210 protein-coding genes, 8 pseudogenes and 1 riboswitch (1 of these 219 running past the window's edge) are annotated in these 230686 nt (G+C 35.6%); of the genes and pseudogenes, 44 read left to right on the plus strand and 174 right to left on the minus strand.

Translation table 11 applies throughout. The features are described from left to right. Positions 1–5: 5 nt before the first annotated feature. Both pdaB and BGI23_RS17260 read right to left on the minus strand, forming a co-directional pair. Positions 6–731 (minus strand): polysaccharide deacetylase family sporulation protein PdaB, encoded by a 726-nt coding sequence (gene pdaB, locus BGI23_RS17255; RefSeq protein ID WP_157441062.1) that lies wholly within the window; start codon positions 729–731, stop codon positions 6–8. Positions 732–776: 45 nt separating this feature from the next. Continuing rightward, the gene (locus BGI23_RS17260; RefSeq protein WP_001146294.1) at positions 777–1040 is read right to left on the minus strand and encodes a hypothetical protein; all 264 of its coding nucleotides are present in this window, start codon (positions 1038–1040) and stop codon (positions 777–779) included. Positions 1041–1161: 121 nt separating this feature from the next. Here BGI23_RS17260 and BGI23_RS17265 point away from each other — a divergent pair, with 121 nt between their 5' ends. Beyond that, on the plus strand, positions 1162–1284 hold the full coding sequence (locus tag BGI23_RS17265) for a small acid-soluble spore protein P (protein WP_000042141.1): 123 nt from the start codon (positions 1162–1164) through the stop codon (positions 1282–1284). Positions 1285–1408: 124 nt separating this feature from the next. Then, positions 1409–1795, plus strand: coding sequence for an Hsp20/alpha crystallin family protein (locus BGI23_RS17270; protein WP_000516732.1), 387 nt, complete (start codon positions 1409–1411; stop codon positions 1793–1795). Positions 1796–1888: 93 nt separating this feature from the next. Here the strand turns inward: BGI23_RS17270 and BGI23_RS17275 are convergent, their stop codons facing one another. Both BGI23_RS17275 and BGI23_RS17280 read right to left on the minus strand, forming a co-directional pair. After that, on the minus strand, positions 1889–3127 hold the full coding sequence (locus tag BGI23_RS17275) for an MDR family MFS transporter (protein ID WP_070806681.1): 1239 nt from the start codon (positions 3125–3127) through the stop codon (positions 1889–1891). A gap of 68 nt (positions 3128–3195) precedes the next feature. Then, a complete protein-coding gene (locus tag BGI23_RS17280) occupies positions 3196–3603 on the minus strand; it encodes a hypothetical protein (protein WP_000965140.1) in 408 nt (135 codons plus the stop codon). Positions 3604–3740: 137 nt separating this feature from the next. On the opposite strand from BGI23_RS17280, the gene BGI23_RS17285 reads away from it, so the two are divergent. Next, positions 3741–4943, plus strand: coding sequence for an alanyl-tRNA editing protein (locus BGI23_RS17285; RefSeq protein ID WP_157441042.1), 1203 nt, complete (start codon positions 3741–3743; stop codon positions 4941–4943). A 44-nt stretch (positions 4944–4987) separates the two neighbouring features. Here the strand turns inward: BGI23_RS17285 and BGI23_RS17290 are convergent, their stop codons facing one another. Next, the gene (locus BGI23_RS17290) at positions 4988–5431 is read right to left on the minus strand and encodes an NUDIX hydrolase (protein WP_070806683.1); all 444 of its coding nucleotides are present in this window, start codon (positions 5429–5431) and stop codon (positions 4988–4990) included. A gap of 104 nt (positions 5432–5535) precedes the next feature. Between BGI23_RS17290 and BGI23_RS17295 the strand changes: the two genes are divergently transcribed. Next, a complete protein-coding gene (locus tag BGI23_RS17295; RefSeq protein WP_070806684.1) occupies positions 5536–6117 on the plus strand; it encodes a DUF6434 domain-containing protein in 582 nt (193 codons plus the stop codon). Between the two features lie 7 nt (positions 6118–6124). Here BGI23_RS17295 and BGI23_RS17300 read toward each other — a convergent pair whose 3' ends face one another. The 8 genes from BGI23_RS17300 to BGI23_RS17335 form a co-directional block, all read right to left on the minus strand. Beyond that, on the minus strand, positions 6125–7216 hold the full coding sequence (locus BGI23_RS17300; RefSeq protein WP_070806685.1) for an acetyl-CoA C-acyltransferase: 1092 nt from the start codon (positions 7214–7216) through the stop codon (positions 6125–6127). After that, entirely contained in the window at positions 7209–8672 is a 1464-nt protein-coding gene (locus BGI23_RS17305; protein ID WP_070806686.1) for an acyl-CoA synthetase, read from the minus strand. The genes BGI23_RS17300 and BGI23_RS17305 overlap by 8 nt, the downstream gene beginning before the upstream one ends. 65 nt (positions 8673–8737) lie before the next feature. Then, on the minus strand, positions 8738–9313 hold the full coding sequence (locus tag BGI23_RS17310; RefSeq protein WP_070806687.1) for a biotin transporter BioY: 576 nt from the start codon (positions 9311–9313) through the stop codon (positions 8738–8740). Between the two features lie 123 nt (positions 9314–9436). Next, positions 9437–11050, minus strand: coding sequence for a long-chain fatty acid--CoA ligase (locus BGI23_RS17315; RefSeq protein ID WP_070806688.1), 1614 nt, complete (start codon positions 11048–11050; stop codon positions 9437–9439). Positions 11051–11186: 136 nt separating this feature from the next. Then, positions 11187–11837 carry an ABC-2 transporter permease gene (locus BGI23_RS17320; protein WP_070806689.1) on the minus strand — a complete coding sequence of 217 codons (651 nt, stop codon included), beginning with the start codon at positions 11835–11837 and terminating at the stop codon, positions 11187–11189. Further along, positions 11838–12689 carry an ABC transporter ATP-binding protein gene (locus BGI23_RS17325; RefSeq protein WP_000067339.1) on the minus strand — a complete coding sequence of 284 codons (852 nt, stop codon included), beginning with the start codon at positions 12687–12689 and terminating at the stop codon, positions 11838–11840. A 46-nt stretch (positions 12690–12735) separates the two neighbouring features. Then, on the minus strand, positions 12736–13524 hold the full coding sequence (locus BGI23_RS17330) for a helix-turn-helix domain-containing protein (RefSeq protein WP_000505633.1): 789 nt from the start codon (positions 13522–13524) through the stop codon (positions 12736–12738). Between the two features lie 452 nt (positions 13525–13976). Continuing rightward, positions 13977–14180, minus strand: a complete 204-nt coding sequence (locus BGI23_RS17335) for a hypothetical protein (RefSeq protein ID WP_000810212.1) — start codon at positions 14178–14180, stop codon at positions 13977–13979. A gap of 152 nt (positions 14181–14332) precedes the next feature. Here BGI23_RS17335 and BGI23_RS17340 point away from each other — a divergent pair, with 152 nt between their 5' ends. After that, positions 14333–15139: a GNAT family N-acetyltransferase gene (locus BGI23_RS17340; protein ID WP_070806690.1), complete on the plus strand. Its 807-nt coding sequence runs from the start codon at positions 14333–14335 to the stop codon at positions 15137–15139. A 171-nt stretch (positions 15140–15310) separates the two neighbouring features. After that, a complete protein-coding gene (locus tag BGI23_RS17345) occupies positions 15311–15514 on the plus strand; it encodes a CsbD family protein (RefSeq protein ID WP_000160412.1) in 204 nt (67 codons plus the stop codon). Between the two features lie 202 nt (positions 15515–15716). Here the strand turns inward: BGI23_RS17345 and BGI23_RS17350 are convergent, their stop codons facing one another. Further along, complete coding sequence (locus tag BGI23_RS17350) at positions 15717–17195, minus strand: DUF4822 domain-containing protein (RefSeq protein WP_070806691.1); 1479 nt, start codon at positions 17193–17195, stop codon at positions 15717–15719. A gap of 394 nt (positions 17196–17589) precedes the next feature. On the opposite strand from BGI23_RS17350, the gene BGI23_RS17355 reads away from it, so the two are divergent. After that, complete coding sequence (locus tag BGI23_RS17355; protein WP_001019674.1) at positions 17590–18018, plus strand: cytidine deaminase; 429 nt, start codon at positions 17590–17592, stop codon at positions 18016–18018. Positions 18019–18130: 112 nt separating this feature from the next. On the opposite strand, the gene BGI23_RS17360 is transcribed toward BGI23_RS17355, so the two are convergent. From BGI23_RS17360 to BGI23_RS17370, 3 genes are read right to left on the minus strand one after another with little or no spacing between them, the layout of a single operon-like run. Further along, complete coding sequence (locus BGI23_RS17360) at positions 18131–18382, minus strand: DUF2164 domain-containing protein (protein WP_001983516.1); 252 nt, start codon at positions 18380–18382, stop codon at positions 18131–18133. 17 nt (positions 18383–18399) lie between these two features. Beyond that, a complete protein-coding gene (locus BGI23_RS17365; protein ID WP_070806692.1) occupies positions 18400–18852 on the minus strand; it encodes a peptidoglycan recognition protein family protein in 453 nt (150 codons plus the stop codon). Between the two features lie 14 nt (positions 18853–18866). Beyond that, positions 18867–19670: a protein phosphatase 2C domain-containing protein gene (locus tag BGI23_RS17370; protein ID WP_070806693.1), complete on the minus strand. Its 804-nt coding sequence runs from the start codon at positions 19668–19670 to the stop codon at positions 18867–18869. A gap of 144 nt (positions 19671–19814) precedes the next feature. On the opposite strand from BGI23_RS17370, the gene BGI23_RS17375 reads away from it, so the two are divergent. Continuing rightward, positions 19815–20624: a YitT family protein gene (locus BGI23_RS17375; RefSeq protein ID WP_000251333.1), complete on the plus strand. Its 810-nt coding sequence runs from the start codon at positions 19815–19817 to the stop codon at positions 20622–20624. A gap of 20 nt (positions 20625–20644) precedes the next feature. On the opposite strand, the gene BGI23_RS17380 is transcribed toward BGI23_RS17375, so the two are convergent. Further along, the gene (locus tag BGI23_RS17380; RefSeq protein WP_001246942.1) at positions 20645–21016 is read right to left on the minus strand and encodes a VOC family protein; all 372 of its coding nucleotides are present in this window, start codon (positions 21014–21016) and stop codon (positions 20645–20647) included. A 235-nt stretch (positions 21017–21251) separates the two neighbouring features. Here BGI23_RS17380 and BGI23_RS17385 point away from each other — a divergent pair, with 235 nt between their 5' ends. After that, positions 21252–22784 (plus strand): BA3702 family sensor histidine kinase, encoded by a 1533-nt coding sequence (locus BGI23_RS17385; protein ID WP_048550127.1) that lies wholly within the window; start codon positions 21252–21254, stop codon positions 22782–22784. Between the two features lie 55 nt (positions 22785–22839). Here the strand turns inward: BGI23_RS17385 and BGI23_RS17390 are convergent, their stop codons facing one another. The 11 genes from BGI23_RS17390 to hutP form a co-directional block, all read right to left on the minus strand. Continuing rightward, on the minus strand, positions 22840–23451 hold the full coding sequence (locus BGI23_RS17390) for an alpha/beta hydrolase (protein WP_000975439.1): 612 nt from the start codon (positions 23449–23451) through the stop codon (positions 22840–22842). 24 nt (positions 23452–23475) lie between these two features. Next, positions 23476–24414, minus strand: a complete 939-nt coding sequence (locus BGI23_RS17395; protein ID WP_000412749.1) for a ring-cleaving dioxygenase — start codon at positions 24412–24414, stop codon at positions 23476–23478. Positions 24415–24796: 382 nt separating this feature from the next. Continuing rightward, positions 24797–26275 carry a sodium/proline symporter PutP gene (gene putP, locus BGI23_RS17400; RefSeq protein WP_070806694.1) on the minus strand — a complete coding sequence of 493 codons (1479 nt, stop codon included), beginning with the start codon at positions 26273–26275 and terminating at the stop codon, positions 24797–24799. A gap of 290 nt (positions 26276–26565) precedes the next feature. Then, on the minus strand, positions 26566–28134 hold the full coding sequence (locus BGI23_RS17405) for an FMN-binding glutamate synthase family protein (protein ID WP_000005198.1): 1569 nt from the start codon (positions 28132–28134) through the stop codon (positions 26566–26568). A gap of 67 nt (positions 28135–28201) precedes the next feature. Then, on the minus strand, positions 28202–29329 hold the full coding sequence (locus BGI23_RS17410; RefSeq protein WP_044793432.1) for an alkene reductase: 1128 nt from the start codon (positions 29327–29329) through the stop codon (positions 28202–28204). A 708-nt stretch (positions 29330–30037) separates the two neighbouring features. After that, a complete protein-coding gene (locus BGI23_RS17420; protein WP_172801695.1) occupies positions 30038–30499 on the minus strand; it encodes a CarD family transcriptional regulator in 462 nt (153 codons plus the stop codon). A gap of 282 nt (positions 30500–30781) precedes the next feature. After that, complete coding sequence (gene hutG / locus BGI23_RS17425) at positions 30782–31753, minus strand: formimidoylglutamase (protein ID WP_000399835.1); 972 nt, start codon at positions 31751–31753, stop codon at positions 30782–30784. Continuing rightward, complete coding sequence (gene hutI, locus BGI23_RS17430) at positions 31732–33003, minus strand: imidazolonepropionase (protein ID WP_000887529.1); 1272 nt, start codon at positions 33001–33003, stop codon at positions 31732–31734. The genes hutG and hutI overlap by 22 nt, the downstream gene beginning before the upstream one ends. Positions 33004–33016: 13 nt before the next feature. Further along, positions 33017–34675 carry a urocanate hydratase gene (gene hutU, locus BGI23_RS17435; protein WP_000416706.1) on the minus strand — a complete coding sequence of 553 codons (1659 nt, stop codon included), beginning with the start codon at positions 34673–34675 and terminating at the stop codon, positions 33017–33019. A gap of 23 nt (positions 34676–34698) precedes the next feature. Continuing rightward, a complete protein-coding gene (gene hutH / locus BGI23_RS17440; RefSeq protein ID WP_000631846.1) occupies positions 34699–36216 on the minus strand; it encodes a histidine ammonia-lyase in 1518 nt (505 codons plus the stop codon). A 103-nt stretch (positions 36217–36319) separates the two neighbouring features. Next, on the minus strand, positions 36320–36760 hold the full coding sequence (gene hutP / locus BGI23_RS17445; protein ID WP_000926516.1) for a histidine utilization transcription antiterminator HutP: 441 nt from the start codon (positions 36758–36760) through the stop codon (positions 36320–36322). Positions 36761–36954: 194 nt separating this feature from the next. Between hutP and BGI23_RS17450 the strand changes: the two genes are divergently transcribed. Beyond that, the gene (locus tag BGI23_RS17450) at positions 36955–37902 is read left to right on the plus strand and encodes a class I SAM-dependent methyltransferase (protein ID WP_070806696.1); all 948 of its coding nucleotides are present in this window, start codon (positions 36955–36957) and stop codon (positions 37900–37902) included. A gap of 13 nt (positions 37903–37915) precedes the next feature. Here BGI23_RS17450 and BGI23_RS17455 read toward each other — a convergent pair whose 3' ends face one another. Then, complete coding sequence (locus tag BGI23_RS17455; RefSeq protein ID WP_070806697.1) at positions 37916–38488, minus strand: DJ-1/PfpI family protein; 573 nt, start codon at positions 38486–38488, stop codon at positions 37916–37918. Further along, positions 38485–39072 (minus strand): AAA family ATPase, encoded by a 588-nt coding sequence (locus BGI23_RS17460; protein WP_157441043.1) that lies wholly within the window; start codon positions 39070–39072, stop codon positions 38485–38487. Before BGI23_RS17460 ends, BGI23_RS17455 begins: the two co-directional genes overlap by 4 nt. Positions 39073–39319: 247 nt before the next feature. Between BGI23_RS17460 and BGI23_RS17470 the strand changes: the two genes are divergently transcribed. Both BGI23_RS17470 and BGI23_RS17475 read left to right on the plus strand, forming a co-directional pair. Further along, positions 39320–39616, plus strand: a complete 297-nt coding sequence (locus BGI23_RS17470; protein WP_070806699.1) for a hypothetical protein — start codon at positions 39320–39322, stop codon at positions 39614–39616. 103 nt (positions 39617–39719) lie between these two features. Then, positions 39720–40160, plus strand: a complete 441-nt coding sequence (locus BGI23_RS17475) for a DUF2621 domain-containing protein (protein ID WP_070806700.1) — start codon at positions 39720–39722, stop codon at positions 40158–40160. A gap of 29 nt (positions 40161–40189) precedes the next feature. Here BGI23_RS17475 and BGI23_RS17480 read toward each other — a convergent pair whose 3' ends face one another. Then, entirely contained in the window at positions 40190–41260 is a 1071-nt protein-coding gene (locus BGI23_RS17480) for a hypothetical protein (protein ID WP_070806701.1), read from the minus strand. A 277-nt stretch (positions 41261–41537) separates the two neighbouring features. Between BGI23_RS17480 and BGI23_RS17485 the strand changes: the two genes are divergently transcribed. Next, the gene (locus tag BGI23_RS17485) at positions 41538–49100 is read left to right on the plus strand and encodes a DUF7507 domain-containing protein (protein ID WP_070806702.1); all 7563 of its coding nucleotides are present in this window, start codon (positions 41538–41540) and stop codon (positions 49098–49100) included. Between the two features lie 63 nt (positions 49101–49163). Here BGI23_RS17485 and BGI23_RS17490 read toward each other — a convergent pair whose 3' ends face one another. Both BGI23_RS17490 and ccdA read right to left on the minus strand, forming a co-directional pair. Further along, positions 49164–49670 (minus strand): CcdC family protein, encoded by a 507-nt coding sequence (locus tag BGI23_RS17490; protein WP_001028639.1) that lies wholly within the window; start codon positions 49668–49670, stop codon positions 49164–49166. A 90-nt stretch (positions 49671–49760) separates the two neighbouring features. Further along, a complete protein-coding gene (gene ccdA / locus BGI23_RS17495) occupies positions 49761–50468 on the minus strand; it encodes a cytochrome c-type biogenesis protein CcdA (protein WP_070806703.1) in 708 nt (235 codons plus the stop codon). Between the two features lie 486 nt (positions 50469–50954). On the opposite strand from ccdA, the gene BGI23_RS17500 reads away from it, so the two are divergent. Further along, on the plus strand, positions 50955–51863 hold the full coding sequence (locus BGI23_RS17500) for an EamA family transporter (protein WP_000947048.1): 909 nt from the start codon (positions 50955–50957) through the stop codon (positions 51861–51863). Positions 51864–51972: 109 nt separating this feature from the next. Then, positions 51973–53118 (plus strand): M20 peptidase aminoacylase family protein, encoded by a 1146-nt coding sequence (locus BGI23_RS17505; protein WP_000157893.1) that lies wholly within the window; start codon positions 51973–51975, stop codon positions 53116–53118. 38 nt (positions 53119–53156) lie between these two features. On the opposite strand, the gene BGI23_RS17510 is transcribed toward BGI23_RS17505, so the two are convergent. The 4 genes from BGI23_RS17510 to alsR form a co-directional block, all read right to left on the minus strand. Then, entirely contained in the window at positions 53157–54101 is a 945-nt protein-coding gene (locus BGI23_RS17510) for an ABC transporter permease (protein WP_000482766.1), read from the minus strand. Beyond that, entirely contained in the window at positions 54094–55005 is a 912-nt protein-coding gene (locus BGI23_RS17515) for an ABC transporter ATP-binding protein (RefSeq protein ID WP_000180647.1), read from the minus strand. Before BGI23_RS17515 ends, BGI23_RS17510 begins: the two co-directional genes overlap by 8 nt. A gap of 91 nt (positions 55006–55096) precedes the next feature. Beyond that, positions 55097–55663 (minus strand): FtsX-like permease family protein, encoded by a 567-nt coding sequence (locus tag BGI23_RS17520; RefSeq protein WP_070806704.1) that lies wholly within the window; start codon positions 55661–55663, stop codon positions 55097–55099. Positions 55664–55894: 231 nt separating this feature from the next. Continuing rightward, a complete protein-coding gene (alsR, locus tag BGI23_RS17525) occupies positions 55895–56800 on the minus strand; it encodes an acetoin biosynthesis transcriptional regulator AlsR (protein ID WP_000423223.1) in 906 nt (301 codons plus the stop codon). A gap of 152 nt (positions 56801–56952) precedes the next feature. On the opposite strand from alsR, the gene BGI23_RS17530 reads away from it, so the two are divergent. Next, positions 56953–57318, plus strand: coding sequence for a CidA/LrgA family holin-like protein (locus BGI23_RS17530; RefSeq protein ID WP_000872364.1), 366 nt, complete (start codon positions 56953–56955; stop codon positions 57316–57318). Continuing rightward, positions 57315–57992 carry an LrgB family protein gene (locus BGI23_RS17535; RefSeq protein ID WP_000578957.1) on the plus strand — a complete coding sequence of 226 codons (678 nt, stop codon included), beginning with the start codon at positions 57315–57317 and terminating at the stop codon, positions 57990–57992. Before BGI23_RS17530 ends, BGI23_RS17535 begins: the two co-directional genes overlap by 4 nt. 12 nt (positions 57993–58004) lie before the next feature. Here the strand turns inward: BGI23_RS17535 and BGI23_RS17540 are convergent, their stop codons facing one another. Beyond that, positions 58005–58418 carry an NUDIX hydrolase gene (locus tag BGI23_RS17540; protein WP_070806705.1) on the minus strand — a complete coding sequence of 138 codons (414 nt, stop codon included), beginning with the start codon at positions 58416–58418 and terminating at the stop codon, positions 58005–58007. 141 nt (positions 58419–58559) lie between these two features. Between BGI23_RS17540 and BGI23_RS17545 the strand changes: the two genes are divergently transcribed. Further along, the gene (locus BGI23_RS17545; protein ID WP_000576449.1) at positions 58560–58760 is read left to right on the plus strand and encodes a DUF3903 domain-containing protein; all 201 of its coding nucleotides are present in this window, start codon (positions 58560–58562) and stop codon (positions 58758–58760) included. A 315-nt stretch (positions 58761–59075) separates the two neighbouring features. On the opposite strand, the gene BGI23_RS17550 is transcribed toward BGI23_RS17545, so the two are convergent. The 15 genes and pseudogenes from BGI23_RS17550 to BGI23_RS17620 form a co-directional block, all read right to left on the minus strand. Beyond that, the gene (locus tag BGI23_RS17550) at positions 59076–59831 is read right to left on the minus strand and encodes a sulfite exporter TauE/SafE family protein (RefSeq protein WP_000974646.1); all 756 of its coding nucleotides are present in this window, start codon (positions 59829–59831) and stop codon (positions 59076–59078) included. A 98-nt stretch (positions 59832–59929) separates the two neighbouring features. Further along, positions 59930–60076 carry a BC1881 family protein gene (locus BGI23_RS17555; RefSeq protein ID WP_000644411.1) on the minus strand — a complete coding sequence of 49 codons (147 nt, stop codon included), beginning with the start codon at positions 60074–60076 and terminating at the stop codon, positions 59930–59932. Between the two features lie 221 nt (positions 60077–60297). After that, on the minus strand, positions 60298–62025 hold the full coding sequence (locus BGI23_RS17560) for an S-layer homology domain-containing protein (protein ID WP_044793518.1): 1728 nt from the start codon (positions 62023–62025) through the stop codon (positions 60298–60300). Between the two features lie 215 nt (positions 62026–62240). Then, a complete protein-coding gene (locus BGI23_RS17565; protein WP_014481737.1) occupies positions 62241–62807 on the minus strand; it encodes a hypothetical protein in 567 nt (188 codons plus the stop codon). 6 nt (positions 62808–62813) lie between these two features. Further along, a complete protein-coding gene (locus BGI23_RS17570) occupies positions 62814–63833 on the minus strand; it encodes a nuclease-related domain-containing protein (RefSeq protein WP_001110285.1) in 1020 nt (339 codons plus the stop codon). 149 nt (positions 63834–63982) lie between these two features. After that, positions 63983–64252 (minus strand): annotated as a pseudogene (locus BGI23_RS17575) (SH3 domain-containing protein); the annotation flags it as partial. 64 nt (positions 64253–64316) lie between these two features. Then, on the minus strand, positions 64317–66080 hold the full coding sequence (locus BGI23_RS17580; protein ID WP_000818391.1) for an ABC transporter ATP-binding protein: 1764 nt from the start codon (positions 66078–66080) through the stop codon (positions 64317–64319). Then, positions 66080–67831 (minus strand): ABC transporter ATP-binding protein, encoded by a 1752-nt coding sequence (locus tag BGI23_RS17585; protein ID WP_000862463.1) that lies wholly within the window; start codon positions 67829–67831, stop codon positions 66080–66082. Before BGI23_RS17585 ends, BGI23_RS17580 begins: the two co-directional genes overlap by 1 nt. A gap of 123 nt (positions 67832–67954) precedes the next feature. Next, a complete protein-coding gene (locus BGI23_RS17590; RefSeq protein ID WP_001123317.1) occupies positions 67955–68176 on the minus strand; it encodes a YneF family protein in 222 nt (73 codons plus the stop codon). A 78-nt stretch (positions 68177–68254) separates the two neighbouring features. Further along, a complete protein-coding gene (gene sirA, locus BGI23_RS17595) occupies positions 68255–68695 on the minus strand; it encodes a sporulation inhibitor of replication protein SirA (RefSeq protein ID WP_000860645.1) in 441 nt (146 codons plus the stop codon). 156 nt (positions 68696–68851) lie between these two features. Beyond that, complete coding sequence (gene tkt / locus BGI23_RS17600) at positions 68852–70852, minus strand: transketolase (RefSeq protein ID WP_000019784.1); 2001 nt, start codon at positions 70850–70852, stop codon at positions 68852–68854. 303 nt (positions 70853–71155) lie between these two features. Then, positions 71156–71959 (minus strand): phosphonate ABC transporter, permease protein PhnE, encoded by an 804-nt coding sequence (gene phnE, locus BGI23_RS17605; RefSeq protein ID WP_044793449.1) that lies wholly within the window; start codon positions 71957–71959, stop codon positions 71156–71158. Beyond that, complete coding sequence (gene phnE / locus BGI23_RS17610; RefSeq protein WP_070806707.1) at positions 71959–72753, minus strand: phosphonate ABC transporter, permease protein PhnE; 795 nt, start codon at positions 72751–72753, stop codon at positions 71959–71961. Before phnE (BGI23_RS17610) ends, phnE (BGI23_RS17605) begins: the two co-directional genes overlap by 1 nt. Further along, positions 72750–73523 (minus strand): phosphonate ABC transporter ATP-binding protein, encoded by a 774-nt coding sequence (gene phnC / locus BGI23_RS17615; protein WP_000569252.1) that lies wholly within the window; start codon positions 73521–73523, stop codon positions 72750–72752. The genes phnE (BGI23_RS17610) and phnC overlap by 4 nt, the downstream gene beginning before the upstream one ends. An 83-nt stretch (positions 73524–73606) precedes the next feature. Further along, a complete protein-coding gene (locus BGI23_RS17620) occupies positions 73607–74545 on the minus strand; it encodes a phosphate/phosphite/phosphonate ABC transporter substrate-binding protein (RefSeq protein ID WP_000915052.1) in 939 nt (312 codons plus the stop codon). A 185-nt stretch (positions 74546–74730) separates the two neighbouring features. On the opposite strand from BGI23_RS17620, the gene BGI23_RS17625 reads away from it, so the two are divergent. Continuing rightward, entirely contained in the window at positions 74731–76314 is a 1584-nt protein-coding gene (locus BGI23_RS17625) for a bifunctional metallophosphatase/5'-nucleotidase (protein ID WP_070806708.1), read from the plus strand. Between the two features lie 39 nt (positions 76315–76353). On the opposite strand, the gene BGI23_RS17630 is transcribed toward BGI23_RS17625, so the two are convergent. After that, positions 76354–76593 (minus strand): DUF896 domain-containing protein, encoded by a 240-nt coding sequence (locus tag BGI23_RS17630; RefSeq protein WP_000948565.1) that lies wholly within the window; start codon positions 76591–76593, stop codon positions 76354–76356. A gap of 45 nt (positions 76594–76638) precedes the next feature. Next, positions 76639–77295 carry a YneB family resolvase-like protein gene (locus BGI23_RS17635; RefSeq protein ID WP_000991471.1) on the minus strand — a complete coding sequence of 219 codons (657 nt, stop codon included), beginning with the start codon at positions 77293–77295 and terminating at the stop codon, positions 76639–76641. A 141-nt stretch (positions 77296–77436) separates the two neighbouring features. On the opposite strand from BGI23_RS17635, the gene lexA reads away from it, so the two are divergent. Next, positions 77437–78057 (plus strand): transcriptional repressor LexA, encoded by a 621-nt coding sequence (gene lexA / locus BGI23_RS17640; protein ID WP_000413738.1) that lies wholly within the window; start codon positions 77437–77439, stop codon positions 78055–78057. 86 nt (positions 78058–78143) lie between these two features. On the opposite strand, the gene BGI23_RS17645 is transcribed toward lexA, so the two are convergent. Genes BGI23_RS17645 through BGI23_RS17655 form a run of 3 tightly spaced genes read right to left on the minus strand, consistent with a single transcriptional unit; the run spans position 78144 to position 79809 of the window. Continuing rightward, on the minus strand, positions 78144–78950 hold the full coding sequence (locus BGI23_RS17645; protein WP_070806709.1) for a DUF4097 family beta strand repeat-containing protein: 807 nt from the start codon (positions 78948–78950) through the stop codon (positions 78144–78146). After that, positions 78951–79493: a DUF1700 domain-containing protein gene (locus tag BGI23_RS17650; protein WP_070806710.1), complete on the minus strand. Its 543-nt coding sequence runs from the start codon at positions 79491–79493 to the stop codon at positions 78951–78953. It lies immediately after the preceding gene. After that, entirely contained in the window at positions 79486–79809 is a 324-nt protein-coding gene (locus BGI23_RS17655) for a PadR family transcriptional regulator (RefSeq protein WP_001102620.1), read from the minus strand. The genes BGI23_RS17650 and BGI23_RS17655 overlap by 8 nt, the downstream gene beginning before the upstream one ends. Before the next feature lie 419 nt (positions 79810–80228). On the opposite strand from BGI23_RS17655, the pseudogene BGI23_RS17660 reads away from it, so the two are divergent. The 5 genes and pseudogenes from BGI23_RS17660 to BGI23_RS17675 all read left to right on the plus strand — a co-directional run. Beyond that, positions 80229–80504, plus strand: a pseudogene (locus tag BGI23_RS17660) (WXG100 family type VII secretion target); the annotation flags it as partial. 19 nt (positions 80505–80523) lie between these two features. Then, positions 80524–80778 (plus strand): EndoU domain-containing protein, encoded by a 255-nt coding sequence (locus BGI23_RS27720; protein ID WP_369805090.1) that lies wholly within the window; start codon positions 80524–80526, stop codon positions 80776–80778. Positions 80779–80815: 37 nt separating this feature from the next. Beyond that, on the plus strand, positions 80816–81166 hold the full coding sequence (locus tag BGI23_RS17665) for a hypothetical protein (protein ID WP_070806712.1): 351 nt from the start codon (positions 80816–80818) through the stop codon (positions 81164–81166). Between the two features lie 156 nt (positions 81167–81322). Further along, positions 81323–81964: pseudogene (locus tag BGI23_RS28865) on the plus strand (pre-toxin TG domain-containing protein); the annotation flags it as partial. Between the two features lie 17 nt (positions 81965–81981). After that, positions 81982–82290 (plus strand): hypothetical protein, encoded by a 309-nt coding sequence (locus BGI23_RS17675; RefSeq protein ID WP_070806713.1) that lies wholly within the window; start codon positions 81982–81984, stop codon positions 82288–82290. Between the two features lie 61 nt (positions 82291–82351). Here BGI23_RS17675 and BGI23_RS17680 read toward each other — a convergent pair whose 3' ends face one another. The 5 genes from BGI23_RS17680 to hflX all read right to left on the minus strand — a co-directional run bounded on the left by BGI23_RS17680 (position 82352) and on the right by hflX (position 88598). Beyond that, positions 82352–83995, minus strand: coding sequence for a terminase large subunit (locus tag BGI23_RS17680; RefSeq protein WP_255369059.1), 1644 nt, complete (start codon positions 83993–83995; stop codon positions 82352–82354). A gap of 117 nt (positions 83996–84112) precedes the next feature. After that, positions 84113–85447 carry a type I glutamate--ammonia ligase gene (gene glnA / locus BGI23_RS17685; protein ID WP_000135330.1) on the minus strand — a complete coding sequence of 445 codons (1335 nt, stop codon included), beginning with the start codon at positions 85445–85447 and terminating at the stop codon, positions 84113–84115. Positions 85448–85495: 48 nt separating this feature from the next. Continuing rightward, positions 85496–85885: a transcriptional repressor GlnR gene (gene glnR / locus BGI23_RS17690; RefSeq protein ID WP_000656783.1), complete on the minus strand. Its 390-nt coding sequence runs from the start codon at positions 85883–85885 to the stop codon at positions 85496–85498. Between the two features lie 174 nt (positions 85886–86059). Then, a complete protein-coding gene (locus BGI23_RS17695) occupies positions 86060–87331 on the minus strand; it encodes a methionine gamma-lyase family protein (RefSeq protein ID WP_000460319.1) in 1272 nt (423 codons plus the stop codon). Then, positions 87324–88598: a GTPase HflX gene (hflX, locus tag BGI23_RS17700; RefSeq protein ID WP_070806714.1), complete on the minus strand. Its 1275-nt coding sequence runs from the start codon at positions 88596–88598 to the stop codon at positions 87324–87326. Before hflX ends, BGI23_RS17695 begins: the two co-directional genes overlap by 8 nt. A 92-nt stretch (positions 88599–88690) precedes the next feature. Between hflX and BGI23_RS17705 the strand changes: the two genes are divergently transcribed. Both BGI23_RS17705 and BGI23_RS28755 read left to right on the plus strand, forming a co-directional pair. Further along, on the plus strand, positions 88691–89314 hold the full coding sequence (locus BGI23_RS17705; protein WP_070806715.1) for a trimeric intracellular cation channel family protein: 624 nt from the start codon (positions 88691–88693) through the stop codon (positions 89312–89314). Between the two features lie 99 nt (positions 89315–89413). Then, the gene (locus tag BGI23_RS28755) at positions 89414–89548 is read left to right on the plus strand and encodes a hypothetical protein (protein WP_000181496.1); all 135 of its coding nucleotides are present in this window, start codon (positions 89414–89416) and stop codon (positions 89546–89548) included. A gap of 35 nt (positions 89549–89583) precedes the next feature. On the opposite strand, the gene spoVK is transcribed toward BGI23_RS28755, so the two are convergent. Next, positions 89584–90540 (minus strand): stage V sporulation protein K, encoded by a 957-nt coding sequence (gene spoVK / locus BGI23_RS17710; protein WP_000438181.1) that lies wholly within the window; start codon positions 90538–90540, stop codon positions 89584–89586. Positions 90541–90653: 113 nt separating this feature from the next. On the opposite strand from spoVK, the gene BGI23_RS17715 reads away from it, so the two are divergent. Both BGI23_RS17715 and BGI23_RS17720 read left to right on the plus strand, forming a co-directional pair. Then, positions 90654–91619, plus strand: coding sequence for a tyrosine-type recombinase/integrase (locus BGI23_RS17715; RefSeq protein WP_016718265.1), 966 nt, complete (start codon positions 90654–90656; stop codon positions 91617–91619). 113 nt (positions 91620–91732) lie between these two features. Next, positions 91733–94762, plus strand: a pseudogene (locus BGI23_RS17720) (Gly-Xaa-Xaa repeat protein). An 80-nt stretch (positions 94763–94842) separates the two neighbouring features. On the opposite strand, the gene hfq reads toward BGI23_RS17720, so the two are convergent. Both hfq and miaA read right to left on the minus strand, forming a co-directional pair. Then, a complete protein-coding gene (gene hfq / locus BGI23_RS17725) occupies positions 94843–95067 on the minus strand; it encodes an RNA chaperone Hfq (protein WP_000813896.1) in 225 nt (74 codons plus the stop codon). 21 nt (positions 95068–95088) lie between these two features. Next, the gene (gene miaA, locus BGI23_RS17730) at positions 95089–96042 is read right to left on the minus strand and encodes a tRNA (adenosine(37)-N6)-dimethylallyltransferase MiaA (protein ID WP_000504941.1); all 954 of its coding nucleotides are present in this window, start codon (positions 96040–96042) and stop codon (positions 95089–95091) included. 181 nt (positions 96043–96223) lie between these two features. Between miaA and BGI23_RS17735 the strand changes: the two genes are divergently transcribed. Continuing rightward, positions 96224–96469 (plus strand): hypothetical protein, encoded by a 246-nt coding sequence (locus BGI23_RS17735; protein ID WP_000814415.1) that lies wholly within the window; start codon positions 96224–96226, stop codon positions 96467–96469. A 62-nt stretch (positions 96470–96531) separates the two neighbouring features. On the opposite strand, the gene entD is transcribed toward BGI23_RS17735, so the two are convergent. The 8 genes from entD to gabP all read right to left on the minus strand — a co-directional run bounded on the left by entD (position 96532) and on the right by gabP (position 105512). Then, positions 96532–97464, minus strand: coding sequence for a cell wall-binding protein EntD (gene entD, locus BGI23_RS17740; RefSeq protein ID WP_070806716.1), 933 nt, complete (start codon positions 97462–97464; stop codon positions 96532–96534). Between the two features lie 348 nt (positions 97465–97812). Beyond that, positions 97813–99672 carry a PTS fructose transporter subunit IIABC gene (locus BGI23_RS17745; protein WP_000704628.1) on the minus strand — a complete coding sequence of 620 codons (1860 nt, stop codon included), beginning with the start codon at positions 99670–99672 and terminating at the stop codon, positions 97813–97815. 13 nt (positions 99673–99685) lie between these two features. Continuing rightward, positions 99686–100597 carry a 1-phosphofructokinase gene (pfkB, locus tag BGI23_RS17750; protein ID WP_070806717.1) on the minus strand — a complete coding sequence of 304 codons (912 nt, stop codon included), beginning with the start codon at positions 100595–100597 and terminating at the stop codon, positions 99686–99688. Continuing rightward, positions 100594–101346 carry a DeoR/GlpR family DNA-binding transcription regulator gene (locus BGI23_RS17755; protein WP_000957267.1) on the minus strand — a complete coding sequence of 251 codons (753 nt, stop codon included), beginning with the start codon at positions 101344–101346 and terminating at the stop codon, positions 100594–100596. Before BGI23_RS17755 ends, pfkB begins: the two co-directional genes overlap by 4 nt. A 157-nt stretch (positions 101347–101503) precedes the next feature. Continuing rightward, positions 101504–102667 carry an iron-containing alcohol dehydrogenase gene (locus BGI23_RS17760; protein WP_001179082.1) on the minus strand — a complete coding sequence of 388 codons (1164 nt, stop codon included), beginning with the start codon at positions 102665–102667 and terminating at the stop codon, positions 101504–101506. A gap of 117 nt (positions 102668–102784) precedes the next feature. Then, a complete protein-coding gene (locus tag BGI23_RS17765; protein WP_000228316.1) occupies positions 102785–103327 on the minus strand; it encodes a DUF420 domain-containing protein in 543 nt (180 codons plus the stop codon). A gap of 317 nt (positions 103328–103644) precedes the next feature. Beyond that, positions 103645–103983 carry a hypothetical protein gene (locus BGI23_RS17775; protein ID WP_002022209.1) on the minus strand — a complete coding sequence of 113 codons (339 nt, stop codon included), beginning with the start codon at positions 103981–103983 and terminating at the stop codon, positions 103645–103647. A 134-nt stretch (positions 103984–104117) separates the two neighbouring features. After that, entirely contained in the window at positions 104118–105512 is a 1395-nt protein-coding gene (gene gabP, locus BGI23_RS17780; protein ID WP_000360119.1) for a GABA permease, read from the minus strand. Between the two features lie 415 nt (positions 105513–105927). On the opposite strand from gabP, the gene BGI23_RS17785 reads away from it, so the two are divergent. Continuing rightward, complete coding sequence (locus BGI23_RS17785) at positions 105928–107010, plus strand: chitinase (RefSeq protein ID WP_070806718.1); 1083 nt, start codon at positions 105928–105930, stop codon at positions 107008–107010. A 112-nt stretch (positions 107011–107122) separates the two neighbouring features. On the opposite strand, the gene BGI23_RS17790 is transcribed toward BGI23_RS17785, so the two are convergent. After that, complete coding sequence (locus tag BGI23_RS17790; protein WP_070806719.1) at positions 107123–108016, minus strand: metallophosphoesterase; 894 nt, start codon at positions 108014–108016, stop codon at positions 107123–107125. 196 nt (positions 108017–108212) lie between these two features. Here BGI23_RS17790 and BGI23_RS17795 point away from each other — a divergent pair, with 196 nt between their 5' ends. Then, positions 108213–109028, plus strand: coding sequence for a formate/nitrite transporter family protein (locus BGI23_RS17795; protein ID WP_000110521.1), 816 nt, complete (start codon positions 108213–108215; stop codon positions 109026–109028). Positions 109029–109170: 142 nt separating this feature from the next. Beyond that, entirely contained in the window at positions 109171–109443 is a 273-nt protein-coding gene (locus BGI23_RS17800; protein ID WP_001043904.1) for an HU family DNA-binding protein, read from the plus strand. Positions 109444–109462: 19 nt separating this feature from the next. On the opposite strand, the pseudogene BGI23_RS27740 reads toward BGI23_RS17800, so the two are convergent. The 11 genes and pseudogenes from BGI23_RS27740 to BGI23_RS27745 all read right to left on the minus strand — a co-directional run. Beyond that, positions 109463–109555, minus strand: a pseudogene (locus BGI23_RS27740) (GNAT family N-acetyltransferase); the annotation flags it as partial. Then, positions 109555–111972 carry a heavy metal translocating P-type ATPase gene (locus BGI23_RS17805; RefSeq protein ID WP_070806720.1) on the minus strand — a complete coding sequence of 806 codons (2418 nt, stop codon included), beginning with the start codon at positions 111970–111972 and terminating at the stop codon, positions 109555–109557. The gene BGI23_RS17805 and the pseudogene BGI23_RS27740, both read right to left, overlap by 1 nt. Before the next feature lie 95 nt (positions 111973–112067). After that, positions 112068–112274, minus strand: a complete 207-nt coding sequence (copZ, locus tag BGI23_RS17810; protein WP_000436971.1) for a copper chaperone CopZ — start codon at positions 112272–112274, stop codon at positions 112068–112070. A 203-nt stretch (positions 112275–112477) separates the two neighbouring features. Next, positions 112478–112780, minus strand: coding sequence for a metal-sensing transcriptional repressor (locus BGI23_RS17815; RefSeq protein ID WP_000509876.1), 303 nt, complete (start codon positions 112778–112780; stop codon positions 112478–112480). A 290-nt stretch (positions 112781–113070) separates the two neighbouring features. Next, positions 113071–113298: a hypothetical protein gene (locus tag BGI23_RS17820; RefSeq protein ID WP_044791641.1), complete on the minus strand. Its 228-nt coding sequence runs from the start codon at positions 113296–113298 to the stop codon at positions 113071–113073. Positions 113299–113606: 308 nt separating this feature from the next. Then, the gene (locus tag BGI23_RS17825) at positions 113607–114434 is read right to left on the minus strand and encodes an alpha/beta hydrolase (protein WP_070806721.1); all 828 of its coding nucleotides are present in this window, start codon (positions 114432–114434) and stop codon (positions 113607–113609) included. Positions 114435–114450: 16 nt separating this feature from the next. Continuing rightward, positions 114451–115272, minus strand: coding sequence for an ABC transporter ATP-binding protein (locus BGI23_RS17830; protein ID WP_000025760.1), 822 nt, complete (start codon positions 115270–115272; stop codon positions 114451–114453). A 14-nt stretch (positions 115273–115286) separates the two neighbouring features. Continuing rightward, entirely contained in the window at positions 115287–116309 is a 1023-nt protein-coding gene (locus BGI23_RS17835; protein ID WP_070806722.1) for a FecCD family ABC transporter permease, read from the minus strand. Beyond that, the gene (locus BGI23_RS17840; RefSeq protein WP_070806723.1) at positions 116302–117309 is read right to left on the minus strand and encodes a FecCD family ABC transporter permease; all 1008 of its coding nucleotides are present in this window, start codon (positions 117307–117309) and stop codon (positions 116302–116304) included. The genes BGI23_RS17835 and BGI23_RS17840 overlap by 8 nt, the downstream gene beginning before the upstream one ends. Before the next feature lie 27 nt (positions 117310–117336). Further along, positions 117337–118302 (minus strand): iron-hydroxamate ABC transporter substrate-binding protein, encoded by a 966-nt coding sequence (locus BGI23_RS17845; RefSeq protein WP_001035495.1) that lies wholly within the window; start codon positions 118300–118302, stop codon positions 117337–117339. A 299-nt stretch (positions 118303–118601) separates the two neighbouring features. After that, a pseudogene (locus tag BGI23_RS27745) lies at positions 118602–118739 on the minus strand (exodeoxyribonuclease III); the annotation flags it as partial. 77 nt (positions 118740–118816) lie between these two features. Here BGI23_RS27745 and adaA point away from each other — a divergent pair. Genes adaA through alkA form a run of 3 tightly spaced genes read left to right on the plus strand, consistent with a single transcriptional unit; the run spans position 118817 to position 120832 of the window. After that, on the plus strand, positions 118817–119413 hold the full coding sequence (gene adaA, locus BGI23_RS17850; protein ID WP_070806724.1) for a bifunctional transcriptional activator/DNA repair enzyme AdaA: 597 nt from the start codon (positions 118817–118819) through the stop codon (positions 119411–119413). Further along, positions 119394–119924: a methylated-DNA--protein-cysteine S-methyltransferase gene (locus BGI23_RS17855; RefSeq protein WP_070806725.1), complete on the plus strand. Its 531-nt coding sequence runs from the start codon at positions 119394–119396 to the stop codon at positions 119922–119924. Before adaA ends, BGI23_RS17855 begins: the two co-directional genes overlap by 20 nt. Next, positions 119921–120832, plus strand: a complete 912-nt coding sequence (gene alkA, locus BGI23_RS17860) for a DNA-3-methyladenine glycosidase II (protein ID WP_070806726.1) — start codon at positions 119921–119923, stop codon at positions 120830–120832. Before BGI23_RS17855 ends, alkA begins: the two co-directional genes overlap by 4 nt. Positions 120833–120869: 37 nt before the next feature. On the opposite strand, the gene pepT is transcribed toward alkA, so the two are convergent. Then, positions 120870–122102 (minus strand): peptidase T, encoded by a 1233-nt coding sequence (pepT, locus tag BGI23_RS17865; RefSeq protein ID WP_070806727.1) that lies wholly within the window; start codon positions 122100–122102, stop codon positions 120870–120872. A 194-nt stretch (positions 122103–122296) separates the two neighbouring features. Between pepT and BGI23_RS17870 the strand changes: the two genes are divergently transcribed. After that, a complete protein-coding gene (locus BGI23_RS17870; protein ID WP_070806728.1) occupies positions 122297–122935 on the plus strand; it encodes a YczE/YyaS/YitT family protein in 639 nt (212 codons plus the stop codon). 90 nt (positions 122936–123025) lie between these two features. On the opposite strand, the gene BGI23_RS17875 is transcribed toward BGI23_RS17870, so the two are convergent. The 4 genes and pseudogenes from BGI23_RS17875 to BGI23_RS17890 form a co-directional block, all read right to left on the minus strand. After that, entirely contained in the window at positions 123026–123343 is a 318-nt protein-coding gene (locus BGI23_RS17875; RefSeq protein ID WP_070806729.1) for a hypothetical protein, read from the minus strand. A gap of 324 nt (positions 123344–123667) precedes the next feature. Further along, positions 123668–124206: pseudogene (locus BGI23_RS17880) on the minus strand (histidine phosphatase family protein). A gap of 30 nt (positions 124207–124236) precedes the next feature. Continuing rightward, positions 124237–125052 (minus strand): alpha/beta fold hydrolase, encoded by an 816-nt coding sequence (locus BGI23_RS17885; protein ID WP_070806730.1) that lies wholly within the window; start codon positions 125050–125052, stop codon positions 124237–124239. 218 nt (positions 125053–125270) lie between these two features. Further along, complete coding sequence (locus BGI23_RS17890) at positions 125271–125660, minus strand: VOC family protein (protein WP_000794011.1); 390 nt, start codon at positions 125658–125660, stop codon at positions 125271–125273. Between the two features lie 427 nt (positions 125661–126087). On the opposite strand from BGI23_RS17890, the gene BGI23_RS17895 reads away from it, so the two are divergent. Further along, on the plus strand, positions 126088–128808 hold the full coding sequence (locus BGI23_RS17895) for a putative bifunctional diguanylate cyclase/phosphodiesterase (RefSeq protein WP_070806731.1): 2721 nt from the start codon (positions 126088–126090) through the stop codon (positions 128806–128808). 87 nt (positions 128809–128895) lie between these two features. On the opposite strand, the gene BGI23_RS17900 is transcribed toward BGI23_RS17895, so the two are convergent. The 4 genes from BGI23_RS17900 to BGI23_RS17915 are packed head-to-tail and all read right to left on the minus strand — an operon-like array spanning position 128896 to position 132253. Then, positions 128896–129963, minus strand: a complete 1068-nt coding sequence (locus tag BGI23_RS17900; protein WP_070806732.1) for an undecaprenyldiphospho-muramoylpentapeptide beta-N-acetylglucosaminyltransferase — start codon at positions 129961–129963, stop codon at positions 128896–128898. Between the two features lie 49 nt (positions 129964–130012). Continuing rightward, positions 130013–130333, minus strand: a complete 321-nt coding sequence (locus BGI23_RS17905) for a DUF6572 domain-containing protein (protein WP_001014789.1) — start codon at positions 130331–130333, stop codon at positions 130013–130015. Positions 130334–130358: 25 nt separating this feature from the next. Further along, positions 130359–131270 carry an SDR family oxidoreductase gene (locus tag BGI23_RS17910; RefSeq protein WP_070806733.1) on the minus strand — a complete coding sequence of 304 codons (912 nt, stop codon included), beginning with the start codon at positions 131268–131270 and terminating at the stop codon, positions 130359–130361. Next, complete coding sequence (locus BGI23_RS17915) at positions 131267–132253, minus strand: UDP-N-acetylglucosamine 4,6-dehydratase family protein (protein ID WP_070806734.1); 987 nt, start codon at positions 132251–132253, stop codon at positions 131267–131269. The genes BGI23_RS17910 and BGI23_RS17915 overlap by 4 nt, the downstream gene beginning before the upstream one ends. 291 nt (positions 132254–132544) lie before the next feature. Between BGI23_RS17915 and BGI23_RS17920 the strand changes: the two genes are divergently transcribed. Both BGI23_RS17920 and BGI23_RS17925 read left to right on the plus strand, forming a co-directional pair. After that, the gene (locus BGI23_RS17920; RefSeq protein ID WP_070806735.1) at positions 132545–133723 is read left to right on the plus strand and encodes a DUF2515 domain-containing protein; all 1179 of its coding nucleotides are present in this window, start codon (positions 132545–132547) and stop codon (positions 133721–133723) included. Continuing rightward, the gene (locus tag BGI23_RS17925) at positions 133629–134099 is read left to right on the plus strand and encodes a CBO0543 family protein (RefSeq protein ID WP_070806736.1); all 471 of its coding nucleotides are present in this window, start codon (positions 133629–133631) and stop codon (positions 134097–134099) included. Before BGI23_RS17920 ends, BGI23_RS17925 begins: the two co-directional genes overlap by 95 nt. A 26-nt stretch (positions 134100–134125) precedes the next feature. Here the strand turns inward: BGI23_RS17925 and BGI23_RS17930 are convergent, their stop codons facing one another. The 9 genes and pseudogenes from BGI23_RS17930 to BGI23_RS17965 form a co-directional block, all read right to left on the minus strand. Further along, positions 134126–134986 (minus strand): PhzF family phenazine biosynthesis protein, encoded by an 861-nt coding sequence (locus BGI23_RS17930; protein ID WP_000704342.1) that lies wholly within the window; start codon positions 134984–134986, stop codon positions 134126–134128. A 164-nt stretch (positions 134987–135150) separates the two neighbouring features. Continuing rightward, positions 135151–135576, minus strand: a complete 426-nt coding sequence (locus BGI23_RS17935) for a YfmQ family protein (RefSeq protein ID WP_000214638.1) — start codon at positions 135574–135576, stop codon at positions 135151–135153. A 21-nt stretch (positions 135577–135597) separates the two neighbouring features. After that, positions 135598–136269 (minus strand): LrgB family protein, encoded by a 672-nt coding sequence (locus BGI23_RS17940; protein ID WP_070806737.1) that lies wholly within the window; start codon positions 136267–136269, stop codon positions 135598–135600. Positions 136270–136292: 23 nt separating this feature from the next. Next, a complete protein-coding gene (locus BGI23_RS17945; RefSeq protein WP_000878383.1) occupies positions 136293–136649 on the minus strand; it encodes a CidA/LrgA family holin-like protein in 357 nt (118 codons plus the stop codon). A 33-nt stretch (positions 136650–136682) separates the two neighbouring features. Next, positions 136683–138116, minus strand: coding sequence for a MocR-like pyridoxine biosynthesis transcription factor PdxR (pdxR, locus tag BGI23_RS17950; protein ID WP_070806738.1), 1434 nt, complete (start codon positions 138114–138116; stop codon positions 136683–136685). A gap of 186 nt (positions 138117–138302) precedes the next feature. Continuing rightward, positions 138303–138494, minus strand: coding sequence for a hypothetical protein (locus BGI23_RS17955; protein ID WP_070806739.1), 192 nt, complete (start codon positions 138492–138494; stop codon positions 138303–138305). Between the two features lie 213 nt (positions 138495–138707). Then, positions 138708–138803: pseudogene (locus BGI23_RS27750) on the minus strand (GntR family transcriptional regulator); the annotation flags it as partial. Positions 138804–138851: 48 nt separating this feature from the next. Next, a complete protein-coding gene (gene plcA, locus BGI23_RS17960) occupies positions 138852–139841 on the minus strand; it encodes a phosphatidylinositol diacylglycerol-lyase (RefSeq protein ID WP_070806740.1) in 990 nt (329 codons plus the stop codon). Between the two features lie 176 nt (positions 139842–140017). Beyond that, positions 140018–141859: a S8 family peptidase gene (locus BGI23_RS17965; protein ID WP_070806741.1), complete on the minus strand. Its 1842-nt coding sequence runs from the start codon at positions 141857–141859 to the stop codon at positions 140018–140020. A 294-nt stretch (positions 141860–142153) separates the two neighbouring features. On the opposite strand from BGI23_RS17965, the gene BGI23_RS17970 reads away from it, so the two are divergent. The 3 genes from BGI23_RS17970 (at position 142154) to BGI23_RS17980 (ending at position 146937) form a co-directional block, all read left to right on the plus strand. Beyond that, positions 142154–142951 (plus strand): cell wall hydrolase, encoded by a 798-nt coding sequence (locus tag BGI23_RS17970; RefSeq protein ID WP_000771000.1) that lies wholly within the window; start codon positions 142154–142156, stop codon positions 142949–142951. 265 nt (positions 142952–143216) lie between these two features. After that, positions 143217–144554 (plus strand): NAD(P)/FAD-dependent oxidoreductase, encoded by a 1338-nt coding sequence (locus BGI23_RS17975; protein ID WP_070806742.1) that lies wholly within the window; start codon positions 143217–143219, stop codon positions 144552–144554. Between the two features lie 463 nt (positions 144555–145017). Next, positions 145018–146937: an LTA synthase family protein gene (locus BGI23_RS17980; RefSeq protein ID WP_070806743.1), complete on the plus strand. Its 1920-nt coding sequence runs from the start codon at positions 145018–145020 to the stop codon at positions 146935–146937. Positions 146938–147036: 99 nt separating this feature from the next. Here BGI23_RS17980 and BGI23_RS17985 read toward each other — a convergent pair whose 3' ends face one another. Beyond that, a complete protein-coding gene (locus BGI23_RS17985) occupies positions 147037–149850 on the minus strand; it encodes a dynamin family protein (protein WP_157441044.1) in 2814 nt (937 codons plus the stop codon). Positions 149851–150400: 550 nt separating this feature from the next. Between BGI23_RS17985 and BGI23_RS17990 the strand changes: the two genes are divergently transcribed. Continuing rightward, on the plus strand, positions 150401–150586 hold the full coding sequence (locus tag BGI23_RS17990; protein WP_000461128.1) for a hypothetical protein: 186 nt from the start codon (positions 150401–150403) through the stop codon (positions 150584–150586). Between the two features lie 389 nt (positions 150587–150975). Here the strand turns inward: BGI23_RS17990 and BGI23_RS17995 are convergent, their stop codons facing one another. From BGI23_RS17995 to trmFO, 68 genes are all read right to left on the minus strand, one after another. Next, complete coding sequence (locus tag BGI23_RS17995) at positions 150976–151962, minus strand: choloylglycine hydrolase family protein (protein ID WP_070806745.1); 987 nt, start codon at positions 151960–151962, stop codon at positions 150976–150978. Between the two features lie 488 nt (positions 151963–152450). Further along, positions 152451–153164: a hypothetical protein gene (locus tag BGI23_RS18000; protein WP_070806746.1), complete on the minus strand. Its 714-nt coding sequence runs from the start codon at positions 153162–153164 to the stop codon at positions 152451–152453. A 117-nt stretch (positions 153165–153281) separates the two neighbouring features. Then, positions 153282–154217, minus strand: a complete 936-nt coding sequence (locus BGI23_RS18005; protein WP_070806747.1) for a hypothetical protein — start codon at positions 154215–154217, stop codon at positions 153282–153284. Further along, positions 154210–154632 (minus strand): 3'-5' exonuclease, encoded by a 423-nt coding sequence (locus tag BGI23_RS18010; RefSeq protein ID WP_070806748.1) that lies wholly within the window; start codon positions 154630–154632, stop codon positions 154210–154212. The genes BGI23_RS18005 and BGI23_RS18010 overlap by 8 nt, the downstream gene beginning before the upstream one ends. 151 nt (positions 154633–154783) lie before the next feature. Further along, a complete protein-coding gene (locus BGI23_RS18015; RefSeq protein ID WP_070806749.1) occupies positions 154784–157909 on the minus strand; it encodes an anti-phage protein in 3126 nt (1041 codons plus the stop codon). 518 nt (positions 157910–158427) lie between these two features. Beyond that, on the minus strand, positions 158428–160371 hold the full coding sequence (gene mutL / locus BGI23_RS18020; protein ID WP_000516461.1) for a DNA mismatch repair endonuclease MutL: 1944 nt from the start codon (positions 160369–160371) through the stop codon (positions 158428–158430). An 8-nt stretch (positions 160372–160379) separates the two neighbouring features. Continuing rightward, positions 160380–163058 carry a DNA mismatch repair protein MutS gene (gene mutS, locus BGI23_RS18025; protein ID WP_070806750.1) on the minus strand — a complete coding sequence of 893 codons (2679 nt, stop codon included), beginning with the start codon at positions 163056–163058 and terminating at the stop codon, positions 160380–160382. 181 nt (positions 163059–163239) lie between these two features. Further along, positions 163240–163782 carry an outer spore coat protein CotE gene (gene cotE, locus BGI23_RS18030; protein WP_001288798.1) on the minus strand — a complete coding sequence of 181 codons (543 nt, stop codon included), beginning with the start codon at positions 163780–163782 and terminating at the stop codon, positions 163240–163242. A gap of 125 nt (positions 163783–163907) precedes the next feature. Beyond that, positions 163908–164339 (minus strand): YlbF/YmcA family competence regulator, encoded by a 432-nt coding sequence (locus BGI23_RS18035; protein WP_000870462.1) that lies wholly within the window; start codon positions 164337–164339, stop codon positions 163908–163910. 3 nt (positions 164340–164342) lie between these two features. After that, positions 164343–165872: a tRNA (N6-isopentenyl adenosine(37)-C2)-methylthiotransferase MiaB gene (miaB, locus tag BGI23_RS18040; RefSeq protein ID WP_001005403.1), complete on the minus strand. Its 1530-nt coding sequence runs from the start codon at positions 165870–165872 to the stop codon at positions 164343–164345. A gap of 428 nt (positions 165873–166300) precedes the next feature. Next, positions 166301–167167, minus strand: a complete 867-nt coding sequence (locus BGI23_RS18045; protein ID WP_000190154.1) for a 2-oxoacid:ferredoxin oxidoreductase subunit beta — start codon at positions 167165–167167, stop codon at positions 166301–166303. Beyond that, entirely contained in the window at positions 167154–168911 is a 1758-nt protein-coding gene (locus tag BGI23_RS18050) for a 2-oxoacid:acceptor oxidoreductase subunit alpha (RefSeq protein ID WP_000625425.1), read from the minus strand. The genes BGI23_RS18045 and BGI23_RS18050 overlap by 14 nt, the downstream gene beginning before the upstream one ends. A 227-nt stretch (positions 168912–169138) precedes the next feature. Next, positions 169139–170062: a dipeptidase gene (locus tag BGI23_RS18055; protein ID WP_042875433.1), complete on the minus strand. Its 924-nt coding sequence runs from the start codon at positions 170060–170062 to the stop codon at positions 169139–169141. A 58-nt stretch (positions 170063–170120) separates the two neighbouring features. Beyond that, positions 170121–170381, minus strand: coding sequence for a stage V sporulation protein SpoVS (gene spoVS / locus BGI23_RS18060; RefSeq protein WP_000404341.1), 261 nt, complete (start codon positions 170379–170381; stop codon positions 170121–170123). Between the two features lie 148 nt (positions 170382–170529). Further along, positions 170530–171324, minus strand: coding sequence for a TIGR00282 family metallophosphoesterase (locus BGI23_RS18065; protein ID WP_001221095.1), 795 nt, complete (start codon positions 171322–171324; stop codon positions 170530–170532). A 164-nt stretch (positions 171325–171488) separates the two neighbouring features. Continuing rightward, complete coding sequence (gene rny / locus BGI23_RS18070; protein ID WP_000099774.1) at positions 171489–173051, minus strand: ribonuclease Y; 1563 nt, start codon at positions 173049–173051, stop codon at positions 171489–171491. 485 nt (positions 173052–173536) lie between these two features. Beyond that, positions 173537–174568, minus strand: coding sequence for a recombinase RecA (gene recA / locus BGI23_RS18075; RefSeq protein WP_001283859.1), 1032 nt, complete (start codon positions 174566–174568; stop codon positions 173537–173539). A 144-nt stretch (positions 174569–174712) separates the two neighbouring features. Further along, entirely contained in the window at positions 174713–175951 is a 1239-nt protein-coding gene (gene cinA, locus BGI23_RS18080; protein WP_070806751.1) for a competence/damage-inducible protein CinA, read from the minus strand. A gap of 20 nt (positions 175952–175971) precedes the next feature. After that, positions 175972–176550 carry a CDP-diacylglycerol--glycerol-3-phosphate 3-phosphatidyltransferase gene (gene pgsA / locus BGI23_RS18085; RefSeq protein ID WP_070806752.1) on the minus strand — a complete coding sequence of 193 codons (579 nt, stop codon included), beginning with the start codon at positions 176548–176550 and terminating at the stop codon, positions 175972–175974. 63 nt (positions 176551–176613) lie between these two features. After that, positions 176614–177540 (minus strand): helix-turn-helix domain-containing protein, encoded by a 927-nt coding sequence (locus BGI23_RS18090; protein WP_000137486.1) that lies wholly within the window; start codon positions 177538–177540, stop codon positions 176614–176616. Positions 177541–177561: 21 nt separating this feature from the next. After that, a complete protein-coding gene (locus BGI23_RS18095; protein ID WP_000574107.1) occupies positions 177562–178347 on the minus strand; it encodes a DUF3388 domain-containing protein in 786 nt (261 codons plus the stop codon). Between the two features lie 139 nt (positions 178348–178486). After that, on the minus strand, positions 178487–178735 hold the full coding sequence (locus BGI23_RS18100) for a DUF3243 domain-containing protein (RefSeq protein WP_000114454.1): 249 nt from the start codon (positions 178733–178735) through the stop codon (positions 178487–178489). Positions 178736–178810: 75 nt separating this feature from the next. Beyond that, on the minus strand, positions 178811–179524 hold the full coding sequence (gene ymfI, locus BGI23_RS18105) for an elongation factor P 5-aminopentanone reductase (RefSeq protein ID WP_000759611.1): 714 nt from the start codon (positions 179522–179524) through the stop codon (positions 178811–178813). Positions 179525–179627: 103 nt separating this feature from the next. Then, positions 179628–180914 carry an EF-P 5-aminopentanol modification-associated protein YfmH gene (gene yfmH / locus BGI23_RS18110; protein WP_070806753.1) on the minus strand — a complete coding sequence of 429 codons (1287 nt, stop codon included), beginning with the start codon at positions 180912–180914 and terminating at the stop codon, positions 179628–179630. After that, positions 180915–182189, minus strand: a complete 1275-nt coding sequence (gene yfmF, locus BGI23_RS18115; RefSeq protein ID WP_000772430.1) for an EF-P 5-aminopentanol modification-associated protein YfmF — start codon at positions 182187–182189, stop codon at positions 180915–180917. Between the two features lie 199 nt (positions 182190–182388). Continuing rightward, a complete protein-coding gene (locus BGI23_RS18120) occupies positions 182389–183348 on the minus strand; it encodes an ABC transporter permease (protein ID WP_000008842.1) in 960 nt (319 codons plus the stop codon). After that, positions 183349–184407 carry an ABC transporter permease gene (locus tag BGI23_RS18125; RefSeq protein ID WP_001074499.1) on the minus strand — a complete coding sequence of 353 codons (1059 nt, stop codon included), beginning with the start codon at positions 184405–184407 and terminating at the stop codon, positions 183349–183351. It lies immediately after the preceding gene. Further along, on the minus strand, positions 184400–185932 hold the full coding sequence (locus BGI23_RS18130; protein WP_000456919.1) for an ABC transporter ATP-binding protein: 1533 nt from the start codon (positions 185930–185932) through the stop codon (positions 184400–184402). Before BGI23_RS18130 ends, BGI23_RS18125 begins: the two co-directional genes overlap by 8 nt. A 108-nt stretch (positions 185933–186040) precedes the next feature. Beyond that, entirely contained in the window at positions 186041–187108 is a 1068-nt protein-coding gene (locus BGI23_RS18135) for a BMP family lipoprotein (RefSeq protein ID WP_000730591.1), read from the minus strand. A gap of 90 nt (positions 187109–187198) precedes the next feature. Continuing rightward, the gene (locus BGI23_RS18140) at positions 187199–187924 is read right to left on the minus strand and encodes a GntR family transcriptional regulator (protein ID WP_000114176.1); all 726 of its coding nucleotides are present in this window, start codon (positions 187922–187924) and stop codon (positions 187199–187201) included. A 233-nt stretch (positions 187925–188157) separates the two neighbouring features. Beyond that, a riboswitch (purine riboswitch) is annotated at positions 188158–188259 on the minus strand. A 203-nt stretch (positions 188260–188462) separates the two neighbouring features. After that, positions 188463–190844 carry a DNA translocase FtsK gene (locus BGI23_RS18145; RefSeq protein WP_001118775.1) on the minus strand — a complete coding sequence of 794 codons (2382 nt, stop codon included), beginning with the start codon at positions 190842–190844 and terminating at the stop codon, positions 188463–188465. Positions 190845–191055: 211 nt separating this feature from the next. Continuing rightward, a complete protein-coding gene (locus BGI23_RS18150) occupies positions 191056–191259 on the minus strand; it encodes a YlzJ-like family protein (protein WP_000605027.1) in 204 nt (67 codons plus the stop codon). Further along, positions 191256–192005, minus strand: coding sequence for a translocation-enhancing protein TepA (gene tepA / locus BGI23_RS18155; protein ID WP_000139814.1), 750 nt, complete (start codon positions 192003–192005; stop codon positions 191256–191258). The genes BGI23_RS18150 and tepA overlap by 4 nt, the downstream gene beginning before the upstream one ends. Before the next feature lie 102 nt (positions 192006–192107). Further along, positions 192108–193778 carry a ribonuclease J gene (locus BGI23_RS18160; protein WP_000823085.1) on the minus strand — a complete coding sequence of 557 codons (1671 nt, stop codon included), beginning with the start codon at positions 193776–193778 and terminating at the stop codon, positions 192108–192110. Positions 193779–194545: 767 nt separating this feature from the next. Continuing rightward, positions 194546–195424, minus strand: a complete 879-nt coding sequence (gene dapA, locus BGI23_RS18170) for a 4-hydroxy-tetrahydrodipicolinate synthase (protein WP_000564761.1) — start codon at positions 195422–195424, stop codon at positions 194546–194548. 11 nt (positions 195425–195435) lie between these two features. After that, entirely contained in the window at positions 195436–196668 is a 1233-nt protein-coding gene (dapG, locus tag BGI23_RS18175; RefSeq protein WP_000692473.1) for an aspartate kinase, read from the minus strand. Positions 196669–196691: 23 nt separating this feature from the next. Next, a complete protein-coding gene (gene asd, locus BGI23_RS18180) occupies positions 196692–197738 on the minus strand; it encodes an aspartate-semialdehyde dehydrogenase (RefSeq protein WP_000414848.1) in 1047 nt (348 codons plus the stop codon). Between the two features lie 150 nt (positions 197739–197888). After that, positions 197889–198488: a dipicolinate synthase subunit B gene (dpaB, locus tag BGI23_RS18185; protein ID WP_001049480.1), complete on the minus strand. Its 600-nt coding sequence runs from the start codon at positions 198486–198488 to the stop codon at positions 197889–197891. Beyond that, a complete protein-coding gene (gene dpaA / locus BGI23_RS18190) occupies positions 198485–199387 on the minus strand; it encodes a dipicolinic acid synthetase subunit A (protein WP_070806754.1) in 903 nt (300 codons plus the stop codon). The genes dpaB and dpaA overlap by 4 nt, the downstream gene beginning before the upstream one ends. A 238-nt stretch (positions 199388–199625) precedes the next feature. Further along, a complete protein-coding gene (locus BGI23_RS18195; protein ID WP_001239750.1) occupies positions 199626–199877 on the minus strand; it encodes a YlmC/YmxH family sporulation protein in 252 nt (83 codons plus the stop codon). A gap of 126 nt (positions 199878–200003) precedes the next feature. Next, complete coding sequence (locus BGI23_RS18200; protein ID WP_000592994.1) at positions 200004–201245, minus strand: M16 family metallopeptidase; 1242 nt, start codon at positions 201243–201245, stop codon at positions 200004–200006. An 86-nt stretch (positions 201246–201331) separates the two neighbouring features. Continuing rightward, positions 201332–202231 carry a polysaccharide deacetylase family protein gene (locus BGI23_RS18205; protein ID WP_000857421.1) on the minus strand — a complete coding sequence of 300 codons (900 nt, stop codon included), beginning with the start codon at positions 202229–202231 and terminating at the stop codon, positions 201332–201334. Positions 202232–202383: 152 nt separating this feature from the next. After that, the gene (gene pnp, locus BGI23_RS18210; protein WP_000076746.1) at positions 202384–204522 is read right to left on the minus strand and encodes a polyribonucleotide nucleotidyltransferase; all 2139 of its coding nucleotides are present in this window, start codon (positions 204520–204522) and stop codon (positions 202384–202386) included. Positions 204523–204682: 160 nt separating this feature from the next. Then, entirely contained in the window at positions 204683–204952 is a 270-nt protein-coding gene (gene rpsO, locus BGI23_RS18215) for a 30S ribosomal protein S15 (RefSeq protein ID WP_001229392.1), read from the minus strand. A gap of 100 nt (positions 204953–205052) precedes the next feature. Next, complete coding sequence (gene ribF / locus BGI23_RS18220; protein WP_000766720.1) at positions 205053–206024, minus strand: bifunctional riboflavin kinase/FAD synthetase; 972 nt, start codon at positions 206022–206024, stop codon at positions 205053–205055. A 43-nt stretch (positions 206025–206067) separates the two neighbouring features. Further along, on the minus strand, positions 206068–206991 hold the full coding sequence (gene truB, locus BGI23_RS18225) for a tRNA pseudouridine(55) synthase TruB (protein ID WP_002194816.1): 924 nt from the start codon (positions 206989–206991) through the stop codon (positions 206068–206070). A gap of 86 nt (positions 206992–207077) precedes the next feature. After that, positions 207078–207434, minus strand: coding sequence for a 30S ribosome-binding factor RbfA (gene rbfA / locus BGI23_RS18230; RefSeq protein WP_000776445.1), 357 nt, complete (start codon positions 207432–207434; stop codon positions 207078–207080). A gap of 15 nt (positions 207435–207449) precedes the next feature. Beyond that, entirely contained in the window at positions 207450–207731 is a 282-nt protein-coding gene (locus BGI23_RS18235) for a DUF503 domain-containing protein (protein ID WP_000582364.1), read from the minus strand. Beyond that, positions 207728–209788 (minus strand): translation initiation factor IF-2, encoded by a 2061-nt coding sequence (infB, locus tag BGI23_RS18240; RefSeq protein ID WP_000036341.1) that lies wholly within the window; start codon positions 209786–209788, stop codon positions 207728–207730. Before infB ends, BGI23_RS18235 begins: the two co-directional genes overlap by 4 nt. A 4-nt stretch (positions 209789–209792) precedes the next feature. Beyond that, positions 209793–210104, minus strand: a complete 312-nt coding sequence (locus tag BGI23_RS18245) for a YlxQ family RNA-binding protein (RefSeq protein WP_001286523.1) — start codon at positions 210102–210104, stop codon at positions 209793–209795. Then, positions 210105–210377 (minus strand): RNase P modulator RnpM, encoded by a 273-nt coding sequence (gene rnpM / locus BGI23_RS18250; protein WP_000071128.1) that lies wholly within the window; start codon positions 210375–210377, stop codon positions 210105–210107. Positions 210378–210388: 11 nt separating this feature from the next. Next, positions 210389–211495, minus strand: coding sequence for a transcription termination factor NusA (gene nusA / locus BGI23_RS18255; protein ID WP_000102609.1), 1107 nt, complete (start codon positions 211493–211495; stop codon positions 210389–210391). A 17-nt stretch (positions 211496–211512) separates the two neighbouring features. Next, entirely contained in the window at positions 211513–211983 is a 471-nt protein-coding gene (rimP, locus tag BGI23_RS18260) for a ribosome maturation factor RimP (protein ID WP_000359097.1), read from the minus strand. Between the two features lie 332 nt (positions 211984–212315). Continuing rightward, positions 212316–216617: a PolC-type DNA polymerase III gene (locus tag BGI23_RS18265; RefSeq protein WP_044791582.1), complete on the minus strand. Its 4302-nt coding sequence runs from the start codon at positions 216615–216617 to the stop codon at positions 212316–212318. 124 nt (positions 216618–216741) lie between these two features. Next, the gene (locus tag BGI23_RS18270) at positions 216742–218442 is read right to left on the minus strand and encodes a proline--tRNA ligase (protein ID WP_000814305.1); all 1701 of its coding nucleotides are present in this window, start codon (positions 218440–218442) and stop codon (positions 216742–216744) included. A gap of 109 nt (positions 218443–218551) precedes the next feature. Then, positions 218552–219808, minus strand: a complete 1257-nt coding sequence (gene rseP / locus BGI23_RS18275; protein WP_001090239.1) for an RIP metalloprotease RseP — start codon at positions 219806–219808, stop codon at positions 218552–218554. A 16-nt stretch (positions 219809–219824) separates the two neighbouring features. Then, complete coding sequence (gene dxr, locus BGI23_RS18280; RefSeq protein ID WP_000790359.1) at positions 219825–220967, minus strand: 1-deoxy-D-xylulose-5-phosphate reductoisomerase; 1143 nt, start codon at positions 220965–220967, stop codon at positions 219825–219827. Positions 220968–220990: 23 nt separating this feature from the next. Then, the gene (gene cdsA, locus BGI23_RS18285; RefSeq protein ID WP_044791580.1) at positions 220991–221782 is read right to left on the minus strand and encodes a phosphatidate cytidylyltransferase; all 792 of its coding nucleotides are present in this window, start codon (positions 221780–221782) and stop codon (positions 220991–220993) included. A 17-nt stretch (positions 221783–221799) separates the two neighbouring features. Further along, positions 221800–222576: an undecaprenyl pyrophosphate synthase gene (gene uppS, locus BGI23_RS18290; RefSeq protein WP_000971300.1), complete on the minus strand. Its 777-nt coding sequence runs from the start codon at positions 222574–222576 to the stop codon at positions 221800–221802. An 85-nt stretch (positions 222577–222661) separates the two neighbouring features. Beyond that, positions 222662–223219, minus strand: a complete 558-nt coding sequence (gene frr / locus BGI23_RS18295) for a ribosome recycling factor (protein ID WP_000531500.1) — start codon at positions 223217–223219, stop codon at positions 222662–222664. Positions 223220–223221: 2 nt separating this feature from the next. After that, on the minus strand, positions 223222–223944 hold the full coding sequence (gene pyrH / locus BGI23_RS18300; RefSeq protein ID WP_000042663.1) for a UMP kinase: 723 nt from the start codon (positions 223942–223944) through the stop codon (positions 223222–223224). 66 nt (positions 223945–224010) lie between these two features. Next, on the minus strand, positions 224011–224898 hold the full coding sequence (gene tsf / locus BGI23_RS18305) for a translation elongation factor Ts (protein ID WP_001018580.1): 888 nt from the start codon (positions 224896–224898) through the stop codon (positions 224011–224013). Between the two features lie 103 nt (positions 224899–225001). Next, positions 225002–225703 carry a 30S ribosomal protein S2 gene (gene rpsB / locus BGI23_RS18310; protein WP_000111483.1) on the minus strand — a complete coding sequence of 234 codons (702 nt, stop codon included), beginning with the start codon at positions 225701–225703 and terminating at the stop codon, positions 225002–225004. A gap of 348 nt (positions 225704–226051) precedes the next feature. Further along, a complete protein-coding gene (gene codY / locus BGI23_RS18315) occupies positions 226052–226831 on the minus strand; it encodes a GTP-sensing pleiotropic transcriptional regulator CodY (protein ID WP_000421288.1) in 780 nt (259 codons plus the stop codon). A gap of 77 nt (positions 226832–226908) precedes the next feature. Continuing rightward, positions 226909–228300, minus strand: a complete 1392-nt coding sequence (gene hslU / locus BGI23_RS18320) for an ATP-dependent protease ATPase subunit HslU (RefSeq protein WP_000550081.1) — start codon at positions 228298–228300, stop codon at positions 226909–226911. Positions 228301–228322: 22 nt separating this feature from the next. Next, positions 228323–228865, minus strand: coding sequence for an ATP-dependent protease proteolytic subunit HslV (hslV, locus tag BGI23_RS18325; protein ID WP_000526271.1), 543 nt, complete (start codon positions 228863–228865; stop codon positions 228323–228325). Between the two features lie 42 nt (positions 228866–228907). Then, complete coding sequence (gene xerC, locus BGI23_RS18330; protein ID WP_001101228.1) at positions 228908–229807, minus strand: tyrosine recombinase XerC; 900 nt, start codon at positions 229805–229807, stop codon at positions 228908–228910. A 65-nt stretch (positions 229808–229872) separates the two neighbouring features. Continuing rightward, positions 229873–230686, minus strand: the 3' portion of a protein-coding gene (gene trmFO, locus BGI23_RS18335) for an FADH(2)-oxidizing methylenetetrahydrofolate--tRNA-(uracil(54)-C(5))-methyltransferase TrmFO (RefSeq protein WP_002028254.1). Its footprint extends 491 nt past the window's final position; the window shows 814 of its 1305 coding nt (coding positions 492–1305); its start codon lies beyond the right edge, outside the window — the gene reads right to left on this strand; the stop codon is at positions 229873–229875.

Raw genomic sequence — 230686 nt, forward strand, 5'->3', positions numbered from 1 at the left:
TTTTTCTAATGTTTATAACGTAACAATTCCGAAACCGTTACAAATCGATAGCCCTGCTTTTTCAGTTCAGGTAATATTTTTGCTAGCGCCGCTACTGTTTGACTACGATTATTTCCCCCATCATGTAACAATACAATATCACCACTTTTAGCATGTTTCACTACATGATTTACGATAGATTCAACCCCTGGATTTGCCCAATCACGCGGATCTTGATGCCACGACCATAGAACAGTTTGATAACCAGCTTCTTTCGCTGTTTTAAATACAGCATCGTTAATATAACCGCCAGGAGGACGGAATAGCAAAGGCTCTTTCACCCATTTTTCGAAAAATTTCTTTCCATCTAAAATATCATTTTCTAATTTTTCATCCGATGAATTACTCGCATACAAATGGTTCATCGTATGATTTCCAATTTCATGCCCCTCTTTTAACACTTGTTTCACTAAATATGGATTACGCTGAACTCGAAATCCAATCATAAAAAATGTCGCTTCTGCTTTATATTGGCGCAATAAATTTAAAATTTGTGGTGTATAAGTTGGATCCGGTCCATCATCAAATGTAATAGCAATAATCTTTTCATTATTAGGTACTTCCCATGTTACATAGCCAGTTGGTTCTAGCTCTTTTCTGAGCAACATTTTCGCTTCCACTTTTTCAACTTGAAATATATGTACTGCGCATAATAAAGAAAAAATGACTAGAAAAATTTTCTGTTTTCGCATAATATTCGTTAAAGTAAGAGGTTGTCGAATACACAACAACCTCATTTACTTTTCTAATTGATCTACATGCTGCATAATATTTTGAAGATTATTTTCGTATTGCTCAAGTTGTGGGCGTTGTGTTTCCGAAGCTACTTCTAGTGCATTTTGAATCTGTTCATAGGCTTCCTGAACCTCTTGGCGTAATTCTTTTAAATCATGACCGTAGTTTGGATCATTTTTTACAATGTTGTTAAATGCATTTTCTGCTTGTGTAACACCTTGCTGCGCTGCTTGAAAAGCTTGTTGCTTATCTTTATGATATGGCATTATACAATCCCCTTTCCATAATAGTTAGTCCCACTTATCTTTACCTTTTTTTCTAAAAACATTCTCGTATAAATTTGCAAACTTCTCTCATTCTAAAAAGAAAGAGGAGGTGTCACAGAAAATGAGCAAAAACAATCGTGAAGCGAAAGAAAAAAAAGGACAACCCGAACCATTAAGCGGATCTCATAAAGTAAAAAACCGTAACCATTCACGTCAAAAACATCATGCACATCATGATATGTAAAACAAAAAATGCACACTAGCTACCTTTTCCACATACAATGTTTATATTTTTCCATTTATTCTTCACCCCTACTTCATTCATGCATAACATAGTATGAATTGAGATTTTACGGAGGGTGTCTTACATGGGCAAGAAAAAGAAGGATTGTCTTTTTCATGTTGATGGTTTCGAAGAATGGATGGATCAGTTTTGTTCTGATTCTTGTAGCAACTTTAGTTTCCCAAATCAAATTCATATTGACCTTTGTGAAACGGAACAAGAATACATTTTGGAAACAGATGTACCAAATGTAAAAGAACAAAATGTAGTCATTAAAAAGATGAAGACAGGCCTAAACATTTGCATACTTCATAAAAATATTTCTTTGCAGAGAATCATTCCTTTACCCGATAATATTATTTATAAGAAGATGCTAGCCTGCTTAGAGAATGGATACTTAGCCATTCATATTTCCAAAAACGAAGTTGCTCATAAACATGAAGAAAAAGTTCTTTTTCAAATTGAGAATTAAAATAAAGTAAAACTTTAATCAACAGGAGTTTTACTACCCGTTAATAACGGGATAAATACAAAAATAACCCCCAGCAGATGACTGGGGATTATTTTATTTCGCATGTAATTCTAAATTACAATTTGCACCATGCCTTTTTTTCAATAAACCTTTCGTAATTAAAAGTACGGGAAATGCTACAGTTGAAAATATAGCTAACGCTGAAAATACTACAAATCCATTTTGGTACCCGTAATAATCGAGAAGTACTCCCCCAAACCATGGACCTATTACTGCTCCAATTCCTGAAAATCCCATTGCTCCAAAATATGTTCCTTTTAACTGTGAAACAGCTATATCATCTATAAATACATCCGTCATTGAAAACATTAAGACTTCTCCAATTGTAAAAATAATTGTGCAAATAGCAGCACCTAGCATAGATTCTACTATTCCAAATCCAAATAATCCCCCGCTCACAAATAAAGTTCCAACCATAATGGATCCTAATAGTGTATACTTTTTACACATTTGAATAACAGGATATTGAATAATCACTACAACAACTGCATTTAAAGCGAGCATATATGAGAATAGCTTCACTCCATCCTGGAATATATGTGCATTTGCAAAATATTGTGATACTGTCGTCGTTAAGTGAGAAAAACCACAATTACTCAAAATAATACCAACTAACGCGACTAAAAATACAACATCCTTTCGCAAAATGCGAATTGCATTTAACATTGTGACAGGCTTTTCTATATTTACTTTCTTTTTTTCAATTGGATACTTCTTAAATTGGAATGCTAATATAGCTGTATATAGAATATATACTCCCGCTGCTACTAAAAAAGGAATTGTAGATTTTGCGCTTCCGATTTGTAATCCGACAAGTGGCCCAATCGCTACTCCAACATTGATTGCACCGTAACGCAAATTATATACGAGTAAACGATACTCTGGTTTCGTTAAATCTGATAATAATGCTCTTGACGTCGGTTCAAAAAAGGACCTACATAATCCATTTAAAGCATTTAATAAAAAGAAACTGAAAACATGATCTGCAAGTGAAAAACCTATGAATACAAACACCCAAACGATCATGGACCATATTAGAATCATATTTCGACCGAATCGATCAGATAAATTCCCTCCGATAAAACTAGCAAACACTCCAACAAGTGCACTCGTTCCAATAATAGCACCCGTCATTCCAGCTGATACGCCTTTAACAGTCGTTAAATAAATTGCTAAAAAAGGAATACTCATTGACGTGGCGAACCTCGCAAATAAAGTCCCTATTATAATTGTCATTCCTAACGGATGAATATTTTGTAACTTCCCCTTCATCTTAAAAACCTACTCTCCCTGTTATCACATAAAAAAAGAAAGCAAAGGATCTGCTTTCTTTTCCCTTTTTATACTTGAGCTGTTGATACTCGAGCTGTTCTCGTTATATCCATATCTATGCCATATGTAAACTGTAATTCTTTACAAACATCTTTAATTAAAATTGCAACATTATACTTCTCATTAAATTGTAAAACGATGTTTTCTACTTCTTCATATGTATACTTATATTCGCCTGTAATGACACTTTTTAAATCAAAGCATTCATTTATACAAAGTTGCACAAGTAGCTGGTCATATTTTTCTATTACATCTTCTTTCTTCCACAGCACCTCTTTTACATATAACCGATCAAACTTCACACTTTCACGGTTACAATCCGTTAAAATCCGGGTCATTTCGTTTAATTCTCGATACAATTCAGAAATATTTTTGCTTAAACTAAGCAGTTTATCTACGCCGTTTTCATACAACATATTCATTCCACCCCCGCATTTTCTTTTTCTTATTATAGCAAGAAAATTCTAAAAATAGTTTCTTTCTTCTGAAATATTAGGAAACTAATTTCAATTGCTTTACAATGAAACTAGTTAATGCGAGAGGAGAAAGAAAATTGGAGCACAAATTATATTACACTGACACTTATAAGCAAGACTTTACTACTAAAATTATAAAGCAAGATTATGATAAAGACGGTAACTTATACGTTGTTTTGAATGAAACAGCATTTTATCCGACAGGCGGCGGACAACCGTATGATACTGGTACATTAAATGATATCGATGTAATCAATGTAGAAGAGATAAACGGAGAAATTCGTCACTACATTGCAGAACAATTACATACAGAAGACATAGAAGGTAAAATTAATTGGGAGCGCCGTTTTGATCATATGCAACAACATGCGGCTCAGCACATTTTATCTGCTGCTTTTTGGGATTACTTTAACGTACCTACGATTGGATTCCATCTTGGTAAAGAAACGGTAACAATTGATTTAGAAACAGAAAATTTACATGCAAAAACGGTTGAAAAAGCAGTGCAAATTGCGAACAAAATTGTTTTTGAAAATCATCCAATCCGCATCCAGTGGATGAACTTAGAAGAAGCGAAAACATTGCCGCTTCGTAAAGAACCGACTTTAACAGAAAATATACGCGTTGTTATTATCGAAAATTATGACTACAATGGCTGTGGCGGAACGCACCCGAAACGTACAGGTGAAGTAGGTCCTATTCAAGTATTAGAATGGGAGCGTAATAAAGGTGGCATACGATTAACGTTTATCGCTGGCTGGCGCACACTTAAAGTAATGGGGCAACAGCAACAAATTATAAAAGATGTTTCTAAACAATTAAACAGTAGCGAGAATGATATTCCAGCAAAAGTAACACAACTTCTTACTTCTCAAAAAGAAAATGAAAAAGCAATGCAAACAATGACTGAAAAATTATTATATACAGAGGCAAACGAACTACTTCAACAACCTACCAAAATACATGCTGGCATACTTATTTCTAAAGTGTTTACAAATCGTTCTATGCAAGAAATCGCAAAGCTATCCGCTATTATTACAGAACAACAAGAGCATGCCATTACATATTTCGTTATTGAAAACGAGGACAAATTACAATGCATCCTCGCTTGTGGAAAGACAGTCACACTTGATATGAATGTACTTTTAAAAGACGCTCTTCCTGCTATTGAAGGAAAAGGTGGTGGAAATAAAAAGAGTGCACGTGGCGGCGGAAAAGCGCTTATGACTGGGGACGAGTTTTTAAATCAGCTTATTTCTTCTTTACAGTCAGCAGTGTAAAGCATGTTTATGAAGGATAGCTAATAGCTATCCTTCATCTTTATTTACAAGCCTATATTTCGTTTCAAGCCTTGATAACTCCCTGCATTTGCAAACCCTTCATTTACCAGTTTTATAAAAGTTTCCGAAAAACCATAATGACTTAATTCGTTAACCGGTACCATTTGCACATCATGAATCGGATTATGATCAAACTCGTTAGAAGGTAGCGTAATTTCACCTTCAATCCTTTCAAGCAAAAACGTTATATGTAATAAAGACGGGCGTGCATCTGGTTTATCACAAACATAGAGTAGCTTCTGAATGTTAACTTCTAACCCTGTCTCTTCTCTCATTTCTCGAATCATTGCTTCCTCTAACGTTTCGCCATTCTCTGCTCTTCCTCCAGGTAAAGACCAATTCCGATTAGCAACTTTTTGCTTTACTAGTAATACTTTTTCATCTTCAATTAAAATCCCAGTAACACGAACTTGCATTACATTTTCCATATGTAATCTCCTCTTCCTGTTATATTTACAAATTAATCCTTCCACAAAAAGAACATATGTTTTATAATTAAAGAAAATTATGGAAGAAAGAAGTTGTTACATTCATGCGTCCACCTTTAACAAAGTCTATATCACTTGAAGATTTCCAAAACTATTATTGGTTAAAAGCAGAACTGCAAACATTTTGTCGTGAGCATGGGTTACCAGCTAGTGGCTCTAAGATTGAAATAACCGAGCGTATCTCACATTATTTATATACTGGTAAAATATTAAAAAACAGCTCTGGTCAAAAGATGAGTAAAACTTCCCTCTCTTATAAAGAACTTTCTCTTCAAACGATTATTACTAACAATCACCGCTGTAGCGAAGATGTTCGTGCTTTTTTCAAAGAAAAAATCGGAGCAAACTTCCGCTTTACAGTAGCTCTTCAAAAGTTTTTTAAAGAGAATGTTGGAAAAACATATGAAGATGCGATAACGTTTTGGTATGAAGAAAACGAACGAAAAAAAGATCCTACATACAAAACAACTATCGGTGCACAATTTGAATACAATCGTTTCACTCGTGACTTTTTCGAAGATCCAAATAATAAAGGAAAATCAAAAGCTGATGCTATCGCTGCTTGGAATGAAATAAAAGCAAAACGTGGTAGCAATGCTTATGTTCCTCAAAAAGTAGAAAACTAGTTCCTTTCTAGTCTTCTACTTTCTCAAATAATAGTGCAAGACCTATCCCGCCCCCTATTCCTAACGTCGCGATTCCGTATTTCATACGCTCTCGTTTCGCCTGATAAAACAAGCGCGTTACAAGCATAGCCCCAGATGCACCGTACGGATGACCGAGCGCAATTGCACCACCATTTACATTTAATTTTTCATACGGAATTTGTAACTCCTTTGCACAAGCTACAACTTTTGAGGCGAATGCTTCATTTATTTCAAAATAATTGATGTCCTCTACTTTCATATTCCTTTCGTTTAATAATTTGTTCACCGCAAATATCGGACCAGTCCCCGGAAGATTTGGGTCTACTCCAACTACAGCACTACGAACGAAACGAAGGACAGGCTTATATCCTAATTTTCGAGCTTGCCCCTCTTCCATTACAAGAACAGCACATGCCCCATCATTGACACCACACGAATTACCTGCCGTTACTGTACCATTTTGTAGAAATGCGGGTTTAGTTCTTTTAATCATTCGTTCATAATTCATTTCTGGCTTTATAGATTCATCTAATAATCCATGAAAAGACAATATTTCATCATGTATATATCCTTTTTCTAATGCTTGCAGTGTTCGTTTATAACTGAGGCAAGCATACTCATCTTGCATTTCTCTCGTGATGTTATAACGTTCTGCAACATATTCAGCCGCTACTCCCATATTAGGATCGCCAATTGTTTCTGGTGAAAATCGCGCCCTATTTTGAAAAGGTGACACACTTGTACTCTCTACTCCTCCGGCGATATAGCACTTACCGGCCCCCCCTTGAATGAAATGACATGCGGTGCGAATCGCTTCCAATCCGGCACCACATTGCCGGTCAATCGTTACACCCGGAATATGATGACTAAGCCCTGCTTCTAAAGCAGATAATCTCGCAACATTCCCTCCTGGCCCAACAACATTCCCTAATATGACATCGTCTATTGCTCTCTCCATTCCTTTACTTAAAAATGTAAGAAGCGGCGCTGCTAATTGCTGAACTTCATAGTCTTTTAACATCCCATTCTTCTTACCAATAGGTGTCCTTTTCGCTTCTACAACAACTGCTCTATTCATATATTTTCTCCTGATTTTCAATGATACTTTTTGCTTCCATACGAGCGATTTTCCCGCTATTTGTATACGGTATTTCATCTACAAAATACCATTCTTTCGGTATTTTAAAAGAGGATAATCGTTGTAAGCAAAAACTCTTTAATTGTTGCCTCGTAGCACTTCCTTTTACAATCGCGACAGGTTTTTCACCCCAGTAACTATCTTCCACACCAATTACAACTATTTCATCAACAGCTGGATGTTCATGTAATACGCTTTCTATTTCTTCTGGGAAAATATTAATTCCTCCAAATAAAATCATATTCTTCTCTCTACCGACAATATAAATAAATCCTTCTTCATCTTCATAACCTACATCTCGCACTGTCATCCAGCCATCTGCAGTCAACTCTGGAATTAAAATCCCATCTAATATGTATCCCATAAAAAACTGATCACTTTTCACATAAACAGTTCCTATCTCACCTTTCTGTACTTCTTCTCCTGCTTCATTACATATTCGCACTTGCACATTGTGGCAAGATTTCCCTACTGAATTTGGCCTTCTATTACTCTCTTCATCAACTAGCGCTGTTACAAAGCTTAACTCCGATGCACCGTAAAATTCGTATTTTTTCGCATTAGGGAATATACTCTTTATTTTTTCTTTCGCTTCAGCTTCCCATTTGGCTCCTGACGAAATAATTTTCATTTCATTTTCTATTACTCTGTTTTCTTTATATAAAGATTCAAGCATTGTCGGAACTGTATACATAACTGATATATTTTCAGTTTCTAACTTATCTAGTACTTGATTTGGAATAAACTTTCTCATAATGTGAACCGTTTGTCCTACATATAATGCGCTTATTGCCCCGTATAAGAAAAGAGAATGAACGAGCGTCCCAGCTATTAAAATCGAATCCTCTCTTTTCATATGAAAGTCATGTACATTACAATCAAAACTATGAAGCCACGATTGTTGCGCACGTAAAAACGCTTTTGCTTTCCCAGTCGATCCTGATGTGAATCCCATATAAAAAGGAGCATTTTGTACATTCTCTATAGGGAAATATGTAGGAAGATATTTCTCAATCATCCTTTTCCACTCATCAATTTCAATTACTCTTCCTTCTTCATCCGGTAAATCATTTAACTTATATCTCTCTGTCACAATCATATCCGGATTACTAATTGCACTTCTTTCTTTGAGCTCATCTTGTTTCCACTTTATATCTAGTGGCACACAAACCCATCCGGCCATAGCAGCACCCGCGAATAGTTGTAAAAACTCTATACGATTTTCTAATACAATCGCTATCGTTTTATTCTTCGATTCTTTTTCATTCAACCAGTTTGCTACTTTATACACTGACTCAAACCACTCTTTATATGTTAAAACTCGATCATTTTCCTTTATTGCTATTTTATTCGGTTGTAAAGAGGCATGTTTTTTATATTCTTTTGTTATTCCCATATGAGATGTCCTTTCTTTACAAAATACTAAAAAGAAACACGCAATAAACGTGTTTCTTCTCTTTCTTATCCCGCATTTGTATATTTCCCATTCTTTAGAGCAGGCGTAATAATATGTTTCAATGAACGATGTAATTTCGTTACAAGAATTGCTGCTATAATTGCTTTTATGCAATCCCCTGGTAAAAATGCGACACTTACTTTCATCGTCTGCCATATAGAAACATCCATTACGAAAGCTTGTACAATAATACCAAATACATAAACTACGAAAATACCACCAATTATATTAATGCATAATACTTTTATAATAGAAACTTCACGTAAACGCTCAATTAAGTAACCAATGACAAATGCTCCAACGATATAACCAAGTAAATATCCTGCACTTGGCCCAACAAATACGCCAAAGCCACCACGTCCACCAGCAAGTAATGGCGCTCCAACTCCTACAATAAGTAAGAAAATAAGCTGGCTTAATGCACCAAGACGTGATCCTAACAATCCACCAGCAAGCATAACACCAAGTGATTGTAATGTAATTGGAACTGGTGTAATAGAAAGAGCAATTGGAGGTATTAACCCTAACACTCCCATAATAGAACTAAATAAAGCGACGAAAACTAAGTTTTTTGTATTCATATTTGCTTCTCCTATTTGTAAACCTAAAATTACTTTTAGATAACATATCACAGAAATTATATTATCTTTCCGTCTTTCTTTTGTCAACCTCCAATTCATTTAAGTTTACAAATAAAAATTCACTTATTTCTCTCTATGCAAATGCTCAAGTTCTTTCCGAAGCGCTTGTTTTAAAAACTTCCCAACAGATGTTTTCGGTATTTCTTCCATAAATACAATATCGTCTGGTAACCACCACTTCGCAAACTGTGGTTTTAAAAACTCATATATTTCCTCTTTCGTAACTGTACTATTTTTCTTTTGAACGACACACGCAACAGGGCGCTCTTGCCACTGCGGATGAGGAACAGCAACGACAGCTGCTTCAAATATAGCATCATGTGCCATTAAAGCATTTTCAAGGTCTACTGAAGAAATCCACTCGCCTCCACTTTTAATCACATCTTTCGTACGGTCAACAATTTTCACGCAGCCTTCCTCGTCCACTGTGACAACATCACCAGTATATAACCACCCATCGCGAAAACCTTCGACAGTACGCTCATCGTTATAATAGCTTGCAGCGATCCATGGTGCTCGTAAACATAGCTCTCCCATCTCCGTACTATCCCACTTCACTTCACCATTTGTACCGACTACTTTCATTTCTACACCAGGGACAAGATACCCTTGCTTTGATCTAATTTCTAATTGCTCTTCATACGATAATTCTGTTTCATAACTTTTTAAACGTGCAAGTGTTACGAGTGGGCTTGTTTCGGTCATACCATATGCATGGATGAACGGAACATTATGTTTCTGTTCAAATGCTTTAATAACACTTTTCGGTGCAGCTGCACCACCGCATAGTATTCTCGTCATACTAGATAAATCATAACTATTATTTTCTAACTCTTGTAATACACCAAGCCAAATTGTCGGCACACCAGCAGCTAACGTCACTTTTTCAGCTTGAATCATTTCTAATAAAATTTTCGGCGTAAACATCGGTCCTGGAAGAACTTGTTTTGATCCAAACCAAGTAGCAGCGAACGGAAGTCCCCAAGCATTCACATGGAACATCGGTACAATTGCCATCGCCGCGTCACTTTCCGATAAAGCAGCTGTATCCGCTAAACCGAGTGCCATACAATGCAGTACAGTACTACGATGCGTATATACAACACCTTTTGGATTTCCTGTAGTCGCTGACGTATAACACATACCAGCAGGTGTATTTTCATCAATATCTTTTACAAATTGGAAATTTGGATCGCCTTCTTCTAATAGCTTTTCATAATGATATACAGGTTCTAGCATAGTATTTGGAAGTTCATCTTTATCAGTCATAATAATGTAGGCTTGTACAGTTGATAATTCAGATTGAATTTTTTCAACAAGTGGTACAAAATCTTCATCAATAAGTAGAATTCGATCTTCTGCGTGCTGAATAATGTATGAAATATGTTGAGGAGATAAACGAATATTAATTGTGTGTAAAACGGAAGCAACACCAGGAATAGCAAAATACGCTTCCACATGTCGATGATGATTCCACGCTAACGTTCCTATACGCTCGCCTTCTTTAATTCCTAATTTTTTCAACGCACTGGAAAGCCTTCTCGTCCTTTCACCTAACAGCTTATATGTTAACGTCGTAACTGTATCATGTGTCCGTGAAACAATTTCTTTCTTTGAAAACAATTTTTCTGCTCTTTCCATCATAGAACTAATTGTTAGCGGTACATTCATCATCATATTGATTATATCCCCCTTTAAAACGCTTTCATTTTTCGTTTATTATAACAGACTTCTACAAATAATTACGACATTTTTCTGTATTTTCTGAATTATTTCTTTGGAAATAATTCAGAAAATACTAAGAGAAGATATACTAAAATTCCTTCTTACGATATATAAATACCGAAATAACAAAAGAAAAGATATATATGATAACGCCAAATATCGTATATAAAATGGAAACGTATAAAGATGAATTTAAATTTAATATTGGAAATTGTTCTATTAGATAGCCAATTACACTTTGTAATCCAAAATAAGTAACAAGTCCCCCGCATGCGCCTCCAATTGTAATAGCATCAGATTTTTCTGCTCCAAAAACATAGAGAAGTGGGTAGGCTATTGCTCCGGCATTAAGGATGATGAACGTCCCTAAAGAAACACTCTTACATATCCCATCATCAATTGGTGTATCTGAAACGAAACTATGTATATAAAATATGCCATACGACAATAAAGTACCAATAATTACAACTAAAAAATAGAAAAGGTAATGACTTTGTACAATGTTATTTCTAGTAACCGGTAAAGTAAGTACATATTTTTCATAACCTGACTTACTCTCATATTTAATAACTTCAAGTGCAGGAATTGCAGCAAATAAGATAATGAATGTAGCAATTAAACGGTACATTGAAGCATTACCAAAATAAAAAACAAATCCCGATCCTAATATCGCTATTCCCATGAACGTAAAGAAAGTTCGATACACTAGATAATAGTTTGTCAATAATAAACCTTTCATTTATTTTTCACTCCTTGTTAATAAAACACTTATTTCTTCTATTGAAATGGTTCTATGAGCGATCCCATTTGGTAGTTTATGCACATCTGATACAAGTACATTGAAATAAGAGCCATTATTCCTTTTCACCACAACTATATCTTTGTTAATTAAAGTTAGTTGTTCCTCATCAACATCTACAATGGCATAATTGTTCAAAACCTTATTCTTTTCTTCATTCAATAAAATTTCTCCATCTTTTATAATGATAAGATGGCTAGCTATTTTTTCTACATCACTCATAATATGAGAAGAAAGTAGTATACCACCATTACTTTTACTCACAAAACTTTTTAACTCCTCTAATACCTGCTCCCTAGATGAAGGATCGAGACCTCCCGTCGCTTCATCTAGGATTAATAATTTTGCATTATGTGACAGCGCAACAGCTATAGTTAGTTTCATTGACATTCCACGCGAGAATTTACCTACTTTCTCATTAGTAGGTAAAGAGAAAGAATGAACTAATCGGTAAAAATTTTCTCTATCCCAAGATTCAAACATCTTTTCAAAAACTTTATTTAGTTGTTTTATTGTAAGATGAGCCGGGAGATTCATAGCATCAAATACGACTCCTATCTTTTCCTTAATCTTGGCATCTTTATTTATATTTTCTTTACCAAATATTTTTACTGTACCATTATCTTTAGAAATTAATTGTAATACTGTTTTAAAGGTTGTTGATTTTCCAGCTCCATTGTTACCAATGAATCCAACAATTGATCCAGACGGCACATTGAAAGAAACATCTCTTAAAACAACTTTATTTCCAAATGATTTACTTAGATTTTCAATTTCTAGAAGATTTGACATCATTACACTCCTATCTTAACTTTTAATAAAAATATGTTTTCTCCTATTAAAAATTATCCACCTTTTCTCTCACTTTCTTTTTCAGTTTAAAAATAAGACGATTACTATATTCTTTATTTTCTACTAAAATTCGATACGCCTCTAATACTCCTAACACACGAACAAAAAGATAAACTCCAATAGCAATAAGTACAACACAATAAGGGTGATACTGGACTAATTCTCCTGAAGTGATATGCTTTTTCTCAAATAAAAAAGGTAGCGCTCCTGCTGCTATAAAACAAAATCCAACGATTATTACTACAGCATACTTTTTCTTAATAATTGCATATCTTTTTGTCAATTCTTTTAGAAAGTTTTGATCAAATAATAATTCTTCCTTTTTTAATACATTGTATCGACTCTCTTCTATCATTACAGGTACCATCATTGCTCCAATACCAAGGACAGCAATAATGATGACAAGGAACATAGACATTGTTACATTTTCTTTAAATAATAAATACGGTATTGTAGATAAAATGAGCAAACTAAACCCTAGCGCTATATATTTAGAAATTTTTTGTCCGTACACTATATACCCTTCTGCCATTTCCTGACTTACGTAATAGCCATCCATATTTTCATTACTTTTCTCTGCAGTTTCTTTTAATAAATAGTCGAGTGATACTTCAAAAACATTTCCAATCATTATTAACTTTTCAGTTTCAGGAAAACCTTGACCGTTTTCCCATTTACTAACCGCTTGCCTTGTTGTATTTAATTTTTCAGCTAATGCTTCTTGAGAAAGGCCCTTTCCCTTTCTTAATTTAAAAAGCTTTTCACCAAATCCCATATGTGTGTCCCCCTTTGTTTTCTTACCTAAATTGTATGTAAACATTGCCCTTGTCTCTATCTTCCTGCGGTTGCACTTTGTCAACTTACGGTTGCGAATGTGTTATATAGCGGTTTTCTATATAATTTAGCTAGTTTTCTTTTATGATTATGGTGTGAATAAAAACCTCCCATCTCAATAACCAATTATAACAATTAAAGGTAATTATTGTTACCCAAAAAAATAAAAACTCCTTTATTTATTTAAAGGAGTTTTCGATATGAAATATTTCCAGAATGGCTAATTTTCTATCTCAATTAATTCACAATTTCTTCTATACATTTTTGTACGTTGTGCAACGATTAATAAGCATCCCACACAGTATATTTTGTTATCTCTTTATATAAGGCATATTCATATATATGTAAAATATTTCTCCTATTAACTTCCCTAATAAAAACACTTTTTAATAATCATAACGGCTTCTGCTTAAACTTTTCATAATGTCGTACTTTTAATAAAAGGACATTCCCGCAATCTGTACAAATATAAGCATCTACTGGTGAAGATGTGAACATCGTCTCCTTTTTCCGTATTTGTGCATAACCGACAAACTCACCTTCTCCTATATTTTGAGAACCACAATTAGAGCATGTCTGCACGTCTTTCTGTTTCATGAGAGCACCACCTTTAATCTGTTTCTACTCCCTTCGACAGTTCACTTCCATTTCCCTTCCAAAAAACGCCTTATTCTCTTACATTTCAACAGGAATCTCAGAACAAACATCGTATATGTACTATGAAATATATTTATTGACGGGGGAATCTCATGAGTACAATTATGACAATCAATACCGCACAAGAAATTGAAAACGCAGAAATACATATGCTTTCTTCTAGATTAGAGGCACTACAAGCGATAAAAGAAAATCCAATGCAAGTACAAATAGAACAATTCGGAAGTGCCACCGCCTTTTCATCAAAAGTAATTGCTGGTCCTGCTTTTAATACGATAAAAGGTATTACAAATACAACTCAGATAGATGAAATCATCTCTTATTATCAATCACTACAAATCCCTTGTCGTTTTGAAATTACGCCAGCGCAAGGTACAGCTGAATTATTTCAATACTTATCTGAAAAAGGTTTTTATCAATCTAGCTTCCATACCGCTTTATATAGTACACCGCGAGAAGATCCGTCCCTTGTTCCTTCTAACATTTCAGTACGCAAATTAAAAGAAAATGAGTTTGATGTTTTTGCAGACATATATGTACGTGGATTTAACATGCCATCCTTTACAAAAGATGGTGTGCGCCAAAATAACGAAATTCTCTACGATAAACCAGGATGGCATTTTTTCATAGCTGAAGTTCAAAACATTCCTGCGGGCATTGGTGTCCTGTATATAAATAAGGGTGTCGCATCATTAGCTGCTTCTGCTACTTTGCCAGAATTTCAGCGTAAAGGCTGTCATACTGCCTTAATTCAAAAGCGAATTGAGACAGCTATTGAATCCAATTGTCATTTAATAGTCGGACAAGCAAGATTCGGTAGCAGCAGTCAAAATAATATGGAACGTGCCCATATGAAGATCGCTTATACAAAATCAATCTGGACCGCCAAAAACATATAATTAACATTCTTTCTCTTCTCATTACAACTTTATACACTTTATGACAATTCCTTTTCAACTCTATTAATCATTTGAATATTCAAACTAAATCTGTTACGCTATTGCTAGATACATCATTCAACTTGCAATATGAAAAGAGAATTCTAATCAAACTACAAGGAGGAGAAATGTATGACTAAACATGATCATGGTTTAAAAGAAAAAGTAGAAGGTGCTATTGATAAAGTAAAAGGCGAAGTAAAAGAAGTTGTCGGGAAAGTAACTGACAATAAGAAATTACAAGCTGAAGGAAAATGGGATAAGGTAAAAGGCACTGCTAAAGATACTGTCGGTAATGTAAAAAAGAAAGTTAATGAATATAAAGAAAATAAATAAAAAAACGAAAATGTATGGTTGTGCAAGTAGTAAGTTACTAGATTTGAGAAAAGAGAAATTGCACCCATAAAAAATCATTTTAAAACGACAAATAGATGCCTCAAGGCATCTATTTGTCTATAAATAACTATTTTAATTACCCAACCCTTAAGCTTTTCCTTACTAACATTTTCTAACATAATGCCTTTGCTACAGTAAAGACTTACTTTGTGAAATTTGGTTTTAGGTCACCTGTATACGGTTCGTGCTCAACAAAGATTTTTATATCTTTTCCATTCGCATCTTTCCCGATTCTTGTATACGTAAATTTCTCTTTATTTAACTCTGTAAGTTCAAGGACCGCACCATATTTATTATTTCCTAACGAAGCGTGAGCCCTTATTTTATTACCATGTACAACATCAAAGAAACCGTAGTCCCCACGACTTTCTCCTGTATTCACATTGAAAAACTCGTATTTATTTGTATTTTTATCGTATTTTGCTAGACTGATTAAGTTTGAGTTATATTTTGTTACATCATTACCTTGGTCGTCTAATACCACCGTTCCGTTCCATAGTGTACTAGATAAAATTTCATCTCCATCAACATCTTTAACTATTTTACCTGTCGAACTTTCTAAATTTTTATCAGGCCGCGTGAAAGAAAGTTCTTTTTCATGGTACGGAATATGTTCAACAAACACCTCTACATCGTTCCCTTTTACATCTTTCCCCATTCTTTTATATGTAAATTTCTCCTTATCTAATTGCGTCAATTCAACAACTGCTTGATAATTTTGCGTTTCAGAAATTAACACTCTTTTCTTTCCATCATTCGTTATAAAAAAGGTACCGCTATCATTACGACTCTCTCCTGTCTTTGCATTAAAAAATTCATACCTTGCCATTTTAGCATCATATTTTGCAAGCCCGATGAAATTTTGATTTTCTTTCGTTACATCATTATGATCTTTGTCATAGACTTTTGTCCCTTGCCAATTTGTTTCACCAAGTATGCTAGCTAGTAGTTGCCCTTTCGTTTGTTTAGTTTGATCAGTTTCTTGTATTGCATTGTATAAAAATTGTGCGTACTGTTCACGCGTCACATCCATACTTGGAGCAAATTTTCCTCCTCCTACTCCTTTTGCAATATTATTTGTTTGAACAGCACTAATTGCATTTCTTGCCCATGAGTTCGTTGAAACGTCAGTAAAAGTGTGATCACTCTTTGCCTTTAAATGAAAAGCATTTGTAAGAACTTGTGCCATTTCTACACGTGTTAAGGATGCCTTCGGTCTAAAGTTCCCATGTTCATCACCCTTAAAAACGCCCATTTCTGTTAAAGACAAAATTTCCTTTATATAACTTGTCGAATCTTCACTTACGTCTCCATATGGGTTCTGATAATTTTTGTCTTCTGCCAAATTAAAATAACGATATAGTAAAGCTGCAACCTGTTCGCGTGTTACGTTATCTCCAAAACCAAATCTTCCATCATCATAGCCGAAAATGATTTTCTCGTCTGTTAATTGCTGAATCGCCTCATATGCCCAGTGCCCCTTTGGAACATCTTTAAATACACCAGTATGATTCGTTTTTGGTGTAATCTCTTCTGCTTTTACTTCTCCATTTTTTTCAGTTAATAGAACTCCACCTAGAACTGCTGATATGATACATGTTTTTAAAATTGTTTTATTCATAGTTTTCTAATCCCTTCCTTAATTTAACAAATAATTACACCACTTTTCTTCCAAAAGAAGACTCTATGTGAGCAATTCATGTTTTAAATTTTCATTACAGCTAATTGGATACAAAGTGTTACACCTCCAAAGTTTTTTTCGTAGTATCCATAGCTGCTATATATAGGAATTATAAATAACAACTATAAATTGCCCATAAACAAATTATTAAAAAAAGATAAAATTAAGATTATATATTTTTAATCTCAATCTTTTTATAAAAAAACGTTCCTTTTGGCAAAAAGATGGCTTGAAATTAAATGTTCATTCCATTTTTTTGTTTATGCTATTATGATAAAAGAAAGAATATTTCGAAATAACAAACCTGAATTTGGGCAGAAATGAGGAAAAGAAATTGAATATTGAGCAACAATTATATGATGTGGTGAAACAGTTAATTGAACAAAGATATCCAAACGATTGGGGTGGAGCCGCAGCGATTCGTGTAGAAGATGGAACAATTTATACAAGTGTTGCTCCAGGCGTAATAAATGCTTCAACAGAACTTTGTATGGAAACAGGTGCAATTTTAGAAGCTCATAAATTTCAAAAGAAAGTTACACATTCTATTTGTCTTGCGAGAGAAAATGAGCATTCTGAATTAAAGGTACTCTCGCCTTGTGGTGTATGCCAAGAACGTTTATTTTATTGGGGACCAGAAGTACAGTGTGCGATTACAAATGCTAAACAAGATATTATTTTTAAACCTTTAAAAGAGTTGCAACCATATCATTGGACAGAAGCATATCATGATGAAATGGCAAAAGAATGGAGTACGAGATAGAGGAATAAGTTTCATTATTTTCCTGATGACAATAAAAAAATGTCACGGCCTTTTCCAAATAAAACATCGAAAAAGGCCGTGACATAACACTTATTTTATAATTGACGGAAGTTTACTTCCCTTCACTTTTTTCTAACACATACAAATCTTCTTCAATATTAGATAATTTCTCTGTTACAAGCTTTCTAGCATCTCCAATCGCTTGATTGTATGCAAATGGTCCTACTAATTTAATCATTTCTTCTATTAAACGCTCTGCTTGGAAGCGTCCAATTTCATCTAAATCTTCCTCAACGAAAAATTGCTGAATTTGTGCTACTAGCTCTTCTTTTTTATCATTTGGTATTTTTATATTCATCATCATTTATTACTCCTCTATATTTAGGATAGTACGTTTCTTAACTCTACCATAGAAAAACGCTTTCCAGGGCAAGTTTTTGTAACTCCTTCTAGCTCTCTATGACCGAGTATATTTTCTTTCTTTATAGCAAACTGCTTCATAAACATTTTACATAAAGAATATAATGCATTCATTTGTGCGGTAGTTGGATCATATTTATCAAAATTACCCGTCATACATATTCCAATTGTATCTCTATTATTATCTTTCGCATGCGCTCCAATATGTAAACCACGTCCTTCGACTACAGTTCCATCTGCTTCGATAAAATAATTATAACCAATCCCGCTCCACCCTCTTACTTTTTGATGAAATTCATGTGTTTGATACACATCCCATCCATCTTCGGATGTGTGGTGGATAATCAGTTTATTTACTTTTTCTAAAGGAACTAATTCATCTTGAAATGTTAAATTAACACATTTAATTTCCATTTGAACATCCTCCCTTAAAAATCAATCATCATCATTGTTTTATCATCTGGTCTTATTCTCTTTTCCCCTTCTAGTTCTTCAATAATTGCTACATATTCATTTATACTATTCTTTCTTATATATGCAACAGTTTGTTCGAGTGACCAATCTGGGTGGAATAATCCGTCTGAACAAATAAAAACCCCGCTTACTTCATCTATATGTAATTCCCCATGCTGTAAATAATGAATCGCTTCTTTCATTCCATTTGCAACGGAATACCCCCCCTGCATATTTGCAAGATAACGATTATATTTTAACTGTTCTCGCACATCTTGAAAAACATGTTCTTCTGGTACAGATACCCCTTCTTTACGATCTTCTTCTCTTTTCTTTTTTGCTCGTTTACTAATTCCTTCGACCGTGTCTTTCGTTAATACTTGCATCGTTCCATTTTGAAGTATTGCAACAATCATACAGTCCCCTAATTGTGCATATTCAATTTTCTCACCAACTATTTGGACTGCCGCGATACATGTGCACCACAAATGCTCTTTCTTTCTCGTATCTACTCCATATGCTAACATTTTTCTTTGCAATGCTTCATTTGCTTTTGCAACAGCAACTTGTAAACTATGATTTTCGCGAAATGAATTAAAATAACTTGCAAATAAATGTGAAGCGATGTATGCTCCATTATGTCCCTTTTCATCACGAAACGGGACAAGTGGTGTTGCGCCGTCACATACACCATAAATCTTTTTTTCTTCATTACAAAAATAAGAATCCTCACATTCTTGCTTCAACGGGCTTTTCTGTTGATATGTTTTTATCTTCATAACTGTATCCCCTTCCAAATGATAAAATACTCAAATTCTTTTGATTAATCTAATTTTCCGAAATAAACTGTTTTTACCCAAAACTTTCAATATCATATATAATCTTGAAATAATATGAATTTTTCAGTGAAGGACGGGAAAGAGATGGTCAGATTTCTTGGTGTTATTATTGGTTCTATTATTATTGCGATTGCCTTTAATCTTTTCCTTATCCCCCACAAAATTTTAAGTAGTGGAATTGGCGGAATTGCTATTATTTTAGGGATTGTAACTCCTGTAAACACAGGTATTATTAACTTTGTATTAAACTTACCTATCCTTATTTTAGGATACATAGGTCTTGGAAAAAAAGTCATTTTTAACACGATTATCTCTGTGATTGTATTATCTGTTGCATTATACTATGTTCCAGTGAAAGTCGTAGCAACAGATCCACTTTTATCATCTATCTTTGGTGGTGTTATTGCCGGAGCTGGTATCGGTCTTGTTTTTAACTGTAATGGATCAACTGGTGGATTTGATATTATCGGTATGTTGTTGTCTCGCAAAAGAGATATTAAACTTGGCGGATTCCTTATTGTTTTAAATGCAGTCGTTGTAATCATTGCAGGATTCTTCTTCACTTGGGATGTTGCTCTTACAAGCTTACTTTCGATTTATGTAACTGGTAAAGTTATTGATGCTATTCATACGAAACATCGGAAGGTTACACTTATGATTGTAACAAATGAAGCAGAAAAAATGAAAAAACAACTTCTTTCAACTGTTGTACGTGGCATTACATTACTTGATGGCGAAGGTGCTTATTCTAGCGAAAAGAAACGTGTACTTATGACAGTCGTTTCTCGTGAAGAATTAGCAAGTATGAAATTAACAATTTCTGAAATTGACCCTCATGCATTCGTTAACATTACAGAAACGGTTGAAGTATTAGGATTGTTTAGAAAAGGTTAAAAAACTAGGTGGATTTCCACCTAGTTTTTATTTTCCATAAATTCAATTCGATTTCCGAACGGATCTGACACATAAAATCGAATTACATCTGGTCGTGCATGATCATCTATTACTTCAATGCCTTGCTGTATTAACGCTTGTTTAAATTCATCTATTTTTAAAACATAAAAAGCCGGATGTGCCTTTTTAGCTGGGGTAAAGTTTTGCTCAACTCCGATATGAATCTCTTGATTTCCACACTTAAACCAGCACCCACCGCGCTTCTTTAATTCCTCTGGCTTTGGGATTTCCTCCATACCAATTTTATTACTATAAAACTCTCGCGCTTCTTCTTCACACCCTACAGGCGCAGCTACTTGTACATGATCGATACCTTGAATATAATTTCTCATTTTCTCTCCCCCTCTTCTACCCTAATGTTATAAGGAAAACCTACTCCTGTAACTTACAAATGATTTATAAAACAATATAAGCTCCCCTTATTACCACCCTATACGCACTTTTCCAAAATAAAGAAAACAAAATTTATTATATAACTTCCATTTTTTATAGAAATACACATTACATCTATATTATAGTTATGAATAGACAAATCTTTTTAGATGCTATTTGTACGGAGGAACTATTATGAGTCGTAAAAAATATTCATCAACTCAAAGAAAACGTCATCCGAACATTTCTAGACGTTTACGGAACCATATACAAGATCGTTCATTAACAGAAATGTATGCATCTCTGTTCGAACACAACCCTGATGGTATTATTTCATTAAATTTAGAAGGAATTATTATACACACTAATCCTTCTGCCGAAAGAACACTAGGTTACACTTCTTCAGAATTAGAACGAAAAAGCATTACCTCTATTTTAGAAGCTCATATTTCTGAGCAAGTATTACAAAATATAAAGAACACTAAAGCTGATAATCAGCACGAGTATATATTATCTATTTATCATAAAAATGGATTTTTATTAGACGTCGTGACAAAACTAGTTCCTATTTTTGTCCAAAATCGTCTAACTGGCGTATATGCCATTATGAAGCCTCTTGAAAAATCAGAAAGAATTGAGAAAAAGCTTAAAGAAAGTGAGAAGAGGTTGCGTACATTAGTAAACTCCATGCCTGCATTTGTTATATTTAAAGATCATGAAGGGCGCTGGCTTGAGGCAAATGACTACGCACTTTCTTGCTTCAATTTCCATCATGTACCTTACCACGGAAAAAAAGATAGTGAACTCATTCAATATAATGAAGCGTACCGAGAAGCTTTTTTACATTGTGAAGAAGTCGATGAATTAGCATGGCAACAAAGACAAATTCTTCATGGTGAAGAATTTATTATTCATAGAGATGATTTCGACCTAATCTTAAGTATATCGAAGGTTCCTCTCTATCACCCTGACGGCTCCCGTAAAGGTCTTATCGTAATGGGAAGAGATATTACTGAGCTAAAGGAAACGGAAAAGTTATTACGAAAATCTGAAAAGCTCGCCGTAGTCGGACAACTGACAGCTGGAATTGCTCATGAAATTCGAAATCCACTCACTTCTCTAAAAGGTTTTCTAACATTGCTACTCCCTGAAATAAATGAGGAGCAGAAGTGGTATATCGATGTTATGTTAAGTGAAATTTCACAGATGGAATCTATCACGAGTCAATTTATGGCGATGTCTAAACCACAAGTATTAGCAATCCAAACTTGTAACATACAAACTTTAATTGAAGAGGTAGTTACATTTATTTTACCAACCGCAATTATGCATAGCGTTCATATCATTATGGATCATTTTGATTACGTATATGACATTCAATGTGACGGTAACCAATTAAAACAAGTTTTTATAAATATATTAAAAAATGCGATTGAAGCAATGCCAAATGGCGGAAATATTTTCATCCAAACAAAACCATTAGAGGGTAATTTCATCTTAATACGGATCATCGATGAAGGTTGCGGTATCCCAGAAGATCGTATCTCCCGTTTAGGCGAACCGTTTTATAGTTTAAAAGAAAAAGGCACAGGGCTAGGATTAATGATGTGTTACAAAATAATTGAAGAACATCATGGTAAATTACACATTTCAAGTGAATTAAATAAAGGTACGGTCGTTGATATTCACCTACCACTTTCTTCACCTCACCTTGCAATCCAGTCTTAAATAATAAAAGAAGCATCTGCTAACGATTAGCAGATGCTTCTTTTATTATTTATACTTATAGAACTGTTTTTCCATACCATTCTTTTGCTTTTTCTACTTCACCCATCGTTAATTGATGTCCTCTATTTTCCCAATGCATTGTTACATTAGCGTTTGCATTTTCTAATAGTAGCTTCAATTCCTCTGACTCAGAAGATGAACAAATTGAATCATTTGTCCCAGCAGCAATAAACACGGATTTCCCAGCTAAATTAGGCAATTGTGTTCCTCTTCTAGGCACCATTGGGTGATGAAGCACAGCACCTTTTAACGCATTTTCGTAATGGAATAATAAGCTTGCCGCAATGTTTGCTCCATTTGAATACCCGATAGCTACAATGTTATTTCTATCAAATTCATATGCTTTTGAAGCTTCATCTAAAAACTCATTTAATTCCTTCGTACGGAAAATCAAATCTTCTTCATCAAAAATGCCTTCTGCCAATCTACGGAAGAAACGTGGCATGCCATTTTCTAATACATTTCCTCTAACACTTAATACAGATGCTTCCGGATCAATTATTTCTGCAAGTGGTAATAAATCTAATTCATTACCTCCTGTACCATGAAGTAATAGCAATACTGGTTTTGACGTATCTTTTCCTTTTTGAAAAATATGTTTCATCATAATCCTTTTCCCCTTTCAATCACTTTAATCTAAATGTCTCACTTCAAATGGTAAAAGCGTTTGTTCAATCTGTTTTCTATGTTTTTCATATTGTTCCGGTAACTTTAATTCCTCACCCATCGTCTCTAACGATTCATCATGAGCGAAACCAGGGGGATCTGTTGCAATTTCAAATAAAATTTCACCGTGTTCTCTAAAATAAATTGCGTTAAAATAATTTCGATCTTGTACAGGAGTTACGTGGTATCCAAAACGGGACACATGCTCTTTCCAGTCTAGCTGATCAGCATCGTCACTCGCTCTCCAAGCAATATGATGCACTGTACCAACGCCCATTTGGCCATGACCAATTGTCGATAATCTCAAATCAATAATATTTCCAATATTAGCAGAAGAACGGAATCGAACAAATTCGCCCTCTTCCCCAATTTTCTCAAGACCCATAACGTGCTCTAACAGTTCGGCTGTTTTTTGAGGCTGCGTTGATAAAAGAACTGCACCACCAAATCCTTTAATTGCTACTTCTGGCGTAACTTCTCCAAAAGTCCAATTATTTAATTCACCCTCTTCTCTTTCTACTAATTCTATATGCAAACCATGTGGATCATCAAATTCTAAATACTGCTCTCCAAATCGAGTCATTTTTGTATACGAAACATCGAATTTTTCTAATCTATTTTCCCAAAACTGCATTGCCCCTTTTGGTACAACATAAGAAGTGATTCCTACTTGACCGTCACCAATAACTCCTTGACGAGCACCTGCCCATGGGAAAAACGTAATAATTGTTCCCGGTTTTCCTCCTTCATTACCAAAATAAAGATGGTACGTACCTGGATCATCAAAATTCACTGTTTGTTTTACTAAACGTAAACCTAACACACCAGCGTAAAAATCTACATTTTCTTGTGGATGTCCTACGATTGCTGTAATGTGATGAATTCCCATTGTTTTCTTTTCCATTTCGTCCACTCCTTTTTATTCTATTATAAAAATTGCTTTACATTAAAATTCATTATTCATTTTTTCCATACTGCCTAGTAAAATCCGTCATGATAATTTTATCTCGAATTCGAGATATTAATTATAAAATTACACATTAACGTTTAACTTATCGAAATTATCTCGATTTCAAGATAGTTTCCAAAAAATTTACTCACTTTAATACCATAATCAGTGGGGGGCTTACCGCCCATTAAAGTGGGATAAAACGTGATTTAGAATATCATTTACCTCGAACTTAACACTTATTATAAGTTACTTACTTTTCTTTGTCAACAAGTTACTTATTTCATTTAAAATGAAAAGGGAGTAAACACTATTCACCGTTTACTCCCTTTTCAAATCATTTCGTTTCTTCTTCCAGCACTGCTTCCATCTCATTAAATTCACGATGTATTGCTTTAACTGGTTCTTTCGTTACTAAACTTACGATAATAACAGCTAATAAACTACAGAAGAATCCAGGTACCATCTCATACATAGTCGCTTTTAAACTTGGAATTTGTACCCAAGTAATTACAACTACTGCACCAACAATCATCCCAGCAAGAACGCCCCATTTGTTCGTTCTTTTCCAATATAAACTTAATAAAATGGCAGGTCCGAATGCTGAACCAAATCCTGCCCAAGCATAACCGACGAGTGTTAAAATTGTATCACTTGGATGATACGCTAAAACAACTGCGATCATAGCTACTACTAAAACTGACAGTCTACCGATAAATACAAATTCTTTATCACTTGCGTTACGACGGAAAAATGTTTTATAGAAATCTTCCGTTACTGCACTTGAAATAACAAGTAATTGCGAGGAAATACTACTCATTATAGAAGCTAATATAGCTGACAATAAAAACCCAGTAATGTACGGATGGAATAAAATGTTTGAGAATGTTACAAAGACCATTTCTGGGTCTTGTAATGTCCCATTATTTTTAGCATAGTAGGCGATACCAACCAAGCCAGTAAGCATTGCACCTATAATGGAAATCGCCATCCAACCGATACCGATTCTACGAGAAGTTTTCAAATCTTTAATAGAGGTAATTGCCATAAAGCGGACAATAATATGTGGTTGACCAAAATACCCAAGGCCCCATGCTAAAAAGGAAATAATACCAAGAATTGTGGTCCCTTTAAACATATCTAAATGTGATGCATCCACTTGCTTAATTGTATTGAATGTTTCTGTTACACCACCGACATCTGTAAAAGCAACAATTGGTACTAATACGAGAGCAATAAACATAATACACCCTTGCACAAAGTCGGTCCAACTTACTGCTAAAAAACCACCGAATAGTGTATAAGCAACTACGACACCGACAGTTACAAATAAACCAATTTTATAATCAAGGTTGAAAGAATTTTCAAACAAACGTCCACCTGATACTAAACCAGCCGACGCATAAAATGTGAAAAATACTAAAATGACGATAGCGGAGACAAAACGAAGTATTTTCGTACGATCTTTAAATCGATTCTCTAAAAAGTCTGGAATCGTAATTGAATCATTAGCCACTTCTGTATACGTTCGCAAACGCGGGGCAAGAATTAAATAGTTTGCATAAGCACCTATTAATAAACCTATCGCAATCCACACACTTGATAACCCTGTCGCATACATCGCACCAGGTAATCCCATTAGCATCCAACCACTCATGTCAGAAGCACCAGCTGATAAAGCTGTAACTGCTGGACCGAGTCCCCTTCCGCCTAACATATAATCTGATAAATCGGATGTCTTCTTATAAGACCAATAACCGATATACAACATACCTGCCATATAAATAGCAAGCGAAACCATAATCTCAATCTTCACCAAATCTCTCCCTTAGTTACATAAGCCATTCAAAATTTCGAAAAATGACTTTTTCTATTTTCTTGTTTTCGCTTATGGTTCCCTACCTTAACAAACATTTTTTGTTCTTTCAAGTGAACAGGTGTTTTTTACTGCATGTGAAAACCTTCATAAACGCCTTTATCCCAGTGGATTACCCGGTTTTTAAAAAGAATTAAAGTAAAAATATTCAGAAAATAAAACACCTATTTTTTTAATAAAAATAAGCCATACAAATGTATGACTTTTAATCTATTAAACATAGCTTACTTCTATTTACTAGTAGGAAACAATTCTGAGAGAGGAACTATCCGCCCCATCTCATCTTTAAATACAATATGATCTCTCTTTAAATGACGTGGACTCTTTACTCCCGCTGCTGCTGCTAACGAAAACAAACTATATCTCATACTAATAATATAATTCATAACTCGCCACTTCTTCTCATACGGATCTAACGCTTTTTGATAGTGCGGATTCGTCGTGGCAACACCAGATGGACATTGGCCAGAATTACATTGAAGCGCCATAATACAACCGCTTGCCATCATAAAACCACGTGCCGAGTTTACAGCATCTGCACCAATCGCTAAAGCAATTGCCACTTTATCTGGTGTAATTAATTTCCCCGAGGCAAACACTTTGAATTTATCACGAACACCATACTGATTCGCTGTATCAATACATGTCAGTAACGCTGGAATAAGCGGCATCCCCATACTATCTGCCATCGATTTATATGTTGCTCCTGATCCACCTTCTGAACCGTCAATTGTAATAAAATCCGGATAGATATTTAACTCTTTCATCGTTTTAAATAAATCTTCCAACGGCTGCTGCTGTCCAATTACAATTTTCATACCGATTGGTTTCCCGCCAGTTTCTTGCAAACGCTGAATAAAATAAAGTGTATCTGCCGCATTGTTCAAAAATGAAAATCGATTCGGAGAATTAATCGTCTCTCCTACTCGTACATTCCGAACAGAAGCAATTTTCTCATTTACTTTTTGCCCCTCTAAATGACCACCACGTATTTTCGCACCTTGCCCAAATTTCAATTCAAATGCTTTAATATTACTTTCTTTCACTTTCTCCATAAATTTCTCCATTGAAAAATTCCCGTCCTCATCACGGTATCCAAATAGTCCTGGACCAATTTGCGCAACGATATTCGCCCCTGTATGTAAATGTTCTGGAATAACGCCACCTTCACCAGTATTAATCCACGATCCGCCTGCCATTTTCGCTCCAAAGCCGCTCGCTAAAATATAATTTTCGCCAATCGCACCGTAAGAAGTTGCTGATGCCCCAAACATGCCATACAGTTTCCACGGATATTTACAATTTTCGCCGACGATAATTGCATCGTCTTCTTCGTATAACCAAAGATTCGTTGTATCCGCTGTCAATTTTTCTCTCCGTGAAAATAATCCTTCTTTATGAATCACATACTTTTTCCCTTCACGTTCTTGCGTTACGTTCACACTTAATTCTTCTGTTAATACCGGAAACAACGTATTAGCAATATAATAACCAGATGCTTCAAAATCTCGTTTCGACCCAAAACCAAGTATTTCAGAGCGATACTTCGCTAAAAACATAACACTTTGAAAATCGTAGCGTGAAAAAGGTTTTCCATCTGTATCGTGATCAAACCAATATTGTCGGAATTCCGGCCCTATCTTTTCCAGTAAGTAACGCATTCTTCCTAAGTATGGATGTAATTTTAAAATAGAATGATGCGTCCGTTTTTTTATAAAAAATGTGATAATAAAAAAGACGATTAAAAGCAACATTAATAATAGTAATATACTAATAATAACGAGTAGCGTTTCACTCATCTCGCTTCCCCCTATGAAATTCCATAATAAAAGGAGAACACTCCATGTGTTCTCCTTTTATCTTTATTCAAATTAATGTAGCAAGATGCTCTTTCGCGTCATATTCAACTAAACTTTCAGCATGTTTAATTCGATGAACAAAATCTGGATTCGCAATTAACGGTCTTCCGAATGCAGCTACGTCAATTGTTCCTTCTTGCAGTGCTTCTTCTGCCTCTTTCGGATTTAAATTACCAACTCCAACAATCGTACCATCCCAATATTTTCTTACTAATTGATGAAAATTCTTTCCGTCAGCAATCACTTGCGTATAATTCATCGTTGAAGGGTGAATCATCGTTAATCCAACTTCTTTAAACATATTTACGAATGTTTCAATTGCCAGCTCAGGGTTTTCCCACATATAAGTAGGATTATCCCCTTTAAAAGCAGAGAAACGAAGAAGTGTTTTATCAGCTCCAACTGCTTCTATTACAGCCTCAGTTACTTCTTTCATAAACGTTAACCTTTGCTTTAAGTCACCGCCATATTTATCAGTACGCTTATTAGCAAACTCATAAGTAAATTGATCAATTAAATATCCGTGTGCACCGTGAATTTCTACCCCATCAAACCCAGCTTCGATCGCGTTTTTCGCAGCTTGTGCGTATTGACTGATAACTTCTTGTATTTCTTGTATCGTCATTGCTTCTGGTGTATCAAATGGTTTACGAAAACGCGGAACATTCCCTTCTGCAGCGATTGCAGAAGGCGCTTGCGGCATTTGCCCACCAATTATTTCGTGATGACTCATACGTCCAACATGCCATATTTGAGCAATAATCGTCCCGTCTTCTTTATGTACTGCCTCTGTAACAGGTTTCCAAGAGTCGATTTGTTCTTGCGTATAAATCCCTGGTACTCCTGGATTCCCTTTCGCTCTCGGACTAATGACAATTCCTTCTGTAATAATTAATCCAACTCCGTCAGCAGCACGCTTTCTATAGTACTCCACTACATCAGCACCAACTACTCCAGTTTCATTGTCTGCAAAGCATCTCGTCATCGGTGCCATTGCTATGCGATTACGAAGAGACCAAGCTCCGACTTGAATCTGATCAAACAACTTCGTTTCTTCAATATTTTCAAAAGATCCCCAAGCGTTTACATTTGTTCCTTCATAAATACTTGCCGCTTTCTTATTTGAATTTGTCATTTTTCTTCCCCCTAAAAATATTCTCACTATAATCGCATCATACTTACTTTTAGATAGTAACGTCAATTTATACGCTTTAAACACGAAATATTCGAATATCAAACAAATAGAATACTATAAAATCAGTGGGGGTTTTGTTCATTCCCCACTGATTATTAGCCCTCACCAATCGGGCTTTTACGGGCAGTTGATCCCTACCTGACTCCTTTGCTTCCGCTAAATTTTGAGGTGGGGGTCTTACTGCCCGGCAAATAGCGGGATAAATCAACTAAAAAGGTTTCCTTAGTAGGAAACCTTTTTAGTTGACCATATATGGGTATCAATTTCTTTATCTCTTCACATATAAAAAATCCCTTATCAATAGAAGTGAAAATAGTTCAGTATTCTTCTAAAAATAATAACTTATATACCTAAAACAATGAAAGCCCTACCTCTCTTTCATCCTTACGGCTCCTTGTCCGTGCCAGTGTGAATCAGGATTGCAAAAATCAAGTAACTATTCTATCGAAGTATTTCATTAAACTTCGAACATTCGTAAAAGAATTAAAAAATAAAAATGGATTTGATTGTAGTAATAACAAAAGAGGTTAATGCTCTAAAAGTGGTTTGAAAGAGTTGAATGTCTTTGAAAGGATTAATTTTCTATAATTATGCTCCCAAAAAACTCAAAATCTTTTTTGGGACATAATACATTATTTGTAATGAATCTTAACAAAAGCTTTTTATTTGATTTTCTGTGATACCTTCAATTAATCCTAGTTCACTAATCAAAAATTCATGTGCATTATCTAACATTTTCTTTTCGCTTGCATTAAGTGCTTTTTCTTTCTGTATACGCATTAAATCGCGCACAACTTCAGCGCCTTCTTGCATTTTACCCGTTTTTATTTTATCAGTGTTCAATTTATACCTTTGTTTCCACGTAAGTAATCTATCTGATTCTCCATGTTGAAAAATATCCATTATGTGTATTAATGCCGTGATATCCGTTACTGGTCGTATATTTGAATTCAATATTTTACCTTCAGGAATCATTATTTCCATGTTACTAGCCGACATTTTTATAACATAATATTGTTGTTTTTTCCCTGCGATTTCCTTCTCTTCTATGGCTTTAATTATACCTGCTCCGTGCATTGGATAAACAATGTTATCGCCAATTTGAAACAAATAATCCACCTCCATATATGGTAACCTTCTCAATCTTAACACACATTCTATTTTTTAGCAAAATTTTTATTTTATCATAAAATTATTTTTCGTGTCAATTCTTATAAACTAAGAAAATGACTTCGTAAAATATCACTAAAAATCCGCAATCTTATTAACTTTTCCACACATACATACATTCTAATTTTGCCTTCTCTTTTTACATAAAAACACATTACTACATATGAGTAGTAATGTGTCTTTTTATACGGAATCGGTAAAAATTCTCCATTAACTTCACGCCTATATACTAACCTGTTTATGGACTGTTTCCCTGGCCAAAAGAAAACTCATAATCACTTGCGCAGCTACTCGACTCGTCATATCTCTAAAATCGAGGGTTGGATCAATTTCTACAATATCCATCCCTTGCACAAGCGGTTCTTTACCAAGCAATTCAATCGCATCAAGTAAAGTCGTACTGTCCATTCCACCAGGACCAATCGCTGGACAACCTGGTGCGAATGCTTGATCTAGTACATCCATATCAAGAGAAATGTAAATAGAGGTCACGCCTTGCTTTCTTAATACTTCAATACTTTCTATAATAATATCTTTGATTTCTCGCTCTCGTACATCTTTCATTGTATAAACTGTCACACCGTGTTCTTTTGCATATTCATGGTACGCTCGTGCATTTGAAAAATTACGAATTCCGATTTGAACGAGTTGTTTTCCTGTAATAATATCATTTTCTAGTAAACTACGGAACGGAGTACCATTTGACGGACCACCATCATCTAAATTACGTAAATCATGATGGGCATCAAATTGAATAATCCCGACCTTTCCTTTACTGTTTGCAAATCCTGTTATACTCGGAAAACTAATTGAGTGATCCCCGCCAAGAACGATTGGTATCATGTTCGGATTTACTTTCGTTACATGACCAACTGTTTTCGCAATTCGGTTATGACTTTCTTTTATATCCGTCACATGCATCGTAATATCGCCGCAATCATATAAAACACTTTCTTTCATATCGTGTTCTTCTGTAATCGCGTACGTGCTATATGCATCCAACATCGCACGAATCGTTTTTGGCGCAAAACTTGCTCCTGAATGACTAATAGATGGTTTAGAAAGGGGTGCTCCAATTAAGGCAGCACCGAATATTTCCACGCCTTCCTCCCAATCTTTAATCATTTCACTCCATTTCGTCACTTCACGATCGATAAACTTTGCATTCTTCTTTAAATAGTGGCCGTGCTCCACGATTGTTCACCTCTTGTATATGCGATATTACCATTCTTCCATACTGTATTTACATGACTTACGCCGTAATGATACGGTACGTAAGCATAATTGTAAGCATCCCATAAAACTAAATCTGCCTTACGACCAACTCTAATTTTCCCAGCTACATCGCCTCGGTTAATAGCATAAGAAGAGTTAACTGTTACCGCGTTCCAAACTTCTTCTGGTGTCATTTTCAGCTTCAACATTGCGATGCTCATAATAAGCTGAATGTTTTCAGTTGGACAGCTACCTGGGTTAAAGTCTGTAGCTAACGCAACTGCAACACCTTCATCGATCATTTTACGACCGCGGGCAAAGCTTTCTTTATTTAAATAGAAAGTTGTTCCTGGTAATAAAGTGGCTACTGTATTAGAGTTTGCAAGCATTTCAATTCCTTTATCAGAAGCACCAACTAAATGGTCGGCTGATGCTGCACCAATTTCAGCCGCTGCTTCCGCACCACCAAGAGGATCAATTTCATCTGCATGAATTTTCACGTCAAAGCCAAGCTCTTTCGCTTTTAATAAAAACTCTTTCGACTCTTCAACAGAGAACACGCCTGTTTCACAGAAAATATCAACGAATTCAGCTAATTGCTTCTCCTTCATTTCTGGTAGTAGGTCTAACATCCATTGTAAAAATTCTTTCGATCTACCTTTATACTCTTTCGGAACTGCATGAGCACCTAAAAATGTAGAAACTAAATCGATGGGATGCTCTTTTTGTAATTGTGCAGTTGCCTCTAATTGTTTCCATTCTGTCTCATCATCTAATCCGTAACCACTCTTCGCTTCTACAGTTGTAACTCCGAAAGATAGCATACGGTCTAAATGGAATTTCGCTTTTTGAACAAGTTCTTCTTTCGACGCCTGTTTCGTTGCATTTACAGTTGAAAGAATACCTCCGCCTTGTTCTAAAATTTCTAAGTACGGAACTCCTTGTAGTTTTAGTGCAATTTCATTTTCACGAGATCCACCAAATACAAGATGAGTATGCGGGTCAACAAGACCAGGAGAAACCATTTTCCCGCCGCAATCAATAACTTCTTTCGCCTGAAGTCCTTTTGCTTCTTCTGCTGTTCCAACGAAAGTGATTACACCATTTTCAATTCCAACCGCACCGTTTTCGATAACAGGAAGCGTGTTCATCGCTTCCCGTCTTAACAAGCCATCTTCTTGATCCATTGTTAGCAATTGACCGATATTTATTAGTAAAGTGTCCAGCATGTTTTTCTCCTCCTTATTTCATCATTGGAATATTAACGCCTTTTTCTTTCGCAGTTTCCACAGCTAAGTCATACCCTGCATCCACGTGACGAACAACACCCATACCAGGGTCAGAAGTTAATACGCGCTCAATACGTTTTGCTGCTGCTTCTGTTCCATCTGCAACGATAACCATTCCAGCGTGAAGTGAATAACCCATACCAACGCCACCACCGTGGTGAACAGATACCCAGCTTGCACCGTTTACACTGTTAATTAATGCATTCAAAATTGGCCAGTCAGCTACTGCATCACTACCATCTTTCATCGCTTCTGTTTCACGGTTTGGAGATGCTACTGATCCGCAATCTAAATGGTCACGACCGATAACAATTGGTGCTGATAATTCACCATTTGCAACCATTTCATTAATGATGCGACCAAATTTCGCACGCTCACCGTAACCAAGCCAACAAATACGTGATGGAAGGCCTTGGAATTCAACTTGCTGACGAGCCATACGGATCCAATTACATAAATGCTCATTATCCGCGAACTCACGTAAAATTACTTCGTCTGTTTTATAAATATCTTCTGGATCACCAGAAAGTGCTACCCAGCGGAATGGTCCTTTTCCTTCGCAGAATAATGGACGGATAAATGCTGGAACGAATCCAGGGAAATCGAATGCATTTTTCAAACCTTCATCGAAAGCAACTTGGCGAATGTTATTTCCGTAATCAAATGTAATTGCGCCTTTTGCTTGCATAGCAAGCATTGCTTCCACATGTTTTGTCATGCTTTCTTTTGATAATTGTACGTAACGTTCTGGATCTTCTTCACGAAGTTTTGCCGCTTCTTCTAACGTGTAACCTACTGGAATATAGCCGTTTAATGGGTCATGAGCAGATGTTTGATCCGTAACTAAATCTGGCGTAATATTACGCTTCACTAGCTCTGGTAAAATTTCTGCCGCATTTCCTAATAAACCAATAGAAATCGGTTCTTTCTTCTCTTTATACTCGTTCGCAACCGTTAACGCTTCTTCTAACGATTCTGTATACATATCACAGTATCTCTTTTCAATACGGCGATCGATACTGCGCTTATCAACATCAATAGCGATAACAACACCGCCGTTCATCGTTACAGCAAGAGGTTGTGCACCGCCCATACCACCTAAACCAGCAGTAAGTGTTAATGTACCTTTTAATGAACCACCGAAATGTTGACGTGCCGCTTCACCAAATGTTTCATATGTTCCTTGTAAAATACCTTGTGTTCCGATGTAAATCCAGCTACCTGCTGTCATTTGTCCGTACATCATAAGACCTTTTTTCTCTAGTTCACGGAAGTGATCCCAGTTCGCCCACTTCGGTACTAAGTTTGAGTTTGCTAACAAAACGCGTGGCGCATCTTCATGTGATTTAAAAATAGCAACTGGTTTTCCTGATTGAACAAGTAATGTTTCATCGCTTTCTAACGTTTTTAATGAATCTACAATTGCATTGTAGCTTTCCCAGTTACGAGCTGCACGGCCAATTCCGCCATATACAACTAATTCTTCTGGCTTTTCAGCAACTTCCGGATCTAAATTGTTCATTAACATACGAAGTGCAGCTTCTTGAACCCACCCTTTCGTTTGTAACTCAGTACCTCTTGGCGCGCGAATTGTTTGTTTTACTTTTTCCATTTCAATCTCTCCCTTTTCTCATTTTATAGTGCTGCGTTTACATCTAATCTTTCTTTAATCGAATAATTCGTTTTTAACCAATGCGCAATATTTTCAATATCTGTTGAGAATATGCGGTCATTTGTAATAGAAGGCACTTGCTGACGACCTTGATGGTAGAAGCTCTTCGTCACTGTACTCATATTTTCAATACCACGATATTCTGCTGCTTGCATCGCACAAATCATTTCAATTGAAAGAACACGTCTTACGTTTTGAATAATTTGATGTGCATGGCGTGAAGCGATTGTTCCCATACTTACGTGATCTTCTTGGTTAGCTGATGACGGGATTGAATCAACACTCGCCGGATGTGCTAACGTTTTATTTTCAGAAACTAGTGACGCTGCTGCGTATTGCATAATCATTGCACCAGACTGAAGTCCTGGTTCTGGACTTAAAAATGGAGGTAAATCATTTAATTGCGGATTTACTAAACGCTCAATACGACGCTCTGAAATATTTGCAAGTTCCGCCATTCCTACTTTTAAGAAGTCCATCGCAAACGCAATCGGTTGACCGTGGAAATTCCCACCCGAAATTACTTTTTCTCCGCCATCAAAGATCAGCGGATTATCTGTTGCTGCATTCATTTCAATTTCTAATTTTTCTTTCACATAATTTAAAACCTGCCAAGAAGCACCATGTACTTGCGGGATACAGCGAAGTGAATAGGCATCCTGTACTCGTAGTTCTCCTTGTTTTGTTGTTAACTTACTATCGTGAAGGATGTCACGAATTCTGCTCGCTACTTCCACTTGCTCTTTATAACCACGTGCTTTATGAACATTTTCATCAAATGCATCAATAATGCCTTGTAACCCTTCAATTGTCATTGAAGCGATTAATTCAGCTTGATACGCAGTTGCTTCTGCTTCTATATAAGAAAGAACTCCTTGCGCTGTCATCGCCTGCGTACCATTGATTAATGCAAGCCCTTCTTTCGCTTCAAGTTCAATCGGCTCAAGACCTTCTTCTGTAAGAGCCACCATCGCATGAACGCGTTTCCCTTTATAGAACACTTCACCTTCGCCTAATAATACGAGCGCAAGATGAGATAAAGGCGCTAAATCGCCACTCGCACCAAGTGAACCTTGTTGCGGAACGACTGGGTGAATTTTACGATTTACAAACTCAAGAAGCATATTTACAACAAGCGGTCTAACGCCAGATACGCCTTTAAGCATCGTGTTCGCTCGTAAAATTAACATACCGCGTGATACTTCTTCAGGGAATGGATCGCCTATCCCGCATGCATGTGACTGAATTAAATTGTGTTGAAGTGCCTTTACATCATCTTTTTGAATAAGCACATCACTGAACTTTCCAAATCCAGTTGTAATACCGTAAACGACTTTTCCGTCTTCTACAATTTTCTCAACAACTTCGCGGCACTCCGCCACCTTTTGCATACTAGTTGGACAAGCTGTTACACCTTCTCCTTCAAGTAACAACCTCTTCATTTCTTCAATTGTCAATGTGTGTCCTGTTAACGTAATCATTGTTTTTCCTCCTTAAAAAGGCAAAAGGGGACCTTATCTTTTTAAGACAGACTTCTGTCCTAAAAAAGTAAGGCCCCCTTCTAACTAATAGACTATGGGCAAATCATATGTGATTAATTCCTAAACCAATCGCCTCATGCTCAGATCCTTTTACAGGTGCACCAATCGTTCCATATAATGCAACAGCAACCCATTCGCCTTCTTTTTTTCCGTCGTATGGTGTACCGCGCACAATCGCAAAGCGAAGTCCTACTGTACGAAGAACGTCTGCTAACTGAATTTGACCTCTCGTCACTCCGTACAAAGCTTCCATAATTGCGTGATAAAGTGCATGTGTTTCTCTGTAAACGTCTGTTTCAATAACTTGGTTGCTCTTAGCCGCTGTTTCCATTGCTGCGACAACCTTTTGCGAATTCATCGAACCCACTTTCCCCGTACAATACTTCCAACCTTTTGGAATAGATAATACAGGACTTTCATTCTCATCCGCAAGTGCCAACAGCATGGCCATACGACCAATTCGATGTGTTCCTTGAAGAAGCATGTGACTCTCTCATTTCTTTTAATTATTTGAATATTTCTTAATTTAAGAATATATGAAAACGGTTAAATCGTCAATAGTTTAAACTCACATTCAAATAATTTTTTCATCTCCTCCATTTGTGTACACAAATGATTTACACAATTTTTTCAAGCATGCTATAGTCTCACTAACAGATGCAAAGGAGCGAATTTTCAATGACAAAGCGAAAAGATATTCATTTTCGAATTGAAGAAAAATTACTTGAAAGGTTTGAATCTGCACTCCATTACGAAGGCTTAAAGAAAACTGACGTATTAACGCACGCGATTCAGCAATTTTGTACGAAGGTGGAATACGAAAAGATGAATGATGTAAAACGCCAATACAACGTAAGCAACCATTTACAAACACGTATCGATACACATAAACATTATGAAGAAAAACATGTGAATTTAGATGAAGTCGTCATAGATCATTTACAACTTCAAGGAGACGAGAAAATATTAGAGGTTGGGTGCGCTAACGGGAATTTTCTTTCCCTTTTACAAACTAACGGTCATACAGGACATTTAACAGGTTTGGATCAATCGAAAACGATGCTTTCTGAAGCTACAAAAAAGAATAGCATAATTGAATGGAGGCTAGGTGACGCCGGTAAACTTCCTTTCGAAGCTAATTGCTACGACTGGATTGTCGCAAGACATATGTTATACCACATGAAAGATGTTGAAAAAACAGTCCAAGGGTTCCATAAAGTAATACGTCCTGGAGGCTCACTGTTAGCTACAACAAATTCTGACGTTACATTATCTCGTATAGTTGAAATGTGTAACCGCATGTTAGACGCATTTGATTTACCGAAAACAACATCTTCAGTCACGCCATTTTGTTTGGAAAATGGTAAAGAGATATTACAGTCTGTTTTTCCAACTGTTGAAGAAGCAGTTATTCATAATGCTCTCGTTTTTCATCATGCTACTCCAATTGTAAACTATATTTCTAGCATGTTTCCGTCGCTAAATATACCTGATAATACACATCTTCACGCCGAAATGAAGGAATGGCTAAAAGAAGAAGTAGAAAATGAATTGGCAATTCATAACGGTATATGGCGTGATCCGAAAACGTTAGCCATTTATCGATGTCAAAAAGAAAAAAGCTAGCAAATGCTAGCTTTTATACATTCTCAGGCAAAAGCTCCTCCATCATCACATTCCCCTTACCACTGTAAAAATTTATATTATGTTCGTTTGTTACTCCAAAATAAGAGGCAATCGCTATTCCAAATGGTACAAATGCATGCCCCTGTGCTGTAATAATGTTTGAATGTTTCACAACTTCTTCATACACAAAATTTTCTACTGGAAAACAATCTAATTTTTTATAATCTATAGTTACTGTATACGAGATTTCTTTGAATAAGCCTGCTTTTGCTAGCGCATAAGGCCCAGCACAAATAGCAGCTACTAATTTTTCTTGTTCGTGAAATTGACGGATGACTGAAAAGAGTCCTGCCGCATCCTTCATATGTATCGCATCTCCGCCTGGAATAATAATTCCCTCATATTCTTCTACACGCACTTCTCTTAATTCTATATGTGGTTGCACTTGCAAACCTGTTTCACTTATAATCAATTCTTTCGTTAAACTCACTGTAATAATTTCATATTTATTTTTCAACAATGCCGTTGCTACCGTAATTTCAAACTCCGCAAATGTTGGATATACGAATAATAGTATTTTTTTCATATCCCTCTCTCCATTAACCAATCCATAAAATATACCTCTAATTCTTCCGCTGTTAATCTATTCGTGTCCACATAAGTTACAGGAAATTGTTTATACCAGTCTTTTTCAGTTTCTACTAATTTAAATTGCTCCTCAAATGTACTTCTGTTTCTTGTTCTATCATTATTTTTTCTATTATATAAATTACTTTCCGAGCCATCTAAATAAAAAATAGCATCTGAACGACATTCTCTTAATTTATATAATTCATCTCTTAATGCAGTTTCTATATCCCACTCTTCTCCTATAATCTTTGGATAAAAGAGCGTAAAAAACTCAATATCTTCTGGCCCGCGATCAAAAATCACAACTGAATCTTTTACATTTTGAAACTCCTTTATTTTTGCTTCCATAAACATTTTTTGATTTAGAATAAACCCTTCTTTTGAATTCATATCCAAATTTAATACTCTTCGCTTTTCTACAATTGGATAAGGATTTTCATATATAACTGAAAACCCACATCGCTCTAACCTTTTAGCCAATGTCGTTTTTCCGCTTGCCATCGGTCCTTGGAGTGAAATTACATATGCCATTCCTCTCATTCCCTTGCGCTTTAGTAAAACTATAATATACAGAATCTTGAAAACTATCAACAAAATATATATCATCTTGTTTCTTATTCTTATCTAACATATAATAAAAAATAGAGATTATGACGGACGCATCAATAATGTAAGCTTGGAAATCCAAGCTTACATTATTTTTTGCTTTCCCTTTTCTAATAAAAAGAGTATACTAGATTAGAACGTATGTTCTTAATGATTACATACAGTAAGGAGATAGAACAAAATGGTATACGACACAAAAGCAATTTCTTGGAATGAGTCTTTAAAACAACTTCAACGCCGCTATACAAACAAACAAGTTGACCGAAAAGAATTTGAGGATATTGAACTGATGGAATTCTTCCGCGATAACGACTACATTTCTTTACCTACACATATAAGCGGCCTATCAACAGCACGTTTTACTTCTTACTCTATTTTCACAACTGAAGATAAAGATCGTAAAGTTGGCACATTAATCATTGAATATATAGAAGATGATAATAATAATTTATGTGTGGAACAACTATACTTTGTTTAAATGATAACGCTTGGTCAAAATGACCAAGCGTTCTTGCTTTCTATGAATCTCACTGTTTATAATATAAATAAAAGAAAACCGCAATCATTAAGGGGGGATACTCTTGCTCGAAGGATGGTTCAGTTGGTTTATTGTACTGTGGACTGTTATTTTATTAGGACTTATGTCTATCGGTGGATACTTTATGTTCAGAAAATTTTTAAAACGACTACCAAAAGAAGATGGTATGTCTATATTAGATTGGGAAGAGCACTATATTAATAAAACGAGGCATTTATGGGATGACGAACAAAAACAACTGTTAGAAGAGCTCGTAAGTCCTGTTCCAGAACTATTTCGCGATGTCGCTAAATCAAAAATTGCTGGCAAAATCGGAGAACTTGCCTTACAAGAAAAAGCCTCTCAAATTACACAAGATTTAATTATTAAAGGGTATATTATTGCTACACCAAAGCGTGATCATAAATTTTTAGTAAAAAAACTACAAGAAAAAAAGATTGATTATTCTCATTATCAATCTTTACTAACAAAACCTACCTCATAAAAAAGATTGCTAGCTTATAGCAATCTTTTTTAACTTACAGTTACTGATTTTGTAGCAGTTAAACGTGCCTCCGCTAAATCTATTTGTAAACCGACAGCACCAGCGTAAATATAATCAAATGTATTTGGGATATTCACGGTAGTAGAAGTGGATCCAGCTGTTAACACGCCATTTGCAGGCACATTTGTCACATCAAATTCCGCACGACGGTTAGTCGCAGAAGTACCAATTGGCATATTTCTATCCCCAAAACTTCCGATTGTATTTAAATTTCCTAAATAATTATTTACCTGTGAAGCAAAAAAGTTGTTTATTAAATTATTAGGTCCTGAAAGTCCCGTACCGTTTAAGTTAAATCTATCACCTGTCGCATCAGTATCACCATTAATTGCCATTGTAAATACACGAGCATTAACCGGCGCTACAGCTGGAGTGATAAAATTTGAAATCGTTGCTGTCTCACCCAATGTAGAAATGAGTAAACCAGTATATAAACTAACATTCCTAATAGGATATGAATTATCGCGATATACAACAACCAATGCCCATCCTACGCCTGTCCCTTGCGTCGGAGGATTTGCCGTGGGAACCCTTTCTACAAAATAATCCCCCGCTGCTCGATTTGAAAGCCCTTGTAGAATATTTGTTACATTTGCAGCACGTGTATAAATGGTACCTTGAAATGTTCCGCTTGATCTCGTCTCTCCCCATGCAGGAACACTCGTAATTGTATGAGTGACCCCATCCGGTGTTTGTAAAGTAGGTATGTTGTTATTTACTACAGTTTCTGTCACAGTTGCACTCAATGTCCCTTGCCAAACTAACATAGCAAAGTCTACAGTTGCTGTTGCTGGTACGTCTGTTACTGAAGGATTAAGCCTTGCCCAAGAACCATTTAATGTCCAATCATTTGTCGTTCCTGCAAAAGTTAATGGATCTACCGAAGAAGGAACCCCTGCAAAACTTAAATTTGTATCTCTTGTTATTAATGCATTGTATTGATACGCCGTCGCTGTTGTAATACCACGCATGCCAACTGTATTCCCTGTGTGTACCATAAATAAAGAGTCCGTTTTCGTATATGTTTGTACAAAAGCCAACAATTCCACTCCCCTTCCATATAAGATAAATATTTATTCGCTATTTCATTTAATGCAAACAAGTAAAAAAAGTTCCATTTGTATATGCACAGACTAATTTGGGCAAAAAAAAAGCCTTTGCCTATTCCTATTCATTTAAATTTGAATAGGATGCAATGACGAGCTCATTTTATACTAATATTTACACATAGTATTGTTTCTAGATTATTAAATAATGCTGTTTGTAAATATTCGATGCCTTGACCGGATTTAAATTTAGACAGAAAGGACGAATCTAATGGCAATAGCAACAATAGGAAGTCGTTTAACCTATACAATCGTTGTCCAAAATACCGGAACACTTCCTGCCCAAAACGTTACATTTACAGACCCTATACCAGCCGGCACCACTTTCGTTCCAAACAGTGTAACTGTTAACGGTACTCCAACAGCTGGCAATCCCTCAACTGGAATTCCTATTAATAACATCCCTGCTGGTGGTTCTGCTACAATTACTTTCCAAGTAGATGTAACAAGTATTCCTACCCCACCTGTCGCCAGTAACGTAGCATCATTTGGATACACATTTCAACCAGCTCCTAACGCACCCACTATTAATCGAACAGCAACAAGCAATATAGTTAATACAGATATTTTCACAGCTAATGTCGCATTAACAAAAGCAGTAGATAAAACAATTGCTACTATCGGTGATACGATTACGTATACAATTACAGCCACAAATCAAGCCACATTAGCTGCTAATAATGTTATCATTACAGACACGCCTCCTGCCGGCACATCGTTCGTACCGGGTAGCGTTACAGTTAATGGTACTTCTACTACAGATAATCCTGCTACTGGAATAAATGTAGGAACGATTGCTGCAAACGGGAATGCTACAATTACGTTTCAAGTTCAAGTTAATACTCTCCCTACACCAAACCCTATTCCAAATAGTGCAACTTCAAGCTTTCAATATAATCCACCAAACCAACCACCAATTAACAGAAACTCTACAAGTAATATAGTTGAAACACAAATTAATGCTACTATCATAAATCCAACTAAAAGTGCAAACCAACAAATTGTAAATATTGGTGACATCATTACGTATACGATTACTGTTCCAAATAACGGTAATACTTCAGCAACAAATGTTTCCATCACCGACCCTATCCCTACTGGCACCACTTTTATTCCAAACAGTGTTACAGTTAATGGAACGGCACAATCTGGCGTAACTCCAACAAATATTCCGCTAGGTACAATTCCTGCTGGTCAAACTACAACTGTCACATTTCAAGTCCAAGTCACTTCCCTTCCAGCTAACGGAACGATTACTAACGAAGCAAATATAACATTTACGTCGCAACCGAATCCGGCTGAACCCCCAACAACCACTACCATAACAACACCTCCAACAACTACTTCTGTACGAACTGCAATTGTAAATCCTACAAAATCTGCTAGTCCACAAGTTGTCGATATTGGCGATACGATTACGTATACGATTACATTACCGAATACAGGAAATATTTCTGCAACTAATGTTATTGTGACTGATCCGATTCCAAGTAGCACTACATTTATTCCGAATAGCGTCACAATTAACGGTACTTCACAACCTGGCGTAAACCCTTCTGGTGGTATACAAATTGGAACAATCGCAGCTGGTAATACTGTCACTGTCACTTTCCAAGTTCAAGTTACCTCTCTCCCAGAGAATGGCCTAATCCGAAATATCGGAACCACAACATTTACGTATCAACCAGATCCTACAAAACCAGCTATTACAACAACAAACCCTACACCACCTACTACTACTCCTGTTAACACCGCTATTACAAACCCTGTTAAAACGGCGGATAAAACTACTGTTGATATCGGTGATGTTATTACGTATACGATTACTTTCACTAATGATGGTACGATCCCTGCTACAAATGTAGTTTTTACTGATACCATTCCTACTGGTACAACATTCATTCCGAATAGCGTAATCTTAAATAATGTACCGGTTCCAAATTCAAATCCCGCACTAGGAATCCCAGTTGGAACAATTGATCCCGGTGAAACCAAAACACTATCTTTCCAAGTTCTTGTTACACAAATTCCAGCTGGCGGTGTTATTACAAACGAAGCTTCAACGACATATACGTACCAGCCAGATCCAACAAGACCGCCGGTTACCACAACCGAACCGACAGCACCTACTACAGTCTCTGTTAATACCGCTACAGTTAACCCTACAAAATCTGCTAATCGTACTTTCGTTGATATTGGTGATGTTATTACGTATACAATTAGTTTACAAAATAACGGCACTGTTCCCTCAATAAATATTGTACTAACAGATCCAATTCCAAACGGTACAACATTTATTCCAAATAGCGTCACGATTGATGGTGTCTCACAACCTAACAGTAATCCTGAAAACGGTATATCAATCGGTACTTTAAATCCAAATCAAGCAAAAACAATTACATTCCAAGTTCAAGTTACAAGTGTCCCACCAAATGGAATTATAGAAAACCAAGGCAGTGTATCATTTAATTATATTGTTAATCCAAATGAGCCTCCTGTTACAACAACTACCCCAACTCCTAAAACAGAAACTCAAGTTGGGACCGTTATTACAGCGCCTACAAAATCTGCCGACAAACAAGTTGCTGATTTAGGAGATACGATTACCTACACGGTCACATTTACAAATAACGGGACCGTTCCGGCTACAAATGTAGTCGTTACAGACCCTACACCTAACGGGACTATTTTCGTTCCAAATAGTGTTACAGTCGATGGCATTACAACGCCAGGAGCAGCCCCATCACTTGGTATACCACTTGGTACCATTTCTGTCGGAGAAACAAAAACAATCACGTATCAAGTTGTCGTTACAAACTTACCACCTGATGGAATAATTAGAAACCAAGCATCCTTCACTTACCAATATCAACCGAACCCAAGTGAGCCTCCTGTTACAACAACTACCACCACTCCAAGTGTAAACATTCCAATTAATAATCCTAATCCAACGACTACAAAATCTGCTGATCGACAAGTTGCTGATATAGGGGATACGATTACTTTTACTGTAACATTCCAAAATAGAGGGACCGTCCCCGCTACAAATGTTATTATAAAAGATGCACTTCCATCTGGTGTTTCTTTCGTTCCAGGTAGCGTTGTCGTAAATGGCACATCACAACTTGGAGAAAACCCTGAAATTGGTATACCCGTCGGCACTGTAAATCCCGGTCAAAGTATTACAGTTACGTTCCAAGGTGTAGTAAATAGTATCCCGCCCGGAGGAGTTATTAGAAATCAAGCAAATATTACATTCACATACGAGCCAAATCCAAATGAACCTCCCGTTACGACAACTATTACAACTCCTGAAACAGAAACAGCAGTTAATACCGCTACACTAAATCCACAAAAAACAGCAGATCGCTCCTTCGTTGCATTAAATGATGTCATTACCTATACTCTCTCATTTCAAAACACCGGTACTGTTCCTGCTACGAATATAACAGTAATAGATTCTATCCCTGCCGGTACTGTATTTATTCCAGATAGTGTTACGATTAATGGGATTCCTCAAGCAGGAACAAATCCATCATCAGGAATTTCACTTGGAACTTTAGCGCCATCCGAACGCGCAACGATTACTTTCCAAGTACGAGTAATAAACATCCCTGCTAGCGGCGAAATCCGAAATCAAGGTAGTGCAACATTTAATTATCAACCGGATCCAAATTTACCTCCAGTCACAAAAACAGAAACAACTCCTGAAACAACGACTCCTATCCAAACTGTAGTCATAAGTCCGACAAAAACAGCAAACCTTACGTTTGCAGAAATTGGCGATATTGTAACTTATACTGTCACATTTACAAACCAAGGAACTATACCTGCTACAGGTGTAACAGTTACAGACTCTTTGCCACCGGGTACAACTTTTATTACGAATAGTGTTACTGTAAACAATGTCGCTCAACCCGGCGTAAGTCCAGTCACAGGAATTCCTGTTGGAACAGTTAATCCCGGCGAGACAGTTACTGTTACATTCCAGATTCAAATAAACGCTATTCCTCCTAATGGAAAAATAGAAAATACAGCAAGTGTTACCTACACTTCTCAGCCTAATCCTAGCGAACCTCCTATTACAACAACAGAAACGACTCCTACCGTAACTTTACCTGTTCGTACCGCTAACCCGAACCCGCAAAAAACAGTGGATCGTGAGTTTGCAAGTATTGGTGATACGCTCACTTATACAATCACCCTTCAAAATACTGGTAATATACCTGCAACTAATGTCATTATTACAGATTCTATCCCTACTGGAACTACATTTATCCCTGGTAGCGTTACGATTAATGGCATTCCACAACCTAATTTGACCCCTGAAATAGGAATCCCAGTTGGCACATTAAACCCTAGACAAATAGTGACTGTTACTTTAGAAGTACAAATAACAGCTTTACCACCAAATGGCATTATCTCAAATGAAGCAAATGTCACTTACACATCTCAACCAGATCCGACACTCCCGCCTATTACAACAACCACACCGACTCCAATCGCAGAAACAATTGTACAAAATGCAGAATTAGAGTCAACTAAAACAGTAGATTTATCAGTTGCTAACATTGGAGATGCACTCACGTATACAATCACTCTTGAAAACCTCGGAAATATTCCAATGACAAATGTATCCGTCATGGATCAAGCACCAGTAGGCACACAATTTATTGTGGATTCTGTTACAATAAATGGGATTTTGCAACCAGGTATTGATCCAAGTATCGGGATACCTATCGGCACAATACAGCCTAATCAAATAGTAACCATCACGTTCCAGGTAACGATTACAAATATACCTCCTAACGGTGTTGTTACAAATATTGGTTCAATCAACTTTACATCTCAGCCTAACCCAAATGAACCTCCTATTACAAAAACAGAAGAAACTCCTCCAGTTAATACTGAAATTATTAACAGCATTATTAATCCAGCAAAAACAGCTGATCGAAACAATGTTGATATAGGTGATATCATTACGTACACCGTTACCTTCCAAAACTTACAAACTGTTGAACTAACAAATATTATTTTCACAGATTCGATTCCAATTGGTACGACTTTCATTCCAAATAGTGTAACAATTAATGGTATCTCAACGAGCGATGTTGATCCAGCTCTTGGCATTCCTCTTGGCACATTAAATCCTAGTCAATCAGTTGTTGTAACTTTCCAAGTTCGTGTTGTTTCCATACCACCTAACGGAATTATTGTAAATGAAGCTACTATCACCTACACATTCCAACCTAATCCTGGAGAACCCCCAGTAACAGTAACTACACCGACTCCACCTACTACTACAAATGTCAATACCGCAACAACGAACCCTACAAAATCCGCAGATAAAGTATTTGCTTTATTAGGCGACACAATCACCTATACAATCTCCTTACAAAATACAGGAACTGTCCCTGCAACAAATGTACTTGTAACCGACCCTATTCCAGCTGGTACTACTTTCATTCCGAATAGCGTTACGATAAACGGCATTCCACAACCAGATATCGTTCCTAGTTCTGGAATTCTTATCGGTACATTAGAACCTAACACTTCAGCCGTCGTAACTTTCCAAGTTCAAGTAACATCGATACCACCGACAGGTTTTATCGAAAATGTAGGAAGCGTTTCATTCCAGTACCAGCCAGATCCAAATTTACCTCCCGTATCCGTTACTACGCCTACACCTACTACAAAGACGCAAGTAAGTGAAGTTACTACTAATCCTAACAAACAAGCTACTCCTCAAGTTATTAACCTTGGTGATACTGTCACTTATACAATTACGTTCCAAAATGTAGGGAATATTAATGCGTCAGATGTTATTATTGCAGACCCTACTCCAGCTGGTACTACTTTCATTCCGAACAGTGTTACGATTAATGGTGTTGCTTCACCTGGAGCAAATCCAAATAGTGGTGTAAACGTTGGGACTGTAACTCCAGGACAAATTGTTACATTAACTTATCAAGTTACTGTAACTGAACTCCCACCAGACGGTATTATTAAAAACACTGCAACTGTCACTTACACATTCCAGCCAAACCCTAGCGAACCCCCTATTACTATTACAGATCCTACTCCAACTGTTGAAGTATCCGTTATTACACCTACACCTAACCCAAATAAACTAGCCGACAAACAAATTGTAGATATAAATGAAATCATAACGTATACTGTAACCTTCCAAAATCGCGGATCAGTCCCTGCAACTTCCGTTATCATTACTGATCCGTTAGCAAATGGGTTAACGTTTCTTCCAGGTACTGTTGTAATAAATGGCATTCCAGATCTTGGAGCAAATCCTGTTGTAGGTATACCTGTTGGAACAGTCAATCCAAACGATACAATTACTGTTCAATTCCAAGCAAGAGTCACAAGTGTACCACCTGGTGGTATTATTCGAAATCAAGCAACTGTTACTTTCACATATGAACCAGGTCCTGGTGAACCTCCTATTACAATTACAGACCCTACTCCAATCAACACAACGAATGTAAATACAGCTATATTAAATCCGGAAAAAACAGCCACGCCGGAAACAGTTACTTTAGGTGATATCATTACGTATACGATTTCTCTCCAAAATACAGGTACCATTCCTGCTAATCATATACTTGTAACTGATACAATTCCTATCGGTACTTCGTTCATCCAAAATAGTGTAACAATTAACAACGTGCCGCAACCAACTGCAAATCCATCAGCAGGCATCCCAATTTCAACACTTGCTCCTTCTGAATCCGCAACGATTTCTTTCCGTGTCCTAGTTACTTCAATTCCACCAAGCGGAGAAATTCAAAACCAAGGTAACGTTTCCTTCCAGTACCAACCCGATCCTACTAAACCACCGGTATCCGTTACTACCCCTACACCTACTACAATTACTCCTGTAAACGTTGGGACTATTAACCCGATAAAAACCGCTGATAAATCCATCGTTTCAGTAGGTGATACGATTACATTTACTATCACATTCCAAAATGAAGGTACGATTCCTGTCACTGACATTTCTGTTACAGACTCACTTCCTGTCGGCACATCATTCGTTCCAAATAGTGTCACAATTAATAACATTCCCGTTCCAAACGCAAATCCATCCACAGGCATTCCAGTCGGAACTCTTAATCCAACAGAATCCGTAACTATTTCATTCCAAGTACAGGTTATTACACTTCCAGCTAATAGAATGATTACAAATATCGCATCCATTACGTATACTTCTCAACCCGACCCGACTAGACCACCTATCACAACAACGACTACAACACCACCAATTACGATAGAAGTAAACCCTAATGAGCCAAACACATTTATTAAGACCGCAAATGTAAATAGCGCCCATCTCGGTGATTTCATCACATATACACTTACCTTTACTAACAATGGCATCATCCCAGTAAATAACGTACTCATTACCGACCCACTTCCTCCTGAGGTTACTTTCTATCCAAATTCAGTAACAGTAAATGGAGTAGCACGTCCCGGAACTAACCCAACTATCGGTATTCTTATCAATACTGTTAATCCAAGTGAATCCGTTGTTGTTCGTTTTATCGTTCAAGTAACAGCAGAGCCACGAAATGGTCTCATTCGAAATACCGCTCGCATTCGCTATACACTCAGACCAGATCCTACTAAACCACCGATTTCCGTTGATGAAACTTCAGAGCCAAACATTATTCCGTTTATCGGTCCGTTCGTCTCACCAAATTTAAATTGTTTCTTTAATGGGGAACGTTTTATCCGGCGCGGTTGGAATAGAAGATGTTAGCAATATAAAATAAAAAGACAGCGTCAAAAAACGCTGTCTTTTTATTTTATACATATACAGTTTTTAAGTTAATTTCATATCTTTTTCATTATAAAAACCATCTTCTTTTTCCATTTCCTTCTGTAATTTTGTAAAGGAACGGTACATTGCAATTCTCCATGACACAATCATCGCAAATGCCAGCAAGAAGAACATACCACTAAGTTGTCCTAAATCAAGAGATTGGCTTAAGTATGTTTTAAATACAATCCGCACGACAAGTAATCCAATTAATATAAAAACAAATGCTTTGGAACGCTTCAAATAAATCTCTTGTCCTCTAATCTCAAATTTAGATGTTTTAATAAGAAAAATAGAGAAAAACAAACCGACGCCAATTGCTTCTAACATTTCTGCTGGAGTTAATCGAAATTCAGGAAAAACATACATCAATGCTCCCGTACTCATAAAAAATGGTGGAAGTATAATTTTTTTCAATGTTGCAGGTTTCTTAGCTGCTTTTAAACGAATAAACATCGCACCAACAGCCATACAAACAGCAACGATACTGGATAAAACAACTATGTTCATATTTTCTCATCCTTTTTTGTGGCTATATGCAAAATATACTTTCATTATATGCTTTTCCGTTAGTATTTCCAACATTTTCACAGAATAATACTAAAAACCAGTAAAACCACCAAATAAACTTGAGAAATATACGATAATTTTCGTCATCCAGTTAAAGTATAAGAAAATACCCATGATAATCATAACGTATCCCCCGATTTTCATGAACTTCATACTGTTTCTTTTAATCCAAGACATTTTCGTAATAAAGAATGATAGTACGAAGAACGGAATAGCAAATCCAAGTATGTATGCGATCATATAAATCATTGCTGATTCTGGGTTTGTTGCTGCTAATCCGATTACAGATACTAAAATAGGTCCAGTACAAGGAGTCCATCCTGCGGCAAAAGCCAATCCAATTAAAATAGATCCAAAATAACCACTCGGACGATTTTTAAACGTGAATTTACGATCTTGCATTAAAAACTTCGGCTTAAACACACCGACAATAATAAGACCAAATACGATGATAAATATACCACCTAACTGTCTAATTAAATCTTTATAATTTGTAAAAATGCCTCCAATAAAACTTGTACCAAATCCAATTGCCATAAATATAATTGAAAATCCAAGTAAGAAAAACGCTGTATGTATCATACTTCTTTTGCGAAGCATTGCATTTTCTTCTTTCAACTCAGAAACCGACATACCTGTTATGTACGATAAAAATGCCGGATAAAGCGGTAAGCAGCATGGGGAAATAAATGATAAAAACCCGGCGCCAAACGCTAAAAAAATACTAATATCTTGCATTGTTCCACTCCTCTCTTTACATATTGTAGCAAAAACATATAAAAATACTGTGAACAATTCGTGAAATCACTTTTCCAACGTGATAATAAGAAAAACTACCCTTTCACGCTTTTTCTAAAAAAACGTTTTCAGTTCCTTCTATTATATAGAAAAATCTCAATTAAACTACAAAACCTCTCTAATGTTATTAACATAACAAAGGTAACATAGTTTCTCAAATGATTAGCATATTATTCGTATGTCTATATACATATTGATTAAAAAATATTTTTTTCAAATGCTGTCTTTATACAATACAAAGCTGATTTTACAATACTTCTATTATTACTAATTTCAAGATTATGCATAAATATCATACTTTTATTATTATTCTATAAAATGTCACACTTTTCTTTTATTTGACCCTTCATTTTTAATTTTGTATACTTCCCTCTAGTTATATATGTCCGTTACGGAACAAGTTCATATAGATGGGAGGAATTTTTCATGCTTCGTTATTCTCTTTTAGTTTTATTAGGAGCGTGTAGTTATGGGATTTTAGCTATTTTCGTTAAACTTGCATATGCAGAAGGATTTTCACTTGGAGAGGTAATTGGCAGCCAATATTTGTTCGGTTGGATTATTTTGCTTGCTATTACACTTCTATTTTCTAGACATCGTGTTCCATTAAAACAAGCATTAACTTTATTCGTTGCAGGTACATCTGCAAGTTTCACTGGAATTTTTTATTATGCTTCATTAAAAACTGTACCAGCATCTATTGCAATTATACTTTTATTTCAATTCGTTTGGGTCGGAATTATTATTGAAGCAGTCGCAACAAAAACATTACCTTCAAGAGAAAAGGTTATTTCCGTTATTTTCTTACTTGCAGGTACATTTTTATCAAGTGGTTTACTAGAAAAATCAGCAGGTGATTTCGATACGACAGGAATTATACTAGGCCTGTTATCTGCTGTTACATTTGCAACATACATTTTTGTGAGCGGAAAAGTTGCTGTTGAAGTACCTTCATTACCACGTGGTGTTCTCTTAATGGCTGGCGCTTTAACTTTAGTAATGATCGTATTCCCTCCAACATTTATTTTTAACGGTGCAATTTCTGAAGGTCTTTGGAAATACGGTTTAGGTTTAGGAACATTTAGTATCGTTATTCCTTCTATCGCCTTTACAATTGGTATTCCAAAGATTGGTTCTGGCTTAGCAACTATTCTTGGTGCAGCAGAATTACCCGTTACTACAATTATGTCTGTATTCGTTTTAAAAGAAGCTGTGCTCTCTTCACAATGGTTCGGTGTATCACTTATTTTAATCGGTATTGCAATCCCGCAAATTGCCTATGCAATGCGTGGACGTTATCGTAAACATCATACACATAAAAAAGTTGCTGCATAAAGTGAAGACTTACACATGATAAACGAGAGAGGATTTTCATTTGAGAATCCTCTCTTTTATTATTGTATACTTATAGTAAATACTTTATTTAAGAAAGAGGGCATTATAAGTGGCATCAAATCTAGAACAGTTAACTGATCAACTTATTTCTATTCGTAGAAATTTACATGAGAATCCAGAATTATCCTACGAAGAATTCAAAACGACGAAAGCTATAAAGAATTGGTTAGAAGAAAAAAATATTACAATTATCAATTCTAGTTTAGAAACGGGCGTTATTGCTGAAATTTCGGGGAATAGTAACGGACCGCTTATAGCAATCCGTGCTGATATTGATGCCCTTCCTATTCAGGAAGAAACAAATTTATCCTACGCTTCAAAAATCCATGGAAAAATGCACGCTTGTGGGCATGATTTTCATACAGCTGCTATTATAGGTACAGCTTATTTATTAAAAGAAAGGGAACCTTCCCTAAATGGAACTGTTCGCTTTATATTCCAGCCGGCTGAAGAGAGTAGTAATGGCGCTTGCAAAGTTATTGAAGCTGGGCATTTACATGGCGTACAAGCTATTTTCGGTATGCATAACAAACCTGATTTACCAGTCGGTACAATCGGTATTAAAGATGGTCCACTTATGGCCGGAGTTGATCGATTTGAAATTAAAATTCACGGAGTTGGTACACATGCAGCTGTACCAGATGCTGGGGTAGATCCAATTGTCGCATCCTCTCAAATTGTGATGGCACTACAAACTATTGTAAGCCGAAATATAAGTTCTTCACATAATGCCGTCGTCAGTGTCACAAACATCCACTCAGGAAATACGTGGAACGTTATTCCTGAAAAAGCAATATTAGAAGGTACTGTTCGTACTTTCCAAGCTGAAACACGCGAAAAAATTCCAGCCTTAATGGAACGTATCATTAAGGGCGTTTCTGATGCACTAGGTGTAAAAACAGAATTCCATTTTCATTCAGGTCCTCCTGCTGTCCATAATGATGAAAGTCTTACTCATTTATGTACACAAACTGCACAGGAAATGTCACTAGACGTGATTACCCCTACTCCTTCCATGGCTGGCGAAGATTTCTCTTTTTATCAACAACACATACCAGGATCATTCGTCTTTATGGGAACGAGTGGTACACATGAATGGCATCATCCAAGCTTTACAGTAGATGAGCGAGCGTTACCTATAAGTGCAGAATACTTCACTTTGTTAGCTGAAAAAGCACTTAAACACTTTTCCTAAAAAAGGAGCCGTTAAGAAATGCTTAACGGCTCTTTTTTTTAAGTTAAATCACGTTTTAAAAATACTGTATAGGAAATGATTAAAAATACAAATAAATACAGTACTAACATACATGATGCAAACGGGAACGTTACTCCATCAATAAAGCTTCCATTCTTTGCAATACTATATAAATCTGTGTTTGCTGGCAATAAATATTTCGCCCAATCATATCTAGTTGCTGCTAGTAATGCAATATTACCTGATAAAGCAAGAAATAGTGAAATACCAATCGCGCCTCCACTAGATCTTGTTAGTACAGAAATCATAAATGCAAACGCTGCGTACACAATCGTCGGCAACCACGATAAAATATAATACTTACTAGCTTCTACAAAAATATTTTGTTTTATAATATTTCCATCTTGGAAAATAAACTCGCTCCATGCAGGCTGCTGGAATTTATAAATAACAAGTCCACATAAAATGGAGAAAATCATATTAAATATAAACAATAGCGCTGCAAATATGACAATTGCTAAAAATTTAGCTGTCAAAATTTTAAAGCGACTTGCTGGTCGTATCGTTAAAAATTTATATGTTCCCCAGCTATATTCATTCGCAAAAATTGTACTTGCATACACGAGGATAAACGGGAGCAATATTGGAAATACGATAAAACCTGTATCTCTCATGAAAGAAAGCGGAGAACTACTTGCAGGTGCTGTATCTGTATCTAAATGCTTCATCTTAAGCTGATATTCCTTTACAAGCTCATCCCCAGATCGTTCCGCTAAAATTGCTTCTTTTTCCATGCCTAGCTTTTTCTCAATTTCTACAGTTCGTTCTGTATAATCAGCTTTCCATCCTTTTGTTTCCGGCTCCAAATACTTTACAGTAACCCATCCTAATCCGATTATTAATACTGCAATAACTGCAAATGGAATAATCGTTCGCTTTCGCTTAAATATTTTATACAATTCGTTATACACTAAATTAAACAATATCTTTTCCCCCTGTTAATTCTAAAAATTGCTCTTCTAACGTTTTTCTTTCTTCATATACACGATACACTTGAATGTTTTTCTCAAGCAATGTACGAATAACATTTGGGATTTCTTCATCTTTTACATGAATAAGTAAATCATTACCTTTTATTAAAACATCTTGGTCTAACATTTCTGCCGCTTTATTCGCATCATCTACGCGTATACGGATTGTCTCCATCTCTTCACTTTGATTATGCTGAATATTTTGCGTCGCGACATATTCTCCGTGCTGAATAATGATAACTCTATCACACATTAATTCAACTTCCGAAAGTAAGTGACTAGATACAAGTACCGCTTTTCCTTGTTCATGTGCAATTTTCTTTATGTACATTCTCATTTCATGTATTCCACTAGGGTCTAATCCATTCGTTGGTTCGTCTAATATTAATACATCTGGATCATGAATAAGCGCTTGGGCAATTCCTAAACGTTGTCTCATGCCGAGTGAATATGCTTTTACTTTGCGATTAATTACTTGTCCCATCCCTAGCAATTTCACTACTTCATCGATACGTTCTTCTGTCACGTTACCATTCATGCGTCCGAAATATGTTAAATTCTCATAGCCGCTCAAAAATGGATAAAATTCCGGTGTCTCAATTACTGCTCCAATTTTCGAGGCAGTACTTTCAAATTGCTGTTTTACAGATTGACCGTCAATCCAAACTTCGCCCTCTGTCATACGAATCATGCCGACCATCATTCTCATTAAAGTCGTTTTTCCAGCACCATTTGGTCCAAGCAAACCAACTACTTCACCTTTTTTAACTTCGAAACTAATATTTTCTACAAGTGTCTTTGAACCGATTCGCTTCGTTAACCGCTCGACCTTTACAATTGATTGTTCATTTGTCATGCTATACAACCTTTCCTTCCCATTCTTTGTCAGGTCTTTACACTGTAACATGATTATTTTTATGTGTAAAATGGAAAAAAGGCATGATTGCTCATGCCTTTTCTTTAAACTGAAATGAATTTTCATCTTGTAAACTTTGAACAAATCGAATACATTGCACCATCGATAATAGAAGAATAACAATCATAATTATACTCACTACTACTATTGCATATATTGTAATCGGTGCACTATTTATCCCTTGTATTCCTGTTATTTTCATAAAGATAATCGTAAATAATTTTAAAAATAACATCCCATTAACTAATCCAAACACAAACGCTGCTCCATAAATAAATAATTGTTCCTGACATAATACACATAGTACGTTCCTATTCTCTGCTACATAAGATTTAATTTCTTCTTTCCTCGCTTGCAGAAGAGAATAAGTCATTTTATATGTAATAAACGTACATATGAAAATGACTACGATAAACAACGTGTAAAAACACATTTGAAATAAAAGTGTAGTCCCTAATTCCCCAGCAACTACTTCATTAAATTGTAGCGATATCATAAAAAACAAAATCATAATACTCATAGCAATCCACATAAATTGCTTCATCCTTTTGGTAGCAAATGTTCTTATATTTTTTCTCGCTAACCGACATAAAGACATAAAATTCTTCCCCTACCTTATTACATACGCATTCTATACTACTAGTGTATAAAAATATGACATTTTAAACATCGCACTACAATCGGAATTTTCTCTAAGTCTTTAGTCCTAGAAAACAAAAATGAACATGTTTATCTCTTTAGTATAGAACTAAAAAAAGAACAATAAAGCGGAAAGGCAATTATATTGCCTTTCCGCTTTATTGTTTAATGAGGTGTACTTTTTAATAACTTAATTAATCTCATCCTCAACTTCTATTCTTTTCTTCTCTCTTGCAATTTTTAAAAACTCTAGTAGCTCTGGATTGCTATTCATTTTTTTGTAAGCTACTGACATTTCTGCAACAAAATTAGAATCATATAGCTCTTTATATACAACTTCTGTTTTATATAATTTATTTGCCGATACGGGTATGACTGTAATTCCAATCCCCGCTGCTACAAGTCCCATAACTGTTTGATATTCCGTCGCTTCTTGTACGATACGCGGACTAAACCCGACGTCGCGGCAAAGTGATAAAATTGTATCGTATAACGCTGGCCATACTGGTCTCGTAATAAATACAAACGGTTCATCCCGTAAATCTTCTATATGTATTTCATCTTTCTCTGCAAGTGGATGAGCCTTCGGTAAACATAAAGTACAAGATAGTTTTTGTATTGGCTCTAACTCTAATAATTGTGTTGGGATTGGTGGACGCAAAAATCCAATATCAATTCGATTATCATGAAGTGCATGCACTTGATCTGGAGTAGATAATTCATGTAATGCAACAGACACCCTCGGAAATTTCTTTCTATACTCCCTTACGATAGATGGTAAAATATCATATATCGCCGCACCTACAAAACCAATTGAAAGTGAGCCCACTTCTCCCCTTTGGGCACTTTGTGCAATCTCTACCGCTTTTTCAATTTGTTCGAACGCTTTTTTTACTTCTTTCAAAAACATTTCTCCAGCTTCTGTTAATTCAACCTTTCTCTTCGTTCTTGAAAATAACATAACTCCCATTTCTTTTTCTAATTGCTGAATTTGTTGACTAAGCGGTGGTTGTGTCATTTGTAAACGAGCAGCCGCTCGTCCAAAGTGTAACTCCTCTGCCACTACAACAAAATATTGCAAATGCCGTAATTCCATTTTGGACACCCTTTTCCATTTCAATTAATACGTCTAATATATTAATAACATATAATTTATATATTAGACAAATTTTTTGAATGAACGTATAGTAGAAATTGTTAATTCTTTTTTACAATTTTTATGTAAAAAAAGAAAGAGGTGGTTACTGTATGAAATGGTGGAAATTAAGCGGACAAATTTTACTATTATTTTGTTTCGCTTGGACAGGTGAATGGATTGCAAAACAGGCACACCTCCCAGTTCCAGGAAGTATTATCGGTATTTTTTTATTATTAATCTCATTAAAATTTAACCTAGTGAAAAAAGAGTGGATACAAGACGGTGCAGACTTTTTATTAAAAGAACTTATTTTATTTTTCATTCCTTCTGCAGTCGCTGTCATACGCTACAAAGATACACTATCACAATATGGAATCGATCTCATCTTAATTATTATGATTAGTACACTTTGTGTCACTCTCGTTACAGGACTCTTAACAGAATTGCTACTAAAGCGGAAAGGATCCGTGCAATGATCGGCTTTCTTTGTTTACTATTAACACTATTCACATATTGGATATCGAAGAAAATGTATCAACGCTGGAATTGGAGCTTACTTTCTCCTCTTCTCGTATGTCCTATTATTTTAATCGCGTTATTACTCGGACTAGACACATCTTATGAAACGTATGAAACTGGAGGCCACTGGTTAACAGAATTATTAAAACCTGCAACAGTTGCTTTTGCATGGCCAATCTATAAATACTTTGATTTACTTAAGAAACATGGAATAGCTATTTTACTTAATGTCATTGTTGGTTCGTTTCTATCAGTTATTACTTCAGCACTACTAGCAAATTATTTTCAAATTGATTCATCGTTAGAACATAGTTTAGCACCTCATATTGTAACGACGCCAATTGCAATGGCCATTTCAGAAATGATTGGTGGTATGTCACAATTAACAGCAGTATTTGTTGTTTTAACTGCGTTAACAGGAGCATTGCTCGGACCTTCTCTCATTCGTATATGCCGTATTAAAACAGCAATTGCAAAAGGTATTATGTTAGGAACGAGCGCAAATGGAACCGGCACATCAAAAGCATTCGAAATCGGTCCTGTAGAGGGAACGATTGCAAGTTTATCTATGCTTTTAACTGCAGGAGCTAGTTTAGTTATCGTTCCGCTTTTCTTATCGTGGATACATTAAAAAAGCAAGTGTTTACACACTCGCTTTTTTATTTATGTATTTGTTTAAAATCTCATAATCCTCCGGGAAAGATAACGTTAATTCCTTCATTTCATCTATCCTCTTCCAAGCAACTTCATGTATTAACTCATCAGGATCTTGGATTTTCATACTACCGCCTATTTTTTTTACGACATAATAATGAACGTATACAGGAACCCCATATGTAATCCCTTCTTTTTCGTATATTTTACTTACAACTTCCACATTGTAACCTGTTTCTTCCCAAACTTCTCGGATACAACATTCCTCTAGTGTTTCTCCTTTTTCAAGTCCTCCACTTGGGACGGACCACCTTTTTTCTTCACCTTTTTGTCCTTGCAATACCATTAAAACCTCATTTCTTTCATTTACACATACTGCTGCACAACCTATCCATCTTTCCATATACATCCCTCCCCTACTACTATTCGTCTCCTTTTTTATTTTCTCCTTGAAAAAAGAGGAAAAAAGGAAAACAATGACGAAAATTTACATCAACTTCATAGGCAGTTCCTTCTTAGAAATTAAAAACGGAAGGATGAAAGCATGATTTTTAAATATGTTGTGGAATGTGTCTTTTGTGAAGAAAATCGAAAACCTCGCCAAGCTATCGTCACAGTTCCTGCTACTACTCAGCTACTAGCCATTGAAAAAGTGCGTGCAGAATGTAAACGTCGTTTCGGAAAAGCTTTATTATTACAAACTGAAATTAAAGAAGAAATAGTTTTTGAACAAAAAGAAAGCTGACCATAAATTGGTCAGCTTTCATATCCGATCATATTTTCACATGAAGATTAGGGGCATCCTCTTTAAGGATCGGGATTTTCCCATTATGTACGTTCCATAATGGTCATCGAACAATATATTTCTATACAATTAAATATTGAATAGAATAGGGCAAAACTTGTTCGCATTTTTAGAAAAGGGATAGGGATATAATTCAAGTAGTACTTCGAATACTCGAACTTTACACTCATTATATTAAAGCAAATCCTTTTATATGGGAAATATGAATTACTTACATAATTCATTCGTAAAACATATTAGTTTGCTATATTATTTTTATCCCATTAATAACATACATCCAGCGAAAACTGGTGTCATAATCATTGAAAACTTCAAAAGCATACGTGGTGCATAATTTGTAAACTTCGCACCGATATAAGCTCCTAGCATCGTCCCAATTAATACTTGCAATAATAATATATAATCTAGATACCCTTCTGAACTATACCCTAACCCACCCCCAATCGCAATGGGCAATATAACAAGCATTGTTGTTCCTACAGATTGCTGAATCGTCAATCCTAATAGACCCATTAATCCAAGTTGAATAAATGGTGCAGAACCAATCCCAAATGAACCAGCCATCATTCCAGTGACTAATCCAAGACATATACATTTCATTATGTTCTCTTTCGAAAAATCTTTAATCTCTGCTAAAAGTAACTCTTCCCTATTTTGAAACTTAATTAATTTAATAAACATAAAAATTGCAGATAAAAATAACATCCCAGCTGTAAACCAATGAAGAAGATGTCCTGGTATAAGTGAACCAATTTTTGAACCGATATAAGAACCAAGCGCTCCACATCCCCCAACAATCCCGCCTATAGTAAGTACTACATTTCCTTCACGATAATGACTTATAACCCCAGATAATGTCGTAAATGCCATAGCAGTTAAAGACGTTGCAAGTGCAACGTGAATAGGAATATGGAATACTAAAGTGAGTATCGCGATAATAAACCCGGCTCCCCCAGCTCCAACAAACCCTAATAAAATCCCCATTACTAACATCGTTATAATAATTGCCACATACTCTCCCTCCAGTAAGGCAATTATCCACCATATTCTTTCTTCTACACAAATAAAAAGCATCCATCTAGGATACTTTTTATTTCAATACTATGTACTTAATCTTGATTAATCAAAATAACCGCGGGGCCAGCGACTACTACTCCAGCTACTTCGATTTTTTCAAATTCCTTTACTGTAATAGATATAACGCCTTCTCTTTCCATCAATTCTTTACTCAGGACATCAGTCGGTATAGCTTTCACCGTCTTACCTCCTTTTCATTTATACAATATGATAAAGTAAAACTTTAACCAGTATGGATTTTCAATCAGGCTGCTCGCAAATAGCTCGTTAAAAACAATCCAACGCATCTATATATATGCATCACCTCCGCTTTCATTCCTTATTCCACTCAAAAACCTCCGCTCCCTTCCATAACATATTGAAAAATAAAAAAGCACTCGCAAAAGCGAGTGCATTTTCATTATTTACTTTCTATTACTTTTAACATTCTATTAATAAATGCTGCCGATTCTCCACGCGTTGCAGAACCTTTCGGCATAAATTCATTATTTTCATTTCCTTTTACAATACCTAATCCATAAACACGTTGTACAGCTTGTTTATCATATGCTAAATCTTGATCTGAAAATGGTAACGAGACTAAGTTACCTTTAATTTTTTTATATTGCAGTGCACGGTCAATCATGATAACAGCTTCATCTCGTTTAATCGTATCGTTTGGAGCAAATATACCATTTCCTCTACCACTTATTATCCCAGCACTTGCTGCACGATTAATACCATCTATTAGCGATGGATGTGCTGTATTTAAGTCATTAAAATTCGATGATCCTTCAGGTAGCTGCAATGATCTTGATATTAAATTTGCAAATTCACCACGTGTCACAAGGCGCTCTGGCCAATAAGAACCTTTTCCATCTCCAACCATAATACCGCGCTTATCTAATTCACGAATGTCTGCTTCATACCAACCACCCGTTATATCATCTTTATGGTTCGCATCATAATAAACTTTTGTTCCTTGTAAGAATGGTTCCCACCCATTATTTTTAATCATAATGGCTGGACAAATCTTCCCACTCCAAAATTGATGTTTTTTCACATTTTCTAAAGGAATATTTAATTCCCCCATTAAATAAGCTGCTAGTTTACGAGCATTTTCAACAGCTTTATTATAATCACCATCTTCGTTTACAGCAATTTCAATCGCAATTGATTCTCGATTCCCAGTTCCTTCTGCTCCATCTCCTGCATGCCAAGCATTTTCGTTTAATGGCAGGTGTTGATAAATCTCTTTATCGTCTACCGTAAAGTGCCACGACGCTGAACGATCTTCCGTTCCCGTTGCTTGGTTATATAAATATATCGCATGGTTTCTAGCATTTGCCCCAACACTATAATTATCGGTCTCATGAATCGTAATATACTTCGGGTTCATCGCATAACCTGGACGAATATTTTCATTTCCTTTTGGTACAATCATTTCTTTTAAAGGTACACCATAAATATCCGTTGTTTTCTCTTCTATTGGCGCAGCATACATAGCCGCTGCACGTTTTGTACGTGTTGGTGCTGCATCTTGTATAAGTGAAGCTTTTGTTCCTTCAAATTTTGCTGAAGGTGAATGAATCCATTTCATCTCATTATTTATTTTTACTTGGAACCATTCTCCCGCCTGTCCAATTGCTTGAATAGTTTGCGGCTCCAGTACATTTTCTTCTTTGTATGAAGTAAATGGTTCAGAGTAAGTAGAGCTTCCTTCATTAATAACTAACTTTTCACTTAATAACGGGTGAATTTCTTTAACCTCTACATTTCCATCACTATTTTGTATCCATCCCGTTCCCGATGAAGTTTGAACATAGTAAGCGTTTCCTTTTCTCTTCTCAGCTTTTACAACTTGATTCGAAATACGAATCCCTGTCTCTTTTTGGAAATTACTAGAATCGTATAAAGGTACTTCTTTCACTATATGTACAAGAAACTCACCTTGCACTTCACTTCTTACTCCTTTATCTTCCCCTCGACCATCTTCATCTTTCATATGGTTTTCAATACTTTTTAAAGCTTGTTCATCAGATGAAACTGTAACAGTTTTTCCAAGCTCATTAGCATAGGAATAATTTGGAATCGTTACCATACTAAATACAATTGATGCAGCTAAAACATTATAAAATCCTTTTTTCATCATAATACTTAACACGCATATCTTTAAATTCGTGTTAAAATTCCCCTCCTCAACCAAAATATAGATTATCTACTAAACTATTAAGTAACATAACCATTTACAATATAACAGACTCATTCCAATTCGTATAGATAGGAATGACTACTATTTGCCTACATTTACTATATTGGAATATAAAAAAGAAGCTATAATATATAGCTTCTCTCAACGGTTCTTTAATCGGTATGCACCTTATATTCCACAACTTTACCATCTCTATCAAATTGTAAAACAAGATGTTCACTATCTATGGGAATAAAGCCACGTTCAGTTCCAAGATAGTACGAAGTGATAACCCCGTTTTCTCCATTTCTCGTTTCAGTAGGCGTTCCTAATAATTGTGTAATTTCTTCATTTGATTTTCCTGTTAATTTATATTTTTGCAATAGATCATCTACCATATGTACCCGTTTATCTTCAGCATGTAACCACCGATCTTGGTTAAACTTGGAAGTGTATGTATTCATACTTAATTGTGCAGTACATACTACTAACGGAATAAGTGCTACTATTAATACTCCCGACATTTGCTTCTTTTCTTCATTACGATTTTTAGCCACATATAAGATCGACTTTTGAATCATAACTAATAAAACAAATGGCATGACTATTATAAAAATGCTCGTTACACTTAATGACGTATGAGCCATACCAATAATAAACATAAAAGCAAGATACATGAGTATATACAAACAAATATAAACATACAAAATACCCCTTAATATAGCACTCAGAAAGCCCACCTCTTTTTAATTCATTATATAATTCATTCGATTAATGGTTTCTCGAAGTTTTTCTAACTCTTGACCTGTATATATTATTTTCCCCGTTAAGAATTCATTTCTGAAAAACGATACAAGTTGCTCTCTATCTTTTAATCTCGGCGTTTTTTCTTCAGAAAGATCTAACACTTCTTTCCCATTCTCATTATAAAAATATACAATCGGATTTATGTTTTCCTTTACAATATCAACTTGCATTTCTTTCAAACAATTGTATAGAATATGAGATAGTTTCTTCGCTCTATATACTGGATTCCCTTCATTTTTCACTTGTATCGTTAATGAATCTTCACCTGTAATATATTCAAACGTCTCTTCTTTCTCTATCTCTTGTTGATACTTGCCAATTTCATCAATCATAAATGAATATGTACTAGCATTTTCTTTCGTTAAGCCATGAATTAATTTCCCTGTCCATTCTTTCGTTTCAAGTACATACATACCCGTTTTACTTAAAACAAGATGATGAATTCGAAAATCATTTCTTCCATGCTGATTCCTCATAAAAACATTCGGCATAATATGAAATTCATTATCTAGTATTATGCCTTGCTCTACGAAGCCACGCTTCATATACTGTAATGTTTCGTGTGTACTCACTTCGGCTCCATTTTTCGTATACTCTCGCAAATCTGCAATTAACTTTTGAAACATATGTATTTCGTTACTATGTTTTTCTTGCATTTCACTGCGTTCTTTACTATGTTGCACAGCTAATTGATTTTTCATCATACGCATATTTTCAAGTTCTCTCGCTGCACTTATTTGTAAATCATTGTATTTTTTCTGTTCCATATTTTTTAATGTATTTTGCTGCTCTTTATGTTCTGTAACCGTAGCTGCAATTTCATTTTCGTACGTTTCAATTGCTTGTTTTTTTTCAAATTCCGCTTGCTGACTCTCTGATTCTAGCTGTTTATTTTTATAAAACAGCACGAATACTGCAGCTAATAATAATAAAATTACACCTATTAGCACATAATTCATATTTTTTCTCCTTTATTGCATTTTCAATTATTTTTATAAACATCCATTATATTATACTATGCTTTTAATATACACTTTGTAAAAATTACATATTTATAATAAAAGGCATCTCAAGCGAGATACCTTTTACGTTCATTTTATTGTACACCATACTGAATATAACTCGGATCATAGTATATCCATTCGCTTCCACCTAAAGCAATCCAACTATCTTGTTCGTCCAAAACTTCATATGATTCTCCTCTATTTAGCTGACGGATTACATTTGACTGTAAAGATCGTCTACCCCGTAAATTTACATTATCGCCATTAATTACAGTAACACCATAGACTGCAGTAGCAGTACTGGGCCGGGAAACATTTCCACCACCATTTGTTCCATTTCCTTGCAAAGCTTCTAATGAAACCGCTGCTGTGACGACGTTTATACTATAGACATAAAGAGCAAACATATTTTATAAACAAAGTAAAAAAGCCTTGTAATTACAAGGCCTTTTGTAAACTTCCTTTATTTTGTAGTAAATACATATTATAATACAATCCTTGTTCACTCAGTAATTCTTGATGTGTCCCTCTTTCTACTATCTCTCCATCGTGCATAACAAAAATTTGATCTGCATCTTGTATGGTAGATAATCTGTGTGCAATCGCTATCGTAGTCCGTCCTTTTCGCATTTGCTGTAACGCTGTTTGGATTGCATCTTCAGTTTCTGTATCAATATTTGCTGTTGCTTCATCTAATACTAACACTTTCGGATTCGTCGCTATCGTTCTAGCGAAAGCAATTAATTGTCGTTGACCACTAGAAAATGCAGCTCCTCTTTCTACTACTTCCGTTTCATACTGCTCTGGTAATTTTTCAATAAACGTATTCGCTTGCACAAATTGTGCCGCTTCTTTTACTTCTTCATCCGTAATTTCTTCATTATACATACGAATATTTTGTTTTACATTTCCCGCAAATAAAAATGCATCTTGCAATACAAGTCCTATTTTCTTTCTAATTTCTTGTTCTTCAAATTTCTCTAACTCTACACCATCTATTACAATATTTCCGGACTTAATATTATAGAATCTCAGTAATAAATTCATAATAGTACTCTTTCCGCTGCCAGTGTGCCCAACGAAAGCAACCGTTTGCCCTTGTTTCACGTGAAAAGATACATTTTTTAAAACATCACGTTTTCCATCGTACGAAAAAGTAACATTTTTAAATTCAATATCTCCATTAATAACTTGAGGATTTCCATCCCCTTTTTGAACTGGCGCTAAATCTTTCTCATCCATTAAATGAAATACACGTGATGATGAAACCAGTGCCTGTTGGAAAAATGATAATTTCATCATCATCTCATTTACAGGCTGGAAGAAACGATGGATATAGTTAACAAACGCATATAAAACGCCTACTTCAACAGGACTCTTCAAAGCATCAATTCCAAATAAACCAAGTACTAACGCAATAGCTACAATATGAACTAAATCAGTTGCTGGACGTAAAAGCAATGCATCTAACTTTAATGTACGTCGCCCTGCACTATAATGTTTATTATTCACTTCTTCAAATTCTTTTCTCATACGCTTTTCTTGTCTGAACACTTGAACAATATTCATCCCTTGAATGGACTCGTTTAACTTTGCATTTAACACACTTAATTGATTACGGACTTCTAAATAAAAAGCTGCACTTTTCCGACGATATAGCACCATAATCGCAAACATGATCGGAATTAATACGAGAGAAAATAGCGCTAATTTTACATTTAATAAAAACATCGCTACTAAAATCCCTACTAAAAATACGATATTTTTAACAAATGTTGATAATACACTGACATAAAAATCTTTAATTGCTTCTGTATCATTCGTTATGCGCGATACGAGCGTACCAATCGGCGTACGATCAAAGAAACTTAATGACAACTTTTGAACATGCTCATATACTTCAACACGCATATCTTGAACAATTTTAAAAGCGATATTTTGAAAATATAACAAGTCTAAATAAGTAAATAATACTTTTAATAAGTGAGCAACAATATACACTACAAATAGAGTAACAAGTGCTGATTGATCAAAGTTACGTGGTACTAAGTGTTCATCAAGAAATTGTTTAATTAAAAAAGGACCCATCATTTCTGTTACAGTTGCACCAACTAGAAATAAAAATGCTAATGCTAACAGTCCTTTATATGGCCTCATATAAGACAGTAATCTTCTTAAATCGCTCTGTTTTTTCTCAGCCATCATACGCCTCCTTTCTCGACTAATGCTTCTAACTGCTGGCTCTCATACATTTCTTTATACCAACCATGTTCTTTCATTAGTTGTTCATGTGTACCTCGTTGTACAATTTTACCTTCATCCACAACAAGAATAAGATTGGCATGCTGAATTGCACTTAAACGATGGGCAGTAATAATTGTCGTTTTCCCTGCTCTCTCCCTCTTTAAAGCATTTAAAATCGTTTCTTCTGTTTTTGCATCTACTGCTGATAAACAATCATCTAAAATTAAAATTTCAGCATCCGTTAATAAAGCACGCGCAATAGAAATTCTCTGTTTTTGACCTCCAGATAAAGAAACACCTCTTTCCCCAACTACTGTTTCATATCCTTCTGAAAATTGAAGGATGTCATTGTGAATACAAGCAATCTCTGCAGCACGGGTAATTTCATTATATGTAGCATCCGCCTTTCCAAAGGCAATATTCTCCCCAATACTCGCTGAAAATAAAAAATGATCTTGCGGCACATATGAAATAGCAGAACGGACACCGTAAAGTGTTACATCTCTAATATCCCGCTCTCCAACTTTTAATTCACCATTAAAATGATCATACTCACGGATTAAACATTTTAATAAAGTCGTTTTCCCTGCACCTGTACGTCCCACGACCCCTAAAGTTTCCCCCTTCTTCAAATCAAAGTGAATATCTGTTAAATGTAACAGTTCATTTTTCTTATACGAAAACGAATCGACCGCAAATGAAACATCACCGCTCGCTACTGTATGCACAGCATTTTCTCTATTTACTACATCTGATTTTTGTGAGAGAATTTTTTCTACACGGTCATACGAAGCACGCCCACGCTCCATAATATTAAACAGCCATCCAAACGCTAACATCGGCCAAACGAGGGTACCTAAATACGTCGTAAATGTAACGAGATCACCTACTGTTAATTCACCTCTCACAACTAATACTGACCCGTAACATACTGCGATTAAAAATGAAAATCCTACGATAAGAGCGATTGTTGGATCAAATAACGAATCAATACGTGCAACTAACATATTTTTATGTACGACATCTTCTGATTTTTTTCGGAACGCTTGCAAATCTTCTTTTTCTTGTCCAAGCGATCGAATTACCTTCATCCCACTCATACTCTCTTGCACTTTATCATTGATTTCCGAAAACGATTGCTGCGCTTTATGAAACCTTTTATGTAATAAAGTGCCGTAATAATTTGTCGATATTGCTACAATCGGCATTGGAATTAAGCTTAACAATGTTAACTTCCAACTAATTGTAAAACCCATTGCTACGAGTACACATCCTCCAACAGCTAATGAATCAACAAGTGTTAAAACACCCGCCCCAGCAGTTTGCTGAATTGCTTGAATATCATTGGTCGCGTGCGCCATTAAATCACCTGTGCGATTTGACTGATAGAAAGATGGACTCATCTTTGTAAAATGTTCATACAAATTTTTCCGTAATTGGCGAGCTAACTTTAATGAAGACCCAAAAATCATAATGCGCCACACGTAACGTAATATGTACATCGTAATACCTACAATTACTAATAGTACAACCCATTTTAGTAACTTATCGGTCGTCAATGTTCCATCATTAATTTCATCTACAACGATTCCAATTACTTTTGGTGCTACAAGTTCTAAAAGTGCAACGCCAAACAACAAAATAATTCCAGTTATGTACGCTCGTTTTTCTTGTTTAAAAAACCACGCTAAATTCATAAACACTTTCATTTTTTTCCTCCTCCCTTAAAATGAGCGATGTTTTCAGTTTACCAAAAATACAGAATTTTTAAAATTTTTAAACTCTGTCCATATCAAAAAGAAAAGACACTCTTAGCGAGTGTCTTTTAGCGCTTATTTCATTTGTTGCTTATTCATCGCGCTCATCATTTGATTGATTTTCTTTTGGGAAGGTTTTTGTCCCATTTGCATCATCATCATTTTTAACATTTGTTCGTTAATTGGTGGATTTTTTTGTAAGTAATTCATCATGTATTTGCGGGCAATGAAAAATCCTAACGCCACGCCTGCTACTAGTGCTACTACGCCCACTAGAATACCTAACCAAATTGGCATATATTTTCCTCCTTCATGTTGTCTACCTTACAGTGTACTAAAACCTTTTCAATAAGACAAGATACAATTCGACATTTTTTACACATATGTTCGTACTTGTTTTAGAGGATTCAGCCATCCGTACTTTGTATTTTCATAATCCATAGCTAAAAATGTTAATTCACACTTCCGAAGCACCTCAAAGAAAGTCGTTTCCATAGAAACATTTCCAGAGGTATTCATGCGAATATAGTGTGGTTTCACCATTATTTCGCCATATTCTGCCCCTGTATAAAGTGTATGTGTATGATGTGTTCGATCATATTTACCAAGAACGCGCAAAGCTTGTTCTAATTTATGATGAATTTTCATTACTTGTAATGGCATCGTTATATACATCATTTGTTTATATAGCACTTTTTTCTCCGAAAGGGACCCAGATTCTGAAAATCGAGCAAATAAATCAAAAAACAAATATTCACGACCAAAGTAAGCTTTCGCAATATCCTCTTGAATTAAATACAATTCATACGTTTTCATCTTTCGCCTCCCAATCTGGACAACCTTTTCTCTTCATTATATAGAAGAAATTTTGCAATGATTGTCTGACTGCGGAGAGAGAAAAAACTTTTTCTGTCGAAAAAACTCATTTACATAGAAAAACCTCTCCATGCCGGAGAGATTTTTCTAAAATCATTAAAGCATTTCTTTTACTTTACGAACAACGTTCTCTACAGTAAATCCATACTCTTCCATAATCTTCTCACCAGGAGCAGAAGCACCGAATGTATCGATACCTAACACATCTCCTTCAAGACCTACGTAACGGTGCCATCCGAATGTAGCACCCATTTCGATTGCGAAACGTTTTGTTACTGCTTTTGGTAATACAGATTCTTTGTACTCAGCAGTTTGAGCTTCAAAGCGATCCATAGATGGCATGCTGACAACAGATGCGTCAACACCGTCTACTGCTAATGCTTTTTGAGCTTCAACAGCTAGACTTACTTCTGATCCAGTTGCAAGTAAGATTACATCAGCTGTTTCTTTCTTGCTTGCAGAAACTACATATGCACCTTTTGCTACTTTTTCATACGTATCGTCTTTTGCACCTTCTAATGTTGGAAGGTCTTGACGAGTTAATACTAAAGCAGTTGGTTTATTTGTAGATTCTAGAGCTAGTCTCCAAGCCGCAACAGACTCGTTACCGTCAGCTGGACGAATAACAGATACATTTGGCATTGCACGTAGCGCCGCTAATTGCTCGATTGGTTCATGTGTTGGACCATCTTCACCAACAGCGATACTGTCGTGTGTGAATACATACGTTACCGGCAATTGCATTAATGCTGCAAGACGAATTGCTGGACGTAAGTAGTCAGAGAATACGAAGAACGTACCACCGTAAGTTTTTAAACCACCATGTAGTGCAATACCGTTCATTGCTGCACCCATTGCGAACTCACGTACACCGTACCAAATGTTCTTACCGCTGTAATCATCTCTTGTAAAGTCTTTTTCGTTATTCATGTATGTTTTGTTAGAACCAGCAAGGTCAGCAGATCCACCGAAGAATGATGGTACAGACTCTGCAATTGCATTAATTACAGCACCAGAAGAATTACGAGTTGCTGCTTTTGATCCTAATTCATAAGTCGGTAAGTTTTGCTCCCAACCTTCTGGAAGTTGACCGTTCATTGCTGCTTGGAATTCGTTTGCTAATTCTGGGTATGCTTGTGCATATTCACCTAGCATCGTGTTCCACTCAGCTTGCGCAGTTTCACCAACATCTTGTACTGTTTTACGGAAGTTGTCATATACTTCTTCTGCTACATGGAAGTCTTGCTCAGCAGTCCAAGCATATGCTTCTTTCGTTAATTTTGTTTCTTCTACACCAAGTGGAGAACCATGTGAAGCTGATTTTCCTGATTTGTTTGGAGAACCGAAACCAATTGTCGTTCTTACTTCAATTAGCGTTGGGCGTTTTTCGTCAGCTTTCGCTTCTTCAATTGCTTTCGCGATTGCTTCAATATCGTTTCCATCCTCAACACGGATTACTTGCCATCCGTATGCTTTGTAACGATCTTCTACACTTTCAGAGAATGAACGATTTAAATCGCCATCTAATGAAATATCGTTTGAATCGTAAAGCACAACAAGACGACCTAATTGTAAATGAGCAGCTAATGAAGATGCTTCAGCAGAAACGCCTTCCATTAAATCTCCATCACCACAAATAGCGTATGTATAATGGTCTACTACATTATACGTATCACGGTTATATTTAGCAGCTAAATGTCTTTCTGCCATTGCCATACCTACAGCAGTTGCAATACCTTGTCCAAGTGGACCAGTCGTTGCATCTACACCAGCTGTATGACCGTACTCAGGATGTCCTGGAGTTTTGCTTCCCCATTGACGGAAGTTCTTTAAGTCATCCATTGTTACATCATAACCAGATAGGTGAAGTAGGCTGTATAATAACATTGAACCATGACCTGCAGATAATACGAAACGATCACGGTTAAACCACGTTGGGTTATTTGGATTGTGTTTCATAAATTGAGTCCATAATGTATAAGCCATTGGTGCTGCACCCATTGGCATTCCTGGGTGACCAGAGTTTGCTTTTTCAATCGCATCGATGGATAATGTGCGAATCGTGTTGATAGAAAGTTGTTCGATTGAATGTGACATGCTATTCTTCCCTTCGCTTATATTAGTAAACGTTTTATACATTTATATGATAGCTTCCCACGCAAGATTATACAACATGTATCGACAAATATGTTGATGTTTTTTTGATTTTTTATAAAAAAATCAATGTTTCCGGGAATGTATGGGCATTCAATATGACATACTTTTTCATTATTTTTATTTCAAAAAGAAAGAGAATTATCTGTATATTTATACGGATATACAAAATTCTTCTATACTAACTTTTTCAATCCGCTTTAAAAATACAAAAAAAGCATCTAAATTCGATGCTTTTCAAATCAGTTAAACAATCCGTTTCCGAATCGAACTTGAAATAAAATCAATGATAATGACCATTAAAATGATGCCCAATAAAATAATTCCCACGCGAGACCAATTGCGTGAACTCAGTGCAAAAATTAGAGGTGTGCCAATTCCACCTGCTCCAATAACACCTAAAATGGCAGCGGATCGCACATTAATTTCGAACCTGTATAACGTATACGATAGAAAATCTGGTAATACTTGCGGCAATACTGCATACCAAAGTATTTGAAAGCGATTCGCACCTGTTGCTATTAACGCTTCCGTCGGTCCTTTATCTATATTTTCAATTCCTTCTGAATATAATTTCCCTAACATTCCAATAGAGTGTAACCCTAAAGCTAGAACGCCGGCAAAAGAACCTGGTCCAACAGCTTTTATAAATAGAAGGGCCATAACTAATTCAGGAAATGTACGGACAAAACTAAGTACAAATTTCCCAGTTCCCGAAGTTAATTTTCCACTACTCATATTCGTCGCCGCCCAAAAAGCGAATGGAACAGATAAAAAGGCAGAAATAAATGTACCTAATATCGCAATTGCCAACGTATCAATTAAACCATGTAATAAATCTTCACCATCTGACAAAGATACATACGACCAATCTGGATTCAATACACCTGTCATAATTGCTTTTGTAATTTCTCCCGCCGTATCTTTGATTCCCTCTAGCGGTACTCCCGAAAAAGCCCATACATAAACAAATGTAAGTGCTATGAAAATAATCCAGCGATACATACTCGGTTTCTTCGGTTTTGGTACGATTAACGTCGTTTTACTCATTATAATTTCTCCCGCAACAATGTACTTACATAATCAATTAACAATACAACAACAAGGGTATAAATAATAATAGATGCAGTTTGTTCATATTGTAAAAATCCAAGTGTACGATCATAATATAACCCAATACCACCTGCCCCTACTAAACCTAAAACAGCTGCTGCACGTACGTTCACCTCAAATGTATAAAGAACATAGGAGACAAAATGTGCTTTCACTTGCGGAATTACTCCATAAACAATCCATTGCACTTTATTTGCTCCTACTGCTGTCATCGCCTCTAACGGACCTGGATCAATTGATTCAATCGACTCATAAAACAATTTTGCCACGAGCCCAATCGAAAAAAAAGTAAGAGCCAGAATACCTGGAAGTGGCCCGATTCCAAAAATCGCTACGAAAATTGCTGCTAATAATAAATCTGGTATCGTTCGGATAAAATTTAAAATCAATCGAGCTGGACTGTACAAAAATGCACTAGTAAACACATTATTTGCCGCAAATAGTGCCAGTGGAATAGCTAAAATCGCACCTAAAGTCGTCCCAATAATCGCCATACGTATTGTATCTAACATCGCTGTTGTAATAACTTGAAAATAACTCCAATCTGGTGGCACCATCTCTTTTAGCAAATCCATCATATTAGGAAAACCAACTACTAGTTTTGAAAATGATGCGTCGACCTGTATACTACTTCCCCACAACAGTAAAATGACTAGAATTAACGTTAACATATGTTTTAACTTACTCGGCGGCTTCGGTATCGATTTCGAATATATCGTCACGTCATTCATTTAACTGCCACCTCTAACAATTCGCTTTTCTGCGCTACGTCACCATAAATTTCAGCAAATTTTTCATCCGTTGCCTCTTCTACTAGGCCATCAAAAACAATTTCGCCTGCATGTAATCCAATAATGCGTGTCGCATATTGTCTAGCTAAATCAATAGAATGTAAGTTTACAATTGTTGTAATTCCAAAATCTTCATTAATTTTTTTCAAATCATCTAATACTTGCTTTGTTGTTAGCGGATCTAACGATGCAACAGGTTCATCTGCCAATATGATTTTTGCTTCTTGCGCCAACGCTCTAGCAATCGATACACGTTGCTGTTGTCCTCCTGATAATTCATCAGCACGCGCATATGCTTTTTCTAAAATATTTACTCTTTTTAACGATTGAAAAGCAAGCTCCAAATCTTCTTTCGGAAATAGACCTAACGTTGTACGCAACGTCGAATGATACCCAACACGGCCAGCTAATACGTTCTTTAATACTGTTGATCGCTTTACAAGGTTAAAACTTTGAAAAATCATACCAATATCCCGGCGCATGCGGCGTAATCCTTTTCCTTTCGCAGCCGTAATAGACTCACCTTCAATCATGATTTCTCCTTCTGTAATCTCATGAAGACGATTTACCGATCTTAGAAGTGTAGACTTTCCAGCTCCGGAAAGCCCTACCATTACAACAAACTCACCTTTTTGAATTTTCAAGTTTATATTATTCAATCCTTTTGTACCATTTGGATACACTTTGGAAACATTTCGAAACTCTATCACACATCTTACCTACCTTCTATGTATTCAAAACGGCAAACTAACTGAAAACATACCTTTCCAGCTAGTTGCCATTTCCATATGTATTATTGCGTTTTTACTTTCTTTCCATATTCACGAACGATATCAAATTTACTATCATCAGATTTAACATATCCTTCATGTGAATATACTTCTTTAATGATTTTGTGACCTTCCTCATTCTTTCCAATTTCAATGAAAGCATCCTGTAATTTCTTGCTCCACTCTTCATCTAAATCAGAACGTACCGAAATCGTATCGTTTGGAATTTTCTCCGTAAATTTCACTATTTTCGTTTGATCGAATATATTCGGATAATCTTTTTTTACAATATTACGAGCATCTTGGAATACAACAGCTGCATCTACGTCACCATTTAAAAGAGCAATAAGCGACTGATCGTGACCTTTTAATGTAACAGGTTTCACATCTTTTAACGGATCAACGCCCTCTTTTAATAGTACAGCCGCAGGCCACACATATCCCGCTGATGACGTTACATCTTGATAGCCAATTTTTTTACCTTTTAAATCTTTTACACTATTAATATTTGAATCTTTCTTAACAACAAACTCAGATTTATAAAAGTCTACTAAGTCCTTTGTAGGAGCTCCCGTTTCATCATCTACGCCAAAACGTTGCGCTTGTAAAATTACGTTTGCTGCCTTTTTCTCATGTGCTAACACATACGCTGTTGGGGGTAAAAATCCCACATCTACTTGCTTAGATGCCATCGCTTCTACAATCGTATTATAATTCGTTGAAATACTAACTTTTACTGGAATATTTAACTTATCACTTAATAGCTTCTCAAGTGGTTTTGCCTTCGCCTCTAACGTATCTGCATTTTGAGAAGGAACAAATTGAACATTTAAAGTCTTCGGTACATACCCTTTTTTCGTATCTTCATTTTTACTTGCGCTTGATTCCTTCGTTCCACAGCCACTTAACAAACCCGCTGCTAATACAACTGTTGTGCTCATTGCAAAAACTTTTTTCAACATGTTAATGCCTCCATTTTTCATTGTTATAAAATAACCTTTCATAAACATGAAGAAATATATCACACATTTTTACAAATAATTGATTATTTACAGAATCTTTACACATTCTATACACTCACATTAAAATTCTCTCCATATATTTGATATGCTTAATCAGTAGATAATAATAGAAAAGGTGAATGATATTGAATCAAAATCAAATTGTAACTTTAAACATCCTATTAACAAGTGATATACATGGTACTGTTTATCCAATTCACTACCAAGATAACTCTCCAGCAGAAATTGGTTTAGCTAAGATTTCTACTCTTATAAAAAAAGAACGGTCCCAAAATAAAAACGTTCTTTTAATTGATAACGGTGACTTCATACAAGGAACACCATTTACTTACCATTACGCTACATATGAAAAAGATAAGAAAAACCCAATGTCATTAATAGCAAACTATTTACGTTATGACGCTGCAGTGATTGGAAACCATGAATTTAATTATGGAATGGATGTATTAAACAATGCTATTTCTACTGCAAACTCCCCATATTTATCAGCAAATATTTTAGACAAAAGCAGTAAAAAACCTTATTTCGGGAAACCATATATAATAAAACATATTGAAGCAAATATAAAAATTGCTATTTTAGGGGTGACAACGCATTATATTCCAAATTGGGAACAACCCCATCACATTAAAGACTTGCAATTTGAAGATGCGTTAGAAACAACAAAAAATTGGGTTTCTTACATTCACGAACATGAGAAACCAGATTTACTAGTCGTAGCGTATCATGGGGGATTTGAACGCGATTTACAAACTGGAGAACCGACTGAAGTTTTAACAGGCGAAAACCAAGGGTATGCTATGTGTCATGAAATTGAGGGCATAGATATTTTATTAACAGGCCATCAGCACCGAAAAATTGCTCAAACAGTGGGTAATGATGTAACAATTTTACAGACTGGATGTAATGGACATTCAGTTGGAAAAGTAACTGTAACATTTGAAAAAATGAAACAAGAGTGGGTAAAAAAAGAGAGTTATTCAGAACTATTGACTGTGCAAGAAATCGAGGCAGATCCAGATGTTCTTTACTTGGTAACCGATTATGAAGAGAAAACACAAAAATGGCTTGATCAACCTATTGGAACTATCCACGGTGACATGCAAATTTCAGATGCTATGCAAACTCGTTTGCAAGACCATCCTTTTATTGAATTCATAAATAAAATACAGATGGATATAGCTAATGTTTCTATTTCTTGTACAAGCTTATTCCATAATACATCTCCAGGTTTCCCGACATATGTAACAATGCGTGACATCGTTTCTAATTATATTTATCCAAATACATTAAAAGTAATTAGAATAACTGGAGCTGATATAAAAGATGCTCTCGAACTCTCTGCTTCTTATTTCACATTAAAAGACGATGGAACCATCATCGTAAACCCCAGCTACATAGAACCAAAACCGCAACACTATAATTACGATATGTGGGAAGGAATTTCGTACGTATTAAACATTTCCAAACCAATTGGCGACAGAGTAGAATTTTTACAGCATAAAGGCACTCCTCTTAATATGAGTGAAGAATATGACGTCGTTATGAATAATTATCGCGCGAGCGGCGGAGGGAACTTCTTTATGTTTCAAAATAAGCCCGTAATAAAAGATATACCACCAAATATGTCTGAACTTATCGCTAACTATATATTGAAGCATAAAAAGATAGAAGCAACAGTCAATAACAACTGGAAAGTTATTAACTAACGATTATAATAAATAAAAAAGATGGGCTTCGCCCATCTTTTAGTTTAATTTTGCATTATCTTGCTTTTTTAAAGCTTTTAATTTCGCCGGTGTAACATCAGTACCTTGTTCGTTAACGACTTTAATTCCTTTTAGTTCGTTTAACATATTTTGACGAAATCCTTTTAAATATTGTTCACGTAGCGATTGACGCTCACGTTGTTCTTCTTCAGTTAAACCTTCAGCTTTTGCTTTTTTCGCTAAGAAGTTAATGCGTTCAACGAGTTCGTGACTAAGCATCTCGAATCCCCCTTCTACTCAAAACTGATTATTATCATACAATAGTTACTCTTCTTTATCAAGCAATTGCTTTGTATACTCTACATATCTACGATGTACCGTCGCTTTTGAAACATTATGACCAAAGCCACGTAGTGTTGCTGCAATTTCTTCGAAAGTAAGTTCACTCTTGCGCAAACGTACAATTTCCTCAATTGGCACTTCTTTCTTCTCTCGTCCTACACTTAAATGACGATTCTTTAAATTATTTTCTGGACGATAGCCTTTTTCTACTGCTCGTTGCATACCACGTTTAATTTTTAAATTATGAATCTTTCTTTGATACTCTTCAACAATACCAATAATATCTAATACCATTGAATCAGAATCCGACAATTGCAATTCACCATTATGTGTATGTGTATATACTTTTATTCCTTCTTTATGTAAACAGTGCATTAACGCAATCTTTGCATTACCCCTACCAAGGCGCGTTTCATCTTGTATAAGTAGCACATCAATTTGTTCGTCTCGAATTGTATCTAGCACTTCTAATATGCCGTCACGTTCAATTGTATAGCCACTAGCCTGTTCCTCAATCACCTTAGTAACATTCATTTGATAGCGCTCCGCTAAATGCAATAATTCATCTTTTTGACGTAATAATGATGTTTCTTGTGCTTCTTTTGTTGTACTCACACGCGCATAAATAATTGCATTCATTATGAACCCCTCTTTCTCACTATAATTTCCCTTTAGTGTAACATAAATTCGCCTTTTGTTCGAACTTATGTTTGTAGAATGTTTTTTCACATGTTATACTTATTAATAAGAAAAATGAAAGAAAACGAGGTGTTAGAAAACATGGAAAAGTTAACGAAACGCCAGCAAGACATTCTCGACTTTATTAAGCTAAAAGTACAAGAAAAAGGATATCCACCTTCCGTACGTGAAATTGGTCAAGCAGTCGGCCTCGCTTCTAGTTCTACAGTGCACGGACATTTATCAAGATTAGAAGAAAAAGGATACATTCGACGCGATCCAACAAAACCACGTGCAATTGAAATTTTAGGTGAAGACCGAATGGATACAGAAACACAATCTGTTATTCAAGTTCCAATTGTCGGGAAAGTTACTGCTGGATTACCAATTACAGCAGTCGAAAGCGTTGAGGAACACTTCCCTCTTCCAGCTAGCATTGTCGCAGGAGCAGATCAAGTGTTTATGTTACGTATTTCTGGAGATAGTATGATTGAAGCTGGTATTTTCGATGGAGATTTAGTTGTTGTTCGCCAACAACAGTCTGCATATAATGGTGAAATTGTAGTCGCTTTAACAGAAGATAATGAAGCAACTGTTAAACGTTTCTATAAAGAAAAAGACCATTTCCGTCTACAACCGGAAAACTCTTCATTAGAACCTATCATTTTAAAGCAAGTGTCAGTTATCGGTAAAGTAATTGGCGTATATCGTGATTTACATTAAGAATATAAAAGAAGATAATTACCTTATTTATATACGGTAATTATCTTCTTTTTTGTATTTTGATAGATTTTCACACATTCTATTTCTTATGAACGCGTTTCAATCGTCACATCGCCCGCAGCTGTTTTACCGCTAATCTTTTTACTCCCATTACCAATCGTTACGTCTTTATTTTCTTCATTAAAAATTGTTACATCCCCGGCAGCACTTTGCCCAGTAATTACCGCATCTTTTGGTTTTTCCGATAAAGTAATATTTATATCTCCCGCAGTTGAACTTGCTTCTAGATTGTACTTAGAATCATGATCTAGAATATTTATTTCCCCACTGGTCGTTTTTGCAGTCACTTTCCCTATTACTTTTTTAAAGTTTACTTCACCAGCTTTTGTAGATCCCTCCACATTCTTAGCCGTTACATGTTTCAAATCCACTTCTCCAGTAAGTGTTCTAGCACTTACACGGTCACTTTTCACATCACTTATTTCAATTTGTCCAGCAGATGAATTTACTTTTACATCTTGGTAAGAGCGTTCAGGCACAAGGAGAGTCAATGTAGACGTTTGAAACTTAAAATCGTAAAAAGAAAAATCAAATGAAGCATCTTTTTCTCTTTCCCCAATGATTTTTAATGTGTCACCATCTTCAGTAATACGAATCTCTTGTTTACGCGCATCTCCTGATTGCTTTACATAAAAAGAAGCGTCAGGAGATTTTTGGACAACAATATCCCCGACATCTAACTTAACTTCTATATTTTTTAGTGTTTCATTTTTAATTTTATCTTCTTTGTTTCCTTCTTCTGCAGTTTGCACTGCTTTTTCATATGTTTGTGAAATCCCAATTACTCCAATAATGATACAAGCGATTGCTGCTAACAATATTTTTTTCATCATCTACTCCCCTTTTATCATTTTGAAGTTCCATATTACATAACGTACGCAAAGCTTTTTAAACCACTTCGTACTATAATAAGCGATTATACATAACAACAAACCTACTCCAACAAAAGTTATACCAACGAATAAATCTAACCATATAAAAGTACCCATAAATACTTTTCCAATTACGAAAAATGGTGTCACTACACTAGCAATCCCACCGACCCAAAAAGAAAATATAAAAGCAATAATTGCAAATAACGGGCCTAACACAATAATGAAATTAAACAAACTAAGTCCAATCGCCGCCATGACAGCTCTTGTCACATTTGAAGTTGATGGATCTTTTTTCATTTCATCGAAACGATACATCGCAAGCAATTCTTTTGCAATTACTTTCGGAGAACCAAGCCCCTTTATTATTTCCGATTCAGTTTTTCCCTCTTCTATCCCAAACTGAAAATGCTCTTCATAATCAAATAAAATATCTTTTCTCTCTTCGTCCGGTAACTTTCTAAGGTGACTTGATAATTCCTTAAGAAACTGTTCTTTACTCATCCCATTCCACCCCTTCAATAATTTCTTGTACACCTTTCGCAAAATCACGCCACTCTGTTACTAACAAATTCAGTTGCGTTTCCCCTTGCTCAGTTAGTTGATAATATTTGCGAGGTGGTCCTTCCGTAGATTCTTTTAAATACGTTTGAAAATATCCTTCCTTCGTTAAACGGCGTAATAAAGGATATACTGACCCTTCCGATATTAAAAATTTATTTGAGATTTGCTGAACAAGTTCATAACCGTAACAATCCTTACGTTTCACAAGTGCCAGTACACACAGTTCTAACACACCTTTTTTAAACTGAACGTTCAAGTGTAATCCCCCTTTCTCATTTCAGTACTGTTCAATACACGGTACCCGACATATCCATAATATACCACTTAGTATTATTTATTGCAAGGTACTGTATTTTCATAACTTTATATCTAGACCTACTAAAACTCATATTAACCAATTGTTCAACTACCTCTCCTTAAGCTGCACAACGGTTAAAATATCCTATATTAAATTAAAGATATATGGTAGCACTACAAACCATTTCCTTGATTTTTCTGGTATTTCGTGAGCACCTATTACAGGCGGGCTATTTTCTATTTTACATACACATAGGCCTCATTTACCGTTAGACAATTATCATTCCATATAAATGCACCTTTAATATAATATGAACTTTCTATATTTACATTTTTTCTTCTTGCCTCATAATTTTAATCGGGAGCGTGAGGAAGAAAATGGTTCAAATAAAAATTACACCTGAAGAATTAGAACAAGTTGCAAAACGGGCTAATGATACTAAACATGCATTAGAATCCATACATAATAATCTATGCAATCAAATTGATTACATGTGTTTTCAATGGACAGGTGCATCGAATCAAAACTTCGTTCAAATGTTTAACAATGCCAGACCATCCGTATTCAAAGCTATCAATGCACTTGTGCATGTTGAAGAAGAATTAAAGAGAATTGCTGAAAAATTCCGCGTTGCAGATAACGAAGATGTAACTTATTAGAGGAACAGAAGAAATAGTAAATGATCAGGGCATCTATAAAGCTAAAATAGAAGTAAATGGAATTCCTAAGACTGCAAATGGAGGGTTCTCCACATTTTTCCCTAAAGAATGGAGCTCACAAAAGATTGTAGATAATGTCAATGAAGCATACAATACTAAAAGGCATATAATCGGTAATACATACAAAGGAGTAGGTTCAGATGGTATAGGGATAACCATGTATATAGATAGCAACGGGAAAATTATCTCTGCTTTTCCAAAAGAATAAACTCTATTTTCAATAAATTTAAGGGAGTATATTAGAAATGAAATATGAATATAGTTTTGAAGTGCTTGATAATGACGTATTAATCATGAGATTACCAAAGGAAATTGAACTTGTCGGAACCTTTATATATGTTGAAGTTTCCGCTTTTGGAGATTGGATTTTAGAAGAAATACATAGTGTTTTAAACGGAGAAAAGGATTACGGGGAAGTAAACGGCAATATTTGTGGTTTAGAAATTCGAAAAGATACAACTACCGTTCTAGACAATTTGGCCGAAGATGATAAAGGTGCATTTTGCGAGATAGAAACGATTGAATTAGTAAATTTAATTCATATTTGGCTCGACAAACAAAAAGAATTTAAAAAAGAAAAAAATAAAGAATTGTAATAATTTAATTGGCTGACTTCTACATGAAGTCGCCTTTATTTATTTTCCCATACTCTTCCCACTATCTTTTTCCCCTTTGAAATTATTAATTAAGATTGATATTTTACGTTTTATATCCATTTTCCTTAGAGAATTATCAGCGAAATGAATACGTATATACGACGCACTTGGAACGGTATTGATCCTTCTACTGGCGAAAAACTTTCAACTTGGGAAAGGTTTTTCGCTGGAGGAATGGCAGTAGCAGGAGTTACACCTGTCGGAAAAATCGCAAAAATTGGGAAAGGCGTAAAAATGACTGCAAAGGCTGCTGAAGCTGTAAATACAACTAAAAATGCAGAACACGCTTCAGATATAACAAAGTTTTATTTTGGAGGAAGAAGTTTTATTGTACAATTCATGGAAGGTGAACAACGGGTCGCAAAAATGTACGATGAAATTAGGGGTAATGCTTCTGATATTGCTGCGATTTCCAAAAACACTGGTTGGTCAGATAAAAGAATACAACGTATTAAAGATCATCAGTTACCAGATAATAGAGTTGGTAAGTTTGATCCTGATTTTGGGATAGCGAGAGCTTGGCAACGCCTAGAACAAGGTATTCATCATGAAAATGATATCAAACTATTAAAACACGAATATTTCGAATCTCGTTTTGAAGGTATTTTTAAAGTTGATTATGCGACAGCTCATGCTAAAACGGTTGAATCTGGTCGCCCTTGGAAGGCTCCCGATTCAGAGCCTTTCAACCCACTGGATGAACACTTTAAAATCCCTTTAGATAAAGCATTTGATTAATTAAGGAGTGAATTGAAATGGGAAGATACCCATCGATTACAATAATAAAAGAATTAGATAATAGCGAATACACGATTTACAGTTTTGGTCCTACTATTGATATTTGCGAGCAATACCCAGAAATGTATGAAAGATGGCGTTTTAAAATTTTGAAAGATAAAACAACCTTTGAAGAAGGCTATGTTTTACTTGATGATTTGCCTAAGGAAGATTTTCAATTATTTTACAAGTGTGCCTTTAAAATATATAAGCAAGTTGATGAACATGGTGGAATGGAGAATATTAAAAATATTGATTTACCAAATCAAATTTCATTTATTATTTAAAAAATACAATAGAGTAACCTAACCGTAAAATAAAAGGGCTGTTCCATCTGAAGGCGCCCTTTTATTTTACAAACATCCACTTTGCATATACTATTAATTCTTTTAGTGAACCTCCATATCGGTCTATTAAAAGAAGACTATTCATTCCCAATAATTTCAAAATAGAAATTAGGAGATCATTTTTTCTCAGATAACTCCAATCATAAAATTCATTATAAATAAAGAGGCCTATATGTTTCATCGGGCTAGAAAGTGTTTGTTTACCTTGCGCGATAGGAATCATAGATTCTTTACCAAAATAGCCTTCCATTTCTTCAACCCAATAATTTTCACTCCATCGGTCATAGCCAATCCATGGTATATATATCCCATACTCATCACGCATTTCTATGAACCATTCTGTTACATATTTATAATGAACTGAATTCCCAGGCGTAGTCCTTAGTAATCCTTGTTCATACCATAAATCGTATGGAATCTTATCTTCTTTACTTCTTTTCTCAAGCAAATCTTCAGGAAGCCAGTACATTTGCTTTACATATATATGTGGGTCATTTGCAATCATAAAAATAACTTTTGCCGCGGTAAGATCTGTTGTCGCTAATAAATCTGCACCACCAATTCCATATGAAGGTTTCAACTCTTTGATGTTATACGTAGCTACGTTGTTCAATTGTTCAAATGTTAACCACGCTTCTGATGATGTTTCACGAATATCAAAATCTTTAGTCAATAAATTGCTTACTAAAAGAGAATTAGCCTTAGCTTTATTTACTTTCGTTTCTAAGTTATCTATTTTCTTTATGGTACCTAAACCCGGATTTGCTTTAGCCCATTTGGTTTTGTCAGTCCACTCTTCTCTTTTATCAAGTTCATAAATAACAGGTAAAAAACGGTCATCTGTATAACCATCTTTATCTTCTAATCCATTCAGTAACATTTCTGCTTCGTCATACTTCATATCATAAACAGATTCTCTTACTGTCCCAGCTGTTGTAATCATAAGAATCAATGGCTGTTCACGTGCTGACGTACCATCGACAATTACGTCATATAAATTCTTGTCCTTCCACGCATGTATTTCATCAAGGGAGGCTCCGTGAACATTTAGACCATCTAATGTATCACTATCACTACCGACTGGTTTAAGTACACTATCATTAAAATCTGCCGTTAATTCTTTGACTAAAGTTTTTATTCTTTTGGACAAAGCCGGTGACTTTTTAACCATTCTTTTTGATTCTGACCAAACGATTTTAGCTTGTTGCTCTTTAGTTGCTACCGCATATACCTCAGAACCACCTTCACCATCTGCTACCTGTAGATATAAACATATCCCAGACGAAAGCGTAGACTTACCATTTTTACGTGCAACTACTAAAAATGCTTCCCGATATTTTCTAGTACCATCAATTTTATGAACAAAGCCAAAAGTCGCGGCTAAGAATGCTTGTTGCCAAAGTTCTAAATCAATTGGTTTTCCAGCCCATTTTGCTTTACTATGCTTACAATAATTTTCGATAAATTCAATAACATGATTAGCTCTATTAGAGTCATACTCATACTCAGAATCATTATTATAAACATCACTAACGAGCTTCTTATAAATACGTTTAACTTTGTTACCTACTACAATTTCACCGGATTCAATTTTATTGTAATAATCTATTATAGGATTATATGATAGTGGATATTGTTTTCTCATCGATTCTGCACAAAATTTGACTTTTTTGTGGGTGAATTACTCTTCTTTCAAATAAAAGTGTTTTATCCACAAAATAAAAAAACCCTCAACACGTTGTGTGTCAAGGGTTTGAGCCTCTTAGTAAAGAGACATATATTGATCGCGTTCCCATTGGTGAACTTGCGTACGGAAGATATCCCACTCAATTTCTTTCGCTTCGATGAAGTGCTCAAGTAAGTGATCTCCTAATGCGTTACTAATTACTTCATTAGATTGTAATGTAACTAAAGCTTGCGCTAATGTTGCTGGTAAGTCAACGATACCTGCTTCTTCGCGCTCTTCTTTTGTCATTACGTAGATGTTACGATCTACTGCAGCTGGTGGAGTTAATTTGTTTTTAATTCCATCAAGACCTGCTGCTAATAATGTAGCCATTACTAAATATGGGTTTGCAGCTGGGTCAACACTACGTACTTCTACGCGTGTACTAATACCACGAGATGCAGGGATACGTACTAATGGACTACGGTTTTGTGCAGACCATGCTACGTAACAAGGAGCTTCGTATCCAGGTACTAAACGCTTGTAAGAGTTTACAGTTGGGTTTGCCACCGCTGTAAATGCTGGTGCGTGTTTTAAAATACCTGCGATGAAGTGACGAGCATCATCACTTAATTGTAAGTCACCGTTTTGATCATAGAATACGTTCTCACCATTTTTGAATAGTGATAAGTTACAGTGCATACCTGAACCGTTCACACCGTATAATGGTTTTGGCATAAATGTTGCGTGTAAACCGTGTTTACGAGCAATTGTTTTTACAACAAGTTTGAATGTTTGAATGTCATCACATGAGCGAATTGCGTTTGCATATTTGAAGTCAATTTCGTGCTGACCTGGAGCAACCTCATGGTGAGACGCTTCAATTTCAAAGCCCATTTCTTCAAGTTCAAGAACGATATCACGACGACAGTTTTCCCCTAGATCCATCGGCGCAAGGTCGAAGTATCCACCGTTATCGTTTAATTCTAATGTTGGATTTCCTTTTTCATCTACTTTGAATAGGAAGAATTCTGGCTCTGGTCCAAGATTGAAATCTGAGAATCCTAAAGCTTCCATTTCTTTTAATACACGTTTTAAATTGTTACGTGGATCCCCTTCAAATGGAGTGCCATCTGCATTGTAAATATCACAGATTAATCGAGCTACTTTACCTTTTTCAGCTGTCCAAGGGAAAATCACCCAAGTATCTAAGTCTGGATATAAGTACATATCAGATTCTTCAATACGTACGAAACCTTCAATAGAAGATCCATCAAACATCATTTTGTTATCAAGAGCTTTTGTTAATTGGCTCACTGGAATTTCTACGTTTTTAATTACCCCTAAAAGGTCCGTAAATTGTAATCGGATATACTTTACATTCTCTTCTTTCGCCAAACGGAAAATATCTTCTTTTGTGTACCTAGCCATTATAAATTCCTCCTTAGTCCCTCTAAACACCTTCAGAATCAGTTCTCTTTAGTGAAAAAACCTTGAAATATCACCTTGTCGCAATGAAGTTCGATTAAATCTACCTGTATGTTGTAGTTCGTCTCGAAGTATTTTGCGAAGCTCAGTTTTTGAAATTTCTTTCGTTTCTTCTTTTACTTTCACTGCTTCTGTTTGATTTTCTTTCATTAGTAACACTTGTTTAATACCAGCCATATTCAAGCCTTGATCTAATAAATCTTTAATCTCTAACAACTTATCTACATCGTTAAATGAAAATAATCTACGATTCCCCTTTGTACGGGTTGGAGAAACAAGATTATGCTCTTCATAGTAGCGAATTTGACGTGCAGATAATTGTGTTAAATCCATAACAATACCAATAGGAAACAGCGGAGCAGAACGTCTATCTTCTTTCATCGTTTCAGTTCCTCCTTCGCCTTAACTGCTTCTCATTTTATACCATGTTATGTTTGATGTCAATAGATGTTAGCTTTTCTTACATGATTTTTTTAAAATTTTTTCATTCTTTTTTCTAATGAAATAAATCATTACTTTCACGCGAAAAAAGCTGTCGAAATCGACAGCTTCCCTTTAAGAAATTGTTAATAATTCTTTTTCAATTAATGCATCAATTGCAGAACAAATCGCAATCTTCACATGCGAATAAGTTAGCCCACCTTGTACGTAAGCAACATAAGGCGGACGAATTGGACCATCAGCCGACAATTCAATACTTGCACCTTGAATAAACGTTCCCGCAGCCATAATTACATCATCTTCATACCCCGGCATATAGTTGGCATATGGAGTGAAGTGAGAGTTAATCGGAGATGCATATTGAATCGCTTGGCAGAATGCAATCATGCGATCTTTGTCATCAAATTGAACAGATTGAATTAAATCTGTTCTTGGTGCATTCCACGCTGGTGATGTATTCATTCCTAACTTCTCTAAAAATGCAGCTGTAAAAATCGCACCTTTTAGCGCTTGTCCCGCTACGTGCGGCGCTAAGAAGAAACCTTGATACATTTCTTGCAGACTATATAAAGACGCTCCTGCTTCCGCACCGATTCCTGGAGATGTTAAACGATAGGCACACGCTTCAACATACTGCTCTTTACCAACAATATAACCACCAGTTTTAACAATTCCCCCGCCCGGGTTTTTAATAAGCGAACCCGCCATTAAATCTGCACCAACATGACACGGCTCTTGTTCTTCAATAAACTCGCCATAACAGTTATCTACAAACACGACAACATCCGGTTTAATTTCTTTAACAAACGCTATCATTTCTTTAATTTGAGAAATAGTAAAAGACGGACGAGTAGCATAACCTTTTGAGCGTTGAATTCCAATCATCTTCGTATTACTATGAATGGCAGCCGCAACAGCTCCTAAATCAACAAGCCCCTCTTCAGTAAGCGGAACTGCATTATAACCAATATTATATTCTTTAAATGAACCTACACCTTTTCCGCGTACACCAACGATTTCTTCTAACGTATCATACGGCTTACCCGTGATGTACAATAACTCATCTCCCGGACGTAAAATACCGAATAGCGCTGTTGAAATTGCGTGAGTACCTGAAATAATTTGCGGACGAACAAGACCAGCTTCCGCTCCAAATACATCCGCATACACTTTCTCTAACGTATCACGACCAATATCGTCATAACCGTAACCTGTCGTCGGAATAAAATGCGAATCACTAATTTTATGTTTACGAAAACTTTCTAATACACGAAACTGATTACTTTCAATTACTTCATCCGCACGTTTATGTACTTCTGTAATTTGGCTCTCTACTTCCTTTACAATCGGAGCAATCTTTTTTCCATTTTTCAAACGATCAAACATTTTTATTTTCTCCTTCTTCCACTAAAAATCTCTTTAATTGCACATTAAGTGATGAATGAGCAAAAATATACCCTGCGCAATCATACACAAATTTATCTTCCAAAAACTCCATCTTCGTTAATAGCGTCTCCGTCTTTAGTAACGTTAACAACTTACCTTCACTCGGAGGAATTTCCACTTGATAACGATTCATTTCTTCCTTCATTTTCGTTTCTATCGCTTCTTTTATATGTAATAAATCCTTTTCTTCAAAAGCACTAGTCATTAAAAAATCACTTTTCGGAAACGGAATAAAGTTTTGATGTAATTCATCTTTTTTATTATATAGCGTAATGATAGGAATATGATTAATTTCGAGTTCTGACAATAATTGTTTCACTGTTTTCTCATGCCCTACATAATTAGGGTCTGCAGAATCCACAACATGTAAAATAACATCCGCTTCACCAGCTTCTTCTAATGTCGAACGGAATGCAGCAATTAATGACGTAGGTAAATCTTGTATAAAACCAACCGTATCAGTTAGTAATACTGTATAACCAGAAGGTAACGGCATCTTCCTTGTCGTCGGGTCTAGCGTTGCAAACAACAAGTTCTCTTCAAATGTATCAGCTTCCGTTAATCTATTAAACAACGTAGATTTCCCCGCATTCGTATATCCTATTAACGAAACTTGAAATACTTTATTATCTTTTCTTCTCTCACGATATCTTTTTCGATGTTCCACAACAACTGCAAGTTGCTTCTTTATTTCATCAACGCGCGCTCGAATATGACGACGATCAGTCTCAAGTTTCGTTTCACCTGGCCCTCTCGTTCCAATACCACCACCAAGACGTGATAAAGACAATCCTTGCCCCATAAGACGCGGCATTGTATATTGCAACTGAGCTAATTCTACTTGAAGCTTCCCTTCTCTCGAATTCGCACGTTGCGCAAAAATATCTAATATGAGTTGCGTTCGATCAATTACCCTCGCATCTAATACTGAGGATAAATTCCGAATTTGACTCGGTGTTAATTCGTTATTAAATACGATAACATCCGGTTCTAGTTCTTCAGTTAACATTGTAAGCTCTTCTAATTTACCTTTACCTATATAAGTCGCCGGATGAAACTTCGGTCGTTTTTGCGTTGTAGACAATAACAATTCTGCTCGTGCAGTTTTCGCTAATGATGCAAGTTCTTTCATGGAATGCATAAATTTTTCATCATCATCTTGCGGCAATTGACAGCCCACTAATATGACTTTCTCTTTTTCTTCCATCAAATATGTTCACTCATCCTTTTCGAAATTTAAACCTTCTAATATAATAGCAGAGGAAGCACATTTCATCTAGTTAGCGGGGGAGAAAATTCATGGCATGGGAGATTTTTAGCATCATAGGCACAATTGCTTTCGCATTAAGCGGGGCTATTGTTGCAATGGAAGAGGATTATGATATTTTCGGGGTGTATATTTTAGGAATGGCAACCGCATTTGGGGGAGGTGCCCTTCGTAATTTATTAATTGGTTATCCGATTGTCGCGTTTTGGCAACAAGACATGTTATTCCAAATCGCACTTTTATCAATGACGATTATTTTTCTTTTTCCAAATAAATTAATTAGACACTGGAAAAAGTGGGAAAACATCACTGATGCTATCGGCTTATCAGCATTTGCCGTACAAGGGGCATTATACGCTCAAAAATTAAATTTACCAATTAGCGCTACAATCGTAGCAGCCGTTTTAACTGGCATTGGAGGCGGTATTATCCGCGATCTTTTAGCCCGTAGAAAACCTCTCGTTCTTCGAGCTGATGTATATGCTTTTTGGACGATTCTGGCAGGTTTCTTAATCGGCGCTCAAATTATTGTTAGCGATTGGGCTCTATACACCTTATTCATTTTAATTGTTTGCTTCCGCATGGTTTCTATTCATTACAAATGGCATTTACCGCATAGACGCATCGACACAAACGAACGTTCAATGGATAAATAGCAATCCAACCTCTTTACAAATCGTAAAGGGGTTTTTCTTTTCTAATGAGTTTTTCTTTACAGAATGTTTATACTAATCCTCAAAGCGAGGTGAATACAAATGACAAACCATGTGAATAAAGGGGCTCAAAAAAGCTCAGTAGGTCAAATTGGACACGACCCTAATTCCGCACACGAAAAAAGTGCTAAAATGGAACGATTCCATAAATCTTATCAAGAAAAAGCAAAAAAATAATAGAAGCACTTATACAAAAAAAACAGACGCACAGCTTACGTACTGTGCGTCTCCTCTTCAAGCATCAAATCACTGCTTGATATTCCAATCAAATCATATTTATCATATGCATCCTCTTGTAACAACCGCATAGCTTGTGTACGAATCGATTTTTCAACAATATTCCGGACATATCGTCCATTACTAAAGGATGTAATTTGCGATGAGTACTTTACAGCATGTAAATGATCTCTAAATTTCCATTCAGCCTCTTTCGATAACTGATATTCACGTTCTTCATACATCCTCTTCCCTATTTCTAACAACTGATTTACTGAGTAGTCCGCAAACTCAATTATAAATGGAAAACGAGATTGCAGTCCTGGATTCAATGAAAGAAAGTGATTCATCTCTCTTGAATATCCAGCTAAAATCAATACAAAACCGTGTTGTTTATCTTCCATATGTTTTACGAGCGTATCAATTGCTTCTTTTCCAAAATCTTTTTCTCCCCCTCGTGCTAATGAATACGCCTCATCAATAAACAAAATTCCTCCCATTGCTTTTTTTATTAAATCTCTTGTTTTTTGAGCTGTATGACCGATGTACTCTCCTACAAGATCCGCACGTTCCGCTTCAACTAAGTGCCCTTTTGATAGAATATTCATCTCAAATAATAATTTCCCTATCATTCTAGCAACAGTTGTCTTCCCTGTACCTGGATTCCCTTTAAATAACATATGAAGTACTTGTTTCTCAGACTTCAATCCTATTTCTTGTCTTTTTTTATTCACATAAATCCAAGCATATATTTCTTTTATTATCTTTTTTATATCATCCATCCCAACGAGTTTTCCCATCTCTTCTTCAATTCTTTGCAGCATCTCATGTTTCGTAGTAGTTTCATTTGAAATTACTGTTTTATTTTCTGCAGCCGGTAAAGAAATTTTCTTTCGATGATTTAACACAATGTTAATTTGATTATTATTTTTCTTTCGCATCGATTGTTCCATACAATCACCTCATTTTATCCACTCACCAAATATTATTATTCTTGTCTCCTTTGTAAATGACTATTTTCAGAAAAGTTTGCTATAATAAAAGAAATAATGAAGGTGGTGGGACTATGGAGACAACGGAATTCCATGATACAATACAAGCCTTTTCTATTTTTTTATTGAATAAAGGCCGAAAACCTTCAACTATTAAACGTTATGTTTATGACATTGAAGATTTCGGACATTGGTTAGAAAAAAACAAAAAGCTCCCTTCCAGTAATATATGGGCTACACTTTGTACAAAAGACTACGAAGATTACTTTTCCGACTTAAAAAAGAATCGACATTACTCAGAGAAAACGATGCACCGTGTATTCATTGTATTAAATCGAATGCATCACTTTCTAAATATTCCCAACCCATTAAAGAACATGGAAATTTCTATTCAACCAGACCGCACACTCCGCAATGAAGATTTCATTTCATCTGATGAAGAAAAAAGATTAAAACATATAGTCACTTCATTAGAAGGACTTTCAGAAAAACAACGTCCTGTACGCCCTTTATTGATGGATCGTAATATCGCTATTTTAAATTTATTAATTGACTATGGATTATCCTTACAGGAACTTACAGCATTAACTATGCATCACGTCCACTTTGAAACTAACACGTTATCTATACCTGCAACCGCAGGAGTAGAAAGAACAATTACTTTAACTAGCGAAGACAAAAAACAACTATATACTTATTACAAAAGCATCCCTGAACCCGTTCGTCCAAAATATCATAGTAATGACCCCTTATTTGTCGCATTCGATTTTAATCGCGGAACATACAGATGGGTATACGAAAATGATGCACCGAAGGGATTAACAGAAATCGCTATCCAAAAAATGATTCGCCTTGAAGTATCCAGAGCTAATTTACGCAAAGGAATCTCAGGACAACACTTTCGTAACACCTATATTTTAAACTTAATAAAAAAAGAAACTCCGGAGTCAGAAATTATAAAGCTAGCTGGCTTCAAATCAAAGATTTCACTAAAACGATATTATCAATATGCAGAAAATAGAAAAAACGCCTTATCATAAGGCGTTTTTTCTATTTTTTCTTCAAACAAACGATTTTACTATGACCATTTAACTAATTTTTGCATCTACTATGATGAGTTTCGTTCATATCCTCATTAGAAAGGAGAGATTTAATGTCTCATTATAACGACAGTCAGAACAAATTCTCCAAACCATGCTTTCCAAGTAGCGCTGGACGAATTCCAAATACTCCATCAATCCCAGTTACTAAGGCACAACTTAGAACATTCCGCGCAATCATTATCGATTTAACAAAAATAATCCCAAAACTTTTCGCAAATCCATCTCCCCAAAATATTGAAGATCTAATCGATACATTGAACCTACTAAGTAAATTTATTTGTTCACTAGATGCTACTTCCTCCCTGAAAGCACAAGGGTTAGCTATTATTAAAAACTTAATAACTATATTAAAAAATCCAACTTTCGTAGCAAGCGCTGTATTTATCGAACTTCAAAATCTAATTAATTATTTACTATCCATTACAAAACTATTCCGAATTGACCCTTGCACACTTCAAGAGCTTCTTAAATTAATCGCAGCATTACAAACCGCTCTAGTTAATTCTGCTTCATTCATTCGAGGACCTACTGGGCCTACTGGGCCAGCAGGGGCTACTGGGCCAGCAGGTGCTACCGGTGCCACTGGACCTCAAGGTGCTCAAGGTAACACAGGTGCTACTGGTGCCACTGGACCTCAAGGTGCTCAAGGTAACACAGGTGCTACCGGTGCCACTGGGCCTCAAGGTAACACGGGCGCTACGGGCATAGAGTTACCGGCCGTACTGGACCTTCTGGCGGGCCTCCTGGACCTACTGGACCTCAGGGACCGGAGGGTGCTACGGGTGCTACTGGACCTCAAGGTGATCAAGGTAACACGGGTGCTACCGGCGCTACTGGACCTCAAGGCGTTCAAGGTAACACAGGTGCTACCGGTGCTACTGGACCTCAAGGCGTTCAAGGTACCACAGGTGCTACCGGTGCTACTGGACCTCAAGGTGTTCAAGGACCAGCAGGTGCTACTGGTGCTACTGGACCTCAAGGTATTCAAGGTAACACAGGCGCTACTGGTGCTACTGGACCTCAAGGCGTTCAAGGACCAGCAGGTGCTACTGGTGCTACTGGTGCTACTGGACCTCAAGGTGTTCAAGGTAACACAGGCGCTACTGGTGCTACTGGACCTCAAGGTGTTCAAGGTAACACAGGCGCTACTGGTGCTACTGGACCTCAAGGTGTTCAAGGTAACACAGGCGCTACTGGTGCTACTGGACCTCAAGGCGTTCAAGGTAACACAGGCGCTACTGGTGCTACTGGACCTCAAGGCGTTCAAGGTAACACAGGCGCTACTGGTGCTACTGGACCTCAAGGTGTTCAAGGTAACACAGGTGCTACTGGTGCTACTGGACCTCAAGGTGTTCAAGGAACACAGGCGCTACTGGTGCTACTGGACCTCAAGGCGTTCAAGGTAACGCGGGTGCTACTGGTGCTACTGGACCTCAAGGCGTTCAAGGAACAGCGGGTGCTACTGGTGCTACTGGACCTCAAGGCGTTCAAGGTAACACAGGTGCTACTGGTGCTACTGGACCTCAAGGTGTTCAAGGACCGGCGGGTGCTACCGGTGCTACTGGACCTCAAGGTGTTCAAGGACCAGCAGGCGCTACTGGTGCTACTGGACCTCAAGGTGTTCAAGGTAACACAGGCGCTACTGGTGCTACTGGACCTCAAGGTGTTCAAGGAACACAGGCGCTACTGGTGCTACTGGACCTCAAGGTGTTCAAGGTAACACAGGCGCTACTGGTGCTACTGGACCTCAAGGTGTTCAAGGTAACACAGGCGCTACTGGTGCTACTGGACCTCAAGGTGTTCAAGGAACACAGGTGCTACTGGTGCTACTGGACCTCAAGGCGTTCAAGGTAACACAGGTGCTACCGGCGCTACTGGACCTCAAGGTATTCAAGGGCCGGCGGGTGCTACCGGTGCTACTGGACCTCAAGGGCCTCAAGGTAACACGGGCGCTACTGGACCTCAGGGTGTTCAAGGTAACACAGGACGGGGCTACTGGTGCTACTGGACCTCAAGGGGTTCAAGGGAACACAGGTGCTACTGGTGCCACTGGACCTCAAGGCGTTCAAGGTAACACAGGCGCTACTGGTGCTACTGGACCTCAAGGCATTCAAGGTAACACGGGCGCTACTGGTGCTACTGGACCTCAAGGTGTTCAAGGACCAGCAGGTGCTACCGGTGCTACTGGACCTCAAGGTGCTCAAGGAACAGCAGGTGCTACCGGTGCTACTGGACCTCAAGGTGCTCAAGGTAATACGGGTGCTACTGGACCTCAAGGCGTTCAAGGACCAGCAGGTGCTACCGGTGCTACTGGACCTCAAGGCGTTCAAGGACCAGCAGGTGCTACTGGTGCTACTGGACCTCAAGGCGTTCAAGGACCAGCAGGTGCTACTGGTGCTACTGGACCTCAAGGTGTTCAAGGGCCAACGGGTGCTACTGGTATAGGAGTTACCGGACCTACTGGGCCTTCTGGTGGGCCTCCTGGACCTACTGGACCTCAAGGTAATACAGGTGCTACCGGACCTCAAGGTATTCAAGGGCCGGCGGGTGCTACTGGTGCTACTGGACCTCAAGGTGTTCAAGGACCGGCAGGTGCTACCGGTGCTACTGGACCTCAAGGTGTTCAAGGGCCAACGGGCGCTACTGGTATAGGAGTTACCGGACCTACTGGGCCTACTGGACCTAGCTTCCCTATAGCAACAATTGTTGTAACAAACAACATTCAACAAACAGTACTACAATTTAATAACTTTATCTTCAGTACTGCAATTAACGTAAATAATATTATCTTTAATGGCACAGACACAGTTACAGTTATCAACGGTGGTATTTATGTAATTAGCGTATCCATCTCTACAACTGCACCAGGATGTGCGCCACTCGGAGTAGGAATTTCAATAAATGGAGCAGTCGCAACTGACAACTTCTCTTCAAATTTAATAGGCGACTCACTTTCATTTACTACAATCGAAACATTATCTGCAGGAGCAAACATTTCTGTCCAATCTACTCTTAACGAGATTACGATCCCTGCAACAGGAAACACTAACATTCGTCTAACTGTATTTAGAATCGCTTAAATTTCACTATTTATTGTTTATAGCAAATAAAAAAAGAGCGAGAAATTTCGCTCTTTTTTGTTATGTACAATAATTCATTACTATTCTAATTCAATTGAAACATTTTTTTGTGGTACGAATGTAGAAATTGCATGTTTATAAATAAGCTGTTGCTTACCTTCTGTTTCCAGTAGGACTGTAAAATTATCAAACCCTTTAATTAATCCACGAAGCTGGAAACCATTTAATAAGTACAGCGTAACAAACGTATTCTCTTTACGGAGTTGATTTAAAAACTGATCTTGAATATTGATTGATTGCTTCATGTCGAATCCTCCTCTTTTTCTCTACTTACTATTATTCGACTTTAGTTGTAGCTTTCCTTCTATGTATCGTAAAATTTCTGACGTTTTTTCACCGTCTGTAACATCAAACCATGTGACATCCATCTTATTACGGAACCACGTTAATTGACGTTTTGCATAACGACGTGAATTCGTCTTTAATTGTGATACCGCTTCTTCTAAAGAGACACGATCCTCAAAATAATCATATATCTCTTTATACCCAATCGCTTGAATAGATTGACAATCTCGTATCCCTCGATTATACAACCCTTCTACTTCTTCTAATAAACCTTGGTCCATCATTATATCAACTCGTAAGTTAATGCGATCGTATAGCATTTCACGATCCATTGTCAAGCCAATTAAGGAAACATCGTATAATAACTCGTTTTCTTGTTTTTCAAGTTGATCACTCATTTTTTCACCCGTCGTGTGGAAAATTTCTAACGCCCTAATGACACGGCGTACATTATTTGCATGAATACGCTCAGCGCTTTCTGGGTCTACTTCCTGTAATTTCTTATGTACATATTCCACACCACGTTCTAATGCTAACTTTTCCATTTGTTCTCGGTATATAGCATCACCAGCATCATCCGTAAACTGATAATCGAATAAAACAGATTGTATATACAGACCAGTTCCACCAACGATAATCGGCAATTTACCGCGCTCTGTAATCTCGCGAATATGCTTACGAACACGTTCTTGAAATTCGGCAACCGAAAATGATTCTTCCGGATTTTTTATATCAACCATATAATGTGGAATTCCGTCCATCTCTTCTTTCGTCACCTTTGCGGTTCCAATATCCATCGTACGATAAATCTGCATGGAATCTCCACTTATAATTTCACCATTTAACGCTTTGGCAAGATCAATACTTAACTTCGTCTTCCCAACAGCAGTTGGTCCAATGATGACAGCAACTTTTTCACGTTGCACTTCTCCCATATCATTCAACTCTCTTTATGTAATGTACTCCATCTATTGATTATATCCAATCTTACCAATTTTAACGGCATGATTGCAAGTTCTTTCATTACGGTACATGAAATTATAAATAAAAAAGAACATAGTTTGTCCAATTCCGCATATACATGATTAAAAATACCTTCGAGAGGATGAGTTAACTATGAAACAATCCACTATCAATTTTTCATCTTTGACAAAAGACCTCATTTTAGCTACTGCTACAAAAGAACACAATTGTTCACAAGAAGAATTATACTTCGCCTTAAATTGTTTACTACGTTCTTTTCATTCTGCTCTCCAAGAAACAACATTACATCTAGAAAATAAAGATACAGAGTATATACAAAACCAATTTTGCAGCGCATATAAAATTATTACAGGTAAAACTATTTATCCTTTTCAATAATCCACAAAAGGCGATTGCTTACATACTTTCAAGCAACCGCCTTTTATATTAATACATATATACTACTCTATAACTTTCACTTTTACAGATTTGCGCCCCCAGCTATTCGCACTACCATCTGAGCCAACTAAAACATCAATACGATTTCCTTTAATCGCACCACCAGTATCTCCAGCAATCGCTTCTCCATATCCTTCTACCCATACTTTTGATCCAAGTGGAATTACTTTAGGATCAACAGCAATTACTTTCATATTTGGATTCGCTGTTAAGTCATGCCCCATTGCAGTTAATACACGACCACCATACGAACCATTCTCACTCGGATCTGCTGTATATGCTGTCGCTTCTACCGTTATTTCACGTCCACTAGTCGGTGCACTTGTTTCATTAGATTTCGCAACTTGTTTCGTAGTTGACTGCTGTTTTGCCACAGGTTTACTTGATTCTACATTCTTAACAGATTCTTTACTCTTAGCTACTTTATTACTTTTAACCGGCATATTTACTCTTTCCGGTGCTTCTTCTTTCGTTGCAACTTCTTTCTTTTCAATCACTGGTGCCGTTCCTGTTAAAAATGGCACATGAACATATCCTGTTTTTCCATTATAGTCAAATTGCAACCATTCATTTTGAACTTGATTTGTCGTTTCAATTACATCATTTTTATTCAGTTTTCCAAGAATTGCTGAGTCAGTATTCGCTCCAGCGCGAACATTTAACACACCCGCCGTTACATAATATGTACTTTTTGTAAATTCAGCACTTACAAACGCTTCTTGACCATTTAATTTAATTTTTGTCCATCCGTTTTCTGTATTTACAACATCTAATTTATTTCCACTTAACATTTTACCTACAAGCTTAGACTCTACAGTTGGGTTTTCTCTAACATTTAATACGTCTGTTGTTACAATCGTTTCCGCTTTCGCAGAACCTGCAAAAATCCCAAGACCAAAAACTGCCGCCGTTGCTATACCTAATAATTTTTTCATGAATAGCCTCCATTTGCTTTGTTTTCGTATTTTTATTATAGCAACGGATTTTTAAGATTTTTAGAAAACACACAATTACAAACCATTCGTAATATACGATTAATGAGCTGTAACATAAATTTCCATATTAATGAATTACATTTCCTATAGAATTCCCAATAGTTTTCATATATTTTCCACATACAAGCACCAGAATTTTTTTCCAGAAAAAATTACAGTATTACTTTTTTGTTACAAAAAAATCATATTTCATTACATCTTTTACCAAAATTCATCATTCTCCAATTATCAACCTCCTTTTTTGTAATAAAAAGGAGCAGCTAATAAAAGCTACTCCCTTTACACGTATTATTTAACTTTCTTTTTCCAAATTCCCATCATAAGAGCAGAAACAACTGCCCCTATCAATATCGAGAAAATATATAACACTGGTTTATTTACTAAAGCGATAACAAACAATCCACCATGCGGTGCTGGCAATGTAATTTGGAATAACATTGATAATGCACCTGCAATACTTGAACCGACAACACAACTGACAATTACCCGAACCGGATCTGCTGCTGCAAATGGAATCGCACCTTCTGTAATAAACGATGCCCCCATAATATAATTTGTTAAACCAGACTTACGTTCCGCTTCTGTAAACTTCGATTTAAAGAAGGTAGTTGCTAACGCAATTGCAAGCGGTGGCACCATACCACCAGCCATAACCGCTGAATGCACCCCAAAGTTCTTCGCTTCTATCGCAGCAATACCAAACGTAAATGCTGCTTTATTAATTGGACCACCCATATCAATTGCCATCATCGCACCTAAAATAAGACCTAGTAATATAGCATTTGTACCGTTCAAACCATTTAACCATCCTGTTAACATTTCATTCAATGCTACTACAGGCGGAATTACTACTTTTTGCATAACAACTCCTGTAATCAATAATCCAAAGACTGGATATAACAAAACAGGCTTAATTCCTTCTAACTGTACTGGTAACCCTGAAAATAATTTTTTCAATCCTAAAACAACATATCCGGCTAAGAAACCAGCAATTAATCCACCTAAAAATCCAGCATTCGCATGTGCCGCTAAAAATCCTCCGACAACACCAGGCATAAAACCAGGACGATCAGCAATAGAACTAGCAATAAATCCTGCTAAAATTGGTACAAGGAATAAAAATGCCCCTGTTCCCCCTCCTCCAATAGACATGAACAATTCAGCTAAAGGACCTTCTGCTTTTATACCACCAAACGAAAACGCTAGCGCAATTAAAATCCCGCCACCAACAACGAATGGAAGCATATTACTTACGCCGTTCATTAAATGCTTATAAATTCCTAATCCATTTTCTTTCTCCGTATTTTCTGCCTTTCCATCCTCTTTTACACCTTTAAAGATTGGTGCATCCTGTTTTACAGCACGATTAAGAAGTTTTTCAGTTTTTCTAATCCCGTCAGCGACTGGCACTTGAATAACATGTTTACCAGCAAAACGATTCATTTCTACTTGTTTATCTGCCGCAACAATTATAGCTGTTGCGCGTTCAATATCCTCTTTCGTTAAACCGTTTTTTATACCTGTTGATCCATTCGTTTCAACTTTAATTGCAATTCCTAGCTCTGCTGCTTTTGCTTTCAAGCTATCTGCAGCCATATATGTGTGAGCGATTCCAGTCGGGCAAGCTGTAACAGCTAATACATACGGTTCATTCCCTTCTGGTTTTGCAACTTCAACCTCTTCTTCTTCTTTTTCATTTTCTTTTTCATCAAATAAACGAAGAAGTTCTTCTTCATCCTTTGCTTCTAACAATTGCTTACGAAACCCTTCATCCATTAATAGTGTAGATAGGCGTGATAACGTTTCTAAATGCGTATTATTCGCCCCTTCACTTGCAGCAATCATAAAAAATAAATGCGCAGGTTGTCCGTCAAGCGATTCATAGTTGATACCGCTTACACTTCTACCAAAACAAATCGCTGGTTGCTTAACAGCTTTTGTTTTCGCATGAGGTATAGCAATCCCTTCACCAATGCCGGTTGTACTTTGTGACTCCCGCTTTAAAATAGCTTCTTTAAATTCAGCTTTGCTATTTAAACGATTTGCCCCGTTTAATTTCTCAACTAACTCATCTATGACAGCTTCTTTATTTGAAGCTGTCAAATTCATAATAACTGTATCCCTTTTTAATAGTTCTGTAATTTTCATATGTTGCTTCCCCCTATCGCTTAGTTACAATTACTTGCGACAATAATTCTTCTACTTTTTCCTTTTCACATAAATCGGCTGAAAATGCTGTTGCACTCCCTGTTGCAACGCCATATTGAAATGCCTTTTCAATATCTTTTGTCTGTTCATATCTTCCTACAAATCCCGCAACGAGAGAATCTCCAGCCCCAACCGAATTAATTACAACACCTTTTGGAATAGTTGCTTCATATATACCTTCTGCCGTAAATAATAAAGCCCCATCTCCGGCCATTGATACGATAACATGCTCTACACCTTGTTCAATTAATTTTCTTCCATACGGTAAAATATCTTCTGCTGTTGAAATTTCTACTCCAAATAACTCACCAAGTTCATGATGATTTGGTTTTATTAAAAATGGTTTATTTTTAACTACATGCTGCAAGGCACTACCACTTGCATCTACTACTACACGAATGCCTTTTTCAGCTCCGAACGCTGCGATTGATTCATAAAAAGTAGTTGGAATAGACGCTGGTACACTTCCAGCTAGTACAACACAATCTCCCTTTTGCATACTTTCAATTTGTTTCATTAATTGTTCAAATTGTTCCTTAGTCACACTAGGTCCTTGCCCATTTAATTCTGTTTCTTCTTTCCCTTTTATTTTCACATTAATTCGAGTATCTTCATTTACTTGGATAAAGTTTGTTATTACACCTTCCGTCTGTAATACATCTTTAATAAATCGACCGGTAAATCCACCAGTAAATCCTAGCGCTACATTTTCAACACCTAAACGATGAAGAACACGAGAAACATTAATCCCTTTCCCTCCAGGAAACTTCATATCTTTTTCTGCTCGATTTACTGCGCCTAACTCTAAGGAATTAACTTGTACTATATAATCAATAGATGGGTTTAAAGTTACTGTATAGATCATTGTTTATCAGCCTCAATTACATTGGTTTGTCTTTTATATTTTTCTAAATCAATTTCTAAATGGTTTGTAATAATATTCGCCTCTTCAACGTTGGCAATTTTCGCAAACGCAACTTCCGAAAACTTACTTTCATCAATTAAGAAATATCCTTCATTTGCTAATGTTAATGCCATTTGCTTTAAAAGCGCCTCTTCCGGATCTGGTGTTGTAAAACCAAGCTGTTCATGTGCACCATTCGCCCCTAAAAAACATTTATCAAAACGATACTTCTGCATACTTTCCTGTGCCATGGCACCGATTAAAGCTTTCGTCCTACTCTTCATCATTCCGCCTAGTAAATAAGCACGAATATTATTTTCAACTAAAGCTTCAATATGCATAAGTCCATTCGTAACGACAGTAACATCCTTATTTATTAAAAATGGAATCATTTCAAATGTTGTACTTCCTGCATCTAAATAAATGCAATCACCTTGTTCCACAACGCTAGCCGCATACTTCGCAATTTGTTGTTTTATCTGAATGTTTTTGGATGATTTTTCAACCATCGTCGGCTCCTGTCCTTTTCCTGTTAAAACAGCCGCACCACCGTGAACTCTTTTTAATAACCGTTGTTTTTCCAATTGCGCTAAATCACGACGAATTGTTGATTCAGAGCTCGCTGTTCTTTCCACTAATTGCTGTAATTTAACAACCTTCTGCTCTTTTACAAGTTGCAATATCATTTGATGACGTTCAGGAGTTAACATTTTATTCACCTCTTCTTTGATTACAGTATAATGAAAACGATCACAAAAATCAACCATAAACATTCATAAATAACCAAAAACAATCACAAACAGTTATAAACAACAAAAAGAAACCCATTTGATTGTGATATCAAATGGGTTTCTTTACTCGCTTCACTTATAGGGAAGCTTTATATATGCTTAAAACATCGTCTTTATTTAATTTTTTAAAGTTACCAAATTCGCCATTAGCCATCGCTTTATCCGCCATTAAATCAATTTCATTTTCTCCAATAGCGTAATCAGATAACTTTACTGGTGCCTCAATTGAAGTCCAAAATTGACGTAAAGCCTCAATTCCTTCTAACGCAATTTCTCGATCAGTCTTTCCATCTGTTTCTACATCGAATACACGAATAGCGAACTGTTTAAAACGACTTACATTTTCATCTACAACATGCTTCATCCAGTTCGGGAATAGAATCGCAAGGCCACCCCCGTGTGGTATGTCATGAACCGCAGAAACTGCATGTTCAATATTATGAGTTGCCCAGTCTCCTTTTACTCCCATCGCTAAAATCCCGTTTAACGCCATAGTACCGCAATATAAGATCGTTTCTCTATGCTCATAATTTTCTAAATCACTTAAAAGCTTAGGAGCTGTCTCAATTACTGTTTTTAAAACAGATTCACAATAACGATCTTGTAATTCTGTATTTGTTCCATGATGGAAATATTGCTCTAATACATGTGACATAATATCTACCATACCGTAAATTGTTTGATCCCTTGGCACAGACGCAGTATGGAGCGGATCTAAAATTGAAAACTGAGGGAAAGTAACTGGGCTACCCCAGCCATATTTTTCATTCGTTTCCCAATTTGTAATGACAGAACCAGCATTCATTTCAGATCCTGTTGCCGCAAGCGTAAGTACGGTACCAAATGGTAATGCCTCATTAGCAAATGCTTTTTTCGTTACAATATCCCATACATCTCCATCATATTTGCTACCAGCTGCAATTGCCTTCGTACAGTCAATTACACTTCCTCCGCCAACTGCTAAAATGAATTCAACACCATTCTCTTTACAAATTTGAATTCCTTTCTTTACAGTTGATACACGTGGATTCGGTTCAACACCTGTCAATTCAAATACTTCCGCATTTATATCCTTTAAAATAGAAATTACATTATCATAAATACCATTTCTTTTAATGCTGCCTCCCCCGTATACGAGAAGAACTTTTTTACCGAACTGTGGAATTTCAGTTTTCAATTGCTCTAATTGACCTTTACCGAAAATAAGTTTCGTTGGATTACGAAATACAAAATTTTGCATATCCCTTTACCATCCCTTCTATATGAAAAGCAACTATACTTTTGTATACCATATTTTTTTCATTTTACAAAAATATTTGCCTAACGAAAAAATCTCAGCCTATAGGCTGAGATTTTTTTATTGATAATAAGGTGAGATCATTAAGTAAACAATAACACCAGATAAGCTTACATATAACCAGATCGGCATCGTCCAACGTACAATTTTACGATGACGTGTTAATTGATTTGTAAAACCAAATACAAGTGCAAACAATGCAAGTGGTACAATAATTGCTGCTAGGATAATATGTGTAATTAAAATGATGAAATACACATATTTAATGAATCCTTCTCCACCAAAATGTGTTGCCGGCGCTAAGTAATGATACGATAAATAAGAAACACAAAATAGCAATGTCGTCGTAAATGCTGCTAGGATAAAACCACGGTGCATTTTCACATTCTTCTTAATAATAGAGTATAGAGCTGCTAATAAGAATACGAACGTAAAGCTATTAAAAATTGCGTTTAACATTGGTAAAATCGTTACATCAAAATGTACTTCTCCTTCATAGCCAACAGGTCCAAAGAACAAAAATAAAATAATCGCATTTACAATTACAGAAAGCGTTATCACAATAGGAGCATAGCTTTTCTGATTTGTTGATTGATCCACCAAAATGGTCACTCCCTCTTCCTTCAAATATGTATACGTAACCTCACTATTTTAACATACTATTCACAGTGTAAATGTGACAATAGTTTGACACAGCAAGACAAAACAAAGAAAAAATCCTTCTTAATAAAACTTCTTAAGAAGGATTTTATCGCTTTATTATTCAAATAGCAATGCGATTAGTTTTTGTTAAAAAATGTATCGCTATATGCTTGAAAAATTTCAGACACTTGATATCCCATTAAAGAAATTGCTGTTAATGAAAAGAAACCAATCATAAGAAATCGAAACCACATATAAATCTCCTCCTTGTATTTAGCTTAAAAAACATTAGCTATATTACAAGTTGAGTGGCACTCTTCATCGTCACTTTCCTTTTTCTTTACAATTGCTGTTATAAATCGAATCATAAAGAAAAATACAAAAGGAAATTGTTCGTAATTTACCTTGGCATAGTTCAGCAACGGCTCGCGTTGCACATCGAACGGGGATGAGAAGGAATAGAACATACCTTGCTCTTCCATATATACAATTACAATTTTCATACAAAATACGATTCCTAGAAACGAAACAATATCTTGCCATTCTGTCGTATATAACAGGTTATACAGCTCTAATACATACTCTTCCATCGTCATCCCCCCTTCCTTTTTTACCATTCTGCTCGCCTTCGTATAAAAAGTCAAGAAAAAAGTTTATATTCACTATGACAATAGTAATTACTCTTTTCTTTACTTATATATGAATCTTTTCTACCAATGATTGGATGTAGCATTTCTTAGAAAACAAGAAATTAGAATCGAATAGATTCCTCATTCTTACTTTTAGTATTCAACACCGTACTATTTTTATTTCTATTAAAAATAAAATAAGAAATGATTATAAGAACCGTAACAAACATCGTCAAAAGTGCTTGTGAACGTAAAGATTCAATTGCAAGCATCGCAATTAAAACTGCTATAATAGCTGCAATTGTAACATACGTCACATACGGGAAAAACCACATTTTCACTTTCAAATTTTGTTGTTCTACTCTCCCCATTTTTTTCCGAATATTTAAATGTGAAACAGCTATAACGAGATAAACGAGCAACGCAATCCCGCCAGATGCATTCACTAAAAATAAAAAGACTTTATCTGGAGATATATAACTAAAAACAACTCCAATATAAGCGAAGAACGTTCCGAATAAAACTGCCCGAACTGGAACACCACTATTGTTCAATTTCAAAAACGCCTTTGGAGCATCTCCTCTTTCTGCCATCGAAAAAAGCATTCTTGAGTTTGTATATAAACCCGAATTTAAACATGAAAGTACAGCTGTTAAAACGATAAAATTCATAATTTGTGCTGCCGCTGGTATTCCTATATGTTCCAGTACTGCTACAAACGGACTTTTTAGTATGTTCGCTGAATTCCACGGAAGAAGTGTAACAACTACAGCGATAGATCCAATGAAAAATACGAGAATACGCCAAATTACACTATTTGTTGCTGTTTTTACTGCTTTTACAGGTTCAGCAGACTCTCCAGCAGCTACTGCAACAATCTCAGATCCCATAAATGAAAATATTACGACAGTAATTCCAAGTAGCACCGAACTTATACCGTTTGGCATAAATCCTCCTTGTCCTACTAAATTGGAAGTGCCAGGTGCTTCCGTGCCTGGTACAAATCCTAAAATAACAGCTAGCCCAAGACAAAGGAATAAAACAATACTTATTACTTTAATAAAAGAAAACCAATATTCAAACTCTCCAAATGATTTCACTGAAAAAACATTCGTCAATGTTAATAAAATCGTTAATATTAGGCTTAATAACCAAAGCGGGATTTCTGGAATCCAGTATTGAATAATACCAGCACCTGCTGTGGCTTCTATCGCAATAACAATTACCCAGAAAAACCAATATAGCCACCCAATTGTATAACCGGCCCACGGACCAATTGCTTCTCTTGCATATGTTGCAAATGACCCACTTGTCGGGTTAATAGCTGCCATTTCCCCAAGCATTCTCATAACGAAAACGACTAGAAGTCCTGCTAATGCATATGAAACGATAGAACCTGGTCCTGCTGAATGCACAACTGCCCCACTTCCAACAAACAAACCAGCTCCTATTACGCCGCCAATTGAGATCATTGTAATGTGACGTATTTTGAGGTCTTTCTTAAGATTTTTATCCAACTCTTATACATCCCCTTCCAAACGTAATTTTGAAATTTACCCCGCATTAACGGGCAGTAAAACCCCCACCTCAAAATTTAGCGGAAGCAAAGAAGTTAGGCGGGAATCTACTGCCCGTAAATGCCCGATTGGTGAGGGCTGATAATCAGCGGGGGATGCCCCCACTGATTAAAGTTTCACTTTATGTAAGAGTATTATGCGAAAAACCTTGGCCTACACTTTAAAATATATCAAAATATTCTGAATTTAACAAATGTAATACAAACTCCTACAAAAATTATTACATTAGGTTTACTAATTTTCCATATACAATTGTTGAGAAAATTATAGTCACCTTACAAAAGAATGAATTTTCAGATATTATTAAATAAACAAGATTATACATCTAGACAACTTTTTGTATAGGAGTGTTGATATGTTAAACAAGTTCAAATTCATTTGTTGTACGTTAGTAATTTTTTTACTACTACCACTAGCCCCCTTTCAAGCACAAGCAGCAAACAATTTAGGATCAAAACTACTCGTTGGATACTGGCATAACTTTGATAACGGTACTGGCATTATTAAATTAAGAGACGTTTCACCAAAATGGGATGTAATCAATGTATCTTTCGGGGAAACTGGTGGTGATCGTTCTACTGTTGAATTTTCTCCTGTGTATGGTACAGATGTAGAATTCAAATCAGATATTTCTTATTTAAAAAGTAAAGGAAAGAAAGTAGTTCTTTCAATAGGTGGACAAAACGGGGTCGTTTTACTTCCTGACAATGCTGCTAAGCAACGTTTCATTAATTCCATACAATCTCTAATCGATAAATACGGTTTTGATGGAATAGATATTGACCTTGAATCAGGTATTTACTTAAACGGAAATGACACTAATTTCAAAAACCCAACTACTCCTCAAATCGTAAATCTTATTTCGGCTATTCGAACAATCTCAGATCATTATGGTCCCGACTTTCTATTAAGTATGGCTCCTGAAACAGCTTATGTTCAAGGAGGTTATAGCGCATACGGAAGCATCTGGGGGGCATATTTACCGATTATTTACGGAGTGAAAGACAAACTGACATACATTCACGTTCAACACTACAACGCTGGCAGCGGGGTTGGAATGGACGGTAATAACTACAATCAAGGTACTGCAGACTACGAGGTCGCTATGGCAGATATGCTCTTACATGGTTTTCCTGTAGGTGGTAATGCAAATAACATGTTCCCAGCTCTTCGTTCGGATCAAGTAATGATTGGACTTCCTGCAGCACCAGCGGCCGCTCCAAGTGGTGGGTATATTTCTCCAACTGAAATGAAAAAAGCTTTAGATTATATCATTAAGGGAATTCCTTTCGGAGGAAAGTATAAACTTTCAAATGAGAGTGGCTATCCTGCATTCCGCGGTCTAATGTCTTGGTCTATTAATTGGGATGCAAAAAACAACTTTGAATTCTCTAGTAACTATAGAACATATTTCGATGCGATCCCCTTGCAAAAATAATAAAAAACAACAATAGGTTTTATATGACCTATTGTTGTTTTTTATTTACCATCAATTAACATCGCTCGTTCATCAAAATCAAATTAAGAATGATGATGTGGAATTGAATACATTAGTTACTATTTTGCTTCAATACAAATACTGAAAGTTCAGGTACACTCAAAAATCTAACAGGCATTCGAGTTGTCCCAATCCCACGATTTACGTATAAATGTAATGGCTTATTCTTTCCTTCTAATTCATACATACCCTCAACATGACTCTCAGCTAGTTTTGTCGTAATGAATGGACCGATAAAAGGGATTTGAACTTGTCCTCCGTGACTATGGCCTGACATTTGAAAATCAACTGGGTAACGTGCTATTTTGTCTACAACATCCGGCTCATGTACTAATAACATATTGAAATCTTGTTGCCTTACATGTTTTAAAGTCGAGTCTATTTGCGGCTTACCTAATAAAAAATCATCCAAACCTGATATTGTAATATATTTGCCGTTTTCCGCTTTAATTTTCTGCACTTCATTTACTAACACAGTGAAACCAGCTTCCTCCATATATTTTTTATAAAATAAACTACCTCCCCCGCCTCTATCATGATTCCCAAACACTGCATATTTCCCTAAGGGCGCATGTATTTTTTGTAAAATACCTTTCGCTTCTTCTCTTTCGGCTTTATACGATCCAAACTTATCTATTAAATCCCCTGTGAAAACTACTACATCTGGACGTAACGCATTCATCTTCTCCACCAAATTTTCTAGTTGTTTCAGTGTGAATTCTGGCCCTAAATGCACATCTGAAAACTGCAATATTTTTTTATTATGAAACTCTTTAGGAATTGTAGAAGCTTCTATTTCATTCCACGTAACTGTTACTAGTTTTCGTTCTATTTCTGTCGCATAAAAATACAAACTTATAGAAATCATTACTATACTTATGAAACTGATTATAGATATGTTGACAATTGATTTTTTCTGTTCTTCTTTTACATAATTCGTATTCATGTTCTCACCTCTAGACGTACTTTAAAGCCTTATTGTTACATGAATGTGACAACACGAACAATGTTAGTTATATCCTATTTTATCACTGCTCACTTTGACAAATTTATACAGAAGTCATAACATATTTTTATAATACATAGATTCTTAAAAATGTTCCATCTATTTATTTCATCATTTTATTAAGGAGAGATTATTCATGTCTGTATTTACACCAGAAGAAATTACGGAACTTGCTGCTAATTCTGGAAGAAAAAAAGCTCATTTATCACTACTCCCTATGCTAATTCTCGGTTTTTTTGGCGGTGCTTTCATAGCATTAGGGTATTTACTCGATATTCATGTTATTGGAACAATGCCAAAGGCTTGGGGATCATTTACTAGTTTTCTAGGCGCTGCTGTATTCCCTATCGGTCTTATACTCGTTATTCTTGCAGGCGGTGAGTTAGTAACTGGCAATATGATGACCGTTTCAATGGCGTGGCTTCATAAAAAAATCGACTTATTTCACTTCATTCGAAATTTAGTCATTGTTACGTTTAGCAACTTCATAGGTGCTGTATTCGTTGCTTATTTTTTCGGTCATATCGTCGGATTAGCAGAGGGCGCTTTTTTAGCGAAAACAGTTTCTGTTGCGCAAGCTAAACTACAAGATACACCACTACAAGCTTTCATTTCTGCAATCGGATGTAATTGGCTCGTTTGTTTAGCTGTTTGGCTTAGTATGGGAAGTAAAGAATTTATCGGAAAGATTATCGGTATTTGGTTCCCCGTTATGACTTTTGTTGCAATTGGATTTCAACACGTTGTAGCCAATATGTTTGTCATCCCAGCTGCAATTTTTGCCGGTCATTTAACTTGGATTGAATATTTTCCAAACTTTATTTTTGTTTTCTTTGGAAACTTAGTAGGCGGTATGTTATTTGTGGCACTACCTTATTTTATATCTTATAAAAAGAAACTGCCTTCCAAAGAAGAACAAACTGCATTAAAGAAAAAATCTGTATCCGCTTAAATGGAACGACTATTCAGCGATCCTGAAAAATATTACAAATTCTATTTTTTTTTGCGAATATATGTACGTACACTTGTTCTCGAATGTTTTATACGTTATAATAACAACTTAAATAGCAATATTTACATATGAGGTGAAAAACATGAACAAAACAGAATTAATTAAAAACGTAGCACAAAATGCTGAGATTTCTCAAAAAGAAGCTACTGTAGTTGTACAAACTGTAGTAGAATCAATCACTAACACTTTAGCTGCTGGTGAAAAAGTACAACTTATCGGATTCGGTACATTCGAAGTTCGCGAAAGAGCTGCTCGTACAGGCCGTAACCCACAAACTGGTGAAGAAATGCAAATCGCAGCTTCTAAAGTACCTGCTTTCAAAGCTGGTAAAGAACTAAAAGAAGCTGTAAAATAATGAAAAATAGCCTTCTCGTTTACGAGAGGGCTATTTTTTTCATTACATAATTAATAAAAATCTGACCATTATGCTGTTTCTTTTGTTCCTTTATGCAAATAAAGCTTTTACTTATTTTAACTTCACTCTTTGTAATCGTAATGCATTTAATACGACCGATACAGAACTAAATGCCATTGCTGCTCCAGCAACCCAAGGGGCTAAGAAACCTAATGCCGCAATTGGAATTCCTAACGCGTTATAAGCTAATGCCCAGAATAAATTTTGTTTAATATTTCTTATCGTCATTTTACTCATAAATATCGCATCAGCAATACTATTTAAGTCACCGCGGATTAACGTTATATCCGCTGCTTCCATCGCTACATCCGTTCCCGTTCCAATTGCCATACCAATGTTTGCTGTAGCAAGAGCAGGAGCATCATTTATCCCGTCTCCAACCATCGCTACTTTCTTACCATTTGCCTGCAGTTTTTTCACTTCTTCTGCTTTTCCTTCTGGCAATACTTCTGCAATTACGTGATCAATACCAACTTGCCCCGCAATTGCCTCAGCAGTTTGTGTATTATCTCCTGTAATCATCACAACGTCTAGACCCATTTTTTTCAGTCGTGCGATAGCTGCTTTTGAAGTATCTTTTACAGTATCCGCAACGGCTACTATTCCAGCATACTCCTTATCTATTGCTATTAACATTGCTGTTTTCCCTTCTCGTTCTAGCGCTTCCATCGCTTTAGAAACTTCTTCAATATCAATATTGAATTTCTTCATTAATCGACGTGTACCAATTAATAATTGTTTCCCTTCTACAACTGATTCAATACCGAATCCAGGAATCGCTTCAAACGTTTCTGAACTTGGAATATTAATTTTCTTTTCTTTAATTCCTTCTACAATTGCTTCCGCAAGTGGGTGTTCAGAATTTTTTTCTGCCGCACCTACTAAACGTAGTATTTCTTCTTCGTGGAATCCATCTGCTACAATTACATCTGTTAACACCGGCTTCCCGTTTGTCACAGTACCTGTTTTATCTAGAATAACCGTATCTAATCGATGCGTTGCTTCTAAATGCTCCCCGCCCTTAAATAAAATGCCATACTCTGCTGATCTTCCTGATCCCGCCATAATAGATGTAGGCGTTGCAAGACCTAATGCACATGGACAAGCGATAACAAGTACAGCGATCATTTTCTCAAGTGCTCCGCCAAAATCACCAGGTGTAACAAATAGCATCCACACTGCAAAAGTAATAATAGCAATCACAACTACAACCGGTACGAAAATACCTGAAATTTGATCTGCTACCCTTTGAATAGGAGCTTTTGAACCTTGAGCCTCTTCTACTACTTTAATAATTTGAGCTAATGCAGTATCTCTTCCTACCTTAGTTGCTTTCACTTTTAAAAATCCATTTTTATTCATTGTAGAACCGATTACTACATCCCCAATTGTTTTATCAACTGGAATACTTTCACCTGTTAACATCGATTCATCTATTGCTGACTTTCCTTCTACAATCTCACCATCTACCGGAATTTTTTCACCAGGCTTTACATAAACGATATCACCAGCTACTACTTCTTCGATTAAAATTTTCATTTCTGTTCCATCTCGCACAACTGTAGCTGTCTTTGCTTGTAAACCCATCAACTTTTTAATTGCTTCTGATGAACGTCCCTTTGCTTTTGCTTCAAATAATTTCCCTAAAATAATTAGTGTAATAAGTACCGCGCTCGTTTCAAAATATAAATCTGTCATGTGTTCCGAAGAACCGATAGATTGAATGCTTAAATATACACTATAGAAATAGGCGGCCGACGTTCCAAGTGCCACAAGAACATCCATGTTAGCACTTTTATTACGTAACGCTTTATAAGCCCCAACATAAAACTGTCCACCAATGATAAATTGAACTGGCGTTGCAAGAGCTAGCTGCACCCAAGGGTTCATAAGCATATCAGGTAAATAAATAAACGATGTAAATGAGAAGTGACTTACCATTGCCCACAGTAACGGGAATGATAAAATAAACGAAATGATAAACTTCTTCTTTTGTCGCTCAATTTCTTGTAAGCGATGATCAGTTGATCCATCTTGCTCATCTGATTTCACTTCCAATTTATATCCTAATTTCGCAATTGCACTTTTCATTTCATTTACATTAATTTCATCAGGATTAAAATCTACTGTAGCCGATTCCAAAGCGAAATTTACTGTTGCCTCGTTCACACCTTCTAACTTATTTAAACGCTTTTCTACTCTATTGGCACATGCTGCGCATGTCATTCCTGAAACAGTAAATTCAGCTTTATCACTTACAATTCCATATCCTAACGATTCAACTTTTTCTTTAAACTGTTGCGGATTTGTTTTTTGGGGATCATACATTATTTTGGTTTTTTCAAGTGCGAAATTTACATTTGCATCATGAACACCTTCTACTTTTTTTAGACCTTTTTCAATTCTATTTGCACATGCTGCACATGTCATTCCTGATATTTGAAGATTGGCCTCTTTTTGTTCATTCATGTCTCTCACCTCTATATACCCTTATGAGGTATAATTATTAGCAAAATAAATCGTACTTCCTATAAAGTACGATTTATTTCCATATCTAAAAATAATTATTGAACATCGTATCCTTGATCTTCGATTACAGCAACGATATCTTTTAATGTTACAACTGACGAGTCGATAATAACTTCAACAGTTCCTTCTGCTAATTGAACTTTTACTTGCTCAACACCATTTAGTTCTTTCACACTGCTTTCGATAGCATTTACACAATGTCCACAAGACATACCTTCAACTTGTAATGTTAACTGTTCCATTTAAAATCCTCCTCTTGTTTCTTCATTGTTTGTTAATCACAATTACATCTTACCATACCCCCCTAAGGTAATCAATGGTTTTGTATCATGATTTTTCAATTATTTTCTAAAACTTTATTTTACATACACTTTTTCACATCCATACCTTGAAATCCTATATAAAGATAAACAAAAAAACAAGCCAGTTACATACTAGCTTGTTTTTACGCTTTTGAAAAACGTTCAAATACTGTCATTAATTCTTCAATTGCTTCGTCACCATTTCCATCTTTAATAGCACCTGAAACACAATGACTTGTATGGTTTTTTAATACACCCATTCCTACTTTTTTCATCGCTGCATTAATCGCTGAAATTTGCACTAAAATATCCACGCAATACCGATCATTTTCAATCATATTTTGAATACCCCGAACTTGCCCTTCAATTCTCTTCAATCTATTTATAATTTGCTCTTTTTCTTTTTCTGATCTATGTGTTACTGCTTCATGCTCTTTATGCCCCATATTATCACCTTCTTAAAGTTTCTCTTCATCCAATAAAACAATTACTTTTACGAGTATACCAATTATAGCATTAAATATCTATGCATGATACCCCATATGAGTATATTTCCACTTTATGATTATTCTTAACACATTGTTAGCTTCTCAGTCTTAATTTTCATTATACCCTTTCCTTTTTTCAAAAAACAATAATAAGCGAGGGTTGTCCATCCCCGCTTATTATTCATTCCCAAATATAAAAGCCTCAATCTTCACACATGTAAATTGAGACTTTTTCTTCCTATATATAATTATTGCTGATCACATGCTTTTGTATCACTCACTACTGAAGTTCCTTCAACGGTTACCGTATGAAAACAGTCATTTACACGAACTGTCACAACGTTATCTTGCCGATCAATGATATGATATTCATTAAAATTTTTATTTAGAGCACTGCGAATTTGTTCTCCTTCATAAATTGGGATACCATGCGATAAAACCCAAATAAGTCCAGCGATAGCGAGAATAGTTTTCATACGATCTACCTCCTTGAGAATATAGTGAACTTTTCATCCATGCTTTTCAGCTCTACGAATCATGATGAAAATAAACTAAGCCTTTTTGGAAATAAGTTCATTTCGTCTATTTTATGTTTATGCTAATTGTGACCGAATTGTGACAACTTTTTGTCTCTTTAGACGAAAAGTTGAAACAAAACTTTCAAAAAGGACAATTCTACTTCTCAAAGCAAAAGGCTATGGAGAATTTCTCCATAGCCTTTTGTTTGCATTTTATTAACAATCGTTCCACTAACTAACCTAGATTCACTCAAATCACTAGCCGTTTAATCAATGGATACATAACTAATATATCTCAATCCTTTACTTAAAGAAGTCGGCACAACTGATGCATGATTCTCCCCTTCAGCCTCATAAAACGTAAACCGAAACTGATCGTGTTTTACTTGGAGAAGGCGCTCTGACAATTCATTAGCACCTACAACCATATGCTCTCGTTCTAGTGAACCAACTGTAAGAAATACTCTTGTTTTAACCTTTGCATTGTTTAATTCATTTATAAGATTTCCTTCTTTTTCAAGCACAGATTGGTTATTCCACCAAATAGATGGACTACTTATAAAATAATTTTGAAAGGCATTTACGTTTGTAAATAATATATGTAAAGCAAATAGACCACCTAGTGAATGCCCAAATAATGTTTGTTTTCCTTTATCAATTTCAAAATTCTTTTCAATTTGCGGCTTTAATTCTTCTTCAATAAAAGTAAAGAAATGATGTGCTCCTCCTGTTTTAGGCCAAGGTTTACCATCTGGTTTTAAAGCCGCATCTTTTGAAATTACGCTAGGCGTAAAATCATAACACCTTTCTTCACCTGAAAACGCCCCTTCGATTGGATAACCAATACCTACTATAATGGCTGGTGAAACACCTGTTTTTTCTGCTCTAACTGATTGTATTTTAACCGCTTCATGGAATGTTTGAAAAAAGGCATTACCATCTAATACGTAAATGACAGGATATCCTGAATCCAGTGCTGGTTGTCTCGGTTTTGAAATATGAATTTGATATTCCTTACCATCTAATTTTGAATACATGTTCCACTGTTCAGTATTAGATGTTATAATCTGCTGTTTTTCAATCGTAGTGTTCATCTTATATCCCCCCTTCTTAACTCGTTACATATATTTCTACTTTTTCTTCTTGAGATACAACGCTATCATAACCGAAACAAACAGGAGACCCATTATATGGATCAATCATGACACGTGCATCAATATGAAATACTTCTTTTAATACTTCATTTGTAATAATCTCTTCTGGACTACCAGTTGTAACAATTTCCCCTTCCTTCATTGCAATAATTTCATCTGAAAACCTTGCTGCATGGTTAATATCATGTAATACCATAACGACCGTACAATTATGGTCTTTATTTAATTTCTCCACAATTTGTAATACATCTAATTGATGAGACATATCAAGATATGTAGTTGGCTCATCTAATAACAACACTTCTGTCTCTTGTGCCAAAGCCATCGCTAGCCATACCTTTTGTCGTTGACCACCTGATAAATTTGCAATTTGTCTCGTTCGAAATTCAGAAGTTTTCGTTATATCTAATGCCCAGTCAATCATCTCTTTATCTTTTGAAGTTAACTTATTTACATTATTTCGATGTGGATAACGTCCATAAGAAATTAATTCTTCTACTTTAAGCTCTCCTGGTGCAATTGGAGTTTGCGGAAGTAGCGCTAACTGCTTCGCAATTTCTTTCGTTGGAATTGTATGTAAATCCTGTCCTTGCAAATATACTTTACCACTCTTTTGCTTTAAAATTCTTCCCATTGTTTTTAACAGTGTTGATTTACCGCACCCGTTTGGTCCTATAATTGTCGTTACTTTTCCTTCTTGTATTTCCACATTTAAATCGCGAAACACTGTAAGCTTTTCATAACTTGTTTCTAAATTTTTCGCACTTAAAATACTCACTTTTATTCCTCCTCTTACGCTTTCGCCTTATAAAGTAAATATAAGAAATAAGGTACACCGACAATAGAAATAACGATTCCAACTGGTAACTCTACAGGTGTGAAAACTGTTTTTGCAATAAAGTCTGAAGCAATTACAAGAAACATTCCAATTACTCCGCACGTAGGAATGATATGCTTATGCTGAATACCGACAAGTCTTTTCGCTATATGCGGTGCCATTAATCCGATGAAACCAATACTTCCTGAAACTGCAACACATGCGCTTACAAGTCCGATACTACTTAATAGTAAAATTGATTTCTCTCTTTCTACTGAAACACCTAAACTTGTAATACTCGTTTCTTCCAATTGAAATAAATCTAATAAATAAGCTTTCTTTTGTATAAGTGGAATTAGTATGATAAGCCACGGTAACATTGCAATAATATACTTCCAGTTTGCACTATATATACTGCCTGACACCCAAACTGCAGCCATCTCGAAATCAGTTGACTTCATTTTGAGTGATAAATACATAGAAAAGGCTCCAAATCCTGATCCAATCGCAATCCCTGTTAATAAAAGACGCTGCGAATCTAACTTACCATTTTTCCAAGAAAACAGATAAATGATAATAGCTGCACCTAATCCGCCAACTAAACCAAACATTGGCATCATCATAATAGAAACCCAGTCCGTGCTCTTTAATTGTCCTTGAAAGAAAAACATAAAGATGACGATTGCTGTTCCTGCTCCGGCATTTACTCCTAAAATACCCGGGTCTGCCAATCCATTTCTCGTAATACCTTGAATAACAGCACCCGCAACGCCTAGGCCTAATCCTACTAACCCAGCAATTACGATGCGCGGAAGACGAAACTCATAAATAACTAAATCATGGTCTGGTACTGGATCTATTCTAAGGAGTGTTTTACATACATCTGTAATCGTAATGTCAAACGTACCATTCGTTAAACTAATATAAATAGCACATAGTATTAAAAATATAATAATCCCCATCGTCATTCCAAAACGTTGACTTGAACTTTTAAGCATGTCTCTCTCCTCCTCTTGTACGGATTAAATAAAGGAAGAAAGGAATTCCAATTAAGGAGGTAACGACTCCAATCGGTGTTTCAAATGGATAGTTTACAAATCTACTTAAAACATCACATAACGCTAGAAAAACGCCACCAATAACGCCTGCACATGGCAAAATCCACTTATAATCTACCCCAATTATAAAGCGAGTAATATGCGGAATAATTAAACCTACAAAACCAACTTTCCCCACTAAAGCAACTGCCGTTCCTGTTAAAAAGATAACTGATAAAATTGCCATCGCTTTAACTAGTTTTGTACGTTGCCCTAGATTAATAGAAACTTCTTCGCCTAAAGAGAGAATCGTAATAGATTTTGATATTAACAGTGCTAAAATTATTCCAATTATCCCAAATGGTATCGTAATTTTAATGATATTAGGGTCTACTTGGTCTAATTTTGCATTAAACCAAAAACTAACATTTTGAGAAATTTGGAAGTATGAAGCCATTGCAGCAGACACACTGCTTAAAAATGTTCCAATAACTGTCCCAATAATCGCTAACCGAACTGGCGATAAACCATTTTGAAGGAGCGAACCAAAACCAAATACGATACCGGCTCCTAATGCAGAACCAATCATTGAACATACAACCATACCAATCGATGACATTCCCGGAAGAAAAATCATACAAAGTGTAATAACAAAAACTGCCCCATCCGTCACACCCATAATAGAAGGGGATGCAAGATAGTTTCTTGTCATCCCCTGCATAAGTGCTCCTGATATGGCTAGAAATGCTCCAACTAAAAGAGCTGCAACTACCCTTGGCAAACGTGAAGTAATAATAATATTATGATTTACATCGCTTGAATCAAAATGAAATAATGCATTCCACACTGTTTGAGCATCGATGTTTTTCGCACCATATAATACAGAAAGTATAACTGTAAATAAAATCAATACGGGTGCTATACATAAAATGGTTACTGGTACCGCATTCGTTTTCTGCATATCATTCAACGCACCTTACTTATTGTATTATTTAGATAAATTTTTCACTGCTTCTTTTAAGAATGCTGTTTTACTCCAAGCTGTACCACCTTGTGCCATTGGATCAACAACGTTTACAAATACTTTCTTTTCTTTCGCAGCATTCATACTTTGCCAAATTGGATTACTTTCAATTTCTTCTAGCACTTTCGGGTTTTTATTTTCAGTTGTTTCATATTGTAAGAAAATATAATCTGGGTTTAGTTCAGCAAGTTTTTCAAATGAAATTTTCTCTTGTGCTTTTACAGTTTTCAATTGTTCTGGAACAGTTAATCCAAGATCTTTATAAATTACAGGGTTGAAGTATACTCCTTCTGGGTATAGGAATAATTCGTTTGCTCTTAGTCTGATTACAAGGACTTTTTTGTCTTTTAACTTATCTCCTAGTTTTGCTTTTGCTTTTTCAGCGTCCGCATTGTAATCTTTAATAATTTTTTCTGCTTTATCTTTTTTACCAGTTAATTCTCCCATTAACTTTAAGTTATCTTCCCAATTTGTTGAAACATGTGATACCGGGAATGTAGGAGCTACTTTCGTAAACTTTTCAGCTGTTTCTGCTGGGAATTTCGTACTAGATGTAATAACGTCTGGTTTTAATTGAAGTAATGTTTCGAAATTTGGTTGCATTTTCTCACCAACAGATTTCGCACCTTCTAAATCTTTCTCCAGATACTTTGGTAATTTACCACCAACCGTAATCGCACCAACTGGTTTAATTCCAAGTACTGCTGCATCTTCCATTGACTCTAAACTAGCTGTTGCAATTTTATCTACTTTTGCTGGCACTGTATATTCTTTACCTAAATATGTAATTTTTCGTTTTTCGTCTTTTTTCGTCTCACTAGCCTTTGTCTGTTGAGTTTTTTCTCCTGAAGTTTTATCCGCACTATTACATGCTGCTAGTCCTACACTTAAAACTGTTACCATACCTAATGTAAATAACTTCTTATTCATCTTTAAATATCTCCTCTCGAATTTCCAAACTATATTCTCAATAAAATTTAACTATATGAAACTTGTCCTACATATATATTTTATTAGATTAATAATTCTATCCAGAACTCATTCTCGTTCACTTCCCCTAAGCTATAATTCTTTTATACCTCACCCGTTGATAATCTTTTTCATTGATAATGATTATCGTTACTAAGTATATATTTAATATGCAATTATTTCAAGAAAGATTTGAAAAATTTTAACAAACTGAATTAAAAAAGAAGTATCTGCCTAATGTTAGGTAGATACTTCTTTTTTTAGAAATTTATATGTAATTCAACTGGACAATGGTCTGACCCCATTACTTCACTATTAATTTTCGCCGCTGTTATTTGGTCTTTCATTCTCTCGGAAACAACAAAATAATCTAAACGCCATCCAATATTTTCACCTTTGTAATCTTGCTCTTACATTTATGAATACATACATACACACTTTATTCAGGTTATACTAATTTCAGAGGTGATGTTCTTTGCACAATGAAAGAGTTACGTTAACAAATGAGCATTGGCAAGCAATTATTCATAATGATTCTTCCTATGATAGCAAATTCTTTTATGCCGTGAAATCAACCGGGGTTTTTTGCCGACCGTCATGCAAATCAAGAATACCGAATAAAAACAATGTACGAATTTTTCATCATGCAGAGCAAGCATTAAGTGAAAACTTTCGCCCGTGCAAACGTTGTAAACCAAATGGGCTCACTTTACCTAATGAAGAGTGGGTAGAACAAATTAAAGAGTATATCGAAAAACACTTTGATGAATTATTAACTCTAGACATACTTGCGGAAATGTGCCATGGTAGCCCCTTTCATTTACAACGCACTTTCAAAAAAATGATAGGAATAAGTCCGATAGAATATATACAGCAGTTCAGAATTGTTAAAGCAGCAGAACACCTTTTACACACAAATCAACCCATTAAAGAAATTAGTACTGCCGTCGGGATAGAAAACCCAGAATATTTCGCAACTTTATTTAAAAAGAAAACTGGATTTACCCCTACTGAATATCGAAAAAAGAATGAAATAAAAGAGGGATACAATAATGAATTCTTACAAAAATAATTATATATATTGGACGCTACTTACACATGCAAATTGGAAGTTTCATATTGCTGCAACTGAAACTGGACTATGTTTCATTGGATCACAAAACGAAACCTTTGAAGAAGTAAATATATGGGCTAGAAAAAAATTGCCTCAACATATATTGATCCATAGTCCAGATTACTTACAAGTATATACAAAAGAAATTATCGAGTATTTAGAAAACAAGAGAGAAACCTTTACATCCCCTATCGATGCTTACGGAACTGCATTTCAATTATCTGTTTGGAATACGGTACGTGAAATTCCTTATGGAAAAACATATTCTTATACAGAAATTGCAGATAGAATTCAAAAACCTACAGCGGTACGTGCCGTTGCGTCTGCTATTGCTGCCAACCCAATTCTCATTACGATTCCTTGCCACCGTGTTATTGGAAAGAATGGTAAACTAACTGGTTTTAGAGGGGGATTAGAAATGAAGAAAGAATTGCTTGCATTAGAAAAATTACAGGTGGAATTCATATGACAGCCGAATATAGTAACGCATTAACTTTAACAGTTCCAACAGAATTTAGTTTTCAAGAAAATTTACGCTATCTATCCCGTTCTAACAATGAATGTATGTTCCACATTGAAGATAACAAAATTTATAAAGTTATCCCTGTTCACGATGTAAATCCTTTAGTTGAAATTAGTATGAATGCGGATGATACTATTCAAATACGTTTTTTAGGAGAAGCCTATATCTCTGCAAAACCGATACACGATGCTGTAGCTAACTATGTAACTGAATGGTTTGATTTAACTACTGATTTAGCTCCCTTTTATACATTAGCTAAACATGATGTACTCCTTCAAAGACCAATTGAACAATATTATGGCCTTCGTACTTTAGGTATTCCAGACTTATTTGAGGCACTTTCCTGGGGAATTATCGGGCAACAAATTAACCTCACATATGCTTATACACTAAAAAGAAGATTAGTCGAGACATTTGGAAGTTATGTAGAATGGAACGATAGAAAGCATTGGATATTCCCTTCTCCTGAAACAATTGCCAATTTACACGTAGAGGATCTCAAAAACTTAAAAATGACCACTAGTAAGTGTGATTATTTAATCGGTATTGCAAAGCTTATTACAGAAGGAAAACTATCAAAAGAATCTTTACTACAAACACAAGATGTAAAGATTGCTGAAAAACAATTAACTGCTATACATGGTATAGGTCCGTGGACTGCTCACTATGTTTTAATGCGCTGTTTACGATTCCCTTCCGCTTTTCCAATTGACGATGTTGGTTTGCACAATGCAATTAAATATATAACAGGTTCTAAAAGTAAACCGACTAAACAGGAAATAAAAGATTTTGCGGCAAATTGGATCAACTGGGAGTCTTACGCAACTTTTTATTTGTGGCGAGTATTATACTAAAAAACCAAGTAGCGTTTTTGCACTACTTGGTTCTTTTTTAAGCTTGTTCTTCAAATCTTCTTGCAATTTCTATAATAACTTGAACAGCTTTTTCCATAACATCTACCGAAACATACTCAAATTTACCGTGATAGTTTTCACCACCTGTGAAAATGTTTGGGGTTGGTAATCCCATATACGATAATTGTGATCCATCTGTTCCACCGCGAATCGGATGAATATTTGGTTCGATATTTAAACTTTTCATTGCCTCATATGCAATATCAACAATTTCTCTCACTGGTTCAATCTTTTCAAGCATGTTATAGTATTGATCATTCATTTCTAAAACGACTGCATCTCGTCCATACTTCTCTTGCATTTGCTTCACAATATTTTCAACGTTATGTTTACGCGCTTCAAAATTTTCACGATCAAAATCTCGAATAATATAATACGCTTTACTTTGCTCAACATCACCATTTAAAGAAAGTAAATGATAGAATCCTTCATAACCCTCTGTATATTCTGGTGCCTCTTCTACTGGTAAATAGCTATTAAACTCCATAGCAAGTTTAGTTGCGTTACGCATTTTATTTTTCGCTGTTCCAGGATGTGTATTCGTTCCGTTAAACGTTAACTTAGCACCTGCAGCATTAAAGCTTTCATACTCTAAACCACCTAATGGACCTCCATCCATCGTATAAGCAAATGAAGCACCAAACGCTTCTACATCAAAATGCGCTGGGCCGCGGCCAATTTCTTCATCCGGCGTAAAGGCAACTCTAATTTTCCCATGTTTAATTTGCGGATTATGTATTAAATAATTCATTGCAACCATAATTTCTGTAAGACCGGCTTTATCATCTGCTCCAAGAAGTGTCGTACCATCAGTTGTAATAATCGTATGGCCTTTATAAGATGGTAACTCTGGGAATTGTTCTGGTGTTAACACAACATTTAGCTCTTCATTTAACGTAATTGCGTTCCCGTCAAAGTTTTCATGAATTTGTGGTTTTACATTTTTTCCTGTAAAATCTGTTGCTGTATCTAAATGGGCTAAAAAACCGATTACAGGAACATCCTTATCCGTATTAGCTGGAAGTGTTGCCATTACATACCCGTTATCGTCCATCGTTACTTCTGTTAACCCAATTTCTTTCAGCTCTTCCACTAATAACTTACCAAATTCAATTTGTCCAGGTGTTGTTGGCACTGTATGACTTTCTTCATTTGATTGCGTATCAATTTTTACATATCTCGTAAATCTTTCAATAAGTTCTTGTTTCAAGCTCGTTCACTCCCTTTTATATTTCTTTTTCTATTATAATCCTTGAGACGAAATATTTTAACTTTTTTGACTGTAAAGATCTATATACCATCCACATTTTTAATGATTTACAATAAATTTGAAAAGATATAATATTTGTACATTTAAACTTTAACATGTAACATACATAATTATAAATATGGGAGGTATGAAAGATGAAGCTAGCCCTCTTTCGCTATTTTCTTTTTTTCTTAGGGTTAATTTTCTTTGGGCTTGGAAATGCTCTTGCAGTCAAAGTGAAATTTCTCGGTTTACATCCTTGGGAAGTTTTAAATATGGCTCTCTACCAAAGGTTTGGATGGACGATTGGTACGTGGAGTGTCATATGTGGGTTATGTCTCGTTCTCATTTCTTTACTAGTAGATCGAAAATATATAAATGTGGGAACATTTTTAAATGCACTACTTATCGGTCCCATTATGGACTTTTTCTTACAATCAAATATTCTTCCAAACGCTAGTGATTATTTATGGATAAACTTACTCGTTTTATTTTCTGGTATTGCCATTACAGGTATCGGTGGAGGTATGTATGTTGCGGCTGAAATTGGTGCTGGACCTCGTGATGGATTCATGCTTACTATTTCCGACAAAACAGGTCTATCTATTAGCCGTGCTCGAATCATTGTAGAATGCGTTGTACTAGTTATTGGATTTATGCTCGGTGGTCCTGTTTTTATCGTAACTTTTCTATACACTTTTATTCAAAGTCCCATCTTTCAGCAATCATTTAAGGTATTTCAAACACTTTTACATACTTTACAAAACAAAGATAAAGTTAGTGAGCATATTTAAATTACAACTTAATACAAATCAAACACCCTATTTACGATTCTCACCGCAAATAGGGTGTTTCTTTTTCATCTCACAATTTAAGAATATATGCTACTCATTCACAATAAAAGTATATACATCGTTATAAATACAACCATTTACCCTAATAACGTACTTCCCAGGTTTACTAAAACGAATTGTGTATTTATTTAGCTGAATTGCTTCTTTATCTCCAGAAAGAATATCAATGCTTCTGCCACTTAATACATATAATTCATTTAGATTCATCGATACATCAATTGCATTGAAATTCTCCTCTTTCACTTGCTGTGATTCCGCAGCGCTTATACTTGGTTCTAAAAACAGTAGTCCACTTAATCCAATCGTTCCCGCTAAAGCTACTCCCGCAAACTTTTTAATCTTTTTCATCACAATGTCCCCCTTATAGATTTTATGTAAAGGCGATTTTTCCCTTTACAACACAAAGCCTATATGTAATGAAATGAAAAGTAAACGGAGACCGTAAGACAAAATTCTACATCTTTTTTTCCAATTGAATAGAAATCCATCGTTTGGAATTTTGTCACATTTAAAATTGTTTACTTAAACCAACTTTCAATTATATTATTCAGAAACTGAATAATTACTTATTGATTTAACATTCTAAAAATAGTTGATAAAAATGCTTTCTATTGAAATAAAAAAGATTTTGCTATAAAAGTAACTTTTACAAAAAAATCCATACAACCAACTTTATTCCGCTTTCCATAATCTCTCTACATTCATTAATTGTTCTTCATTAAATTCCATCTTATATATATCTGGTTTTGACGTATTCATTAAAAATTCGAAACCATATTGCTTATCAAAATAATTCATCATGAGTGTCATGACAAGTCCATGTGTACCAATTACAATTTTTTGTCCTTGAAAATCCATTAAGATTTCTTTTAATACTTTCACTACTCTTCTCTGGCAATCCGTATATGACTCTCCTTCCGTTCGTGCAAAGTCCGGATTAGTGAACATCTTCTTTACAAGTGGATACACTCTTTAAGGTTTTCATATATTAATATTTCTTTTTCATAGAGATTAGCTGTTTTTTCTATTGTTAATACAGCCCTCTTATACGGACTTGAAATGAAAGTATCGATTCCCTCTGTTTTTAATATATTTGTTACTCTATGAGCGTCTAAACTTCCCTTTTTAGTTAAACCACGTGTTCTTTCTCTTTCACCGCCATCTAATTTTGGTGATTCACCATGCCTAACCATATAAATATACGTATTCATACTTCCTCCTTGAAAATATTCATTTGTCTTTTATAAATTTTGTTGTTTTGTTCGTGTAATCCATTCTCCTACTAAACTCTCAAATAATTCAGGCTGTTCAATTTGCAAATTATGCCCTGCCATATCTAACACCGCTAATGTCGCTCTTGGGTAATCATCAATAATTTCTATAATATCTTGATAACCTACCGATATATCTTGTCTTCCGGCTAATAACAGAACAGGTTTCTCATATTTCTTACGGTGAAAATCTATAGTAAGAGAGTAATTTTTTTGCAACCTTTCAATAAACTCATAATTAGCAACATTTAACCCCGGCTTAATTTCTTCTTGAAATCGCTTATATGTATATTCATTTGCTATTACTGCTAACTCGCTAAATTCTTCTCTTTCGGTAGAAGTTAACGTATTTAAAAACTCCTTATCTTGTACAATTATCTGTTTATCCGGTAAACGTCTTTCTTTTTGCATCGCAACAACCACAGGACATATTAATAATAGTCCATTGACTCTCTCAAACATTTTTGAAAGTATCCCTCTAGCTAAATATCCACCGAAAGACTCTCCTACTAGTAAAAAATCTTTCTTTGGAATGATTTCTTCAATAAACATAGTTAACACTTCTAATATATGATCTGAACTATTTATCCAATCTGGAGCGTTCGACTTTCCCATTCCAGGTAAATCAATATATATTCGCTTATAACCTTCATCTTTTTGAAATACTGATTCCATACATTTCATCATTAACCTATGGTCAGGAGCACAGCCATGTATGATAATGACTGGTTTTCCTTCTCCAACAATTTCATAGTATATTTCTGCATCTTCAATTCGAAATAACATAAAAAATCCTCCCTATTTATACATTCCTTTTGAATGGCAACACTATCAAATTTATAAGAATACACGTTCCCAATTTACATCCCCTACAATTGATTGTCAAATTTAAATTTTCAGACAAAAAATAAATCAGCTTCCTTCTATTTTTATTTCCTAGAAGAAAGCTGATTTATTTTACCCTATCCAATTTGAAACCTTGTTCTTATCAGTTTTGTAACCCCTTATTCTTCTATTTTCATCAACACAATTCTCCAACCATCTGGGTCCTCTATCGTTATCCCCTTATCTTTCCAATATGGATTTTCTGGTTCCACTTCATCGTATCCCAATGTATGCAGCCTTTTACTCACCTTCTTCATTTCACTATCTTCACTCATATAAAATACAAGTAAATTATCTTTTGTCGGAGCTGGACAAGGACTCCCATCAATATGTCTTGTAAATTCTAAATGATACTCTTCATCTGGGAGCCCAAACATGACCCCATCATAACCTTCATGATCGTAAAATTCACCTATACGTTTTAAGCCTAATCCTTTTTCATAGAATGCTATAACCTCTTCAAACTTATTCGTCGGACGTGCGATTCGAAACTTCACCAAATTTTTCATGATTTTCCTCCCATACTAAAAATTTCATACATGATTACGTATTATTGTACATACGTAACACATTTTTGAAATCACTCATTAGTATAAGAATAAATACATACAAAGGTCTTACTTAAAATAACCTCTATCAGTCAAAAATTAAAATTCAAAAAAGCCTTTATCATTTTATATGCAATTTTGCATCTCTACTTTCAAATCACTAAAAAACCTTTACAATTCAAAAGATGACTAAATATACAATTTCTATTTAAAATCTTTATGCAGTATATACTATCAAATGCAATATTTTTCATTTTTTAAAGCAATTATACTTTTTAAAACTTCCTTATAAACATGATTTTTATAAGGAAATCTGATACAATTCTTAAATAATATTATTATGTATAGATATTACGAATATGGTACATAATTAAAGAAGGTGATTTTATTGAAATTAAATAAAAATTTACAACTATGTATATTAATTGGAACATTAATGTGTTATTCAATCTATTTTATGTTTTTCTATCTATTCCCCACTCATTTTTCAAATTCGGATGTACGCTTCGCTTCACTTATTGTTGAAGCCATTACATTTGTATCACTCATTTATTCTATATATTCTAAAAAAGTTAGTTCAAATCCGTTTTGGATATGTATCACGATAGCAATTGGTAGTTTTTTATTAGGAAAAATAGTATATACATATCAAGATAGCTTCTTCAAAATTCCAATACATCGTTTTACTATTTCTGATGTATTTTATATGCTTTTTCTACTCTTCTGTCTTATCGCTTTCTGCTATAAAATCCTAAAAGAATGCGATAAATGGGAAAAAGCATTCTTTATTTGTGATATATGCATAGTACTTACTTCCATATTCACATTAGAGTGGTATTTATTTAATCAACCAAATTTAAATATATTCTCTCTTTCACTAGGAGATGTTTTTCTTTCATTTCTATATCCAATTGCAGATTTATTATTCCTTCTACTAGGTGTTAGTCTCTTTTTCCGTCCAACAATTTTTAATTCTAAACGGAAAATTTATATCTTTATTTTTGTATTAATAAGTTCTGCAACTTTTAACTATATTTATTTTTACTTAAATAACCATTTATCAACTGAAGCGATAACATTATTACGTCTTTTATATAGAATACCTATATTACTTATTGCAATAGCTGGATCTATTTCAGAAGATCGTAATAGTCATAAAAATTATTTCATTGTAAACCCTATAATAGGAAAAAAGGCTTTAGTTGTATTTCCCTATCTTGCTGTTGCAATACTAATCGGGTTTACATTAAAGGAACAAACATCATCTTCCACTCTCATTACGGGAAATTGTATTACTTTTATTTTCGTACTCATTCGTCATTCTATTGTACGTATGCAAAACAATTCCCTAACTAAACGTTTACAGGCATTTAATGCTCAACTAGAAGAAAAGGTTACTTTACGGACTTCAGATTTAGTTCATAAATCTGAGGCTCTATCTCAAAAGCAACAAAAATTCAAATCATTATATGAATATCATCCTGACCCTATTTTTACAATTGATTTAAATGGCGTATTCTTAAATGTAAATAAAGCTGGAAGTATACTACTCGGTGCACCAACGGATGAGTTACTTGGTGAAACTTGTTTTTCGATTATTTTAGATGAAGACAAATATAAACTAGCATCTGCATTAGAAAAAGTGAAACAACAAGAATCAGCATCCTTACAACTTAGTTCTCAATATAAAGATGGATTTACTTATTCTTTATACGTTACCATCGTCCCTATTATGATAGACGGGCAAATTTCAGGAAGCTATATTATGATGAAAGAAATTACTGCGCTAAAAAAACAGCAAGAAGAAATAAAATATTTAGCATTCCATGATACTGTAACGAAAATTGGGAACCGTGCCTTTTTCCATAAGAAATTAAAAAGAATTATAAAAAATGCTAAAACGACAGAAAGCGAGTTTGCATTATTATATTTGGACTTAGATCGCTTTAAAGCAATTAACGATACACTTGGACATTCGGCAGGAGATCACATATTAGAAGAAGTAGCGAAGCGATTCCAATCATGTCTTCCATCACATACTCATCTATCAAGAATCGGTGGCGATGAATTTACAATCTTAATTGAAAACTATACTGACGAAGATTCCTTATTCGAGTTATGCAACCAGTTATTTGAATGCATGGAAAAATCGTTTGTCATATATGAACATACATTAACTTTATCACTAAGTATCGGCATCGCTATTTATCCACATTCCGGAATCGATACCGCTACACTTCTGAAAAACGCTAATGTTGCAATGTATGATGCGAAAGCAAAAGAACTTAATTCTGTCTCTATTTATGATGATGTAATTGCAAAAAAAATTGAAAGACGATTGCGATTAGAAAAAGATTTACCAAATGCAATTCAAAATGAAGAATTGTTCCTTTTATATCAACCTCAAGTTGATAGCAAGTCTAACAAAATTATCGGTGCTGAAGCTTTAATTAGGTGGAATCATCCTGAATTAGGTGTTATTTCTCCATACGAGTTTATTCCGATTGCAGAAGAAACGCTACAAATCATTCCAATAGGAAAATGGACACTACAACAAGCTTGTGAGCAAATGAAACGTTGGCACACAAGCGGATATTCACATTTGAAAATAGGTGTAAATTTATCTGCTAAAGAATTTGAACAAGAAGATTTTGTAAAGTCTATTTCTGCTACATTAACAAATACAGGTTTACCAGCAAGTTCTCTTGATCTTGAATTAACAGAACGAATTGCAATGATGGATGAGCGAGAAACATTAATAAAACTGCGTACACTAAAGAGTTTAGGCGTTCACATTTCAATTGACGACTTTGGTACTGGTTATTCTTCGCTAGCCTATTTACCTTTATATCCAATCGATACGTTAAAAATCCCGAGAGAATTTATTACAATGTCTGAAACATGTGATGATGGAATGGAAATTATTAAAACGATCATCACATTAGCAAATACATTAGGAATGTCAGTTATCGCTGAAGGTGTAGAAACGAAAGAACACGTGAGTTTCCTTCAAAAAAATAAATGTCAGTTTATTCAAGGGTACTATTATAGTAAACCTATCCATACGCATGCATTTACTGAACTATTAGAAATCGGGATTCACCCATAGTACATGGCTAATTGTTATAAGTAATAATGAATTTGAACAACTATAGCAAAAAGGAAAGAAGAGATCTTCTTTCCTTTTGTTTTTTATTTACATTTCTATTACTTCATTTATTATATCTATTAATTGATGAATCCCCTCATTATTAGTTTTCTTATATCCATTCATGTTTTGAATATATCTCTCCTTATTTGTATACAACTTATTTACTGCATGTATAAATGTATTCGTACTTACTCTGTCTTGGAGTATAACTTCCGCATATCCTTGCCGAGAAAAATATTCAGCATTTAAAACTTGATCTCCCCTACTGGAACTGTTAGTTAACGGGATAAGCAACATCGGTTTCTTCAAAAATAACAATTCAGAAATAGCAGTAGAACCCGCTCTGGAAACTACAACACTCGCCATATTTAGTATGTGCGGCAATTCTTCCCCTATATATTCGAATTGCATATAACCTTCCATGCCAACAGATGAATCTACCTTCCCTTTACCGCACATATGAACAATATTAAAATTTAACAACAATGTTTCCAAACTTTTTCTTACCATATCATTTATCCATTGAGCGCCTTGACTCCCACCCATAATTAACAATACCGGTTTATCTTGCTTAAATTTACAATAGCTTCTTCCCCGCAATACGTTGCCTCTCTCAATTTCTTCCCTTACAATTGGTCCTACATAAACCTTCTTCTCATTACTTACATTTTCTCCTGTCTGAGGAAATGTTGTACATAGTTTTGTAGTAAAAGGTAATGCTATTTTATTTGCTAATCCTAACGTACTATCTGGTTCACGTATTATTACGGGTACTTTATTCATCCATGCTCCTATTACTACAGGAACAGAAACAAATCCTCCTGCCGAAAAAATAACATCTGGTTTTATTCGTTTCATTAATTTATAGCTTTGAATGCAACCTTTTATTATTTTAAAAGGATCTTTAAAGTTCTCCAAATCCCAATATCTCCTAAGCTTCCCTGTTGAAACAATATTGTATTTAACATTTTGAACTAATAGTTTTTCAATTCCATTTTGAGATCCAATATACTCAACTCCCCATCCTTTTTCCATAAATTTAGGAATCAATACTATATTAATCATTACGTGCCCGGCTGTACCGCCCCCAGTAAAGAGAATCTTTTTATTCATAATTTATATCCACCTTTATGATTAAAAAATCTTATTTTATACTAATCTATTACATGTAAGTAACCTTAGCATTATTTATATAAACCTTTAACTCAAATCCTATATCTTGCAAAAAATCTTTCATGAGGTCATAAAAATCATTTCCATACTCACTACATTCATACTGAGCAAAAACTCGGATTACAGGCCTAGTTCCTGCATCTATTACTGGATTTTTTCGATCACCCTTTTTCCCTTCCACATAGGCTCGACATTTATTTATCGCCTCATAGATACGCAAAGCATGCTCTTCTTCATTCTTCCAGTCCAGCGTATCAACAATTAAAAGAAATAGTGTATTTTGATTATTTATTGTTTCATAGCCATTCATATATTTCTTACACCCTTTTTGTTTTTCATTGCATGCAGATGTCACTACACTTCTCATACTCAAGTACATCTTTTAATGATTGATGGAATTGAATTTCTGGGATCCAACCTAACCTTTTTATTTCCTCTATTACTAAACTATCATTTGAATCACTCCCACTTTTTTCTGTTTCCTCTATGAAAAAATTCAGCTGAGTTAATTCTTTATATTGTTCTAGTACCTCTAATAAAGATCGTTTCACTCCTGATCCGATATTATACTGTTTTCCATTTATTCCATCTCGTAATAACACATGATACGCTTTAACCGCATCACGTACATCTAGAAAATCCCTACTATCTTTCAAACTGTTTACTTCAATAATGGCTTTACTTCTACCTGATTCTATATCTATCATTTTTTTTGCGAGAATCGAACAAATGCCATTTGATACTCCTGGACCAATTAAGTTTGAGGGCTTTGCAATGATAATATTTGAACCCATTAATTCGCCCCAAGCCTCTGCAATAATGACTTGCATCGTTTTACTTAAACTATATGGATTTGAAATTTTTATTTCGTTTATACTATCTGCTTGCAAAGCAGATCCTATAACTAATGTTCTACAATGCGAGGCTTCTTGCTTAATTGCCTCTAATAAATATAACGTCCCTATTGCATTAATTTCTACATATTCAAGAGCAGCTGTCCAAGACTCTATGACTGAATTCCTACCGGCTAAATGTAATACATAATCTGGCTTTATTTGTTTCATTACCTTCATTACTTCGCTCTTATTCGTTAAATTACAAGTAATACCATTTTCATTTTTTTCTCTATGTGTACGATTTTGAAACATAGGAATTACATGAAAGCCCTGTTCTAAAAAATATTGGCAAGCATGGCGTCCTGTAAAACCATTTGCACCAGTTATTAAAAGGCTCGCATTTTTTTTCATCGTAAAAATCCTCCTTTTAATAGCATTTGTTTCACTTCATGTTTTGCAAGTAAGTCTTGTTGTGAACTAAAACTCTTCACATCCACAAGCGGAAAACTAGCATAATATTCTTGAAGCCCTTCTATAGGAATAGTAGGTAGTACCACAAAATAATTTTGATCAAAACTTATACTCGTTTTACTCTCTACCTCAGATAAAAGCATTTCACTTAATTTTTCACCCGGCCTGATCCCTACCTCTTTTAACTTCACATTTTTTTTTTTCGAATCTTCAATTAACACTTCTGCTAAATCTGTTATTTTACATGCCGGCATTTTCATAACAAAGATCTCCCCGCCTCTGCCTTGATATACGGCTTTAAATAACAATCCAACAGCATCTTCAATTGTTAAGAAAAATCTAGTCATATTCGCATCGGTAATCCCTACTTGTGAAGATTTTTTAATTTGTTTTTTAAAAAGCGGTACCACACTTCCACTCGTCCCTAAAACATTTCCACCACGAACACAAATAAATTTTGTTTTCTTCGTTTGTACATTCGCATGAACCATTAACTTTTCACCAATTGCTTTTGTCATCCCATACGTATTTGATGGATCGGCTGCTTTATCCGTTGAAACATATATAACTTTCTCAACTTGCATCTGTAAAGATGCTTCGATTACATTTTGCGTACCATGTATATTAGTTTTTATAGCTTCATAAGGATAATACTCACATACTGGAACATGTTTTAAAGCTGCAAGATGGAATACATAATGTACACCTTGGCATGCATAAACTAATTGATCCTTGTCACGAATATCTCCAATAATAAATTTTAATCTATCATCATTTATAAACTGTTGCTGCATTTCAAACTGAACCGTTTCATTTCTTGAAAAAACCCTAATTTCTTTCGGTGATTTTTCTAATAGTTGCTTTATAAGCTCATGCCCCCACGAACCTGTGCCACCAGTGATTAAAATTATTTTATTTAGCATTCCTTTTCCTCCTACCAAGCATTTCAATTAACATTTATTGAATTATTTTCAATTGATTCAAATCATAATCGTCGTTTGTTACATTTAATTGACAAAATAAAAAACAGAAACTATTAAAAATAGTTTCTGTTTTTTATTTCACCTCACAACAGTAAGATTTTTTATACTGTTTGTATGATAAATTCCTTGTAATAAACAGCGCTCATTTATTTCTTATACTCGTAATAAAATAAATAGAATGATTCATAGCCAATAGTCATGTTTAAATTTATGAAAAAGGGAGGTAACGGAATGTACCGAAGCAATTCAAATCATACATATAACGGACCTTCCAAGGCACTGCCTCTCTCCCTATTTGATGTGAAAAATGAATTGAAACAAAAAAGTAAACTCACTCATTCTGGCACGATGTATAAATTAACGAAAGAAGAGCAAATCATCATCAACAACATAAAAATGCAGACAGAACAGCTAAATAAAAATAATGTCACAAGAACACGTGCATACTACCAATTTTACGTTCAATATCCGGAAATACATTGGGCACTACTTGGGCATATGGTATCACGTAACGGCGGTTGGAATATGACTGATTTAAGGGGAGATTTATATACGAAAATTTTATCAGAGAAAGAGCAAATCACATTTTTTTCTTTTTTAGAAAGAGGAAATTGGCTTATTTTTCAAGATGTCTATCCTCAATTTCTGCTTTATGAACAAAGTGTAAAAAGAACACAAAAGCTATTTCACCTTCTCCCTCACCTAAATGTTTCTACATTTATGGAAACGATGTGGAACGATTTTTGGAAAACAGGTAACAAAAAAACATTAGCAATTGCAACTATTATTAATGAACAAAACTACTTAGAAAAAAGAGTGATTCAAAATGTACACTTTAAAAAGACTGTACTAAATAGTATTGGATTTAAACTATTTGATTTCTTTCAGTTTAATCATATCCTGTTCCCATTCTACGCAAATAATAAGAAACAAAACGTATTACTATTTGGTGATACAATGAAACATTTCACTTCCTTACACGAACGGATCTTAATTGGAAAAAGGTTGTATTCATTATTATTTCGGGATACACATGTTTTATCTCAAGTAATAAGCTGGGCCCAACACCATCCTCATACAGGCTCAAGGAAAGATTACTGGCCTCATTTATTTTCAAGTGTGAATGAATCTTTTTCCCGTGAGTTTTATAAACGCCGAATAAAGAAATGCCAGTTGCGTAATGGCGCTTATCGTATATACAGTCCTGCACTCATCTACGCATGGCGAGATATAGAGCATGAAGAAGTTGACAGTGAAGATTGGTTTACGGACTGGCAAGTCGTAAATTACTTAGTGGATAAGGAGGAAAATATAAATGGACAAATTACAGAAGACTACTGTAAAACACTCGAAAAAATTGAACTTGCCATTCTTGCAAAGAAAAATCTTCTCCTTCGAGAAGACGAATAACCTTTTCGCATTAGTCATTACAATCTTACTCTCTTCTATTATCGGAACTTACTTAGATGCATTTTTTGTTGCAAAACAATTATATTCCTTTCCGGTTAGACCCTTTCCCTCCATATTTTCAGTTAACATCGGCTTTACTCTCTTTGTACTACCGATTTTAACAACGATTTTTATACAAATTTCAAAAAGATTATCTACAGTTTCTAGAATTCTTTTTATTATTTCAATCGGTATTTGTGCTAGCATTTTTGAACAGATTGCTGAAAGATTCGGTTTCTTTATTCATAGCTTAGATTGGAATCATACATATTCTTTATTTGGCTATATGATTTTCTTTTCTTTTATTTGGAAAGTATATGATTTCATACAAAAATAAAGAGATCCTTATAGATCTCTTTATTTTCAATCAATATTTTCTACATTTAAATACTTAGTTTCACAGTAATAGCCTTTGCCGCCAACATAAACTTTTTCTACTTTATTGTTGCTATTGGTTGCTAATTTAACTAATATTTCAGAAGGCGAGTGTAAAGAATAACCTTGTTCAAATACATAGACTTCTTTTTGCAAGTTGTGCTGTTCATAAAGGTAGCAAGCTAATGCACCATTTGAAGTTCCAGTCGCTGCTTCTTCATTGATGTCGTATAGTGGAGCAAAATTTCTGCATATAATTCGATTGTCATTAAAAGTATATAGATGCATTCCGACAACATTATAATACTTGCTAATTTCTTTAATTTTTTCAAAATTAGGTTGCAGTGTATGTAATCGTGTTTCGCTTTTTATAGGAATTAAAATATCTTTTAAGCCTGTGGAGACAATTTGAATTGGATATTTATCGTCTATAGCTTTCATGTCAAAACAGTCGATGAACTCGTTTGGAGATACAACATCATAAAATATCGGTTTGTTTTGTTCCATAAATATGATGTCATCTTTTATGGTAATAGTAAGAACACCACTGTTCGTTTCTATCGTATAGCGATTCTGGCAAAGTTTATTTAAATGCATCAGTATCACGAAAGAGCCAATTGTAGCGTGACCACATAAATCAACTTCTTCTTTTGGTGTAAAATACTCAAATTTATAATCAGCAATTTCAGATTCTGATATAAATGCGGTTTCCGCATAGCCCAGTTGTTTAGCTATTGCCATTTTTTGAGTTGTGGTCAATGTATTATTCTCAGTAAATACCACTCCTGCTTTATTTCCGCCTTTATGATCCTTGCTAAATGCACTTGCAACATAAACGGATATTTTCATAAGACACCTTCCTTCCTCACTTATAGTAAATTGTAGCATAGAAAACACTACGTATATATCTCATTGGATAAATTCACTATAAAGTAAGAGACAAACTATTTTTAGCATCTGCACTCTTAAAAAATAGTTTGTCTACAGTCTGAAAAATCCTTATAGATCTCTTCTTAAGCATACTCTTCGGTTATTACTAATGGTGCAAGAGTTTGAAGACTTTTTGAACGTAAACGATAGGCAACAATTTTCTTTTTATATTGCTTTATTACATCAATATGTTCTTCATGGCTATATAAAGAAAAGCTAATCTCTTTATTCCCTTTCTTCGTTTTAATCACGATTGGTGTTCCTTCCCCGTGCGGCGGAAAATAATGCTTATCTAAAAATAAAGCCTCATTAAATTCATGAATAACTTGTAGTTTCGTTTCTCCCTCTATATTTTTTCCATCTATCGATATAGAGGTATTCTCTTCCTCAAGTTTTTGATGCAATTCAAATTTACTAATAATTGATTCTACAACAGAAGTCGGCATACTAGAAACTAATACTTTAATAGCTCCAAAAACAAATAATGTAACTATAAACCATGTTGTCATTTTCATCATCTCCATTACATGTCAAAATATAAATTTCGTTCCAAACGGTATGAATATACTAATAAGTATTCCCGTAACAATCATCGTCACCGAACCGATTGTCGCTTCTCTCTCGCCTTCCTTCACGAGACGACTTACCCCGATAATATGTGATGCGCAGCCCATTCCCACGCCTTTTCCAATCGTACTTGTTATACGGAACAACTTAAGTACTGTTGGTCCAATCATAGCACCTGTTATTCCCGCAACAACTACAAAACTAGCAGTCATAGATGGAATGCCACCAATTTGCTCCGCTATTAAAATAGCAATAGGCATCGTTGCTAATTGTGGTAGGGTGGTTAGTATAAGTTCCTTATCTATATGTAACATTCCACCAATCACTACATTCATAGTCGTTAAAGCCAGTATACCTGTCACTACGCCGATTAGTATCGATAAAAAGTTTTTCATCAGTATCTTTCGCTCTTTAAATAGTGGTATCGCTAACGCTACGATTGCAGGACTCAATAGCCCTGTAAGAATGTCTCCCCCATTTCCCCTATACTCATGATGAGAAATACCAAAAATCATAAATAAACAAATCATAATTGTAGTAACTGTTAACACCGGTAACGTGAATGGAAACGTAAATTTTTTATATAACTTTGTCGCCAATAAATAAATTACTACTGTAATAATAATTAAAACCATTTGCATCTTGCACCTTGTCGATTTTATTTTTTGGATGTTACTACTAATTGACTTATATACCCTGAAACAATCAAAGTTACTACCGTACTTGCAACTACTAAAAGGAATATACTACTTCCCTTACTAAAAAGAAAAGACCCGTATTCCATCAGTCCTGTTGTCGAAGGGATTAAAAATAACGGTAAAAATACGATTAACTTTTCCGCACCTTCCTCAAACCACTTTAATGGTAAAATACGAATAGAAAGGAGTAGAAAAAGCATTAACATCCCTATTAAACTTCCTGGCATTGATAGATGGAATACCCCTTGAATCCACGTACCAACTAAGCTAAATACATATAGCACGCCTACTTGAAGTAAAAGCATCACGTACTTCATTTCTTTCCCTCATTTCAATATTACGCATTACTATTATGAAATTTCATTTAACGTTTTCGCAAATCTCGTCATTCCCAGCTGAATTTGTTCGACATTTACTCTCCCAAAAGTAAAACGAACATATTCACTTTTAGTACCTAAAACACTCCCCGGGACAAACGCTACACCATTTCGTATAGATTCACCTAATAAATGATATTCATCAAACGTTCCTTGCACTTTGCACCATAAATGTATTCCACCCTCTGGAACAAAGAATTCAACCTGGTCCCCTAATATTTCTTCAAGCTTTCTAATTAACGCATCTCTTCTTTCCTTCAATTGTCCACGGAGCATTGTAATATGTGCATGAAAATCTTCTGATTCTAAAAATTGATTTGCCACCCACTGCGTAAATACGCTATGGCCAAAATCAACTTGCTGCTTTGCATCCGCTAAACGTTCTATTACACGCATTGGGCCAATTACCCAGCCAATACGTAATCCTGATGCAACAATTTTTGATAATGAACTTATATAAAGAACATTGCCGTTTTGATCCATTGATTTTAATGTTGGATTCACCTCTCCATTAAATGAAGTTAAGCTATACGGATCATCTTCTACAATCGGTATACCAAATTCAGAAGACAGTTCTAAAATCTTTTTACGTCTTGCTAATGAAAGCACAGTTCCAGTTGGATTTTGATAATCCGGATTTAAAAATACCATACGAATACGATGCTTTTTATGCAAATCAATTAAGTCTTCTGGATTCATTCCATGCTGATCAACAGGTAAATGGAATATTTTTAAGCCAGCAGATTTAAACATCGGCAGTGAAAAACAATACGAAGGGTCCTCAATTGCAATCGCATCACCAGGTTTTAATAAGCATTGAACGATAAGATTAAGTGCCTGTTGTGCGCCTGATGTAATAAGGATAGAATTCGAATCTGCTTCAATTTGTTTATATTGCTGAACATGTGCCGCAATTGTTTTTCTCAACATTTCATTTCCAAGTGGATGGTCATAACCGAGGTTTTCCATAAATGTTTTCTCCGACAAAATTGTTCGGAATCTATCACTCGGAATTAATTCTGGTGACAATTCACCACTCGCTAAATTAATTAAGTCTTCTTTTTGTGTTTCCGTTCTAATTTGTTGAACGAGTGGTACGTTAGGTAAGAACGATCCATCCTCAACGTACCTACCCCAGTTCGGTATTCGTTTATGTGAAACACCCCATATGTCTGTATTCACCCGTGTTCCGCTTCCTTTTTGCCGTTCTACTACTCCAAGTGATTTTAATTCTTCATATGCAGCAACTATCGTACTCCGGTTCACTTGTAATTCTTTTGCTAACATACGCTCAGAAGGTAACTTGCTATCAGAAGGAAACTCACCCGAAGAAATACCCCTTTCAATATAATCTGCGATTTGTTTATATACAGGCGTCTTATCTGCACGATTTGGTTTCCATTCCATATAGTTGCCTCCTTTCAAAGCTAACTATCCTCAATTTATTACTAACAGTATTTACCGTAAAAATAGTATTAATTAGTCACATTTTCTCATCCTAAAATGGATATATTAAAATAGATCCGTTTCTGATTACTCGATAGCTTCTGAAATTCCAGCTTCATACTCTCGTTGCAGTTCTGTTACAAACTATCAAATTATTACCGCATACCATGTTACCCCTAGCAGTAGTACGAAAAGAAGGATAATATAAATAGTTGATAAGTTTTTCACATTTCTCTTTGTAGACTTGCCGTAATTCTCCTCCACATTCCGTGCAACTAGTACGGTTCCAAACAGTGATCCAATTACAATAATAACGACTAGTGGAATCGCAAAGCTCATAGTATTTTCACCTCTCTAAGGCCAGTCTATTTTCATTAAGAACTTCCTCTTTAAAACGTTAATAACATACTACCTTTCTTCTCTTATCATAATGGATGTTTGCCAAAAACGGACCAACCACTTTCATGTTTTTTTGCTCATCCACTTTAAAAATAAAAAGCAACTGAACACTTATGATCAGTTGCTTTTTTGCAGGATTATTTATGCTAATTTTCATTTGAAATTAATTTGATTTAAAAGTTTAGCCTCTTCATAATGAAACATCGATTGAGATAACTCAAAAATTGTTCCATTTACAAGATACACTGTTTTTTAATAAGAAGCGACGTATTTTATCGCTTCTTACTCTCATCATCTTTAATCTCTTATTAATGACTTATTCGCTCTTATAACTTCTTGATACAGCAATGGTGACCACTTTTCATTTATGTAGTCTTGAATGATCCAACCTACTCTTGTAGGACTCTTTTGTTTTATATAGTTTGCAATTTCAGGATTTATATAAGAGGCATAGTAATATGGGCTATTCCATGCTGTACCACCAGAAGACAAGCTTGCAAAATTAATATATAGATGATGTAAATCCTCACTATTATTCATCGTTTCATTGATCGTATCTTTAATAGATTTTACTTTCTCATCATAACCCACTTTATATTTATCTTGTACCGTTACATTTACGTTGTGATTTACAGTTGTCGTAAACGTCTCATTATCTGGCCAATAAAAATTATTATATCCTCCAGATTCATTACTACCGCCATATCTTTTTAGTAGTACAATTTTCCCACGAGCATCTCCAAGTTTTATATTTCCTTCTGTTTTTAAAAAGATAGGATCAACAAAATAATTTTTTTCAAACGTATTACTAAAGGAACCTTCTGCTCCTTTCATATCCTCATACTCTTTTTTTAAAGACATAATAATTGTTTCACTCGGGTTATCTTTTAAAAATTGTTTCGCTTCGTTTACGAATTCGTGTAGGGTTACATAAAGATATAATGGCCCATGATGAAGAACTATCGTATTATCATCTGTTAAACGTCCTCTTATATCAAAGATACGAGCTCCATGATCCATTTGGTAACGAAAATCATATTCTTGCGTCATTCCCCATACTTGCTTAATTGGATTTTGTAATTTGAACGTACCACTATCATGTGTTCCCGGAATTGAAATTCGTGCCAATGGGATGTTATCAGGTATAGGTTGCATCCATTTTGACCAATTTTCAAGCTCATTAACAGAGCTAGCTGCAACGACCCGCTTATCATGTGAAGCAAATAAAGATGTGCTAAATATCATAATGCATATGAATAATTTCAAAATAAAATTATTATTGCTCACTACTATTCCTCCTTTTTCTGTTTTATATCAAACTTATTGAATATAATATAATCTAGTGAGTAAAAAATGAATATCATTTCATAAGTATGAAATATTGCATAGAAATAAAGTTAAAAAACATTCATATATCCTGAATTAGAAAAATTTAAAGGAACTTCATCTGAAGCTCCTTTCGTTTACTTTATATTCAATACATATGAACCATCTTTATTCTCATACTTATAGACGTATAAATAATATTTACCTGGCTTTGCATTATAAGTTCCTTTCACTACATTTCCTTCATTTTCACCATATGCTACATAGTTGTTTAAATCTGATTCATGATGAAGTACCCATGTCATTCCAATGTTTTGTTCATTTAATAAAGAAATATTAATATTTTCTGGTGAGTCAATTTGGAAAGTAAATACATCCACCTTATCACGATTATCTAGTTTTCCTTTCATTGGTGTATGAAAGGAGACTTTATTTGCCTGTATACGTTCATTATTTGGTTCATTTTCTGTTACTTGTAACTCATTCCCACCGTTCGTTTCTCTTCGTTCATACCCTAAATCTACTAGTATAGACTTCAAATCTGGTAAAACACCAATTTTATCTGAATATGGATCTTTAGATTTTGTTCCTGTGCTCTGGTTGCTTAATATTGCTCTTAGTTCACTCGGTCTATATGGTTGTCCTAAATTTTCTTTCACAATGCTTTGTACTAAAGTCGCTGCTCCGGCAATAATAGGCGACGCACTCGACGTGCCACTAAAGCTAGGTGTATAAAGATTTATAGCACTTCGACTTTGCTCAGCTGTAGTTGTATCTACGTTTTCTCCCCAACCGTACACATCAATACGGCTTCCATAATTCGAAAACCACATACGCTCATGAGGGAAAGATGAAGAGCCCGCTCCTACCATAATTGCACCTGAATCTTTAAAATCTTTACTATTACGATTTAAAATTTGTTTACCATTTCTATCTTTAAATTGATCTAAATCATTCCAACCATTTGCTCCAGCTTCTATAATGACAACACCTTTATCTGTACCAGCACGAATTGCATCAAAGATATCTGGTTGTACCTCAACAGGTAAATATTTATCACCATATCCATCAAAGGAAGCTTGTGCCTCTAATAATAAAACATCCCCAGCTTCTAACTGATTCACAGCACTTAATATTGCATCAGCTGTATTATACTGTCCGTTATCTCTTATTTGAGAGATCACCTTTGCTTTCGCTTTTGGCGCAATCCCAATATTCCCAACTTCATTGTCCTCAGAGGATACAATTCCTAGTACAGACGTCCCATGACCGACATGTTGATCTATATTTATTCCAGACATTAATTCAATATTTTGATGTACTAAATCCTCATGATTTAATAACCATCCATATTCCATATCAACAAAAGTTATACCATTTCCTTTACCGCCTTGAACTTCCCAGGCGAAGGGCGCATTAATACCGTATGGTGCTGCTTCTAAATAACCTTGTTGTTTAAATCTAGGATTGTTATTAGGACTAAGAGATACACTTGATGGTCGCACTTCTGGTGGCGTTATTTTTTCTTGCTTCTTCATATACACATCTTCTATTAAAGAAGATTTCTTTAACCTATCTACTAGTTCTTCTTTCTGCTCACCATTTTGCATTTGAAGAATATAGTAGTTTAATAAATTTGTAGATACATTATTGGGTGCTTTCACTTCAAGGTCTTCTATTTCCTCTGGACTTACAGATGTGAATAAACGCGTGAATGTTACATCTGGATATTCTACCAAAAGATCTTCTAGTACTTTGTCGTTCGTTTGAGATTGTATTTGTTTTTCAATACCATCTTCATATGGAAATTTCAAATCCGCTTTAAATTTTACAATGATTTGCTTATCTGTTTCTTGATCTATTCCTAATTTACTCTGCTGCTCTATAGAATCAGCATGTACACTATTGATAGTGCCTCCTGTTCCTAAAAGTGTTGTAATGATTACAGTTGACGCACACATTTTTCGAAATATTTTCATTACTTCAATCCTCCTATTAACAACAATTAATCATTATATTAATTTATAGTGATTTTATTTATATAACATATTCCCTTTCTACTAAATAGATTATAGTAATCAGCAATATGAACTTCAATGTATTTTCATATGCAATATTTCATATTAGAACTCTACAATACATGAATAAGAAACTTATAATGATTATTTATTTTATATGTGCTAATATACTTACATTAATATATTAAGTATATAAATATCCAAAACTAGATTACTGAACAGCTTCACCTTAATTTTTTCTTAGGAGGATTTACAATGAAATTATTAAAAATAAAACATATAATCCCTTTATCTGCGGCTGCAATTACATTCGTATGTAGTCAAAGTACAGCTGAGGCTTCTACCATTCATACAGTAAAAAAGAATGATACACTTTGGGGCATTAGTAAACAATACGACGTTTCAATACAATCCATTAAACAGGCTAACCATAAAGGAAACGATCAAACTTTCATTGGCGAACAGTTACATATTCCAGGTTCCGTCAACTCAAATGAAATCACTGTTCACCAAAACGCCAAACCTGCGAACATTTCTGAGCAAATTATTTATCAAGTACAACCGGGAGATTCATTGGAAACGATAGCAAAGCGTTACAATGTTACCGTTCAATCTATAAAACAAATTAACAATACAGTGGGAAACAAGCTCTATGCAGGACAACATTTGAAAATCAACTCAAGCATTTCAGAAAAAGAAAAAGACTTAATGGCACGCTTAGTTACCGCTGAAGCAGGTGGAGAATCATATAAAGGAAAAGTGGCTGTAGCAAAAGTTATCCTAAACCGTGTAAATGCAAACGGGTTTCCAAATACAATAACAGGCGTTATTTATGAACCTATTACATATGGATATGCATTTACTCCTGTTACAGATGGAAGAATTAATCATCCTGCAAGCCCAGAAGCAAAAATGGCAGTAGATGAGGCTATCTCCACAAATGGAATACATTCTGATTGGCTTTATTTCTACAATCCAAAAACATCAACAGACAAATGGATTACGACACGTCAAACAGTAGCAGTAATTGGTAACCACGTCTTCGCTAAATAACATTTAAAATCATTAACAGACCTCTTCACTTAAAAGGTCTGTTTTTTTATATGTAAGATTTTATTAATCATATGACATAGTGATCTTTTAAAACTATCTCTTCTTTCAAATAAAAAATTTGTATTTACTCCACCACTCTGAAAAATTAAGAAAGCATCAAGTTCAAAAACTCCCTCTTTATTCATAAAAGCTATTTCTTAACTTCATAAAATTGTTATACACTAGAAAAATAAAAAACAAACTATTCGTTAGCGGGTGAAAGAATATGTATGATGTTACAATTATCGGCGCTGGAGTAAGTAGCATTTTTATGGCTTATTTACTAGCTAACAGTAACAAAAAAGTTTTAATTCTGGATAAAGGGAAAGCGCTAGAAGATCGCCATTGTCCTTTAGACGAAGGAAAAGTGTGTACTTGTACTACATGTGATAAATATTTTGGGTTTGCTGGTTTAGGAAAATCTGAAGGGAAATTTAATTATACAAACGGATTTGGCGGAGAACTTGAGCAAAAAGTCGGCAAAGAAGGCTTTAAACAACTTATGGCTGAAGTAGATGAAATTCTATGTCAGTTCGGAGGAAGCTCTGTTTCAAAATATTCTACAGAAAATCCAACTCTCAATAAAAGGGCTGAAGCTTGTGGTTTGCAAATGCTAACAACAGAAGTACGGCATCTTGGTACTACACTTTCAAGTGACATTTTTCAGCAACTCTATGAATTTTTACTTACGAAAATAAATATACAATTTCATATAGATGTGCAACATATTATGAAACAGAAAGATCATTTTACAATAGAGATAAATGAAGAAACAGTTCAATCTAAACAACTAGTATTTGCAACTGGGCGTTCCGGAGCAAACTGGTTAAAAAAAATGTGTACTTCTCTAAATATTTCTCAAGAACAAACTCGTGTAGATTTAGGTATTAGAGTAGAGATGAAAGAACACCAATTACGCTCTATATTAAAAGATACATTCGAGACGAAACTTTCTTATGAGCAGGAAGATTTCACAGCAACTACGTACTGTATGAATCCAAAAGGACGCATCATTAGAAAGTACGAAGAAGGTTTAGTTATGCCTGACGGTCAAAATTTTCGAGAGAAAGGAACTGGCACACCTAACTTAAATTTCACTTTATTTATCCCGCGCTATTTTCCAACTCTCAAAGAAGCAAATCTGTATGCAAGCTCAATTATTAAAAACATTAACCAAGGACGAGAGCGAATTGTTATACAGCGCTTAGAGGACTTACTAAAAAAAGAACCTACAACAGCGAACAACATGAAACATAACCGTATACAGCCTACACTACAAGGAGATTATGGAGATTTGAATACAGAAATTCCTCCGTTATATATTGAAGGACTTAAAGAATTTTTGTTACGCTTAGAACAATTTATCCAAGAACCGATCGATACAGATACTTTATTATATGGAATTGACGGAAAGTTTTATACTCCTACGATAAAACTCAATAACCATTTTGAAACAAGTATACATGGGCTATTTTTAGTCGGAGATTGTTCAGGCGTCACTCATTCATTATCTCAAGCTGCTGCAAGTGGGTTGTATGTTGGAAAATATTTATCTATGGTTTAAATTCTTTTAAGATACCAATTAAATATTTTAAATTTCACAACGCTTTATTTATGTACCTTATCCTTCCCCCCTAACGACTACCCCGTAAAAAATCGGGATTTTACGAGATACATATGTAACATAACTATGTATGTAAAACGATTGACATTCAATTCTAATAAATTGAATGTCAATCGTTTTACAAGCCTCTATTCATTTCTACTTTCATTTGTTCGATATTTTGTAACATCATCATAGTGTTTAATATGTTAGGATGTCTATAAGTATTTTTTACTACAACTATGACTTTTTCTGCTCTGTTCTAAAAAATAGATTTATACTTTAAAATTTCCCATTGTACGTATATGAATACTTCATATTATTACCTTTAGAAACCATTGGCTAAATGGTTCAGCATACTATAATAGTTATAAAAATATAATATATAACACAAGTTAAATAAATTACAAAAAAAGGAGTAAAAATGAAAAATAAAATCAATTTACAAATGCAAAATATAAGCTTTGTTTTAATAATTGCTTTAGCAGTATGGTTAAAAACATATCTTATTACAAAATTCAGTTTTGATTTAAAAATTGAATCTTCTACACAAGAGCTTATTTTGTTTATTAGCCCTCTCGCTGCATCATTAGCTTTTGTCGGATTCGCATTATTTACAACCGGTGAAAAGCGAAATTATATCGCGCTATGTATTAATTTCTTATTAACAATTGTACTTGTTGGGAATGTAATGTTCTATGATTTTTATAGTGATTTCGTTACGTTACCAGTACTTGGACAAACATCAAACTTTGGCCAATTAGGCGGTAGTATTATAGAAATATTGAACTACAAAATTATACTCGCATTCGCAGATATTATTTTCTTCTTTATTTTATTAAAGAAGAAGGCACTAGTCTTCCAAACGGGGCGCGTAACTCATTCGGCACGCTTGTTATATTTTCTCTTAACGATTGGTGTATTTTTTGCAAATCTACATCTTGCAGAAAAAGAGCGACCTGAATTACTAACGAGATCATTCGACCGAGTCATGCTTGTTAAAAATTTAGGACTATACACGCATCAAGTATATGATTTAACACTACAAGTAAAAGCAGGATCACAAAAGGCACTTGCTGATAGTAGTAAATTACAAGAAACAGAAAACTACGTGAATGCAAACGAAAGTGAGCCGAATCCTAACATGTTTGGTGTAGCGAAAGGAAAAAACGTAATTGTTGTTACTCTTGAATCCTTACAAACCTTTTTAATAGGCGCAACAGTTAACGGACAAGAAGTTACACCATTTTTGAATGAATTCATAAATGAAAGCTATTACTTTGATAACTTTTTCCACCAAACTGGGCAAGGAAAAACATCCGATTCTGAATTTCTAATTGATACGTCGTTATATCCATTAAATCGAGGAGCTGTATTTTTCACACACGGTAACAATGATTATACTGCGACTCCAGAAATTTTACGTCAGCAAGGTTATTTCACTTCTGTATTCCATGCGAATAACGCAACATTTTGGAATCGTAATATCATGTACTCTGCTCTCGGTTATGATCGTTACTATAATGAACTTGATTACAAAATCACGCCTGAAACAAATTTAAATTGGGGCTTAAAAGATATCGAGTACTTTGATCAATCAGTAGATATATTAAAAACTATTGATCAACCATTTTACGCTCGTTTCCTTACTTTAACGAACCATTATCCATTTACGTATGATGAAGATACTAAATTCATTGAACCATATAACTCTGGTAATGGCGTATTTGATCGTTATATCGTAACAGCACGTTACTTAGACGAATCAATTAAAAAATTTATTGAGCGTTTAAAAGCCGAGGGAATGTATGATGATTTTATTATTGTATTATACGGTGATCATTATGGCATTTCTGAAAAACATAATCGTGCAATGGCACAGTTTTTAGAAAAAGATCAAATAACAGAATTTGATACTTTAAATTTACAACGTACACCTTTATATATTCATGTTCCTGGACAAACAGAAGGTGAAACGATTTCAAAGCCTACGGGACAAATCGATATGAAACCTACTATTCTCAATTTATTAGGGATTGATACTACGAACGATATTCGTTTTGGTCATGATATGTTTTCAGATAAATATACCGGTTTTGTCGTTTTACGTGATGGTAGCTTCATTACAGACAAATACGCATACAAAAACAACACTTTCTATGACCGCATAACAGGTGAAATTGTAGATTTACCAAAAAAAGAAGCTCAAGCACTCATTAACCGTGCACAAAATGAATTACGAATGTCTGACAAAATTATTGAAGGCGATTTATTACGTTTCTCAGAAAGTAATAAAATTAAAACTGGTGAAGTACAAACTAAAATTAAAGAGACTGAAAAATAATCTTAATATGAAAAGGGAGCAACTCGTTACAGTTGCTCCCTTTTACTCTCTTATAACATGTGATGCAATTTCACATAAAAAATCTTATATATTTTACTTTTATTCTGCACTTGTTTCTAAAATTACATCTGTATAAGTATGATCATCACCCATATGTAAAATTACTTCACATTGACGTAATCTCAATTCAAAGAGCATGATAGAATCATGATAAACTTCAGGGTTTGATTTCATTTTATGTAACATTTCTTGTTTTTCTTGTATTTCGAATTGCATATTTTCTACAGCTTGTTTCAAGGAGTTAAATGGATTCCTAAAGAATATATGAATATCTCGCTCTTGTGTGTTTTCGAATAGCTCAAATTGCAAGAAAAATTTCTTCATAATAGAATCCGTTACCTCGGTATAATCTTCATTTTCTACATACTGTTTGTATTTGTTATATAGCATAGTTTTGTTTTTCGGAAGAACTCCAAATAATTTACCGGCACTTTTCAATAAAAATTGTGCTGGCGTAAATCGACGTAAAATATTTACTTCATCCATTTGTATGCTATTCGTCATTCTGTCAGTATCTCTGCGCCAGTCATCAAGCACTTTAAAGTCACATTCTAACTGTATTCGATTTTCTCCAAATAAAGATTTAAGTCCTTCACTAAGTTCTTCTAAGTACGATTGACTTTGAAGGAGCTCATTATGAGAAGTGGCAATCCAATTTTGCATAGAAAGAGCAAGATGAGGTAATACAGTTTGTTCTAAATATTTATGCACTCTTTCGTTCATTGCTTTATTTAGTTCTGTATCCATGTGACCGAAATCACTGTCTTCACTCATTAAATCAGAACAACTCTGTAATATCTTCGGTATATTTTCAGTAAGTTCGTTCGTAATTTCCATTTTCATTGTACGATATGACTGTGTAATGAAATGAATTTTTTCCCTCTCAAATGCAGTAAGGTTATTCATGCTACCGTTTAGTTTCACTAGCATATCTTCATTCCATTTAATAGCATCCACGAGATTGTTTTCTTTTTCAACACGTTTATTTAAAAGATATGTAATTGTTTTTCGGATGAAGAACAATAGCTTTTCAGTACGTTCTCCATCAATATTTTTATGATTAAAGTTAAAATGAATAAACTCAGTTAACTCATTTAATTGTTGACTACTTGTATATAACGAAGAATAAGGAAAAATTCTCGCTTGCGGGAAATATGTGTTTATTCTCGCTGCCGTATCTTGTAATACTCTTTTCACTTCTGCTTCACTGTAAATGTTATCGATTTTATTTAATAAGAAATGAATTTGTAAATTTGGTGTATGTTCTTGAATGCTTAATAAAATATCACGCTCTTTATCAGTAAACGGTGAATCCGCATTCAATACAAACAATAATTCATCCACAGAATTTAGATATTCAAATACTTCATCCCTAGTGTCATTATTCCTATTAAATCCAGGTGTAACTACAAATGTAAGTTTATTTTCATTTAAAAATCTACATGGTAATTTAAATTCAACACATGCTCTATCTCTATACGTTTGATGGTGCTGAGACATCATATTATGATAATCAGAGATATCTTCCGTTGTTGTAATTGCAGCGTCTGTTATGGCGTTAATTTCTGTATGAGCATCATTTTTTAAAACTACTACATTTGAAATTGATTTTTCTACTATATTTTCTCCTAATATAGAGTTAATAAATGTAGTTTTTCCGTTACCTGAAGTTCCCGTTACTAAAATACGATTTGTTCTTAAATCCGCAAGTTCGTCAACTAACCATCTAAATCGGTGACCTATTTCTATATTGTGCTTTTGTGCCCACTGTGTAATAGATTCAAAAAGATGTAGACTGTACTCTAAAGCATTCACATGATTCATAGAATATGACAGTAGGTTTTCCGCATGTTTTATATTTGATGAATCTATTTGGGTAGGAAAAATTTCATCCCATGCCAATACAGCTGCTGATGGAAATACAGCATAAGACGGATTGACTACTTTTAACCAATTTGTTAAAAGACTTGGAATGATATCGTGTAATTGTCTAAGCGTATATTTCCCTTGAATTAATGCAAAGTATGTTTCTTCGTAAAGAGAAGAAATTTTGTCCCATATATCGGAAGACTCTATTTCAATATGTAAGAAAAATTCATTTATTGTGTTAAGCCACAATAAGTAATTTTGTTCATTTTTATAACTGTTCCAAAGTGATGAAACCATTTGCGTAAATTGTACTTGATCTACATTATTTAATGTAACTAATGCATCATAAAAATAATCTGGTGAAATATGTTTAGTAAATCCTTTATCGATATATCCTTTTAACACCTCAAACCACGGATAAGACTCTGTTCGAATTAACTCATTCACAGCAAGCTCTACTGCACTATCAAAATCTTGTTGTTCCTCATAAAAAGAACGGGCAATTTTTGTAACATTCGGATAGTCTGGATTTAAAGAAACTGCTTCTTTAATAACAGCGAAAGCTGAATCAAAATTATTTTGCTCTATGTAAAGAGAAAGTAATTGTAGTCTAATTTCAGTCATCAATATTTTATTATCAGTAGTAATGGAAGTGTATACATTTTCAGCAATTGATAATTGATTCAGTTCGAAATACGCATCCGCAATATTTTTTTGTGCCCACGGTGCTAATTCATTACTAACCTTCTCCCATTTAAAAATAGCTGCTTCAAAATCTTGATGGCGATAATAAAATTCACCTTGCGCAAAACGAATATAAGATCCATCAGAAACCTCATTTTTTTCTTCGTTTACATAAGCTTCTCCAAGTACGTCAAGAGGTGATTTTGTTACATTCTCCATTAGAAATGTTTCATAATACATCTTTTTTATTAATTGTTTTTCTATTCTCATCTTTTCCCCCACTATATCTTGAAAATACATTTTTAAGATATGTCAACACTTTATTTATGTATGCTTTTTATCTTAACAAAGAATATCTTTTGGAAAATTTCATTTTCCTTTCATTTTTCAAGTTAGATTGAATTTTCATGAGAAAAGTTTCAGTTTTTTTTCAATTACCTTTCAGTTATGAAACAGCATTAAATGTTTCTAATAACATAATAACACTATAATATTCCACATTATATTATCAGGAAAACCCTATATGAAACATATTATAAAAACAATTTATAACGAATATATATGCAAAAATCACTTCACCTAACATAAAAGAGTTCATCACATAGTGCTTGCTTGATAGACATATATACTAAGTTTCTTCAGAATTTCACATACACCATGATAATTTAAACAACAACAATAGTGAGCAGCTATTCATACAATATCTTTCTCGAATTGTTTTCCTTTAGAACACTTCAGTAGTTACGTAATTAAATTCCATTAACCTCTATAAATAACTAGTCCAAAAAAAATCTATATGCATATCATGTTATAGTAAAGAATTCAGGAAATCGTAAAAGGAGGCATTTTCATGTTTGAAGATAAATCTAAAATAAACTACCCGTATGAATTTACTGAAACTACAACAATCCCGCTAAAAAACCCTATCAATAAAAATTTCAAAAACGGCTCTGGTACACATACTTTCCCAATTAAGAAGCATTATAAAGAGCAGGTGCTATATACGGAAAAAATTAATAATAATAAAAATAAATAAGCGTATAGGCTCTTATAACAATTAATCAAATAAGAATCTATATTAGACCTTGCATAGTTATAGGTAATATATAAGGCTTTCTTATACAACTCATGTACTTTTAAAAAGTGCTGATATACAGCGCTTTTTTATACATAGATAATAGAAGAACAAAAAAGGTATGGATATTTTCCACACCTTTTTTGTTCTTTACTATTTATAAATAAATTCCACCTTCACTGCTCCTTAGCCAATGCTCCTAGCAGCAAAATTCTACTTGTTGGAGTCATTGAAGAAAGGAGTAAATTTATGATAAATCCCAAAGCTAAAGAAGCATCCAAGAATGATATAAACCATTATTGCTCTATTATATATATTCAAAAATGTACCAAACATTGTTTCAAAGCTGCTTAGTTTTCATAAAATATTTTTTGTTTCCGTTGGAACGGATAGGCTTTAATCTCATCTGTATCTAAATTTTCATGAAATAAATGAATAGCTATAATTTGTCTACAATCGTAAGTATGATAATAATATGTTCCGGACTCCATACACATTACACTTGTATATATGGTATTATCTAATGCACCTTCTTCTGTTATTACTCCACCTTTAGGTACCTCGCAATTTGATAAGATATGAAAAAGGGCGGATACTCCCTCTTCTTCACTATCTATACCTTGAATGTTTTGTTTGCCATATGCTGCCCGCACAAACCTCGATGGCGGGGTGAAATCCCCTGGAAGTCCCATTGAGCCTGAGCCCTGGCCAAAAGCACTTAATGGTAAATTACTCCATTCTGTTGGCGCGAATGGCTGCGATTTAAGGCCAATATATTGTCTTAAATTTTGCAAATGCCAATTAAACTCCGGACTATTCGTCATCACTCCTAGTGGGTTATCATACATCTTTAATCCTTCATTTGTCGGCTCCAGTACAATGCAATCTCCCCATTTATCCGCTAAGATCCAATGTAGCGGTGGCGTAAGTCCTAAATCCGGTAATGGTATATCCAAAAAGGTAATGCTATCTACAGATTTCTTTAACTCTTTGACAGAATTGAATTGTGTAAGACTCCAAGCTACAAAATCAAATGGAGCTAAATTCGTTTTAATGTCATCTATGCTTTGACTATAAGTAGCGAATCCTGGAAAATAGAGTGTTGCACATGTCATACCTGCTTCATTTACTCCGTCCGCCATAATGATCCTTCCTTGATGATTAATTCCCATTCCGACCGTAGCATGTTTCGTATGAATGATTTCACCAGTTATATTATTCCACTGGTAATGCCGAGGAATGATTATTACTTCTTGATTCATATCTAATGTGAAATCCATCGTTCTTGCAAAAAGATGCTGACCGTTTTTTGTCTCTAATGTCAAACTAGTACACATAAAGAACACCCCATTTTATGGTTTTATCTACACTTTACATAATTCTGATAAGTCTGTAAATTAAAAACCTCTTTCCTTACAAACAAATTAAGAACGTACATATAAATTACAAATAGGTTGAGGTTATCTCTAGTTTATAAATTTTTAAAATATAGTTGCAAAAGAATTATATGAAAAAGGAGCGAATTGTTACTATCGCTCCTTTTTATTTCTTGCTATATTTTATTAAAATAACCAGAGACCATTTTCTCTATGAACAGTATCTGTGGTCGAGGAAAAATTACCTTTACTACTTTCCTTTGATTTAATCGACTTTTCAGTGTTAGTAAAGATATTTTTTACATTACATTTTATTCCATTTATGTTGTTATGTTTCATAAAAAATAAGACAAAACTATGTTTTGCTTTTTTATAAATTAACAATAAGCATTTATAAATCAATCTAATAATTTATCAAAATCATACTACTATAGCTTATTACTAAATATTTATTTTAAAGTTCTTTTATATTGGGGCAAACTCTCTAGTACCTGATATTTATGAATATACATAATTTTTATATTAAAATTAATCTCTAATTTTTTTCTTAGCAACTCTGACTTAAGCGGAAAACGCTCTGCAACAATACAAGCAATTTTACTTTTGTCAGTATCATTTATTTCGGCAACCTTAGTTACAATTTTTATTATTTCTTGTTCTGAAACTTTTCCTAATTTTACCTGGATATAAAGTTTCTCTTGCTCATTTTCTCCAATCACATCAATCTTATATTCTTTATCATATAAATCGGAAGCCAATTCAACAGAATAATTTAAACCTTTAAAGTATTGCATAGCTGCAATCTCAGAAAGTTGTCCCTTTGCAACTTGAAATGTATTAAGTACTTTAGATAACTCCTTTTGTTTAGCAGTTACTCCATCTGGATGAGACTCATTTATTATCCCACCCTCAAATTTTGCGGAATATATATTTATCCAAAAAAAACCTTCTGGATTAGAAATTATTGTATCTATAATTTCATCAATCAATTTTTCCTTAATTTCCACTTCAATCTCCTTTGTGATTAAAAGAGTACATATTTCCTCAGAGTTATCCTTCATGAAATGGATATGTAATTCCCCTATACTTTGTTCCTCGTAATATAGGTTATATTCTTCACTAGTATTTGTTCTTATTCCCCTACGAAACTTAAAATTCCCCATTACAAAACCCCCACCGCTAGAATTAGATTACAGTAGTCTATATTTACCTCTTCACTTGCGTTCCTCTTTTTTATCCCACATGTAATCATTAGTGTTTTTAATACATTATCCAATTATTCATTTAGGAATTTTCTTGAAAGTACCATCTTCGTTATTTAAGAAGCTTATTACCTTATCCGGTGGAACATAAATATCTTCGAATTTAAAATTATACTCACTCCAAATATGAGTCAGAAGACGTGCATATACTTCCTGTGACCACTCGCCAAATATATTGCCAGAGGGCTGGATTACTTGGATTATCCTTTCATTTTCAGATTCAATGGTCATATATCTAGGTGAATAAAGTGCTAGATATTGTTTATAACGCATTTTTGCATATATCTCTTTTAACTGTATATGATCAAGGGTTTCCCTCTTATATTGATCAAAATAATCTTTTCCAAATTCCCCTTGCACACCTGAATCCTCAATACAAACTATAAAACCAATATCATTCATTTTCATGCCAAAAACAGTTTGAATATAACTGTCAAAGTAATCAAAATTGGATTCATCTTTATATTCATACATTCTAAATATAAAAATTGAATAAGGTTTTACAGGAGAAAATTCCGTTGGGATTCTAATACCTTGTAATAAATAATGTAACATCTTGAATTTCCCCATAGCTTCAGGAGTCATAATCTTTCCTGCACTAGGATCTTTTCTATCCTTATCCAAACTCAATTCTTTAAAGAAGAGACCGTATAGAATTTTAGCAGCCCAGTAAAATATTTTATCTTCATTTAACTGTATAAACGAATCAAAGCCTCCATCCACTGCATTAGATATTTCTATTTCCACTTGAGACAAATGTTCGTTATTACATGTGTTACAACAAGGAATTTTTAGCATCCTATATGGGATTTTTGTTCCATTAAGCAAAGTAATTGTTTGGTTCCAAAGATCAAATTTTCTTTGTAACCACTTTGGAAATATATGTTCCTCTGTATTTTCAGTAAGCTCATCCCCACATAAAAAACAATGATTTGGTGAAAGAAGCCTATTCATTATCAGTCACATCCTTTTTTTCAAAGTATGTTTCTTTTATTATTGGTGTCCAAATTTTTTCTAATTGAACTGTTTCTACTCCAGCTTCATCCAAAATATTATACAGTTCAGATATTTTATGAATACTTTGTTTCCTATGTTTCATTTCCCCAAACTTTTCTAATTCTCTTTGATGACTATAAGTAAAAATCATTTGTCTTTTAGCTCTTGACATTGCAACAAAAAATGATTTTGTATCTTCTTCTTGTTGTTGACTAAAACTCCAAAAAGCTTCATCTTCAACTCCTATAAAAAATACAGTATCGTACTCTAGACCTTTACTCTTATGAATAGTCATTATTGGTAGACTTTTTTCTCCCTTAAAAGCAATAATAGCCTCTTTCCAAACTTTATATTCTCTATATTCTTTCCACATTAATTGAGCAAACTTATTTATTACTTTATTTTAATTCTATATTAGAACCACCTACTCAATAAGCATGTAGGTGGTTCTTGCATTTCTAAGACCAAAATTAAACAACTTTGTTCTCTTTGCTCAAAACAATATTAACTTAATTTTTCTAAAGCTAATCTCTAAATCTTTTATTGGGACTTATCACCTGCAGCATTTTTTGTGGTGTATATTGAATACCTACAGAATCACAAATACGTTGTTGATCCTTAAAGGTGGTTTTAAACATATATAAATATTTCACCACCATACGTCGTAATATATCTTGTGCCATTTTATTCCCAGATAAAGCATTATATAATTGGGCAATTTCGTGATAAGGATACTGATGATAATGTTCTAATTTTATTCCTACATTAATTAAATTAACTGATGTACTTCTCATTTCTTCATATACTCTTTTAAAGATTTCATCTAAATTTCTTGATCCTACAGCGGTACTCACTTTGTTTATAGATGAATATGTAATAGCCTGCGCTAACATAAACAAGAATTTTTTAGCTTCACTCTCTACTTTCTCCCTATCATAATAGCCTTTCTCTTCTGCCAACGAACATAGGAATTTTACAATATAATCCTTGTCTTCTTTAAATCTTTCCAAGAATGCATTATTTGTTCTTAATGCCACAGCATATGCCTCAATGCACAATTCTATTTTTTCCTGTGCTTTTATTGAGCCATAGTAATTTTTCAAGATTTGACCGACAATTTCAAGCATCTTCAATGATTTATTAAATTCAGAAATGGTTTGTATTTCACTTCCAACTTCCACTTCACTTGAACTCAACTCATTTTTCTGAACTTTCAACTCTCTTTCATATTCATCTTTCTGTTCATGAACTTTTTTCCTATTCTCATTTACATCTATATTCTCAATAACTAACTGAGGAATTTCATCTAGTAAATTATTAAACACATCAATATCCGACTCTAATTTTAAAATTGGTACATCCTCAAAAAGAGATTTCGTTACATTAATTACTTGTGAAATAATAAAATTATCTTTAGATAAATGAGTTAAGAACATCAAAATATGAGCATAGTCAGATGAATGTAGATTGAAACACATTTTTGAAATCGTATTTCTCACTTCTTCTTCACCTATATGTCTAGCTAAGTACTGTCCTACAAAATAATAATATATATAAGAATATGCAAAAACATAACCCTCACCAGATCGCTGTAAAATAAGCGCATTGCAGATTTTATTTTTATATTTAGCGAATTCAAATTGACTACTAAATTGTAAAGCATATTCTTCTGTATATAACTTATGAAACTTATACCATTCTTCTTCTGTCATTACCTGTTTTTCATTTTTATAAAAATTATAAGCCAATTCTGTTAAATAATTATACATAGCATCTGTTTCTTCATTTGTAACTTGAATCTTTGTCAATGCCTGTTTTATTAATAATTCATAATAATACCCATTTGTACTACGATCTAAATTATGAGGTGTACTACTTTCAAAAGCCTGTAAAATTATAAGTAAATACAGCGGAAATGTAGGCACATAGTTTTGCCCAATGACTGAATCCACGGATCTTTCTAATTGATCTTTAATTACTATAAGTTTACTCTCATCTATAGTAGATTCTTGTCCTAACAATATCCACTTTTCAATAAGTTCGGCTCTTTTCACATGGCCAAATTCTTGAATTTCAAATTGGCGTACTTTATGCTGTTCATGATTTGAAAGAATCAATAATAATTCTCTCATATTTGAAATTTCATCTGCCATTATTATTATCTTCCCAAACCATTTAGCCGCTTCTTCAAAAAATAAAGATTTAAATTTTGCATTTAGGATACATTTATGCCAATCATCAATTATTAACACCCTGTCCTTTTTATCAAGCTGAACATATTGATCATTGGTTCCTTCTCCATAAATTTGTTTAGTTGTACTTTTAATTAATTTGTCAATTCCTTTAATGTGATCTCCTTTTATCTTTGTCCCCTCAATATAGATTGGCTTTTTTCCTATATTAAAAAAGTGGGTAAATAATTGCTTACTTAATGCTGTTTTTCCAGATTCCTTATCTCCTATAATTAACAAATGTTCATCTTCTTGCAGTTCTAAGATCATTTGATTAAAGGAAACATATTCAGCCACTTCACTTCCACTATTTCCACGTAAAATAATTTCTCTGAGATCTGGAGCTACAAATAAATCAATCAAATCTAACTTATTTTTTCTTGGATGTGTATATGGCAACCCTATATTATAAATAAACGAGTTAAATTCTTCTTCTATATTTAAAGTGGTACGATGTTTCCCCTTTGCCATTGAAGCTGTTTGGAGATCACACCAATCTGTATCATCTATCTCTTTATATAAATCTCCATTCCAAGAATATTCTTTAATACGTTGAGTATCATCTTCTAAATTTAAATGTAATACTTTAAAGTGGCTTACCTCTGAATTCCAACGTTCTTGAAGAACTCCTCCCTCAATATATTGAACACGTTTATTCTGCCAATCTGTAAGAATAGTATTTGTATGAGCATGTTCATGCCCACTTAAAATAAAATCAGAAGAACTTTCTAGTAAATTTCTTAACTCTCTTCTATTATCTGGGTCTAACCAATGATCAGGATGATGAATCATAGTAATATTCACATCTCCTAATGCAGTTTCCATAATAGAACGATATTGCTTAACTGGGAACCACATTTTCCCTGGTTGTTCTCTTAAAGTTGATATCCAAGAAGAATTCATTAAATTAAAAACAATTTGTTTCTCACCTATCTTAAGAACTGCTTTTTGAAGGAGAGGGTCATCATGAATTAGCTCAATATTTTCCCATTGCTCGTGATACAGGCTTTTAAAATTATCAAAATTCTCTTGAACTCTAATAGTATCAATTGTATGTATTGAAAGCTGATCACTATCTTGAGTGCTAATTGCTTTTATTAAGACGTCCCGAGTTGCATTTTTTCCTAAATCCCCAAAATCGCAGTCATGATTACCCGGAATCATCAAAAATTCAAGATGCTGATTAAATTCCTTTTTTATCTCACTTTGTAAATTATCAAAAAAAGGAATTGCAAAATTACAATATTCATCTTCTTTTCCGCTTTGTGCAATATCACCCGATATACAACAAACAATGTAATCAGATGATCTCAATTCAGATTTTAAAGCCCTCCATAATGCATTTTGTTTATCCATAATAGAGTTATCCGTATCTGCTAAATGTATATCCGTAAAATGTATAACTGAAACCGTACTCAAAAACTCCCCACTCCCTATATATTCTACTTTTGTATAAATCCACTAATTCATTTTACCATAATAGCCCTTTTATATGTGTAATATTCAGCTAGTCAGGAAGGTAGCGTATTTAATATCATTTAAGACTACTAAATGATATTAAATAAAAATGAGTACCATCTATTTATCATCTAAACATCCCATAAATATACTTCCATTAATAAATTTTATTTCTCATTTTGAGAAAATTATTCAGACTTGTACGTTTCCTTCAATCTTCATTTTATCGATACCTCCCTTATAATCGGCAACAGCATCTATCTTCCAGTTTAAATTCAAGAACTTACTTTCTAACATTGCTTTTTATAACTTTACGAAAAAGATTTATAAGTGAGTTTTTAATTTTATTGCATACTGTTAACCAAAATGTTTCAAAACAAATAAAAAAACAAGGCATAACTACACCTTGTTTTTTTATAATCTATTCTAATATTTTGTCAAATTCACAATATGATAATTTTCATCTCAACACAGTATCCCTACATAACCCTCTTAAACATCTTCTCCAACTCATAAGTAGAATGATGCACAAGAATTGGTCTTCCGTGCGGGCATGTGTATGGGTTTGTTGTTGTACGAAGTTCTTCCAGTAAAGCAAATATTTGATCGTTCGTTAAATATTGATTTGCTTTAATTGAAGCTTTACAGCTCATCATGATGGCTGCTTCTTCACGTAATTTTTTAATATCAACTTTTTTTAGTTTAACGACCTGCTCCATCATTTCATCGATAATTTCTGTTTCTTGCCCTTTCGGGAACCACGTTGGATGTGAGCGGACAATAAAGGATTGATGGCCGAATTGCTCCAAAAATAGTCCAACTTTTTTTAGTTCTTCTAGCTGCTCTTCGACACGTAAAAATTCAGTAAGAGATAAATCGATGCGGTATGGTACAAGTAATTCTTGTACTTCTTGTGCTACCCTTCCTACTTTATCACGGAAGTATTCATAATTAATACGTTCCTGCGCGGCATGTTGGTCAATCATATATAAGCCTTTATCATTTTGAGCGAAAATATATGTTCCATGCATTTGTCCAATTGGATAAAGCGGCGGTAAATCATTACCGTTCATTTCGATTTCTTCTATTTCCTGAACTTCTTCTTCCAATTCCTCTAATTCAAAGTCTTCATCGTTACTGTTCCACGATTTCTCTTCTCGAATCGGTTCTTCTATTATCGATTTTGTAGATGGTTGCCAACTTTGTTCTTCTCTCACGAGCGACTGTGGTGGTTGCCATTCTTGCTTCGGTGGTTGCCAAAGCTGCGCAGGCTGTTTCACAGCCTGCGGTTCTTCTTGTTTTTCATCCATGCCCGTCGGTAAAATGATATCCGGCATGGATGGTTCTTTCGGCTTCGCATGCTCAAACTGGAACTGTTCTTGCACACTTTCATCTTTTTCTTTTTTCTTCGTTGTTACACCTGCATCTGGAATGAGCTGTATTTTTTTGAATGCTGCTTGCAATGTTTCTTCAATCAGCTTTAGTAATTCTTGTTCTTTACTAAAACGAACTTCCAATTTCGCTGGATGTACGTTAACGTCAACAAGCATTGGATCCATTTCAATTGATAAGAAACCGATTGGATATCGTCCTACTGGCAATAATGTATGGTATCCTTGCTGAATAGCTTTCATTAATACGAAATTTCGAACGTAACGGCCATTTACGATTGTTGACATATAATTACGAGATGCTCTCGTTACTTCTGGTAATGTTACATAACCTTTAATTGTGAAATCTAAAGATTCAGCTTCAATTGGAACAAGCTTCTTTGCAACTTGAATGCTATAAATCGATGCAAGTACTTGTCTTACATCACCATTTCCTGATGTATGAAGCAATTTCTTTTCATTATGAAATAGCTTTAATGATACTTCTGGATGCGACATTGCAATACGATACACAATATCTGTAATATTACCAAGCTCTGTATGAATGGTTTTCATATATTTAAGACGCGCTGGTGTATTAAAGAATAAGTTTTGTACTGTAATATCTGTTCCTTTTCGGCTCGCTGTTTTCTCCTGCTTTATAATGTCTCCACCTTTAATAATAAGGTGTGTACCAGGAGCATCACCGGTGCTAGTGATTAATTCTAATTCACTAACTGAGGCAATACTCGGCAATGCCTCACCGCGGAAACCGAGTGTTCTTATGCGAAACAGATCGTTTTCATCTTTAATTTTGCTCGTCGCATGTCGTTCAAAAGCAACGATACAATCTTCTTCTGCAATGCCATCTCCGTTATCAATGATGCGAATTTTCGATAAACCAGCTTCTTCTAAGTGGATTTCAATAGATGTACTATTCGCATCGATAGAATTTTCCACAAGTTCTTTTACGACTGAGGCAGGGCGCTCTACTACTTCCCCTGCCGCAATTAAGTTAGAGAGTTGGTCATCGAGTTTGCGAATTTTCCCCATCTACTTACTCATCCTTTCTTTAACTTTTTTTGTAAGCGATACAGTTCGTTCATCGCTTCTAAAGGTGTCATATCAAGTAAATCAATTTTTTTAATTTGCGTCAGCACTGCCGTTTCTTTTGCATCTAGAACTGGTTTGTCTTGTTTTTTCGAAGATTGCTCTGCGCCAAAGAATGATAGTTGTGATTCTTCTTCATTGTCTACCTTCGTTTCTTCTATTTCTATTGGTTCCTCTTTTACAACTATAGGTTCTGGAATTCCTTCTTGCTCTTGCGCTTTCACTTCTACACGCTTCGGAATAATAATTTCTTCCTGTCCTTCTAATTGCGCTAACACTTCTTTCGCTCGAGCGATTAAGCTATCTGGAAGCTCCGCAAGTTGCGCAACATGAATTCCGTAACTTTTATCAGCTGCCCCGTCTTGAATTTTATGAAGGAATACTACTTTTCCGTTCTCTTCAATAGCTGAAACGTGTACATTTTTCAGTTGATCTAAACTGTCTTCTAGCACAGTCAATTCATGATAATGCGTAGAGAATAACGTTTTCGCACCAATTTGGTCATGAATATGTTCAATGATTGCTTGTGCAAGTGCCATACCATCATACGTAGATGTACCGCGTCCAATTTCATCAAATAAAATTAAACTTCTTTCTGATGCGTTTGCAATGGCATTTTTCGCTTCTAACATTTCGACCATAAATGTACTTTGACCTGAAATTAAATCATCCGCCGCGCCAATTCTCGTAAAGATTTGGTCAAATACAGGTAATACTGCTTCTGTTGCTGGTACGAAACAACCGATTTGCGACATAACTGTTACAAGTGCTAATTGTCTCATATACGTACTTTTACCAGACATGTTCGGTCCTGTAATTAAAAATACATCCATATTCTCTGGCATAATACAATCATTCGGTACATACAATTTCCCGTTCAATACTTTTTCTACGACAGGATGACGACCATCTTTAATAAAGATTTCGCGCTTCGTTGTTAGTACAGGTTTTACAAACTGTTCTTCTTCACTCACTGTCGCAAAACTTTGCAGTACGTCTAATTCACTGATTACTTTCGCTAAATGCTGTAATTTCGGAATAAATACTTTTACTTCTTCACGAAGCGCTGTAAATAAATCGTATTCTAGTTGTACAATTTTTTCTTCAGCTTCTAAGATTAATGTTTCTTTTTCTTTTAGTTCATCTGTAATGAAACGTTCCGCATTAGCAAGCGTTTGTTTACGCTCGTAGCGGCCTTCTGGTAATGCTCCAAGGTTCGCTTTCGTTACTTCAATGTAGTAACCGAAAATACGGTTGTATCCGATTTTTAACGATTTAATTCCTGTAATATCACGCTCTCGTTTTTCAAGCTCAGCAATCCACGTTTTTCCGTTTTTACTCACGTAACGATATTGATCAAGCTTGTCATTATAACCATCTTTAATAATATCTCCATCTTTAATAGAAAGCGGTGGATTTTCTTGAATACTTCTTCCTAGTAATTCTGTTAAGCTCTCACATGGATCTGCACCTTGAATTAATCTCGCTGCATACGCGTTATCTAACAAACTAATCGCTTCTAAAATAGCTGGAACTTGTAGTAACGAGCGTCTTAACTGTAATAAGTCCCGTGCATTAACATTACCAAATGCAACTTTCCCTGCTAAACGTTCTAAATCATATACTTCTTTTAACTTTTCTTTTAAATCTTCACGCAAGAAGTAATCATTTACAAACGTTTCAACCATCTCTAAACGCTCTTCAATTCGTTCCTTCTGTATAAGTGGACGTTCCATCCACTGTTTTAACATACGACCACCCATAGCAGTCTTCGTCTTATCTAATAGCCATAATAATGATCCTGTTTTTTCTTTCGTTCGAAGTGTTTCTGTCAGCTCTAAATTTCGCTTTGAATGCACATCAATCTTCATAAATTGATTCGTATAATAAATTTCCACAGGCTGCAAATGATCTAATGAACGTTTTTGCGTTCTTATGACATAGTTAAATAAGCGCCCAACTGCTTTAATTAACTTTGCTTGTGAAACATTTCTCACAAGATGTTCTAGCCCTTCAGGAATTGCCGTTGCATCTTCATATGAAATCGTCATTTTTAACGTTTCCGTTAACTTGTTTAGTTCATCTTTAGAAAAGGAAGAATCTACAACAATTTCTTTCGAACCAGTTGCATACACTTCTAATAAAATATCCTCTACTGAACCAGTCAATAACGTTACTGTATTTTGCCCAGTCGTTAAATCGTTACAAGCTAACGCATATGATCCATCTTCAAAATGTGTTAATGCGGCTAAAAAGTTATTTTCTTTCTCATCAATCGTACGCCCTTCCATCATCGTTCCTGGCGTAATTAATTGTACTACTTCACGGCGCACTACACCTTTAGCTGTTTTTGGGTCTTCTACTTGCTCACAAACCGCTACTTTATATCCTTTTTCAACAAGTTGTTCAATATAGTTTTTAGCCGCATGATACGGTACACCGCACATCGGTATACGTTCACTACTACCACCGTCTCGGCTCGTTAATGTAATTTCAAGTTCGTGGGCTGCTTTAACCGCATCCTCAAAGAACATTTCATAAAAATCACCTAAGCGGAAAAATAAAAAGGCATCTTGATAGTCTGCCTTAACTTTTAAATATTGCTGTATCATAGGCGTATATTGCGTCATACTTATCCTCCATAATTCTTACATAATAATCTATATTCATATATGTCACATTTCACGGACACTCTTATCTCCTATTTCAGGAGTCTTTCTTCATTATAGCACATTTCATTAGCAATCATGTTCATCTAAGCACCACTTATGTAAAGTAAAAAGCTAGGAAGAACTTCTCCCTAGCTTTCTATTACTCTTCTTCTGCATCAACGATAAAGTTCGGATCTAACTCTTCAAACTCATCATCTTCAATTTGGAAAGCATCATCTGATTCTACACAACCTTCAGGGTTTACACTTACACAAATTTTCGTTTCGCCAACTACTTCTGTTACAAATTCACGTTCTACCGTTACAACAATTTTATTACCATTTGGTGATACAAGAGCTTCTAAACAATTTGGTGGCTGAATGACACGAGCAATAATTTCTAAATCATCACCAGAAAAGTTTTTATCACGATATCCAATGCTTACTTCATCTGTGTAGTTTACACGTTCTGTTACAACTTCTGTCTTTGTATTGCCATCGAATGAATACCAAGTGTTCACATCATAGAAACCTTCAATTTCCACATGTTTTCCATTCTTTCTTGCTTCGTACGAGTGGTTAATTACCCAGCACCCTAAAATACTTGTTGGCTCATTATTCGATTCACATGTATGCGTTGACTTTGTATACTTACGTCCTTTTCCAACCACTGCTTTTGTAATAATCTCTCTAAATTCGGACATTCGTAACCCTCCTCAATCACTATTCACTTAATCATATGCGTGACAATAGCGGAATGTGTCATTCTTTTTTTGAGAAGAACTTACGTTTAATCCACTAAAAAAAGAGATGTCAATTCGACATCTCTTTAACAACCACAATTTCCTTTTTTACTTTCTACCGCTGCGCCCGTTTCACCCTTCAATACATCGCCATTAGTTGAAATTAATATTTCATCTGTTACGTTGTTAGAAATCGTACTTGCAACTAGCTGTAGTAAGTCATTTACATATGTTTGTGAAGATTTAAATTCTTGTACAACTGGGATGCTATCTAACTTATCTTGCAGGGCATCAATTTCAGCTTCTACTTTTTTCAAAGCTTCCCATTTCCCGTAATGTTGCAAGTTTACTGCTTGTTTTTGCAGTGCTTTAATTTCATCAATTGCGCGCTTCACATTTTCATTTTTATGAATTTGTGCCTCTGCTTTCTTAAAGAAATCAACTTCTTCTGTTTCAGAAATCATTTTTGCTAATTCTTTCGCTTGCTCAACAATTTCATCTTTCGAATATACTTTCATCTATTATTCCACCTCAATCGGCTCTTCAACTAATTCTCCGTTAAGAGACCAAGTTTTTGCATCCGTTACTTTTACTTTCACAAGCTGACCAATTAAAGACTTTGGAGCAACAAAGTTTACAAGTTTATTTGTACGAGTATAACCTGCAAGTACTTCTGGATTATTTTTACTCTCTCCATCAACTAACACTTCTACAATTTGACCTTTATAACGATTATTCTTTTCAATTGCCAATTTATTTACTAATGCATTTAAGCGTTGAAGACGTTCTTTCTTTACTTCCATCGGTACATTGTCTTTCATTTTTGCAGCTGGTGTACCTTCACGCGGAGAATAAATAAAGGTAAAGGCAGTATCAAACCCTACTTCACGATATAACGACATCGTTTCTTCAAATTGCTCATCTGTTTCATTCGGGAAACCGACGATAATATCAGTTGTTAATACCGCGTTTGGAATTGCTTCTTTAATTTTTCTTACAAGCTCTAAATAATGCTCACGTGAATATTTACGCGCCATAATTTTTAACATTTCTGTGCTTCCAGATTGAACTGGTAAGTGAATATGTTCTACTAAGTTGCCACCTTTTCCAAGCACTTCAATTAAGTGATCATCGAAATCGCGTGGATGGCTCGTTGTAAAACGAATACGGGCAATATCAACTTTACGAAGCTCGTCCATTAAATCGCCAAGACCGTATTCTATATCTTCAAAGTCTTTACCATATGCATTTACGTTCTGTCCAAGTAACGTAATTTCTTTATAACCATTCGCAGCTAAATGACGAATCTCTTGGATAATGTCTTCTGGACGTCTGCTTCGCTCTTTTCCGCGTGTATACGGTACGATACAATATGTACAGAACTTATCACAGCCATACATAATATTTACCCAAGCTTTAATATCACCACGACGTACTTTCGGAAGATTTTCAATTACGTCTCCTTCTTTGGACCAAACTTCAACTACCGTCTCCTTCGAGAACATTGCATCTTTTAGAATGTACGGTAATCTATGAATATTATGCGTTCCAAACACCATATCTACATGCTGATTTTTTTGCATAATTTTATTTACAACAGATTCCTCTTGGGACATACAACCACATACACCAATTAAAAGATCAGGATTTCTTCGTTTTAGTGCCTTTAAATGCCCTAGTTCACCGAACACTTTATTTTCAGCATTTTCACGAATAGCACAAGTATTTAATAATACTACATCTGCTTCTTCAGTTGAAAAGGTTGGTTCATATCCAAGTGCAGTGAAAATACCCGCCATTACTTCTGTATCGTGCTCATTCATTTGACAACCATATGTACGAATATAAAACTTTCTTCCTGTACCGAAATTGCGAAACTCTTCAGGTAAGCCAAAATCCCGTTCAATTTTAACTTCTTCTTTCCCTCGCTTTTTCGCGTCTTTTAAGGAAGGTGGTTGGTATACACTTTCAAAGTATTTGCTATAATCTTTCTCTTCTTTTTTCGTAGAGGAATTCACTTGTTGACTTGCTAATCGTTGTTGCTCGTTCATCGGTAATCTCCTTTCACCCTTAACTATACACACTTTATAGTCCATTTTAATGCGCTTAGACCCATCTCAAAAATGGTTAGATAGCTTGAGAGATAACTTGTCCTTTGAAACTTGAGTAACCAATCTAATCATCTATAAGAATGAAGTCTTCCCCACACAAATAGACATTCCCTTTTTATATTTCTTTTTGTCCTACTAAAAAGCATATTGCTTTATCCCTATAAACATTACCATAGTATGAAGCGTTTCGCCAATTTTAACAAAAAATTGGCGCTGTCTTATCTTACATTTTATTAGCAATGAACTTGCCATTTCCATACAACGATTTACATATTATTGTACCATTCTGAATTTTCTAAGTAAATAAGACTACCTTATATTTTCACTCATAAAAAAAGGTTGCCAAATGGCAACCTCCTCTTCTTATATTACATAAATTCAGCAACAAGTTCATCAAACATTTTCTGATCCATATTTAAATCAGATTGCACTAAAGGCTTCTCACTATAGCCTTTTACTAGTTCTTGGTATGAAGGTTGCGCTGTATTTTGATAAATTAACCCTGTTACTAATCCGTTGTTTTCCATTAATGTTTGCATAGCCATCATGCGATTAGACGGATCATATCCCTCTACTGTACTTAGTTTTGTTAAATTCTCTTTAAACCAATCGTAAGTATTTACTTTATTGTAAGTAACACATGGGCTGAATACGTTAATTAATGAAAATCCTTTATGGTTAATACCAGCTTCAATAATTTGTGTTAATTCTTTTAAATCACTTGAAAAGCTTTGCGCCACAAATGTTGCACCAGCTGTTAAAGCCATTTCCATAACATTTAGTGACGGTTCAATTGAACCTTGTGGTGTACTTTTCGTTTTAAATCCAGCTTCACTACGTGGTGAAGTTTGCCCTTTTGTTAATCCGTAAATTTGGTTATCCATTACGATGTACGTAATGTCAATGTTACGACGAATAGAATGGATCGTATGTCCCATACCAATCGCAAATCCATCACCGTCACCACCTGATGCGATAACTGTTAAATCACGGTTTGCCATTTTTACACCTTGTGCAATTGGAAGGGCACGACCATGAATACTATGCACACCATATGAATTAATATAACCTGAAATACGACCTGAACAGCCGATACCAGAAATAACAGCAAGTTCATCTGGATTTAAGCCAACGTTAGCTGCCGCACGTTGAATTGCAGCTTGCACCGAGAAGTCTCCGCAACCTGGGCACCAGTTTGGTTTTACACTGTTACGAAAGTCCTTAAATGTTGCCATTTAATACAACCCCTTTTTTGCATTCGTTGTAAATCTCTTTCGGCAAGAATGGGTTCCCATCATATTTTAAAAGACTAGAAATTTTCTCACCGTTACCAAGATTCATTTTCATAATGTTAGCAAGTTGACCTGTTGCATTGTTTTCTACCACTACAACACGCTTCGCATTTTTCACAAGTGGATCGATTTCAGCTGTTGGGAACGGGTGAATTAAACGCACATGAGCATGGTTTACTTTCATACCCTCTTGTTCTAAGCGCTCCATTGCTTCTTCGATCGCACCACGAGTTGAGTTAAATCCAACAAGCAATACGTCTGCTTCTTCATGCTTAACATTTTTATAAACAGGGGTATTAAACTTCAAGTTCTCCATTTTACGGAAACGTTTGTCCATTTGATCTTTGCGGTTTAATGCTGATTCAGATGGTTTACCAGTTTCATCATGTTCTACACCTGTAACATGGTGAACACCATTTTTCATACCAGGTAAAACACGTGGTGAAACGCCATCTTCTGTTACTTCATAACGCTTGAAGTATGCTTTATTTTCACGTTCTGGTAATTCCGCTTCTAAATCAAGCTTACCACGACGAATTTCCACTTTATCTAACTTAAGTGGTTCTACTGTCTGTTTCCCTAAAGAAAGCTGTAAATCTGTTAAGAAAATAACAGGTACTTGATATTCTTCAGATAAGTTAAACGCTTCTACAATATCATAGAAAGCTTCTTCCACTGTACTTGGCGCCATTACGATTTTTGGAATTTCACCGTGCGTACCATAAATCATTGCCATTAAATCAGACTGCTCTTGTTTCGTTGGTAATCCTGTACTTGGACCACCACGTTGTGTATCAACAATTACTAATGGCGTTTCTGTAATACCTGCTAAACCAATCGCTTCCATCATTAAAGATAGACCTGGACCAGCAGATGCAGTTAATGTACGAACACCAGCATAGTTTGCACCGATTGCCATTGTACAAGCTGCAATTTCATCCTCAGTTTGGATTACTGTTCCGCCGACTTTTGGCAATTTTTTAATTAAGTATTCCATAATTTCAGATGCAGGTGTAATTGGATATGCAGACATAAAGCGAGCACCACCAGCTACTGCACCAAATGCGATCGCATCGTTCCCAATCATAAACATGCGCTTCTGACCATCAGCTTTTTCAAGCTGCATCATGTTTACTTTCTCACCTAGTAACTCTTTCATATATTGAGAGCCGCGCTTAATTGCGTCCATGTTCTTTTGAACGACTTGCTCTCCTTTACGACCAAAGATCTCTTCAACAACATCTAAATAAGCTGTTTCATCTAATCCTAATACCGCACTTGATGCTCCAACAGCAACCATGTTTTTCATTAATGATGTGCCTAATTCTGAAGCAATATCTGTAAACGGTATCACATATAGATTTACATCTGTATTGTCAGGTATTGTCGGATTAAATTTCGCATCTGCAACTACAATCCCGCCCGGACGTAGTTCGTGGAAGTTAAAATCAATTGTTTCTTGATCAAAAGCAATTAAAATATCTAAATCATCTGAGATCGCGCGTACTTCTGTTGTACTTACACGAATTTTATTATTTGTATGGCCGCCTTTTATACGTGATGAGAAGTGGCGGTAACCGTATAGGTAATATCCTAATCGGTTTAATGCAATACAGAAGATTTCTCCTGTACTTTCAATTCCTTCACCTTGTTGGCCTCCAACTTTCCATGAAAGTTGACTAATCATCTCCTACACCCCTTTTGGCTGCATTCATTGTAGTGTATTTTTTTACAGTAATAGTTTAGCATTTTTTATGCAAATAAACTACAATGGACGCAAATTATGCCTCTTCTGATTTCCCTGAATCTTTAGTATAAAGCTATTTTGTTTTTCATTCTAGTATTAGGTCTTAAAAAAAGCAATAATATCAAATGAATTAATTCTAATTTTTCTGGATTTTTAAAACAAAAATCTTAAAAGCCGATATGTTCAACAAAATTATCATATAAAAATCGCTCTACAGTAGATGCAGCATAGTGTTTACAAAGCTCATTCATTACATTTTCATAATCTCGATACGCTGATACATTTACAACTGTTTCTACTATCCCATCAAAATCCGAACCAAACCCTATATTGTTCTCTCCACCTAATGAACAAATATATTCGATATGTCTTACTATATCTGCTACATTCGCTTGTTTTTCATTTGTTAGAAACTGCGGTACAAAAGTGACACCGATCATGCCATTTCGCTTTATAAGAGCTTTAAGTTGTTCATCGTTTAAATTACGTGGGTGCTGGCAAAGTTTCATACAATTTGAGTGGGAAGCAATAGGATTTTTTGCAATTTCTATAACATCCCAAAAACTTCTTTCATTCAAATGAGACACATCAGTCCATACATGTAACGCATTCAGTTCTTGTACAACATGTTTACCAGAAGTCGTTAAACCTGCCCCACGTGTCTCTAGCGCACCATCAGCTAATAGATTGGCATAATTCCATGTTAGTCCAAAAGAACGTACTCCTAGGCGATACAACAACCGTAATTTCATTGCATCTTTTCCAATTGCTTCGCATCCTTCTAGTGTTAATATCGCTCCAATCTCGTCCTGTTTTAACATGTTAATATCATCTTTTGTCTGAATAAACTTAACACCTGGTAGGGATAAAATTTCATTATAAAAAATATCTACCATTTGCAATGCTACTTCAAATCGGTTTTCATATGCCACTGTTTCTGGCACATATATAGCAAAACATTGTATACTTCCTTTTCTGTTCTTTAACTGTTCAAATGTAATATGTAATTGCGAATCATGTTTAAAATCCTTTCTCCCTTGTGCACTCCATAACTGAAGAAGCACATCACAATGAGCATCAAAAATTTTCATTTTCATTCCTCCATTATAAAAACAACCTGTTTGCATACTGCAAACAGGTTGTTTAAACTTAACGAGGTTCTACAATTAATTTTATTGCTGTACGTTCTTCCCCATCAATCATGATATCCGTAAACGCTGGGATACAAATCAGGTCCAAACCACTAGGCGCTACAAATCCTCTTGCAATTGCTACTGCCTTTACCGCTTGGTTCAATGCACCTGCACCAATTGCTTGAATTTCTGCTGTTCCGCGTTCGCGAATAACACCTGCAAGTGCACCAGCTACAGAATTAGGGACCGACGTTGCTTTAACTTTTAATATTTCCATTCCGCGTTTCCTCCTCGTTTCTATAAAAAGTATTAGCAATTATTTCACTTTAACTTATATTCACGAGGAATGACACGTATTCCTGCTAAATTTCTGTAATTTTTCTAAAAAATTAAAAAATAATAACTTATCTAAATTTTAATAGGAATTACTCAAAAAATGGCTGATCATCATTAATTAAGATACGCTCAATTTTCTTAGCTTTTCCCGTATTAGGATCCACATCAATTAGCACTGCACTTAATTGTGTTCTACCATTTGTCACTTCAAATCGTACTGGTAAATTTGTTAAAAACTTCTTCAATACTGCTTCTCGGTCCATACCTAAAATTCCATCGTACGGCCCTGTCATACCAACATCTGTGATATATGCCGTTCCGCTTGGTAAAATGCGATTATCAGCTGTAGGAACATGCGTATGTGTACCTACTACCGCTGTAGCACGACCATCTACATACCAACCTAACGCTTGTTTTTCGCTTGTAGTTTCCGCATGGAAATCAACAAAAATAATATTCGTACGTTTTTTCGCAATGTTAATTAATTCATCCACTTTACGGAATGGACAATCAATTGGAGGAAGGAACGTACGTCCTTGTAAGTTAATAACTGCAACTTCTGTTCCATTACAGTTCACAAAAATAAGCCCTTTTCCTGGAGTGCCTTCTGGGAAGTTAGCTGGTCTTGCAAGATATTTTGCATCATCAATAAATTCAAATACTTCACGGTTATCCCAAGCGTGATTTCCAAGTGTAACCGCTTGTGCTCCGCATTCTAAAAAGTTTCGGTATATTTTTTCCGTAATTCCACGTCCACCTGCTGCATTTTCCCCATTAATAATGGTTACTGTAGGTGTATATTTCTTCTTTAATGCCGGTACGTATTGTTGAATCATACCTCTACCAGGAGATCCTACTACATCCCCAACAAATAATATTCTCATATGTCTTACCCTTCCTATGTACTACATTTTTTATTACTATAGCTTCAAGTAATTATCTTACAATATATTTATTATAAGTTTGTTTCACTTGTATGCTAGGTATAACTAATTTCCTTTATTTTAACCAATTCCAGCACAAAAAAATAAAGTGGTGTTTCACCACTTTATTTTGCGTATTCCACTGCACGTGTTTCACGAATAACAGTTACTTTAATATGCCCTGGGTAATCCAGTTCATTTTCAATACGTTTTCGAATATCACGAGCTAAACGATGAGCTTCTAAATCATCAATTGTATCTGGTTTTACCAGAATACGAACTTCTCGTCCTGCTTGAATTGCGAAAGATTTTTCTACGCCTTCATAAGACTCTGAAATCTCTTCTAACTTTTCAAGACGACGAATATAGTTCTCAAGTGTTTCACTACGAGCTCCAGGTCTTGCAGCTGATAATGCATCTGCTGCTGCAACTAAAACTGCAATGATAGAAGTTGGTTCTGTGTCTCCGTGGTGAGATGCAATACTGTTTATAACTACAGGATGCTCTTTATATTTCGTTGCGAGTTCAACACCAATTTCAACGTGGCTACCTTCTACTTCATGGTCAATCGCTTTACCGATATCATGTAATAGACCAGCACGTCTTGCTAGTTTTTCATCCTCACCAAGCTCTGCTGCCATAAGTCCAGTTAAATATGCCACTTCCATAGAGTGTTTTAAGACGTTTTGCCCGTAACTTGTACGGTATTTCAAACGACCTAAAATCTTAATTAAATCTGGATGTAATCCGTGAACACCCACTTCAAACGTTGTTTGCTCTCCGACTTCGCGAATATACTCGTCCACTTCACGTCTTGATTTTTCGACCATCTCTTCAATACGCGCTGGGTGAATACGTCCGTCCTGTACTAGTTTATCAAGAGCGATACGAGCTGTTTCACGACGAATTGGGTCGAATCCAGATAGGATAACCGCTTCTGGTGTATCATCGATAATTAGGTCAATACCTGTTAGCGTTTCTAACGTACGAATATTTCGACCTTCACGTCCGATAATACGTCCCTTCATTTCGTCATTTGGAAGATTTACAACCGAAACGGTTGTTTCAGCAACATGATCAGCTGCACATCTCTGCATTGCAAGAGATAAAATCTCTTTTGCTTTCTTATCTGCTTCTTCTTTCGCACGAACTTCACTTTCTTTTACCATTACGGCAATTTCATGAGAAACTTCACTTTCTACTTTACCAAGAATAATTGCTTTCGCTTGTTCGCGTGTCAGATTGGAAATGCGCTCTAATTCTGTTTGTTGCTTTTGAACTAACTCTCCCACTTTGCTTTCCAACTCTTCAATCTGTTGTTGTCTCGCTACAAGAGAATCCTCTTTCTTTTCTAACTGTTGCTCGCGTTTATCGAGCGTTTCGTCTTTACGATCAAGGTTCTCTTCTTTTTGCATTAAACGATTTTCTTGTTTTTGTAATTCGCTTCTACGGTCACGAATTTCTAATTCAGCTTCTGTACGAAGTGTATGAATTTCATCCTTTGCTTCTAAAAGCGCTTCTTTCTTAAGTGCTTCAGCCTCACGATTCGCTTCGTCTAGAATACGTTTCGCTTCATTGGCTGCACCATTAATCTTCGCTTCAGCAATAGACTTTCGAACAAAAAAGCCAACAACTGCACCGACTGTTGCAAGCAAAATGGAGATGAGTATCCAAACTGTACTACTCATGATTTCACCTCCCCTTGCTATGAATGAAAAAAGACTGTCGGCATGTACATTGAATACCAACATACAGCAAAGACCGTCGTCCCGCTTTTTTAAGGGACTTTCTTCATTTCACAATTAAAATGTCATATTATTATTTCGGCAAGATTTAAATCTTACTCCGAATATTACTTCTCTTCTTGAGAAGAGTGTTTCGTATATAAGAAAAAATATACATTCTCATTGTATCTATCGCAATTTTCATTGTCAAGCGTTGTCTACTTTTACTTTCTTTACCTTCATCTCTAATTTATATAGGAATTTAAAAAGCAGAGAGCATATTATCCTGGAAAACCTTAGTAAATTCCAGTTTATTCATGTAAAACACGCATATATCCCTCTGTACACATAATGTTTTAGATGGATTAAATATTTTATCTCCAACGATATACAACGCTTTCATAATGATACAAAAATAAAAGACACGAAGCCGTGTCTTTTATCCCACTTTAATCAAGAAGACTTGGATCCTCCATATCTTCAGCACCTGAATCTTCGCTAATTCCGTGATGCTCACGAATAAAGAAGGCAATTTCTTCTCTTAAATCCGTATTTTCTTTTAAGAACTGCTTCGAATTTTCACGACCTTGTCCTAAGCGTTCTTCATTATAAGAGTACCAAGCACCGCTCTTTTGAACGATATCAAGTTCAGAAGCCATATCTAAGATTTCACCTTCTCTTGAAATACCTTCTCCGTACATAATATCAACTTCCGCAACACGGAATGGTGGTGCCACTTTATTTTTAACTACTTTTACTTTTGTTTTATTACCAACAATGTCGTTACCTTGTTTTAATTGCTCGGCACGACGTACTTCAAGACGAACAGTTGAATAGAATTTTAACGCACGACCACCTGGAGTTGTTTCTGGGTTTCCGAACATAACCCCAACTTTTTCACGAATTTGGTTAATAAAGATTGCGATTGTTTTTGATTTATTGATTGCACCTGAAAGTTTACGAAGTGCTTGAGACATTAAACGAGCTTGTAAACCTACGTGTGAGTCACCCATGTCTCCTTCAATCTCAGCTTTCGGTACAAGAGCTGCTACAGAGTCAATTACGATAATATCAACCGCACCACTTCGTACAAGTGCTTCTGCGATTTCTAAACCTTGCTCCCCTGTATCAGGTTGTGATAATAGTAATTCATCGATGTTAACACCTAATTTTTGTGCATATACAGGATCCATTGCATGCTCCGCATCGATGAATGCTGCTTGTCCACCTTGACGCTGTACTTCTGCAATTGCATGTAATGAAACTGTTGTTTTACCTGAACTTTCAGGTCCATAAATCTCGATAATACGGCCGCGTGGGTATCCGCCTACCCCTAATGCCACATCAAGTGCTAAAGAACCACTAGAAACTGTAGAAACTCTACGCTCCGCTTGTTCTCCTAATTTCATAATTGAACCTTTACCGAATTGCTTCTCTATTTGTTTTAACGCCATATCTAATGCCGCTTGACGATCACTCATTCAAAATTCCTCCTTAACTGAATTGCTAATCTTATTATACCTATTTTCAATTCAATTTGCCAACAAAAATCGAACATTTATTCGATTTTTTTATTTTTCATTAAATATAACCACATTTAACCATTAAAAAAAGCTAAAAGAGACTTATATCTCTTCTAGCTTTTTATACAAATGATAAAATCCATATTTTGCTGAGCGTTCCCTAATTTGTTGACGACTTCCGCTTAAATTTAGAGGAAAGACTACAGTTGGTTCATCTTTAATCGCCAATCCAACAAATACAGTTCCCGGCTCTTTATGTTCTGAAGCATCTGGTCCTGCTACCCCAGTGAAACTAATTCCGATATCCGCTTTTAATAATTCTCTAACATTTTCAGCAAGATAACGAGCACATTCTTTACTAACTGCACCGTCAGTAGACAAGACTTCCTCAGGTACATGTAATACATGTTGCTTCACATCATTATGGTAACAAATGACACCGCCTTTAAATACGGAAGACACACCAGCGTTTTCTGTTACTTGATTACCAAAGAGACCACCTGTTAAACTTTCCGCACACGCTAAAGTTAATCCTTTTTTCTTCGATAACTCTATCGCCTTATAATGTAGAAACTCTTGGTCATACCCGTAGAAAAATTCTCCAACTCTTTCTAAAATCAATTCTTCCACATGCTGAATGAGTTTCTCCGCTTCATGAGCATTTTGATGTTTAGCCGTTAAACGTAATGTCACTTCTCCATCATTGGCAAGCGGGGCGATTGTCGGGTTCGATTGTCCATCAATTAAATCTTGAACTTTCACCTCTAATTGGGATTCCCCAATTCCGAAGAATCGAAGCACGCGAGAATAGATGTTTTCTCCCGTTGTAAAGTTACGTAAAAAAGGCTCTACGTAACTTACATACATTGGCTTCATCTCTTTCGGTGGTCCTGGTAATAAAATATAAACTTTTCCGTTCTTATTTAACCCCATACCAGGTGCCATACCGTGATCATTTGCAAACACAGTTGCCCCATTCAAAACGAGTGCCTGCTTTTTATTATTTTCAGTGAACTCACGACCTGTACGTTTAAAATAATTGCTTATTAATGCTAATGCGTTTTCGTCATATACAAGCTCTTCCTCTAAGCTAGACGCAATTGTTTCCTTCGTCAAATCATCTTTTGTCGGGCCTAATCCACCTGTAAAAATAAGCATGTCCGCACGTTCTTCTGCAACTTCAATCGCCTGCTGTAATCGTTTGTTATTATCTCCAACTACAGTATGGTAGTACACATTAATGCCAATTGAAGCTAACTTTTCAGATAAAAACTGGGCGTTTGTATTTGCAATTTGTCCAAGTAATAATTCTGTTCCAACCGCAATAATTTCAGCATTCATCCCAATTCCCCCATAAACTTCTATTTTGAGTTTACAAAAGCAGATCTATTTTTCCAGAAATAATCCCATCCTGAAATAACAGTAAAAATTAATGCAATCCATATAAAAATATCAGCAACTGGAATATGGATTAAATTTAAAGGCACATCGTGTAATAAATATGCCGCAATCGCGATGATTTGTGTCCACGTCTTAATTTTCCCTAGTTGATTTGCCGCAACTACTTCCCCTGTTCCAGCAAGTACAAGACGTAAACCAGTGACCGCAAACTCACGGCTTATAATGACAATAACGATCCAAGCAGGTACGTATTGCATCTCAACTAACGTGATAAGTGCCGCTGAAACAAGTAATTTATCAGCTAACGGGTCAAGGAACTTCCCTAAATTCGTTACAAGATTATACTTTCTTGCGTAATGTCCATCAATCCAATCTGTAGCCGAAGCAACAATAAAGATAAGCGCTCCTACTAAGTGTTGAATTGGTAAATCAACATCACCAATTGTGTATGAACCCCAATCAAAGGGTGCTAACATAATTACCATAAAAATTGGAATTAAGCAGATTCTAGATATTGTAATTTTATTTGGTAAATTCACAGCTATTCCTCCATCATATCAAAAACATTTGTTCATTGAAAAAAGTCATCGAAGCGATGACTGTTATTGTGCAGGTTGCTCTATCCCTAGATTTTTAATCAAGAATTTTTGATGATAATTCTCTTCTGGATTCAACGGGAATGTAACCACTTGGCCATTTAATTTAAATTCAACATTCGGTGCACTTCCTATATTAAGGTTTACCACTTTCGCTGTTGATAAATCATATTTTTGAGTTTGACCTTCCTCTATTGTTCCACTAAAGATATCATTTCCTGCCTCATTTTTAATACCTACATAACTTGCACCTTTTGTTGTAATTTCTAATTCTAACGTTTTATTGTTATGAATTTCCAAAGTGGACTCCTTACCAGTTGTCCCAACTACTTTGATTTCTTGTTGTCCTGTTGGTTGCGCTGGTTGTTCTTCTTTCTTTGGCTCTTCTTTTTTCGATTCTTCTTTTTTTGGTTCCTCTTTTTTCGGCTCTTCCGCTTTCACTTCATCTTTCTTCGTATCTAACGGAGAATTTTCCGCTTTTTTAACTTCAATTTTCTCACTTTGAGCATTCGGAACCTTCTCATCACCTTTTCCAGTTAACGCTTGGAAAATAAACCAAATTACCACTCCAACTGCGATTACTAGCAGCGCAACTAAGATTTTCGGCATATGATCTGCAATTGGCCATGATGAAGATTTCTGCATTGTTTCTTGTGTTTTTTGTCCGGTTGACACTTGTGGAACGTCGCGTTTTTCAGATTGTGGTATCGTACTCTGATATTCTACAAGCAGTTCCTCTCCATTTAATCCAACCGCATCTGCGTATTGTTTAATGAATGCACGCGCATAAAAAGCTCCTGGCAATACATCATAATTGCCTTCCTCAATTGCTACTAAATGGCGTTTTTGAATTTTTGTAATCTCATGCAGCTGATCAATAGACAAGCCTTTCGTTCCTCTTGCTTCTTTCAGCTTTTGTCCTAATTCTGTCACTACTAACACCTCAATATTTCTTTAAAAGTCAAACATAGAGAAATTATTTTGCGTACCTTGCTCAATTTCATCTACTAAATTATATTGAATTTCTTCATCATAATCGTTACGCAACTCGATAATATAATCAAAATCATCCAATGTGTATTCTGACTGACTCACAAATACGTCAGGATGTTCCACAACTTTCGTTGCAGGCAATCTCATAATTTCACGAACAAGCTGCCAATGCCTTTCGTTAGCACGCTTTGTTGACACGATTCCATCTAAGATGAAAATATTGTCGTCGCTATACTCATCTTCAATCAATTGACTACGAACAGTTTGCTTAATAAGAGTAGACGATACAAATAACCATCTTTTATTTGCACAAACACTTGCGGCAACAATGGATTCTGTTTTTCCAACACGAGGCATTCCTCGTATACCAATTAGCTTATGGCCTTCTTTTTTCATTATTTCAGCCATAAAGTCTACAAGTAACCCTAATTCATCACGCACAAACCGAAATGTCTTTTTATCATCTGCATCTCGTTGTATGTACCTACCATGTCTAACCGCTAGCTTATCTCTTAGCTTTGGCGGACGATATTTCGTTACCGTTATGTTATCCATCGTATTTAAAATTGATTCTAGTCTAGAGATTTGCTCTTGATTATCACACATAAGGAGTAATCCACGCCTTGCATTATCTACACCATTAATTGTGACAATATTAATGCCGAGCATACCGATTAACGAAGAAACGTCACCAAGCAAGCCAGGTCGGTTTTTATGTATTTCATATTCAAAATACCATTCAATCATCCAAGATCACTCCCCTTGCTTACTTTACACCTACGTACTATATTATATGATTTCACCTTAATAGGGAAGCTAAATGTATAATCTATCCCTTTCAATTATTATACAAAAAAAATAGAGAGGAGAATCCCCTCTCTATTTTTTACTTATGTTGTACAAACTTTACCATTAAGTTTGCGATTGTATGTTGCTCTTGTTCGTCAGCAACTTTCCAAAGTTCAGCTAATAATTTCTCTTGATCGTTGCGTGCTTCTACTTCATTTGCTAAATAATCACCAACACGAAATGCCATATCTGATACAGCACCACCATCAAGACCTTTTCCTTGCGCTTGTTCTAAACGTTCTCCTAAAAAGCTCTTCCATTGATCAAAATTATCTAAAACTGACATGTGTAAGCACCTCACTACTTAGTAATAGAATCATGCTTAATTTGTACAGTTTTTCATTTTTTATGTAAGAAATTTTTAGCAATGCCACCCGCCATTTACTCCAATAATTTGTCCAGTTATATAAGATGCACCTGGTGATACGAGAAATGACACAGTTTTTGCTACTTCTTCCGGTAATCCTAATCGTCCTAACGGAATCTCTTCCGCAATTTCATTCTTATCCTCTTCTGAAAATACGTTTAACATTTCCGTTTCAATTGCACCTGGCGCCACCGCGTTCACTCTTATTCCACTTAATGAAACTTCTTTTGCTAAAGCTTTCACATATGAATTTTGCGCACCTTTTACCATCGAGTAAAGAACTTCACATGACGCGCCAATTTGTCCCCATATAGACGAAACAAGTACAATATTACCGCTTCTCCGTTGAATCATAGATGGCAATGCCATCGATAATAATTTATAGATACTCTTCACTTGAAGTTCTACCATATCATTCAATTCATCGTTCGTTACATCTGTTACGAGTCCAAAAATACTCTTCCCAGCTGCATATACGATAACATCAAGAGGATGTTCAATTTGTTTCCACAATTGCTCTGCCCCATCAGTAGAAGCTAAATTCGCTTGAACAGGAATTACTTCATCCCATTCTTTCTGCAACTCATTCACTTTCTCTTCACTGTTATTATAATGAACATATACTGTATATCCATCTTGAATTAATTGTTTCGAAATAGCAGAGCCAATCCCTCCGCTTCCTCCAGTTACTAATGCATACTTTTTCATACAATTCCTCTCTTATCTCAAAAAAATCTTTTCCCTACAAATAAATAATACCCTCATCTTACAATTTATCAATGATAAGATAAGGGTATTATTGTGAAACCTTTTATTTTTTCGGTAATACTTGACAAACGCTCATTTTTTCTTCTGATAATAATAATTTTGCTACTTCTTGTAAATCTTGAACAGTTAAACTTTCTAATACAGTCAATGCATCAAACAAACTCGATTCATTAAACGCATATCGTGTAAATTGATTTGCAATATATTCTGGTGAATTCAAGGAGCGTAAAAAGCCACCTATTTTCTTTTTCTTTACTCGTTCTAATGCCGCCTCATCTAATTGATCATAATTTGTATTTAATAAAATACCTTTCAAACGCTCTTCTAGCTCATCAGGTTGCTTCGTATCGCCGCCTACCATTGCAAAACCGAAGTTATTCTCTTCCGTATAATCATACGAGAACGAATCATCAATAAGCCCTTCATTATATAAAGATTCATAATGAACAGAACTTTTTCCAAATAAATAATCTAAAAGTAACGTAAGCGCAATTTCTTGTTTTAAAAGGGCTTCCCCTTTTTCTTTTAAGTTTGTCGCTTTAATACCAACTAAACATTTCGGAGTTTGTACAGGCATTGAAATAATTTTCTTCTTTTCATTTACCTCATCTGGTTCTTCTTCGAATGAACGTATTATTTCTGGTTGGTTTTTATAATCTTTTTCCGCTTGATTTTCACGTATCAAATCCATCGTTTTCTCTGGATCAATTGCCCCTACAACAAACATTAACATATTGCTTGGATGATAAAACGTTTCATAACATTCATATAGTAGGTCTTTCGTAATTTTACTAATAGACTCGATTGTACCCGCAATATCAATTTTAATCGGGTGCTTTACAAACAAGCTATCAATTAACCCAAAATATAAGCGCCAATCTGGATTATCTTGATACATTTGAATTTCTTGCCCAATGATACCTTTCTCTTTTTCAACTGTTTTTTCAGAAAAATAAGGCTCTTGTACGAAATTTAACAATGTATTTAAATTTTGTTCTACATTTGATGTACATGAAAAAAGGTAAGCTGTTCTTGTGAATGACGTGAAAGCATTTGCCGATGCCCCTTGTTTACTAAACAATTGGAAGGCATCGTGATCTTCTTTTTCAAATAGTTTATGCTCAAGGAAATGAGCAATCCCATCCGGCACACGAATCATTTCTTCTTTACCTAGTGGTACGAATGTATTATCCACAGAACCATATTTTGTCGTAAACGTTGCAAATGTTTTATTAAATCCTTGCTTCGGTAAAATATATACATCTAATCCATTAGGAAGTTTTTCATAATAGAGTGTCTCTTTTAATTGCTCATAAACAATTTTCTCCATTTATTCTCCCTCCGTTCCGTGTAAAAAGTAAATTGTATCTAATTCAATATTTTTAGCAACTTTCACAATCTCTTCTTTCGTCACACTTTCAATACCTGTAAGCCATTCTTCAACCGGACGCGTACGATCTGAAATAATACCATGATACAGCATTTCCACAAATCCACGCGGTGTATCAATTGCTTCTAATATTTGATTTCGAATAACACTTTTCGTTTGATGCATCTCTTCTTCAGAAAAATCACCATTTTGCATTGCAAGCATTTGCTCTTTAATAATCTCAACCGCTTTTTCATAATTTTTCGCTTCGATTCCTGACATGACAAATAATAAACCTTTATGACTTTCAAAGCGAGATGCTGCATAGTACGCTAAACTATTTTTTTCACGAACATTAACGAATAACTTCGAATGAGAAAATCCTCCAAACAATCCATTGAACAATTGCAGCGCAAAATAATCTTCGTCTTTATACGTAATAAATGTACGATATCCGATGTGTAATTTACTTTGTTTTAATTCTTGTTTTTCCACAACTTCTTTTTCTTCATTATTTCTCTTATGAAGAAGTACATTTCTTTCCCTCACAGGACGTGCTGAAATAGAAAAATACTTACTTACAAGATCAACTGCGTTTTCTGAAATATCACCAATAATGTATAGGTCCATTTCATCTTCCGCTAACACTTTTTGATAATATTGATACAAACTTTCATTTGTAATAGAAGAAACACTCTCTTTTTTCCCATTTGCGCTTAAACGATATGGTTCTACTTTGCACATTTCTTCAATTAAACGCTCGTTTGCATAACGCATTTTATCATCATACGTCGCTTCAATTCGTTGTAAGAGCGCTCTCTTTTCACTTTCTACAATAGAAGGCAGAAAACCATTCCCCTCTTTCGCTGGATGTAAAACGATATCCGATAACATAGAAAGCGCTTTTTCAAATAACGGTGGTGCATCATGTAAATATACTTCATTTGCAATGTCTACATAAATAGAGATGATATGGTCTTCTCCTTTTTTACTTACATCTACTGCCAAAGAAGATCCGTATAATTCTTCTAAATATTGACGAAGACGAATTACAGAAGGAAGCTTTTCTGTCGCACTTTGCAATACGTATGGCAATAGGGCACGCTCTGTCACCGTCTCCTCATTTAAAGGTGCTTTCAAACGAAATACAAATGTATTTGTTTTATATTTATCAGTTGGAATAATATGTACTCGTAAACCACCTAGCTCATGTAACTGTTGTTCCATCAGTTTCATTTATAGCCCTCCTTTACGTATATAGGAATATTCCTCTTCAATATACAGTTTTTAGAAATAAAAAATCAACTTTTCTTCCTCACTATACTTACATTAGGCCCTTTCTAAAAACTGTAATATGTAAGGAACATAGTAAAATTCCGTATTAAATATAGTCTATGTAAAAAAGCCCGCACTAATGTGCGAGCTTTTTTTATACTTATCGTTTTCCTTTTTCATAAGGAGTTCCTAATGCTTTCGGAGCTTCAGAACGACCTACAAAACCAACAAGCGCTAATATTGTGAATACATACGGCAATATCGTTAAGAATACACTTGGAATTTCTTTTAGTACTGGAATTGTACCGCCTGTTATTCCTAATGATTGAGCAAATCCGAAGAACAGAGCCGCTCCAAGAGCACCGAGTGGATTCCATTTACCGAAAATCATTGCTGCTAACGCCAAGAAACCTTGTCCAGTAATTGTAGCACCTGAGAAGTTACCAGAAATCGACATAGCGAAGACCGCTCCACCAACTCCTGCAAACATTCCAGATATAGCAACTGCAATATAACGCATTTTATATACGTTAATCCCCATCGTATCCGCTGCCATTGGATGCTCACCAACCGCACGAAGACGAAGACCGAACGGCGTTTTATAAATGATATACCAAACGACAAACGCTAAAATAATAGCAATATATGATGTTAACGGTACATTAGAGAAAAAGATTTTTCCGATTACCGGAATATCCGAAAGACCCGGAACATCGATTTTTTCAATGCGGTATTGAATGAAATCAGTTTGTCCTTTGCCAAAGATTTTCTTAATCGCAAATACTGTTAAACCAAGTGCTAAGAAGTTAATTGCTACTCCGCTCACTACTTGATCTGCACGGAATGTAATGGATGCTACTGCGTGAAGAAGTGCAAACAATCCACTACCAATTGCTGCAAATAATAATGCAATCCAAGGAGTCATCGATCCCCACGTATCACCCATTAATAACGTTGTAACAATACCAATAAATGCACCAAATAACATTAAACCTTCTAACGCTATATTTACAACTCCAGAACGTTCACTGAACACTCCACCTAACGCCGTAAAAATAAGTGGCGCTGCCGTATATAACGTACCCGTCACAAGAATGGCTAAAATATCTAAAAAGCTCATTTATTTCCCCTCCTTGCTCATGCGTGTAAGTGCCCAGCGTAAAACATAACTGCACGCTACAAAGAAAATAATACATGCAATAATAACGTTAATTAACTCCGAAGGTACATCTGCTTCGAAATTCATTTGTGGTGCTGCACTTTTCAAACCACCAAACAGTAAAGCCGCTAATAGTATACCAAATGGATTATTTCCGCCTAAAAGTGCTACCGCAATCCCATCAAATCCAATACCAGTAAACGAAGACATTGCTGTCATACTTTGGAATGTCCCTAATCCTTCCATAGCTCCACCAATTCCTGCAAAAGCACCAGCAATTGTCATTGATAATACAACATTACGCGATACTTTCATTCCTGCGTATTGAGAGGCATTTTGGTTAAAACCAACCGATTTTAATTCATATCCTAACGTTGTTCTATCTAATAAGAACCACATTACAATCGCAATGATAATAGCCACAACAATTCCCCAGTGTAAACGAGATCCATCTGTCAATGAAGATAACCAATCAGAAGCTAACGAAGCACTTGCTTGTACGTCATAAGATTTTTCATTACCTTCGTGGATAAAACGTTTAATAAGATCATACGTAACATAAAGTGCAATGTAGTTCATCATAATTGTAACAATTACTTCATTTACTTTAAGTTTCCCTTTTAAATATCCAGGTATAAAACCCCATAAACCGCCGACAATTGCCGCCACTAAAATAGATAACGGAATATGCAAAATTGCTGGTAACGACACTGCATATCCAAACCAAACAGCAGCGAGCCACCCAACTAATAACTGTCCTTCCACCCCAATATTGAAAAGACCTGTACGAAATGCAAATGCTACTGAAAGACCAGCTAATACAAGCGGAATCATCGTACGCAACGTCTCACCGATAGCTTGTGGATTGCCAACCATCCCTTCCCAAAGCGCGGCATATCCAACAATTGGATCATATCCACTAACTAACATTACAATGGCACCAACAAGTAAACCGAAAACTACGGATAACACAGGTACTAAAATATTAATTGTTCGTTCTGTTAAAAATTTTTTAGCCATTTGTGTTCACCTTCTCTTTCCCTGTCCCGCCGGCCATTAATAATCCAAGCTGTTGTTCATTTGTTTCTTTCGCATCGACAATCGCTACAATTTTCCCTTCATATATAACAGCCACTCGATCGCTTACATTTAAAATTTCATCCAGTTCTAAAGATAAAAGCAATACTGCCTTACCATTATCTCTCTGCTCAATTAATTTTTTATGAATAAATTCAATCGCACCTACATCTAAACCACGTGTCGGCTGTGCTGCAATTAATAAATCTGGATTACGATCTACCTCACGTGCAATAATTGCCTTTTGTTGGTTTCCACCAGATAGAGCACGAGCTAACGTTTGTTCACTAGGTGTACGTACATCAAACTGTTCAATAAGTGCTTTCGCTTTTTCTGTAATTTTACTAAAATTTAAAATCCCTTTCTTTGAAAATGGATTTTTATAGTATGTTTGTAAAACAATATTGTCCCGAACAGAAAAATCGAGAACAAGTCCGTGTTTATGACGGTCTTCAGGAATATGACCAATCCCCTCTTCTGTTATTCTTCGAACAGGCCAATTCGTTATTTCTTTTCCTTTAATTGCAATAGAACCTGACTCAACTTTTCGTAAACCAGTAATCGCCTCTATTAATTCACTTTGACCATTTCCATCAATCCCTGCAATCCCAACGATTTCTCCTGCACGAACAGTTAAGTCAAGGCCTTTTACAGCAGGTAACTTGCGCGTATCATGAACAATTAGGTTTGCAATAGATAGTACTTCTTCCATTGGTTTAGCTTCTATTTTTTCTGTTTTAAAATTCACTTGACGTCCGACCATTAACTCTGCAAGTTTATGCTCATCCGTTTCCGCTACATCAACAGTACCAATCCCCTTACCTTTACGAATAATTGTACAACGATCGCAAACTTCCATAATTTCTTTTAACTTATGTGTAATAAGGATGATAGATTTCCCCTCTTGCACAAGCTTTTTCATAATTTGAATCAACTCATGAATTTCTTGAGGAGTTAACACCGCGGTTGGCTCATCAAATATTAAAATCTCAGCACCACGATAAAGAGTCTTTAATATTTCAACCCTTTGCTGCATCCCAACAGAAATATCTTCAATTTTCGCATGTGGATCAACAGCCAAACCATACTGTTCAGATAATTGCTTAATTTCTTTTGCCGCTTCTTCAACAGCAATTTTCCCGTTTTTCTTCGGCTCATTTCCAAGAATAATATTCTCTGTAACTGTAAAATTATGAACAAGCATAAAATGCTGATGGACCATCCCAATACCAAGGTCATTTGCTATATTCGGATTTGTAATTTTTACAGGTTTTCCTTTAATTTTAATTTCACCTTGTTCTGGTTGGTACAAACCAAATAGTACATTCATCAATGTGGATTTCCCTGCACCATTTTCTCCAAGTAAAGCATGTATTTCTCCCTGTTTTACTTGCAGCGTAATATCGTCATTCGCTACAATGCCTGGGAATACTTTTGTAATATTGTTCATCTCAATTACGTATTCCATTTTGTTCCTCCTTTTAGCAGGGAACACTCCCTAATTACACTCTATTAAAAGTATTTTTATATATGCAAAGGTTAGTTCTACGAACTAACCTTTGCTATTTCTCTATTATTATTTCTTTAGAGAAGCTTCATATGTTTTATATTCTTCGTCAGTTGCAGGGACTTTAATTTCACCGTCAGTGATTTTCTTCTCAAGCTCTTCTACTTTTGTTAAGATTTCTGGATTTACTTTTTTCACATTGTCAGTAGATTTCGCAATACCAACACCGTCATCTTTTAATCCGAATTCTTCTACTTTACCGCCTTTTAATTTACCATCTTTCGCTTCTTGTGCTACTTTTGCTACTGCAATATCAACACGTTTTACCATTGATGTTAAAGTTACGTTTTCAGGCATACCTTCTTGATTTTGGTCACGGTCAACACCGATTACCCAAACGTTTTCACCTTTTTTCTTACGGTTTTTCGCTTCTGTGAATACACCGTTACCAGTTGCACCTGAAGCATGATAAATTACGTCAACTCCACCACCGTACATTGCTGAAGCTAATACAGAGCCTTTTTCTGGTTTATCAAATGCATCAGCATATTGTGATACGATTTCGATATTTGGATTTACTGCTTTTGCACCAGCTTTAAAGCCTGATTCAAATTTTGTAATTAATGGGCTTTTTACACCACCAACAAACCCAACTTTATTTGATTTTGTCGTCATCGCTGCTACAGCACCAACTAGGAATGAACCTTCATGGTCTTTAAATGTAATACTTGTTACGTTTGGCTTCTCTACAACTGTATCTACAATCGCAAATTGCTCTTTTGGATATTGTTCAGCTACCTTTGCAATTGATTTTTCCATTAAGTAACCAATACCAAATGTTGTGTTATAATGATCTTTCGCAAATTTCGTTAAATTCGGGATATAATCCGCATCTTTACTAGATTGAAGATAACGATATCCTTCATTTTTCTTTAAGTCATTGTCTTTACCGAACTTTGTTAAACCTTCCCAAGCTGATTGGTTAAATGATTTGTCATCAACGCCCCCAACATCTGTAACCATACCAACCTTAAACTCTTTTTTGTCGCTACTCGCTTTATCCGAGTTACCACATGCACCTAACACCGCACTTGCTGCTAATGTTAATGATAATAAAAGACCTGTTTTTTTCTTCATACTAGAAACCCCTCCTGAAATGATTTGTCTATTTTTTTATACGCCGCTGTCCCTAACTTCTTGCTGTCACCTCCCTAAAAAGGAACTCACCTACATACGTTTTCTTAATACGTGGAAGCTAAACTTATCAGCTCTAAAGTAATTGATAGAATATAAGATTGGCTCATCATTTTGATCATAGTGCATTTGTTTTAACACTAGCAGTGCCGTTTCTGGTTCACATTCCAAAATCGGTGAGATTTTCGGATGATAGCCAATCGGCTCAATGTGAGCAACTGCGTATGTGATACGTTTGTGCGTATTGTTATGTATCACTGTAAGCAATGATTCTTCGTTGTATCCCGATAAATCTGGCAATATCTCTTTTGCAAGTTTATCGATACAATATACAACAGGTTCCCCATCTGCTGTACGCACACGCTCAATCATCACTGCATTAAAACCATCTTCACTATTAAACTTCTCTTTTTCTTCTTCTGTTAAACTTGTTGTAGATGATGATAAAAAGATAGTTCCTGGTGTTTTCCCCACACTAGAAATCATATCTGTAATACTAGAAAGTTGCTCAATCCCAGAAGAAAATAACGGCTTTGCATTTACAAATGTTCCTACACCATGTCTGCGAATGACAACATTTTCTTCTTCTAAAATACGCAGCGCTTCCCTTAAAGTCGCTCTACTTACACCAAGTTCTTTCGCTAAATCAAACTCTGATGGTAACTTTTGTCTTTCTTTGTAAGCCCCATCTTTAATTTTTTCTTTGATGTGATCAATCACCCGTAAATATAGGTGACGACTATCAGATTTTACTGACATAAGACTCCCCCGCATTTCAATTATTCGACCTCTGATGTAAGACTTCTTTTCTCTTTTTTCAACTTACAACATAATAAAAATTGCTAAATACTAAAAACAGGCATAATTGTCGAATAAATATTAATAATTTTTTAAGATGAAATTTTCACTCTTTACTGCATAAAAAAAACTTTGCACCACAAACATTCCTCATAGCGAGAAAAAGTTCGGCACAAAGATCTCTTACATCCTTTGTTACACACTTTTCCCCTCATAGTCTAGCAATTCATGGTTGCCAGGTAGAAACTTATGGACCTTATCTCCAAGATTATATGAGGCAGTGATTCTTTTCGAAGTAATCTTACCACTTGCTCCCATACGTGTCAACAAAATTTAACATTTTTCTACATTAAATATCGAACGTTCACAAAAAACCACACCAAAGTATTCGTATTCTAAAGAATCACCTTAAATGTAAGCCCTTTCTTTATCGCTGAATATAGTATATAACAAAACCAGCATATAAAAAAGCCTAATTGTAAAAACAATTAGGCTTTTTTTATGAACTTTTTTCTTGTACATCATTAATGAGCACTTCTCGTGGTTTACTACCTTCATACGGTCCTACTACACCATTCATTTCCATTGCATCAATTAATCGGGCAGCACGGGTATAACCAACTCTAAACCTACGTTGCAACATAGAAACAGAGGCTGTTTGCATTTCCACTACGAGCTGAACTGCTTCATCATATAATTCATCTTCTACTTCCTGCTTCGTATCAGGAACATCTTGCGGAATCATATCTTCTTGATATTGCGCTTTTTGCTGACCAATAACATATTCTACAACTCTCTCAACTTCATCATCTGATAAAAACGCACCTTGTACACGTACAGGCTTCGATGCACCAATTGGTATAAATAGCATATCCCCACGACCTAGCAGTTTCTCTGCACCACCGCCGTCAAGAATTGTACGAGAATCTGTTTGAGAAGATACAGCGAATGCAATACGTGATGGAATATTCGCTTTAATAACTCCCGTAATTACATCAACTGATGGACGTTGCGTTGCAATAATTAAATGAATACCGGCAGCACGAGCCATTTGCGCTAGACGCATAATCGCATCCTCTACATCCGACGAAGCAACCATCATTAAATCTGCTAACTCGTCCACAATTACGACAATATAAGGTAATTCCGGTTGTTTCGCTTCTGATTGATTATTATGCTCTTTTATATAATCATTATATCCTTCAATATTTCGCGTGCCACTATGAGCAAATAACTCATAACGACGCTCCATTTCACTTACAACTTTTTTCAATGCCTGTGATGCTTTTTTCGGATCCGTTACAACTGGTGTTAACAAATGAGGCACACCGTTATATACATTTAACTCTACCATTTTCGGATCAATCATCATTAATTTTACTTCATGTGGTTTTGCACGCATTAAAATACTAACAATAATACCGTTAATACATACACTCTTCCCGCTACCTGTAGCACCTGCCACTAGTAAATGGGGCATTTTATTTAAGCGGGCTAATACAGCTTCACCTGTAATATCTCGTCCAAGACCAATCAGCAACTTCTCTTCTGGATGATTATTAGCCTTAGAATCAAGAACTTCCCTAAGTGTTACCATAGAAACTTCTGAGTTCGGAACTTCAATCCCTACAGCTGATTTCCCGGGAATTGGAGCTTCAATACGAATGTCCTTTGCAGCTAAAGCAAGCGCTAAATCATCACTTAAACCGACGATTTTGCTTACCTTTACTCCCATATCAGGATACACTTCATATTTTGTGACTGCAGGACCTCTATGTACTTTTGTTACTTTCGCTTTCACTCCAAAGCTTTGGAAAGTACGTTCTAATTTACGAGCATTCTCATAAATTTCCGCATTTTCATTTGTAACTTGCTTATTCTTTGGAAATTTCAATATATCAAGCGCAGGAAGCTTGTAATCTTTATTTTCTACATTTGAAAATTGCATAGGAGGTGCTTGTGTTTCCCCCTCTAGCGATTCAACGATTTTTTCTCCACGCTTTTTCTTCGGCTCTTCAACTGGTGGAGCCTCTTCAATAAACGGTGAAGTGATTAACTCTTCTTCCTCTACTTCAATTCGTTTATCCTCTTCTTCATTTACAGGATAATTCTCAGTGAAATTCGAAATAATCGGAGGATCAATTGAGATTTCTTCCATCGGCTCAATAATTTCTTCATGTTCTGCAGCACGTTTGCTCCTTGTGCTTCTTGTTGTTTTTTTCTTTTCTGTTTGTTCAGCCGTTCTTTTGGCTCTCCAATCTTTATAGTCCCCTTGCATCACTTGAAATTGACTTCTAAGAATTCTACCAACTGGAGCTAACACTTCTCCAATATGCTTATTTGTTATACAAAGTATACCGAGAATAACTAAAATAATACCAATAATATAAGCTCCTACTTCGTCAAATAAGAAGTAACAAGTGGCGAACATAAGTGCACCAAACATGCCACCACCTAAATGAACGCTATCTGGCCCTTTTTTCATTTCAAGAAAGAAATTATCTTTCGTACTTACAATAACAGAAGTATTTTGCACTGCTCCATCTTTCGTAAGAAGGTTAAATAATGTAATATGACTAAACATTAATATCGCCAATACTATTAAATAAAAACCGATTAGCCGTTTATTTAAAAGGTTCGGCCATCCACGTTTTATAACGAATGAAACGGATAAAGCTATTACACCTAACACACCAATTATGTACCACTCACCAAAGAAGAAGCGAAAAAATAACACAAACGATTTTCCTACAACGCCTAGCTGTAAAATCGTAATGATTGAAAGTGCAAAAAGAGTTAAACCGACGATTTCATAATACAAAGTTGGCTTTATCGTACGTCTTGCCTTTGCCTTCGTCCCTCTTTGCTTTTGTTTTGCCATTTCTTCACCTCGTGATCTACATATAAGTAAAAATTCCTAAAAAACTCTGCTTATATGTTTGTTTTCTCTATTTTTTCAGGTCTTTATATCTTCTATTTTTACACTTCTTGTAAAATGTTAAATAAACAGAAGAAAGCAGCCCTCTCATGGCTGCTCAACCGTCTTGTTTTTTATATTATACCATAGCTTCTAAACAAAATCCTTCTTTTTGCTAAAAGGTTATTTTCTGTCCCGGCTCAAACTCTAAGTAGTGAAGCGGATCCGTACTTAACACGCGTACAATAGAATAATACCCATGTTCTTCTTCTGAAACCATTAATTCAACACCATTTATATTTACGACTTTTTGACTTTCACATTGCGAATAATCGGCTGGATACACGAGTTGCTCTGGCATAATTGTATATAAAATCATTGTAACATTGTCCCTTCTGCATGATCATCCGCGCGACCATCTATTAATTCGTTTAATTTTCGAATCGCATTTCCGATACCACCGACATCATCTATAAGACCGTACTTCACTGCATCTCCACCAATTACATTCGTACCAATATCTCGCGTCAAATTCCCTTTCGCAAACATAAGCTCTTTAAAACGATCTTCCGTTACTTTCGAATGCTTCGTCACAAAGCGAATGACTCTTTCTTGCATTTTATCTAAATACTCAAATGTTTGCGGCACACCTATAACAAGACCTGTTAGACGAATCGGATGAATTGTCATCGTCGCAGTTTCTGCAATAAATGAATAGTCTGTAGAAACGGCAATCGGTACACCGATAGAATGCCCTCCGCCTAAAACTAAAGATACTGTCGGTTTTGAAAGTGAAGCGACCATCTCAGAAATTGCTAGCCCAGCTTCAACGTCACCTCCAACTGTATTTAACACTAAAAGCAAGCCTTCAATTTTCGGATTTTGTTCAATCGCAACAATTTGCGGAATAATATGCTCATATTTCGTTGTTTTATTTTGCGGTGGCAACTGAACATGACCTTCCACCTGTCCAACAATTGTTAAACAATGAATACGTGATTCATTCATTTGCGGTACATTCGTTTGTCCAAGCTGCTGAATTTTTTCCACTATTGAAGCTTCTTTTCCGGTTTCTTTCGGCTCAGCCTCTTTCTCTTCATTTGTATAACGATCACGTTCTGTCATATCGCATCCCCTTTCACTCGTATATAATTAGTATTTCTTAAGTTATAAATTTCATTCGATAGAGTGAAAAAAGAAAAAAATCACCCGTAAAGGTGATCTTTTTTATACTTCCATAATAATCGGTAAAATCATAGGTTTTCTCTTCGTCTCTTCGTACAAGAACTGTCCTAATAATTCACGAATATTTTGTTTTAACATAGACCATTCAATTGAATATTCTTTAATTGATTGCTCAACAATCATACGTACAATCTCTGTAGAACGGTCAATTAACGCTTCTGATTCACGTACATATACAAATCCACGTGAAATGATTTCTGGACCAGAGATAATTTTCTTTTCATCTTTACCCAGTGTTACAACAACTACTAATATTCCATCTTGAGATAACATTTTTCTATCTCGAAGAACGATATTACCAACGTCACCTACACCTAATCCATCAATTAACACATTGCCAGCTTGCACTTTGCCAACTAAGTTCGCTTCATCGTCACCAAAACCAATTACATCGCCTTTTTCTACAATAAAGATATTTTCTCTTGCAATACCTACATCTTCAGCTAAGTATGCATGTGCTTTTTGCATACGGAACTCACCATGTACGGGTACAAAATATTTCGGTTTCATTAAATTTAACATTAATTTTAATTCTTCTTGGCTCCCATGACCGGAAACGTGAACTTTTCTTTCACCGTAATAAACAACTTCAGCTCCCGCTCTAAATAACAAATCAATAATTTTCGATACAGATATTTCATTACCTGGAATTGGAGATGCCGCGATAATAACCGTATCACCTTTACGAATTGAAATTTGTTTATGAGCTTGCTTTGCCATTCTAGAAAGGGCTGCCATCGGTTCACCTTGGCTACCTGTCGTTAAAATAGCTACCTTTTTCTCTGGGAAATTGTCTACTTCTTGTAGTGAAATAACCATACCTTCTGGAACATCTAAATAACCAAGACGTCTTGCGATATCTACCACTTTCACCATACTACGTCCTACAACCGCTACTTTTCGTCCTGTTTCAGCAGCTGCATCAAATACTTGTTGAATACGATGTACATTCGATGCAAATGAAGCAACGATAATACGTCCTTCTGCGCCGTAGAACACTTTAGAAATTTCTACACCAACTTCTTTTTCAGAACCTGTATAGCCTGGACGCTCAGCATTTGTACTATCAGATAATAAGCATAGAACGCCTTCATTTCCGATTTGAGCCATTTTCCCAAGGTCTGCTCCACTATTTCCAATTGGAGTTTGATCAAATTTAAAGTCTCCCGTATATACGATCGCACCTTTTGATGTATGGAAACAAACACCAACAGAATCTGGAATACTATGTGTCGTTCCAAAGAATGACACCGTTGTAGTATTAAACTCTACTGTTGAATTTGAATCGATTGTTTTTAAATCTACACGGCCTAACATACCCGCTTCGCCAAGTTTTTCTTGTATAAGTCCTACCGTTAATTTCGTTGCATACACTGGAATTGATAATTTACGAAGTACGTAAACAATGCCACCAATATGATCTTCATGACCGTGAGTAATAAATAAACCTTTTACTCGCTCTTGGTTTTCTACTAAATATGTAATATCAGGAATAACGATATCAATTCCAAACATTTCATCTCCCGGGAACATTAACCCTGCATCTACAATAAAGATTTCAGAATCAATTTCAACACAGTACATGTTTTTCCCGATTTCACCTACTCCACCAAGAGCAAATACTTTAACAGACTCATTCTCTTTTCTCTTCATGTTGTTGCCTGGTTTAAAAATCTTTCAAACACTGATTTCACTAAAATTGCAGAGACACCAGGGGAAACTCTACAACCACCATATATTCACCGTCCAAGACGAATGTCCTTACCGTTATGCGATATCATGTCCTTGTTTATTTTTTAAACCAGGTTTCACCTCTCTTTCATTATATAAATCAAATATCTTATTCGATATGATATGAAAATGTAATCAAATTATAATTTTTACCAATTTTGCTAAGCATACCCGTACTAAGCTACTTAGCCATATTATACCTGATACAAGAAATAGAACACAAGTTAAATCGTGCGAAAGAAAAAGGAAAAGAACGCATTCCCAACAAACTTATCGAACTGATGTCCTTTATATTTACTCCGATTTCGTACCCCATATCGTTTTGAAGAAATAGCTATAAATACTCTAAATTTATTTCATAATATAGATTTTCAAGACTTATTTTTCTAGAATTGAACAAAAAAACTTATAAAATGGAGTTTTTTTATGAATTACGTCATATTTGAAGTAATTACTCTCAAAAATAGAATTGGTACTTTATTACGTTTATATAAGCGTTCATTCTATAAATAACTATGACTTTTTAATTCCTTTAAAGAGTTACGATTATTTTCTTTTACATGTTGCAATATATAATGAAAAACTAGTTAATGATCTTATAAAAACATATATAGGTAAGATAAGAAAAGAGAGGGAAAGACTTTCATACAAATAAAAAATGACCTAGTTCTACACTAGGTCATTTTTTATTAACGAGGGATAGATTGCATAACAGATTGTAACGTTACTCTCTCTTCTTCTGTTAACGGAAGAAGTGGTAAACGTACAGAACCTACATCTAATCCAACCATTTGTAATGCTGTTTTTACTGGTGTTGGGCTTGGCGCCATAAATAATGAATCCGTTACTCTTACAAGTAATTGATGTAATTTTTGCGCCTTCTTAAATTCACCTGCTTGGAATGCTGCAATCATTTCTTGCATTTCATTTCCGATAACATGAGATGCTACAGAAACGATACCTTTCGCTCCAACTGCCATAGCTGGTAACGTTAAACCGTCATCACCGCTGTATACTGCAAAGTCGTCCGCTGTTTTTTCAATGATTTCTGTCATTGTTAACACATCGCCGCCTGCATCTTTAATCGCAACAATGTTTTCTATTTCTGATAAACGAACAACTGTATCAACGGAGATTTGTACAATAGATCGTCCTGGAACGTTATATAGCATAACCGGAAGTGGCGTGCTTTCAGCAATTGCTTTAAAGTGCTGATACATTCCTTCTTGACTCGGTTTGTTATAATACGGTGCTACTAGCATTACTGCATCAACACCAACCTCTGTTGCTTTTTTCGTTAAGTCAATAGAAGCATGCGTATTATTGCTACCTGTTCCAGCGATTACGGGCACCCTTTTATCGACAACAGATACGACATGGCGATATAACGCTACTTTTTCTTCTGAAGTTAATGTAGGAGATTCTCCTGTCGTTCCTCCTACCACGATTGCTGTTGTACCGTTATCAATTAAATAATTTACCAATTTCGTTGTCTTTGCAAAATCGATATTGCCGTTTATATCAAACGGTGTTACCATCGCGGTTGCAATTGTCCCAAAATCTATCATGGTCTCACTCCTTATTGTTCCAGTTGCTTTTCTTTTGAAAGCTCAAACGCACTATGTAATGCATTTACAGCCTCCACTAAATCAGTTTCTTTTACAAGAACCCAAATAGTTGTATGACTATCTGCTGATTGCAGAATTTGAATACCTTTTTCAGCTAAAGCTGTAACGATTTTCGCAGTAACCCCTGGGTATCCTGCCATTCCAGCTCCTACAATAGATACTTTCGCACAATGCTCTGTCACAATTGGCTCATATCCAAGGTTTTGTAATAGTTCAACTGCACGATTTGATACATTATCACTCACCGTATAAGCTACCCCAGTAGGTGAAATGTTAATTAAATCGACACTGATTCCTTCATTCGCCATTTCTTTAAACACATGCTGCTGCAAATCATATGCTGTTTCTTTTGCAAGTACTTTAATTTGCGTCACATTTGATACATGTGCAATACCTGTAACAGGACGTTCTTCTACATCACGGCCTTTTGTAGCGCCGTCAGATGCTGAAATAAGCGTACCTTCACTATCAGAGTACGTAGAACGTACACGAAGCGGTACTTTTGCATGCATCGCAATTTCAACTGCACGTGGATGAACGACTTTTGCACCTTGGTATGCCATGTTACAAATTTCGTTATACGTTACAGTTTGAAGATGACGTGCATCTTTTACAATGCGAGGATCCGCAGTCATCACACCTTCTACATCTGTGAAGATATCGATATATTCAGCATGAAGCGCAACACCTAAAGCTGAAGCTGAAGTATCACTACCTCCGCGTCCAAGTGTTGTCGTATCACCTTTTTTCGTTTGTCCTTGGAATCCTGTCACAACGATTACATCTACATTTTCTAGCTCTTCGTGTATACGATCACAATTCATTTCAATAATCTTAGCATTTGTAAAATCATCATTTGTTACAAAACCAGCTTGTGCACCATTTAATGCTGCCGCTTTTATACCGTTCTCATTTAACATGTTAGAGAAAACGATTGCTGAGATTAATTCTCCGCATGATAATAATAAATCTTGCTCACGATTAGAAATGTGAGATTCCTCTTGATTTACAAGACTTAACAACGTATCAGTTGCATATGGTTCACCTTTACGGCCCATAGCAGATACGACTGTAACTACTTTATAACCCGCATCTAGCGATTTTTTTATATGATGAAGCGCATGCTTACGTCCATTTTCATCACGTACAGATGTGCCACCAAATTTTTGAACAATAATTTTCATATTTTGCACCTTCTCTTAGCCGTTTACACTAATTGTAATTTTACTAAGCGCTCTGCAATTTGAACAGAATTCCATGCAGCGCCTTTTAATAAGTTATCAGATACGACCCAAAGATGGAATCCTTTATCGTTATTTAAATCTTTACGGATTCTTCCAACGAATACTTCGTTTTTACCTACTGCAGTAGCTGGCATTGGATATAATTGCTCTTCTGGGTTATCTTGCAGAACGATACCTTCCGCATTTGCAAGTAAGTTCTTTAATTCCTCTACTGTTACGCCTTCTTTTTCTACTTCAATGTAAACAGACTCAGAGTGACCTGATACAACTGGTAAACGTACACATGTTGCCGCTACTTCTAGCTCTGGCATATGCATAATTTTTTTCGTTTCATTAATCATTTTCATTTCTTCAAATGTAAATCCATTATCTTGGAACTTATCAATCTGTGGAATCGCGTTGAAAGCAATCGGGAAATGTTTCTTATCACCTGATACAGGTAAAACATTCGCCTTTACTTCTTCACCATTTAAGATTGCTTGTGATTGTTCATGAAGTTCTTCAATCGCTGCCGCACCAGCACCTGATACAGCTTGATATGTGGAAACGATTACTCGTTTTAAACCATATTGCTGACGAACTGGCTCAAGAGCTACTACCATTTGAATTGTAGAACAGTTTGGATTTGCAATAATACCGTTATGTTCTTTTAAGTCGTTTTCATTTACTTCAGGTACAACAAGTGGCACGTTTTCTGTCATACGGAATGCACTTGTATTATCAACAACAATCGCACCGCGCTTTGCTGCTTCTGGCGCTAATTGTTTTGATACAGATCCACCAGCACTAAATAATGCGATATCTACTCCTTCAAAACTTTCAGGAGTTGCCTCTTGAACTGTAAATTCTTCGCCTTTAAATACAAGTTTCTTACCTGCAGATCGTTTAGATGAAAGTAACGTTAACTTCCCAATTGGAAATTCTCGTTTCTCTAAAGTATTTAACATTTGTTCACCAACTGCGCCGGTTGCTCCAACTACAGCGACATGAAAAGTTTTTTGCTTTTCCATCACTATGCCCCTTTCTAGATACCAATCCTTCTATAACTTAGAATGAGAAGGAGTATACAATACCCCTTCTAATCTTAATAACGTTAATTTTATCATATTCTACAGTAAGAATGATGGTTTCATCGAAAATTGTCCGTTTTTTTTCGTTTTTTAATTCATATATCTGAATTTTTCTACGACAACCGGTTGCAATTGCTTCCCTTGCAGCGCTTCTAATACTGTATCTTCCAGTAACTCCATGCGAGCTACCATTGAATTTGGTTTTTTCTCTGGTGCGTCTTGACCGAATGGGACGAAGTAGATGTTTTTTGTGGCCATTAGGCGCATGAGATTTACCCCATTAAGCCCTAAAGCATCATTCGTCGAAACAGCCAATACGACAGGCTTGCCATTTCTTAGCGTCGCTTTCGCTGCCATTAATACTGGAGAGTCTGTCATTGCATTTGCAAATTTACTCATAGAATTTCCTGTTAGCGGTGCAATTACCATACAATCTAGTGGAATTTTAGGTCCTAGTGGTTCTGCGCCAACGATTGAATTAATTGCTTTAAAGCCTGTTACTTCTTCAATCTTTTTAATCCACTCTGCTCCTTCGCCAAATCTCGTATTTGTTGATTGAACAGTGTAAGAAACAACGGGGCGTACTTCTGCTCCCTCAGCAATTAACTTTTCTAAATGAGGCATTACTTCTTCGTACGTACAATGTGAGCCAGTAAAACCAAACCCTATTCTTTTCCCCTTTAAATTCATTCCCCATTCTCCTTTCTTGCGATTACGTCTTCTGCCAGTAACTGAGAAAGAACATTCGCTAAAATTTGCCCTGCTGTTTTTGGAGCAACAATACCTGGTAGCCCAGGTGCTAATAGCGCTTTGACTCCTCTTTTTTCCGCATATCTAAAGTCGGTACCACCTGGTTTAGAGGCTAAATCAATTACTAACGTATGAGCCGGCATTTTTGAAATGACATTCGCTGTCACAACGAGATGCGGAATTGTATTAATGACAATATCGATATCCCCTACTTCTTGCTCAATGTTCTGCATATGAAAAGGAGTAAACATCATTTCTGTAATACGCGCAATATGTTCCGATCGTCTTGCTCCAACTTTGACATGGGCTCCTAATGATTGAAATGCTCTGGCAACGCTCATCCCTGTTCTACCAAATCCTAAAACCATTACATTAGAACCATGAATTGTATAGTCGGTATGTTGAATTACCATCATTAATGTACCTTCTACAGTTGGTATAGAATTGTAGATTGCCACATCATCACGATCAAATAATTTAATTAGTTTACGGTTTGTAGTAGATACGAGATTTTCCAAGTAAGGCGTACCAATACCTGAATATATAGTAAAATGTTCTGGTGTATTTTCAATTTGTTCTTTCGTTATAGAAACTTTTTCGTTTGAAAAAATAGTATCTACTTCTCCCTTGGCATTTGTACCTGCAACTGGCAAAATAATTGCATCTACAGAAGTGAAATCTAAATTTTGTATACTTTCTTTTGCTGCCCCTGTGAAGCCATGGTCTAACTGATCAAACCCTATCAATGAAAGTTTCGCATCCAATTCAACGAGCTTGCGAATTACTTCTAGCTGTCTTGCATCTCCTCCTATGACAGCAATATGCATCTCAGTCAACATTCCCTAATTCACCTTCTTTTTCTGTCATTTATAAGAAAAGTGCCTACTTTTTCTTTTTCCTCCACATCATATGTAATGTACGAGTTTTAGGTGATTGAAAAACAAAAAGCACCTATCATGTATCCCGCTATTTGTATGTGGGAAGGCCCTACCTCAAAATTCGGCATAGGAAAAGATATTCTGTTGGATTTTGCTCTGAGTAAAATGAACAAAAAAAGATGACCAAAATGGCCATCTTTCACTTCGAATTTGAACGATCTGTAATATCGCAAAGAATCATATCATGACCCACTTTTTTTATTTGACTCCATGCTACTCTTATTTCTTGTGGTTCCTTTTTAAAACCTCCCCATTTCCCAGCAGGTATAATAAGAGCCTGTATTTGTCCATCCTTCTCATCAATCTCTAAATCCACATAACCTAAAACCCCCATTTTTTCTGCTCTTTCTAAATTAACAATTTCTTTCCCACTTAGTTCACTTAATCGCATACTCTCTCCCCCTACCCAAATTATTCATTTAAGTTATCCATAATTAGTACCTATTCTATATACCCACAAAAAATAACCGTATCTCATTTAAAAGAGATACGGTTATTTTTAAATCATATATATTAATTACAGTTTTATTCCTTTTGGAAGTTTTCCATCTGGACTAATTAATGCTGCAGAAAATTCATCTGTAAACATGTTACGAATTAACTCATCTACATTTTCTTTCGTTACAGTGTTTACACTTTCAATAATCTCATCAAGTGAACGGTGCTTACGAAGTAGCAATTCATTTTTACCATTACGGCTCATACGACTATTCGTACTTTCTAAACTTAACATTAAGTTTCCTTTTAATTGTTCTTTACTATTCATAAGCTCTTTTTCTGTAATACCTGTATTTTTCAATGTTTCTAATGTTTCTTGCATTGTTTCATACAGTGTATCTAATTGTTGGCTACCTGTTCCACCATAGAGCGTTAACATACCTGTATCTTCATAAGAAGAATGGTAAGAAAATACTGAGTAAGCTAACCCGCGTTGCTCACGTACTTCTTGGAATAAACGGCTACTCATACTACCGCCTAAAACGTTATTTAATACAATTAAGTTATAAATATCTTCGTGTCCCATTTGTAAGCCTTTATATCCTAAACATAAATGAGCTTGTTCTGTTTCCTTTTTACGTGCTACCTTATTAAAATGGAAAATTGGGCTATGTACTTGTTCACGGTTTGTCGTTCCTTCATAACTACCGAAATATTGCTCTACTGTTTGTAAAAAGGCTTCATCAATATTTCCTGCAATTGATACAACTACATTTTCAGGTGTGTAATGATCCTTAATATATTGACGTAGCGTATCACCTGTAAACGTATTAAGCGTTTCTTCTGTTCCTAAAATAGGATATCCAAGCGGATGCGTTTCATATGTTGCTTTCGTTAACATATCATGCACAATATCATCTGGAGCATCTTCGTACATTTTAATTTCTTCACATACGACATTCTTCTCTTTTTTCAGTTCTTCTTCATCAAATGTTGAATTAAAGAACATATCTGCTAATACATCTAAAGCATATTTAGCATGCTCGTCTAGCACTTTTGCATAGTAACAAGTGTATTCTTTTGAAGTAAAAGCATTCACTTGCCCACCAATGCTATCAAATGATTCTGCAATTTCACGTGCACTACGTGTTTCTGTTCCTTTAAAGAACATATGCTCTAAAAAGTGAGAAATCCCGTTATTTTTTTCATTTTCATTTCTTGATCCTGCATGGATCCAAATACCAATCGCAACCGATCTTACAGTTGGTATATTCTCCATAACTATTCTTACACCATTTTTACAAGTATATTTTTTAATCAAAAACTTTCCTCCTACTGCCAGTTTCTCTAAATAAATGCTATTATTTAATGATAACAAGTTTAAGGATGAATGTCATGCAAATGTATTTAATCTACACGTTTTTCATCCAGTAATTCTGTTATATTCCCTACTTTATATCCTTGTTCCTTCAATTTTGTAATCATTGTATCTAATGCTTCTGTTGTGGACGAAGTAGGATGCATTAATACGATAGCACCTGGATGTATTTTTCTCATTACTCTCTGCAATAGTACACCTGGCTCAGGTCGCTTCCAATCAATTGTATCAACAGTCCACATAATCGTTCCCATTTGAAAATCATCTGCAATTTTCACGACTTCATCCCGAAAACTTCCACTCGGCGGTGCAAACCATCTTACCTTTTGATTCGTAGCTGCTTCGATCATTCGATTTGTTTTTTGTAACTGATCTCTTATTTCATCAGACGATAACGTTTTCATATTAGGGTGTGTGTAAGAATGATTTCCAACTTCTTGATTTGCATCGACAATCATTTTTGCAAATCGTAAATTTTCTTTCACCCAACGTCCTTCTAAAAAGAAAGTCGCCTTCACATCATGTTTTTTCAATATTTCTAATATACGAGGCAAATACTCATTTCCCCATGCCACATTTATTGTTAACCCGACCATCTTTTTATCCGGATGACCTCTATAAATTGGTGCTGGTGATAAATCTTCTAAGTGGACACTCGGTGATACTTCCTTGAATTCAAGATGTTTTTGATCAAACTGCTTTAATTTCTTCATATTGTTATAGGATGCTTCCATATCAACTTGTCTTCCATTATATCCTGGTGTTGCTTTCCATATCTTATCAATCATCGCATTTTGCGGTGCAATCTCATATTGTTTTGCATGCTTTTGAATTTCTTCATATAAGTGATCCTGTGCAAAAACAGAATAAGAACCTGCACTGACATATAAAAAGAATATACATATGTATGCCAATATACGAGTTTTCATATAAACCCTCCCATTAACTATATAAAAAACCATTTTCCTTCTTATCTTTGTTAATTTGAGCGTTATAATGAAAACTATACCTATACTGACATAAAAATATATGCAAATCATATTTTTACATAACAAAAAAAGCCAGTTAAACTGGCTTTTGCTTATTGCTGCTCTTGTTTGTTTTCTTCTTTAGCAGCTTCTTTTTCTTGCTCTTCTTTTAGCAATACTTTTCTAGATAAATTCACGCGACCTTGCTTGTCAATCTCGATAACTTTAACTGTAATTACATCACCGATTTTCACAACGTCTTCTACTTTACCTACACGCTCAAGTGCAAGTTCAGAAATGTGAACTAATCCATCTTTACCGCTGAATAATTCAACGAAAGCACCGAATTTCTCAACACGTTTCACTTTTCCTTCGTAGATTTCACCTACTTGTACTTCGCGAACGATATCCTCGATAATTTTCTTAGCTTTGTCGTTCATTTCTTGATTTATTGAAGAAATGAATACTGTACCATCTTGCTCAATGTCAATTTTAACGCCAGTTTCTTCAATAATTTTATTGATTTGTTTACCGCTTGGTCCGATAACGTCACGGATTTTATCTGGGTTAATTGTCATTGTAATAATCTTTGGAGCGTACGCTGATAATTCAGTGCGTGGCTCTGCAATTACAGATAACATATGATCTAGAATGTGCATACGACCAACTTTCGCTTGTTGTAATGCCTCTTCTAAAATTTCACGAGATAGACCATCGATTTTAATGTCCATTTGTAGTGCAGTTACACCGTGTGCTGTACCTGCTACTTTAAAGTCCATATCACCTAAATGATCTTCCATACCTTGAATATCAGTTAAAATTGTGTAATGCTCACCTGATTTAACTAGGCCCATTGCAATACCTGCAACTGGAGCTTTAAGTGGAACACCAGCATCCATCATTGCTAAAGTACTACCACAAATACTTGCTTGTGAAGTAGAACCATTTGATTCTAATACTTCAGATACAAGACGTACTGTGTATGGGAAATCTTTTTCAGACGGAATTACAGGCTCAAGAGCACGTTCTCCTAGTGCACCGTGACCAATTTCACGACGACCTGGTCCACGCATCGGTCTTGTTTCACCAACACTAAATGATGGGAAATTGTAATGGTGCATAAAGCGTTTTGATTCTTCTACACCAAGGCCATCTAAAATTTGCACATCGCCTAATGCGCCTAATGTACAAATACTTAATGCTTGTGTTTGTCCACGTGTGAATAAACCAGAACCGTGTGTACGAGATAAAATGCCAACCTCTGATGCTAATGGACGGATTTCGTCACCTTTACGGCCATCTGGGCGGATTTTCTCAACTGTAATAAGACGACGTACTTCTTCTTTTACAATTTTATATAAAATCTCATTTACTTGTCCTAATGTATCAGCATCAGCTTCTTGCGCTTCGTAATGCTCAATTACACGCTTTTTCACTTCGTTAATTGCATCTTCACGTGCATGTTTCTCATGTACTTGAATTGCAGAATGCATATCCTTCTCAGCCATTTCACGTACAGCTTGGTTAAGATCAGCGTCAACTTCATAAAGTTTCACTTCTGATTTCTCTTTACCTACAGCTTGTACAATCTCTTCTTGGAATGCAATTAGACGTTTAATTTCGTCATGGCCAAACATAATTGCTTCTAACATTGTTTCCTCAGGCACTTGATCTGCTCCTGCTTCAACCATGTTAATTGCATCTTTCGTACCAGCTACAACAAGGTGAATATCACTTTGTTCTTGCTGTTCTACTGTTGGGTTGATAACGAATTCGCCGTTAATACGACCAACTGTTGCACCCGCGATCGGACCTTCAAATGGAATGTCTGAAATCGATAACGCTAATGAAGAACCAAGCATAGCTGCCATTTCAGAAGAACAATCTTGATCAACACTCATTACGATGCTGACAACTTGTACTTCGTTACGGAAACCATCTGCGAAAAGTGGACGAATTGGACGGTCGATTAAACGACTTGCCAAAATTGCTTTTTCACTTGGACGACCTTCACGTTTAATGAAACCGCCAGGAATTTTTCCGACTGCATATAAACGCTCTTCATAGTTTACTGTAAGTGGGAAGAAATCTACATTTTTTGCTTCTTTTGATGCAGTTGCTGTAGATAGAACCGCTGTATCGCCATATCTTACTAATACTGCTCCGTTCGCTTGCTTTGCAAGCTGACCTGTTTCAACTGTTAGCTGGCGACCAGCTAAATCTATCGAGAAGACTTGCTTTTCTTGACTCATTTAAGTACCCCTCTCAATTTAAAGTATTCAATTCTTCTATGTAAATGGATAGTATATCACAATATTCTACCTCTAGTATTACCGAAAATGAAGTAAGCTATAAAGAGTAGAAGATATATTTTTACCTAACAAAAAAGCGGGAATATTCCCGCTTCTTTGACTATCGACGTAAGCCAAGCTTTGTGATTAATTCACGGTAACGTGTGATATCGCTATTACGAAGGTAAGTTAGTAAGTTACGACGTTTACCAACCATCTTTAATAGACCACGACGTGAATGATGATCTTTCTTGTGAGTACGTAAGTGCTCGTTTAGAGTGTTAATTTGCTCCGTTAGGACAGCAATTTGAACCTCTGGAGAACCAGTATCAGTCTCATGAGTTCTAAATTGTGCAATGATTTCATTTTTACGCTCTTGTGTTAAAGCCATCCTATTTCACCTCCTATTAATTAAACCCCCGATTACCTAGCAAGCGTCGGTGAGTCGCAATGCCAAGCAATGGTTGTCATAAAGTACATAACATAGAATACTACTTTTCATTTGAAAAAGCAAGTATATTATTTTCGTTCGCAAAATATTCTTGTGCTGTTTTCTTATCTTTTGCGATTTGTTCAACTAACTCATCGATGCCATTGAATTTCTTCTCTTCTCTTATACGCATATGCCACTCTACTGTAACATTTTGATCATATATGTCTTTGTTAAATTCAAATAAGTGCACTTCAATGGATAGTTGGCGCTCATCTTCTTTAAAGGTTGGTTTATATCCAATATTACATACACCATCGTACCATTCATCGTGAACTTGTAATCTCACTGCATAAACACCTACAGGTGGTAATAGATACTCATCACTTAAACCTACATTAGCTGTGGGGAAACCAATTTGACGTCCACGTTTATCACCGTGTACAACCGTTCCCGCTACTGTATATGCTCTACCTAAAATAGATGGAATTTGCTCCATTTCGCCATTTCGAATTAACTTTCGTAATGCTGTAGAACTTACTTTCTCTTCTTGAAATTCAACTTTTTCAATCACAGTCTGTGTAAACTCCCCTCTTGCATGAAATGGTAAAGTCTCCATCTTTCCTTTTCCTAAACGTCCATATGAATAATCAAATCCTGCTACTACATGCTTTACATTTAAACCAATAATATAATCATCTACAAATTGTTGTGGCAATAAGCCTGCAAATGATTCATCAAATTTAACAACATATAATATATCGATACCTAAACTCTCGACTATTTTTTCTTTATCACACATCGGTGTAATATACTCGGCATGCGCTTCTTTTTTACCTAAAACAACAGATGGATGCGGATAAAATGTCATCACTGCACTTTTATATCCTCGTTCATCCGCTATTTGTTTCGCAGTTCGAATCACACATTGATGTCCTAAATGAATGCCATCAAAAAATCCTAATGCCATTACAGTAGGTGGTAATTCTAATTTATTTTGTTCATGTGGATGAGTTAAATGAATAAGTTTCACGCTTGAATTCACCTTTTTCTGTAATAATCCTTCCAATAATTCATTATAGCTTTAGTTCTTGATTATTCACAAGTACTTTCATCGGCTTTAGCATACCAGGGTGTTTTGGATGGTGCTCATAAATTGCAAGGCAACGATTGTTTTTATCAAACACTGTTATAAATGGCGCCGTTATTTGCGATTCATTTTTTAAGAACATACCATTCTTAATTTTTTCTGCTTGCTTTTCATCTACAACCATTTTCGGAAACTTACTTAATGCTTCATCAATTGAAATGAAGATAGACTCTACTGTTTCATTTTGCACGTTTTCTTCAATTTCTTCAAATGATATGCAATCTTCTAATAAAAATTCACCCGAAGCTGTTCTTACAAGGTGAGACATATGGGATGGAAAACCAAGTTTTTCACCAATCATTACGGCTAACGTTCTTACATATGTTCCTTTACTACACGTTACACGGAAACGGAATGAAATATTTTCTCCTTCAAACACTTCACGGTCATCTAGTAATACAAATTCATGAATTGTAATTGTACGAACTGGACGTTCAACCTCTTGTCCTGCTCTTGCATATTCATATAATTTTTTTCCGTTAACTTTTACAGCCGAAAACATCGGAGGCATTTGCTCAATCGTACCTGTTAATGCCGCAAGAACCTCTTCCACTTCTTTACGAGTAATAACACGATCTACATGTTTCGTTTCCACAACTTCACCAGAAGCATCTTCAGTTGTTGTTGAAAATCCTAATGTCACTTCACCTTCATATGTTTTCGTTTCACTTGTTAAAAATTGTGCAATCTTTGTTGCTCGCCCAACACAAATCGGCAATACTCCTGTTACATCTGGATCTAATGTTCCTGTATGACCAATTCGTTTTTCACGCAATATCTTTCTTAATTTAAATACACAATCGTGTGATGTCATGCCTTTTGGCTTATGTAATAATACTACACCTTCCATATATGTTCACCTCATCGTAATTCTTTCATAATCATTACCTAAAACTTATTTTACATTGAAAAAATGGATAGACAAATGTCTATCCATTATTCTTCACGTTTACCGTCTTTATTAATTTGATGTAAAAGTGTATCAATTCGATGACCATATCCGATAGACTCATCAAATTCAAAGGAAATTTCAGGTGTTTTACGAAGACGAATACGTTGGCCAATTTCTGAACGAATGAAGCCTTTTGCCTTCGCTAAACCTTTTAGTGTACTTTCTTTCTGTTCTTCATCACCTAAAACAGAAATATACACTGTAGCAATTTGTAAATCTCCACTCACTTGTACATCTGTTACAGTAACAAATCCGACACGTGGATCTTTAATTTTACGACTGATGATGTCGCCTAATTCTTTTTTCATTTGCTCGCCTACACGGTTTGCACGTAATTTCATAACTCTTCACCTCATTCAATACCATTCCAATTGTGTTATCGTACGTTCAATTTCAGGAAATGAATCGATGTACTCAAGTACACGATTCATTTCTTTTTCACAAATAACACGATTAGAGGATACAGAAACAATTGCAATTTCCGTACGTTGCCATACATCTTGATGCCCTACTTCTGAAACAGCTACGTTATAACGCTGCTTCACTCGAGTTAGCACCCGTTGCAAAATTGCTCGTTTCTCTTTTAAAGAATGCACATCGTAAATCATACACTCGAATGAGAGTGAAGCGATTATCATCGCTTCACTTCTTCCATAATGTATGCTTCAATAATGTCCCCTTCTTTAAGATCATTATATCGCTCAATTGTAATACCACACTCATAGTTTTGTGCAACTTCTTTTACGTCGTCTTTGAAACGTTTTAACGTATCAAGTTGTCCTTCGAAAATTACTACGCCATCACGGATAATACGCACGCCACTATCACGTGTAATTTTACCGTCTGTTACGTAACAACCTGCGATTGTTCCAACTTTTGTTACTTTAAACGTTTGACGTACTTCTGCTTGACCGATTACTTTTTCTTCGAATTCTGGATCTAACATACCTTGCATCGCTGCTTCGATCTCTTCGATTACTTTATAAATAATACGGTGTAAACGAATATCAACGTTCTCTAATTCTGCTGTACGCTTCGCATTCACATCTGGGCGTACGTTAAATCCAATTACAATTGCATTAGATGCAGAAGCTAAAATGATATCAGATTCTGTAATCGCACCTACGCCTGTATGGATAATTTTAACTTTAACACCTTCAACATCAATTTTACGAAGTGATGCTGCCATTGCTTCTACAGAACCTTGTACGTCTGCTTTCACAATTAAGTTAATTTCTTTTACATCGCCCTCTTGGATTTGTTGGAATAAATCTTCAAGGCTTAATTTAGATTTTTCACCACGTTGAGCAAGTAACGCTTCTTGTGCACGTGATTCACCGATTTGACGAGCTTTCTTCTCATCAGCGAATGCCATGAAACGATCTCCCGCTTGTGGTACTTCGTTTAAACCTGTAATTTCAACAGGAGTTGATGGACCAGCAACTTTTACACGACGACCAATATCACTTACCATTGCACGAACACGTCCGAATGAAGTACCAACAACGATTGGGTCTCCAACTCGAAGCGTACCGTTTTGAACAAGTAATGTCGCGATAGTTCCTTTACCTTTATCAAGCTGTGCTTCAATTACAGTACCAGTTGCATAGCGGTTTGGATTTGCTTTATATTCTTCTACTTCACTTACAAGAAGAATCATTTCTAGTAAGTTGTCAATTCCTTCGCCTTGAATCGCTGAGATTGGTACGAAGATTGTATCTCCACCCCATGCTTCTGGAACTAATTCATATTCTGTTAGTTCTTGCATTACGCGATCAGGATTCGCAGCTGGTTTATCCATTTTATTCACAGCAACAATAATTGGTACTCCTGCTGCTTTCGCATGGTTAATTGCTTCAACTGTTTGTGGCATAACACCGTCATCAGCTGCAACAACAAGGATTGTAATATCCGTTACTTGTGCACCACGAGCACGCATCGTTGTAAACGCCGCGTGACCAGGTGTATCTAAGAATGTAATCTTCTTGTCATTTACTTCAACTTGGTATGCACCAATATGCTGAGTAATTCCACCTGCTTCGCCAGCAGTTACTTTAGAGTTACGGATAGAGTCAAGTAATGTTGTTTTACCATGGTCAACGTGTCCCATGATTGTAACTACAGCTGGACGCTCTTTTAAGTTCTCTTCATCATCTTGCTCATCGATAAATGTTTCAAACTCAGTCTCGCTGACAATTACTTCTTCTTCTACTTCAATACCGTAGTCGTTAGCAATTAACTCAATTGTGTCTTTATCTAAGTCTTGGTTAATTGTTGCCATAATTCCAAGCATGAAGAGCTTCTTAATAATTTCAGATGGCTCTTTGCTTAATTTCTTAGCAAGATCACCTACTGTAAGGCTTCCAGAGAAAGTAATTTTATCTGGTGTTTCTACAGTTTGTGTTTGTTGTCTTCCAGCAAAGTTCTCTTGACGCTTGTCTTCGTTTCCTTTGCCTTTTTTCTTTTTCTTATTGCTGTTCTTTTTACTACGAACAACTTTTTCTTCTACTTCAAACTCATCTGCAACAGAAGGTTTTTCAGCTTGATACTCATTATCTAATTTGTTTACTACTTCATCGTCTAACATTGTCATATGATTCGAAACCTCGATATTCATTTCTTTTAGTTTTGTCATAAGATCTTTACTTGAGATATTATGTTTTTTCGCATATTCATGCACTCGAATTTTACTCATACCTTCACCCCCGGTAATTTGTATCGAGCATGCTACGCAGCTTTTTCGCAAAGCCCTCATCTAACACAGCTACAACGACTCGCTCATCTCTCCCAATCGCATGCCCTAATTGTTGTCGATTTTCGACCTTTCTCATTGGTACGTTGTAGTACGTCGTTTTATCTGTGATACGCTTTGTAGTATTTACTGACGCATCTTCAGATAGCAACACAAGTTTTGCTTTGCCACTTCGTACTTCCTTTAAAACGAGTTCTTCACCCGAAATAATTTTTCGAGCCCGGTTTGCTAGTCCTAAAAACGATTTCCAATCGGACACTTATTTCGACTCCTTCTCAACAAGCTCAAGAAGCTCTTCATAAAGAGAACTGTCGATTTTCGCTTTTAGATGATGTTCCAAAACATTTTTCTTTTGAGCTTGAAGAATGCTCTCTTTATCTTTTGATAAATAAGCACCTCGTCCTGATTTCTTTCCAGTTAAATCAATAGACACTTCTCCCTCTTTGGAACGAACAATGCGAACGAGCTCTCGTTTTGATTTCATTTCTTGCGTTGCAACACATTTTCGTAACGGAACTTTTCGATTGCTCATACTCATCACCTCTACTCGATTTCGTCTTCAACTGAATCGAATCCGAATGCGACTACGCTATCTTCTTCTGTTACAATTCCAAGTTGTTTCGCATCAGACTCACTCTTAATATCAATTTTCCAACCTGTTAATTTAGCTGCAAGACGTGCATTTTGTCCACGTTTACCGATAGCTAATGACAGTTGGTGGTCTGGAACAACAACAGTTGTTGCTTTCTCTTCTTCATCTACAAGTACTTTCACAACTTGTGATGGGCTTAAAGCATTGGCAACATATTCTACTGGATCATTTGACCAGCGAACGATGTCAATCTTTTCACCTTTTAGTTCGTCTACAATTCGTTGTACACGTTGTCCTTTCGGTCCTACACAAGAACCTACTGGATCAACATCAATGTTCTCTGCATGTACTGAGATTTTAGAACGATCTCCTGCTTCACGTGCTACAGAACGAATTTCAACCGTTCCATCATAAATTTCAGGAACTTCCATTTCGAATAAACGTTTTAAAAGACCAGGATGTGTACGTGATACGTAAATTTGTGGTCCTTTTGTTGTTTTTTCTACTTTTGTAATGAATACGCGAATACGATCATGTGGTTTGTACTGTTCGTTCGGCATTTGCTCACTTACAGGTAATAAAGCTTCTACTTTCCCTAAGCTTACATAGATGAAACGAGCATCTTGACGTTGTACGATACCAACCATGATATCTTCTTCACGATCACTAAACTCAGAGTAAATAACACCACGCTCTGCTTCACGCACTCGTTGTGTTACAACTTGTTTTGCAGTTTGTGCTGCAATACGACCGAAATCTTTTGGTGTTACTTCAATTTCTAGTACGTCACCATCTTGATAGTTTGGATTAATTTGTCTTGCTTCTTCAACAGAAATTTCAAGACGTGGATCAAACACATTATCAACAACGTCTTTACGTGCTAAAACTTGGATTGTTCCCACTTGTGGGTTAAAGCTCACACGAACGTTTTGTGCTTGGTTAAAATTGCGTTTATAAGCAGAGATTAACGCTGCTTCAATCGCATCAATAATAATATCTTTGCTAATTCCTTTTTCTGACTCTAATACGAGCAAGGCATCTAACAACTCAGTGCTCATGAAGATCCCCCTTCTAACTAAAACGTAACAGCAAGTCGCGCATTTGCAACTTTGTCCATTGGAATTTGGATTTCTTTTTTACGTGTTTTAATTGTTAATAATAGTGTAATTGTAGTACCATCGTAGGAAAGCATTTTTCCTTCAAACATCTTTTCACCATCAATCGGCTCATATGTTTTAATTGCCACTTGTTTTCCTACCGCTTGCTGGAAGTCTTTCTCTTTCTTTAATGGACGTTCTGCTCCAGGAGATGACACATCCAAAAAGTAAAGATGAGGAATTGGATCCTCTTTATCTAAAGCTTCGCTTAAACGTTCACTCACCGCACCGCATTCTTCAATGTCGACTCCCTTTTCAGAATCGATGAATACGCGTAAGAACCAGTCTTGTCCTTCTTTCACATACTCTACATCTACAAGTTCAAGATTTAACTCTTCAACGATTGGCTGCGCAAATGCTTCTACAACTTCTGTGACTTTCTTATCCATAAACAGCCTCCTTCCTGCCGCCATGTACCATTCACAAGAAAAGACCCCGTCCATAGAACGGTCTATCTTATTCTTTCTCGTTAGCTAACAAAAGCCCCTGCCGTTAAGCAGGGAATATCTGTCTTAGTATTACCAAATTTAAGAAGTAAAACTTGTAACAAAATATGTATATACGACAGAAATTTCTTACCTCTCCACATCAATAAAATGTAGATAGTAACACGAAAGAGTGGGTTTCCCCACTCTTCTTTTCACACAATATACATGACATGGTTATCTCGGTTAATAGTATACCATACCAAATGTTGATTTGCAAAGACTTTTCCTACCTATCAGAACAGCGATAACTGGTTTTGATCCGGCAAATCACCTAAACAACCTTGACTATCTAAATACTCAATAATTGTTTTCGAAACCTTACTACGCTGCTGCAAGTCTTCTTTTGATAAGAATTCTCCATTTTTACGTGCTTCCACAATACTTAAAGCTGCGTTTGTACCAAGACCAGGCACCGCATTAAATGGAGGGATTAATGAGTCTCCATCAATAATAAAGTCTGTTGCATGTGAGCGATATAAATCGACCTTTTGGAATGAGTATCCACGCTCACACATTTCAAGTGTCATTTCTAGTACCGTTAATAAACTCTTCTCTTTCGGTGCTGCATCTAAACCTTTTTGCGCAATTTCATCGATTCTTGCACGTATAGATGCTGAACCTTTTGCCATCGCTTCTACGTCAAAGTCATCTGCACGAACCGTAAAGTATGCCGCATAGAATAAAAGCGCGAAATGTACTTTAAAGTATGCGATACGCACAGCCATAAGTACGTAAGCAGCCGCATGGGCTTTCGGGAACATGTACTTAATCTTCTTACATGAATCGATATACCAACCTGGTACATTATTACTTTTCATGTCCTCTTCCCATTCTTCTGGTACACCTTTACCTTTACGTACTGACTCCATGATTTTGAAGGCTAATGATGGGTCTAAACCTTGATAGATTAAATATACCATGATGTCATCACGACAACCGATAACTTCACTCAGCGTACATGTACCGTTATAAATTAACTCATTTGCATTACCAAGCCATACGTCCGTACCATGTGATAATCCAGAAATTTGGACTAACTCTGAAAATGTCGTCGGTTTCGTCTCTTCTAACATCTGTCTTACGAATTTCGTACCAAACTCTGGTATACCAAGTGTACCTGTCTTACAGTTAATTTGTTCTTCCGTTACGCCTAACGATTCTGGCCCTGAGAAAATTTTCATTACTTCTGGATCATCCGTTGGGATTGTTTTTGGATCAATACCACTTAAATCTTGTAACATACGAATAACTGTAGGATCATCGTGTCCTAATATATCAAGCTTCAATAAATTATCATGAATAGAGTGGAAGTCAAAGTGTGTCGTTCTCCACTCAGCACCTATTGAATCTGCTGGATACTGTATTGGTGAGAAATCAAAAATGTCCATATAATCTGGCACAACGATAATACCACCTGGATGCTGTCCTGTTGTACGTTTTACACCGGTACATCCTGCTACTAAGCGGTCAATTTCTGCATTTCGAATCGTTAAGTTATGATCATTTGCATAACCCTTTACATATCCATAAGCAGTTTTTTCCGCAACTGTACCAATCGTTCCTGCACGATATACATAATCTTCACCGAACAGTACTTTCGTATAGTTATGGGCACGTGGTTGATATTCCCCAGAGAAGTTCAAATCGATATCGGGTACCTTATCTCCTTTAAATCCAAGGAACGTTTCGAACGGAATATCATGTCCATCTTTTACATATGGAATATTACAAGTTGGACATTCTTTATCCGGTAAGTCAAAACCAGAACCTACAGAACCATCATTAAAGAATTCTGATTGCTTACACTTCGGACATACATAGTGTGGTGGTAATGGATTTACTTCTGTAATTTCCATCATCGTTGCAACGAATGATGAACCTACCGATCCACGCGAACCTACTAGATATCCGTCTACTAATGATTTTTTCACAAGCTTATGTGAAATTAAATAAATTACGGCGAATCCATGCCCGATGATACTTTTTAATTCTTTTTCTAAACGCGCTTCTACAATTTCAGGTAACTCTTCACCATAAATACTACGCGCCATTTTATAACTCATATCACGCGTTTCATCATCTGCACCTTCAATTTTCGGTGTGTATAGATCATCTTTTACTGGATGAACATCGCCAATTAATGATGCAATCTTTTGTGTATTTGTTACGACAATTTCTCTCGCTACGTCTTCACCTAAAAATGAGAAACACTCTAACATTTCATCGGTTGTACGGAAATGTACAGGTGGTAATGAATGTCGGTTTAACGGATTGGCTCCGCCCTGCGAACTAACTAAAATTTTACGATACATTGCATCTTCTGGATTTAAGTAATGCACGTTTCCGGTAGCGACAACTGGTTTATCTAACGTCTCACCTAGTTTTACTAAGTTTGAAATAATTGTTTTTAATTGCCCCTCATCCCGAACAAGTTCACGCTCTACTAAATGACGTAACACTTCTGGTGGCATTACTTCAATGTAATCGTAGAACTGCGCAATTTCTTCTACCTCTTCAGGAGCTTTTTGCATCATTGCCTCAAACACTTCACCTTTATCACAAGCCGTTCCTACTAAAATACCTTCACGATATTTTTTTAATAGTGATCTTGGTACTCGCGGTACACGGTAAAAGTAATTTAGATGAGAATATGAAACAAGTTTATATAAATTTTTCAATCCAACATCCGATGTAGCAAGTAATGTCATATGACTTGGACGCCCGCGCTTATATGCATCCCCTTGTCCCATACTATCGTTTAATTGATCGTGATATTCAAAACCTTTTTCAATCACATCTTTTAACATTTTTACAAGTAAATATCCCGTTGCTTCTGTATCATAAATCGCACGGTGATGCTGAGTTAATTCGATATCCATCTTTTTACACAACGTATTTAAACGGTGGTTTTTCATTTCTGGGAATAAAAATCGTGCAAGTTCTAACGTATCTATTACTGGATTTTTCGTTTTTTCTAAACCAGCTTTTTTAAATCCTACGTTAATAAAGCCCATATCAAAACTTGCGTTATGAGCAACAAGTGTATGGTCACCCATCCATTCCTCAAACTTTTTAAACACTTCGTCTACTTCTGGTGCGTCGGTTAACATATCATCTGTAATGCCTGTTAACTCAATGATTGTTGCCGATAACGGTTGATGCGGATTTGCAAAAGATTCAAAGCGGTCAATAATTTCGCCACCTTTTACTTTTACAGCAGCTAACTCAATAACTGTATCATACACAGCTGATAAACCTGTCGTCTCAACGTCGAAAACAACATACGTTTCCTCTGCAAGTAAACGATGCGCTTCGTTATACGCTATTGGTACACCGTCATTCACTAAATTCGCTTCTACACCGTATATAACTTTAATTCCGGCTTTTTTCCCAGCTGAATATGCTTCTGGGAATGACTGTGCAACAGCATGGTCTGTAATGGCAATCGCCTCATGTCCCCATTTACCAGCTTGAGCAACAAGCTTAGAAACTGGAGTAACAGCGTCCATTTGACTCATCGGAGTATGGAGATGAAGCTCTACTCGTTTTTCACCTTCTGGCGCTTTATCTTTACGAGACGGTCCTGTTATTTCATTAATATCATTTGCAATCATTACTAAATCTCGAACGAATGTATCATTTTGAACAGAGCCACGCGCTTTTACCCACATTCCTTTTTTCAAGGACTGCAGCATTGGAATATCTTCTTTGTCACGAGAGAACATTTTGATCATAATAGAATCCGTATAATCCGTTATTTTTAAAGTTAATAACGTACGGCCACTACGAAGTTCTTTCGTTTCTACATGGAAGACATATCCTTGAACTGTTTTTCTTCTTTCTTCATCTTGAATTTCTCGCATCGGTGTAATCTCTTCATCCGGCTTAATAAGATACCCAAGTGTAATCGGTCCTTCGTGCACAACGCTGCTTTCTTCAGCTTGTTTCTTCGCCATTTCTTCCATAGCTTGTATAACACGTTCGCGATCTTCTTGCTGCGTTTGCTCACGAAACTTTTGCATTTCTTCTGTATTTTGCTTTATATGTGTGTCTAACTGGAAACGGGGGAATCCAAAAGCTTCGTATTGATCCCCTACTGGTTTCGCAACGTTTTTCTTTAAAGCAGTAGATTCCAGCTCATTATTCACATTTATAAGTAACTTCACTCCATTGACCTGCGGAAGCTGCTTCTTTAAATAAGCAAACATAGGTGAAAATGTAATTCGTTCCGTACAAAGTGGCCAATACGCCCTCACTTCTTCTTCAGTAAATTGTTTATTCTCTGTTTCTAATGCAAATGTTGTTCTTGCAATATGAGAAAATGATTGCTTAAGCTTTGTTTCTAGCAATTCATATAATTCTGTAGGCAAAATACGTGGCACTTGTAAATTAAAATGCCAACTTTTATTCGCTTTATCGATAACGAGCCTTTCAATACCACCGCCTTGTAAATATTGATTTATAAGGTCGTCTGGTATTTGCAACTGCTGGAGCAAAATTTGAAATCGCTCTTTTTGTTCATTTGTTAAAGACATAAGCACTCTCCTTCCATTTGCTATTATAAATTGAAACGTACTACAAAGAAAGATTTCTCCCTTCTTCTTTTACAAAATACGTTTACAAAGAAAGAGAAGGTACCTCATTACGAGGTACCTCTTCCTATTTTAAAATATTAGCAATATATGTTTGAAGTTCTTCTACTTTTACTTCTTCAGACTCACCTGTAGCACGTACTTTCACTTCTACAATACCTTCGTCTGCTTTTTTACCAACTGTCACGCGAACTGGAAGGCCGAATAAATCAGCATCAGCAAATTTAACGCCTGCACGTTCTGCACGATCATCTAGTAGTACTTCATATCCTTGCTCTTGTAATGAGTTATAGATGTTTTCACCCATTTCACGTTGTGCATCAGATTTCATATTTACTGGAATTACATGCACATGGAACGGTGCAACAGCTTTTGGCCAAACTAAACCGTTCTCATCATTAAACTGCTCTGCAATTGCTGCCACTGTACGAGACACACCAATGCCGTAACAACCCATAATAAGTGGTTGTGTTTTTCCGTTTTCATCTAGGAATGTTGCGTTCATTGCTTCACTATAACGAGTTCCTAATTTAAATACATGACCAACTTCAATTCCGCGTGCGAAAAGAATTGTTCCGTTTCCGTCTGGAGATTGGTCTCCTTCTTGAATGAATCGTAAATCCGTATATTGACTTACTTTAAAGTCACGTTCTGGATTTACATTTACATAATGGAACCCTTCTTCGTTCGCTCCTGAACATCCGTTGACAATTGATGCTACAGCGTGATCAGCAATAATTTCGATATCACCTGTTACACCAATTGGACCTAATGAACCAACTTCACAATTTAATAATTCTTTTACTTCTTCATGAGAGGCAAGCTCAACAACGGAAGCACCGTATACATTTTTCACTTTTACATCATTTACTTCATGATCACCACGAACAAGTACAACTACTAATTTCTCATCTACTTTAAATACCATAGACTTAATGCACTTTTCAGCTTCGATGTTTAAGAATGCAGATACTTCTTCAATTGCTTTTTGGTCTGGTGTTGCTACTTTTTCAAGCGCTTTTTCTGCTTCGTCACTCTTCGTATACGTAGCTACAACAGGAGCCATTTCGATGTTCGCTGCATAATCAGATGTATCAGAGTATGCAATTGTATCTTCACCAACATCAGATAATACCATAAATTCATGTGTATCTTTTCCACCCATTGCCCCAGAATCAGCAATAACCGCACGGAAATTCAAACCACAACGAGCAAAAATGTTAGAGTATGCTTTGTATAAACGATCGTATACTTCATCTAAGCTCTCTTGTGTAGCATGGAAAGAGTATGCATCTTTCATTAGAAACTCTCTTCCACGTAATAAACCGAAACGAGGTCTTTGTTCATCACGGAATTTTGTTTGAATTTGATATAATGTTAACGGTAATTTTTTATATGATTTCACTTCATCACGTACAAGATCCGTAATTACTTCTTCATGTGTCGCTCCTAATGCAAATTCACGAGCGTTACGATCTTTCATACGCATTAATTCAGATCCGTAAGAATACCAACGACCTGACTCTTGCCATAATTCTGCAGCTTGCATCGCTGGCATTAATAATTCTACAGCACCTGCGCGCTCCATTTCTTCTCGAACGATACGTTCTACTTTGTGTAGTACTTTTAAACCAAATGGTAGAAAACTATAAATACCAGAAGCATTTTGACGCATAAAACCTGCACGAAGTAATAACTGATGACTCTTAATCTCCGCATCAGCTGGAACTTCACGTAATGTAGGACTGAATACCATACTTTGTTTCATTTATTCGCACCTCTTCATTTTACTCTTACACGCAGGAAAACCCCTCACCTCGAGTTAGGTGAGGGATTTTATTCTACGAGCTCTATTTCATTATAAGTTTCACTTTATTTTACAAGAAAAACTTACGAATGTCATTCCAAGTTACAACTAACATAAGTAACATTAATAATGCAAAACCAATAAAGTGAACCATTCCTTCTTTTTGGCGATCAATTGGTTTCCCGCGCAATGCCTCAATTAAGAAGAAGAACAAACGTCCACCGTCTAAAGCGGGAACTGGTAGTAAATTAAATAAACCAAGGTTAATACTTAAAACTGCTGCTAAACTTAATACACGCGTAAATCCATAATCTACTACTTGATCTGTTAGATTATAAATTCCTACTGGACCTGACAACTCATTAATAGAGAATTGGCCCGTTACTAATTTCACAAGAGACTCAAAAATTAGTTTCGTCCATTGGTATGTTTGTTCAAAACCTGATTTAATAGACCCCATCACTGTTTTCTCTACAGGAGAGTAGACACCGATTCTACCAACTTCTTCTTTACCTTCTTTATCAAGCGTTGGCGTTACTTTCACATTAAACTGTTCACTATCACGCTTTACTTGTAACGTAAGTTCTTTATTCGGGTTTTCACGTACAATGGTAACAACATCTTTCCATGTACTTGTGTTTTTCCCATCAATAGCTTGAATTGTATCATTTTCTTTTAACCCAGCTTGCTCTGCTGCGCTATTCTCCATCACTTTTCCGACCATTGGTTTGTCAACAGGAACACCTTGTACAAATCCAAGAATCACAAAAATAACAAATGCTAAAATGAAGTTCATTGCAGGACCCGCAAAGATCGTTAAAGCACGTTGACCTAATTTCTTAGAGCCAAACTGTCTATTATACGGAGCAATTTGAATTTCTTCACCGGCAGTAATAATACGAGCCTTCTCATTCACTCGGAATGTTTGAAGCTCTTCCTCGTACTCTTCATAACCCGAAATTGTTAAATTATGCTCTAAATCAGATTGTTCGACTTCAATAACGCGAACATTGGGATACTTTTCATATCCATCAAAAACTAATTTTGCAACTTCGTCTTTTTCGTTTAATACAAGGCCAACTTTTTTCCCAGGCTTTAACTCAACTGTATCTGCATCCTCGCCAGCCATTCTTACATAGCCGCCAAGGGGCAGTAATCGAATCGTATACACCGTTTCATTCTTTTCAAATGAGAATATTTTCGGACCAAAACCAATCGCAAACTCACGGCATAAAATACCTGCTCGTTTTGCGAAATATAGATGCCCTAGCTCATGGAAAAATACGAGTGCACCGAAAATTAATATAAAGGCAATCGCTGTATTCAATTCCATACCACCTTTGCTAAATTTGTTCCATCACAAACCGTCTTGTGGCTGCATCAATTTCCAGAATTTCCTCTAAGCTTGGACGTGCAATGACATTGTGATGGTTCATTGCTTTTTCAATGAGGTCTTCCACTGTTAAGAAACCAATTCTCTTTTGTAAAAAAGCTTCAACAGCTACTTCATTCGCTGCATTCATTACAGCTGGCATACTTCCACCTGCTTTTCCAGCTTCATACGCAAAACGTAGGCAACGGAAACGTTCTTGGTTCATCTTCTCAAAATGCAACGTTCCTATTTCCCATAAGTTTAACTGCTTTGTGTCTGAAAGAGGTAATCGATCAGGATATGTAAGTGCGTATTGAATTGGCACTCGCATATCAGGTGAGCCAAGCTGTGCCATCACACTACGATCTTCAAATTCAACCATAGAATGAATAATACTTTCTTTATGTAAAACAACATCGATTTGCTCATAAGGGATACCAAAAAGCCAATGTGCTTCAATTACTTCTAGCCCCTTATTCATCATTGTAGCAGAATCAATTGTAATTTTCGAACCCATTGACCAGTTTGGATGTCGAAGCGCATCTTCTACGGTCACATGATGCAATTCATCTCTCGTTTTATCACGGAAACTTCCACCAGAAGCCGTTATAATTAGTCGAGAAATTCTTTTTTCATTTTCACCATTCAAGCATTGAAAAATAGCTGAATGTTCGCTGTCTACTGGAAGTAACGAAACATTATGTTTTCGCGCTGCTTCCATTACAAGATGCCCTGCAGTTACTAACGTTTCTTTGTTTGCAATTCCAATTGTTTTTTTCGCCTCAATTGCACGAAGTGTTGGTAACAACCCTACGCTACCTACAACAGCATTTACTACTATCTCTGCATCTGGATGTAATGCTACTTCTAAAAGTCCTTCACTACCATATACAATTTTTGTATTACCAGAGACAGCTTGTAATTTTAAAACATCTTCCTCTCTTTGCACAGAGACAATTTGCGGAGAAAATTCTTGAATGACCTTTACTGCATAGTCAATATTTTTCCCTACAGAAAAAGCAACGAGACGGAATTGGTCTGGGTGCGAGCGTAATACATCTAAAGTTTGTGTACCAATTGATCCGCTTGCACCTAATAAACTAATGTTTTTCATGACTCCAACCCCTCGTTCATTTATTAATTGTATTGTAATAAGAAGTAGAGAATTGGTAAAACGAATAACCAACTATCTGTTCGATCTAATATACCACCATGTCCAGGTAAAATTGTACCTGAATCCTTTACGCCATAATGACGTTTAAATGCAGATTGTACTAAATCACCAATTTGTCCAAAAATAGAAATGATAATTGTCAACACAATTAAAATCCCTACATTAGCCTGAACTGGGAAGAACATATTGTAAACAAGTGCCACAACAATTCCACAAACGATGCCGCCTAATGAACCTTCAATCGTTTTATTTGGACTAATTTCTGGCCATAATTTTCTTTTTCCTAATGCTTTTCCTACGAAATATGCACCTGAATCAGTAGCCCATATAACAAATAATGCGCAAAACACATATTTAATTCCTAATATCCTCGTTTCATTCAGATATAAGAATCCCATTGCAACATATGTTGTTGCCATTAGTAAAAATGAAGCATTATCAAAAGTAAATGTATTCTTAGAAAGGACTGTATATGATAAAAGTAATAAAACAATCACAAATGTGATTTCTAATTTACCTAATCCAATCCAAGTAAACAGTTCTGATGCACTACTTGGAATTAAAATAATCCATAATAATACTGCAGCTAAAACTGTTGGTACTGAAATAAGCGTAAGCTTATTCATACGAATTAATTCATATAAACCTATAGAAGCAAGTGCATACACTAAAACCGTAAAAGGCACGCCACCGTAAATTACGATGGGAATGAATAGCGCGGCAGCAACCACTCCAGTAATAATTCTCTGTTTCACTACCAAACCCTCTCTTTCTACACGCCTCCGAATCTGCGCCCTCTATGTTGAAAGTCTGTAATCGCATTTAGCAAATGTTCCTCGGTAAAATCTGGCCAATACACATCTGTAAACCAAAATTCCGAATATGCAATTTGCCATAACATGAAATTACTAATACGTAGCTCTCCGCTCGTACGGATTAACAATTCTGGGTCAGGTAAAGAACTCGTCATTAAGTAGGAAGAAAGCATTTCTTCGCTTACATCTTCAACACGAACTTTTCCTTCCTCACGATCTTTCATCATATGTTGCACAGCAGAAACGATTTCATCTCGACTTCCATAGTTTAACGCGAAATTCAGAATTAATCCCGTATTCTCTTTCGTCTCTTCCATGGCCTTCTCCATCGCTCTGCGTGTATGCGTAGGAAGACGATCTTGTTGCCCTATTACACGGACTTGTACGTTCTCTTCAATCAATTCTGGTAAAAATGTACCTAAAAATTCTTCTGGAAGCTTCATTAAATAATCAACTTCCTTTTTTGGTCTTTTCCAGTTCTCAGTTGAAAAAGCATAAAGAGTTAATACTTTCACATTAAGTTTGCTTGCAAATTTTGTGATTTTCTTTACAACTTGCATGCCTTCATGATGTCCCGCAATACGAGGCATCGCTCTCCTCTTTGCCCACCTTCCATTACCATCCATAATGATGGCAATATGTTCTGGGATGTATCCTTTTTTCACTTCTTCAACGAGATGATCAAACGATGTGTCCTTTTTACCTTTAAAAAAAGGAAAGTTTTTAAACATCATTCATACCCTCCAACAAGCAGACGTATGCCTAAAAGTGTAAAAAGACCCCCTTAAGAAGAGGGTCATATTTGCGAAAGTATCGCTATTACACTTCCATGATTTCTTTTTCTTTGTTTTTTGCGATTTCGTCAACTTTTGCAATATATTTATCTGTTTCTTTTTGGATATCTTCAGTATATCCTCTTAAATCGTCTTCTGTAATCTCGCCAGCTTTTTCAAGCTTCTTAAGATCATCGTTACCGTCACGACGTACGTTACGAACAGCAACTTTTGCTTCTTCAGCATATTTTTTCACAACTTTTACAAGATCACGACGACGCTCTTCTGTTAATGCAGGGAATGCAATACGAATTACAGTTCCATCATTAGAAGGGTTTAAGCCTAAATCTGCTTTTAAAATTGCTTTTTCGATATCACCGATAGAAGTTTTATCATACGGTTGAATTACAAGTAAACGTGCTTCTGGAACTGTAATGTTCGCTAATTGCACAACTGGTGTTGGTGCACCATAGTAATCAACTTGTACTTTATCTAATACAGACGCGTTTGCACGACCAGCGCGAACTGTTGCTAATTCGCGTGAATAAGCAGCAACCGCTTTTTCCATTTTTTCATTTGCAGACTTCAATACTTGTTGTCCCATATTTATTTCCCCCTTACAACTGTTCCGATATTTTCGCCTAACACGGCACGTTTAATATTCCCTTTTTCCATAACTGAGAATACAATTAATGGAATATCATTATCCATACATAGAGAAGAAGCTGTAGAATCCATTACACCTAAACCTTCTTTTAATACATCTAAGTAAGTAAGTGTTTCGTATTTCGTAGCTGTTGGGTCAATAGATGGATCTGCATTATATACGCCATCCACATTGTTTTTCGCCATTAAAATTACGTCAGCTTCAATTTCCGCTGCACGTAACGCTGCCGTTGTATCTGTAGAGAAGTATGGGTTACCAGTACCTGCTGCAAAGATAACAACACGTTTTTTCTCTAAGTGACGAACTGCTTTACGACGAATGTAAGGCTCTGCCACTTGACGCATTTCAATTGAAGTTTGTACGCGAGTTTGAATTCCGATGTTCTCCAAGCTATCTTGAAGAGCTAATGAATTCATAACTGTCGCTAACATGCCCATGTAATCCGCTCCTGCACGATCCATGCCCATCTCACTTCCAATTTTCCCACGCCAAATGTTACCGCCGCCAACAACAACAGCAACCTCTACATCTAGTTCTGCAATTTCTTTCACTTGTTCCGCAACTGACTTAATAACAGCTGGGTTGATTCCAAATCCTTGCTCGCCAGCTAAAGCTTCTCCACTCAGCTTTAAAACGACACGATTATATTTCGGTTTACTCATAATGAACCTCCAATTGCTTACATCTTTATTTTAAAAAAGGGAACACAATGTGTTCCCTAATCTGTATTAGTTACTACCTTTTACTTGGTTCATTACTTCTTCAGCAAAGTTGTCTTCGCGTTTTTCGATACCTTCACCAACAGCGTAGCGAACGAATCCTTTTAATGTTGCGCCTTTAGACTCAACGAATTGACGAACTTTCATATCAGGGTTTTTAACGAATGCTTGGTCAAGTAAGCAAATCTCTTCGAAGAATTTGCCTAGACGGCCTTCAACCATTTTAGCAACGATTTTTTCAGGCTTGCCTTCGTTTAATGCTTGTTGTGTTAATACTTGACGCTCATGCTCAACTTCTTCAGCTGTTACAGCATCACGATCGATGTATTTTGGGTTAACTGCAGCGATGTGCATTGCTACGTCTTTAGCAGCCGCTTCATCAGTAGAACCTTCAAGAACTGTTAGAACACCAATGCGTCCACCCATGTGTAGGTAAGCACCGAATGCATCTGCATCAGTTTTTGATACGATTTCGAAACGACGAAGTGTAAGCTTTTCACCAATTTTAGCGATTGCTTCGTTGATGTGCTCTTCAACTTTTTTACCGTTTTCCATTGTTTGAGCCATAGCTTCTTCAACGTTAGCAGGCTTCTTAGCTAATAAGTGAGCAGCTAATTCTTTAATTAATGTTTGGAAACCTTCGTTTTTCGCAACGAAATCAGTTTCAGAGTTTAATTCTAAGATTAAACCGTCGTTACCGTTTGTTTCGATGAAAGTTAAACCTTCAGCAGCGATGCGGTCTGCTTTTTTAGCAGCTTTCGCGATACCTTTTTCACGTAAGAAGTCAATTGCCTTCTCCATGTCGCCGTTAGTTTCTGTTAAAGCTTTTTTGCAGTCCATCATACCTGCGCCAGTTTTTTCACGTAATTCTTTTACCATTTGTGCAGTGATTGCCATACTTTTCATCCTCCTAAAATATGTATTTATACCTTTTATAAAGGTGTTTATACCTTAAAAAAGGTGATAAAAGGCCGAACCCCTTATCACCTTTCCAACTTTGTTACGCAGTAACAGTTTCTTCACCTTGTTTTGCTTCAAGGATCGCGTCTGCCATTTTAGATGTAAGAAGTTTTACAGCACGAATTGCATCATCGTTCGCTGGGATAACGTGATCGATTTCGTCTGGATCACAGTTTGTATCAACGATACCGATGATTGGAATGTGTAATTTGCGTGCTTCAGCAACTGCAATACGCTCTTTACGAGGGTCTACTACGAATAATGCACTTGGAAGACCTTTCATATCTTTAATACCGCCTAAGAATTTCTCAAGACGCTCTAACTCTTTTTTAAGTTGAACAACTTCTTTCTTAGGTAGTACTTCGAAAGTACCATCTTCTTGCATTCTTTCGATGTCTTTAAGACGCTTGATACGCTTTTGGATTGTTTGGAAGTTAGTTAAAGTTCCACCTAACCAACGTTGGTTAACGAAGTACATACCAGCACGAGTTGCTTCTTCTTTAATAGCTTCTTGTGCTTGTTTTTTAGTACCTACGAATAAGATGTCTCCGCCTTCAGCAGCGATGTCACGCATAACTTTGAAAGCTTCCTCAACTTTTTTCACAGTTTTTTGTAAGTCGATGATGTAGATACCGTTACGCTCTGTGAAAATGTAACGCTTCATTTTTGGGTTCCAACGACGAGTTTGATGTCCAAAATGAACACCAGCTTCAAGCAATTGCTTCATAGAAATTACTGACATAATATAGTTCCTCCTAAATGGTTTTTGATATCCTCCGTTTACTTCATCTCTAAGCGAAACTACAAACGTAGCACCAACACTTAAATCAGTAAACGTGTGTACTTTGTACTGACACCACTGCTTACTATATCATACTGAAATATTACAATCAAGTCGAAAATGCGAACAATGTAAAACTTTCTTTGTTCATACTTAAATTCTAGTATTACCAACCTGCATTTCTTTTAAGCAAAAATTGAAATGCAATTCATGGCTTTTCAAAAAAATGCGATTATGACGCTATGTACGAACAACATCAATCTGTTATACAAAAAAACTCTCCTCAAAAAATGAGAAGAGTTTTATAAATTAGTTTGTTTTTAATTTAGCAAGTTCATGTAAGAATTTGTCGTTTAATACTTTAATGTATGTTCCTTTCATACCTAAAGAACGCGACTCAATTACACCAGCACTTTCTAATTTACGAAGTGCATTTACGATTACCGAACGAGTGATTCCTACGCGGTCAGCAATTTTACTTGCAACAAGTAAACCTTCTGTTCCGTTTAATTCTTCGAAGATGTGCTCGATTGCTTCTAACTCACTGTAAGATAATGAGCTGATCGCCATTTGAACAACAGCTTTGCTACGTGCTTCTTCTTCAATTTCTTCTGCTTTTTCACGTAAAATTTCCATACCTACAACAGTTGAGCTGTACTCAGCAAGAATTAAATCATCATCTAAGAACTCTTGACCAAGACGAGCTAAAACTAATGTACCTAGACGCTCACCGCCACCAACGATCGGTACGATTGTAGTTAAGCCTTGACCAAATAATTCTTTATTTTCTACTGGGAATGCTGTGTAAGCACTGTTTACATCTAAGTTTGAAGATGTTTCTGTAATGTTGAATAAGCTTTGTGTATACTCTTCTGGGAATTGACGCTCTGCAAGCATTTGTTTCATACGCTCATTCTCGATTTGTTGGTGAATTGCATAACCTAGTAATTTACCACGACGGCTTACTACGAATACGTTCGCTTCGATTACTTCACACATTGTGTCAGACATTTCTCTAAAGTTTACAGGCTTTCCTGCTGCGCTCTGTAATAACGCATTTAATTTTCTTGTTTTTGCTAATAATTCCATTTCAAAAGTTCCTCCTACATGTTACTCACATATTTTTTCATCACTTGGAAACTAGGGCGAGTCACCTGATGACACTATTACAAAATAAACTGGCTCACATCTTTATTTTTAGCAATCGTTGCTAATTTTTCCTCAACGTATTGAGGCGTTATCGTTATTTTCTCTAACGTAATTTCAGATGCTTCAAACGATAAATCTTCAAGGAGCTTCTCCATAATCGTATGAAGTCTTCTTGCTCCAATATTATCTGTATCCTGATTAACTTGATAAGCAATCTCAGCAATCTTACGAATAGCTTCGTCTGAAAATTCAATTTCTATACCTTCAGTCGCTAATAAAGCAATATATTGTTTAATTAACGCATTGTCAGGCTCGATTAATATTTTAACAAAATCATCCGTCGATAATTTTGTTAATTCTACTCGAATCGGAAATCTCCCTTGTAATTCCGGAATCAAATCTGACGGTTTAGACATATGAAACGCTCCAGCTGCAACGAATAAAATATAATCCGTTTTTACTGATCCGTATTTTGTCGCAACATTTGATCCTTCTACAATTGGTAAAATGTCACGTTGCACACCTTCACGTGATACATCTACACTATTCGACTGCTTACCAGCAATTTTGTCAATTTCATCGATAAAAATAATCCCGAGCTGTTCAGCACGATAAACAGCCTCTTGTGTAACTTCATCCATATCAATTAAGCGCTGTGCTTCCTCATTTGTCAAGACTTTTCTTGCTTCTTTTACAGAAAGTTTACGTTTTTTTGTTTTTTTCGGCATAAAACTTCCTAATGCATCTTGAAAATTCATCCCCATTTGTTCCATGCCAGTTCCTTGCAGCATATCGAACATGGAAGACTGTTGTTCAGTCACTTCAATCGATACAATTTCATCTTCAAGAAGTCCTGCAGCAAGCTTTCTTTCCACATCTTGACGTTTCTTTTCGATTTCAACATCTTCCTGTGAATCTGTTGTTTGATTCGAATTTTGAGCGCCACCAAATAGCATTTCTAATGGGTTTTTAAATCCAGATTGCTTCTCCGGACTCGGCACTAAAATTTCAACAAGACGTTGGTTCGCTTGTTCTTCTGCTTTGTCTTGTACTTTTACTACCATTTCTTCTTTCACAATGCGAACTGACGTTTCCACAAGGTCACGTACCATCGATTCTACATCTCTACCTACATATCCAACTTCTGTAAATTTCGTAGCTTCAACCTTAATAAAAGGTGCTCCAACGAGTTTCGCCATTCGTCGTGCTACCTCTGTTTTACCAACACCTGTCGGTCCAATCATTAAAATATTTTTAGGTGCAATTTCATCACGTAGATTTTCAGCTAATTTACTTCGGCGGTATCGATTTCTTAAAGCTACAGCAACCGCTTTCTTCGCATCCTTTTGACCGATAATGTATTGATCTAATTTTTCCACAATTTGACGCGGAGTAAAATGTAAATGCATATAAAATGCCTCCCTTACGATTCTACAATTCTTCCACAATTATATTGTGGTTTGTATACACACAAATATCGCCTGCAATGTCTAAACTCGCTTTCGCAATTTGCTTCGCTGTTAAATGTTCACTTGCATATTGTTTTAAAGCACGACCTGCTGAAAGCGCATAATTTCCGCCAGATCCAATTGCTAAAATACCATCATCCGGTTCAATCACTTCTCCCGTACCTGAAACAAGGAGCATCGTTGTTTTATCCATGACAATGAGCATCGCTTCTAGCTGACGTAACATTTTGTCACCGCGCCATTGCTTCGCCATTTCAACAGCAGCACGCTGCAAGTTTCCATTATACTCTTCTAATTTCCCTTCAAACATTTCAAAAAGAGTAAATGCATCAGCAACTGAACCTGCAAAACCAGCTAAAACTTTCCCTTGAAAAAGTTTACGAACTTTACGAGCTGTATGTTTCATTACAACAGCATTTCCCATTGTCACCTGGCCATCTCCAGCCATTGCACATTCTCCATTATGATGAACTGCAAATATCGTTGTAGCGTGGAAATTTCCCATAGAAAAAACTCCTTTATATGTTTTTATAGCTTTAAAAGCAATTTATGCCCGTGGGTGATGCTTCATGTAGACAGAACGCAATCTTTCTTTAGAGACATGCGTATAAATTTGTGTCGTAGACAAATTTTCATGACCGAGTAGCTCCTGTACAGTACGTAAATCTGCCCCTTCATCTAACATATGTGTAGCAAATGTATGCCTTAACATATGAGGACTTATACGCATTGTCAGTGAAGCTTTCTTAATGAGTTCATTTAATACATAGCGTACCCCTCGACTTGTCAGCGGCGTGCCTTTCGCATTTAAAAATACCATATGAGATTGTTCTTCAGTTTTCTTGGCTAACTGTTTTCTCCCGTTCTCTATATAAGTAATTAAAGCATCTTGTGCATAGCTCCCGAACGGAATATACCTTTGTTTTTTTCCTTTTCCCATTACTAAAATTGTTCCCACCGCAAAGTCAATATCGGTAAGTTGTAAATTGACACATTCACTCACACGAATCCCGGTCGCATACATCAACTCTAATAAAGCTTGATTCCTTTGACCTAACGGGGTTTCCGTATCAGAAACTTCAAATAATTCCTCTAATTCTTCAGCATATAAAAACTTTGGGATTGACAATTCTTTTTTGGGGAGTGACGCAAGTGCAAACGGATTATCCTTCCGATAACCTTCACGCATCAAAAAACGATATAAACTTCGTAAGCTTGATACTTTTCTTGCGACAGATTTACGGGCTAACTTTTCATCGTGCAACGTCGTTAAGTACAAACGAACATCCGCGTATGTAATATCTAAAAAAGAGGATATGCCTTCTCGCTCCATAAATTGCACAAAATGTTCTAAATCATTTTGATAACTTGCAATTGTATATTTTGAATAATTTCTTTCAATTTGTAAATATCCAACGAATAATTGTAACAATTTCTTCACATTCACACAATTCACCTCAATAAAGGCTACTAAATCGTATCACAACTTAGTAGCCTTTGCAAGAAATTTAACTAAATATTTACAAAATTTCGAATCGTTTCTAAAGCGCGTGTTGCATATGCTTCATTACGTTCTGCTTTCTTTTTAATTTTCTTCTCTAACGGTGCAAACAGGCCGAAGTTTGCATTCATCGGTTGGAAGTTTTTTGCATTTGTCGCAGTAATATAATTCGCCATACTTCCCATCGCAGTTACTGGTGGTAATACAACCGGCTCTTCACCTTTTACAAGTCGAGCAGCGTTGATACCTGCTAGCAATCCTGAAGCCGCTGATTCAACATATCCCTCCACTCCAGTCATTTGACCAGCGAAGAATAAATCATCACGTTGTTTATATTGGTATGTTGGACGAAGCAAGTTAGGTGAATTAATAAATGTATTACGATGCATTACACCATAACGTACAATCTCTGCGTTTTCCAGTCCTGGAATCAACTGTAACACTTCTTTTTGCGGTCCCCATTTTAAATGCGTTTGGAAACCTACGATATTGTATAACGTTCCCGCTGCATCATCTTGGCGTAACTGAACAACAGCATATGGCGTTTTCCCTGTTTTCGGATCTTCTAATCCAACAGGTTTCATCGGTCCAAATACTAGTGTTTGTCTTCCTCTACTTGCCATAACTTCTACCGGCATACAACCTTCAAAGAAAATTTCTTTTTCAAATTCTTTTAAAGGTACTGTTTCAGCAGCGATTAAAGCCTCGTAAAAACGGTCAAATTCCTCTTCCGTCATTGGACAGTTTAAATATGCCGCTTCACCTTTATCGTAACGAGATTTTAAATACACTTTATTCATATCAATGCTGTCTTTCTCAACAATC

Origin of the sequence: Bacillus sp. ABP14, assembly GCF_001831375.1 — a bacterium.
In the GTDB taxonomy this organism is placed as follows: domain Bacteria; phylum Bacillota; class Bacilli; order Bacillales; family Bacillaceae_G; genus Bacillus_A; species Bacillus_A paranthracis.

What these genes read in the sequence shown, in the direction of transcription:
- BGI23_RS17940 (WP_070806737.1), bottom strand. Translation starts at nt 136,269, where the DNA reads ATGGTTTTAATTATTATTACAGTAGTAATTTATTTATTGGCGACAAAG.
- BGI23_RS17395 (WP_000412749.1), bottom strand. Translation starts at nt 24,414, where the DNA reads ATGGAAAAGAAAACAATGGGAATTCATCACATTACAGCAATCGTAGGA.
- asd (WP_000414848.1), bottom strand. Translation starts at nt 197,738, where the DNA reads ATGGAAAAGCAAAAAACTTTTCATGTCGCTGTAGTTGGAGCAACCGGC.
- BGI23_RS17695 (WP_000460319.1), bottom strand. Translation starts at nt 87,331, where the DNA reads ATGTTTGATCGTTTGAAAAATGGAAAAAAGATTGCTCCGATTGTAAAG.
- BGI23_RS17955 (WP_070806739.1), bottom strand. Translation starts at nt 138,494, where the DNA reads ATGAGCTTTGCGATTCCACTAGTCGTTATTATTGTAATTGGATCACTG.
- BGI23_RS17785 (WP_070806718.1), top strand. Translation starts at nt 105,928, where the DNA reads ATGTTAAACAAGTTCAAATTCATTTGTTGTACGTTAGTAATTTTTTTA.
- BGI23_RS17965 (WP_070806741.1), bottom strand. Translation starts at nt 141,859, where the DNA reads ATGAAAATATTTCGAAAAATGTGTGCGTCAACTGTAATCATTACAACA.
- dpaA (WP_070806754.1), bottom strand. Translation starts at nt 199,387, where the DNA reads ATGTTGACTGAGATGCATATTGCTGTCATAGGAGGAGATGCAAGACAG.
- hslU (WP_000550081.1), bottom strand. Translation starts at nt 228,300, where the DNA reads ATGCATTTACATTTTACTCCGCGTCAAATTGTGGAAAAATTAGATCAA.
- hslV (WP_000526271.1), bottom strand. Translation starts at nt 228,865, where the DNA reads ATGGGAAATTTCCACGCTACAACGATATTTGCAGTTCATCATAATGGA.
- rpsO (WP_001229392.1), bottom strand. Translation starts at nt 204,952, where the DNA reads ATGGCTTTAACACAAGAGCGTAAAAATGAAATCATTGCACAATTTAGA.
- phnE (WP_070806707.1), bottom strand. Translation starts at nt 72,753, where the DNA reads ATGAATGACGTGACGATATATTCGAAATCGATACCGAAGCCGCCGAGT.
- hutI (WP_000887529.1), bottom strand. Translation starts at nt 33,003, where the DNA reads ATGCTGGACACTTTACTAATAAATATCGGTCAATTGCTAACAATGGAT.
- BGI23_RS17835 (WP_070806722.1), bottom strand. Translation starts at nt 116,309, where the DNA reads ATGCTTAAAAGTTCAAGTCAACGTTTTGGAATGACGATGGGGATTATT.
- rnpM (WP_000071128.1), bottom strand. Translation starts at nt 210,377, where the DNA reads ATGAGCAATCGAAAAGTTCCGTTACGAAAATGTGTTGCAACGCAAGAA.
- BGI23_RS17360 (WP_001983516.1), bottom strand. Translation starts at nt 18,382, where the DNA reads ATGATGATGAATATAAAAATACCAAATGATAAAAAAGAAGAGCTAGTA.
- BGI23_RS18270 (WP_000814305.1), bottom strand. Translation starts at nt 218,442, where the DNA reads ATGAAACAAAGTATGGTATTCAGTCCTACATTACGTGAAGTTCCAGCT.
- BGI23_RS17900 (WP_070806732.1), bottom strand. Translation starts at nt 129,963, where the DNA reads ATGAATAAAAAGATTCTCTTTACTGGGGGCGGTACAGCCGGGCACGTA.
- cotE (WP_001288798.1), bottom strand. Translation starts at nt 163,782, where the DNA reads ATGTCCGAATTTAGAGAGATTATTACAAAAGCAGTGGTTGGAAAAGGA.
- BGI23_RS17455 (WP_070806697.1), bottom strand. Translation starts at nt 38,488, where the DNA reads ATGAAAAAAATACTATTATTCGTATATCCAACATTTGCGGAGTTTGAA.
- glnA (WP_000135330.1), bottom strand. Translation starts at nt 85,447, where the DNA reads ATGGCTAGGTACACAAAAGAAGATATTTTCCGTTTGGCGAAAGAAGAG.
- pdaB (WP_157441062.1), bottom strand. Translation starts at nt 731, where the DNA reads ATGCGAAAACAGAAAATTTTTCTAGTCATTTTTTCTTTATTATGCGCA.
- BGI23_RS17315 (WP_070806688.1), bottom strand. Translation starts at nt 11,050, where the DNA reads ATGATGATGAATGTACCGCTAACAATTAGTTCTATGATGGAAAGAGCA.
- BGI23_RS18000 (WP_070806746.1), bottom strand. Translation starts at nt 153,164, where the DNA reads ATGGGGAATTTTAAGTTTCGTAGGGGAATAAGAACAAATACTAGTGAA.
- BGI23_RS17485 (WP_070806702.1), top strand. Translation starts at nt 41,538, where the DNA reads ATGGCAATAGCAACAATAGGAAGTCGTTTAACCTATACAATCGTTGTC.
- BGI23_RS17545 (WP_000576449.1), top strand. Translation starts at nt 58,560, where the DNA reads ATGATTTTTAAATATGTTGTGGAATGTGTCTTTTGTGAAGAAAATCGA.
- BGI23_RS17675 (WP_070806713.1), top strand. Translation starts at nt 81,982, where the DNA reads ATGGGAAGATACCCATCGATTACAATAATAAAAGAATTAGATAATAGC.
- dpaB (WP_001049480.1), bottom strand. Translation starts at nt 198,488, where the DNA reads ATGAATTTAAAGGGGAAAAGAATAGGGTTTGGTTTTACTGGCTCACAT.
- BGI23_RS17580 (WP_000818391.1), bottom strand. Translation starts at nt 66,080, where the DNA reads ATGGCTGAGAAAAAACAGAGCGATTTAAGAAGATTACTGTCTTATATG.
- BGI23_RS18265 (WP_044791582.1), bottom strand. Translation starts at nt 216,617, where the DNA reads ATGTCTTTAACAAATGAACAAAAAGAGCGATTTCAAATTTTGCTCCAG.
- BGI23_RS17260 (WP_001146294.1), bottom strand. Translation starts at nt 1,040, where the DNA reads ATGCCATATCATAAAGATAAGCAACAAGCTTTTCAAGCAGCGCAGCAA.
- BGI23_RS17930 (WP_000704342.1), bottom strand. Translation starts at nt 134,986, where the DNA reads ATGAAAATATCCGTTTATGTTGCAAGTGCATTTAGCAAGGATCATAAA.
- BGI23_RS18205 (WP_000857421.1), bottom strand. Translation starts at nt 202,231, where the DNA reads ATGAAAACTCGTATATTGGCATACATATGTATATTCTTTTTATATGTC.
- BGI23_RS17905 (WP_001014789.1), bottom strand. Translation starts at nt 130,333, where the DNA reads ATGAATGGCTATGAAACAATAAATAATCAAAATACACTATTTCTTTTA.
- BGI23_RS17490 (WP_001028639.1), bottom strand. Translation starts at nt 49,670, where the DNA reads ATGAACATAGTTGTTTTATCCAGTATCGTTGCTGTTTGTATGGCTGTT.
- rbfA (WP_000776445.1), bottom strand. Translation starts at nt 207,434, where the DNA reads ATGAAATTACGTGCAAACCGTGTAGGCGAGCAAATGAAAAAAGAATTA.
- BGI23_RS28755 (WP_000181496.1), top strand. Translation starts at nt 89,414, where the DNA reads ATGACAAACCATGTGAATAAAGGGGCTCAAAAAAGCTCAGTAGGTCAA.
- BGI23_RS17630 (WP_000948565.1), bottom strand. Translation starts at nt 76,593, where the DNA reads ATGCTTAGTCACGAACTCGTTGAACGCATTAACTTCTTAGCGAAAAAA.
- BGI23_RS17450 (WP_070806696.1), top strand. Translation starts at nt 36,955, where the DNA reads ATGACAAAGCGAAAAGATATTCATTTTCGAATTGAAGAAAAATTACTT.
- BGI23_RS17760 (WP_001179082.1), bottom strand. Translation starts at nt 102,667, where the DNA reads ATGCAAAATTTTGTATTTCGTAATCCAACGAAACTTATTTTCGGTAAA.
- recA (WP_001283859.1), bottom strand. Translation starts at nt 174,568, where the DNA reads ATGAGTGATCGTCAAGCGGCATTAGATATGGCGTTAAAACAAATAGAG.
- BGI23_RS18095 (WP_000574107.1), bottom strand. Translation starts at nt 178,347, where the DNA reads ATGATTGAATGGTATTTTGAATATGAAATACATAAAAACCGACCTGGC.
- BGI23_RS17775 (WP_002022209.1), bottom strand. Translation starts at nt 103,983, where the DNA reads ATGGTAAAAAAGGAAGGGGGGATGACGATGGAAGAGTATGTATTAGAG.
- BGI23_RS18125 (WP_001074499.1), bottom strand. Translation starts at nt 184,407, where the DNA reads ATGGCTAAAAAATTTTTAACAGAACGAACAATTAATATTTTAGTACCT.
- BGI23_RS17915 (WP_070806734.1), bottom strand. Translation starts at nt 132,253, where the DNA reads ATGCTAAATAAAATAATTTTAATCACTGGTGGCACAGGTTCGTGGGGG.
- BGI23_RS17570 (WP_001110285.1), bottom strand. Translation starts at nt 63,833, where the DNA reads ATGAATTATGTGCTAATAGGTGTAATTTTATTATTATTAGCTGCAGTA.
- BGI23_RS17870 (WP_070806728.1), top strand. Translation starts at nt 122,297, where the DNA reads ATGAAGCTAGCCCTCTTTCGCTATTTTCTTTTTTTCTTAGGGTTAATT.
- BGI23_RS17800 (WP_001043904.1), top strand. Translation starts at nt 109,171, where the DNA reads ATGAACAAAACAGAATTAATTAAAAACGTAGCACAAAATGCTGAGATT.
- copZ (WP_000436971.1), bottom strand. Translation starts at nt 112,274, where the DNA reads ATGGAACAGTTAACATTACAAGTTGAAGGTATGTCTTGTGGACATTGT.
- BGI23_RS17945 (WP_000878383.1), bottom strand. Translation starts at nt 136,649, where the DNA reads ATGAAGTACGTGATGCTTTTACTTCAAGTAGGCGTGCTATATGTATTT.
- mutS (WP_070806750.1), bottom strand. Translation starts at nt 163,058, where the DNA reads ATGACGCAATATACGCCTATGATACAGCAATATTTAAAAGTTAAGGCA.
- BGI23_RS17270 (WP_000516732.1), top strand. Translation starts at nt 1,409, where the DNA reads ATGGGCAAGAAAAAGAAGGATTGTCTTTTTCATGTTGATGGTTTCGAA.
- pyrH (WP_000042663.1), bottom strand. Translation starts at nt 223,944, where the DNA reads ATGAGTAAACCGAAATATAATCGTGTCGTTTTAAAGCTGAGTGGAGAA.
- BGI23_RS17405 (WP_000005198.1), bottom strand. Translation starts at nt 28,134, where the DNA reads ATGAGTGAAACGCTACTCGTTATTATTAGTATATTACTATTATTAATG.
- truB (WP_002194816.1), bottom strand. Translation starts at nt 206,991, where the DNA reads ATGGAAGGTGTAGTATTATTACATAAGCCAAAAGGCATGACATCACAC.
- BGI23_RS18160 (WP_000823085.1), bottom strand. Translation starts at nt 193,778, where the DNA reads ATGAAGAGAAAAGAGAATGAGTCTGTTAAAGTATTTGCTCTTGGTGGA.
- BGI23_RS17535 (WP_000578957.1), top strand. Translation starts at nt 57,315, where the DNA reads ATGATCGGCTTTCTTTGTTTACTATTAACACTATTCACATATTGGATA.
- glnR (WP_000656783.1), bottom strand. Translation starts at nt 85,885, where the DNA reads ATGAAAGAAGATAGACGTTCTGCTCCGCTGTTTCCTATTGGTATTGTT.
- BGI23_RS18130 (WP_000456919.1), bottom strand. Translation starts at nt 185,932, where the DNA reads ATGGAATACGTAATTGAGATGAACAATATTACAAAAGTATTCCCAGGC.
- BGI23_RS17410 (WP_044793432.1), bottom strand. Translation starts at nt 29,329, where the DNA reads ATGACAAATTCAAATAAGAAAGCGGCAAGTATTTATGAAGGAACAAAT.
- BGI23_RS18100 (WP_000114454.1), bottom strand. Translation starts at nt 178,735, where the DNA reads ATGTCAGTTTTAGATAATTTTGATCAATGGAAGAGCTTTTTAGGAGAA.
- BGI23_RS17715 (WP_016718265.1), top strand. Translation starts at nt 90,654, where the DNA reads ATGGAGACAACGGAATTCCATGATACAATACAAGCCTTTTCTATTTTT.
- BGI23_RS18010 (WP_070806748.1), bottom strand. Translation starts at nt 154,632, where the DNA reads ATGTGGAAAGAATATAGAGAATATAAAGTTTGGAAAGAGGCTATTATT.
- BGI23_RS17290 (WP_070806683.1), bottom strand. Translation starts at nt 5,431, where the DNA reads ATGGAAAATGTAATGCAAGTTCGTGTTACTGGGATTTTAATTGAAGAT.
- BGI23_RS17980 (WP_070806743.1), top strand. Translation starts at nt 145,018, where the DNA reads ATGAAAAATAAAATCAATTTACAAATGCAAAATATAAGCTTTGTTTTA.
- BGI23_RS17320 (WP_070806689.1), bottom strand. Translation starts at nt 11,837, where the DNA reads ATGAAAGGTTTATTATTGACAAACTATTATCTAGTGTATCGAACTTTC.
- BGI23_RS17680 (WP_255369059.1), bottom strand. Translation starts at nt 83,995, where the DNA reads ATGAGAAAACAATATCCACTATCATATAATCCTATAATAGATTATTAC.
- BGI23_RS17745 (WP_000704628.1), bottom strand. Translation starts at nt 99,672, where the DNA reads ATGAAAATTACAGAACTATTAAAAAGGGATACAGTTATTATGAATTTG.
- BGI23_RS17825 (WP_070806721.1), bottom strand. Translation starts at nt 114,434, where the DNA reads ATGAACACTACGATTGAAAAACAGCAGATTATAACATCTAATACTGAA.
- BGI23_RS17795 (WP_000110521.1), top strand. Translation starts at nt 108,213, where the DNA reads ATGTCTGTATTTACACCAGAAGAAATTACGGAACTTGCTGCTAATTCT.
- BGI23_RS17470 (WP_070806699.1), top strand. Translation starts at nt 39,320, where the DNA reads ATGGTATACGACACAAAAGCAATTTCTTGGAATGAGTCTTTAAAACAA.
- BGI23_RS17345 (WP_000160412.1), top strand. Translation starts at nt 15,311, where the DNA reads ATGACTAAACATGATCATGGTTTAAAAGAAAAAGTAGAAGGTGCTATT.
- BGI23_RS17330 (WP_000505633.1), bottom strand. Translation starts at nt 13,524, where the DNA reads ATGGGATTTGGTGAAAAGCTTTTTAAATTAAGAAAGGGAAAGGGCCTT.
- BGI23_RS18065 (WP_001221095.1), bottom strand. Translation starts at nt 171,324, where the DNA reads ATGAGAATATTATTTGTTGGGGATGTAGTAGGATCTCCTGGTAGAGGT.
- frr (WP_000531500.1), bottom strand. Translation starts at nt 223,219, where the DNA reads ATGGGACAACAAGTATTGAAGTCTGCAAATGAAAAAATGGAAAAAGCG.
- dxr (WP_000790359.1), bottom strand. Translation starts at nt 220,967, where the DNA reads ATGAAAAACATTAGTTTATTAGGTGCAAGCGGATCAATTGGTACACAA.
- BGI23_RS18145 (WP_001118775.1), bottom strand. Translation starts at nt 190,844, where the DNA reads ATGGCAAAACAAAAGCAAAGAGGGACGAAGGCAAAGGCAAGACGTACG.
- BGI23_RS17645 (WP_070806709.1), bottom strand. Translation starts at nt 78,950, where the DNA reads ATGATGAAAAAAATATTGTTAGCAGCAATCGCTTGTATCATTATTGGA.
- BGI23_RS17275 (WP_070806681.1), bottom strand. Translation starts at nt 3,127, where the DNA reads ATGAAGGGGAAGTTACAAAATATTCATCCGTTAGGAATGACAATTATA.
- BGI23_RS17295 (WP_070806684.1), top strand. Translation starts at nt 5,536, where the DNA reads ATGCGTCCACCTTTAACAAAGTCTATATCACTTGAAGATTTCCAAAAC.
- BGI23_RS17305 (WP_070806686.1), bottom strand. Translation starts at nt 8,672, where the DNA reads ATGGGAATAACAAAAGAATATAAAAAACATGCCTCTTTACAACCGAAT.
- BGI23_RS17975 (WP_070806742.1), top strand. Translation starts at nt 143,217, where the DNA reads ATGTATGATGTTACAATTATCGGCGCTGGAGTAAGTAGCATTTTTATG.
- phnE (WP_044793449.1), bottom strand. Translation starts at nt 71,959, where the DNA reads ATGAGTAAAACGACGTTAATCGTACCAAAACCGAAGAAACCGAGTATG.
- BGI23_RS17665 (WP_070806712.1), top strand. Translation starts at nt 80,816, where the DNA reads ATGAAATATGAATATAGTTTTGAAGTGCTTGATAATGACGTATTAATC.
- BGI23_RS17390 (WP_000975439.1), bottom strand. Translation starts at nt 23,451, where the DNA reads ATGATGAAACATATTTTTCAAAAAGGAAAAGATACGTCAAAACCAGTA.
- tepA (WP_000139814.1), bottom strand. Translation starts at nt 192,005, where the DNA reads ATGACAGAACGTGATCGTTATACAAATGAAGAGAAAGAGGCTGAGCCG.
- BGI23_RS17500 (WP_000947048.1), top strand. Translation starts at nt 50,955, where the DNA reads ATGCTTCGTTATTCTCTTTTAGTTTTATTAGGAGCGTGTAGTTATGGG.
- BGI23_RS17995 (WP_070806745.1), bottom strand. Translation starts at nt 151,962, where the DNA reads ATGTGTACTAGTTTGACATTAGAGACAAAAAACGGTCAGCATCTTTTT.
- BGI23_RS17385 (WP_048550127.1), top strand. Translation starts at nt 21,252, where the DNA reads ATGAGTCGTAAAAAATATTCATCAACTCAAAGAAAACGTCATCCGAAC.
- BGI23_RS17805 (WP_070806720.1), bottom strand. Translation starts at nt 111,972, where the DNA reads ATGAATGAACAAAAAGAGGCCAATCTTCAAATATCAGGAATGACATGT.
- infB (WP_000036341.1), bottom strand. Translation starts at nt 209,788, where the DNA reads ATGAGTAAAATTCGAGTGCATGAATATGCGAAAAAACATAATATCTCA.
- dapA (WP_000564761.1), bottom strand. Translation starts at nt 195,424, where the DNA reads ATGATAGATTTTGGGACAATTGCAACCGCGATGGTAACACCGTTTGAT.
- BGI23_RS17920 (WP_070806735.1), top strand. Translation starts at nt 132,545, where the DNA reads ATGTACCGAAGCAATTCAAATCATACATATAACGGACCTTCCAAGGCA.
- BGI23_RS18055 (WP_042875433.1), bottom strand. Translation starts at nt 170,062, where the DNA reads ATGAAAATTTTTGATGCTCATTGTGATGTGCTTCTTCAGTTATGGAGT.
- BGI23_RS17300 (WP_070806685.1), bottom strand. Translation starts at nt 7,216, where the DNA reads ATGAATAGAGCAGTTGTTGTAGAAGCGAAAAGGACACCTATTGGTAAG.
- dapG (WP_000692473.1), bottom strand. Translation starts at nt 196,668, where the DNA reads ATGAAAATTATTGTTCAAAAATTTGGTGGCACATCTGTACGTGATGAA.
- BGI23_RS17735 (WP_000814415.1), top strand. Translation starts at nt 96,224, where the DNA reads ATGAAACAATCCACTATCAATTTTTCATCTTTGACAAAAGACCTCATT.
- BGI23_RS18045 (WP_000190154.1), bottom strand. Translation starts at nt 167,167, where the DNA reads ATGGCAACATTTAAGGACTTTCGTAACAGTGTAAAACCAAACTGGTGC.
- BGI23_RS17375 (WP_000251333.1), top strand. Translation starts at nt 19,815, where the DNA reads ATGGTCAGATTTCTTGGTGTTATTATTGGTTCTATTATTATTGCGATT.
- tkt (WP_000019784.1), bottom strand. Translation starts at nt 70,852, where the DNA reads ATGTCACATTCAATCGAACAACTTTCTATCAACACGATTCGCACATTA.
- pdxR (WP_070806738.1), bottom strand. Translation starts at nt 138,116, where the DNA reads ATGGAATGGAAACCAAATCGTGCAGATAAGACGCCTGTATATAAACAA.
- BGI23_RS17380 (WP_001246942.1), bottom strand. Translation starts at nt 21,016, where the DNA reads ATGAGAAATTATATTCAAGGTATCGATCATGTACAAGTAGCTGCGCCT.
- BGI23_RS17530 (WP_000872364.1), top strand. Translation starts at nt 56,953, where the DNA reads ATGAAATGGTGGAAATTAAGCGGACAAATTTTACTATTATTTTGTTTC.
- BGI23_RS17265 (WP_000042141.1), top strand. Translation starts at nt 1,162, where the DNA reads ATGAGCAAAAACAATCGTGAAGCGAAAGAAAAAAAAGGACAACCCGAA.
- BGI23_RS18195 (WP_001239750.1), bottom strand. Translation starts at nt 199,877, where the DNA reads ATGCGATTAAGTGAACTAAGTGGGAAAGAAATTGTTAATTTAGAAAGA.
- pnp (WP_000076746.1), bottom strand. Translation starts at nt 204,522, where the DNA reads ATGAGTCAAGAAAAGCAAGTCTTCTCGATAGATTTAGCTGGTCGCCAG.
- BGI23_RS18120 (WP_000008842.1), bottom strand. Translation starts at nt 183,348, where the DNA reads ATGAGCTTTTTAGATATTTTAGCCATTCTTGTGACGGGTACGTTATAT.
- BGI23_RS18135 (WP_000730591.1), bottom strand. Translation starts at nt 187,108, where the DNA reads ATGAAGAAAAAAACAGGTCTTTTATTATCATTAACATTAGCAGCAAGT.
- ccdA (WP_070806703.1), bottom strand. Translation starts at nt 50,468, where the DNA reads ATGCAAGATATTAGTATTTTTTTAGCGTTTGGCGCCGGGTTTTTATCA.
- BGI23_RS17635 (WP_000991471.1), bottom strand. Translation starts at nt 77,295, where the DNA reads ATGAATGCAATTATTTATGCGCGTGTGAGTACAACAAAAGAAGCACAA.
- hutU (WP_000416706.1), bottom strand. Translation starts at nt 34,675, where the DNA reads ATGGAAAAAGTAAAACAAACAATTCGCGCGCCAAGAGGTACTGAGTTA.
- hflX (WP_070806714.1), bottom strand. Translation starts at nt 88,598, where the DNA reads ATGGAAGAAAAAGAGAAAGTCATATTAGTGGGCTGTCAATTGCCGCAA.
- BGI23_RS17885 (WP_070806730.1), bottom strand. Translation starts at nt 125,052, where the DNA reads ATGTTATTTCGAATTGAAGATGCAGAAATATACTATGAAATTGTTGGA.
- BGI23_RS17875 (WP_070806729.1), bottom strand. Translation starts at nt 123,343, where the DNA reads ATGAAAAAGATTAAAAAGTTTGCGGGAGTAGCTTTAGCGGGAACGATT.
- miaA (WP_000504941.1), bottom strand. Translation starts at nt 96,042, where the DNA reads ATGGGAGAAGTGCAACGTGAAAAAGTTGCTGTCATCATTGGACCAACT.
- miaB (WP_001005403.1), bottom strand. Translation starts at nt 165,872, where the DNA reads ATGAACGAGCAACAACGATTAGCAAGTCAACAAGTGAATTCCTCTACG.
- BGI23_RS17340 (WP_070806690.1), top strand. Translation starts at nt 14,333, where the DNA reads ATGAGTACAATTATGACAATCAATACCGCACAAGAAATTGAAAACGCA.
- alsR (WP_000423223.1), bottom strand. Translation starts at nt 56,800, where the DNA reads ATGGAATTACGGCATTTGCAATATTTTGTTGTAGTGGCAGAGGAGTTA.
- BGI23_RS17515 (WP_000180647.1), bottom strand. Translation starts at nt 55,005, where the DNA reads ATGACAAATGAACAATCAATTGTAAAGGTCGAGCGGTTAACGAAGCGA.
- rpsB (WP_000111483.1), bottom strand. Translation starts at nt 225,703, where the DNA reads ATGTCAGTAATTTCTATGAAGCAATTGCTTGAAGCTGGTGTTCATTTT.
- cinA (WP_070806751.1), bottom strand. Translation starts at nt 175,951, where the DNA reads ATGAATGCTGAAATTATTGCGGTTGGAACAGAATTATTACTTGGACAA.
- yfmH (WP_070806753.1), bottom strand. Translation starts at nt 180,914, where the DNA reads ATGGAGAAAATTGTTTATGAGCAATTAAAAGAGACACTCTATTATGAA.
- BGI23_RS18140 (WP_000114176.1), bottom strand. Translation starts at nt 187,924, where the DNA reads ATGTCAGTAAAATCTGATAGTCGTCACCTATATTTACGGGTGATTGAT.
- BGI23_RS17650 (WP_070806710.1), bottom strand. Translation starts at nt 79,493, where the DNA reads ATGAGTAAAGAACAGTTTCTTAAGGAATTATCAAGTCACCTTAGAAAG.
- BGI23_RS17460 (WP_157441043.1), bottom strand. Translation starts at nt 39,072, where the DNA reads ATGAGAGGAATGGCATATGTAATTTCACTCCAAGGACCGATGGCAAGC.
- mutL (WP_000516461.1), bottom strand. Translation starts at nt 160,371, where the DNA reads ATGGGGAAAATTCGCAAACTCGATGACCAACTCTCTAACTTAATTGCG.
- BGI23_RS17705 (WP_070806715.1), top strand. Translation starts at nt 88,691, where the DNA reads ATGGCATGGGAGATTTTTAGCATCATAGGCACAATTGCTTTCGCATTA.
- hfq (WP_000813896.1), bottom strand. Translation starts at nt 95,067, where the DNA reads ATGAAGCAATCAATCAATATTCAAGATCAGTTTTTAAATCAACTCCGT.
- BGI23_RS17910 (WP_070806733.1), bottom strand. Translation starts at nt 131,270, where the DNA reads ATGAAAAAAAATGCGAGCCTTTTAATAACTGGTGCAAATGGTTTTACA.
- BGI23_RS17325 (WP_000067339.1), bottom strand. Translation starts at nt 12,689, where the DNA reads ATGTCAAATCTTCTAGAAATTGAAAATCTAAGTAAATCATTTGGAAAT.
- BGI23_RS17335 (WP_000810212.1), bottom strand. Translation starts at nt 14,180, where the DNA reads ATGAAACAGAAAGACGTGCAGACATGCTCTAATTGTGGTTCTCAAAAT.
- sirA (WP_000860645.1), bottom strand. Translation starts at nt 68,695, where the DNA reads ATGAAAACGTATGAATTGTATTTAATTCAAGAGGATATTGCGAAAGCT.
- BGI23_RS17350 (WP_070806691.1), bottom strand. Translation starts at nt 17,195, where the DNA reads ATGAATAAAACAATTTTAAAAACATGTATCATATCAGCAGTTCTAGGT.
- entD (WP_070806716.1), bottom strand. Translation starts at nt 97,464, where the DNA reads ATGAAAAAATTATTAGGTATAGCAACGGCGGCAGTTTTTGGTCTTGGG.
- alkA (WP_070806726.1), top strand. Translation starts at nt 119,921, where the DNA reads ATGACAGCCGAATATAGTAACGCATTAACTTTAACAGTTCCAACAGAA.
- BGI23_RS17820 (WP_044791641.1), bottom strand. Translation starts at nt 113,298, where the DNA reads ATGAAAACTATTCTCGCTATCGCTGGACTTATTTGGGTTTTATCGCAT.
- yfmF (WP_000772430.1), bottom strand. Translation starts at nt 182,189, where the DNA reads ATGAAACTGATGGAACAACAGTTACATGAGCTAGGTGGTTTACGAGTA.
- BGI23_RS17935 (WP_000214638.1), bottom strand. Translation starts at nt 135,576, where the DNA reads ATGACAACATGGTTTATAGTTACATTATTTGTTTTTGGAGCTATTAAA.
- BGI23_RS17985 (WP_157441044.1), bottom strand. Translation starts at nt 149,850, where the DNA reads ATGTATTTTCAAGATATAGTGGGGGAAAAGATGAGAATAGAAAAACAA.
- nusA (WP_000102609.1), bottom strand. Translation starts at nt 211,495, where the DNA reads ATGAGCACTGAGTTGTTAGATGCCTTGCTCGTATTAGAGTCAGAAAAA.
- BGI23_RS17970 (WP_000771000.1), top strand. Translation starts at nt 142,154, where the DNA reads ATGAAATTATTAAAAATAAAACATATAATCCCTTTATCTGCGGCTGCA.
- BGI23_RS17585 (WP_000862463.1), bottom strand. Translation starts at nt 67,831, where the DNA reads ATGAAAGTGTTTATGAATTTAGCGTGGTTTTTTAAACAAGAAAAACGA.
- BGI23_RS18005 (WP_070806747.1), bottom strand. Translation starts at nt 154,217, where the DNA reads ATGAATAGGCTTCTTTCACCAAATCATTGTTTTTTATGTGGGGATGAG.
- BGI23_RS18050 (WP_000625425.1), bottom strand. Translation starts at nt 168,911, where the DNA reads ATGATTAGTCAACTTTCATGGAAAGTTGGAGGCCAACAAGGTGAAGGA.
- BGI23_RS17365 (WP_070806692.1), bottom strand. Translation starts at nt 18,852, where the DNA reads ATGGAAATTAAATGTGTTAATTTAACATTTCAAGATGAATTAGTTCCT.
- BGI23_RS17790 (WP_070806719.1), bottom strand. Translation starts at nt 108,016, where the DNA reads ATGAATACGAATTATGTAAAAGAAGAACAGAAAAAATCAATTGTCAAC.
- spoVK (WP_000438181.1), bottom strand. Translation starts at nt 90,540, where the DNA reads ATGGAACAATCGATGCGAAAGAAAAATAATAATCAAATTAACATTGTG.
- pfkB (WP_070806717.1), bottom strand. Translation starts at nt 100,597, where the DNA reads ATGATCTATACAGTAACTTTAAACCCATCTATTGATTATATAGTACAA.
- BGI23_RS18235 (WP_000582364.1), bottom strand. Translation starts at nt 207,731, where the DNA reads ATGATAATCGCTTCACTCTCATTCGAGTGTATGATTTACGATGTGCAT.
- spoVS (WP_000404341.1), bottom strand. Translation starts at nt 170,381, where the DNA reads ATGGAAATATTAAAAGTTAAAGCAACGTCGGTCCCTAATTCTGTAGCT.
- hutH (WP_000631846.1), bottom strand. Translation starts at nt 36,216, where the DNA reads ATGATTACGTTAACAGGACACACATTGACAATTGAAGAAATGAAGAGG.
- BGI23_RS17845 (WP_001035495.1), bottom strand. Translation starts at nt 118,302, where the DNA reads ATGAATAAGAAGTTATTTACATTAGGTATGGTAACAGTTTTAAGTGTA.
- BGI23_RS17755 (WP_000957267.1), bottom strand. Translation starts at nt 101,346, where the DNA reads ATGTTAACTCCTGAACGTCATCAAATGATATTGCAACTTGTAAAAGAG.
- BGI23_RS17540 (WP_070806705.1), bottom strand. Translation starts at nt 58,418, where the DNA reads ATGGAAAGATGGATAGGTTGTGCAGCAGTATGTGTAAATGAAAGAAAT.
- BGI23_RS18035 (WP_000870462.1), bottom strand. Translation starts at nt 164,339, where the DNA reads ATGAAAGTATATTCGAAAGATGAAATTGTTGAGCAAGCGAAAGAATTA.
- BGI23_RS17890 (WP_000794011.1), bottom strand. Translation starts at nt 125,660, where the DNA reads ATGAAAAATTTGGTGAAGTTTCGAATCGCACGTCCGACGAATAAGTTT.
- BGI23_RS17560 (WP_044793518.1), bottom strand. Translation starts at nt 62,025, where the DNA reads ATGAAAAAAGGATTTTATAATGTTTTAGCTGCATCAATTGTATTTAGT.
- BGI23_RS17855 (WP_070806725.1), top strand. Translation starts at nt 119,394, where the DNA reads ATGAATTCTTACAAAAATAATTATATATATTGGACGCTACTTACACAT.
- BGI23_RS17370 (WP_070806693.1), bottom strand. Translation starts at nt 19,670, where the DNA reads ATGAAGATAAAAACATATCAACAGAAAAGCCCGTTGAAGCAAGAATGT.
- BGI23_RS17620 (WP_000915052.1), bottom strand. Translation starts at nt 74,545, where the DNA reads ATGTTGAAAAAAGTTTTTGCAATGAGCACAACAGTTGTATTAGCAGCG.
- BGI23_RS17520 (WP_070806704.1), bottom strand. Translation starts at nt 55,663, where the DNA reads ATGTCTTTATGTCGGTTAGCGAGAAAAAATATAAGAACATTTGCTACC.
- BGI23_RS17310 (WP_070806687.1), bottom strand. Translation starts at nt 9,313, where the DNA reads ATGAATACAAAAAACTTAGTTTTCGTCGCTTTATTTAGTTCTATTATG.
- BGI23_RS18150 (WP_000605027.1), bottom strand. Translation starts at nt 191,259, where the DNA reads ATGATTTTATATACAATTATGCCAGAGCAACTCGTGTATCCAGCCGAT.
- BGI23_RS17840 (WP_070806723.1), bottom strand. Translation starts at nt 117,309, where the DNA reads ATGCAGAAAACGAATGCGGTACCAGTAACCATTTTATGTATAGCACCC.
- rny (WP_000099774.1), bottom strand. Translation starts at nt 173,051, where the DNA reads ATGAGTAGTACAGTTTGGATACTCATCTCCATTTTGCTTGCAACAGTC.
- uppS (WP_000971300.1), bottom strand. Translation starts at nt 222,576, where the DNA reads ATGATGTTTAAAAACTTTCCTTTTTTTAAAGGTAAAAAGGACACATCG.
- BGI23_RS17590 (WP_001123317.1), bottom strand. Translation starts at nt 68,176, where the DNA reads ATGCCAATTTGGTTAGGTATTCTAGTGGGCGTAGTAGCACTAGTAGCA.
- BGI23_RS17925 (WP_070806736.1), top strand. Translation starts at nt 133,629, where the DNA reads ATGGACAAATTACAGAAGACTACTGTAAAACACTCGAAAAAATTGAAC.
- codY (WP_000421288.1), bottom strand. Translation starts at nt 226,831, where the DNA reads ATGGAATTATTAGCAAAAACAAGAAAATTAAATGCGTTATTACAGAGC.
- BGI23_RS17990 (WP_000461128.1), top strand. Translation starts at nt 150,401, where the DNA reads ATGTTTGAAGATAAATCTAAAATAAACTACCCGTATGAATTTACTGAA.
- lexA (WP_000413738.1), top strand. Translation starts at nt 77,437, where the DNA reads ATGGAAAAGTTAACGAAACGCCAGCAAGACATTCTCGACTTTATTAAG.
- BGI23_RS17815 (WP_000509876.1), bottom strand. Translation starts at nt 112,780, where the DNA reads ATGGGGCATAAAGAGCATGAAGCAGTAACACATAGATCAGAAAAAGAA.
- tsf (WP_001018580.1), bottom strand. Translation starts at nt 224,898, where the DNA reads ATGGCAATCACTGCACAAATGGTAAAAGAATTACGTGAAAAAACTGGC.
- BGI23_RS17280 (WP_000965140.1), bottom strand. Translation starts at nt 3,603, where the DNA reads ATGTTGTATGAAAACGGCGTAGATAAACTGCTTAGTTTAAGCAAAAAT.
- ymfI (WP_000759611.1), bottom strand. Translation starts at nt 179,524, where the DNA reads ATGAAAAAGTATGCATTAGTAACTGGAGGAAGCGGAGGGATTGGCTCT.
- hutP (WP_000926516.1), bottom strand. Translation starts at nt 36,760, where the DNA reads ATGCTTCTTCAAGGAACACATCGAATTGGTCGTATGGCCATGCTGTTG.
- rimP (WP_000359097.1), bottom strand. Translation starts at nt 211,983, where the DNA reads ATGGATAAGAAAGTCACAGAAGTTGTAGAAGCATTTGCGCAGCCAATC.